Annotated in this window: 203 protein-coding genes, 3 rRNA genes and 2 pseudogenes (1 of these 208 running past the window's edge); 126 read left to right on the top strand and 82 right to left on the bottom strand. The window is 71.2% G+C overall.

What is annotated here, in order from left to right; genetic code table 11:
* From hutU to AC27IY_RS16165, 15 genes are all read left to right on the top strand, one after another.
* On the top strand, positions 1-177 hold the end of the coding sequence (gene hutU / locus AC27IY_RS16235) for a urocanate hydratase (protein WP_487178410.1). The gene continues 1,473 nt to the left of window position 1, outside the view; only the last 177 of its 1,650 coding nucleotides appear in the window; the start codon falls outside the window, past its left edge; the stop codon is at positions 175-177.
* Positions 178-243: 66 nt separating this feature from the next.
* A complete protein-coding gene (locus tag AC27IY_RS16230; protein ID WP_487178409.1) occupies positions 244-1,116 on the top strand; it encodes a MurR/RpiR family transcriptional regulator in 873 nt (290 codons plus the stop codon).
* Positions 1,117-1,177: 61 nt separating this feature from the next.
* Positions 1,178-1,864, top strand: coding sequence for an SDR family oxidoreductase (locus tag AC27IY_RS16225; protein ID WP_344209242.1), 687 nt, complete (start codon positions 1,178-1,180; stop codon positions 1,862-1,864).
* Between the two features lie 26 nt (positions 1,865-1,890).
* Positions 1,891-3,081 carry an allantoate amidohydrolase gene (locus AC27IY_RS16220; RefSeq protein ID WP_487178408.1) on the top strand — a complete coding sequence of 397 codons (1,191 nt, stop codon included), beginning with the start codon at positions 1,891-1,893 and terminating at the stop codon, positions 3,079-3,081.
* Positions 3,072-4,397, top strand: a complete 1,326-nt coding sequence (locus AC27IY_RS16215) for a formimidoylglutamate deiminase (protein WP_487178407.1) — start codon at positions 3,072-3,074, stop codon at positions 4,395-4,397. The genes AC27IY_RS16220 and AC27IY_RS16215 overlap by 10 nt, the downstream gene beginning before the upstream one ends.
* 66 nt (positions 4,398-4,463) lie before the next feature.
* Positions 4,464-5,651, top strand: coding sequence for an imidazolonepropionase (gene hutI, locus AC27IY_RS16210; protein ID WP_344209236.1), 1,188 nt, complete (start codon positions 4,464-4,466; stop codon positions 5,649-5,651).
* A gap of 67 nt (positions 5,652-5,718) precedes the next feature.
* Positions 5,719-6,660 carry a sigma-70 family RNA polymerase sigma factor gene (locus tag AC27IY_RS16205; protein WP_344209234.1) on the top strand — a complete coding sequence of 314 codons (942 nt, stop codon included), beginning with the start codon at positions 5,719-5,721 and terminating at the stop codon, positions 6,658-6,660.
* A gap of 99 nt (positions 6,661-6,759) precedes the next feature.
* Entirely contained in the window at positions 6,760-7,521 is a 762-nt protein-coding gene (locus AC27IY_RS16200) for an MOSC domain-containing protein (RefSeq protein ID WP_423474668.1), read from the top strand.
* 171 nt (positions 7,522-7,692) lie between these two features.
* Positions 7,693-9,003, top strand: coding sequence for an ammonium transporter (locus AC27IY_RS16195; protein WP_364448728.1), 1,311 nt, complete (start codon positions 7,693-7,695; stop codon positions 9,001-9,003).
* On the top strand, positions 9,000-9,338 hold the full coding sequence (locus tag AC27IY_RS16190; RefSeq protein WP_329583889.1) for a P-II family nitrogen regulator: 339 nt from the start codon (positions 9,000-9,002) through the stop codon (positions 9,336-9,338). The genes AC27IY_RS16195 and AC27IY_RS16190 overlap by 4 nt, the downstream gene beginning before the upstream one ends.
* A 96-nt stretch (positions 9,339-9,434) precedes the next feature.
* Positions 9,435-11,660, top strand: a complete 2,226-nt coding sequence (locus tag AC27IY_RS16185; RefSeq protein ID WP_344209227.1) for a [protein-PII] uridylyltransferase — start codon at positions 9,435-9,437, stop codon at positions 11,658-11,660.
* A 149-nt stretch (positions 11,661-11,809) separates the two neighbouring features.
* Positions 11,810-14,716: a sensor histidine kinase gene (locus AC27IY_RS16180; RefSeq protein WP_487178406.1), complete on the top strand. Its 2,907-nt coding sequence runs from the start codon at positions 11,810-11,812 to the stop codon at positions 14,714-14,716.
* Between the two features lie 21 nt (positions 14,717-14,737).
* The gene (locus tag AC27IY_RS16175; RefSeq protein ID WP_020546575.1) at positions 14,738-15,160 is read left to right on the top strand and encodes a roadblock/LC7 domain-containing protein; all 423 of its coding nucleotides are present in this window, start codon (positions 14,738-14,740) and stop codon (positions 15,158-15,160) included.
* 26 nt (positions 15,161-15,186) lie between these two features.
* Positions 15,187-15,549 (top strand): DUF742 domain-containing protein, encoded by a 363-nt coding sequence (locus AC27IY_RS16170; protein WP_091093418.1) that lies wholly within the window; start codon positions 15,187-15,189, stop codon positions 15,547-15,549.
* The gene (locus tag AC27IY_RS16165) at positions 15,530-16,105 is read left to right on the top strand and encodes a GTP-binding protein (protein ID WP_329583880.1); all 576 of its coding nucleotides are present in this window, start codon (positions 15,530-15,532) and stop codon (positions 16,103-16,105) included. Before AC27IY_RS16170 ends, AC27IY_RS16165 begins: the two co-directional genes overlap by 20 nt.
* 4 nt (positions 16,106-16,109) lie before the next feature.
* Here the strand turns inward: AC27IY_RS16165 and AC27IY_RS16160 are convergent, their stop codons facing one another.
* Together AC27IY_RS16160 and AC27IY_RS16155 are read right to left on the bottom strand one after the other, a co-directional pair.
* Positions 16,110-16,898 (bottom strand): ABC transporter permease, encoded by a 789-nt coding sequence (locus tag AC27IY_RS16160; RefSeq protein WP_371250105.1) that lies wholly within the window; start codon positions 16,896-16,898, stop codon positions 16,110-16,112.
* Positions 16,895-17,845 (bottom strand): ATP-binding cassette domain-containing protein, encoded by a 951-nt coding sequence (locus tag AC27IY_RS16155; RefSeq protein WP_364448716.1) that lies wholly within the window; start codon positions 17,843-17,845, stop codon positions 16,895-16,897. The genes AC27IY_RS16160 and AC27IY_RS16155 overlap by 4 nt, the downstream gene beginning before the upstream one ends.
* Positions 17,846-17,924: 79 nt before the next feature.
* Here AC27IY_RS16155 and AC27IY_RS16150 point away from each other — a divergent pair, with 79 nt between their 5' ends.
* Positions 17,925-18,689, top strand: a complete 765-nt coding sequence (locus AC27IY_RS16150; protein ID WP_344209216.1) for a TetR/AcrR family transcriptional regulator — start codon at positions 17,925-17,927, stop codon at positions 18,687-18,689.
* Here the strand turns inward: AC27IY_RS16150 and betA are convergent.
* The 5 genes from betA to AC27IY_RS16125 are packed head-to-tail and all read right to left on the bottom strand — an operon-like array spanning position 18,682 to position 25,153.
* Positions 18,682-20,307, bottom strand: coding sequence for a choline dehydrogenase (gene betA, locus AC27IY_RS16145; protein ID WP_487178405.1), 1,626 nt, complete (start codon positions 20,305-20,307; stop codon positions 18,682-18,684). The genes AC27IY_RS16150 and betA overlap by 8 nt on opposite strands.
* Positions 20,304-21,242, bottom strand: a complete 939-nt coding sequence (locus AC27IY_RS16140; protein WP_371250108.1) for an ABC transporter substrate-binding protein — start codon at positions 21,240-21,242, stop codon at positions 20,304-20,306. Before AC27IY_RS16140 ends, betA begins: the two co-directional genes overlap by 4 nt.
* A gap of 49 nt (positions 21,243-21,291) precedes the next feature.
* The gene (locus AC27IY_RS16135; protein WP_487178404.1) at positions 21,292-22,263 is read right to left on the bottom strand and encodes an ABC transporter substrate-binding protein; all 972 of its coding nucleotides are present in this window, start codon (positions 22,261-22,263) and stop codon (positions 21,292-21,294) included.
* On the bottom strand, positions 22,260-24,176 hold the full coding sequence (locus tag AC27IY_RS16130) for an ABC transporter permease (protein WP_423444308.1): 1,917 nt from the start codon (positions 24,174-24,176) through the stop codon (positions 22,260-22,262). The genes AC27IY_RS16135 and AC27IY_RS16130 overlap by 4 nt, the downstream gene beginning before the upstream one ends.
* Positions 24,173-25,153: a quaternary amine ABC transporter ATP-binding protein gene (locus AC27IY_RS16125; protein WP_487178403.1), complete on the bottom strand. Its 981-nt coding sequence runs from the start codon at positions 25,151-25,153 to the stop codon at positions 24,173-24,175. Before AC27IY_RS16125 ends, AC27IY_RS16130 begins: the two co-directional genes overlap by 4 nt.
* 418 nt (positions 25,154-25,571) lie before the next feature.
* Between AC27IY_RS16125 and AC27IY_RS16120 the strand changes: the two genes are divergently transcribed.
* From AC27IY_RS16120 to AC27IY_RS16105, 4 genes are read left to right on the top strand one after another with little or no spacing between them, the layout of a single operon-like run.
* Positions 25,572-28,277, top strand: a complete 2,706-nt coding sequence (locus AC27IY_RS16120; RefSeq protein WP_487178402.1) for a sensor histidine kinase — start codon at positions 25,572-25,574, stop codon at positions 28,275-28,277.
* Entirely contained in the window at positions 28,274-28,693 is a 420-nt protein-coding gene (locus AC27IY_RS16115) for a roadblock/LC7 domain-containing protein (protein WP_091093434.1), read from the top strand. The genes AC27IY_RS16120 and AC27IY_RS16115 overlap by 4 nt, the downstream gene beginning before the upstream one ends.
* Positions 28,694-28,705: 12 nt before the next feature.
* Positions 28,706-29,074 (top strand): DUF742 domain-containing protein, encoded by a 369-nt coding sequence (locus AC27IY_RS16110; protein ID WP_371250112.1) that lies wholly within the window; start codon positions 28,706-28,708, stop codon positions 29,072-29,074.
* Complete coding sequence (locus AC27IY_RS16105) at positions 29,055-29,624, top strand: GTP-binding protein (protein WP_344209201.1); 570 nt, start codon at positions 29,055-29,057, stop codon at positions 29,622-29,624. The genes AC27IY_RS16110 and AC27IY_RS16105 overlap by 20 nt, the downstream gene beginning before the upstream one ends.
* Positions 29,625-29,633: 9 nt before the next feature.
* On the opposite strand, the gene AC27IY_RS16100 is transcribed toward AC27IY_RS16105, so the two are convergent.
* Complete coding sequence (locus AC27IY_RS16100; RefSeq protein ID WP_423474679.1) at positions 29,634-30,596, bottom strand: SIS domain-containing protein; 963 nt, start codon at positions 30,594-30,596, stop codon at positions 29,634-29,636.
* Positions 30,593-31,576 carry a hypothetical protein gene (locus tag AC27IY_RS16095; RefSeq protein ID WP_423444316.1) on the bottom strand — a complete coding sequence of 328 codons (984 nt, stop codon included), beginning with the start codon at positions 31,574-31,576 and terminating at the stop codon, positions 30,593-30,595. The genes AC27IY_RS16100 and AC27IY_RS16095 overlap by 4 nt, the downstream gene beginning before the upstream one ends.
* A gap of 360 nt (positions 31,577-31,936) precedes the next feature.
* Here AC27IY_RS16095 and AC27IY_RS16090 point away from each other — a divergent pair, with 360 nt between their 5' ends.
* From AC27IY_RS16090 to AC27IY_RS16075, 4 genes are read left to right on the top strand one after another with little or no spacing between them, the layout of a single operon-like run.
* Positions 31,937-33,055, top strand: a complete 1,119-nt coding sequence (locus AC27IY_RS16090) for a polyamine ABC transporter substrate-binding protein (RefSeq protein WP_344209195.1) — start codon at positions 31,937-31,939, stop codon at positions 33,053-33,055.
* Positions 33,056-33,063: 8 nt separating this feature from the next.
* Positions 33,064-33,930, top strand: a complete 867-nt coding sequence (locus AC27IY_RS16085) for an ABC transporter permease (protein WP_423474682.1) — start codon at positions 33,064-33,066, stop codon at positions 33,928-33,930.
* On the top strand, positions 33,923-34,702 hold the full coding sequence (locus AC27IY_RS16080) for an ABC transporter permease (protein ID WP_364448691.1): 780 nt from the start codon (positions 33,923-33,925) through the stop codon (positions 34,700-34,702). The genes AC27IY_RS16085 and AC27IY_RS16080 overlap by 8 nt, the downstream gene beginning before the upstream one ends.
* Positions 34,689-35,738 carry an ABC transporter ATP-binding protein gene (locus tag AC27IY_RS16075; RefSeq protein ID WP_423444321.1) on the top strand — a complete coding sequence of 350 codons (1,050 nt, stop codon included), beginning with the start codon at positions 34,689-34,691 and terminating at the stop codon, positions 35,736-35,738. The genes AC27IY_RS16080 and AC27IY_RS16075 overlap by 14 nt, the downstream gene beginning before the upstream one ends.
* Here the strand turns inward: AC27IY_RS16075 and AC27IY_RS16070 are convergent.
* On the bottom strand, positions 35,732-36,337 hold the full coding sequence (locus AC27IY_RS16070) for a TetR/AcrR family transcriptional regulator (RefSeq protein WP_329583851.1): 606 nt from the start codon (positions 36,335-36,337) through the stop codon (positions 35,732-35,734). The genes AC27IY_RS16075 and AC27IY_RS16070 overlap by 7 nt on opposite strands.
* 129 nt (positions 36,338-36,466) lie before the next feature.
* On the opposite strand from AC27IY_RS16070, the gene AC27IY_RS16065 reads away from it, so the two are divergent.
* The 7 genes from AC27IY_RS16065 to AC27IY_RS16035 all read left to right on the top strand — a co-directional run bounded on the left by AC27IY_RS16065 (position 36,467) and on the right by AC27IY_RS16035 (position 45,602).
* Positions 36,467-37,741: a glycosyltransferase gene (locus AC27IY_RS16065; RefSeq protein WP_423444324.1), complete on the top strand. Its 1,275-nt coding sequence runs from the start codon at positions 36,467-36,469 to the stop codon at positions 37,739-37,741.
* 14 nt (positions 37,742-37,755) lie between these two features.
* The gene (locus AC27IY_RS16060; RefSeq protein ID WP_344209184.1) at positions 37,756-39,153 is read left to right on the top strand and encodes an aminobutyraldehyde dehydrogenase; all 1,398 of its coding nucleotides are present in this window, start codon (positions 37,756-37,758) and stop codon (positions 39,151-39,153) included.
* Positions 39,154-39,405: 252 nt separating this feature from the next.
* Positions 39,406-42,681: a sensor histidine kinase gene (locus tag AC27IY_RS16055; RefSeq protein WP_487178401.1), complete on the top strand. Its 3,276-nt coding sequence runs from the start codon at positions 39,406-39,408 to the stop codon at positions 42,679-42,681.
* Positions 42,678-43,100: a roadblock/LC7 domain-containing protein gene (locus tag AC27IY_RS16050; protein ID WP_020546551.1), complete on the top strand. Its 423-nt coding sequence runs from the start codon at positions 42,678-42,680 to the stop codon at positions 43,098-43,100. The genes AC27IY_RS16055 and AC27IY_RS16050 overlap by 4 nt, the downstream gene beginning before the upstream one ends.
* 23 nt (positions 43,101-43,123) lie before the next feature.
* Positions 43,124-43,525 (top strand): DUF742 domain-containing protein, encoded by a 402-nt coding sequence (locus AC27IY_RS16045; RefSeq protein ID WP_084685891.1) that lies wholly within the window; start codon positions 43,124-43,126, stop codon positions 43,523-43,525.
* Entirely contained in the window at positions 43,506-44,084 is a 579-nt protein-coding gene (locus AC27IY_RS16040) for a GTP-binding protein (RefSeq protein WP_344209178.1), read from the top strand. The genes AC27IY_RS16045 and AC27IY_RS16040 overlap by 20 nt, the downstream gene beginning before the upstream one ends.
* Before the next feature lie 69 nt (positions 44,085-44,153).
* Positions 44,154-45,602: a pyridoxal phosphate-dependent decarboxylase family protein gene (locus tag AC27IY_RS16035; RefSeq protein WP_487178400.1), complete on the top strand. Its 1,449-nt coding sequence runs from the start codon at positions 44,154-44,156 to the stop codon at positions 45,600-45,602.
* Here AC27IY_RS16035 and AC27IY_RS16030 read toward each other — a convergent pair.
* The 6 genes from AC27IY_RS16030 to AC27IY_RS16005 form a co-directional block, all read right to left on the bottom strand.
* Positions 45,577-46,305 carry an SAM-dependent methyltransferase gene (locus AC27IY_RS16030; protein ID WP_487178399.1) on the bottom strand — a complete coding sequence of 243 codons (729 nt, stop codon included), beginning with the start codon at positions 46,303-46,305 and terminating at the stop codon, positions 45,577-45,579. The genes AC27IY_RS16035 and AC27IY_RS16030 overlap by 26 nt on opposite strands.
* A 53-nt stretch (positions 46,306-46,358) precedes the next feature.
* Complete coding sequence (locus tag AC27IY_RS16025) at positions 46,359-47,132, bottom strand: ABC transporter ATP-binding protein (RefSeq protein WP_344209172.1); 774 nt, start codon at positions 47,130-47,132, stop codon at positions 46,359-46,361.
* A 145-nt stretch (positions 47,133-47,277) separates the two neighbouring features.
* Positions 47,278-48,513: an FAD-dependent monooxygenase gene (locus AC27IY_RS16020; protein ID WP_487178453.1), complete on the bottom strand. Its 1,236-nt coding sequence runs from the start codon at positions 48,511-48,513 to the stop codon at positions 47,278-47,280.
* Positions 48,514-48,532: 19 nt separating this feature from the next.
* Positions 48,533-49,408 carry an ABC transporter permease gene (locus AC27IY_RS16015; RefSeq protein ID WP_487178398.1) on the bottom strand — a complete coding sequence of 292 codons (876 nt, stop codon included), beginning with the start codon at positions 49,406-49,408 and terminating at the stop codon, positions 48,533-48,535.
* A complete protein-coding gene (locus AC27IY_RS16010; protein WP_487178397.1) occupies positions 49,405-50,226 on the bottom strand; it encodes an ABC transporter permease in 822 nt (273 codons plus the stop codon). The genes AC27IY_RS16015 and AC27IY_RS16010 overlap by 4 nt, the downstream gene beginning before the upstream one ends.
* Positions 50,223-51,218: an ABC transporter substrate-binding protein gene (locus tag AC27IY_RS16005; RefSeq protein WP_329583833.1), complete on the bottom strand. Its 996-nt coding sequence runs from the start codon at positions 51,216-51,218 to the stop codon at positions 50,223-50,225. The genes AC27IY_RS16010 and AC27IY_RS16005 overlap by 4 nt, the downstream gene beginning before the upstream one ends.
* A gap of 517 nt (positions 51,219-51,735) precedes the next feature.
* Between AC27IY_RS16005 and AC27IY_RS16000 the strand changes: the two genes are divergently transcribed.
* Genes AC27IY_RS16000 through AC27IY_RS15985 form a run of 4 tightly spaced genes read left to right on the top strand, consistent with a single transcriptional unit; the run spans position 51,736 to position 56,071 of the window.
* Positions 51,736-54,657, top strand: coding sequence for a sensor histidine kinase (locus tag AC27IY_RS16000; protein WP_423474693.1), 2,922 nt, complete (start codon positions 51,736-51,738; stop codon positions 54,655-54,657).
* On the top strand, positions 54,654-55,076 hold the full coding sequence (locus AC27IY_RS15995; protein WP_091093466.1) for a roadblock/LC7 domain-containing protein: 423 nt from the start codon (positions 54,654-54,656) through the stop codon (positions 55,074-55,076). Before AC27IY_RS16000 ends, AC27IY_RS15995 begins: the two co-directional genes overlap by 4 nt.
* Positions 55,077-55,080: 4 nt before the next feature.
* Complete coding sequence (locus tag AC27IY_RS15990; RefSeq protein ID WP_329583829.1) at positions 55,081-55,503, top strand: DUF742 domain-containing protein; 423 nt, start codon at positions 55,081-55,083, stop codon at positions 55,501-55,503.
* Positions 55,484-56,071, top strand: coding sequence for a GTP-binding protein (locus tag AC27IY_RS15985; RefSeq protein ID WP_091093469.1), 588 nt, complete (start codon positions 55,484-55,486; stop codon positions 56,069-56,071). Before AC27IY_RS15990 ends, AC27IY_RS15985 begins: the two co-directional genes overlap by 20 nt.
* 93 nt (positions 56,072-56,164) lie before the next feature.
* Here the strand turns inward: AC27IY_RS15985 and AC27IY_RS15980 are convergent, their stop codons facing one another.
* Genes AC27IY_RS15980 through AC27IY_RS15965 form a run of 4 tightly spaced genes read right to left on the bottom strand, consistent with a single transcriptional unit; the run spans position 56,165 to position 59,721 of the window.
* Positions 56,165-57,169, bottom strand: coding sequence for a methyltransferase (locus tag AC27IY_RS15980; protein WP_487178396.1), 1,005 nt, complete (start codon positions 57,167-57,169; stop codon positions 56,165-56,167).
* Positions 57,170-57,182: 13 nt separating this feature from the next.
* Positions 57,183-57,965 (bottom strand): ABC transporter permease, encoded by a 783-nt coding sequence (locus AC27IY_RS15975; RefSeq protein WP_487178395.1) that lies wholly within the window; start codon positions 57,963-57,965, stop codon positions 57,183-57,185.
* Positions 57,962-58,735: an ABC transporter permease gene (locus AC27IY_RS15970; protein ID WP_344209158.1), complete on the bottom strand. Its 774-nt coding sequence runs from the start codon at positions 58,733-58,735 to the stop codon at positions 57,962-57,964. Before AC27IY_RS15970 ends, AC27IY_RS15975 begins: the two co-directional genes overlap by 4 nt.
* Complete coding sequence (locus AC27IY_RS15965) at positions 58,732-59,721, bottom strand: ABC transporter substrate-binding protein (RefSeq protein WP_364448657.1); 990 nt, start codon at positions 59,719-59,721, stop codon at positions 58,732-58,734. The genes AC27IY_RS15970 and AC27IY_RS15965 overlap by 4 nt, the downstream gene beginning before the upstream one ends.
* 435 nt (positions 59,722-60,156) lie before the next feature.
* On the opposite strand from AC27IY_RS15965, the gene AC27IY_RS15960 reads away from it, so the two are divergent.
* The 18 genes from AC27IY_RS15960 to AC27IY_RS15875 all read left to right on the top strand — a co-directional run bounded on the left by AC27IY_RS15960 (position 60,157) and on the right by AC27IY_RS15875 (position 78,224).
* Complete coding sequence (locus tag AC27IY_RS15960; RefSeq protein WP_423444346.1) at positions 60,157-63,114, top strand: sensor histidine kinase; 2,958 nt, start codon at positions 60,157-60,159, stop codon at positions 63,112-63,114.
* Positions 63,111-63,533, top strand: coding sequence for a roadblock/LC7 domain-containing protein (locus tag AC27IY_RS15955; RefSeq protein WP_329583816.1), 423 nt, complete (start codon positions 63,111-63,113; stop codon positions 63,531-63,533). Before AC27IY_RS15960 ends, AC27IY_RS15955 begins: the two co-directional genes overlap by 4 nt.
* Before the next feature lie 76 nt (positions 63,534-63,609).
* Positions 63,610-63,957, top strand: a complete 348-nt coding sequence (locus tag AC27IY_RS15950; RefSeq protein WP_344210449.1) for a DUF742 domain-containing protein — start codon at positions 63,610-63,612, stop codon at positions 63,955-63,957.
* Positions 63,938-64,525, top strand: coding sequence for a GTP-binding protein (locus AC27IY_RS15945; RefSeq protein WP_344209149.1), 588 nt, complete (start codon positions 63,938-63,940; stop codon positions 64,523-64,525). The genes AC27IY_RS15950 and AC27IY_RS15945 overlap by 20 nt, the downstream gene beginning before the upstream one ends.
* Positions 64,526-64,582: 57 nt before the next feature.
* Positions 64,583-66,142 carry a signal recognition particle protein gene (gene ffh, locus AC27IY_RS15940; protein WP_423474698.1) on the top strand — a complete coding sequence of 520 codons (1,560 nt, stop codon included), beginning with the start codon at positions 64,583-64,585 and terminating at the stop codon, positions 66,140-66,142.
* Positions 66,143-66,361: 219 nt separating this feature from the next.
* Positions 66,362-66,802 (top strand): 30S ribosomal protein S16, encoded by a 441-nt coding sequence (gene rpsP / locus AC27IY_RS15935; protein WP_423444351.1) that lies wholly within the window; start codon positions 66,362-66,364, stop codon positions 66,800-66,802.
* A 1-nt stretch (position 66,803) separates the two neighbouring features.
* On the top strand, positions 66,804-67,049 hold the full coding sequence (locus AC27IY_RS15930) for an RNA-binding protein (RefSeq protein WP_043634919.1): 246 nt from the start codon (positions 66,804-66,806) through the stop codon (positions 67,047-67,049).
* 69 nt (positions 67,050-67,118) lie between these two features.
* Positions 67,119-67,619 (top strand): ribosome maturation factor RimM, encoded by a 501-nt coding sequence (rimM, locus tag AC27IY_RS15925; RefSeq protein ID WP_344209140.1) that lies wholly within the window; start codon positions 67,119-67,121, stop codon positions 67,617-67,619.
* Positions 67,619-68,398 carry a tRNA (guanosine(37)-N1)-methyltransferase TrmD gene (gene trmD / locus AC27IY_RS15920; RefSeq protein WP_487178394.1) on the top strand — a complete coding sequence of 260 codons (780 nt, stop codon included), beginning with the start codon at positions 67,619-67,621 and terminating at the stop codon, positions 68,396-68,398. Before rimM ends, trmD begins: the two co-directional genes overlap by 1 nt.
* A 152-nt stretch (positions 68,399-68,550) precedes the next feature.
* Positions 68,551-68,913, top strand: coding sequence for a 50S ribosomal protein L19 (gene rplS / locus AC27IY_RS15915; RefSeq protein WP_091093485.1), 363 nt, complete (start codon positions 68,551-68,553; stop codon positions 68,911-68,913).
* Positions 68,914-69,061: 148 nt separating this feature from the next.
* Positions 69,062-69,922, top strand: coding sequence for a signal peptidase I (gene lepB, locus AC27IY_RS15910; protein WP_344209135.1), 861 nt, complete (start codon positions 69,062-69,064; stop codon positions 69,920-69,922).
* A complete protein-coding gene (gene lepB, locus AC27IY_RS15905) occupies positions 69,923-70,516 on the top strand; it encodes a signal peptidase I (protein WP_344209133.1) in 594 nt (197 codons plus the stop codon).
* 51 nt (positions 70,517-70,567) lie between these two features.
* A complete protein-coding gene (locus AC27IY_RS15900; protein WP_344209131.1) occupies positions 70,568-71,236 on the top strand; it encodes a ribonuclease HII in 669 nt (222 codons plus the stop codon).
* 39 nt (positions 71,237-71,275) lie between these two features.
* Positions 71,276-71,599 (top strand): DUF2469 domain-containing protein, encoded by a 324-nt coding sequence (locus tag AC27IY_RS15895; protein ID WP_026215037.1) that lies wholly within the window; start codon positions 71,276-71,278, stop codon positions 71,597-71,599.
* 1,293 nt (positions 71,600-72,892) lie between these two features.
* On the top strand, positions 72,893-73,246 hold the full coding sequence (locus AC27IY_RS15890; protein WP_344209128.1) for a YraN family protein: 354 nt from the start codon (positions 72,893-72,895) through the stop codon (positions 73,244-73,246).
* Entirely contained in the window at positions 73,246-74,784 is a 1,539-nt protein-coding gene (locus AC27IY_RS15885) for a YifB family Mg chelatase-like AAA ATPase (RefSeq protein WP_449958507.1), read from the top strand. Before AC27IY_RS15890 ends, AC27IY_RS15885 begins: the two co-directional genes overlap by 1 nt.
* A 635-nt stretch (positions 74,785-75,419) precedes the next feature.
* Positions 75,420-76,724, top strand: a complete 1,305-nt coding sequence (dprA, locus tag AC27IY_RS15880) for a DNA-processing protein DprA (RefSeq protein WP_487178393.1) — start codon at positions 75,420-75,422, stop codon at positions 76,722-76,724.
* A gap of 618 nt (positions 76,725-77,342) precedes the next feature.
* Positions 77,343-78,224, top strand: coding sequence for a tyrosine recombinase XerC (locus AC27IY_RS15875; RefSeq protein ID WP_423444363.1), 882 nt, complete (start codon positions 77,343-77,345; stop codon positions 78,222-78,224).
* Between the two features lie 197 nt (positions 78,225-78,421).
* On the opposite strand, the gene AC27IY_RS15870 is transcribed toward AC27IY_RS15875, so the two are convergent.
* Together AC27IY_RS15870 and AC27IY_RS15865 are read right to left on the bottom strand one after the other, a co-directional pair.
* A complete protein-coding gene (locus AC27IY_RS15870; RefSeq protein ID WP_487178392.1) occupies positions 78,422-79,408 on the bottom strand; it encodes a M23 family metallopeptidase in 987 nt (328 codons plus the stop codon).
* 358 nt (positions 79,409-79,766) lie between these two features.
* On the bottom strand, positions 79,767-81,122 hold the full coding sequence (locus tag AC27IY_RS15865; RefSeq protein ID WP_487178391.1) for an MFS transporter: 1,356 nt from the start codon (positions 81,120-81,122) through the stop codon (positions 79,767-79,769).
* A 75-nt stretch (positions 81,123-81,197) separates the two neighbouring features.
* Here AC27IY_RS15865 and AC27IY_RS15860 point away from each other — a divergent pair, with 75 nt between their 5' ends.
* From AC27IY_RS15860 to AC27IY_RS15835, 6 genes are all read left to right on the top strand, one after another.
* Positions 81,198-81,866, top strand: coding sequence for an ArsR/SmtB family transcription factor (locus tag AC27IY_RS15860; RefSeq protein WP_487178390.1), 669 nt, complete (start codon positions 81,198-81,200; stop codon positions 81,864-81,866).
* Between the two features lie 678 nt (positions 81,867-82,544).
* Complete coding sequence (gene rpsB / locus AC27IY_RS15855) at positions 82,545-83,471, top strand: 30S ribosomal protein S2 (RefSeq protein ID WP_364448605.1); 927 nt, start codon at positions 82,545-82,547, stop codon at positions 83,469-83,471.
* Between the two features lie 1,055 nt (positions 83,472-84,526).
* Positions 84,527-85,360 (top strand): translation elongation factor Ts, encoded by an 834-nt coding sequence (gene tsf / locus AC27IY_RS15850; RefSeq protein WP_344219929.1) that lies wholly within the window; start codon positions 84,527-84,529, stop codon positions 85,358-85,360.
* Between the two features lie 166 nt (positions 85,361-85,526).
* A complete protein-coding gene (gene pyrH / locus AC27IY_RS15845; protein ID WP_020545359.1) occupies positions 85,527-86,225 on the top strand; it encodes a UMP kinase in 699 nt (232 codons plus the stop codon).
* 46 nt (positions 86,226-86,271) lie between these two features.
* Positions 86,272-86,829 carry a ribosome recycling factor gene (frr, locus tag AC27IY_RS15840; protein WP_329583778.1) on the top strand — a complete coding sequence of 186 codons (558 nt, stop codon included), beginning with the start codon at positions 86,272-86,274 and terminating at the stop codon, positions 86,827-86,829.
* A gap of 133 nt (positions 86,830-86,962) precedes the next feature.
* Positions 86,963-87,802, top strand: a complete 840-nt coding sequence (locus AC27IY_RS15835) for a phosphatidate cytidylyltransferase (protein WP_371252632.1) — start codon at positions 86,963-86,965, stop codon at positions 87,800-87,802.
* Positions 87,803-87,810: 8 nt separating this feature from the next.
* On the opposite strand, the gene AC27IY_RS15830 is transcribed toward AC27IY_RS15835, so the two are convergent.
* On the bottom strand, positions 87,811-88,830 hold the full coding sequence (locus tag AC27IY_RS15830; protein WP_487178389.1) for a suppressor of fused domain protein: 1,020 nt from the start codon (positions 88,828-88,830) through the stop codon (positions 87,811-87,813).
* A gap of 118 nt (positions 88,831-88,948) precedes the next feature.
* Between AC27IY_RS15830 and rlmN the strand changes: the two genes are divergently transcribed.
* Entirely contained in the window at positions 88,949-90,049 is a 1,101-nt protein-coding gene (gene rlmN, locus AC27IY_RS15825; protein WP_344219936.1) for a dual-specificity RNA methyltransferase RlmN, read from the top strand.
* Between the two features lie 15 nt (positions 90,050-90,064).
* Here rlmN and AC27IY_RS15820 read toward each other — a convergent pair whose 3' ends face one another.
* Positions 90,065-90,733, bottom strand: a complete 669-nt coding sequence (locus AC27IY_RS15820; protein WP_487178388.1) for a hypothetical protein — start codon at positions 90,731-90,733, stop codon at positions 90,065-90,067.
* Positions 90,730-91,545 carry an ABC transporter ATP-binding protein gene (locus tag AC27IY_RS15815; RefSeq protein ID WP_487178387.1) on the bottom strand — a complete coding sequence of 272 codons (816 nt, stop codon included), beginning with the start codon at positions 91,543-91,545 and terminating at the stop codon, positions 90,730-90,732. Before AC27IY_RS15815 ends, AC27IY_RS15820 begins: the two co-directional genes overlap by 4 nt.
* Before the next feature lie 90 nt (positions 91,546-91,635).
* On the opposite strand from AC27IY_RS15815, the gene AC27IY_RS15810 reads away from it, so the two are divergent.
* Positions 91,636-92,187 (top strand): DivIVA domain-containing protein, encoded by a 552-nt coding sequence (locus AC27IY_RS15810; RefSeq protein WP_487178386.1) that lies wholly within the window; start codon positions 91,636-91,638, stop codon positions 92,185-92,187.
* Between the two features lie 3 nt (positions 92,188-92,190).
* Here AC27IY_RS15810 and AC27IY_RS15805 read toward each other — a convergent pair whose 3' ends face one another.
* Positions 92,191-92,838 (bottom strand): HAD family hydrolase, encoded by a 648-nt coding sequence (locus tag AC27IY_RS15805; RefSeq protein WP_423444378.1) that lies wholly within the window; start codon positions 92,836-92,838, stop codon positions 92,191-92,193.
* 18 nt (positions 92,839-92,856) lie between these two features.
* Here AC27IY_RS15805 and AC27IY_RS15800 point away from each other — a divergent pair, with 18 nt between their 5' ends.
* Positions 92,857-93,339, top strand: a complete 483-nt coding sequence (locus tag AC27IY_RS15800) for a GNAT family N-acetyltransferase (protein WP_487178385.1) — start codon at positions 92,857-92,859, stop codon at positions 93,337-93,339.
* On the opposite strand, the gene AC27IY_RS15795 is transcribed toward AC27IY_RS15800, so the two are convergent.
* The 5 genes from AC27IY_RS15795 to iolC all read right to left on the bottom strand — a co-directional run bounded on the left by AC27IY_RS15795 (position 93,336) and on the right by iolC (position 98,985).
* Complete coding sequence (locus AC27IY_RS15795) at positions 93,336-94,385, bottom strand: AI-2E family transporter (RefSeq protein ID WP_423444382.1); 1,050 nt, start codon at positions 94,383-94,385, stop codon at positions 93,336-93,338. The genes AC27IY_RS15800 and AC27IY_RS15795 overlap by 4 nt on opposite strands.
* Positions 94,386-94,464: 79 nt before the next feature.
* Entirely contained in the window at positions 94,465-96,297 is a 1,833-nt protein-coding gene (gene iolD / locus AC27IY_RS15790) for a 3D-(3,5/4)-trihydroxycyclohexane-1,2-dione acylhydrolase (decyclizing) (protein ID WP_487178384.1), read from the bottom strand.
* Positions 96,294-97,133 (bottom strand): 5-deoxy-glucuronate isomerase, encoded by an 840-nt coding sequence (gene iolB / locus AC27IY_RS15785; RefSeq protein ID WP_344219952.1) that lies wholly within the window; start codon positions 97,131-97,133, stop codon positions 96,294-96,296. The genes iolD and iolB overlap by 4 nt, the downstream gene beginning before the upstream one ends.
* Entirely contained in the window at positions 97,130-98,050 is a 921-nt protein-coding gene (locus AC27IY_RS15780) for a Cgl0159 family (beta/alpha)8-fold protein (RefSeq protein ID WP_487178383.1), read from the bottom strand. Before AC27IY_RS15780 ends, iolB begins: the two co-directional genes overlap by 4 nt.
* On the bottom strand, positions 98,047-98,985 hold the full coding sequence (gene iolC / locus AC27IY_RS15775) for a 5-dehydro-2-deoxygluconokinase (protein WP_423478540.1): 939 nt from the start codon (positions 98,983-98,985) through the stop codon (positions 98,047-98,049). The genes AC27IY_RS15780 and iolC overlap by 4 nt, the downstream gene beginning before the upstream one ends.
* Before the next feature lie 213 nt (positions 98,986-99,198).
* Here iolC and AC27IY_RS15770 point away from each other — a divergent pair, with 213 nt between their 5' ends.
* The 10 genes from AC27IY_RS15770 to AC27IY_RS15725 are packed head-to-tail and all read left to right on the top strand — an operon-like array spanning position 99,199 to position 110,584.
* Positions 99,199-100,572: an extracellular solute-binding protein gene (locus AC27IY_RS15770; protein WP_423444391.1), complete on the top strand. Its 1,374-nt coding sequence runs from the start codon at positions 99,199-99,201 to the stop codon at positions 100,570-100,572.
* A complete protein-coding gene (locus AC27IY_RS15765) occupies positions 100,547-101,482 on the top strand; it encodes a carbohydrate ABC transporter permease (RefSeq protein ID WP_371252641.1) in 936 nt (311 codons plus the stop codon). Before AC27IY_RS15770 ends, AC27IY_RS15765 begins: the two co-directional genes overlap by 26 nt.
* Positions 101,479-102,300: a carbohydrate ABC transporter permease gene (locus AC27IY_RS15760; protein ID WP_091093518.1), complete on the top strand. Its 822-nt coding sequence runs from the start codon at positions 101,479-101,481 to the stop codon at positions 102,298-102,300. The genes AC27IY_RS15765 and AC27IY_RS15760 overlap by 4 nt, the downstream gene beginning before the upstream one ends.
* Positions 102,300-103,367 carry an ABC transporter ATP-binding protein gene (locus AC27IY_RS15755; protein WP_344219963.1) on the top strand — a complete coding sequence of 356 codons (1,068 nt, stop codon included), beginning with the start codon at positions 102,300-102,302 and terminating at the stop codon, positions 103,365-103,367. Before AC27IY_RS15760 ends, AC27IY_RS15755 begins: the two co-directional genes overlap by 1 nt.
* The gene (locus tag AC27IY_RS15750) at positions 103,364-104,542 is read left to right on the top strand and encodes a CehA/McbA family metallohydrolase (RefSeq protein WP_487178382.1); all 1,179 of its coding nucleotides are present in this window, start codon (positions 103,364-103,366) and stop codon (positions 104,540-104,542) included. Before AC27IY_RS15755 ends, AC27IY_RS15750 begins: the two co-directional genes overlap by 4 nt.
* On the top strand, positions 104,533-105,432 hold the full coding sequence (locus tag AC27IY_RS15745; RefSeq protein ID WP_423478541.1) for a TIM barrel protein: 900 nt from the start codon (positions 104,533-104,535) through the stop codon (positions 105,430-105,432). The genes AC27IY_RS15750 and AC27IY_RS15745 overlap by 10 nt, the downstream gene beginning before the upstream one ends.
* Positions 105,429-106,502, top strand: coding sequence for a Gfo/Idh/MocA family protein (locus AC27IY_RS15740; RefSeq protein WP_487178381.1), 1,074 nt, complete (start codon positions 105,429-105,431; stop codon positions 106,500-106,502). Before AC27IY_RS15745 ends, AC27IY_RS15740 begins: the two co-directional genes overlap by 4 nt.
* Positions 106,499-109,252 carry a glycoside hydrolase family 38 N-terminal domain-containing protein gene (locus tag AC27IY_RS15735; RefSeq protein WP_487178380.1) on the top strand — a complete coding sequence of 918 codons (2,754 nt, stop codon included), beginning with the start codon at positions 106,499-106,501 and terminating at the stop codon, positions 109,250-109,252. The genes AC27IY_RS15740 and AC27IY_RS15735 overlap by 4 nt, the downstream gene beginning before the upstream one ends.
* A gap of 35 nt (positions 109,253-109,287) precedes the next feature.
* On the top strand, positions 109,288-110,154 hold the full coding sequence (locus tag AC27IY_RS15730; protein WP_423478544.1) for an RpnC/YadD family protein: 867 nt from the start codon (positions 109,288-109,290) through the stop codon (positions 110,152-110,154).
* Positions 110,147-110,584: a hypothetical protein gene (locus tag AC27IY_RS15725; RefSeq protein ID WP_487178379.1), complete on the top strand. Its 438-nt coding sequence runs from the start codon at positions 110,147-110,149 to the stop codon at positions 110,582-110,584. The genes AC27IY_RS15730 and AC27IY_RS15725 overlap by 8 nt, the downstream gene beginning before the upstream one ends.
* Here the strand turns inward: AC27IY_RS15725 and AC27IY_RS15720 are convergent.
* The gene (locus AC27IY_RS15720) at positions 110,516-112,000 is read right to left on the bottom strand and encodes a PucR family transcriptional regulator (RefSeq protein WP_487178378.1); all 1,485 of its coding nucleotides are present in this window, start codon (positions 111,998-112,000) and stop codon (positions 110,516-110,518) included. The genes AC27IY_RS15725 and AC27IY_RS15720 overlap by 69 nt on opposite strands.
* Before the next feature lie 69 nt (positions 112,001-112,069).
* Between AC27IY_RS15720 and speB the strand changes: the two genes are divergently transcribed.
* Genes speB through AC27IY_RS15705 form a run of 3 tightly spaced genes read left to right on the top strand, consistent with a single transcriptional unit; the run spans position 112,070 to position 115,190 of the window.
* Positions 112,070-113,008 carry an agmatinase gene (gene speB, locus AC27IY_RS15715; RefSeq protein ID WP_487178377.1) on the top strand — a complete coding sequence of 313 codons (939 nt, stop codon included), beginning with the start codon at positions 112,070-112,072 and terminating at the stop codon, positions 113,006-113,008.
* Entirely contained in the window at positions 113,005-114,531 is a 1,527-nt protein-coding gene (locus AC27IY_RS15710; RefSeq protein WP_487178376.1) for a purine-cytosine permease family protein, read from the top strand. The genes speB and AC27IY_RS15710 overlap by 4 nt, the downstream gene beginning before the upstream one ends.
* The gene (locus AC27IY_RS15705) at positions 114,528-115,190 is read left to right on the top strand and encodes a cyclase family protein (RefSeq protein WP_487178375.1); all 663 of its coding nucleotides are present in this window, start codon (positions 114,528-114,530) and stop codon (positions 115,188-115,190) included. The genes AC27IY_RS15710 and AC27IY_RS15705 overlap by 4 nt, the downstream gene beginning before the upstream one ends.
* Here the strand turns inward: AC27IY_RS15705 and AC27IY_RS15700 are convergent.
* Positions 115,169-115,660, bottom strand: a complete 492-nt coding sequence (locus AC27IY_RS15700) for an Lrp/AsnC family transcriptional regulator (RefSeq protein WP_344219984.1) — start codon at positions 115,658-115,660, stop codon at positions 115,169-115,171. The two genes, AC27IY_RS15705 and AC27IY_RS15700, sit on opposite strands and share 22 nt — an antisense overlap.
* A gap of 200 nt (positions 115,661-115,860) precedes the next feature.
* On the opposite strand from AC27IY_RS15700, the gene AC27IY_RS15695 reads away from it, so the two are divergent.
* From AC27IY_RS15695 to AC27IY_RS15665, 7 genes are read left to right on the top strand one after another with little or no spacing between them, the layout of a single operon-like run.
* Entirely contained in the window at positions 115,861-117,294 is a 1,434-nt protein-coding gene (locus AC27IY_RS15695) for a gamma-aminobutyraldehyde dehydrogenase (protein ID WP_487178374.1), read from the top strand.
* A gap of 5 nt (positions 117,295-117,299) precedes the next feature.
* On the top strand, positions 117,300-118,361 hold the full coding sequence (locus AC27IY_RS15690; protein WP_344219988.1) for an ABC transporter ATP-binding protein: 1,062 nt from the start codon (positions 117,300-117,302) through the stop codon (positions 118,359-118,361).
* Positions 118,362-118,370: 9 nt separating this feature from the next.
* Positions 118,371-119,585 carry an ABC transporter substrate-binding protein gene (locus AC27IY_RS15685; RefSeq protein WP_364448537.1) on the top strand — a complete coding sequence of 405 codons (1,215 nt, stop codon included), beginning with the start codon at positions 118,371-118,373 and terminating at the stop codon, positions 119,583-119,585.
* 3 nt (positions 119,586-119,588) lie between these two features.
* Positions 119,589-120,440, top strand: coding sequence for an ABC transporter permease (locus tag AC27IY_RS15680; RefSeq protein WP_329583698.1), 852 nt, complete (start codon positions 119,589-119,591; stop codon positions 120,438-120,440).
* On the top strand, positions 120,437-121,222 hold the full coding sequence (locus AC27IY_RS15675; RefSeq protein WP_344219994.1) for an ABC transporter permease: 786 nt from the start codon (positions 120,437-120,439) through the stop codon (positions 121,220-121,222). The genes AC27IY_RS15680 and AC27IY_RS15675 overlap by 4 nt, the downstream gene beginning before the upstream one ends.
* Positions 121,223-121,246: 24 nt before the next feature.
* The gene (locus tag AC27IY_RS15670) at positions 121,247-122,641 is read left to right on the top strand and encodes an NAD(P)/FAD-dependent oxidoreductase (RefSeq protein ID WP_364448529.1); all 1,395 of its coding nucleotides are present in this window, start codon (positions 121,247-121,249) and stop codon (positions 122,639-122,641) included.
* A 55-nt stretch (positions 122,642-122,696) separates the two neighbouring features.
* Complete coding sequence (locus AC27IY_RS15665) at positions 122,697-123,605, top strand: serine hydrolase (protein WP_423478549.1); 909 nt, start codon at positions 122,697-122,699, stop codon at positions 123,603-123,605.
* Positions 123,606-123,616: 11 nt separating this feature from the next.
* On the opposite strand, the gene AC27IY_RS15660 is transcribed toward AC27IY_RS15665, so the two are convergent.
* From AC27IY_RS15660 to AC27IY_RS15625, 8 genes are all read right to left on the bottom strand, one after another.
* Entirely contained in the window at positions 123,617-125,125 is a 1,509-nt protein-coding gene (locus tag AC27IY_RS15660) for an MFS transporter (RefSeq protein WP_487178373.1), read from the bottom strand.
* Between the two features lie 35 nt (positions 125,126-125,160).
* A complete protein-coding gene (locus AC27IY_RS15655; protein ID WP_487178372.1) occupies positions 125,161-127,986 on the bottom strand; it encodes an AfsR/SARP family transcriptional regulator in 2,826 nt (941 codons plus the stop codon).
* A 7-nt stretch (positions 127,987-127,993) separates the two neighbouring features.
* Positions 127,994-128,740 carry an isocitrate lyase/PEP mutase family protein gene (locus tag AC27IY_RS15650; protein WP_487178371.1) on the bottom strand — a complete coding sequence of 249 codons (747 nt, stop codon included), beginning with the start codon at positions 128,738-128,740 and terminating at the stop codon, positions 127,994-127,996.
* A complete protein-coding gene (locus tag AC27IY_RS15645) occupies positions 128,737-129,492 on the bottom strand; it encodes a cytochrome P450 (protein ID WP_487178370.1) in 756 nt (251 codons plus the stop codon). The genes AC27IY_RS15650 and AC27IY_RS15645 overlap by 4 nt, the downstream gene beginning before the upstream one ends.
* A gap of 53 nt (positions 129,493-129,545) precedes the next feature.
* Positions 129,546-130,295, bottom strand: coding sequence for a DUF998 domain-containing protein (locus tag AC27IY_RS15640; RefSeq protein WP_487178369.1), 750 nt, complete (start codon positions 130,293-130,295; stop codon positions 129,546-129,548).
* Complete coding sequence (locus AC27IY_RS15635; protein WP_449958418.1) at positions 130,292-131,503, bottom strand: glycosyltransferase; 1,212 nt, start codon at positions 131,501-131,503, stop codon at positions 130,292-130,294. Before AC27IY_RS15635 ends, AC27IY_RS15640 begins: the two co-directional genes overlap by 4 nt.
* Before the next feature lie 87 nt (positions 131,504-131,590).
* Positions 131,591-132,403 carry a DMT family transporter gene (locus AC27IY_RS15630; protein ID WP_423478556.1) on the bottom strand — a complete coding sequence of 271 codons (813 nt, stop codon included), beginning with the start codon at positions 132,401-132,403 and terminating at the stop codon, positions 131,591-131,593.
* Positions 132,404-132,440: 37 nt separating this feature from the next.
* On the bottom strand, positions 132,441-133,058 hold the full coding sequence (locus tag AC27IY_RS15625) for a DedA family protein (RefSeq protein ID WP_344220010.1): 618 nt from the start codon (positions 133,056-133,058) through the stop codon (positions 132,441-132,443).
* A 391-nt stretch (positions 133,059-133,449) separates the two neighbouring features.
* Between AC27IY_RS15625 and AC27IY_RS15620 the strand changes: the two genes are divergently transcribed.
* Positions 133,450-134,586, top strand: a complete 1,137-nt coding sequence (locus tag AC27IY_RS15620; protein WP_487178368.1) for a sensor histidine kinase — start codon at positions 133,450-133,452, stop codon at positions 134,584-134,586.
* Positions 134,587-134,596: 10 nt separating this feature from the next.
* Here AC27IY_RS15620 and AC27IY_RS15615 read toward each other — a convergent pair whose 3' ends face one another.
* Complete coding sequence (locus tag AC27IY_RS15615) at positions 134,597-135,223, bottom strand: VC0807 family protein (RefSeq protein WP_364448500.1); 627 nt, start codon at positions 135,221-135,223, stop codon at positions 134,597-134,599.
* A 259-nt stretch (positions 135,224-135,482) separates the two neighbouring features.
* The gene (gene leuE, locus AC27IY_RS15610; RefSeq protein WP_487178367.1) at positions 135,483-136,157 is read right to left on the bottom strand and encodes a leucine efflux protein LeuE; all 675 of its coding nucleotides are present in this window, start codon (positions 136,155-136,157) and stop codon (positions 135,483-135,485) included.
* A 151-nt stretch (positions 136,158-136,308) separates the two neighbouring features.
* On the opposite strand from leuE, the gene AC27IY_RS15605 reads away from it, so the two are divergent.
* Positions 136,309-138,138, top strand: coding sequence for a M14 family metallopeptidase (locus tag AC27IY_RS15605; RefSeq protein WP_423444442.1), 1,830 nt, complete (start codon positions 136,309-136,311; stop codon positions 138,136-138,138).
* A 42-nt stretch (positions 138,139-138,180) separates the two neighbouring features.
* Here the strand turns inward: AC27IY_RS15605 and AC27IY_RS15600 are convergent, their stop codons facing one another.
* Both AC27IY_RS15600 and AC27IY_RS15595 read right to left on the bottom strand, forming a co-directional pair.
* Positions 138,181-139,047: a sigma-70 family RNA polymerase sigma factor gene (locus AC27IY_RS15600; protein WP_487178366.1), complete on the bottom strand. Its 867-nt coding sequence runs from the start codon at positions 139,045-139,047 to the stop codon at positions 138,181-138,183.
* The gene (locus AC27IY_RS15595; RefSeq protein WP_487178365.1) at positions 139,044-139,421 is read right to left on the bottom strand and encodes a VOC family protein; all 378 of its coding nucleotides are present in this window, start codon (positions 139,419-139,421) and stop codon (positions 139,044-139,046) included. Before AC27IY_RS15595 ends, AC27IY_RS15600 begins: the two co-directional genes overlap by 4 nt.
* 262 nt (positions 139,422-139,683) lie before the next feature.
* On the opposite strand from AC27IY_RS15595, the gene AC27IY_RS15590 reads away from it, so the two are divergent.
* Both AC27IY_RS15590 and AC27IY_RS15585 read left to right on the top strand, forming a co-directional pair.
* Positions 139,684-141,261 carry a chitinase gene (locus tag AC27IY_RS15590; RefSeq protein WP_487178364.1) on the top strand — a complete coding sequence of 526 codons (1,578 nt, stop codon included), beginning with the start codon at positions 139,684-139,686 and terminating at the stop codon, positions 141,259-141,261.
* Entirely contained in the window at positions 141,258-142,955 is a 1,698-nt protein-coding gene (locus AC27IY_RS15585) for a fibronectin type III domain-containing protein (RefSeq protein WP_423444450.1), read from the top strand. The genes AC27IY_RS15590 and AC27IY_RS15585 overlap by 4 nt, the downstream gene beginning before the upstream one ends.
* Here the strand turns inward: AC27IY_RS15585 and AC27IY_RS15580 are convergent.
* Complete coding sequence (locus tag AC27IY_RS15580) at positions 142,939-144,534, bottom strand: molybdopterin-dependent oxidoreductase (RefSeq protein WP_487178363.1); 1,596 nt, start codon at positions 144,532-144,534, stop codon at positions 142,939-142,941. The two genes, AC27IY_RS15585 and AC27IY_RS15580, sit on opposite strands and share 17 nt — an antisense overlap.
* Before the next feature lie 116 nt (positions 144,535-144,650).
* On the opposite strand from AC27IY_RS15580, the gene AC27IY_RS15575 reads away from it, so the two are divergent.
* Positions 144,651-146,033, top strand: coding sequence for a hypothetical protein (locus tag AC27IY_RS15575; RefSeq protein WP_423444454.1), 1,383 nt, complete (start codon positions 144,651-144,653; stop codon positions 146,031-146,033).
* On the opposite strand, the gene erm is transcribed toward AC27IY_RS15575, so the two are convergent.
* Positions 146,022-146,846 carry an ErmE/ErmH/ErmO/ErmR family 23S rRNA (adenine(2058)-N(6))-methyltransferase gene (gene erm, locus AC27IY_RS15570; protein ID WP_487178362.1) on the bottom strand — a complete coding sequence of 275 codons (825 nt, stop codon included), beginning with the start codon at positions 146,844-146,846 and terminating at the stop codon, positions 146,022-146,024. The two genes, AC27IY_RS15575 and erm, sit on opposite strands and share 12 nt — an antisense overlap.
* A 298-nt stretch (positions 146,847-147,144) precedes the next feature.
* Here erm and AC27IY_RS15565 point away from each other — a divergent pair, with 298 nt between their 5' ends.
* Together AC27IY_RS15565 and AC27IY_RS15560 are read left to right on the top strand one after the other, a co-directional pair.
* Complete coding sequence (locus tag AC27IY_RS15565; RefSeq protein WP_487178361.1) at positions 147,145-148,002, top strand: hypothetical protein; 858 nt, start codon at positions 147,145-147,147, stop codon at positions 148,000-148,002.
* A gap of 37 nt (positions 148,003-148,039) precedes the next feature.
* The gene (locus AC27IY_RS15560) at positions 148,040-148,987 is read left to right on the top strand and encodes a DUF6597 domain-containing transcriptional factor (protein ID WP_487178360.1); all 948 of its coding nucleotides are present in this window, start codon (positions 148,040-148,042) and stop codon (positions 148,985-148,987) included.
* A 25-nt stretch (positions 148,988-149,012) separates the two neighbouring features.
* Here the strand turns inward: AC27IY_RS15560 and AC27IY_RS15555 are convergent, their stop codons facing one another.
* On the bottom strand, positions 149,013-150,017 hold the full coding sequence (locus AC27IY_RS15555; protein ID WP_487178452.1) for an AI-2E family transporter: 1,005 nt from the start codon (positions 150,015-150,017) through the stop codon (positions 149,013-149,015).
* Positions 150,018-150,521: 504 nt separating this feature from the next.
* Between AC27IY_RS15555 and AC27IY_RS15550 the strand changes: the two genes are divergently transcribed.
* From AC27IY_RS15550 to rrf, 3 genes are all read left to right on the top strand, one after another.
* Positions 150,522-152,044 (top strand): 16S ribosomal RNA (locus AC27IY_RS15550).
* 319 nt (positions 152,045-152,363) lie between these two features.
* A 23S ribosomal RNA gene (locus tag AC27IY_RS15545) occupies positions 152,364-155,472 on the top strand.
* Positions 155,473-155,561: 89 nt separating this feature from the next.
* Positions 155,562-155,678 (top strand): 5S ribosomal RNA (rrf, locus tag AC27IY_RS15540).
* Together the 16S, 23S and 5S rRNA genes form the textbook arrangement of a ribosomal RNA operon.
* A gap of 868 nt (positions 155,679-156,546) precedes the next feature.
* On the opposite strand, the gene AC27IY_RS15535 is transcribed toward rrf, so the two are convergent.
* Positions 156,547-157,005 carry a GNAT family N-acetyltransferase gene (locus AC27IY_RS15535; protein WP_487178359.1) on the bottom strand — a complete coding sequence of 153 codons (459 nt, stop codon included), beginning with the start codon at positions 157,003-157,005 and terminating at the stop codon, positions 156,547-156,549.
* A gap of 189 nt (positions 157,006-157,194) precedes the next feature.
* Positions 157,195-158,673 carry a phosphodiester glycosidase family protein gene (locus AC27IY_RS15530; protein WP_487178358.1) on the bottom strand — a complete coding sequence of 493 codons (1,479 nt, stop codon included), beginning with the start codon at positions 158,671-158,673 and terminating at the stop codon, positions 157,195-157,197.
* A 260-nt stretch (positions 158,674-158,933) separates the two neighbouring features.
* On the opposite strand from AC27IY_RS15530, the gene trpS reads away from it, so the two are divergent.
* On the top strand, positions 158,934-159,896 hold the full coding sequence (trpS, locus tag AC27IY_RS15525) for a tryptophan--tRNA ligase (RefSeq protein WP_344205271.1): 963 nt from the start codon (positions 158,934-158,936) through the stop codon (positions 159,894-159,896).
* 15 nt (positions 159,897-159,911) lie between these two features.
* On the opposite strand, the gene AC27IY_RS15520 is transcribed toward trpS, so the two are convergent.
* From AC27IY_RS15520 to AC27IY_RS15505, 4 genes are all read right to left on the bottom strand, one after another.
* Positions 159,912-161,030 (bottom strand): serine hydrolase domain-containing protein, encoded by a 1,119-nt coding sequence (locus tag AC27IY_RS15520; RefSeq protein WP_487178357.1) that lies wholly within the window; start codon positions 161,028-161,030, stop codon positions 159,912-159,914.
* Between the two features lie 104 nt (positions 161,031-161,134).
* A complete protein-coding gene (locus tag AC27IY_RS15515) occupies positions 161,135-162,754 on the bottom strand; it encodes a PucR family transcriptional regulator (RefSeq protein WP_487178356.1) in 1,620 nt (539 codons plus the stop codon).
* Between the two features lie 57 nt (positions 162,755-162,811).
* On the bottom strand, positions 162,812-164,440 hold the full coding sequence (locus tag AC27IY_RS15510; RefSeq protein ID WP_487178355.1) for an AMP-binding protein: 1,629 nt from the start codon (positions 164,438-164,440) through the stop codon (positions 162,812-162,814).
* Positions 164,441-164,453: 13 nt separating this feature from the next.
* Positions 164,454-165,152 carry a TetR/AcrR family transcriptional regulator gene (locus AC27IY_RS15505; protein WP_423445547.1) on the bottom strand — a complete coding sequence of 233 codons (699 nt, stop codon included), beginning with the start codon at positions 165,150-165,152 and terminating at the stop codon, positions 164,454-164,456.
* Positions 165,153-165,207: 55 nt separating this feature from the next.
* Here AC27IY_RS15505 and AC27IY_RS15500 point away from each other — a divergent pair, with 55 nt between their 5' ends.
* The 4 genes from AC27IY_RS15500 to AC27IY_RS15485 all read left to right on the top strand — a co-directional run bounded on the left by AC27IY_RS15500 (position 165,208) and on the right by AC27IY_RS15485 (position 170,685).
* Complete coding sequence (locus AC27IY_RS15500; protein WP_487178354.1) at positions 165,208-166,659, top strand: MFS transporter; 1,452 nt, start codon at positions 165,208-165,210, stop codon at positions 166,657-166,659.
* A 68-nt stretch (positions 166,660-166,727) separates the two neighbouring features.
* Complete coding sequence (locus AC27IY_RS15495; protein ID WP_344205264.1) at positions 166,728-168,008, top strand: aspartate aminotransferase family protein; 1,281 nt, start codon at positions 166,728-166,730, stop codon at positions 168,006-168,008.
* On the top strand, positions 168,005-169,513 hold the full coding sequence (locus AC27IY_RS15490; protein ID WP_487178352.1) for a CoA-acylating methylmalonate-semialdehyde dehydrogenase: 1,509 nt from the start codon (positions 168,005-168,007) through the stop codon (positions 169,511-169,513). The genes AC27IY_RS15495 and AC27IY_RS15490 overlap by 4 nt, the downstream gene beginning before the upstream one ends.
* Positions 169,514-169,581: 68 nt before the next feature.
* Positions 169,582-170,685 carry an extracellular solute-binding protein gene (locus AC27IY_RS15485; protein WP_487178351.1) on the top strand — a complete coding sequence of 368 codons (1,104 nt, stop codon included), beginning with the start codon at positions 169,582-169,584 and terminating at the stop codon, positions 170,683-170,685.
* 15 nt (positions 170,686-170,700) lie between these two features.
* On the opposite strand, the gene AC27IY_RS15480 is transcribed toward AC27IY_RS15485, so the two are convergent.
* Positions 170,701-170,901 carry a hypothetical protein gene (locus AC27IY_RS15480; protein WP_344205259.1) on the bottom strand — a complete coding sequence of 67 codons (201 nt, stop codon included), beginning with the start codon at positions 170,899-170,901 and terminating at the stop codon, positions 170,701-170,703.
* A 209-nt stretch (positions 170,902-171,110) separates the two neighbouring features.
* Entirely contained in the window at positions 171,111-172,439 is a 1,329-nt protein-coding gene (gene gabT, locus AC27IY_RS15475) for a 4-aminobutyrate--2-oxoglutarate transaminase (RefSeq protein WP_344205257.1), read from the bottom strand.
* 106 nt (positions 172,440-172,545) lie between these two features.
* Here gabT and AC27IY_RS15470 point away from each other — a divergent pair, with 106 nt between their 5' ends.
* Positions 172,546-174,078 (top strand): PucR family transcriptional regulator, encoded by a 1,533-nt coding sequence (locus AC27IY_RS15470; RefSeq protein ID WP_487178349.1) that lies wholly within the window; start codon positions 172,546-172,548, stop codon positions 174,076-174,078.
* Here the strand turns inward: AC27IY_RS15470 and AC27IY_RS15465 are convergent.
* Positions 174,050-174,673 (bottom strand): TetR/AcrR family transcriptional regulator, encoded by a 624-nt coding sequence (locus AC27IY_RS15465; RefSeq protein ID WP_344205254.1) that lies wholly within the window; start codon positions 174,671-174,673, stop codon positions 174,050-174,052. The two genes, AC27IY_RS15470 and AC27IY_RS15465, sit on opposite strands and share 29 nt — an antisense overlap.
* 293 nt (positions 174,674-174,966) lie before the next feature.
* Between AC27IY_RS15465 and AC27IY_RS15460 the strand changes: the two genes are divergently transcribed.
* Entirely contained in the window at positions 174,967-176,394 is a 1,428-nt protein-coding gene (locus AC27IY_RS15460) for an aldehyde dehydrogenase family protein (RefSeq protein ID WP_487178348.1), read from the top strand.
* A gap of 28 nt (positions 176,395-176,422) precedes the next feature.
* On the opposite strand, the gene AC27IY_RS15455 is transcribed toward AC27IY_RS15460, so the two are convergent.
* Positions 176,423-176,851 carry a nuclear transport factor 2 family protein gene (locus AC27IY_RS15455; protein ID WP_487178347.1) on the bottom strand — a complete coding sequence of 143 codons (429 nt, stop codon included), beginning with the start codon at positions 176,849-176,851 and terminating at the stop codon, positions 176,423-176,425.
* A gap of 83 nt (positions 176,852-176,934) precedes the next feature.
* On the bottom strand, positions 176,935-178,695 hold the full coding sequence (locus AC27IY_RS15450) for an alpha/beta fold hydrolase (RefSeq protein ID WP_487178346.1): 1,761 nt from the start codon (positions 178,693-178,695) through the stop codon (positions 176,935-176,937).
* A gap of 419 nt (positions 178,696-179,114) precedes the next feature.
* Here AC27IY_RS15450 and AC27IY_RS15445 point away from each other — a divergent pair, with 419 nt between their 5' ends.
* Together AC27IY_RS15445 and AC27IY_RS15440 are read left to right on the top strand one after the other, a co-directional pair.
* Entirely contained in the window at positions 179,115-179,723 is a 609-nt protein-coding gene (locus tag AC27IY_RS15445) for an RNA polymerase sigma factor (protein ID WP_487178345.1), read from the top strand.
* 2 nt (positions 179,724-179,725) lie between these two features.
* Entirely contained in the window at positions 179,726-180,838 is a 1,113-nt protein-coding gene (locus AC27IY_RS15440; protein ID WP_487178344.1) for a CU044_5270 family protein, read from the top strand.
* 37 nt (positions 180,839-180,875) lie between these two features.
* On the opposite strand, the gene AC27IY_RS15435 is transcribed toward AC27IY_RS15440, so the two are convergent.
* Positions 180,876-181,316: a MarR family transcriptional regulator gene (locus tag AC27IY_RS15435; RefSeq protein WP_423445530.1), complete on the bottom strand. Its 441-nt coding sequence runs from the start codon at positions 181,314-181,316 to the stop codon at positions 180,876-180,878.
* 101 nt (positions 181,317-181,417) lie between these two features.
* Here AC27IY_RS15435 and AC27IY_RS15430 point away from each other — a divergent pair, with 101 nt between their 5' ends.
* On the top strand, positions 181,418-182,287 hold the full coding sequence (locus tag AC27IY_RS15430; RefSeq protein WP_487178343.1) for an alpha/beta hydrolase: 870 nt from the start codon (positions 181,418-181,420) through the stop codon (positions 182,285-182,287).
* Between the two features lie 88 nt (positions 182,288-182,375).
* Here AC27IY_RS15430 and AC27IY_RS15425 read toward each other — a convergent pair whose 3' ends face one another.
* The gene (locus tag AC27IY_RS15425; RefSeq protein ID WP_487178342.1) at positions 182,376-182,657 is read right to left on the bottom strand and encodes a hypothetical protein; all 282 of its coding nucleotides are present in this window, start codon (positions 182,655-182,657) and stop codon (positions 182,376-182,378) included.
* Between the two features lie 196 nt (positions 182,658-182,853).
* Between AC27IY_RS15425 and AC27IY_RS15420 the strand changes: the two genes are divergently transcribed.
* Both AC27IY_RS15420 and AC27IY_RS15415 read left to right on the top strand, forming a co-directional pair.
* A complete protein-coding gene (locus tag AC27IY_RS15420; protein WP_487178451.1) occupies positions 182,854-183,477 on the top strand; it encodes a hypothetical protein in 624 nt (207 codons plus the stop codon).
* Positions 183,450-183,560: pseudogene (locus AC27IY_RS15415) on the top strand (RHS repeat-associated core domain-containing protein); the annotation flags it as partial. The gene AC27IY_RS15420 and the pseudogene AC27IY_RS15415, both read left to right, overlap by 28 nt.
* Positions 183,561-183,647: 87 nt before the next feature.
* Here the strand turns inward: AC27IY_RS15415 and AC27IY_RS15410 are convergent.
* Positions 183,648-183,818 carry a hypothetical protein gene (locus tag AC27IY_RS15410; RefSeq protein WP_487178341.1) on the bottom strand — a complete coding sequence of 57 codons (171 nt, stop codon included), beginning with the start codon at positions 183,816-183,818 and terminating at the stop codon, positions 183,648-183,650.
* 180 nt (positions 183,819-183,998) lie between these two features.
* On the opposite strand from AC27IY_RS15410, the gene AC27IY_RS15405 reads away from it, so the two are divergent.
* The 3 genes from AC27IY_RS15405 to AC27IY_RS15395 all read left to right on the top strand — a co-directional run bounded on the left by AC27IY_RS15405 (position 183,999) and on the right by AC27IY_RS15395 (position 187,006).
* Positions 183,999-184,802, top strand: a complete 804-nt coding sequence (locus tag AC27IY_RS15405; protein WP_487178340.1) for a polymorphic toxin-type HINT domain-containing protein — start codon at positions 183,999-184,001, stop codon at positions 184,800-184,802.
* The gene (locus tag AC27IY_RS15400) at positions 184,802-185,062 is read left to right on the top strand and encodes a hypothetical protein (protein WP_020546240.1); all 261 of its coding nucleotides are present in this window, start codon (positions 184,802-184,804) and stop codon (positions 185,060-185,062) included. Before AC27IY_RS15405 ends, AC27IY_RS15400 begins: the two co-directional genes overlap by 1 nt.
* Before the next feature lie 1,605 nt (positions 185,063-186,667).
* Entirely contained in the window at positions 186,668-187,006 is a 339-nt protein-coding gene (locus AC27IY_RS15395; protein ID WP_487178339.1) for a hypothetical protein, read from the top strand.
* 80 nt (positions 187,007-187,086) lie between these two features.
* On the opposite strand, the pseudogene AC27IY_RS15390 reads toward AC27IY_RS15395, so the two are convergent.
* Positions 187,087-187,302: pseudogene (locus AC27IY_RS15390) on the bottom strand (transposase); the annotation flags it as partial.
* A gap of 328 nt (positions 187,303-187,630) precedes the next feature.
* On the opposite strand from AC27IY_RS15390, the gene AC27IY_RS15385 reads away from it, so the two are divergent.
* A complete protein-coding gene (locus AC27IY_RS15385; RefSeq protein WP_487178338.1) occupies positions 187,631-188,224 on the top strand; it encodes an SMI1/KNR4 family protein in 594 nt (197 codons plus the stop codon).
* 84 nt (positions 188,225-188,308) lie between these two features.
* Here the strand turns inward: AC27IY_RS15385 and ispG are convergent, their stop codons facing one another.
* Together ispG and dxr are read right to left on the bottom strand one after the other, a co-directional pair.
* Positions 188,309-189,484 (bottom strand): flavodoxin-dependent (E)-4-hydroxy-3-methylbut-2-enyl-diphosphate synthase, encoded by a 1,176-nt coding sequence (gene ispG / locus AC27IY_RS15380; RefSeq protein WP_364450273.1) that lies wholly within the window; start codon positions 189,482-189,484, stop codon positions 188,309-188,311.
* A gap of 39 nt (positions 189,485-189,523) precedes the next feature.
* The gene (gene dxr / locus AC27IY_RS15375) at positions 189,524-190,726 is read right to left on the bottom strand and encodes a 1-deoxy-D-xylulose-5-phosphate reductoisomerase (protein WP_344205244.1); all 1,203 of its coding nucleotides are present in this window, start codon (positions 190,724-190,726) and stop codon (positions 189,524-189,526) included.
* A gap of 196 nt (positions 190,727-190,922) precedes the next feature.
* Between dxr and AC27IY_RS15370 the strand changes: the two genes are divergently transcribed.
* From AC27IY_RS15370 to AC27IY_RS15355, 4 genes are all read left to right on the top strand, one after another.
* Entirely contained in the window at positions 190,923-191,951 is a 1,029-nt protein-coding gene (locus AC27IY_RS15370) for a trypsin-like serine peptidase (RefSeq protein WP_487178337.1), read from the top strand.
* Positions 191,952-192,006: 55 nt separating this feature from the next.
* Positions 192,007-193,125, top strand: coding sequence for a trypsin-like serine peptidase (locus AC27IY_RS15365; RefSeq protein WP_487178336.1), 1,119 nt, complete (start codon positions 192,007-192,009; stop codon positions 193,123-193,125).
* A 121-nt stretch (positions 193,126-193,246) separates the two neighbouring features.
* Positions 193,247-194,869, top strand: coding sequence for an alpha/beta hydrolase (locus tag AC27IY_RS15360; protein ID WP_423445522.1), 1,623 nt, complete (start codon positions 193,247-193,249; stop codon positions 194,867-194,869).
* 72 nt (positions 194,870-194,941) lie between these two features.
* Complete coding sequence (locus tag AC27IY_RS15355; protein ID WP_329592622.1) at positions 194,942-195,784, top strand: GNAT family N-acetyltransferase; 843 nt, start codon at positions 194,942-194,944, stop codon at positions 195,782-195,784.
* Here AC27IY_RS15355 and AC27IY_RS15350 read toward each other — a convergent pair.
* The 4 genes from AC27IY_RS15350 to AC27IY_RS15335 form a co-directional block, all read right to left on the bottom strand.
* Positions 195,781-196,158 carry a DUF3037 domain-containing protein gene (locus tag AC27IY_RS15350; RefSeq protein WP_329583563.1) on the bottom strand — a complete coding sequence of 126 codons (378 nt, stop codon included), beginning with the start codon at positions 196,156-196,158 and terminating at the stop codon, positions 195,781-195,783. The genes AC27IY_RS15355 and AC27IY_RS15350 overlap by 4 nt on opposite strands.
* Positions 196,155-196,964, bottom strand: a complete 810-nt coding sequence (locus AC27IY_RS15345; RefSeq protein WP_364450285.1) for a HipA family kinase — start codon at positions 196,962-196,964, stop codon at positions 196,155-196,157. Before AC27IY_RS15345 ends, AC27IY_RS15350 begins: the two co-directional genes overlap by 4 nt.
* A gap of 121 nt (positions 196,965-197,085) precedes the next feature.
* Entirely contained in the window at positions 197,086-197,958 is an 873-nt protein-coding gene (locus AC27IY_RS15340) for a TIGR03619 family F420-dependent LLM class oxidoreductase (protein ID WP_423473813.1), read from the bottom strand.
* Between the two features lie 14 nt (positions 197,959-197,972).
* Positions 197,973-199,220, bottom strand: a complete 1,248-nt coding sequence (locus tag AC27IY_RS15335) for an LLM class flavin-dependent oxidoreductase (RefSeq protein ID WP_344205235.1) — start codon at positions 199,218-199,220, stop codon at positions 197,973-197,975.
* An 88-nt stretch (positions 199,221-199,308) separates the two neighbouring features.
* Here AC27IY_RS15335 and AC27IY_RS15330 point away from each other — a divergent pair, with 88 nt between their 5' ends.
* From AC27IY_RS15330 to AC27IY_RS15320, 3 genes are all read left to right on the top strand, one after another.
* Positions 199,309-200,136, top strand: coding sequence for an LLM class F420-dependent oxidoreductase (locus AC27IY_RS15330; RefSeq protein WP_423473812.1), 828 nt, complete (start codon positions 199,309-199,311; stop codon positions 200,134-200,136).
* Positions 200,137-200,154: 18 nt separating this feature from the next.
* Positions 200,155-201,603 (top strand): serine/threonine-protein kinase, encoded by a 1,449-nt coding sequence (locus AC27IY_RS15325; RefSeq protein ID WP_487178335.1) that lies wholly within the window; start codon positions 200,155-200,157, stop codon positions 201,601-201,603.
* Positions 201,604-201,711: 108 nt separating this feature from the next.
* Positions 201,712-203,964 carry a protein kinase domain-containing protein gene (locus tag AC27IY_RS15320; RefSeq protein WP_487178334.1) on the top strand — a complete coding sequence of 751 codons (2,253 nt, stop codon included), beginning with the start codon at positions 201,712-201,714 and terminating at the stop codon, positions 203,962-203,964.
* A gap of 106 nt (positions 203,965-204,070) precedes the next feature.
* On the opposite strand, the gene AC27IY_RS15315 is transcribed toward AC27IY_RS15320, so the two are convergent.
* Positions 204,071-204,601 (bottom strand): TetR/AcrR family transcriptional regulator, encoded by a 531-nt coding sequence (locus AC27IY_RS15315; protein WP_329583547.1) that lies wholly within the window; start codon positions 204,599-204,601, stop codon positions 204,071-204,073.
* A gap of 99 nt (positions 204,602-204,700) precedes the next feature.
* Here AC27IY_RS15315 and AC27IY_RS15310 point away from each other — a divergent pair, with 99 nt between their 5' ends.
* Positions 204,701-206,923 (top strand): MMPL family transporter, encoded by a 2,223-nt coding sequence (locus AC27IY_RS15310; protein WP_487178333.1) that lies wholly within the window; start codon positions 204,701-204,703, stop codon positions 206,921-206,923.
* A 3-nt stretch (positions 206,924-206,926) separates the two neighbouring features.
* On the opposite strand, the gene AC27IY_RS15305 is transcribed toward AC27IY_RS15310, so the two are convergent.
* From AC27IY_RS15305 to AC27IY_RS15290, 4 genes are read right to left on the bottom strand one after another with little or no spacing between them, the layout of a single operon-like run.
* Positions 206,927-207,268, bottom strand: a complete 342-nt coding sequence (locus AC27IY_RS15305) for a hypothetical protein (protein WP_487178332.1) — start codon at positions 207,266-207,268, stop codon at positions 206,927-206,929.
* 12 nt (positions 207,269-207,280) lie between these two features.
* Complete coding sequence (locus AC27IY_RS15300) at positions 207,281-207,913, bottom strand: ArsR/SmtB family transcription factor (RefSeq protein ID WP_487178331.1); 633 nt, start codon at positions 207,911-207,913, stop codon at positions 207,281-207,283.
* Positions 207,913-208,407: a cupin domain-containing protein gene (locus AC27IY_RS15295; RefSeq protein ID WP_487178330.1), complete on the bottom strand. Its 495-nt coding sequence runs from the start codon at positions 208,405-208,407 to the stop codon at positions 207,913-207,915. Before AC27IY_RS15295 ends, AC27IY_RS15300 begins: the two co-directional genes overlap by 1 nt.
* 39 nt (positions 208,408-208,446) lie before the next feature.
* Positions 208,447-209,535: an alcohol dehydrogenase catalytic domain-containing protein gene (locus AC27IY_RS15290; protein ID WP_487178329.1), complete on the bottom strand. Its 1,089-nt coding sequence runs from the start codon at positions 209,533-209,535 to the stop codon at positions 208,447-208,449.
* 127 nt (positions 209,536-209,662) lie between these two features.
* Here AC27IY_RS15290 and AC27IY_RS15285 point away from each other — a divergent pair, with 127 nt between their 5' ends.
* From AC27IY_RS15285 to AC27IY_RS15275, 3 genes are read left to right on the top strand one after another with little or no spacing between them, the layout of a single operon-like run.
* Positions 209,663-210,931, top strand: a complete 1,269-nt coding sequence (locus tag AC27IY_RS15285; RefSeq protein ID WP_487178328.1) for an ABC transporter substrate-binding protein — start codon at positions 209,663-209,665, stop codon at positions 210,929-210,931.
* Positions 210,928-213,531: an ABC transporter permease subunit gene (locus AC27IY_RS15280; RefSeq protein ID WP_487178327.1), complete on the top strand. Its 2,604-nt coding sequence runs from the start codon at positions 210,928-210,930 to the stop codon at positions 213,529-213,531. Before AC27IY_RS15285 ends, AC27IY_RS15280 begins: the two co-directional genes overlap by 4 nt.
* A gap of 2 nt (positions 213,532-213,533) precedes the next feature.
* Positions 213,534-214,274 (top strand): ABC transporter ATP-binding protein, encoded by a 741-nt coding sequence (locus AC27IY_RS15275; RefSeq protein ID WP_487178326.1) that lies wholly within the window; start codon positions 213,534-213,536, stop codon positions 214,272-214,274.
* On the opposite strand, the gene AC27IY_RS15270 is transcribed toward AC27IY_RS15275, so the two are convergent.
* Entirely contained in the window at positions 214,262-215,005 is a 744-nt protein-coding gene (locus AC27IY_RS15270; protein ID WP_423445500.1) for a dienelactone hydrolase family protein, read from the bottom strand. The two genes, AC27IY_RS15275 and AC27IY_RS15270, sit on opposite strands and share 13 nt — an antisense overlap.
* A gap of 69 nt (positions 215,006-215,074) precedes the next feature.
* Between AC27IY_RS15270 and AC27IY_RS15265 the strand changes: the two genes are divergently transcribed.
* The 7 genes from AC27IY_RS15265 to AC27IY_RS15235 are packed head-to-tail and all read left to right on the top strand — an operon-like array spanning position 215,075 to position 220,434.
* Positions 215,075-216,040 carry an alpha/beta hydrolase gene (locus AC27IY_RS15265; RefSeq protein WP_423473800.1) on the top strand — a complete coding sequence of 322 codons (966 nt, stop codon included), beginning with the start codon at positions 215,075-215,077 and terminating at the stop codon, positions 216,038-216,040.
* Positions 216,041-216,085: 45 nt separating this feature from the next.
* Entirely contained in the window at positions 216,086-217,195 is a 1,110-nt protein-coding gene (locus AC27IY_RS15260) for an acyl-CoA dehydrogenase family protein (RefSeq protein ID WP_423445497.1), read from the top strand.
* Positions 217,192-218,136, top strand: a complete 945-nt coding sequence (locus AC27IY_RS15255) for an acyl-CoA dehydrogenase family protein (RefSeq protein ID WP_487178325.1) — start codon at positions 217,192-217,194, stop codon at positions 218,134-218,136. Before AC27IY_RS15260 ends, AC27IY_RS15255 begins: the two co-directional genes overlap by 4 nt.
* Positions 218,133-218,969, top strand: a complete 837-nt coding sequence (locus tag AC27IY_RS15250) for a TIGR03619 family F420-dependent LLM class oxidoreductase (protein ID WP_364450335.1) — start codon at positions 218,133-218,135, stop codon at positions 218,967-218,969. Before AC27IY_RS15255 ends, AC27IY_RS15250 begins: the two co-directional genes overlap by 4 nt.
* 15 nt (positions 218,970-218,984) lie before the next feature.
* On the top strand, positions 218,985-219,617 hold the full coding sequence (locus AC27IY_RS15245) for a TetR/AcrR family transcriptional regulator (protein WP_423445491.1): 633 nt from the start codon (positions 218,985-218,987) through the stop codon (positions 219,615-219,617).
* Positions 219,618-219,619: 2 nt separating this feature from the next.
* Positions 219,620-220,060 carry an acyl-CoA thioesterase gene (locus AC27IY_RS15240; RefSeq protein WP_487178324.1) on the top strand — a complete coding sequence of 147 codons (441 nt, stop codon included), beginning with the start codon at positions 219,620-219,622 and terminating at the stop codon, positions 220,058-220,060.
* Positions 220,054-220,434 (top strand): hypothetical protein, encoded by a 381-nt coding sequence (locus tag AC27IY_RS15235; RefSeq protein ID WP_423473795.1) that lies wholly within the window; start codon positions 220,054-220,056, stop codon positions 220,432-220,434. The genes AC27IY_RS15240 and AC27IY_RS15235 overlap by 7 nt, the downstream gene beginning before the upstream one ends.
* Here the strand turns inward: AC27IY_RS15235 and AC27IY_RS15230 are convergent.
* The 7 genes from AC27IY_RS15230 to AC27IY_RS15200 form a co-directional block, all read right to left on the bottom strand.
* Entirely contained in the window at positions 220,431-222,482 is a 2,052-nt protein-coding gene (locus tag AC27IY_RS15230; protein ID WP_487178323.1) for a CHAP domain-containing protein, read from the bottom strand. The genes AC27IY_RS15235 and AC27IY_RS15230 overlap by 4 nt on opposite strands.
* A 267-nt stretch (positions 222,483-222,749) precedes the next feature.
* Positions 222,750-223,499, bottom strand: coding sequence for a glucose 1-dehydrogenase (locus AC27IY_RS15225; RefSeq protein ID WP_487178322.1), 750 nt, complete (start codon positions 223,497-223,499; stop codon positions 222,750-222,752).
* Positions 223,486-225,549, bottom strand: coding sequence for an acetate--CoA ligase family protein (locus AC27IY_RS15220; RefSeq protein WP_487178321.1), 2,064 nt, complete (start codon positions 225,547-225,549; stop codon positions 223,486-223,488). Before AC27IY_RS15220 ends, AC27IY_RS15225 begins: the two co-directional genes overlap by 14 nt.
* Positions 225,546-227,066 carry a class I adenylate-forming enzyme family protein gene (locus AC27IY_RS15215; protein WP_487178320.1) on the bottom strand — a complete coding sequence of 507 codons (1,521 nt, stop codon included), beginning with the start codon at positions 227,064-227,066 and terminating at the stop codon, positions 225,546-225,548. The genes AC27IY_RS15220 and AC27IY_RS15215 overlap by 4 nt, the downstream gene beginning before the upstream one ends.
* 24 nt (positions 227,067-227,090) lie before the next feature.
* Positions 227,091-227,414, bottom strand: a complete 324-nt coding sequence (locus AC27IY_RS15210) for a VOC family protein (RefSeq protein ID WP_371252946.1) — start codon at positions 227,412-227,414, stop codon at positions 227,091-227,093.
* Positions 227,411-227,809, bottom strand: coding sequence for a Zn-ribbon domain-containing OB-fold protein (locus AC27IY_RS15205; protein ID WP_487178319.1), 399 nt, complete (start codon positions 227,807-227,809; stop codon positions 227,411-227,413). Before AC27IY_RS15205 ends, AC27IY_RS15210 begins: the two co-directional genes overlap by 4 nt.
* A gap of 49 nt (positions 227,810-227,858) precedes the next feature.
* On the bottom strand, positions 227,859-229,634 hold the full coding sequence (locus AC27IY_RS15200) for a protein kinase domain-containing protein (protein WP_487178318.1): 1,776 nt from the start codon (positions 229,632-229,634) through the stop codon (positions 227,859-227,861).
* Between the last annotated feature and the right edge of the window lie 111 nt (positions 229,635-229,745).

Below are 229,745 nucleotides of genomic sequence, written 5' to 3'. Positions count from 1 at the left end.
ATCCACTCCGGCCAGGTGACGGTGGCCGACGGCACGGCCCTGGGGCGGGAGAAACTGACCCGCGTCCTCACCAACGACCCGGGCACGGGGGTGATGCGGCACGTGGACGCCGGCTACGAGCGCGCCACCGAGGTCGCCGACACCCGCGGCGTCCGCATCCCCATGCGCGAGTCCTGACCCGGCCCCTCCCGTGGAATGAGCCCTGCGGGATGAGAACGAAGGGCGGGAGACGTTGGAGGAGGCGTGGCGGACGGATATCTCGGCGGACTCGACGTGCTGCTCAACGGCCGCAGGCTGTCCCCGGTGCAGCGCAGGATCGCCCACTACCTCAGCGAGAACCTCGACGAGGCCATCTTCCTGTCCAGCGTCGAGCTGGCCGAACGGGCCGGCGTCAGCCAGCCGTCGGTCACCAGGTTCGCCATGGTCCTCGGCTTCGGCGGCTACCCGGAGCTGCGCCAGGCGCTGCGCCCGCTCGTGCTGGGCAGCACCGGCACGGGAGAGCCGCAGGAGAGCCTGCTCCGGGGCGCGATCGACATCGAGATCCGCAACCTCGCCGTCGTGCGCGAGCGCCTGAGCGCGTTCCCGCTGAAGGAGCTGGGCGAGCAGCTGGCCGCCACCGAGCCGCTGCCGGTGGTCGGGCTGCGCGTCTCCTGCGGCCTGGCCACCACCTTCGCCGACTACGCCCGCCGCATCCACCCCGACGTACGCCTGCTCACGCACGGCGGCTCCGAGCTGGCCGACGGCCTGCACGCCTGCCGCCGCGCGGGCGCGGAATGGCTGGTGGCCGTGGTGCTGCCGCGCTACCCGCGCGAGGCCGTGCAGGCCCTCGAGTACGCCGAGAAGCTCGGCTACCGGGTGGCCGCGATCACCGACAAGCCCGGCTTCCCGGCGGAGGTGGTGCTGGACGCGCCCGTCGGCGACCGGCTCGTGTTCGACTCGCACGCGGCCCCGCTGCTGCTGGCGATGGCCCTGGTGGAGGCCATGGCCGACGCGGCGCCGCTGCGCACCAGGGCCCGCCTGGAGGAGTACGAACGCATGACCGACGAGACCGGCACGTTCCTCCCCGGCGACCCGCCACCGCCCCTTGCGGGCAGCGACGGCCACCTCACCGGATGACCCGCCGCCGGCCGCGCGGGGGGCGCGGCCGGCGGGCGGGCGGGTCAATATGCTGATCTCCATGACTGAACGACCGACGGCGCTGGTCACCGGCGCTTCCCGAGGTGTCGGCGCGGCCGTCGCCAGGGCTCTCGGGCCCACTCACCACGTCATCCTGGGCGGCCGGGACGAGAGCGCGCTGGCCGCCGTGGCGGCGGAGCTGCCCGACGCGCGGCCGTGGCCGGTGGAGCTGACCGGGGTCACCGAGGCCGACGTGGCCGGCGTCGAGCGGCTGGACCTGCTCGTGCACAGCGCCGCGATCACCCGCATGGGGCTGATCGCCGAGCAGCCGGCCGCCGTGTGGCGGGAAATGTTCGAGGTCAACGTCGTCGCCGTCGCCGAGCTGACCCGGCTGCTGCTGCCCGCGCTGCGGCGCGCCAAGGGGCAGGTGGTGTGCGTCAACTCCGGCGCGGGCCAGCGCGCGAACCCGCACTGGGCGGCGTACGCGGCCAGCAAGTTCGCGCTGAAGGCGTTCGCCGACGCGCTGCGGCAGGAGGAGCGCGACGTGCGGGTCACGACCGTCTACCCGGGCCGGATCGCCACCGACATGCAGCACCAGGTCCGCGCGTACGAGGGCGGCCCGTTCGAGGCCGACAAATACCTGACCGCCGAGAGCGTGGCGCGCGCCGTGATGGCCGCGGTCAACGCCGGGCCGGACGCCCATCTCACCGAGCTGACGCTGCGTCCCGCGGCCGGCCCGGTCAACTGAATGGATCCATTCACTACAGTGGGGCCATGCTCGAACCACTCACGCACATAGGACGAGACGCGGCGACCGGCGGCTACGTCAGGGACGCCTGGTCGCCGGCGGACATGGAGCTCCGGGAGTGGTTCGCGGGTGAGGCCGCCCGGCGCGGCCTCGACCTGCGGGAGGACCGCAACGGCAACCTGTGGGCCTGGTGGGGCGACCCGTCGCGGAGCCCCGGCGTCGTGACCGGCAGCCATCTCGACTCGGTGCGCCAGGGCGGCGCGTACGACGGCCCGCTCGGGATCGTCTCCGCCTTCGCCGCCCTCGACCTGCTGAGGGAGCGCGGCCTGTTCAAAGAGCGCGGGACCCCAGGCAGGCCGCTCGGCGTGGTGTGCTTCACCGACGAGGAGGGCGCCAGGTTCGGCGTGCCGTGCATGGGGTCGCGGCTGCTCACCGGGGCGATCGAACCGGAACGGGCGCTCGCCCTCACCGACGACGACGGCGACACCCTCGCCGACGTCCTGAAGAGGGCGGGGCGCAGGCCGGAGTCGGTCGGCCGCGACGACGAGACGCTGGCCGGCGTCGGCGCGTACGTGGAGCTCCACGTCGAGCAGGGCCGCGGCCTGGTCGCCCACGGACGCCCGGTGGGCGTGGCCGCCGCCATCTGGCCGCACGGCCGCTGGCGCTTCGACTTCCGGGGCCGGGCCGACCACGCGGGCACCACGAGGCTCGCCGACCGCGACGACCCGATGCTGCCGTTCGCCCGCATGGTGCTGGCCGCCCGCGCGGCCGCCGAGCGGCGGGAGGTGGTGGCGACGGTCGGCAAGGTACGCGTCCGTCCCGGCAACGCCAACGCCGTCCCCGGCCACGTGGCCGCCTGGCTGGACGCCCGCGGCCCGGCCGAGGACGACGTCCGCGCCCTGGTGGCCGAGCTGGCCGAGCTGGCCGGGGGCCACGAGGTGAGCGAGGAGTCCTGGACGCCGGTCGTCGGCTTCGACCCGGCGCTCAGGGACCGCCTGGCCCGGGTGGTGGGCGGCGGCGGCACGCCCGCGCCCGTCCTGCCCACGGGGGCCGGGCACGACGCGGGCATCCTGGCGGCGGCGGGGGTGCCGGCCGGGATGTTGTTCGTCCGCAATCCCACCGGCGTGTCCCACAGCCCTGAGGAGCATGCCGAGCAGGCAGACTGCGAGGCGGGAGTGGTCGCGCTGGCGGACGTGCTGGAGGATCTGTGTCGCTGACGTACTGGTGCGAGCAGGCATGGCTGCCCGACGGCGTCGCCGAGGGCGTGCTCGTCGTCGTCGAGGGCGACCGCATCACCAGGATCGGCCAGGGGCCGCCGCCGCCCGGGGCCGAGCGGCTGGCCGGGCTCACCGTCCCCGGCCTGGCCAACGCCCACTCCCACGCCTTCCACCGGGCGCTGCGCGGCGTCGCGCAGGAGGGCAAGGGCGACTTCTGGACCTGGCGCGAGCGGATGTACGAGGTGGCCGCCCGCCTCGACCCCGACTCCTACCTGCGCCTCGCCACCGCCGTCTACGCCGAGATGGCGCTGGCGGGGGTGACCTGCGTGGGCGAGTTCCACTACCTGCACCACGGGCCGGACGGCACGCCGTACGACGACCCCAACGCGATGGGCCACGCCCTCGTCCAGGCCGCCCGCGCGGCCGGGCTGCGCGTGACGCTGCTCGACACCTGCTACCTGACCGGCGGCATCGGCGCCCCCCTGTCCGGCCCGCAGGTCCGCTTCGGCGACGGCGACGCCGAGCGCTGGGCGGCCCGCGCGGACGCCCTCGCCGCCGCCTACGAGGGGCAGCCCGACGTGGAGATCGGCGCGGCCGTGCACTCGGTCCGCGCGGTGCCGCCCGAGCAGATGCCGCACGTCGCCGAGTTCTCCCGCCACCACGCCGCGCCGCTGCACGCGCACGTCTCCGAGCAGCGGGCCGAGAACGCGGCCTGCGTCGAGATGTACGCCGCGACCCCGGTCGGCGTGCTGCACGAGCACGGCGTCCTCGGGCCGCGCTCGACCGCCGTGCACGCGACCCACCTCACCGACGTGGACGTGGAGCTGCTCGCCCAGTCGGGCACGGCGGTGTGCATGTGCCCCACGACCGAGCGCGACCTCGCCGACGGCATCGGCCCGGCCCGCGAGCTCGCCGACCGGGGTGCGGCCATCACCCTCGGCTCCGACAGCCACGCCGTCGTCGACCTGTTCGAGGAGGCCAGGGCGGTCGAGCTGGACCAGCGCCTCGCGAGCGGCCGGCGCGGCCACTGGAGCGCTACCGACCTGCTGTCCGCCGCGACCTGCGCGGGCCACATCTCGCTCGGCTTCCCCGACGCGGGCCTGCTCGTCCCGGGCGCCTGGGCCGACCTCGTGTCCGTACGCCTCGACAGCGTGCGCACGGCGGGCGCGGCCGGGCTGGAGGCCGTGGTGTTCGCGGCCACGGCCGCCGACGTGCACTCCGTCGTCTCCGGCGGGCGGCGGGTGGTCACCGAGGGGCGGCACGTGCTCGGCGACGCCGGCGCGCTGCTGTCCGAGGCCATCAGAGCCCTGCGCTGACCACATCCGACCCATCGAGAACCCGACCCATCGAGAACCCGACCCATCGAGAATCGGAGCCCTGCCATGACCGCGACCCTGTTCGACGGGATCGGGCTGCTCTACACCGGCGACCCCGAACGCGAGGAGATCCAGGACGCGGCGCTGCTCGTCGAGGACGGCGCGGTCACCTGGCTGGGCCCGGCGGCCGAGGCCCCGGGAGGCGCCGACGAGCGCGTGGACGTGGCCGGGCGGGCCGTCATCCCCGGCTTCGTCGACTCCCACGCCCACCTGATCTTCGCGGGCGACCGCACGGCCGAGTTCCAGGCCCGCATGTCCGGCGAGCCGTACACCGGCGGCGGCATCAGGACCACCGTCGCCGCCACCCGCCGCGCCGGGGACGCCGAGCTGGCCACGCACGCCCTCGCGCTGGTCCGCGAGATGGCGAGGCAGGGCACCACCACGGTCGAGATCAAGAGCGGCTACGGCCTGACCGTCGAGGACGAGCGCCGCTCCCTGGAGCTCGCCACCGCGCTCACCGACGAGACCACCTTCCTCGGGGCGCACGTCGTGCCGGAGGGCGTGGACGCCGACGACTACACACGGCTGGTGGCCGGGGAGATGCTGACGGCGTGCGCGCCGTTCGCGCGGTGGGTGGACGTCTTCTGCGAGCGGGGGGCCTTCGACGGCGACCAGACGCGGGAGATCCTGACCGCCGGCCGGCGGGCCGGGCTCGGCGTGCGGGTGCACGCCAACCAGCTCGGCGAGGGGCCGGGGGTGCGCATCGCCTGCGAGCTGGGCGCGGCCTCGGCCGACCACTGCACGCACCTCACGGCGGCCGACGTGGACGCGCTCGCCGGGTCGGGGACGGTGGCGACGCTGCTGCCGGGGGCGGAGTTCTCGACGCGCTCGCCGTACCCTGACGCGCGCCGGCTGCTCGACGCCGGGGTGACCGTGGCGCTCGCCACCGACTGCAACCCGGGATCGTCCTACACCTCGTCGATGGCGTTCTGCGTGGCGCTCGCGGTGCGCGAGATGCGGATGACGCCGCTGGAGGCGATCCGGGCGGCCACGTACGGCGGGGCGCGCGCGCTGCGGCGCACGGACGTAGGCTGGTTGCGTCCCGGCGCCCGCGCCGACCTGGTCGTGCTCGACGCCCCGTCCTACGTCCACCTGGCCTACCGTCCCGGCGTCCCCCTGGTCCACCAGGTCTTCCAGGGTGGTCTCCTCCTTCAGGAGGACATCCAGAACCCTCCCTCGGTCGTAGCGCTTTAGGGAATCTTTGCCCGGTGCCGCTCGTTGGCCGGGTATAGGACGCAGCTGCGGAACGAGGTGCCAGGGGATGGCAAGGCCTACGGGGAGTCGCACGCAGGAGCAGCACGTCGCGGACCGCGATCTGCTGGGGACGTACCTGGCCGAGATCGGCCGCGTCCCGCTGCTCACCGCGGAGGAAGAGGTGGAGCTCGCCAAGCGGATCGAGGCGGGACTGTTCGCGGAGCACCTGCTCGACAGCGGGGGCTCGGAGCCGCGCATCGGGGACGCGGCGGACGAGGAGCTGGAGCGGCTGGCCATCTCGGGCCGGCGCGCCAAGGACGAGTTCATCCAGGCCAACCTGCGCCTGGTGGTGGCGGTGGCGCGGAAGTACTCCGGCCGGGGGATGCCGCTGATCGACCTGGTCCAGGAGGGCAATCTGGGCCTGGTGCGGGCGGTGGAGAAGTTCGACTACCGGCGGGGCTACAAGTTCTCCACCTACGCCACGTGGTGGATCAGGCAGTCGGTGGGGCGGGCCATCCACGAGCAGGCGCGGCCGGTGCGGCTGCCCACGCACGCGGGGGAGCAGATGACCCGGCTCATGCGGGTGCGGCGTGACATGCTCGCCGAGTTCGACGTCGAGCCGACCGACGACGACCTCGCCGACATCCTCGAACTGCCGATCGAGCGGGTGCGCGAGCTGCGCCGCTGGGCCTCCGACCCGGTGTCGCTGCAGCTCGGCGTGGGCGACGAGGACGAGACCGAGCTGGGCGACATGATCGCCGACGAGACCTGGGCCGACCCCGAGCAGCAGGCCATCGACATCCTGGAGCGCGAGCGGCTGGACCAGTGGCTCACCGGGCTGGAGGGGCCGACGAGCGAGATGCTGCGCTGGCGTTACGGCCTGGTCGACGGCCGCGAGCACACGCTGACCGAGGTGGGGGAGCGTTACGGCATCGGCCGTGACCGCGCCCGCCGCATCGAGCGCGACGCCCTGGCCCGCCTGCGCAAGATGGCGACCGCCGCCGCGTGACCCGCCGCCGCCTGACGGCCACCTCGGCGTGACGGCCACCTGATCCGGTGACGGTCGTGCCCGGCTTCCTGATGGAGGCCGGGCCCTAGGCTGGGTCGCGTGCACATCCAGACACTGCGCCGCTATCCCGTCAAATCGCTGCTCGGCGAGGAGCTCGCGGAGAGCGAGGTGGACGAGCGCGGCCTGGCGGGCGACCGGGCGCGGGCGGTGCTCGACGTCGCCACCGGCAAGATCGCCAGCGCCAAGAACCCCCGGCTCTGGCGGGACCTGCTCACCCTGGACGGCGCGGCCCCGCCCGGCGACGAGGAGCTGTCGCGGCTGCTCGGGCGCGAGGTGCGGCTGATCGACGTGCCGCCGGAGGGCGCCGAGCTGGAGCGGTCGGTGCCGGAGCGGGTGCTGGCCGAGGGCATCGAGGCGGAGGTCCCGTACACCGTGGGCACGCTGGGCGCGGGCGCGCCCCCCGGCACGTTCTTCGACTTCGCGCCGATCCACCTGATCACGACCGCCGCCCTGGACAGGATCGGCGCGCTCGGCCCGCGCGGACGGGTCGAGGCCGCCCGTTACCGGCCCAACCTCGTCATCGCGACCGAGGGAGAGGGCTTCCCCGAGAACGACTGGGTGGGCCGGCGGCTGCGCGTCGGCGCGGACGTGGTGCTGGAGGTCATCGTCGCCAGCCCGCGCTGCGCCGTGCCCACGCTCGCGCACGGCGCGCTGGAACGCGACCCCGACGCGCTGCGCACGGTCGCCAGGCACAACCGGGTGCCGGTGTTCGGCACGGACCCGCAGCCCTGCGCCGGCGTGTACGCCCGCGTGGCGCACCCCGGACGGATCAGGAAGGGCGACCCCGTACGCCTCGGCTGACCGCCGCGCGCCGCCGATTGCGCATTTCCCTTTTCCGACAGGTGAGACGTCCGAAACGCGGCGGAAACACCTGTGTGGCGAGTTTCACAGATGTGAAACACACCTGGTCGTGGCACGAAACCCCGGGCGAACACGCTGTGGCCACACGTCACACGTAAGGAGGGTCGCTTCGTGAAGATCGACGGCGGCACCACTGCCTGGATGATCGTCGCCACCGCCATGGTGTTGCTGATGACTCCCGGCCTCGCGTTCTTCTACGGCGGCATGACCAGGGCCAAGAGCGTCCTGAACATGATGATGATGTCGTTCGGCGCCATCATCACCGTGTCCATCACCTGGATGCTGTTCGGTCACTCGCTCGCGTTCACCGACAACCCCAGCTCGGCACTCAACAACTTCGTCGGCGGATTCGACGCACTGGGTCTGCAGAGCCTGGTGGACACCGCCACCAAGGACGACGGCACCGGCATGCCGAGTCTCATCTTCTCCGCCTTCCAGATGACGTTCGCCATCATCACGGTCGCCCTGATCAGCGGCGCGATCGCGGACCGGGCGAAGTTCGGCGCGTGGATCCTCTTCACCGTCGTGTGGGCCACGGTGGTGTACTTCCCGGTGGCGCACTGGGTCTGGGGCACCGGGTGGCTCAACACCATGGGCATCGAGGACTTCGCGGGCGGCACGGTCGTCCACATCAACGCCGGCGCGGCGGCCCTCGCCCTGGCCCTCGTGATCGGCAAGCGGCAGGGCTGGCGCAAGGAGCCGATGCGGCCGCACAACCTCACCCTGGTCCTGCTCGGCGCGGGCCTGCTGTGGTTCGGCTGGTTCGGCTTCAACGCCGGCTCCGAGCTGGCCGTGGACGGCACCGCCGCCCTGGCCTTCCTCAACACGCAGGTCGCCACCGCGGTCGCGGCCGGCGCCTGGCTCGTGGTCGAGAAGCTGCGCGACGGTCACGCCACCAGCCTCGGCGTCGCCTCCGGCGCGGTCGCCGGTCTGGTCGCCATCACCCCGGCGTGCGGTTTCGTGGACCCGTGGGCCGCGATGGTCATCGGCCTGCTGGCCGGCGCGATCTGCGCCTTCGCCGTCGGCCTGAAGTACAAGCTCGGCTACGACGACTCGCTCGACGTGGTCGGCGTCCACCTGGTGGGCGGCGTCATCGGCGCCGTCGCGCTCGGCTTCCTGGCCGCCTACCCCTTCCTCGACCAGCAGAGCGAGGGCCTGTTCTACGGCGGCGGCTTCGGCCAGCTCGGCCTGCAGGTGCTCGGCCCGATCGCGGTCGGCGGCTACTCCTTCGTCCTCACCTGGATCATCGGCAAGATCATTGACAAGACGGTGGGCTTCCGGGTGCCCGCCGAGAACGAGGTCACCGGCATCGACGTCACCACGCACGCCGAGACCGGGTACGACCTCGGCACGGTCTACGCCTCGGGCGTGGCCTCCTCCAACGGTCCCACGGCTCCCGCTCCCAAGAAGGTGGACGCATGAGGCTCATCACCGCGATCATCAAGCCCTTCAAGCTCGACGACGTCAAGGCCGCGCTGGAGCAGTTCGGCGTCAAGGGCATGACCGTCAGCGAGGCCAGCGGCTACGGCCGCCAGCGCGGCCACACCGAGGTCTACCGCGGCGCCGAGTACCAGGTCGACCTGGTGCCCAAGGTGCGCCTGGAGGTCCTCGCCGAGGAGGACGACGCCGAGGACGTGATCGACGTCATCGTCAAGGCCGCCCACACCGGCAAGATCGGCGACGGCAAGGTCTGGTCCGTGCCCGTGGACACCGTGATCCGCGTACGCACGGGAGAGAGGGGCCCGGAGGCCCTGTGATGTTCCGGAGGAGCTCCGACAACGGCGTCGGAGCGGGACACAGGGTTCGCCGGGCGGAGCCCGGCAGGCGGGGCACTGAGGTGAGGGGGCACTGAGGTGAGGGGAGAGGCCCGTTCGTACGCCGCGGCCCGCAAGGAGCGGACCGCGGACACCGACCGCTGGCTCAAGGATCTCTTCCGCACGGCGAGCGACGGCGACCACGTCTCACTGGTCGCCGTCGGCAGTCTCGGAAGGGGCGAGCCGGCTCCCGGGAGCGACCTCGACCTGGTCCTGCTCCACAACGGCCGCCCGGACGTCGCCAGGATCGCCGACCGGATCTGGTATCCGATCTGGGACTCCTCGGTCGGTCTCGATCATTCGGTCCGCACGGTCGAGGAGGCCGTCGCGGTCGCCCGCCAGGACCTCAAGGCCGTGCTCGGCCTCATCCAGGCCCGTCACGTCGCGGGCGATCCCGAGCTGACGAGGAAGGCCAGGGAGGCGGTGCTCGCCGAGTGGCGGGCTGACTCCCGGCGCCGGCTCGGCGAGCTGCGGGAGGCCGCCGACCAGCGCGCCCAGGTCAGCGGCGAGCTGGCGTTCCTGCTCGAACCCGACCTCAAGGACGGCCGCGGCGGGCTCCGCGACGTCCAGGCCATGCAGGCCGTGGCCGCGGCCTGGGTCGCCTCCGCGCCCGGCCCCCGGGCCCGCGAAGCCCACGAGTTCATCCTCGACGTGCGCCACGCGCTGCACGTCGTCACCGCCCGCGGCACCGACCGGCTGGTCCTGCAGGAGCAGGACGCCGTCGCCGGGCTGCTCGGCCTGCTCGACGCCGAGGCGCTCATGCGCCGCCTCGCCGAGGCCGGCCGCACCGTCTCCCACGCCTTCGACGCGACCTGGCGCACGGTTGACAGACTCCTGTCAGGGCCGGCCCCGCGCGGCCGCCGCCCGCTCGCCGACGGCGTGGTCGAGCACGGCGGCGAGGTCGTGCTCGCGAGGGGCGTCAACCCGCGTACGGACCCCGTCCTCGTGCTGCGCGCGGCCGCCGCCGCGGCCGACTCCGGGCTGCCGATGGCGCCCGCCACGGTGTCCGTTCTCGCAGCTCAGTCACCTCCCATGCCGGTGCCGTGGCCCGAGGAGGCCCGCGACGCGCTGGTGTCGATCCTCGGCGCTGGCCGCGCCGCCGTGCCCGTCTGGGAGGAGCTGGACCAGGCCGGGATCATTGTCAAGTTGCTTCCTGACTGGGAGCGCGTACGCCACCGCCCGCAGCGCAACCCGATCCACCGCTTCACCGTCGACCGGCACCTCATCGAGGCCGCCGCCAACGCCGCCGGCCACACTCGCGAGGTCTCCCGCCCCGACCTCCTGCTGATCGCGGCGCTCCTGCACGACGTCGGCAAGGGCTGGCCCGGCGACCACTCGGCGACCGGCGAGGTCGTGGTGCGCGACATCGCCACCCGGATCGGCCTGCCGCCGCGGGACGTCGAGACGCTGGCCACCGTCGTACGCCACCACCTGCTGCTGCCCGAGACCGCCACCCGCCGCGACCTCGACGACCCGGTCACCATCGAGAAGGTGGCCGCCACCGTCGGCAGCCGTGAGGTGCTCGACCTGCTGGCCGCGCTCGCCGTGGCCGACGGCAACGCCACAGGACCGGCCGCCTGGAACTCCTGGAAGGCCGGGCTCGTCGCCGACCTCGTACGCCGGGTGCGGTCCGTGCTGTCCGGCTCGCCGCCGCCGAAACCGCCCACCCTGTCGCCCGAGCAGGCCGCGCTGGCCCGGCACGGCGGCGGCGCGGTCCGCGTGGCCGGCGGCAACGTCACCGTCGTCGCCCCCGACCGGGTGGGGCTGCTGTGGAGCGCGGCCGGCGTGCTGTCCGCGCACCGGCTCATCGTGCGCTCCGCCTCGTCGGCCTCCGCCGGCTCCACGGCGGTGATCGAGTTCTCCGTGGTCCCCGAGTACGGCTCCCCTCCCGACCCGGCGACCCTGGAGTCCGATCTCCGTCTCGTCCTTGCCGGCCGTCTTGACATCGAGCAGCGGCTGGCGCGGCGCACGCGGGCCGTGCGACCGCCCCGCGTACCGGTGGCCCCACCTCGGGTGACGCTGGTCGACGACGCCTCCGCGACGGCCACCGTGGTGGAAGTCAGGGCCCATGACAGGCCGGGGCTGCTGTGGCGGATCGGGCGGGCGTTCGGGGAGTGCGGTCTTGACGTCCGGGCCGCTCGCGTGGAGACTCTCGGCGCGGAGGCGGTGGACGTCTTCTACGTGGTTGATCGCGCCGGTCGCCCCCTCAGCGACGACGCGCAGCGGGCACAAGTCCGCGATCACGTGCTCGCCGCACTGCGATAACCGGCAGCGCACGGCTGTCGGTCACCACTGTAACGATTGTGTCCGAATTGCCGGTTGTGACACTTGCTCGGATACCTTGTGGACCGGCTTCATGGTTTGGGCGGCTTTGGAGCACATCACCACGGGATGATTGAGGGGTAGCGGAACCAGTGACTACGGGGAACTCCGTCAGCGGCTCAGCCGCGCCGCGTGAGCGCGGCGGACGGTCGCTGTCGCGCTTCGGACTGCGCAACTGGCGTGTGCGCTGGCGCCTCACGGCGCTCATCCTGGTCCCGACCGTGGCCGCCGTCGTGCTGGGCGGCTCCCGCGTGGTCGAGTCGGTGCAGAGCATCGCCGACTACGACCGTACGGCCACCGCCGCCGAACAGGCGGGCCACATCCGCGACCTGCTGCAGGCGATCGGGCTGGAGCGTGACACCGCGGGCTGGATCGGGGCCAGTCGCGCGATGAAGAAGACGCTCGCCACGCCGCTCACCCAGCGCAAGGCCGCCGTCGACGGCCTCGCCGCCCAGGTGCGCACCGATCTCAACGCCATCGACGACTCCTACGGCCCCCGCGCCGTGAGGGCCGCCGACCGGGCGAAGTCCGTCCTCGCCCGCCTGCCCCGCATCCGCGCCGAGGGCCAGACCAACACCGCCCAGTACGACACCCTGACCGACAGTCTCCTCGCCCTGCACGACGAGCTCGGCCTGCTGTCGGACGACTCCCTGACCGTCGGGCAGTTCCGCGCGCTCAGCGCGCTCGCCGCGGCCAAGGAGGAGGTCTCCCGCCAGCGCGTCCAGCTCCTGCAGGCCAGCTACGACACCGCCAAGGTGGACGCCAAGACGGTCGAGCAGTTCATCACCTCCAACGCCCGCCAGCTCAGCGACATCAGCACCGTCGGCGCCGAGGCCGGCGCCGAGATCGGCCTCGACCTGTCCAAGTCGCTGGCCGCCAAGCCCGAGTACGTCAACGTCCAGCTCACCAAGTCACGCGCGATCACGCTGGCCAGCGGCCGGGCTCCCGGCGTGCGCATCACCGACAACCTGATCTCCGCCCGCGCCAGCCGGCAGGAGTGGTTCGACCAGAACCAGATCGTGATCGACGTCCTGCACGGCGTCGAGAAGGACCTCGCCGACAAGGTCAACCTGCGCAGCCAGGAGCTGCGCAGCTCCGAGATCCGCAACGCGATCATCGCCGGTGTCATGATCGTAGCGCTACTTCTGCTCGTGCTGCTCCTCACCGTCGCCATCGCCCGCTCCATGGTCACCCCGCTGCGCCGGCTGCGCACCGAGGCGCTGGAGATCGCCGGCTTCCGCCTGCCCGACGTGGTGCGCCAGCTCCGCGTCAACGGCGAGGCCCAGGTCGGCGAGGTGCGCCCCATCGGCGTCGAGGGCAACGACGAGATCGGCGACGTGGCCCGCGCCTTCGACCAGGTGCACCGGCAGGCCGTGCGCCTGGCGGGCGAGGAGGCCGAGCTGCGCGGCAACATCAGCTCGATGTTCGTCAACCTCTCGCGCCGCACGCAGACGCTGGTCGAGCGGCAGATCTCGCTCATCGACGGCCTGGAGAAGGGCGAGCAGGACGGCGCCAGGCTGGCCGACCTGTTCAAGCTCGACCACCTCGCCACCCGCATGCGCCGCAACTCCGAGAACCTGCTGGTCCTCGCCGGCCACGAGGCCACCAGGCGGCGCAGCCAGCCGGCCAAGCTGGTCGACGTCGTGCGCGCCGCGCTGTCGGAGGTCGAGGGCTACGAGCGGGTCCAGGTGCGGGTGAACCGCGGCACGTCGGTGCTCGGCAGCTGCGCCAACGACCTCGTCCACCTGGTCGCCGAGCTGGTCGAGAACGCCATCCAGTTCTCCCCGAGCAACGCGCCCGTCGTCGTCACCAGCAGCCCCATCGAGGGCGGCGGCGCGCTGCTGTCGGTGAGCGACACCGGCATCAGCATGACCGAGGAGGAGCTGGCCGAGGCCAACCGCCGCCTCGCCGAGCCGCCCGTCGTGGACGTGTCGGTGTCGCGGCGCATGGGCCTGTTCGTGGTCGGCCGCCTGGCGCTGCGCCACGGCATCCGGGTCCAGCTCAGGAAGGGCGACGGCGCCGGGCTCATCGCGATGGTGCTGCTGCCGCCCGCGCTCATCGCCGACGGCCGCGAGCAGCCGCTGCCGCAGCGGCCCGCCTTCGGCGGCGGCACCGCCCCCGCCCCCGCAGCCGGTCAGGGGTTCGGCGGGCGGCACTCGGGGCCGGCGGGCTCGGTCCCCAACGGGACGTTCCGGTCGTTCGGCAGCTTCGAGTCGATGGACGTGCCGCGCGGCCCCGCCCGCCCCGGCCCCGCCCAGCCCGGTCCCGGTGGCTACGACAGCACGCCGGGCACGCCCAGGCACGCCTACGGCACGTACGGCTCCGACCCCGCCCAGCCGGGCGTGAACGCCTTCACGGCCGACACCGACGGCGGCTCCTACCGCGGCCGGCCGCCCGCCTCCTTCGACTCCGGGTCCTACCCGTCGTACCCGAGCGGCGGCTCCCGGCCGGTCAACGGCGTCCACCACGCATCGGGAAATGGTGCGTTCCAGACGCCGCCGCCACCCGTGTACCCGACCAACGACGTGCGCAGGGCCGACCCCGCCCCGTCCGTGGACGTGTCGCCCATGGAGCCTGACCAGGAGGAATATCTGCCGATCTTCGCGTCGGTGGAGTCCGCCTGGTTCCGGCGCCCGCCGGGCGAGCAAAGCCCGGCCCCGTCGGAGACGACGGGCGGGGGTGAGGCCACGTCCGCGCAAGCCGTACCCTCTGGGGAGGAATCGTGGCGAACGGCCGCCGACGCCGGTTGGCAGGCGGCGGCCAAGGCCAGCGAGCCCAGCCTCGGCGGCATCACCGCCGCCGGGCTTCCCAAGCGGACCCCCAAGGCCAACCTGGTGCCCGGCACGGCCGCCCAGCCGTCGCCGGCGCAGCAGCAGCCGCAGGCCCCCGCGCCGCCTCCGGTCTCCGCGGACCGGATGCGCAGCCGGATGGCCAGCTTCCAGCAGGGTGTGCGACGGGGCCGCCAGGAAGTACGTCGACAGGAGGAACAGAGTGAGTAAGCGTCCCGCCGGGGAGGATGCGTGACTACGCTGAGCCATGAGGCGCACCGCTTCGACTGGCTGATCACCGACTTCGTCCGCAACACGCCCGGAGTCGCGCACGCCGTGGTCGTCTCGGCCGACGGGCTCTGCCTGGCGGCCTCCGAGGGGTTCCCGCCGGACCGGGCCGACCAGCTCGCCGCGGTCTCCGCGGGCCTGCTGAGCCTGACCGTGGGCGCCTCCCGGGTGTTCGAGGGCGGCGCGGTGACGCAGACCGTCGTCGAGATGCAGCGCGGGCTGCTGATCGTCATGGCCATCAGCGACGGCTCGGTGCTGACCGTGCTGGCGGGTCCGGATTGTGACATGGGTTTGGTGGCGTATCAGATGACGCTGCTGGTAGACAGGGCGGGACAGGCGCTCACGCCCGCCCTGCGCGCCGAACTGCAGGCAGCCAGGGCGCGGTGATGTGATGGAACTGATGGGAGCGGGCCGTGTACGGCAGTGACGGGATCGGGGAAGAAGAGCCCCTGTTCCGTCCCTATGCGGTGACGGGCGGTCGTTCCGAGCCGCGGTACCACCTCGCGATGGAGACCCTGATCTCCTCGATGTCGATCCCGGACGCCGAGATGGCTCTGCTCACCCCCGAGCAGGAGGCCATCATGCAGCTCTGCAGGACGTTCCGGTCGGTCGCCGAGATCTCGGCCCTGCTCCGCGTCCCGCTGGGCGTGGCGAGGGTGCTCGTGGCGGACATGTCCGACGAAGGGCTTGTCCGCCTGCACCAGCCACGCCTCCAGCAGGGACAGCCAGACCTCAACATGCTCGAAAGGGTGCTCAGTGGACTACGCAGGCTCTAGCCCCGGCCTCACCTCGACGAAGATCGTCGTGGCCGGGGGCTTCGGCGTCGGCAAGACGACGTTCGTGGGGGCGGTGTCCGAGATCCTCCCGCTCACCACGGAAGCGGTCATGACCGACGCGTCCGCGGGCATCGACGACCTGGGGATGACCCCCAACAAGCAGACCACGACCGTGGCGATGGACTTCGGCCGGCTCTCGCTGGACCGGGACCTGATCCTCTACCTGTTCGGCACGCCCGGGCAGCACCGGTTCTGGTTCATGTGGGACGACCTGGTGAAGGGCGCGATCGGGGCCGTGGTCCTGGTCGACACCCGCCGGTTGGCCGACAGCTTCCCCGCCATCGACTACTTCGAGGAGGCGAAGCTGCCGTTCGTCGTCGGCATCAACGGCTGGGACGGGCAGTTCGTCCACTCCGACCCGGAGGTCAGGGAGGCGCTGGCGCTCTCGCCGCACACGCCGATCGTCCGCACCGACGCCCGCAACCGCGAGTCGGTCAAGGCGACGCTGATCACGCTCGTCGAGCACGTCGTACGCCTGCGCGCCGCCGTCCACTGAGCGCCTACCGGTCCAGCAGCCGGTAGCGGCGGACCGACAGGACGAAGAACACGGCGGTGATGGCCACGGGCCACGCCACGGCCATGAGCACCGGGTGCTGCGCCACCCAGGAGCCGCCGCCCCAGCCCGGGTTGCCGAAGAGCTGCCGGGCCGCGGCCACCGTGGACGACAGCGGGTTCCACTCGGCGATCGCGCCCAGCCAGCCCGGCATGGTGCCGGGGGCGACGAAGGCGTTCGACAGGAACCCGACGGGGAACTCCAGGGTCTGGACGACCACCGCCGCGCCCGGCTCGCGCGCCACCAGGCCGAGATACATCCCGGCCCACAGCAGCGAGAAGCGCAGGAGCAGCAGCAGGCCCACCGCGCCGAGCGCCCCGCCGGCCGTGGCCGGCCGCCAGCCCACGGCGAGCCCGCAGGCCAGCAGGCCGGCGAGGATCAGCGCCGAGTGGAGCAGGTCGGCGACGGCCCGGCCGACGAGCACGGCCGAGGGTGACATGGGCAGCGAGCGGAACCGGTCGGTGACGCCCTTGGCGGCGTCGGCCGACACGGCGACCATGGTGGCGCTCAGGCCGAAGAGCATCGTCATGCCGTACATGCCGGGCATGAGGAAATCGAAGTAGCCGGCTCCCTGCGGCACCCGTACGGCGCCGCCGAACAGGTAGCCGAAGGCCAGCGTGATCATGATCGGGAAGGCGATCCCGAAGACCACGGTCATCGGCTGGTTGCGCCAGTGGATCAGGTCGCGCCGGGCGACGGTCCAGCCGTCGGCCAGCGCCCATCGCAGCGCGGTCATGCGTGCTCTCCTCCGGTTCTCACGGGGGTGGCGGTCAGGGTCAGGAAGACCTCGTCGAGGGTCGGCCGCCGTACGGTGATGTCCTCGGCCTCGATCCCGGCCGCGGCCAGCGCGGCCGGGACCTCCGTGAGGGCCTTCACCCGGTCGGCCACGGGCGCGGACACGCGGCGGGCGTCGGGGTCGGACTCGACCGGCCCGCCGGCCGCGCGGGCCGCGATCCCCGCGGCCTCCGCCAGCCGCTCGGGGGCATGGATCACCACGTCCAGCCGGTCGCCGCCGAGCCGGGACTTCAGCTCGTCCGGCGTGCCCTCGGCCACCACCCGGCCCGCGTCCACGACCGCGATCCGGTCGGCGAGCCGGTCGGCCTCCTCCAGGTACTGCGTGGTCAGCAGGACGGTCGTGCCGCCGGCGACCAGCTCGCGCACCGCGCGCCAGATCTCCGTACGGCTGCGCGGGTCGAGGCCCGTCGTCGGCTCGTCGAGGAACAGCACGGGCGGCGCCAGGATCAGGCTCGCGGCGAGGTCGAGCCGCCGGCGCATGCCGCCCGAGTAGTCCTTGGCCGGGCCGTCGTGCCGCAGCCCGAACCGCTCCAGCAACTCACCCGCCCGCGCCCGTGCCGCCGCCGCGCCCAGGTGGTGCAGGCGGCCGAACAGCTCCAGGTTCTGCCGGCCGGTCAGCAGCTCGTCCACGGCGGTGTGCTGGCCGACCAGGCCGATGTTGCGGCGCACCTCGCGCGGCCGGCGCACCACGTCGTGCCCGGCCACCTCGGCCCGGCCGCCCGACGGGCGCAGGAGCGTGGTGAGGATGCGCACGGCCGTGGTCTTGCCCGCGCCGTTGGGGCCGAGCAGGCCGCAGACCGTGCCCTCGCCCACGTCCAGGTCGAGGCCGTCCAAGGCCGTCTTGTCGCCGTATGTCTTGCGCAACCCGCGTGCCAGCACCGCCGTCATCACGCTCTCCTTCCCAAACGTACGCCGTACCGTACAGTCTACGATTCAAAAGGGCAACCGTACGGTGTACCGTACGAAGGTGACCGTCGAACACCCGGGAAAGGGCGACCCCGCCCGCAGCCTCGCCCTCCTCTGGCGCACCAGCGAGCGGGCCAGCCGCAAGGGAAAGCCGGAGCTGAGCGTCGAGCGCATCGTGCGCGCCGCGATCGAGGTGGCCGACGCCGAGGGCCTGCAGGCGCTGTCCATGCGCCGCGTGGCCGAGCGGCTGGGCGTCGGGACGATGTCCCTCTACACGTACGTGCCGGGCAAGCCGGAGCTGTTCGACGTCATGCTCGACACGGTCTACGGCGAGACCGCCCGCCCCGACGACGTCCCCGGCGGCTGGCGGGGCCGCCTGGAGCAGATCGCCCGCGAGAACTTCGCGCTCTACCTGCGCCACCCCTGGCTGCTCCAGGTGGCCGCGAGCCGCCCGGTGCTCGGCCCCAACGTGACCGCCAAGTACGACTACGAGCTGCGCGCCGTGGACGGCATCGGCCTGAGCGACGTGGAGATGGACGCGGTGATCACCCTGATCACCGGCTTCGTGCACGGCACGGCCAGGGGAGCGGTCGAGTCGGCCCAGGTCGAGAGCCAGACGGGCCTGACCGACGAGCAGTGGTGGGCCGCGCACGGGCCCTTCTTCGCGCGCATCGCCGACACCGAGCGCTGGCCGGTCGCCACCCGCGTCGGCCAGGCCGCCGGCGAGGCCATGAACGCCGCCTACAGCCCCGAGCACGCCTTCGAGTTCGGCCTGCAGCGGGTGCTGGACGGCATCCAGGCCCTGGTCGAGCGCCGCGCTACGTAGCCCGGTAGAACTCCACCGGCTCGGGCGGCAGCGGGGTGTTGCCGAGGATGAGGTCGGCGGACTTCTCGGCGAGCATCATGACCGGCGCGTAGATGTTGCCGTTGGTGACGTAGGGCATGGCGGAGGCGTCCACGACGCGCAGCCCGTCGAGGCCGTGCACGCGCATGGTGTCCGGGTCCACGACGGACAGCTCGTCGGTGCCCATCCGGCAGGTGCACGACGGGTGGAGCGCGGTCTCGGCGTCCTTGGCCACCCACCGGAGGATGTCCTCGTCGGTCTCGACCTCGGGGCCGGGGGAGATCTCGCCGCCGTCCAGGCCGTCCCAGGCGGGCTGGGACAGGATGGTCCTGGCGTGCCTGACGGCCTCCACCCACTCGCGCCGGTCCTGCTCCGTGGACAGGTAGTTGAAGCGCAGGGCGGGCTTGACGCGCGGGTCGGCCGAGGTGATGCGGACCGAGCCGCGCGCGTCGGAGTACATCGGGCCGATGTGCACCTGGTAGCCGTGCCCCCCGGCCGGGGCCGAGCCGTCGTAGCGGACCGCGAGCGGCAGGAAGTGGAACATCAGGTTGGGGTAGGCCACGTCGTCGTTGGACCGGATGAACCCGCCCGCCTCGAAGTGGTTCGTGGCTCCGGGGCCGCGCCGCAGGAAGAGCCAGTTCGCGCCGATGAAGGGCCGCCGCCACAGCTGCAGCGACGGCTGCTGCGACACCGGCCGCAGGCAGGCGTGCTGGACGTAGACCTCCAGGTGGTCCTGGAGGTTCTCGCCGACCCCCGGCAGGTCGTGCACCACGTCGATGCCGAGAGGTTCGAGCAGCGCGCGCGGCCCGACGCCCGAGACCTGGAGGAGCTGCGGGGAGTTGATCGCGCCGCCGCACAGGATCACCTCGCCGGCGTCGATGCGCTCGCCGCCGACCTGTACGCCCACCGCCCGGGTGCCCTCGAAGAGCACCCGCTCGACGAAGGCGCGGGTGCGGACCGTGAGGTTGCGGCGGTGGCGCACCGGATGCAGGTAGGCGCGGGCGGCGCTGAGCCTGCGGCCCCGGTGCACGTTGCGGTCGAAGGCGGCGAAGCCTTCCTGGCGGTAGCCGTTGACGTCGTCGGTCAGCGTGTGCCCGGCCTGCTGCACGGCGGCGAAGAACGCCTCGAACAGCGGCCCCTCGGCCGGCCCGCGCTCCAGCTTGAGCGGCCCTTCGCCGCCGCGGTAGTCGGTGCCCGGGTCGGCGAGGCAGCTCTCCATGCGCTTGAAGTAGGGCAGGCAGTGGGCGTAGTCCCAGTGCTTCATGCCAGGGTCGGCCGCCCACCGTTCGTAGTCCAGCGGGTTGCCGCGCTGGAAGATCATCCCGTTGATGCTGCTGGAGCCGCCGAGCACTTTGCCCCGCGCGTGGTAGACGCGCCGGTCGTTCAGGTGCGGCTCCGGCTCGGACTCGTACTTCCAGTCGTAGCGGCTGTTGCCGATGGGGAACATCAGCGCGGCGGGCATGTGGATGAAGACGTCCCACAGGCTGTCGGGGCGCCCGGCCTCCAGCACGAGCACCGACGTGGCGGGGTCGGCGCTGAGCCGGTTGGCCAGGGCGCAACCGGCCGAGCCGCCGCCCACGATGACGAAGTCGAACCTCACCGGGGGATCCAGTCCTTCCACACGATCTTGTTCTCCGCCACCCACTCGGCGGCGGCCTGCTCGGCCGTCTTGCTGTCGTTGATCATCGCGCTCGCGACCCGGTTCTGGTCGTCGTTGGTCCAGGTGAAGTTGCGGACCAGCTCGTAGGCCCGGCCGCCCTTCTCGGCGAAGCCGCGGCTGACGATCTTGTCCAGCAGGTACGGCGGATAGTCGCAGGCGACCCTGGCCGCGTCGGCGTCGCAGCCGACGGCGTACGCCGGCAACGCGATCTTGACCAGCTTCACCTTCGTGAACAGCCATTGCGGCTCGTAGAAATACATGAGCAGCGGCGTCCGATTCTTCGTCGCGTCCTGGGCCGCCTTGATCAACGCGTCCTCGCTGCCCGAGTAGACGACCTTGTAATTCAGGCGGAGGTTGCGTACCAGAGCCTCGTCATTCGTCACGAACGTCGGATCGCCGTCCAGGATCTGACCGGCGTTTCCGGTTTTTTCGGTCCGGAAGAGGCTTGCGTACTTATTGAGGTTTCGGTAGTCCGTAATGTCGGGATATTTCTTGGCCATCCACTCGGGGACGTACCAGCCGATCACTCCCTTGTTCCCGGTGAGCCCGGCCGACAGCGCGACCTTCTTCTGCTCGATGTACTGCTTCTTCAGGTCGGGATGGCCCCAGTTCTCGATGATGACGTCGACCTTGCCGGTCTCGAAATCACGCCAGGACTGTTCCTCTTTCATCTTCCGCGTGTTCACCGTGTAACCCAGCTCGTGCTCCAGCAGGTAGCTCAGCACGGCGGCCTGGGCCTCGTAGCCCACCCAGGCATGGACGTCGAGGTTGACGGTCTTCTTGGCGCCGGTGGCGGCGCCGGGCTCCTCGCTGGAGCAGGACGTCAGGAGCAGAACGGCCGCGGCCAGCGGCGCGGCGAGCGTCTTCAAGCGCATGAGAGTCTCCGGGGCCGCGGCCCGACCGAGGGGCCGCGGCCAGAAGGGGTCACTTGGGGATCCAGGCCTGCCACTTGGCGGTGTTGGCCTCGACCCACTTCTTGGCGGCCTGCTCGCCGGTCATGCCGTTGTTGGTCATGTCGTTGGCGACGGCGTTCTGGTCCTCGTTCGTCCAGTTGAAGTTCTTGACCAGCTCGTAGGCCTTGCCGCCGGTGTCGGCGAACTTCTTGCTGACGATCTTGTCGAGGTCCATCTCCGGGTAGTCGCAGGCGACCTTCTTCGGGTCGGCGTCGCAGCCCTCGGTGTAGGCGGGCAGGTTCACCCGGACGAGCTGGGTCTTGTTGAACAGCCAGTGCGGGTCCCAGAAGTAGAACAGCAGCGGCTTCTGCTGCTCCTGCGCCTGCTGGGCGCTCTTGATCAGGGCCGCCTCGCTGCCGCCCACCACGACCTTGTAGTTCAGCTTGAGGTTCTTGATCAGGGCATCCTCGTTGCTGACGTACGACGGGTCGCCGAACAGCAGCTGGCCCTTGTCGCCCGACTCGGAGGTCTTGAACAGGTCGGCGTACTTGTTGAGGTTCTTGGAGTCGGTGATGTCGGGGTACTTGTCGGCCATCCACTTCGGGATGTACCACCCGATCACGCCCTTGTTGCCGGTGGAGCCGGCCTCGACCGCGACCTTCTTCTCCTCGATGAACGACTTCTTGAGGTCGGGGTGGCCCCAGTTCTCGATGATGACGTCGACGCTGCCGTTCTCGAAGCCCTCCCAGGCGAGCTGCTCCTTGATCTCGGGCAGCTCCACGGTGTAGCCGAGCTCGTTCTTCAGCAGGTACGCCACCACGTTCGCGCTGGCCTCGTACCCGACCCACGGGTTGATCGCGATCTTGACAGTGCCCGTCGAGCTGCCGGTGCCGCCCTGCGGGGCGCCGGCCGAGGCGCTGGGGGAGGTCTCGACCGTGGCTCCGCCGCATCCCGCGGCGGCCATCCCAAGAGCGAGCAAGCCTGCGAGCAGGCGGATCTTCATGTGCTTTTCCTTCTGTGGGGGGAAGGGCGCCGGTCCGCGCCCTGCGTGATGCGGTCGAGCATGACTCCGAGCAGCACGGTCGCGACGCCGGCCACGAAGCCCAGCCCGAAGTCGGTGCGCTGGGAGAAGCCGACCACCACGTCGTAGCCGAGCGCCCCCGCCCCGACCAGGCCGCCGACGACCACCATGGCCAGCGTCATCACGATGCCCTGGTTGGCGGCCAGCAGGATCGCCCGCCGGGCCATCGGGAGCTGCACCTTCCACAGGAGCTGGCCCGGGGTGGAGCCGGCCGACACGGCGGCCTCGACGACCTCGGCGGGAACGGCCCTGATGCCGTCCTCCACCAGGCGCACCACGGGCGGCACGGCGTAGATGACCGAGGCGAAGATGGCCGTGAACCTGGTGGTCCCGAACAGCGCCAGCGCGGGCAGCAGGTAGACGAAGGCCGGCATGGTCTGGGCGGCGTCCAGCAGCGGACGCTGGACGGCGGACCAGCGCGGCGAGCGGGCCGCGGCCACCCCCAGCAGCAGGCCGATCACCAGGGTGACCAGCACCGCGAGCGCCACCGTGGTCATCGTCTGCATGGCGTGCTCCCACGTGCCGAGCAGCGCGATCGCCAGCAGGCAGCCGAGCGCGGTCAGCGCCGCCCGTGGGCCGCTGACCCGCCAGGCCACGGCCAGCACGGTCAGCGCGACCAGCCACCAGGGGGCCGAGGTGAGCAGCGACTCCAGCGGGTTGAGCAGCAGGACGGAGGTCTGGTCCTTGACGAACGTGGTGACCGGGTACCAGCTCGTCTCGGCCCACCGTACGGCGGCGTTGATCTCGGCCGTGACGTTGAGCGTCCAGCCCTCCGGCCAGGCGCGCGGCAGCACGGGGATCAGCGCGAGGCCGGCCGCGGCCAGCGCGCCCGCGGCGGCGAGGTCGAGCCGGCGCAGCCGGGCGTGGGGGCCCCGGCGGGCCAGCGCCGTCGTCATCCGGTCGAGCACGATCGCCATGACGACGACAGCGACCCCGGCCGGCAGCATGATGCCGACCTGGGCCCGCGACAGGCCGCGGATGATGTCGCCGCCGAGCCCGGGGGCGGCGATCAGGTTCGCGATGACGACCATGGACAGGGCCATCATGATCGTCTGGTTGACCGCCAGCGCGATCGTGGGCCGGGCCAGCGGCAGGACGACCTTGAACAGCGTCTGGCGGCCGGTGGCGCCGAGCGACCCCGACGCCTCGACGGCCGTGGGGGAGACCTCCGAGACGGCCAGCGCGGTGATGCGGATGGCCGGCGGGATCGCGTAGATCATCGTGGCGATGGCCCCGGCCGGGGCGCCGATGTGGAAGAACAGCGCGAGCGGGGCCAGGTAGGCGAACGTCGGCATGATCTGCATGACGTCCAGCACCGGCGTGACGGCCCGCCGCACCCGTGCCGACCGGCCCGCCCAGACGCCGATCGGGACGCCGATCGCCAGCGACAGCAGCACCGCCACCGCGACCAGGGCGAGGGTGTCCACGCTGGACTGCCAGAGCCCGAGCACGCCGAACGTGCTCACGCCCGCGACCGCGAGCAGCCCGATCCGCCAGCCGCCGGCCAGCCAGGCCAGGCCGCCCAGCACGCCGGTCAGGCCGGGCCAGCCGAGCGCCGCCAGCGCGCCGGAGAACAGGTCGTAGAGCGAGCCCACGAAGAGCCGGATGTAGTTGAGGAAGTAGAGGAACAGCGGGCTCTCGTTGCGGTGCCCGTCGATCCACTCGCGCAGGTCGGTGACGGCCAGGAACTGCGGGGCCTCCTTGTCGTGCGGCAGCGTGCCCGTGCCGCGGAAGACCAGGTAGGCCACGACGATCAGCACCGCCACGCCGGCCGGGGCCGCCCAGCGGGGGAGCCTGAGCCTGGAGGGCGCGCCGACCGCCGTGGTGCTGCTCATGCCCCCGCCTTGACCGGCACGTCCTCGCCGGACAGGAACGTCAGCAGGTCCACGCGGTCCACGACGCCGGCCAGCTCGCCGCCGTCCACGACCCGGATCGGGCGGGCGGAGGCCGAGGCCACGCCGATGGCGTCCTTGACCAGGGTGGTCACCGGCAGCTCGGGCCCGTCCAGCGCCTCGCCGGGCTCGGGGGAGCGCATGATCCAGCGCAGGGTCAGCACGTGGCTGCGCGGCACGTCGCGGACGAAGTCGGCCACGTAGTCGTCGGCGGGCGCGCCCACCAGCTCCTCGGCCGTGCCGAGCTGCACGATCGAGCCGGCCCGCATGATCGCGATCCGCTCGCCCAGCTTGAGCGCCTCGGACAGGTCGTGGGTGATGAACACCATCGTCTTGCCGACCTCACGGTGCAGGCGGATGACCTCGGCCTGCATGTCACGCCTGATGAGCGGGTCGAGCGCGCTGAACGGCTCGTCGAACAGCATCACCTGCGGGTCCACCGCGAGCGCCCTGGCCAGGCCGACGCGCTGCTGCATGCCCCCGGAGAGCTGGTCGGGGTAGGCGTCGGCGTAGCCGTCGAGGCCGACGAGGGAGAGGATCTCGCCGGCCCGCGCGTGCCGGTCGGCCCTGGGCGTGCCCTGGATCTCCAGGCCGTAGGCGACGTTGTCGACCACCTTGCGGTGCGGCAGCAGGCCGAAGTGCTGGAAGACCATGCTGACCTGGTGGCGGCGGATCTCGCGGAGCCGGGCGGGCGAGGCGCGGCCGACGTCCTCGCCGCCGATCGTGATCGTGCCCGCCGTGGGCTCGATCAGCCGGGTCAGGCACCGGACCAGGGTGGACTTGCCGCTGCCCGACAGGCCCATGACCACGAAGACCTCGCCGGGGCGCACCTCGAAGCTCACGTCACGTACGGCGGCGGTGCAGCCGGTCTTCTCGCGCAGCGCGGCGGGTTCGAGGTGCCGGTCCTCACTGTCCAGCACTTTGCGCGCCCGGGATCCGAAGATCTTCCAAAGGCCCGTGACGCTGATTGCCGCGCTGTCGGGAGAATCCCCCACTACTCGCCTCCTCGTTTGCCGTCGCTCAACATATGGCGTGATTAATGTCGATCTCAACGGTGTGACCGTCCGGAGACCGGCGTGCTTCCGGGGCGTTATTGCTTTGAAACGTTCAAACCGCCCATCAGGCGACAGCGGGTGAGTCAGAGGTGCATTTCCGGCTGGACCGGTCCGGAACTTGGAACTCCAGATTTTCCCGGCGTACCACACAGATAGATTTTTGTCGCGATATGTTTGGGTAGCTTCCCTGCCACGTGATGTGTTCCAATTACCGGCACTTGCTGATTTCCTCAGGGGACACAGGCCCCTCCCTTATACGCCGATTCGGGCGAGGTGCGTTCCGGTGACTACACAGCTGAGCCAGAGGAGGCAGACCGGCGAAGGCAACTGGCGGCTGCGCAACTGGCGGGTACGGGCACGGCTCGTGGCGCTCATTCTCATCCCCACGGCCGCCGCCGTCCTGCTGGGCGGCATCCAGGTGCTCGCCTCCACCTCCGCGGCCGGCGACTACGCCAGGACGAACCAGTTCGCCCGTCTCTCGGAGGAGCTGGGCGCGCTCACGCACGCCGTCTCCGGCGAACGCGCCAGGATGTCCTGGTACATCGCCCGCAACCGGCCCGCCAGCGCCCTGAACGACGTCCAGAACCAGATGGACGAGAGCGACCTCGCGGCCAGGGACGTCCGCGCCATCGCCCGCGAGCTCCTCGGCGAGGTCACCGGCCGCACCGCCGACCAGCTCGAACAGCTGCTCAACCGGCTCGACGACCTGATCGCGCTGCGCAAGCAGGCCCTGGAGGCCAACCTGCTGCCCGGCCCGGCCGTCGAGCTCTACACGACGGTCATCGCCGACCTGCTCGCCACGCACAACGAGCTGATCAAGGGCAGCTCCGACGACGAGCTGTTCCGCCAGACCCGCATGCTCGACGCGCTCGCCCGGGTCAAGGAGAGCGTCGCCTACCAGCAGGCCCTGGTCACCGTCGTGCTCACCGAAGGGGCCTTCGACCCCGAGCAGCTGGAACGTTTCCTCGGCCGGCAGGCCGGCGAGGCCGCCGAGCGCAGGGCCTTCGCCGCCGAGGCCACCGCCGCGGAACGCCGCTTCTTCGACGAGACCGTCAACGGCAACGTCGCCGAGCGCATGTTGTTCCTGCGCGAACTCGTGCTCATCAGGTCCACGAACGGCCTGCCGCTGCGCGGCCTGGACCTGTCCAAGAAGGACGACGCCAGGGAGTGGTTCGAGGCGTCCAAGGCCGTCGTGGACGCCATGCGCACGGTCGAGAAGCGCCAGGCCGCCGGCATCCTCGCCCGCAGCGAGGAGCTGAGCGCCGCCGAGCGCCGCAGCGCCTGGGTCGTCGCGGGCGCCGTGCTCGCCCTGCTGGTGGCCGTGCTGCTGGTCACCACCGGCGTGGCCCGCTCGATGGTGCGCCCGCTGCGCCGGCTGCGCAGCGAGGCACTGGAGATCGCCGGGCACCGGCTGCCCGCCTTCGTCCAGCACCTGCGCGAGTCCCGGGACGGCGAGATCGCGGCCGAGGTCCCGCCCATCGGCATCTTCACGAAGGACGAGGTGGGCGAGCTCGCCCGCGCCTTCGACGAGGTGCACCGCGAGGCCGTGCGGCTGGCCGGCGACGAGGCCCGGCTGCGCTCCAACGTCAACGCCATGTTCGTCAACCTGTCGCGGCGCAGCCAGACCCTGGTCGAGCGGCAGCTCACGCTCATCGAGAAGCTGGAGCGTGGCGAGCGCGACGACGCCCGGCTGGCCGACCTGTTCAAGCTCGACCACCTCGCCACCCGCATGCGCCGCAACAGCGAGAACCTGCTGGTCCTCGCCGGGCAGGAGGCCGCGCGCAAGTGGAGCGAGCCGGTCGAGGTCATGGACATCGTGCGCGCCGCGCTCGGCGAGGTCGAGAGCTACGACCGGGTCAGCATCCAGGTGCAGTCGGACGTCGCCATCGCCGGCCAGGCCGTCACCGACGTCGTGCACCTGCTCGCCGAGCTGGTCGAGAACGCGGTGTCGTTCTCGTCCCGCGACACCAAGGTGATCATCTCCAGCAGCCGCATCGACGGCGGCTCGCTGCTGCTGTCGGTCACCGACAACGGCATCAGCATGACCCAGGAGGAGCTGGCCGAGGCCAACCACCGGCTGGCCAACCCGCCCGTCGTGGACGTGTCGGTGTCGCGGCGCATGGGCCTGTTCGTGGTCGGGCGGCTGGCGCTGCGGCACAACATCCGGGTGCAGCTCCGCCGCCAGGACGTCGGCGGGCTGACCGCGATGGTGCTCGTCCCGCCGATGCTGCTCACGGCGGTGAACGGCGCGCTGCCGGGCCAGAGCCAGCAGCACGGCCAGCAGCACGGCCAGCAACAGGGCCTGCAGCACGGCCAGCAACAGGGTCTGCAGCACGGCCTCCAGCACGGGCAGCCGCCGATGGCCGCCATGCCCTCCGGGCCGCCGATGACGTCGATCCCGGCCGCGCCGGTCGCGTCCCCCGTGCCGCCCGCGCCGCCCGTCCCGCCGGCGCCGCGGCAGCCCGCCGCGCCGATGGCGCCCTTCGCCGGGCATCCGTCGTTCGACGCGGCGCTGCCGGAGCCGTCGTCCTGGTTCAGCTCGCCGCACACGGGCACCGGCTCCTCCTCGCTGGAGGCGCCGCACGTGACGGGGTCGTACCCGTCGTTCGCCACGCCGCTGCCGTCGTACCCGCCCGAGCCGTCCAAGGACGAGTTCCTGCCGATCTTCGCCTCGGTCGAGGACGAGAGCAGCTGGTTCAGCAAGCCCGCGCCCACGGCCGACCACCGGGAGCGCGACCTCGGCTGGTCCTCGCCCGCCGACACCGGCTGGCAGGCCGCCGGCACCGCCGCCGAGCCCGTGCAGGGCGGGACCACGAGCTCCGGCTTGCCGAAGCGCACGCCGCGCGCGAACCTGGTACCGGGCACCGCGAACCCGCAACCGCCGCCCGCTCCCGCTCCTCCGGTGTCCCCCGACCGGTTACGCAGCAGACTGGCCAGCTACCAGCAGGGCGTGCGCAAGGGCCGGTCCGAGCTTGAGGAGGACTCATGAAGGAGCTGAGTCAAGCTGCCAGGGACATGAACTGGCTGGTGAGCAGCTTCGTCGACGAGGTGCCCGGCGTCGCGCACGCCGTGGTCGTCTCCGCCGACGGCCTGCCCATGGCGTTCTCCCGCGGGTTCCCGAAGGACCGCGCCGACCAGCTCGCCGCCATCGCCGCCGGCCTGGTCAGCCTCACGGCGGGCTCGGCCCGCGTGTTCGAGGGCGGCGGCGTGACCCAGACCCTGGTCGAGATGGAACGCGGCCTGCTGCTGGTGATGTCGATCAGCGACGGCTCGTCGCTGGCGGTGCTGGCCGCGCCCGACTGCGACATGGGGCTGGTGGCGTACCAGATGACGATCCTGGTGGAGCGCGCGGGACAGGTGCTCACGCCCGCGGTGCGGGCGGAGCTGTCCGGGCGTCCGTGGTAGGGGGAGGCGATCGTGGCATCGTGGCACAACGGTGAGGCCGAGCCTGAGCGCAGCTCGCTGGTGCGCATGTACGCCCTCACGGGCGGCCGCACCACCCCGCGCAGCGCCCTGGCGATGGAGGCGCTCGTGTCCTCTGCCACGTCGGCGCAGCTCGGCCCCACCTACCCCCGCGAACACCGCGCGATCAGCGAGCTGTGCCGCCAGGTAAGATCCGTGGCGGAGATCTCGGCTCTGCTGAGTGTTCCCCTCGGCGTCGCACGGGTGCTGGTCGCCGACATGGAGGCGGACGGTCTGGTCCGCGTCTACCAGCCGCAGCTTGAGGCGGGCCTGCCGGATCGCGGCCTGCTCGAAAGGGTTCTCAGTGGACTTCGCAGGCTCTGACGCCGGGCTCACCTCGACGAAGATCGTGGTGGCCGGCGGCTTCGGGGTGGGCAAGACCACGTTCGTCGGTGCGGTCTCGGAGATCATGCCGCTCACCACCGAAGCGGTGATGACCGAGGCGTCGCAGGGCATCGACGACCTGGCGCACACCCCTGGCAAGACCACCACCACGGTGGCCATGGACTTCGGCCGGCTCTCGCTGGACCGCGACCTGATCCTCTACCTGTTCGGGACGCCCGGGCAGCACCGGTTCTGGTTCATGTGGGACGACCTGGTGAAAGGCGCGATCGGCGCGGTCGTGCTGGTCGACTCCCTGCGCCTCGCCGACGCCTTCCCCGCGATCGACTACTTCGAGGAGGCGGGGATGCCGTTCGTCGTCGGGCTCAACGGCTGGAACGGCGAGTTCCCGCACGTCGAGCACGAGGTGCGGGAGGCGCTGACGCTCTCGGCCCACGTGCCGATCGTGCGCACCGACGCGCGCGAGCGGCAGGCGGTCAAGAGCACCCTGATCACGCTGGTCGAGCACGCCCTCGCCGCCCGCGCCCGCTGACTCCGCCGGCTAGGACTGGGCGGCCCACCAGTAGGCCGCGACCAGCTCGGCCACCAGCGTCTCGGTGAGCAGCGCCACGTCCGGGTCGTCGTCGTGCGCGTAGCGGATGGCGGCCGCGGCGTCCTTCACCTCGGCGCCGACGCTCACCACCGTGGAGCCGCGCTGCCGCACCCAGTCCATGGCCTGCTCGTCGTAGCGGGAGCCGGGGAAGAGCAGGGCGCGGTAGTCGAGGGTCTTGGTGAGGTAGACGTCCACGTGCGACCAGTCGCCGCTCTCGCAGGCGTCGGCCGCGCGGCGCGGGCCCTCCCGCAGCATGAGCGCCGACTGCTCGGCCGACGACAGCCGCTCGGCGGGGGCGATCGTGTAGACGCCGTGCGGGCCGTCCAGCAGCTCCATGGTCAGCGGCAGCCACTCGTCCCTGCGGTCGAGCAGGTCGGCGGTGGCCTCGGCGGTGCGGCCGAGCAGCCCGGCCAGGTCCAGGGGCCGCCCGGTGAGCCGGCTCTCCAGCGCCAGCAGCAGCGCCAGGGTGTGCTGGAAGGTACGGCAGGCCACGCCGCCGCGCTCCTCGCCGGCGTGCATGGGGATGGTCGCGTGCGCCAGGCCGGCGAGCGCGGAGTCCGGCCGGTTGGTGAGGGCCGCGACGAAGGCCGGGCCGCCGGCGTAGCGGTCCACGGCGTCCATGGTCTCCCTGCTGCCGCCGGTGGCCGAGATCGGGATCACCAGGGTGTCCGGGGTGGCCGGGTACGTCGCCGCCGCCGAGGCGTAGTCGGCGTAGGCGTCCACGCCGGCGGCGCGCAGGCGCAGCGCCGCGACCCCGGCCGCGTACCGGGAGCTGCCCATGCCGAGGAACAGCACCCGGCGCGGGTTCGCGGGCAGCTCCGCGAAGGGGTCGGCGGCGGCGAGCGCGGCGGCCAGGCCCTCCAGGGCGGCGGGCTTGGCCTCCAGGTCGGACAGGTAGAGCTCGGGATTCACGACGGGTTCTCCTCGGTGTACCAGGTGCGCAGGACGCCCATGGGGGCGTAGCGCCAGCGGGGCAGGTGACGGGCGGCGTAGATCAGCTCGCGGCACTCCTGCTCGATCTCGAACGGGCGGATCAGGCCCTCGTCCAGCAAATCGGGGCGGCCGCGCGCGGCCAGGCGGGCCCGGTAGGCGGCCAGCAGGCCCGCGCGGGCGGCCTCGGCCCAGGCGGCGGCCCGCTCGGGCGGGGTGCCGCGGCGCTTGATCGCGACCTGGGCCACGTGCTCCAGGCTCGTGGTGAGCTGGGCGACGTCGCGGGCGGCCGGCTGCCAGGGGTCGGCGTCGGTGACCGTGGGGTTGCCGTCGAAGTCGATGACCGCGTAGCCGTCGCGCCACCGGAGTATCTGGCCCACGTGCAGGTCGCCGTGGATGCGGATGAGGGGCGAGGCGATGGGGGCGTCGAGGGGTTCGAGCTCGTGCCTGAGCCGGTCGGCGCGGCCGGCCAGCCACCGCCCGTCCTCGCCGCCGGTGAGCTCCAGCGCCTCGGCCAGCGCCCCCGCGGCCCGCACGGCGGCGGGCGGCGGCAGCTCAGCCGGCTTGGGCGACGGCGGCTCGGGTGATGGCGGCTCGGGCGACGGCGGTGACGGCGGCGTGGCCGGCGCGGTGCGGGGGAGGGTGGACAGGGCGAGGTGCAGGTCGGCGGCCAGGCGGCCGAGGTCGGCGGCGAACGCCGTCTCGCCCGCCTCGGCCTCGTCCACGCACCACTCCCAGCCGTCCCTGGCCTCCGGAAGGTAGCCCGTGGCGAGGGCGAGCAGGCACTCCCGGCCGTCGACAGGGCCGGTCAGAGCCGCGTAAGGGGGAGCTGTGTCGTTGAATCCGGCCTCAACGAGGTGGGAGAGGATCTCCGGGGTGGGATGGGGCAGCGGGACGGGTGGGGTCAGCCACTTCACGACCACTTTCTCGGCCACCACCACCGAGTAGTTCGTCTGGTCCACGTGGGCGCCGAAGTCCCTTTCACGCGGGACCCCGATGTGCGGACATGCCGGGTCGTACGAGAGGGTTGGCAGCGGCAGGAACCGGCGCACGCTGAAGGGCGCCGGCACCTCTCCCTCCAACACCGTGAGAAGCGCGGCGGTGAGCCCGCGATCTCGTGCGGTAAGGGGTTTCTCACCGAGAGAGACCAACCGCTGCGCTATTGAATCCCAATTCAACTGGTGGACCAAACTTCCAGGTAGCAATGTGGTGAAAAGTCTTGCTCATGTTGATTCGTGCTGCAACACTCTCAGCCTGGTCTGCTGTGTCCGGTAAGGTCGCGCGACCCCTCGTACATCGCACATCAAGAAGGAGTAGCGGCCGTGTCCCGTATCCGGTTCACCCGTCGTCTTCCGGCCGCCGTCGCGGCGGCCGGCCTCGCGCTTGCCGTCGCGGCGTGCGGCGGTGAGTCGTCGAACAGCTCAGACGGCGCGACCGCGGCGGCTGCAGAACAGCTCAAGCCCAATGCCGACCTGTCGAAGCAGTCGCTCCAGGTCACTGTATGGGACGGTTACACGCCGAAGGAGCTGCCCGAGAAGGCCAAGGAGAAGCTCAAGGTCTCCGAGGTGAAGGTCGGCCTGCACGCCACCAACGAGGAGGCGATGGCCAAGCTGACCGCCTCCGGCGACAGTGGCATCGACGTGGCCTTCGTCTCCGGCCAGTACGCCCAGGCGCTCAACGAGCAGGGCCTGCTGGAGCCCATCCACGCCGAGCTGGTCCCCAACCTGGCCAACCTCTTCCCGGAGGCGAGCCAGCTCTCCTACGACAAGGGCAACAAGTACTCCGTGCCCTACACCTGGGGCACCACCGGCATCTGCTACCGCAGCGACCTGGTGAAGAGCGTGCCCACCAGTTGGAACGATCTGCTGAAGCCCCCGGCCTGGGCCGACAAGAAGGTCACCATGATGACCACCGAGCGCTGGCTGGCCCTGCCCGCGCTCAAGTCCCTCGGCTTCTCGGTCAACACCGACAAGGACGAGGAGATCGCCAAGGCCAAGGAGCTGCTGCTGGAGGCCAAGCCGCACCTGCTCGCCTACGACGACACGACGTTCGGCGAGAAGCTGAAGTCCGGCGAGGCCGTGATGGTCGAGGCGTGGGACGGCTGGTGCCCGACCACCGAGAAGAACATCAAGTTCGCGGTGCCGAAGGAGGGCAGCGACCTCTGGGTGGACACCATGGTGATCATGAAGTCCTCCAAGAACAAGGAGGCCGCGCACGCCCTGATCAACTACATCCTCGACCCCGAGATCCACAGCTGGGCCGCCGAGAACATCAACTACAAGGTGCCGAACAAGGCCGCCATGGAGCGCGTCAAGGCCCCCGAGGGCTCGCTGCTCGGCGTCAAGCCGGCCGAGCTGCTCGCCGGTGAGTCGATCATCGACCTCGGCCAGGCGTCCACCAAGTACACCCGGCTTTCCAGCGAAGTCACGGCGCAGTCGTAGTCAGTGCAGTGAAGTCTGAGGCAAAGGCCCGGCCGGCGCCCCGCGTGCGGGGCCGCCGGCTGGGCGCATTCGTTTTCCTGTCACCCGGGCTGACCTACCTGGTGGTGCTGCTGCTGGTGCCGCTGGGCCTGGTGCTGAGCTACACGGTCTTCCAGCGCGGGCGCTTCGGCGGCGTGGTGTACGAGTTCACCACCGAGAACTTCACCCGCCTGATCGACCCGCTCTACCTGGGCGTGGTCGGCAACTCCCTGCGCATCGCGGCCCTGACCACGCTGATCGCGCTGCTGATCGGCTACCCGACGGCCTACCTGATCGCGCAGCTCCCCTCCAGATGGAAGACGCTCGCGCTGGTCGCGGTCGTGCTGCCGTTCTGGACGAACTTCATCATCCGGGTCTACGCCTGGATCATGCTGCTGAGCGGTCCAGGGCTGGTGAACAGCGCGCTCGGCAAGCTCGGGCTGGGGCCGTACGAGCTGCTCTACCACGAGGGGACCATCGTCACCGGGTTGTTGTACTCGTACCTGCCGCTCATGGTGCTGCCGCTGTACTCCGCCATCGAACGGCTGGACCCGCAGCTGCGCGAGGCGTCGGCCAACCTGGGCGCCTCGGCGTTCACCACGTTCCGCAAGGTGACGCTGCCGCTCAGCGTGCCGGGCGTCATGACCGGCTGCCTGTTCGTGTTCGTGCCCAGCTTCGGCAACTTCGTCATCCCCGAGATGCTCGGCGGCAGCAAGACGATCATGGTGGGCAACCTCATCCGTGACCAGTTCCTCAAGGCGCGCGACTGGCCGTTCGGCTCGACGCTGGCGCTGGCGCTCATCGCGGTGCTGGTCGTGCTGCTGATCGTGCAGGCATGGGCGGCCCGCCGTGCGTAGGTCCAAGCTGCTGTACGTCCCGTTCTGGGCCACGTACGTCTTCCTCTACCTGCCGATCGTCGTGCTCGTCGTGATGTCGTTCAACTCCGGCGACTCGGCGTACACCTACGAGGGCTTCAGCCTCAAGTGGTACGGCGAGCTGGCCGGCGACGAGCGCATCAGGACCGGCCTGGTCAACACGCTCATCGTGGCCGCGGGCTCCACCGTCATCGCCACCGTGCTCGGCACCCTGCTCGCGGTCGGCCTGGCCCGTTTCACCAGGTCGAAGACGCTCGACGCGCTCGCGCTGATGCCGGCCGTGCTGCCCGACCTGGTGCTCGCCATCGGGCTGCTGGTGTTCTACAGCGCCATCCAGCTCACGCTCGGGCTGTACTCGGTGACGCTCGCGCACGCGCTGTTCTCGATGGCGTTCGTCGCGGCGGTGGTGCGCACCCGGCTCACGGGCGCCGACACCTCGCTGGAGGAGGCCTCGCGCGACCTCGGGGCCGGGCCGGTGGTCACCTTCATGAAGGTCACGCTGCCGCAGCTCACGCCCGGGATCATCGCCGGGGCGCTGCTGGCGTTCACGTTGTCGCTGGACGAGTTCGTGATCGCCTTCTTCACGATCGGGAACGCCGAGCCGACGCTGCCGATCGTCATCTACTCAATGGTTCGTTTCGGGGTGACCCCGAAGATCAACGCGCTGGCCGCGATCCTGCTCCTGGTGAGTTTCACCGCGGTGATCGCCGGTCAGCGGATGACCAGGATCGGGGAGTCACGTGCTCAAGATTGACGGCGTCACCCGCAGCTTCGGGAGCGTCACCGCGCTGGACGACGTCTCGCTCCAGATCGAGCAGGGCGAGTTCTTCGCCCTGCTCGGCCCTTCGGGCTGCGGCAAGACCACGCTGCTGCGCATCATCGCCGGGTTCGAGACGCCGGACAGCGGGCGGGTCACGCTCGACGGCGAGGACCTGCTGTCCAAGGCGCCCAACCGGCGGCCGATCAGCCTCATGTTCCAGTCGTACGCGCTGTTCCCGCACATGACCGTGGCCAAGAACGTGGCCTACGGGCTGGAGCGCGAGCGCCTGCCGCGGCAGGAGATCAAGCAGCGGGTCGGCGAGGTGCTGGAGACGGTCGGGCTGTCGGCGCACGCCGGCCGCAAGCCCGCGCAGCTGTCCGGCGGCCAGCGGCAGCGGGTGGCGCTGGCGCGTTCCATCGTCAAGCGGCCCCGCCTGCTGCTGCTCGACGAGCCGCTGTCGGCCCTGGACAAGAAGGTCCGCGCCGACATGCAGCTCGAACTCAAGCGGCTGCAGCACGAGGTCGGCATCACCTTCGTGGTCGTCACGCACGACCAGGAGGAGGCGATGTCGCTGGCCGACCGCATCGCGGTGTTCGACACGGGCCGGGTGCGCCAGGTGGACGCGCCCGTGGCGCTCTACGAGCGGCCGAGGACGCCGTTCGTGGCGGACTTCGTGGGTGCCAACAACCTGTTCCGCGGCCTTTCCACCGGGCTCGACGCGCTGCGCAGCGAGGAGTTCGGCATGCTGGCCGGCACGCCGCTGGAGGAGCTGGAGGCGGACCAGCCCGCGCTGCTCGCGGTGCGGCCCGAGCGGGTCGAGCTGGCCGACGAGAGCTCCGTCAGGGGCATGGCGGGCAGCGTGGTGGACGTCAGCTTCTACGGCGGCGTCTCGCACGTCTCCGTGGAGGTCCCCGGCCATCCCAAGCCCGTCCTGGCGGCCGTTCAGGGGGCCGGGACGGTCCGCCCCGGGGCCAAGGTGAAGGTGCGCTGGAACGCCGAGGACGCCGTCATCATGGCGGATCCTCAGTGAGACAGATCGTTGCCGGTCGCCGCCCGCGCGTACGACAGGATCAGCTCGGCGGCCTCGGCGGGCCCGATCACGGGGTGCCGGGCGGTGATGCGGTAGCCGTAGGCGTCCTCCAGCGCCACGAGGTTGCGCGCGATCGACAGCGAGTCGGCGGCCAGCGTGAAGACGCCCAGGGCCGCCCCGGTGTCGAGGATCGCCTGGTACATCGACACCTGGCGGTCGTAGAGCGAGGTGAGCAGGACGCCGTAGACGCGGTTGCGGCCGGCGGCCCCGCCCAGCTCGTTGAGCAGGCGCACGTCGGGGTCGAGCGGCCCGGTCGGCAGCCCGGAGCGGATCGTGACGACCAGCTTCTCGGCCGGGTCGGTGAAGTCGGCGAGGCGGCGCAGGCGCTGCTCGTAGAAGCGCTCCATGCCGGCGTGCTGCGCCTCGACCAGCAGCTCGCCGAGGTCGGGGTAGTGGTAGAGCACGGCGCCGGAGGTGAGCCCCGCCTCCTCGGCGACGTGCGAGAGCTGCACGCCGTCGACGCCGTGGCGGATGATGGCTTTGCGCGCCGCCTCGATCAAGTCGATGCGCCGGTCACTCCGGCTTTTACGCTGAGCCACCCTCACCACCTTCACTCGTTGGGCTTCCGTTCAGTTAGCCGTGTCCATAGTGCCCGTTACTTGACCATCACGCCAGCCACGTTTTTGAATTAGCCTTCAACTCTTCGAATCCCTCTCCTCGGAGTTCCGATGTCACTCACGTTCCTGTTCATGCCGGAAAGCGCGTACGGCCCGACCAACAACTCCATCGGGATCGGCGACATCCTGCGCCGCCGCGGCCACCGCGTCGTCTTCGCCGCCGAGTCGTCCTGGAAGGGCAAGCTGGAGGCCCTGGGCTTCGAGGAGGACCTGGTCGACCTGGCCCCGCCGCCCGAGAACCCCGAGGAGCAGGACGCCGGCCAGTTCTGGAAGGACTTCATCCGCGACACGGCCCCGGAGTACCGCAAGAGCACCAAAGAGCAGCTCGACACGGTCACCAGGCCGATCTGGGGCGAGCTCATCGACGGCGCGAAGTACTGCGAGCCGCAGCTGAAGGCCATCATAGAGCGCGTTGACCCGGACGTGATCATCGAGGACAACGTGATCACCTTTCCGGCGCTCCTGACGGCCGGCAAGAAGTTCGTCAGGATCGTCTCCTGCCAGCCCCTTGAGGTGCGCGGCCCCGACGTCCCGCCGGTCTTCTCGGGCCTGCCCGCCGACGACCGCAGCGAGTGGGACGACTTCCGCGCCGAGTACGACCGCACCCACCGCGAGCTGTGGAGCGCCTACAACGAGTGGTGCGTCGAGCAGGGCACGGAGCCGCTGCCCGACCTCGACTTCATCCACGAGGGCGACCTCAACCTCTACGTGTACCCGGAGATCCTCGACTACGTGGACCGCCGCCCGCTGGGCCCGTCGTGGCACCGCCTCGACTCCTCGGTCCGCGAGACCGACGAGGACTTCACGCTGCCCTTCGAGCGCCGGCCGGACACCGCGCTGATCTACTTCTCGCTCGGCTCGCTCGGCTCGGCCGACGTCGGCCTGATGCAGCGGGTGATCGACGTGCTGGCCACCACCCCGCACCAGTACATCGTCTCCAAGGGCCCGCTGCACGAGGAGATCAAGCTCGCCGACAACATGTGGGGCGCGGAGTTCCTGCCGCAGACTAAGATCGTCCCTCAGTGCGATCTGGTCATCACGCACGGCGGCAACAACACGACCACCGAGGCCCTGCACTTCGGCAAGCCGATGATCGTGCTGCCGCTGTTCTGGGACCAGTACGACAACGCCCAGCGGGTCTCCGAGCTGGGCTACGGTGTCAGGCTCTCGACCTACACCTTCGAGGACGACGAACTCACGGGGGCGATCGCCCGGCTGCTCGGCGACACCGAGCTGCGCGAGCGGCTCGCCGCCGCGGGTGAGGAGATCCGGCGTCGCGACGGCCTGCGCAAGGCCGCGGACCTGATCGAGCAGCTCGGCCAGTAAGGACAAGACCTTCCATGCGTGAACTGATCAACCCCGCCACCGGGCTCCCGTGCGCCGAAGTCGCCGACACCCCGGTGGAGGGCGTGGCGTCGGCCGTGACGGCCGCCCGTGCCGCCTACGCCGAGTGGTCCGAGACCACCCCGGCCGAGCGCGCCCGGCTGCTGCTGCGGCTGGCCGACCTCGTCGAGGCCGACGCCGAGGAGCTGACGAGGCTCGAAGTGGAGGAGACCGGCAAGCCGGCGGCGGTCTTCCGTGACGGTGAGCTGCCGTTCGCGGTGGACAACCTGCGCTTCTTCGCCGGGGCCGCCCGCTCGCTGGACGGCTCGGGGGCCGGGGTGTTCAGCTCCGGCTACACCTCGGTCATGCTGCGCCGCCCCGTCGGGGTGGTGGGGTCGATCTCGCCATGGAACTTCCCGTTCATCATGGCCGTGTGGAAGGTCGGGCCCGCGGTGGCCGCGGGCAACGCCGTGGTGATCAAGCCGGCGCCGCAGACGCCGCGCACGACGCTGCGCCTGGCCGAGCTGTTCGCCAAGGCGGGCGCTCCCGAGGGGCTGGTCCAGGCGGTGACCGGCGGCGCCGAGGTCGGCCAGGCGCTGGTCACCGACCCCGGCGTGGACATGGTCAGCGTCACCGGCTCCACGGAGACCGGCCGCGCGGTGATGACCGGCGCGGCGGCCACGCTCAAGCGGGTGCACCTGGAGCTCGGCGGCAAGGCGCCGGCGCTGGTCTTCGCGGACGCCGACCTGGCGGAGATGGCCCACGGCGTGGCGATGGGGGCGACGTACAACACCGGGCAGGACTGCACCGCGGCCACCCGGGTCTACCTCGCCCGCGAGATCTACGACGACGCCGTGGAGGCGCTGCGGGCAACTCTTGCCGAAATCACCTACGGCGACCCCTGGGACCCGGCCACGGACATCGGCCCGTTGATCTCGGCGGCGCACCGGGAGCGCGTGCACGGGTTCGTGGAGCGCTCCGGCGGCCGGGTGCGGCACGGCGGCGCCCTGCCCGAGGGGCCCGGCTTCTACTACCCGCCCACCCTTGTGACCGATGTCGCACAGGACAGCGAGATGGTCCAGGGCGAGCTTTTCGGGCCGGTCCTGGTGGCGCTGCCGTTCGACGGCGAGGACGAGGCGGTCCGGCTGGCCAACGACACCCGCTACGGGCTCGCCTCGTCGGTGTGGTCGCGCGACGTCTCGCGGGCGATGCGCGTGGCGCACCGTCTCGACGTGGGTGTGACCTGGGTGAACGACCACCTTCCCATCGCCAGTGAGGCGCCGCACGGCGGGGTGAAGGGCAGCGGGTTCGGCAAGGACATGAGCCAGGAGGCGGTCCTGGAGTATTCGGTGACGCGTCATCTGATGGTGAAGCACGCGGCACCCGCCGAGCGGGATTCGTTCCGGCCCGCTTGAAAACGTGTACGGCGAAATGCACCCTAAAGCAGAGCTTTGGGCGTGTTTGATGGGATATGTCGGGTTGGCCGATCTGGTACGGACTGTGTTCCAATTACCCAGCCGGACGGAATCCCATGCGCCACACGCGTGTCTGATTTCTTTCGAGCACGTACCGGCGAGAGGTTGCGAGAGTCAGTGAGGACGGAAAACCCCAGGCATACGAAGTCGGGGGAGTACACAGGCGGCAGGTTCCGGCTGGCTAACTGGCGTGTGCGCTCCAGGCTGGTCGCTCTGATCCTCATCCCCACGGTCGTGGGCGTGCTCCTCGCCGGCATCCAGCTGGCCGACGCCATCGGGACCAGCGCCGAGTACCGGCGCCTGACCCAGGTCGCGGAGCTGGTCCAGAAGGTCGGCGCGCTCAACCACGAGCTCGCCAAGGAGCGCACGCTCACCGCGTGGGCCGTCGCCACGGGCAACCGGGCCGGCCGCACGCTGCAGCTGAAGAACCAGCGCCAGGCCACGGACAAGGTCAAGGCGCAGGTGGAGACCGCCGCCAAGGCCATCGACGACTCCCACACCAGCCGCGTCCGCGAGGGCGTGGCCGAGATGTCCCGCTGGCTCGAAGGTCTCGACAGCCTCCGGACGTCGATGGTCGGGAACGTTCCGCCGCAGGCGTCCATCCGGACCTACACCACGATGATCGGCATCTTCTCGTCGATCCAGGCGGGTCTGGCCGACGGCGTCAACGACGACCGCCTCCAGAGGGACATCGCGTCGCTCGGCTCGCTGCAGTCGATGAAGGAGGAGGTCTCGCGCCAGCAGATCATGCTCATCGTCGCGCTGGCCGAGCGGAAGCTGGACGGCGAGGCCCTCACCGAGTTCCTGGGCTCCTGGGACAAGCAGCAGGCCGCCCTGGCCTCGTTCGAGGCCGAGGCGTCCGCCGAGGAGCTCAAGGCCTACCAGCAGGGCATCAGGGGCCAGCAGATCGACCGCGCCGACGCCATGCGCCAGCGGGCGCTCGCCCAGATGCGCGAGTACAACAAGCTCGGCGACCTCGACGTCACCACCTCCCGCGACCTCAGCCTCTGGTACGACAGCACCACGGCGACCGCCAACGCCATGCGCAAGGTCGAGGACGACCTGGCCACGAAGATCGTGACCCGCACCCGTGAGCTGAGCGACAGCGAGCAGCGCAACGCCATCATCTCCGGCGCGATGATCCTCGTGCTGCTGCTCCTGGTCCTGGTCATCACCACCCGCGTGGCCGGTTCGCTGGTCCGCCCGCTGCGCCGGCTCCGGGCCGAGGCGCTGCAGGTGGCCACCACCCGGCTGCCCGAGACCGTCCGCGTGCTGCGCGAGTCCGGCGAGAGCGCGCAGGTGCCGGAGGTCCCGTCCATCGGCATCAACACTCGCGACGAGATCGGGGAAGTGGCGCGGGCCTTCGACGAGGTCCACCGCGAGGCGATCCGGCTGGCCGGCGACGAGGCCAAGCTGCGCGCCAACGTCAACTCCATGTTCGTCAACCTCTCCCGCCGCAGCCAGACGCTGGTCGAACGGCAGCTCCAGCTCATCGAAGGTCTGGAGCAGGGCGAAGAGGACGAGCAGCGACTGGCCAACCTGTTCCGCCTCGACCACCTGGCCACCCGCATGCGGCGCAACAGCGAGAACCTCCTGGTCCTCGCCGGCCAGGAGGCCGCGCGCAAGTGGAGCGAGCCGGTGCCGCTGGTCGACATCGCCCGCGCCTCGCTGTCGGAGGTCGAGAACTACGAGCGGGTCCAGATCTCGATCGCGTCCAGCACGCTGATCGTCGGCCCGGCCGTCACCGACGCCGTCCACCTGCTCGCCGAGCTGATCGAGAACGCCATCTCGTTCTCCCCGCGCGAGAGCAAGGTCACCGTGACCAGCACCCCCGCCGAGGGCGGCGTCCTGGTCACCATCAACGACCAGGGCATCGGCATGAGCCAGGACGAGCTGGGCGAGGCCAACTGGCGCCTGGCCAACCCGCCGGTCGTGGACGTGTCGGTCTCGCGGCGCATGGGCCTGTTCGTGGTCGGCCGCCTGGCCCTGCGCCACGGCATCCGGGTCCAGCTCAGCCAGCGCGAGAACGGCGGCCTGAGCGCGCTGGTGATGATGCCCGACATGCTCATCAGCGGCGGCGTCGGGGTGCCCCAGCAGGGCGGCCAGTACGAGGCGTTCACCTCGTTCGACCCGAGCATGTTCAACCAGCCCTCGGCCAACGGCGGGCAGCCCTCCGTCAACCAGGTGCTCGACACCGAGTGGCCGGGCTCGCTGCCCGCGCCGGGCAGCACCGGCACGAGCTGGCCGTCCTTCGGCGAGCAGCCGTCGTTCGACCCGTCCTCCACTGACCAGCCCTCCTTCGACCAGCCCTCTTTCGGCCAGTCGCCCTTCGGCCAGCCCCGCTTCGGCGAGCAGCAGCCGGCCGCCTTCGGCGGCGACCGGCCGGGCCCGTTCGACCGCGCCGGCTTCGACCAGCCGCCCGCGGCGACGCCGGGCGGCCCGGGAGTGGACGAGCAGCGCTGGCCGTCCTTCGCCGAGGAGCCTCCGGCTCCCGCGCGGCAGGAGGAGCGCTGGCACTCCGAGGAGACCTCCCGCTGGCCGTCGTTCGCCGAGGAGCCGCCCGCTCCCGGGCAGCAGCAGCCGCAGCAGCCGTTCGCCGAGAACCGCTGGCCGTCCTTCGCCGAGCAGCCGCCGCCCGCGCAGGACGACGAGCCGCGCTGGCCGTCCTTCGCGACCGAGCCGCCCAAGGAGCAGCCGGACGACGCGTCCCGCTGGTCCTCCTTCGCCGACCCGCTGCCGCGCAGGGGGCTGTTCGAGTCGGTCGACCGGCCGCGGCCGGCCTTCGGCCCCGACTACGCCTCGCCCTTCGAAGAGGACCCCAAGCCCGCCGACCGCTACGAGCAGAACGGGCACTCCGGGCTCGGGGCCTTCAGCGCCGGCAACTACACCTCCCAGGACATGACCGGCCCGCTGCCGGTCGTGCGCAACTCGCCGCTGGAGGAGCAGAGCGAGGAGTTCCTGCCGATCTTCTCCTCGGTCGGCTCCGACTGGTTCCGGCGGCCGGAGCCCGAGCAGGTCAGGCAGCGCATCGAACCGGTGGAGGACGAGCCCGAGGTGACCGCCGTGCACCCGGCCATCCCCGCCGACGCCACCGCGCCGCCGCCACCGGTCCAGCCGGCCGCCATGCCGCCGGCCGCGAGCGCGTCCAGGTCGTCGGGGCTGCCGCAGCGCCGGCCCGGCGCGTCGGGGGCCGGCGCCAGCTGGTCCTCGCCCGCTGACGCCGGTTTCCAGGCCGCGCAGGCCGCCGCGCAGCCGCAGCAGGCCGGCACCACGAGCTCCGGTCTGCCGCGCCGCGTGCCCAAGGCGAACCTGGTGCCCGGCACGGCCAGCCTCGCCGAGCCCCAGCCCACGTCTCCGCCGCCACAGATCTCGCCCGAGCGGTTGCGCAGCCGGCTCTCCAGCTTCCAGCAGGGTGTCCGCCAGGGCCGAGCGTTCACGCGCGGAGAAGAGAATGAGGAGGACAAATGAGAGAGATGAGCCAGGGAGCGCGCGGCATCAGCTGGCTGATCACTGACTTCGTGAACAACGTGCCCGGAGTGGCGCACACGGTCGTGGTCTCGTCGGACGGTCTGCCGCTCGCGTACTCGGAGGGTTTCCCGAAGGACCGGGCCGACCAGCTCGCGGCCGTCGCCTCCGGTGTGATCAGCCTGACTCAGGGCGCCGCCCGGGTCTTCGAGGGCGGTATGGTGACCCAGACCGTCATCGAGATGCAGCGCGGGCTCTTGATGATCATGTCCATCAGTGATGGGTCCTGCTTGGCGGTTCTGGCCGCCCCCGACTGTGACATGGGTCTGGTGGCTTACCAGATGACCCTGCTGGTCGAGCGGGCCGGGCAGGTGCTGACGCCGGCCGTACGCGCTGAACTGCAGGCGGCCCGTCCCCGCTAGCCTGGGGGCGTCGACAGGAGATCATGGTGACAGGTCAGGGTTGGGCTGGTGATAGCACTCCGCCGCATCCGGCGGCGCCACAGTCGCGCAAGAGCTCGTTGGTACGGCCGTACGCCGTGACCGGCGGGCGCACTGCGCCACGGATGAAGTTCGCCATGGAGGCGTTGGTGTCCTCCGTGACGTCGGAATACCAAGACATTTCCCTACTAAGTCCGGAGTATCAGGCGATCATCCAACTGACTCGTAACGTGCGGTCGGTTGCTGAGATCTCCGCCCTTTTACGCCAGCCCCTTGGAGTGGTCCGGGTGCTGATCGCCGACATGGCGTCGGAGGGCCTGATCCGCGTGCACCAGCCTGCGCTGGAGGCGGGAAAGCCGGACCTCAACTTGCTCGAAAGGGTGCTCAGTGGACTTCGAAGGCTCTAGCCCCGGCCTTACCTCGACGAAGATCGTCGTGGCGGGGGGCTTCGGCGTTGGCAAGACGACGTTCGTGGGTGCGGTCTCGGAGATCCTCCCCCTCACCACGGAAGCCGTCATGACGGACGCGTCCGCCCACGTGGACGACGTCTCGCTGACGCCGAACAAGACGACCACGACCGTGGCGATGGACTTCGGCCGCGTCTCGCTGGACCGTGACCTGATCCTCTATCTGTTCGGCACGCCGGGCCAGCACCGGTTCTGGTTCATGTGGGACGACCTGGTGCGCGGCGCGATCGGCGCGATCGTGCTGGTCGACACCCGCCGCCTGGCCGACAGCTTCCCCGCGATCGACTACTTCGAAGAGGCGAAGCTGCCGTTCGTCATCGGGATCAACGGCTGGGACGGGCACTTCGCCCACCAGGAGGAGGAGATCCGCGAGGCGCTGTCCATCGGCGGACACACCCCCATCGTGCGGCTGGACGCCCGGCAGCGCGAGTCGGTCAAGGCGACCCTGATCACCCTCGTGGAGCACGCCCTGACCCGCCACATGCACGAGCCGGTATAACCCGGCTTCGCGGGCGCCTCCCGGGTGCGGATCCCCGGGCGGCGCCCGTCCGGGTGACAGGATGCGGGCATGCACGTGACCCCGTACCCACTCGAACCCGGCCCCGAGCAGACCCGTGAGATGGGCGAGGCCGCGCTGGCCCTCGTCGAGGACTTCCTGCGCGACCTGCCGGACCTGCCCGCCCTCGCCCCGAGCGACGCCGGCCTGCTCGCCGGCCTGCGGGAGCCGGCCCCCGAGCACGGCAGCCCCCTGCCCGCTCTGCTGCGGACGGTGGCCGCGGCGGCCCGGCAGGGCGGGACGAGCGCGGGGCCGGGCTACCTGGCGTACGTGCCGGGCGGCGGGCTGTACGCCGCCGCCCTGGCCGACTTCCTGGCCGCCGCGCTCAACAAGTACGTGGCGGTCTGGGACCTCGCGCCCGCCTGCGCCCAGATCGAGGCGACCGTCGTCCGCTGGCTGTGCGACCTGTTCGGCCACCCGGAAGGGGCACGCGGCATCCTGACCTCCGGCGGCTCGATGGCCAACTTCTCGGCGATCGTCACCGCGCGTACGGCGCTGCTCGGCGAGCGCTTCCTGGACGGCGTCCTCTACGTCACCGACCAGACGCACGCCTCCTCCGCCAAGGCCGCCCTGCTGGCCGGCTTCCCCCGGGCGAACCTCCGCACCGTGCCCACGCTGCCGTCGCTCGCCATGGACCCGGCCGCGCTGACCGGCCTGATCGCGGCCGACCGGGCGGCCGGCCTGCGCCCGTTCCTCGTGATCGGCAGCGCGGGGACGACGAACACCGGCGCCATGGACCCCCTGACGGAGCTGGCCGGCATCGCGCGGGCCGAAGGGCTCTGGTTCCACGTGGACGCCGCCTACGGCGGGCCGTTCCAGCTCACGGCGCGCGGCCGGGCCCTCATGAGCGGCATCGAGCGGGCCGACTCGATCACGCTCGACCCGCACAAGGCGATGTTCCTGCCGTACGGGACCGGGGCGCTGCTGGTCCGCGACGGCGCGCGGCTGCGCGCGGCACACCACCTGCGCGCCGACTACCTCCAGGACCTCGCCGCGGAGGAGGAGATCCCGAACTTCACCGAGTACTCGCCCGAGCTCAGCCGCGACTTCCGCGGCCTGCGGCTGTGGCTGCCGGTCAAGCTGCACGGCCTCGCCGCCTTCCGCGAGGCGCTCGACGAGAAGCTGGACCTGGCCCGCGTGGTGCACGACGCCCTGGTGGAGTCGGGGTTCGAGGTGCCGTGGGAGCCGCGGCTCACCACCGTGGCCTTCCGCTGGGTCCCCGAGCACGGCGACGCCGACGCCTTCAACGCCCGCCTGCTGCGCCGGATCAACGCCGCCGGGCGGGTGCTGCTGTCCAGCACCACGATCGGCGGCACGTACATGATCCGGGTGTGCGTCCTGAGCCACCGCACCCACCGCGGCCGGATCGACGAGGCCGTCGCCGTCATCCGCACGGCCTGCGAGCGGCTGCGCGAGGAGGAGGAACGCGGGGTGGTCAGGAGCGGCGCAGCAGGAGGGTGACGAAGCCGAGCAGGTCGCGGTAGCCGTTGAGCCACATGTCGCGGTGCTCCCGCGCGGCCCGCAGCGCCTCGTCGCCGTCGGGGCCGGGGTGCTCGGCGGCCCAGCGGGCGAGGCTGCCGGTCCAGGAGAACTCGTAGTCGTCCCATTCGGCCCGGTCGCTGACGTGGGCGTGGACGGTGAGCCAGCCACTGGACTCGGCCGCCGCGACCGTGCCCGCGAGGTCGGGGAAGGCGCCGATCTCCGCGACCAGCTCCGGCGTCGGCGGACGCTCCCAGAACCCCTCGCCCACCAGCGCCAGCCCGCCGGGGCGGACGAACCTGGCGAGCGCCTCCATCGTGCCCTTCAGCCCGCCGAAGGCGTGCGTGGAGCCGACGGCGAGCACCAGGTCGTACGGCTCACCGGCGGGAAAGGCGCTGATGTCGGCGAGCCGCGCCGTGAACCGGCCGGCCAGGCCGCGGGCCTCGGCTTCGCGCTCGGCGGCCGCCACGGCGTGCGGGGAGAGGTCCACGCCGTCGGCGACGGCCGACGGCACCAGCTCAAGAGCGCGGAGCGCCCACACGCCGGGCCCGCAGCCGAGGTCGAGGACACGCGCGCCCTCGGGCAGCGCCGCGCGCCGCAGCAGGCGGTCGAGCGAGGCGTCGGAGACGGGCGCGGCGATCGGGTGGTCGGTGTGCGCGATGGCGCTGATGAGCTGTCGGTCCATCCCGCCATCTTCCCGAACCGCGCAACAGGTTTTCCGTCGCGGGAGGCGACGGATCAGACGACCGCGGCGTGTCCCCGGACCAGGCGGCCCACCTCGGCACGCAGGTGCACGAAGTCGGGGTGCTCGCGGGTGGTGATCTGGTCGCGCGGCCCGGGCAGGTCGACCTTGAGGTCGCCCACGACGTGCGCCGGCGCCTTGGACAGCACCACCACGCGGTCGCCGACGTAGACGCTCTCATCGATGTCGTGCGTGATGAGCACGATCGTCATCTGGTGGTGGCCGCGCACCTTGAGCACCAGGTCCTCGAGGTCTTCCCTGGTCTGGGCGTCCACCGAGCCGAACGGCTCGTCCATCAGCATCAGCGTCGGCCGGTAGGCGAGCGCCCGCGCGATCGCGACCCGCTGCTGCATGCCGCCGGAGAGCTGGAACGGGTATTTGCGCTCGGCCGCGGACAGGCCGACCGACTCCAGCGCCTCCATGGCGGCCTCGCGGCGGGCCTTCTTGTCCATGCCCCTGCGGCGCAGCGGCAGCGCGACGTTGTCGGCGACCGACATCCAGGGGAACAGCGAGCGGCTGTAGTCCTGGAACACCACGGCGAGGTTGTCGGGGGTCTGGCGCACGAGCTTGCCCTCGACCTTGACCTGGCCGCCGGTCGGGCTGATGAGCCCGGCGATCGAGCGCAGCAGCGTGGACTTCCCGCAGCCCGACGGCCCCACGATGCACAGCAGCTCGCCCTCGGCGACGCTCAGGTTGAGACCTTCGATGGCGCGGTGCTCGTTGGGGGTGCCGGCGCCGTACACATGGGAGAGATTGTCTATCTCGAGCAATGTGCTTCCTAGGGGGGCGAGACCGCGGAGGAGGACCGCGACTCCGGAAGGGTCGGAATTCGACTCTAGCGGAGCGGGCAAAGCTGGAGGAGTCGGTCAGGTAAACCTCTTCCGGGCGTGATCTTACTCGGGGAGACCGGCACTGTCATGGCGCACGTACGCTCCACGACTCCCGCTCGTTGAGCGCCCGCACGTCGGCGTCCGAGATGGCCCGCTGCGCGGCCGCCATGGCGGCCAGCTCGGCCTCGGTCAGCACGTCGGCGACGTCGCGGAAGCCGTCGGGCGCCCGCTCGGTCACCAGGGCGATCGTCTCCTCGACGGGCAGCGCTCGGTGCGCGCGCACCAGGGCCGAGGTGGGCGGAAGACGCTCGTCCTCGTACGCGCGCAGCGCCTCGGCCGGATCGTCGTACGAGGCCAGGCACCGCGCCAGCACCCGGGCGTCGAGCACGGCCTGGGAGCCGCCGTTCGAGCCGATCGGGTACATCGGATGGGCGGCGTCGCCGAGCAGCGTCACCCGTCCCTCGCCCCAGCGCGGCAGCGGCTCCCTGTCGACCATCGGGTATTCGAGGATGCGGCCGGTGGCCGCGAGCAGGGCCCGGATGTCGGCGGGGCGATAGGTCCAGTGCGCGAAGTGCGGCGCCACGTCGGACAGGCGGCCCTTCCTGCTCCAGTCGGCAGCGCCGACCTGGCCGGGCTCGGCCACCTTCACCTCGGCCACCCAGTTGACCAGCCGCGGGTTGGCCGCCGAGATGTGGTAGGTGACGAACTTGCCGGCCGTGTTGGAGCCGCCGACCAGCACCGTCGCGCCGTCGAGTATGGGGTCGGCCTCGGCGACCCCGCGCCACATCCTGATGCCCGCCCACAGCAGCGGGTCGCCGGTCGGATGCAGCCGGGCCCGCACCGCCGACTGCACGCCGTCGGCGCCGACGAGCACGTCCACCCGCTCGCGCAGCACCTGCCCGTCCGCCCGGCGCAGCGTGACGAGCACGGCGTCGCCGTCCTGCGCGCAGTCCTCGAAGCGCACCCCCGTGCGCACGGGGACGCCGCGCTCCTCGACCGCGGCGAGCAGCGCGAGCTGCAGCTCGCCGCGGTGGATGCTGTACTGGGGCCACCGGTAGCCGGCCGCGCGGCCCCGTGGCAGCGCCAGGATGACGTTGCCGTGCCGGTCGGCGAAGGTCATGGAGCTGGTCTCGACGCCGAGCGCGGCCAGGCGGCCGGCCAGCCCCAGCTCGGTCAGCTCGCGTACGGCGTGCGGCTGCAGGTTGATGCCGACGCCGAGCGGCCTGATCGTCCGCGCGGCCTCCACGACCACGCACTCCAGCCCGGCCGCGGCCAGGCTCAACGCGGTGGCGAGTCCTCCGACGCCGCCGCCCACGACCATGGTCCTCACCGTCCGCACCCTAAGCGACCGGTTCCTGCGCCGCGCGGTGCCAGCCGAGCACGCGCCGCTCCACGACGAGGAACAGCTCGTTCAGCAGGTAGCCGAGCACCCCGAGCAGCACGATCGCGGCCCACATGGCGGGCAGGTCGAACATCGAGTACGCCTCCGTGAGCTGGAACCCGATCCCGTTGGTGGTGCCCGGCAGCAGCTCGGAGAAGACCATGACGATGAGCGAGAGCGACAGCGCGAGCCGCAGCCCGGCGAACATCTTGGGCAGCGCCGACGGCAGCACCACCCGCCACAGCCGCTCGGCCCGCGACAGCCGGAACACCTGGCAGGTCTGCAGGTGCAGCGGCTCCACGGCGCGGGCGCCGTCGGCGGTGTTGAGCAGCACCGGCCACACGATGCTGAACATGATGAACGCGAGCTGCATGCGCAGCCCGAACCCGAACACCACCAGGAACACCGTGACCAGCGCGGGCGGCGGCACGGCCCGCAGGAACTGCAGCACCCCGTCGAGGTAGTCGTAGACGCGGGCCGACAGCCCCACCGCGAGCCCGAGCACGACCCCGGCCAGCGCGCCCCCGGCGAACCCTGCGGCCATCCTGCCCAGGCTGGGCAGGATGTTCTGGACGGCGACGTCGCTCAGGAACAGCCGCTGCGGCGGCCCCGAGAACCACATCGCCTGCATCCGCGTCACGATCGTGCCGGGCGTGGGGAAGAACGCGCTGCCCGCCGCCCTGGTCGCCACCTCCCACAGCAGCACCAGCACGGCGAGCACGAGCCAGCGGAACGCGATCGTCCGCGCGCCTCGCCTGCGGGCGGCGGCCCGGGACCGCCGGGCGATCCGCGGCGGCGCCGTGGCCTTCGCCGCGACCTCGGCTGTCGCTTTCACGTCTGCTCTCCCAACCGGGCGTGGTGCCAGCGGAACGCGCGCCGCTCGAAGGCGACCAGCAGGGCGTTCACCGCCACGCCGAACAGCCCGACCCAGCACACCCCGGCCAGGATGTCGGTCATGCGGGCGGGCACCGCGATGCCGGCGAAGTAGATGAACACGCCCATGCCCTCGCCCCGGCCGGCCACGATCTCGGTGCTGACGGTCAGGATCAGCGCGATCCCCGCGGCCAGCCGGACGCCGGTCGTGATGAACGGCGCCGAGGAGGGCAGCGAGACGCGCAGCAGCACCGACAGCGGGCCGAAGCCGTACGACCTGAGCGACTCCTTGGCCAGCGGGTCCACGCCACGGAGGCCGTACATCGTGTTGTAGAGGATCGGCCACAGCGAGGCGTAGACCACCAGCGAGATCCGCAGTTGCAGGCCGGTGCCGATGACCAGGGCCACCAGCGGGATCAGCGCGACCGACGGGATCGGCCGCAGGAACTCCACGACCGAGCGGGTGGCGGCGTCCACGACGGGGACGCTGCCGAGCAGCAGCCCGAGCGGCACCGCGGCGACCGCCGCGATCCCGAGCCCGACGGCCCAGGCGAGCAGGCTGGTCAGGGCGTGCACGCGGAAGGCGGGATCGAGCGCGAGCGCCCCCATCCGCGCGGCGATCTCCGTCGCGGGCGGCAGGAACTCGCGGTCGGCCAGGCCGGTACGGCTGACCAGCTCGATCAGGGCGGCGAAGGCGAGGGCCCCGGCCGCCCGCCGCGACCACCGTGCGGTGGCGCCGGTCGGGCGGCCGGGGGCCAGGGCGGTGGCGGTCACGCTCACCCGGACGTGGTCGGCGACATGAGCGTCTTGACCTCGATCGCCTTGGTCAGCCAGCGGGCCTCCAGCATCCAGTCGGCCACCCGTTGCAGCCGCACCGGGTTGTCGCTGCTGGAGAAGTAGGGGAAGGTGACGGTGGCCGCGGTGGCCGCGTCGATCTGGGTGAAGGTCGGCAGCACCTTGGAGACGACCTCGCGGTTGTTCTCCATGAGCTTGGCCGCGTTGTGGATGGCCCGTTGGAAGGCCGCCGCGACGCGCGGGTTCTTGTCGTACCACTCCTGCGTGCTGACGTAGCCGGAGATCGGGAACTCGGCGGCGGGGCCGGAGGCCGGGTCGAGGATCTTGCGGGCGCCCATGGTGGAGGTGGCCGCGGTGACCATCGGCTCGCCGAGGTAGGCGGCGTCGATCTGGCCGCCCTTCCACGAGGGCATGATGTTCTGGAACGTCACCTGCACGTACTTGATGGAGGCCGGGTCCACGTTGTTGGCCTTGAGCACCTGCGTCAGGGCCAGCTCCTGGAAGTTGTGCAGGACGTTGACGTTGATCGTCTTGCCTTCGAGGTCCTTGGCCGTCTTGATGGGCGAGGTGGGCAGCACCATGATGCTGAGCGAGTCGGGGGCCGCGCGGGAGCCCTCGGCCAGGATGCGCAGCTTGAGCGTGCCCTTGTCCTGGGCCTGGAACATCGACACGTAGTTGCCGAACATCGCGTCGATCTCGCCGTTGAGCATCATGGGGATGGCCTCGGGCGCGGCCTGGACCACCTGCGGGGTGACCTCCAGACCCTCCTTCTCGAAGAGCCCCTGGTCGATGGCGACGTAGAGGGCGGCGCTGTCGATGGCCGGCAGGGTGGCGACCTTGATCTTGGTCTTCTCCAGGCCGCCACTGGCGGCGGCCGGTGGCGCGCTGGCGGTCGTGCCGCCGCCTGAGCTGCAGGCTGCGGCGAGGGTCAAAGCGAATCCGATGATGGCGGCCCTGGCGGGACGGCCAAGCCTCATGTCAGGGACTCCCTTCAGATGGAGCCAGGGGGGACCGGGCGGCTTTCTGCTGCCGGCGGCTCTTGCGCCTGACGCGCAACAGGGCTCGACCGTAGCACCAAATTAGTGGTCATTATCGAGAAGATAACACTTGTGGTTGCAATGTCTGCTTGCCGCTATATCGTGAAAATTTGACGACCGGCAAGTAACTGGAGGTTTGTCCAGTTTGGGAATGGAGGTGTGAACGAGACCGACGTTACTGGCGGGGCGGTTCTGATGAAACCCCTGTGGGTGAGGAAGAGGCCCGCGGGGCGATCTCTTACACCTTGTTTCCGCAGATGGACGGCTGTTTACCGATTCTGGCGTAATTTTCGGACACTCTGGGACAAACTTCTCGATCGAGCACAATCGGTGGTTGGCTGCCTTCGGGCCATGTGCTCAAATGACGCTTATCTTGACGTACTAAATTGCCCCAACGCGCATTTACCTGCAGGGTCACCGAGAATTCCCCTCCCGGGGCGAGAGGTTGCGAAGGCAAGTGAGAACGCAGAGCGCTGAAGCTTCCGCCGACCGCGAGCCGCACGCGCACCAGAAGCAGCGCCAGAAGCAACGGCCGGCCAAACCCTCCTCACGCAGGTTCGGACTGGGCAACTGGCACGTGCGGTCGCGCCTCATCGCGCTGATCGTCGTTCCCACGGCCGTGGCCGTGGGGCTCGGCGGGCTCAGCGTGATCACCTCGCTCAACGACGCCGACACCTACCAGACCCTCCGGCAGGTCGCCGAGTTCAGCGAGCAGCTCGGGGCCGTCACCCACGAGCTCGCCTTCGAACGCGACGAGACCGCGCTGTTCATCGCCCAGGGCCGGCCCGGCAGCCGCGAGGCGCAGCTCCAGACCACCTACAGCGGCGTGGACGCGCTGATCGACGAGGCCAGGCAGCGGGGACAGGCCATCGCCGACACGCACGGCGGCTCCGTACGGCCGGTGCTGCGCCGGCTGGAGGAGATCCCGACGCTGCGCGCCACCGCCGTCAAGGGCAAGATCCAGCCGCTGCCGATGATCGACAAGTACTCCCAGATCATCTCCGCGCTCCTGCAGTTCCATGACCAGGTCGGCCAGGTCGCGGTGGACGACCAGGTCAACCACAGCGCGAGCGCGATGGCCGCCATCGCGCGGGCCAAGGAGCAGGCGTCCAAGCAGCGCGGCATCCTCGCCAGCGCCCTGGACAAGAAGTCCTTCGACAGCGGCGAGCTGGACGCGCTGACCGACGCCAAGGCGCGCGAGGAGAGCGAGGAGACCCTCTTCGCCACGCTGGCCAACCTCGACCAGCTGGAGCTCTACCGCAACACGGTGGTCGGCCGCGACGTGGACCAGACCGACCTGTTCCGGCTGCGCGCCATGGCGCAGGCGTCCGAGGGCAAGGAGCTGAGCATCGGCGCCTCGCCCAGCAGGGACGTCACGACCTGGTTCGACGTCAGCACCGGCAAGATCGACGCCCTGCGGGAGGTGGAGAAGGACCTCGCCTCCTCGGTGATCCTGCGCGCCCGCGGCCTGGAGGAGGGCGCCAACCGCGCGGCGATGATCTCCGGCGGCCTCATCCTGCTCCTGCTGCTCGTCGTGGTGGCGATCATCTCGCTCATCGCCCGCTCGCTCATCCGGCCGCTGCGCCGGCTGCGCCGCGAGGCGCTCGACATCGCCGGGCAGCGCCTGCCCGAGACGGTGAAGGCCCTGCGCGAGAGCACCGACGGCAGCCCGGGCCCGGTCGCCCCGATCAGCGTCGACACGCACGACGAGATCGGCGAGGTCGCGCGGGCCTTCGACGAGGTGCACCGCGAGGCGGTCCGGCTGGCCGGCGAGGAGGCCCGGCTGCGCAGCAACGTCAACGCGATGTTCGTGAACCTCTCGCGCCGCAGTCAGACGCTGGTGGAGCGGCAGATCACCCTGATCGACGGTCTGGAGCAGGGCGAGCAGGACGAGCAGCGGCTCGGCAACCTGTTCAAGCTGGACCACCTGGCCACGCGCATGCGGCGCAACAGCGAGAACCTGCTGGTGCTCGCCGGCCAGGAGCCGCCGCGCCGCTGGAGCCAGCCGGTCAAGCTGGTCGACGTCGCCCGCGCCTCTCTCTCCGAGGTCGAGAACTACGAGCGGGTCGTGCTCCAGGTGCCCGACGGCGTCTCGGTGGCGGGCCAGGCCGTCAACGACGTCATCCACCTGCTCGCCGAGCTGGTGGAGAACGCGCTGTCGTTCTCGCCGCGCGAGACCAGGGTGACGGTCTCCGGCAGCCGGATCGACGGCGGCGGCGTGATGCTGTCGATCACCGACTCCGGCATCGGCATGACCCAGGACGAGCTCGTCCAGGCCAACGACCGGCTGACCGACGCGCCCTCCGTGGACGTGTCGGTGTCCCGGCGGATGGGCCTGTTCGTGGTCGCCCGCCTGGCCCACCGGCACGGCATCCGCGTGCAGCTGCGCCCGCACGCCTCCGGCGGGCTGACCGCCATGGTGCTCATCCCCGAGAACATGCTGGGCTCCCAGGCCCCGGCGCACGCGGCCGGGATGCCGTCGTTCACCGGCAACCAGCCGCCGTCGTACAACCCGCCGCCGGCCTTCGACCAGCCGTCCTCGCACCCGTCCTCGCACCCGTCCTCAGGGCACCCGTCCTTCGGCCAGCCGTACGAGCGGCCGCCCGCCTTCTCCGGCGCGGGCGGCGGGGGAGGGGACGAGCCCTACTCGGGCCCGCACCCGGCCCCGCCCGCCATCGACTGGCCGCAGCCGCCCGCCCAGCTCGGCCCCGGCCACCCGTCCTTCCCCTCCGGTCCCTCCGAGGGCAACGGCTGGCCGAACGTGCCAGGCTGGCAGCCCGACGCGGCCTCCTGGTCGGCGCCGGAACCGCGCGGCTTCGACGCCTCCGACGTCTGGTCGCCGCCCCGGACCTCCGCGTGGAACGGCGGCGGCCTGCCCAGAAGGCCCACGCCACCGCAACCGCCGCCCGGCGGCTGGAGCGGCGACACGATGCCGCCGCAGCGCCCCGGGTTCGAGTTCACCGACGACTCCGGGGACACCGGGCCCATCCCGGCGGTCCCTCCGGCGGCCGGCGGCGACGACTACTTACCGATCTTCGCCGCGGTCGAGTCCGCCTGGTTCGGCCGCGACAAGACGTGGAGCAGCAGCAAGGCGGACGAGGGATGGAACGCTGCGGAGGCCGTGGTGGAACCGGTACGTGACGGATCGACGGCCGCCGGCCTGCCCAAGCGGGTGCCCAAGGCCAACCTGGTGCCCGGCTCGGCGGGCACCACGGCCGCGCCCAAGGGCGTGACGCCGATGCCGTCGGTCTCGCCCGACCGGGTCCGCAACCGCCTGTCCAGCTTCCAGCAGGGTTACCGGGCGGCGCGGGACGACATCACCGAGGGCAAGGCGTTCTCCGCCGGCTCGCGGAACGACGAAAGGGAGGAGGGCGCGTGAACGACCTGAGCCACGCGGCACGCGGGGTGGATTGGTTGATCACCGACTTCGTCAGCACGGTGCCGGGTGTCGCGCACGCGGTGGTCGTCTCTTCTGACGGGTTGCCGCTGGCCGCCTCGTCGGGCTTCCCGGCGGACCGGGCCGACCAGCTGGCGGCCATCGCGTCGGGTCTGGTGAGCCTGACGCAGGGGGCGGCCAGGGTGTTCGAGGGCGGGGCGGTCAACCAGACGATCGTGGAGATGCAGCGCGGGCTGATGCTGATCATGTCGATCAGTGACGGCTCGTGCCTGGCGGTGCTGGCCGCCCCGGACTGTGACATGGGTCTGGTGGCGTACCAGATGACGCTGATGGTCGAGCGCGCGGGCCAGGTGCTGACCCCGGCTGTGCGCGCGGAGCTGCGTGCCAGCCAGACCAGGTGATGGAATGACGGACCCCAGATGGAACAGCGGCGGGTGGGCGCCGGAGTCGCAGCCCCAGTCCCAGCCCCAGTCGCAGCTGAACCCGGACCCCGCATCGCCCGTCCGTCCCTACGCCGTGACAGGCGGGCGGACGGCGCCGCGGGTCAAGCTGGCGATGGAGGCCCTGGTGTCCTCGGCGACCGCCGAGCATCGGGAGTTCTCGCATATCACGCCGGAGTACCAGGCGATCAGCCAACTGTGCCGGCAGGTCCGGTCCGTCGCGGAGGTCTCCGCCCTTCTCCGGATCCCCCTTGGCGTGGTCCGCGTGCTGATCGCTGACATGGCGGCCGAGGGCCTGGTCCGCGTGCACCAGCCACAGCTGGAGGACGCCGGCCGGCCCGATGTGAACTTGCTCGAAAGGGTGCTCAGTGGACTTCGCAGGCTCTAGCCCCGGACTCACCTCGACGAAGATCGTCGTGGCCGGCGGCTTCGGGGTGGGCAAGACGACGTTCGTCGGCGCGGTGTCGGAGATCATGCCGCTGACCACGGAAGCCGTCATGACCGACGCCTCCGCAGGCATCGACGACCTCGGCATGACCCCGCTGAAGTCGACCACGACTGTGGCCATGGACTTCGGCCGCGTCTCGCTCGACCGCGACCTGATCCTCTACCTGTTCGGCACGCCGGGACAGCACCGGTTCTGGTTCATGTGGGACGACCTGGTGCGCGGCGCCATCGGCGCGGTCGTGCTGGTCGACACCCGACGGCTGGCCGACAGCTTCCCCGCCATCGACTATTTCGAAGAGGCGCAGCTGCCGTTCATCGTGGGGATCAACGGCTGGGACGGCCAATATCCGCACAGCGACGGCGAGGTCCGCGACGCCCTCACCCTGGCACCGCACATCCCCATGGTGCGGCTCGACGCCCGCAAGAAGGACTCCGTCAAGAACACGCTGATCGAGCTGGTCGAGCACGCCCTCTCGGTGCGGATGGCCGTGCCGGGCTGGGGCGGCTGACCGCGAGGGATCCGCCGCCCCGCCCTCCGTTGCGTCCTGCCGCCGTGACGGAGGGCGGCGGCAGGGTCCGCAGGCGGCTCAGACGGGCAGGACTCAGATGGGCAGGGCCTCGATGAGGCTCGCGCCGGAGCCCAGGTCGACGACCTCGGAGAGGGCCAGGCCCGCCCGGCCGAGCAGCGCGGCGTACTCCTCCCGGGTGCGCTCCGCGCCCCCGTTGAAGATCGCCAGCATCCGCAGGTCGATGTCCTTGCCCAGGTGCGGCGCCGCGTCGTCGGGCAGCACCACCTCCAGCACGAGCACCCGCCCGTCCGGGTTCATGGCGCGCCGGATGTTGCCGAGGATGGTGACGGCGTCGTCGTCGTCCCAGTTGTGCAGGACGCTGGCCAGCAGGTAGACGTCGCCGCCGGCCGGCACCGCGGTGAAGAAGTCGCCGGCCACGACCTCCGTCCGCCCGGTCAGCCCCTCCTCGGCGAAGGTCCGCTCCGCGTGCGCGGTGACGTGGCCCAGGTCGAGCAGGACGCCGCGCATCCGCGGGTTGGCGTGCAGGACCGAGGCCAGGATGTGCCCCTTGCCGCCGGCCACGTCCACCATCGTCGCCTCCGGCGGGAAGGCGTACGCCTTGACCAGGCCCTCGATGAAGGGCAGGGCCCGCCGCCTCATGTAGTCGTCGAACATGCGGCTGAGCGCCGGGTCGGCGCCCAGGTGGTCGTAGAGGTGGCCGTACCGTTTCACGAAGGCCGAGCTGCCCTCGCGGACCGTGGCGGGGAGCAGGCCCATGGCGTACCAGAAGCTCTCCTCGCCGAGCATCCTGATCGACGAGCGGACCGAGTCGGGCACGTCCGAGCGCAGCGCGGTGCCTCTCGGGGCGAGGTCGTAGGCGTCAGGACCGGCGGGCCGGACCAGGTCCATGGCGGCCAGCTCGCGCAGGACCCGGCGCAGCGCGGGCGCGTCGGCCTCGCAGCGCCGGGCCAGCTCGGCGGTGCCGAGCGGGCCGTCCGCCAGGTGGTCGGCCACGCCCAGCTCCGCCATGGTGAGCAGGGCGGCCAGCCGGGAGATGTCGCCTACGGCTCCCCAGAGAAGCTCGTCGGAATGCGGCATACGTCCTTCCAGGTCAGGTCGCGTTGCGGGTGGCCTGCCGGTGCCAGACGAGCAGACGCCGCTCGACCAGCACGAACAGGGAGTTCACGAGATAACCGAGCACTCCGAGCAGCACGATCGCGGCCCACACCCCGGCGCCGTCGAAGCTGCGCTGGGCCTGCAGCAGCTGGTAGCCGATCCCGTCGGTGCTGCCGAACAGCTCCGAGATGACCATGAGGATCAGCGCCAGCGACAGGCTCAGCCGCAGCCCCGCGAAGATCTTCGGCGAGGCGGCGGGCAGCACCACGAGCCGCAGGTACTGCTGCTTGGACAGGTTGAAGACGACGGCCGTCTCGGTGTAGGTGCGGTCCACCGCACGTACGCCGTCGATCGAGTTGAGCAGCACCGGCCAGATCACGCCGAACACGATCGCCGCCAGCATCATCGGCAGGCTCGCCTGGAACAGCACGATGAAGACCGGCAGCAGCAGCGGCGGCGGGATCGCCCGGCCGAACTCGATCAGCGGGTCCACGTAGTCGGTCGCCGTGCGCGAGCGCCCGAGCAGCACGCCCGCGACGATGCCCAGCACCGCGGCGAGCACCCAGCCGCTGAACATCCGGGCGAGGCTCGGCAGCAGGTTCTCCAGCGCGTCGTCCGTCAGGAAGAGACGGGAGGCCGGGCCGGAGAACCACAGCTCGTACATCCGGGCGACGATCGTCGTGGGCGGCGGGAAGTCGGTGTCCTCCACCGCGCGGGCGACGATCTCCCACGCGACGAGCACGACCGGGATGACCCAGAACCGGGCGAGTGCCTTCACGACTGCGCTCCCGTCCGCATGCGGTGCCAGTGGAACAGACGGCGCTCGCCGGCCAGCAGCACCAGGTTGGCGGCCACGCCGAACAGCCCGGCCCAGACGGTCGCGGCCATCATGAGGTCCATGCGGTTGCCGCTGCCGGCCTGGATGACGTACACGCCGATGCCGGCGACGCCGCCCGCGACCAGCTCGGCGCTCACGGCGAGGACCAGCGCGATGCCGGCCGCGATGCGCACGCCGGTGGCCATGAACGGGGCCGCGCTCGGCACGCTCACGCGCGAGAGCACCGCGAGCGGGCCGAAGCCGAAGCTGCGCAGGGACTCCTTGGCCAACGGGTCCACGTCGTGCATGCCGTAGAGGGTGTTGATGAGGATCGGCCACAGGGAGGCGTACACGATCACCGAGACCTTCATCATCTCGTCCACCGGGATGAGCAGGATGGCGAGCGGGATGATGGCGACCGAGGGGATCGGGCGCAGGAACTCCAGGATGGGCCGGATGGCGCGCTCCACCGGCGGCAGCGAGCCCAGCAGCACGCCGAGCGGCACCGCGACGCAGATCGCGATCAGCAGGCCGAGCGCCCAGTTGGCGAGGGTCGCGGCGACTCCGGCGAGGAAGTCGGGGTCCGCCAGGAGGCGCCCGGTTTCGAGCAGGATGGTCGATGGGGGAGGGAAGTCCATGTCATCGCCGATGCCGTAGCGGATGACCAGCTCCCCGACGACGAAGAACCCCGCGGCGCCGGCGGCGCCGCGGAGCAGGCGAGCACCGGTCATCCGCTTGAGGCGGGCGCCGCGATCACGGACTTCACGTCGATCGAGTTCTTGAGGTACCCGTACTCGAGCATGAGGTCGGCCACCTTCTGGAGGCGGTTGGCGTTGAGCTCACTCGGATAGGTGCCGAGCGTGATCACGGACGCCGTCTTGGCGTCGATCTTGGTGTACTTCGGCAGCATGGCCTCGATCTCCTTGCGGTCGCTGGAGGCGAGCTGCTGGGCCTTGGCGATCGCGCGCTGGAAGGCGGCGAGGGTCTTCGGGTACTTCTGCACCCACTCCTCGGTGGCCATCCAGCCGGCGATCGGCAGGTCCTCGGTCTGGCCGGTCATGGTGTCGGCCAGCTTGCGGAAGCCGTTGGCGCTCTGGTTGGCGGTGATGAACGGCTCGGTGATCCAGCCGGCGTCCGCCTGACCGGCCTTGATCGCGTTGCCCATCTCGGGGAACGGCTTCTCCGCGAACTTCACGTCGTCCTTGGAGAGACCGGCGACCTTGAGCTGCGTCTCCACCGCGAGAGTGGCGACATTGTTCAGGTTGTTGACGAAAATCGTCTTGCCCTTGAGGTCGGCCACCGTCTTGATGGGCGAGTTGCCCGGCACCATGATGACGAAGCAGTTCGCGCCCGCCTGGTACATGTCGGCGACGAGCTTGATCTTCTTGCCGCCGGCGACGGCCGCGAAGGTCGAGACGTAGTTCGTCTGCGAGATGTCGAGCTGGCCGCTCTCGATCATCGGGACGGCCACGGCGCCACCGGTGATGGGCGTGGGCTCGACGGTCAGGCCCTCTTCCTTGAAGAAGCCCTTGGCCTGCGCGATGTAAACCGATACAGGGTCAGGGATCGGAAGAGCACCGACCTTAATGGTGGTTTTCTCCAAGCCCTTGCTGTTGGCTGAGGTGGTGCCGCCGTCGTCGGATCCACCGCAGCCGGCAAGCGTCAGAGCGACTGTGACGCCGAGTGCGACGGCGTAACAGCGCAGTTTGCGTGTCATGGGGGGTTCTCCTACCAGGGGGAAGCTTCTGGAGATCGGCACAGGATACCGGGCGTGAAGCGTAGCGGAAGGGAACGCCGAAGGTCGGCGCAATGCCGCGTATATGCTGTTTATCTGTCAAATAAGACTGTAAACGGCTATAGATGTAAATATGGGGATAAAGACCGATTATGTGTCGAATGTCCGGATTGGTGTGCCGGTTGCGCTCCGTGGTCGAGAGCTTGCCATGTGAACAATGTGTGATCTGGAACGGTTGAAAACTGGCGATACGTTGGCCTAACTATGAGGTTTGTGCTCAAATTGGGCCTCGAACTTGCCTGCGATCACTCGTGCGAGAGACGAAGCCGCTGAGACCCCCACAAAGCAGGCCATGGCGAGAGGTTGCCACCAGTGAGGACAACAACGACCGAAACCGGTCGTGGTAGGGCCCCGGACGTGCCCGAAAAGCCAGTGGGCGGCGAGGTGCCAGAGGTTCAGCTGCCCAAGTCGGGCAGCCCGCTCGCGCTGCGCAACTGGCGGGTACGCACCCGCCTGATCGCCCTCATCGCCATCCCCACGATCGTGGCCGTCGTGCTGGGCGCGCTCCGCGTCACCAGCTCGATCGGCAGCGCCCAGCAGTACCAGGTCGTCGGCGAGGTCAACACGCTCATCACGCAGGTCGGCGAGCTCGTCCGCGACCTCGGACTCGAGCGCGACCTGGCCAGCCGCTACGTCGCCTCCGGCCGTTCCGACGGCGAGCTGGACCGGCTGACCGGCCAGCAGCGCATCGTCGACGTCAGCGTGGGCCGCGTGCTGTCCAACGCGAAGACCACCGAGGAGTCCCTGTCCGAGATCGGCCGCCGATCCCTCGACCGGACCAGGACCCGGCTCTCCCAGCTCCGCTCGCTGCGTGACACGGTGACCAAGACGCAGCTCCCGCCGCTGCCGACGATGGAGAAGTACTCCGAGACCATCGCCGAGCTGCTGCAGCTCTACGACGAGCTGGCCCAGGGCGCCGCGGACGAGCAGCTGATCTCCACCAGCGCCGCCCTGCGCGCCGTCGCGCGCGCCGAGGAGGAGGCGTCCAAGCAGCGCGGCCTGCTGGCGATCGCGCTGGAGCGCGGGTCGTTCGAGGAGACCGAGTTCAACGCCTTCCTCGACGCCGGGTCCAAGCGCAACAGCGAGCGGGCGGCCTTCCGCTCCGCCGCCACCCTCCAGCAGCGGCAGATGTTCGACGACACCGTCGCGAACCTCAAGATCGGCCGCGCGGAGTTCTACATCGACCGCGCCATCCTGCTGCACAACAACGCCGTCGGCGTCGCCAACAGCAACAACGTCGCCGGCACCCGCTACCTGCGCCGGCTCGACACCGGCAGCAACGACGACGCGGGCCGCTGGTTCGACTCCATCTCCGACACCGTGGACCGCCTCCACCAGGTGCAGAAGAACCTGGGCGTGCAGGTCGCGACCCGTTCCACCGACGTCGCGAGCGCCGACAGGCAGACCGCCGCGATCAACATCGCGATCGTGGTCGGCCTGCTGATCCTGGTCCTCGTGATCACCGCCATCATGGCGGGCTCGCTGGTCCGGCCGCTGCGCCGGCTGCGCGGCGACGCGCTCAAGATCGCCGGTCAGACCCTGCCCGACCTGGTCCGCCAGCTCCGCGAGACGGACGTCAGCCCCGACAAGCTCCGCGTGCCGCCCATCGAGATCAACTCCAAGGACGAGATCGGTGAAGTGGCGCGGGCCTTCGACGAGGTCCACCGCGAGGCGGTCCGCCTGGCGGGCGAGGAGTCCAAGCTCCGGGCCAACGTCAACGCGATGTTCGTGAACCTGTCCCGCCGCAGTCAGACGCTGGTGGAGCGGCAGATCACCCTGATCGACGGTCTTGAGCAGGGCGAGCAGGACGAGCAGCGGCTCGGGAACCTGTTCAAGCTGGACCACCTGGCGACCCGTATGCGCCGCAACAGCGAGAACCTGCTGGTGCTCGCCGGCCAGGAGCCGCCGCGCCGCTGGAGCCAGCCGGTCAAGCTGGTCGACGTCGCCCGCGCCTCTCTCTCCGAGGTCGAGAACTACGAGCGGGTCGTGCTGGAGGTGCCCGAGGGCGTCTCCATCGCCGGCCAGGCCGTCAACGACGTCATCCACCTGCTCGCCGAGCTGATCGAGAACGCGCTGTCGTTCTCGCCGCGCGAGACCCGCGTCCCCGTCTCGGGCAGCCGGATCGACGGCGGCGGCATCATGCTCTCGATCAGCGACTCCGGCATCGGCATGACGGCCGAGGAGCTGACCCAGGCCAACGACCGGCTCACCAACGCCCCTACCGTGGACGTGTCGGTGTCCCGCCGCATGGGCCTGTTCGTGGTCGCCCGCCTGGCGCACCGCCACGGCATCCGCGTGCAGCTGCGCCCGCACGGCTCCGGCGGCCTGACCGCCATGGTCCTCATCCCCGAGTCGCTGCTCGGCGCGCAGGCCCCCTCGTACGCCGGCTCCGCCACGCCCGCCGGCGCGGGCTCCGGGCAGCCGTCCCGCGAGGAGGCGTTCCCGTCGCCGCAGCCCGCGGGCGCCGGCTGGCCGGCCACGTCCTACCAGCTCGGTCCCGGGCATCCGTCGTACCCGTCGTACCCGTCGGCGGAGCCCGCCGCGGCAGGCTCCCCGTGGGCCTCGGCGCCGCAGTGGCCCTCCACGGACAGCGCCATGGGCATGGGCAGCGGCGCCGGCAACGGCATGGGCGCCGGCATGGGAAGCGGCGCCGGCAACGGCGCGAGCAACTGGATGGCGAACAACTCCGCGCCCTCCTCGGACGTCTGGGTCTCCTCGCGCGGCCCGGCGACCGGCGAGACCACGGCGCTGCCGCGCAGGGGCGCCGCCCCGCCGGAGGAGCCCTCGCCCTGGACCCGCGCCCCCGCCGAGGAGCCGAGCCCGTGGACGCGCCCCGCCGGGCGGCCGTCCGGCGGTCCCGCGCCGTCCTTCGACTTCCCCGAGACCGAGTCCGCCGCCACGGGGCCCATCCCCGTGGTCAAGCCGGCCACGTCAGGGGACGAGTACCTGCCGATCTTCGCCTCCGTCGAGTCCGCCTGGTTCGACAACGGCGGCGAGGGCAACGCGGCCACCTGGGGCTCCAGCAAGGCCGACGAGGGCTGGAGCGCGGCCAAGGCCGTGGTCGAGCCGGTACGCGACGGGGCGACGGCCTCCGGTCTGCCCAAGCGGGTGCCCAAGGCCAACCTGGTGCCCGGCTCGGCCGACACCGTCTCGGCTCCGAAGGGCGTCGCGCCCATGCCCGCCGTCTCGCCGGACCGGGTGCGCAGCCGCCTGTCCAGCTTCCAGCAGGGCTTCCGGGCCGCACGCGATGACATCAGCGAGGGCAGGACGTACGGGTCCGGCCCCAGGAGTGACAGCAGGGAGGAGGGCGCGTGAACGACCTGAGCCACGCGGCACGCGGGGTGGATTGGTTGATCACCGACTTCGTCAGCACCGTCCCGGGTGTCGCCCACGCGGTGGTCGTCTCCTCTGACGGGTTGCCGCTGGCCGCCTCGTCGGGCTTCCCGGCGGACCGCGCCGACCAGCTGGCCGCCATCGCGTCGGGCCTGATCAGCCTGACGCAGGGCGCGGCCAGGGTGTTCGAGGGCGGGGCGGTCAACCAGACCATCGTGGAGATGCAGCGCGGGCTGATGCTGATCATGTCGATCAGCGACGGCTCGTGCCTGGCGGTCCTCGCGGCCCCCGACTGCGACATGGGTCTGGTGGCGTACCAGATGACGCTGATGGTTGACCGCGCCGGGCAGGTGCTGACCCCGGCTGTGCGCGCGGAGCTGCGTGCCAGCCAGACCAGGTGATGGAATGACGAACCCCACGTGGAACAGCGGCGGGTGGAACAGCGGCGGCTGGGAGCCCCCGCCGCCGCCTCAGCCCATGGCCGCCGACCCTGCCTCACCGGTACGCCCGTACGCCGTCACCGGCGGGCGGACCGCACCGAAGGTCAAACTGGCGATGGAGGCACTGGTGTCCTCGGCGACCGCCGAGCACCGGGAGTTCTCCCACATCACGCCCGAGTACAAGGCGATCAGCCAGCTCTGCCTGCAGGTGAGGTCGGTGGCGGAGGTCTCCGCGCTGCTGCGGATGCCGCTCGGCGTGGTGCGTGTCCTGATCGCTGACATGGCGGCCGAGGGTCTCGTGCGGGTGCACCAGCCGCAGCTCGAGGCGGGTAGGCCGGACGTCAACCTGCTGGAAAGGGTGCTCAGTGGACTTCGAAGGCTCTAGCCCCGGCCTCACCTCGACGAAGATCGTCGTGGCCGGGGGCTTCGGCGTCGGCAAGACGACGTTCGTCGGCGCGGTGTCGGAGATCATGCCGTTGACGACCGAGGCCGTCATGACCGACGCGTCCGCCGGCATCGACGACCTCGGCATGACCCCGCTGAAGTCGACCACGACCGTGGCCATGGACTTCGGCCGCGTCTCGCTCGACCGCGACCTGATCCTCTACCTGTTCGGCACGCCCGGACAGCACCGGTTCTGGTTCATGTGGGACGACCTGGTGCGCGGCGCGATCGGGGCCGTGGTCCTGGTGGACACCCGCCGGCTGGCCGACAGCTTCCCCGCCATCGACTATTTCGAAGAGGCGCAGCTGCCGTTCATCGTGGGGATCAACGGCTGGGACGGCCAGTATCTCCACAGCGACGGAGAGGTCCGCGACGCCCTCACCCTGGCCCCGCACATTCCCATGGTGCGGCTCGACGCACGCTCCAAGGACTCCGTCAAGAGCGCTCTGATCAACCTCGTCGAGCACGCTCTCACCGTTCGGATGGCCGTGCCAGGCTGGAGCGGCTGAGGAAGCGGATAGTCTGGAGTCTTAGACGTTCATTCGCTTCGAGGACTGGCCAACCACGTGTTCGAGACGCTTTCCGACCGCCTCACATCGGTTTTCTCCTCCCTTCGATCCAAGGGCCGGCTGTCCGATGCCGACATCGACGCCACCACCCGGGAGATCCGCATCGCGCTGCTGGAGGCCGATGTCGCGCTCCCGGTGGTCAAGGCGTTCGTCGCCCAGGTCAAGGAGCGCGCCCGCGGGGCCGAGGTGTCCCAGGCGCTCAACCCGGCGCAGCAGGTCGTCAAGATCGTCAATGACGAGCTGATCGAGATCCTCGGCGGCGAGACCCGCAGGCTCCGCCTCGCCAAGACGCCGCCCACCGTCATCATGCTGGCGGGTCTCCAGGGCGCGGGCAAGACGACCCTGGCGGGCAAGCTGGCCAGGTGGCTGCGCGAGCAGGGCCACGCGCCCATGCTGGTCGCCGCCGACCTGCAGCGCCCCAACGCCGTCCAGCAGCTCCAGGTCGTCGGCGAGCGCGCCGGCGTCGCCGTCTACGCGCCCGAGCCGGGCAACGGCGTCGGCGACCCCGTGGGCGTGGCCCGCCACTCGATCGACGAGGCCAAGCGGCTGCAGCACGACATCGTCATCATCGACACCGCCGGTCGCCTCGGCATCGACCAGGAGATGATGAAGCAGGCCGCCGACATCCGCGACGCGGTGCGGCCCGACGAGGTCCTGTTCGTCGTCGACGCCATGATCGGCCAGGACGCCGTCACCACGGCGCAGGCGTTCATGGAGGGCGTCGGCTTCGACGGCGTCGTGCTCACCAAGCTCGACGGCGACGCCCGCGGCGGCGCGGCCCTGTCGGTGCGGCACATCACCGGCCGGCCGATCATGTTCGCCTCCACGGGCGAGAAGCTGGAAGACTTCGACGCCTTCCACCCCGACCGGATGGCCTCCCGCATCCTCGACATGGGTGACATCCTCACCCTGATCGAGCAGGCCCAGAAGACGTTCGACGAGGAGCAGGCCGCCAAGATGGCGGGCAAGCTCACCTCGGGCGAGAACTTCACGCTGGACGACTTCCTCGAGCAGATGATGATGGTCCAGAAGATGGGCCCCATCAAGAACCTGCTCGGCATGATGCCCGGCATGGGCCAGATGCGCGACCAGCTCAACGCCATCGACGACCGCGACCTCGACCGCATCGCCGCGATCATCCGCTCGATGACCCCGGCCGAGCGCCAGGACCCGAAGATCATCAACGGTTCCCGCCGCGCCCGCATCGCGGCCGGCTCCGGCGTCACGGTCAGCGCGGTCAGCAACCTCGTCACCCGCTTCTTCGAGGCCCAGAAGATGATGAAGCGGGTCGCGGGCGGCATGGGCATCCCCGGCATGCCGGGCGGCCGGGGCAAGGCGGCCAAGGCGCAGAAGAAGAACAAGAAGGGCCGGCGCGTCAGCGGCGACCCGCGCAAGGCGGCGCTGGAGAAGTCGTCGTCCGGCGCGGGCGCGGGCGACGGCCAGGCGCAGCCCAAGCAGGGCGGCATGCTGGGCAACCTGCACGGCAAGCTGCCCCCGGGCATCGAGCTGCCGCCCGGCTTCGACCCGTCCAAGCTGAAGCTGCCCGGCCAGAACTGACGCCGGGTCGCCTCGTTGCCGAGGCTTTGCGGGGGTGGCCCCGCGAGGTGTCGTGGACAGTGACGGCGATCTGGCACAATTGCATGTTGGAACATCGTGTTCAGGTGGGCGCCCTCTCACCGACCCGCTGAGCACGCCTGTCCCTGGAGCGTCGTCCTGTCGTGCCCCACTCGGCGCGGCGCCGCTCACCCACGCTCTAATGCAGGAGAGACCACACCCGTGGCAGTCAAGATCAAGCTCAAGCGGCTCGGCATGATCCGCAACGCTCAATACCGCATCGTCGTCGCCGACAGCCGCACCAAGCGTGACGGCCGGGCGATCGAGGAGATCGGCCTGTACCACCCGAAGGACGACCCTTCGCGCATCGAGATCAACGCTGAGCGTGCGGCCTACTGGCTGGGGGTCGGTGCCCAGCCGACCGAGCCGGTGCTCAAGCTGCTCAAGCTCACCGGTGACTGGCAGAAGTTCAAGGGCGAGCCCGCCCCGGCGCCCCTCAAGGTCGCCGAGCCCAAGCCCGACCGGCACGCGATCTACGAGGCCGCGGCGAAGGAGGCCCTGTCCGGTGGCGACACCGGCACGGCCGCCACCACGCCGCGCAAGTCCAAGAAGAAGGACGAGACCGAGGCCCCCGCCGAGACCCCGACCGAGGGCGAGGGCTGACGTGCTCGAGGAGGCTCTCGAGCACCTCGTTAAGGGCATCGTCGAACATCCCGACGATGTCCGGGTCCGCGCACGCCGCATCCGCAGCGGGCGCGTCCTGGAGGTCCGGGTGCACCCCGAGGACCTGGGCAAGGTCATCGGACGCGGCGGGCGCACCGCCAAGGCGCTGCGCACGGTCGTCAACGCCCTGGCCGACGGGAAGTACGTGCGGGTCGATCTGCTCGACCTGCACGAGGCAGTCCGTTAGCGTCAGGTTTTCCGCGCCCTCACCGGTTCACCGCCGGTGGGGGCGCTCCGCGTTAGAAAGGGCACGTTCGTGCAGTTGGTCGTCGGCCGGATAGGCCGTCCGCACGGGGTACGCGGCGAGGTCACCGTCGAGGTGCGCACCGACGAGCCCGAGCGGCGCTTCGCCGTCGGGGCGTCGATCGCCACCGACCCGGCCGGCTCCGGGCCTCTCGTCGTCGCCGGCCGCCGCTGGCACAAGGGCATCCTGCTGGTGACGTTCGAGGGCGTCACGGACCGCGACGTCGCCGAGGACCTCCGGGGCACCATGCTCGTCATCGACTCGGCCGACGTCGAGCCCACCGGCGACCCCGACGAGTTCCACGACCACCAGCTCATCGGCCTGGCCGTCGAGACGGTCGCCGGCGAGCCCGTGGGCGAGGTGGAGGACGTCCTGCACCACGGCCAGGACCTCCTCGTGGTGCGCCGCGAGGGGCGGGAGGAGGCGCTCATCCCGTTCGTCAAGGCCCTGGTGCCCGAGGTCGACCTGGCCGGCGGCCGGCTGGTGGTCGACCCGCCGGAGGGGCTGCTCTGATGCGGCTCGACATCATCTCGATCTTCCCCGAGTACTTCGCGCCGCTCGACGTCTCGCTCATCGGCAAGGCGCGTGAGCGGGGCACTCTCGACGTACGCGTCCACCAGCTGCGCGACTGGACCCACGACGTGCACAAGACCGTGGACGACACCCCCTACGGCGGCGGCCCCGGCATGGTCATGAAGCCCGAGGTGTGGGGCGAGGCGATCGACGCGGTGATCGGCGACGGCGCGCCGCGGCTCGTGGTCCCGACGCCGAGCGGGCGGCCGTTCACGCAGGAGCTGGCGCAGGAGCTGGCGGGGGAGCCGTGGCTGCTGTTCGCCTGCGGCCGCTACGAGGGCATCGACTCCCGCGTCATGGCCGAGTACGGCGGGCGGCTGCGCGTCGACGAGGTCAGCATCGGCGACTACGTGCTGGCCGGCGGCGAGGTCGCGGTGCTGGTCATGGTGGAGGCCGTCGGCCGGCTGCTGCCCGGCGTGCTGGGCAACGCCCAGTCGGCCGTCGACGACTCCTTCGCCCCCGGCTCCATGCGCAACCTTGTCGAGGGCCCCGTCTACACCAAGCCGCCGGTCTGGCGCGGCCACGAGGTGCCGGCCGTGCTGCTGTCCGGGCACCACGGCAAGGTCGCCAGGTGGCGGCGGGACGAGGCGCTGCGGCGCACCGTGCGCAACCGGCCCGACCTCGCGGCGGAGCTCGACCCGGAGACGCTCGACAAGCACGACAGGAAGCTCCTGGAGGAGCTGTCGTTTCGCATCGAACGGGAAGATGTGGCAAACTGAATCGCTGCCCAACTCAGGTTGGCCGCTAGCGCATGCCCGGAATCCGATCCGGGACCACCGAAGACAGCAGGCGTGTCCGCTTCGTTGCCGCGTTCGTGAGAGCTCGGCCGAGTGGACCTCCGCGTGCCCCCGAACTTTGAGGAATGACTCTCATGCACACGAAGATCCAGGAGCTCGACAAGGCCGGCCTGCGCGACGACGTGCCGAACTTCCGCCCCGGTGACACGCTCGAGGTCCACGTACGCGTCGTCGAGGGCAACCGGTCCCGCATCCAGGTCTTCAAGGGCTTCGTGCTGCGCCGGCAGGGCAGCGGCGCCCGTGAGACCTTCACCGTCCGCAAGGTCAGCTACGGCGTCGGCGTCGAGCGCACCTTCCCGGTGCACAGCCCGGTGATCGAGAAGATCGTGCTCGTCACCCGTGGCGACGTGCGCCGCGCCAAGCTCTACTACATGCGCGACCTGCGCGGCAAGGCCGCCCGCATCCGCGAGAAGCGCGAGACCACGGCCGCCAAGTAAGCGCCCTTCGTCTCTTCCGTGGCCCGTGCCCTTGTGGCGCGGGCTTTCGGTTTTTACAGCGGCGTTTCTTTTATGTGGAGCGACCCGTGCGTGGGTGTAACGTCGGTCGAGGCTTGTCGAGCCCGTACATCATCTAGGCTCGTCAGCGATGACTAGCGAGAGCCAGGAGCACGGCGCGGCGCGCCGCCCTGTCGAGGACGAGGTGGACGTGGTCGCGGAAGAGACTCAGAAACCGGCCAAGGGCGGCAAGAAGGACAAGAAGGGGTCGTTCTGGAAAGAACTTCCCGTTCTGGTAGTAGTGGCCTTGGTGCTCGCCCTGATCATCAAGACGTTCGTGGTGCAGGCGTTCTACATTCCGTCGGAGTCGATGGAGAACACCCTGCTCAAGAACGACCGGGTGCTGGTCAACAAGCTCGTCTACCACACGCGCGACATCGAGCGGGGCGACGTCGTGGTCTTCTCCGGCGTCGACTCCTGGGACGGCGAGTTCCAGATGGAGGAGCCGTCCAACCCGGTCGAGGGGTTCTTCCGGTGGGTCGGCACGGCCTTCGGCATCGTGCCCGGCGAGAAGGACTACATCAAGCGCGTCATCGGCGTCGGCGGCGACCATGTCAAGTGCTGCGACCCCAAGGGCCGCATCACGGTCAACGGCACGCCCATCGACGAGGAGAGCTACCTCTATCCGGGCAACGTGCCCTCCGACCGGTTCTTCGACGTCACCGTGCCGCCCGGGCGGCTGTGGGTCATGGGCGACCACCGGTCGGTGTCGCTCGACTCGCGCTCCCACACGGGTGACCCCGGCGGCGGCTCCATCCCCGAGAGCCAGGTCATCGGACGGGCCTTCGTCATCGTCTGGCCCTTCGACCGGGCCCGCGTGCTGGAGATCCCCGACACCTTCGCGCAGCCCGCCCTCCACGCGCTGGGCGGGGCGGTCCCGTTGGTCGCCGGGTTCGGGCTGGCCGTACCCTTGGTCCTGGTCCGTCGGCGCCGGCGCACGAAGAGGCGCTGAATGGCCGTCACCAAGAAGGCGGAGGGCGTGGCAAAAGAGAAGAAGAAGGGCGGCTTCCGCGAGACGCTGCTGCTGCTGATCCTCGGCGTGGGCATCGCGCTGCTGCTGCAGGCGTTCGTGGTCGGCTCGTTCTACATCCCCTCGCAGTCGATGGAGAACACGCTGCTGATCAACGACCGCGTGTTCGTCAACAAGCTCTCGGGCAAGCCGGAGCGCGGCGACATCGTGGTGTTCAAGGGCTGGAACGGCGAGGACACCATCAAGCGGGTCATCGGCGTCGGCGGCGACCACGTCAAGTGCTGCGACTCCAAGAAGCGCATCACGGTCAACGACACCGCGCTGGACGAGACGTCCTACCTCTATCCCGGCGATTTCGCCTCGGGCGAGAAGTTCGACGTCACGGTTCCGGCCGGCAAGCTGTGGCTGATGGGCGACCACCGCAGCGCCTCGGCCGACTCGCGGGCCCACATGGAGGAGCCCGGCCAGGGCTTCATCTCGGAGAACGACGTGATCGGCAAGGCCGTGGTGCGCTACTGGCCGCTGTCGCGGGGCTACTTGTTCGCCCGTCCCGACACTTTCGACAAAATCAAGTAGACGGACTTTCGGTCGCGGGTTGCGGCGAATGGGGCGTACGCTGCCTCTGTCATGACAGTTGCGTTCCGCCCTCGACCGAGCGTCGTCCGGCGCGATTCCGGACTCTACGCCTACGAACGGGCACTGGCCCGCCGCGGCCTCACCCCGATCGCCGGCGTCGACGAGGCCGGGCGCGGCGCTTGCGCCGGTCCGCTCGTGGTGGCGGCCGTCGTCCTGCGCAGGCAGATCGACGGCCTGGGCGACTCCAAGCTCCTGACCCCGGCCGTGCGCGAACACCTCTACGAGCGCATCGTGCGCGTCTCCCACGTAGGCGTAGTGATCATCCCGCCGGGGGAGATCGATGCCAAAGGTCTGCACAAGTGCAACGTCTCAGGAATGCGGCGAGCCGTCGCGCAGTTGCCCTGTGACCCGGAGTACATCCTCACGGACGGTTTCCCGGTGCCGGGGCTGCCCGCGCCGTCACTGGCCGTGTGGAAGGGGGACCAGGTGGCCGCGTGCGTGGCGGCCGCGTCCATCGTGGCCAAGGTGACGAGGGACCGGCTGATGGTGACGCTCGACGAGCGCTACCCGCAGTACGGTTTCGCCGAGCACAAGGGGTACGTGACACCGCGGCACCGGCTGGCGCTGTCGGCGCACGGCCCGTGCCCGGACCACCGTTACTCCTTCGTCACGGTGGCCAGGGAGATGGGTGAGAATGAAATGGGGGCCGGGGTTGCCTGAGCAGGCAAACCGGGGGACCGGTACGACAGGAGGACCGCGATGAGCGCAGAGGATCTCGAAAAGTACGAAACCGAGATGGAGCTGCAGCTTTACCGCGAATACCGCGATGTCGTCGGATTGTTCACATATGTTGTGGAGACCGAGCGGCGGTTCTATCTGACCAACTCGGTCGACCTCGACGTCCGCACCGCCGAGAACGGCGACGTGTTCTTCGACGTGAAGATGCAGGACGCCTGGGTGTGGGACATGTATCGGCCGGCGCGGTTCGTGAAGAACGTGCGGGTGGTCACGTTCAAGGATGTGAACGTGGAAGAACTGGCCAAGGCCGATCTCGAGATGCCCAAGGAAGGGTTCTCCGGGTAGCGGGGGCGACCGGCTGGCTGGCTGGTTCGCTGGCTGGTGCGGAGATGCCTGGAGCGGGGCCGCTTTTGCCGGGTTGTATGGACTCGTCGCACTGATCCGGCACCTGCATCCTGGTCGGCCCTGCCCTGAAGGCCGTACAGGGACGCCGCCGCCCAGTTCGGCGCCGACGCTGATCCTCGCTTCGATCCCGCTCGCGACGCTGCTCGCGATCCCTTTCCGTGACGGCGCCCTCGATCCGGTCTGTGACGGCATCTCAGATCATGCCCGTGCCGCCGCTCCGTCGCGTCCTTGCCACCGTCGGGTTACCGCCTCCGATCGGCCTTTGCTTCCGCCTGCAACTGGCCTTTGACTCTCGCGTCCGATCGCGACTGGGTTTCGGCCCTGAGCGCGACCAATCCGTCGACCGCTGGCCTGCGGCCCGACCGCCGACGGCGATCCGGTCCCGTCCGGGACTTGGTTGCCGGCCCTGAGCGCGACCAATCCATCGACCGCTGGCCCGCGACCCGACCGCCGACGGCGATCCGGTCCCGTCCGGGACTTGGCCCCTGGTTCTGAGCGCGACCATCGACCGCTGCCCTGCGGCCTGACCGCCGCCCCGCGGCCCGACCGCCGACGGCGGCCCGACGGCCATCACCCTTACTTGCTACGGCCACATCGCCTTATCGCCATCTACCGGCCGAGCAAATCAACGCTCCCTCTCTCCGCCTGAGCTGCCGCGCTCACCTCTGGCGCTAGGCGCTCGCGCTCCCGGCGCTACGTGCTCGCACCTCTTCGGGTCTCACGTCCTTCCTCTTTGCCCGTACCCCTGCTTCCCGTCCCCGCGCCTCGCGCCGCCTCACCTCACCCTTGCGCGAGCCCTCGCTCTCCAACCCCGGCGCCTCCCGTCGGCGGGCTCTCGAATGCCAGCGCCAGTTGTCAGCGCGATGCGAGCATCCAGGAAGCAGTGCCGTCGCCCGTCGCCAGTCCTGTGAATCGCACGTCCGGCGTCATCACTCCGCCAGGTCGGCGTGCTTGCCGCCCTCTGCTCCCATCAATGCGGGCGAAGGCGTGCTCCTAACCGCGCTTGGACTCCGCCGTCGCTCTCGCTGGTACGGCACTACACCCCCCTTCAACCACCGGTCGGCGCAGCAGCCTCCTCAACAGCCCACCGGTCGGCTGCCCCGTTATCCACAGTCACCCCGAGACTCTGCACCCCCTATCCCCAGAACCCCGTTCGGCCGCACGAGACCCACCCTGCCTCCGCCAAGGTCAAGCCCGAAGCATCCAAAGCAGCATCTCGGACGGAGGCACCACATGGCCAAGAAGGACGAACTCGGCAAACAGGGCGAGCAACTGGCCGCGATCTACCTGGAAGCCAAGGGCATGAGAATCATCGACCGCAATTGGCGCTGCCGCCACGGCGAAATAGACATCCTCGCCGAGGACGGCCCCACGCTCGTCGTCGTCGAGGTCAAGACCCGCTCCAGCCGATCCCACGGCACAGCCCTGGAGTCGGTGGACCGCAGAAAGCTCTCCAAACTCCGCGCGCTCGCCGCCAAGTGGCTGTCCGCCCAGGCCCGCGCCTTCGACTCCGTACGAGTGGACGTCATCGCCATAGAACGCTTCGCCGGCGACTTCGCCCTGCGCCACATCCGGGGAGTGATCTGATGGCCGTGGCGCGCACCCGCAGCGTGGCCCTGGTCGGCGTGACGGGCCGTACGGTGGAGATCGAGGCCGACGTGGGCAACGGCCTGGCGGGCATCCACCTGATCGGCCTGCCCGACACGGCGCTGAGCGAGGCCCGCGACCGAGTGAGATCGGCGGTCGTCAACAGCAGATACCCGTGGCCCGACGCCCGCATCATCGTCAGCCTGTTCCCGGCCACCCTCCCCAAGCGTGGCTCGCAATTCGATCTCGCCATAGCCATGGCGATCTTGGGAGCCGCGGGTGTGGTTCCGGCCGAGCGCATCGCGGACCCGTTCTTCCTGGGCGAGCTGGGCCTCGACGGCCGCATCAGACCGGTACGCGGCGTCCTGCCCGCCGTCCTGGGCGCCGCGAACCACGGAGACGCGACGGTCGTCGTCCCCTCGGCCAACTCCGCGGAGGCGTCCCTGGTCCCCGACGTCAAGGTGATCCCGATGGCGTGCCTCCGCCAACTGGTCGAGTGGCTGCGCAAGGGCCGTGAGGAGGCGCCCGAGCCCGAACCGGAAGAGCTCACCGAGCCCAGAACCCCGGCCGCCAGCCCGGTCCTGGACCTGGCGGACGTCGTCGGACAGCCCGTGGCCCGCCGTGCTCTCGAAGTGTGCGCCGCCGGCGGCCACAACCTGTGGATGCTCGGTCCGCCCGGCACTGGCAAGACCATGCTGGCCGAACGCCTCCCCACGCTCCTGCCCGACCTGGAACTCGACCACGCCCTGGAAGTGACCGCCATTCACTCGGTGGCGGGCATCCTGCCGCCCAGCGCGCCCATGCTGAGCCGTCCGCCGTTCGTGGCTCCGCACCACACGGCCACCTCGGCATCGATCATCGGGGGCGGCAGCGCGATCGTACGCCCCGGAGCGGTCTCCCTGGCCCACAGAGGAGTCCTCTTCATGGACGAGGCTCCCGAATTCCCCCGTCATGTCCTCGACGCGCTGCGTCAGCCCTTGGAATCCGGCCGCGTCACGGTGTCACGATCGGCCGGCTCGGTCACATTCCCGGCCCGATTCATGCTCGTCCTGGCGGCGAACCCGTGCCCCTGTGCGCAGAGCGACGACCAAGGTGAGACCTGCAAGTGCTCCCCGACCGCGAGACGCCGCTACCTCGGCAGGCTCTCGGGTCCGCTCCTTGACCGCGTCGACATGAAGGTCACCGTGGCTCGGGCATCAAGGCGCGAGCTGCTGGCCGACCGCCAATTCACTGAATCGAGCGCAACGGTGGCTGAACGCGTGCTCGCGGCTCGTGACCGCGCCGCCAAACGCCTCAGCGGCACTCCTTGGCGTACCAACGCCGAGGTCCCCTCGTCCGTCCTGCACAGCGACTACCGCCCGCCTCCTAAGGCGATGAAGCCCATGACCGCCTGCCTGGACTCAGGCACCCTGACCGCCCGTGGTCTCGACCGGGCTGTCCGCGTCTCCTGGACTTTGGCCGACCTGGCCGACAAGGACCACCCAGGCGAAGACGAAACAACCACCGCCCTCCACTTCTGGCTCGGAGCGACATCCTGATGCGCAACACCCCCTGCACCCCCACCCGCCTCCTCCACCCGCAGAGGCCCTCCATCGCAGCCCACCCCGCCCCGCCAGCCGTCTCACCCCAGGAGACGCTGCCAGCCCGACCGACCCTCTCCACCGAGCCGCCAACCGTCGGGCACACGCCGACCATCCGATCAACATCGTCCGGAAACGCCCGACCGCCTGCGCCAGCCCCTCGGACCGCATCGGTATCAGAGCCGGTACAGCCAGCTCAGCCAACTCCCGGTGCCGCCACCGCAGAGCGACTCCTATCGCAGAGGAACCGCCAGCGTGCGCCTGCACCAGCTCCGCCGCAGGCATGTGACCCGACACGGTCACTCGAGCCACGAGACCAGCCCGCGCCGGAGCCGACCACAGCTCCGCCGCAGGCATGTGACCCGACACGCTCACCCGAGCCACGAGACCAGCCCGTACCGGAGCCGACCACAGCGTCACCCCAGGCACGCGAGCCGAAACGGCCACCCGCGCCACGAGACCGGTCGGCACCGGGGCGGACCATCGCATCACCAACGAGGGTTCCGCCCAACGCATCCGCTCGATCCGAGCACGCAGCCCGCGCCGCGCTGATGCGCGCCGCAGACGTAGGCGACCCGATCATGGGCCGCCTGGTGGCCCAACACGGAGCGGCCACCGCGGCCGACGCGATCCGCGCCCGTTCCCTCCCGCCCGAGTTCATCGAGCAGGAGATGACGCTACGAGACCGCCCCCGCGACGAGCTGACAGCCCGTCTGAACGCCTGGCACGCCCGCTTGGCCGCCTCCAACCCCGCCGCCGACATCGAGAACGGCGAAAGATGCGATGCCCGCCTCATAGTCCCCGGCGACGCCGAATGGCCCACCCAGCTCGACCAGCTAGGCCCGAGCCGTCCCCTCGGTCTCTGGCTGCGGGGCGCGGTCGACCTCCGCTTCTCCTGCCTCAAGTCCGTGGCGTTGGTCGGCGCCCGCTCAGCGACCGCGTACGGCATGCACATAGCGGCGGAGTTCGGCGTCGGCCTCGGCGAGTCCGGCTGGACGGTCGTGTCGGGCGGCGCCTTCGGGGTGGACAGTGCCGCGCACAGGGGAGCGCTGACCGCCGGCTCCCCGACCGTCGTCGTGCTGGCCTGCGGTGTCGACGTCTGCTACCCGAGCAGCCACGACACCCTGTTCGCCAAGATCAGAGACCAGGGCGTGATCGTGAGTGAATGCCCACCAGGAGTGCACCCCACCCGGGCCCGCTTCCTCATCAGAAACCGCCTGATCGCAGCCCTGTCGCGAGGCACCGTGGTGGTGGAGGCCGCCCTGCGCAGCGGTGCCCTCAACACCGCCACCCACGCCCTTGCGCTCAACCGGCACCTGGCCGCCGTGCCCGGCCCCGTCACCTCCCGCCTGTCGGACGGATGCCACCGCCTCCTCCGCGAACGCAAGGCGGTGTGCGTCACCTCTCCTGAAGAGATCATCGACCTCGTCGGCGTGATGGGCGATGACCTGGTCTCGCAACCCCGCACCCCGGCGGTCGCCCGAGACAAGCTCAACGACGTGACAAAGAGGGTGCTGGACGCCGTACCGACGCGAAGAGGCGCCGGCCCCGCCTCAATAGCGGTCGCGGCCGGCGTGAACTTGAGCACCGCCCTCAGCGCCCTGGGCGGCCTTGCCGCCGCCGGCTACATCGAACGCGCGGCAGACGGCTGGCGCCTCCGCAAACAAACGACCTCCTACCGCAAGGCCCCCGATTCCGCCGTCCTTGAACCCCCGCACATCGACGCCGACGCCGATCCATCCCAGGACCCGCCCTTCCCGGACGAGGACGACCTCGTACGCCGCGAACACAACCTCCCCACCCCCGACGAGGGCTCCCCAGAGTCCCGCCCGGCCTGCAAGCCGAATGAACCCGAACGACACACCGCTCCGCCAAGGAACACTCTGAACGGAAGGTGACCGGCAAGAAATCAAGCTGGCCGTCCACCTGGCGTGGCCACGCCATCCGCGTAGTCGGCACACGGCAGCACGGCCCGCGGGAAGGTGCGGGATGTAGGCGTGGACCGACCGTGGACCGACCGTGGATACGAGGCGCGGATCGCGTGGGACGTCTCAGCAGCAGGCAGCGATAGGTGAAGTACGGCGGTCCACGAACCGTAGCCTCGCCGCGTCCTCCGGCGTCCTCCGGCGTCCTCCGGCGTCCTCCGGCGTCCTCCGGCGTCCTCCGGCGTCCTCCGGCGTCCTCCGGCGTCCTCCGGCGTCCTCCGGCGGCACCTGATTGTTCTCTGGCGTGACCGGCTATCTGGGGTTTGTCCGAAGCCCGGGACGGGCTGAAGCGTAGGCAGCACAGTCCGTCCTCGCGTCCTCTGTGGTGGCCTTCGCAATGGCGGTGCTCAGTGGGTGGCGGGGTGTGCCTTGGTGGGACTACTGGCTCTGGCTTCGGAGGCTATTGCAGGTTGGATGTTCGTGCGGGTGGGGTGGTGAGGGCAGTGCGATGTTGCGGGTGTGGCAGTTGGGTTTGGGGGCGGCTTGGGGTGGCACGATCGTTTGTGGGTGCTGCGGTCGGGAGGGGCGGGCTTGGGGCGGGACGAGGTTCTTGGGGCGTTCGGGCGGTATCTGCGGTTTGAGCGGGATCTTTCGCCGCATACTGTGCGTGCCTATCTGAATGATGTCAGCAGCTTGCTCGATCAGCTGAGTGGTTCCATTGAGGACCTTGATATTGCGGTGTTGCGGGAGTGGCTGGCCGTACAGCATGACGCTGGGAAAGCGCGTGCGACCTTGGCGCGGCGGGCGGCCTGTGCACGGACTTTCACCGCCTACTGTCACCGGCAGGGGTGGTTGGACGCGGATCCCGGGTTGTTGTTGGGGAGTGCCAAGGCGCCACGGGACTTGCCGGCAGTGCTCGATCAGGAACAGGCGCAGGAAGTCATGGATTCGGCTTCTGGCGTGGAGCCCAAGGAACTTCGGGATCGGGCGATTCTTGAGCTGTTGTACGCCACCGGTGTACGGGTGAGTGAGCTGTGCGGGCTCGACGTGGATGACGTGGATCGGGATCGGCACGTCGTTCGCGTCATGGGAAAGGGGCGCAAGGAGCGTTCGGTGCCGTTTGGGTTGCCCGCGCTGCGGGCGCTGGATAAGTGGTGCATCAATGGGCGGCCACTCTGGGTGCGGGCGGGGTCCGGGCCGGCGCTTTTTCTCGGGGTACGGGGAGGGCGCATCGACGCGGGGACGGTTCGGCGGGTGGTGCATGCGGCGTTGGCGCAGGTCGAGGGGGCTCCCGACATGGGACCGCACGGTCTGCGGCACAGTGCGGCCACTCATCTGCTGGAGGGTGGGGCAGATCTGCGAAGTGTGCAGGAGCTCCTTGGGCATGCGTCCTTGAACAGCACACAGATTTATACCCATGTCTCCATCGAGCGGTTGCGGGCGGCGTACAGGCAGGCTCATCCCAGGGCGTGACTGATGCCATTGCGGTTGACCGGATGTTGCTGGCGGGAGCAAAACGACGGTCCGCAAGAGCCTGCTTCGGAGTCGCGGCTTTGGGACTTCAGCGGTGAGCGGGTGTGGCGGTTCCATGCTCTTGCCCTGCTGATTTCTGACGCGAACGGCACCGCCAGTGACGTAAATGACGCGGATCGTCGTCATGGCTGCGGGCTTTACGACGAGGGTGGGGTGAGCGGGCCTTTGCGGTGCTTGGTGCTGGCTCTGATTCCGCGGTTGCCCCCACTCCTTCTGCGATGCTGGCCGCTGTTTGGGCGAGGTGGTCGGCTGTTTGAAGTGCGGCCATGGTGGTGGCGGTGGTGCAGGCCGATGATCAGGAGAAGTGCGGTGAGTATGGCGACGGGCAGTGAGATCGCAATGGGGGCGGTGGCGGTGGTGGGTGAGGTGGACTTGCTCAGGCGGTAGTTGTTCGGCTGCGTGGTTTTGGGCGGTGGCGGGTTGGGGTGGTCGGTTTTGCTGCGTGTTCGAAATCGTGCGGGAGGGTGCGGTGGGGTGGTGCTGGGGGGCTTCTTCGCGAGAGTGGTGGCTTGGGGTGGTGCGGGCCAGTAAGGGAGGAGGCGAATGGGGGCCTGGCCTAGGAGGAGAAGAGGGTTCAGGTAGCGGGAATCGCGGAGGAGGCCCCAGTGGAGGCAGGACTCCGGGCAGTGCGGGGTGGGGGTTTGGAGTAGGCCCAGTTCGGTGCCGGGGGTGACGGGCTGGCCTCGTTTCACGGTGGGGATGACCGGCAAGTACGTCGTCCGCAGGCCCCCCTCGTGGTCGATCGTCACCACGCCCTTTCCTCCCACCGGACCGGCGAAGCGGACCGTGCCGGCGCCCGCTGCCAGGACAGGCGTGGAGGGCGATGCCGCCAGGTCGACGCCGCGATGGCCGGCCAGCCAGCGTTCCGGGGGTGGGGTGAAGCGTCGTAGGACGCGGGGGTGGCCGTCCAAGGGCCAGCGCCAGGCCGGAGGTGAGGCTCTGGCCGGGGGAGCGGTCAGGGCGATGAGGGCGGTTGCCAGGAGGGGGGCGACGAGCGCGGTGGGCAGGAGCAGGAGCAGGAGGAGGGAAGCGGCGGTGTGATGGAGGCGTGGAAGGAGGGTTTTGCTCGGCGTGGGAGGACGGTGGATGAGGGACGCCTGGGCGCTTGTGGAGTGAGAGTGCATGGCGGGAGTTTCCGCCAGGGTGCGGCGGGGGCGTGGCGGTGAACGGCGTTCTGTGGATGAAGGTGTTCACGGCTCGCTGCGCCTGTGGATGCGGGGCTCGTGGTTTGGTGCGCTGGCGGGCTTGAGGTTCGCTCGCGTCTGCTGCATCGGCGGGCCCGGGGTCTGTTGGCGGACGCCGGGTCTGTTGGTGGAGGTGGGTCCGTGTCGGCTGCGCCTGTGGGTGCGGGGCTTGCGTGCGCGGAATTGTCGGAGGGAGGTGCTTGGATTTCTGTCGTGGCGGGCGGCGGATCTACGTTCTCGCGGCGCGGGGGTGGCCGGGTCGGTGGGGACGGCACCGGGGGCACACGGGTGTGAACGGTCAGGGCCAGAGATGGCGTTTTGTGGACATGAGGTGGCGGGTCAGAGCATGGGGGGCCGGGCTCGTGGCGGGGGCGGGTGTGGGGCGAGGGCGTTCGGGAGTGCGGGGGCGTAGGGGGGAGAGCCAGATCCAGAACGTCGTGAGGGCCATGCCGGCGGCGCAAAGCAGGATCACCGGGCGCAGGCCGATCTGGTCGGCGACGACACCGCCTGCCAGGCCGCCCAGCGCCAGGACGCCCTGGACGGCGAAGGTCATGGTGGCGTTCACGCGGCCGCGCAGTTCCTGAGGGGTCTCGCGGAGGGTGATGACGCCCAGGCAGGTGGAGAAGGCGACCACGACGCCGCCCGTCATGAGACCGACGATGGTCATCGCGGTGACGTTCCACCAGAGGGGGCCGTTCAGGAGGCCGGCCGTCAGGACCTCGATGGGGAAGAAGATCACGGTGACGAGCAGGATGCGGTTCTCGCCGTAGCGTTTGGTCAGGCGGGTCGTGAGCCAGGCACCCATCAGGCCGCCCACGCCGCCCATCGCGATGAGGGCGCCGATCAGGCCCTTGGGGATGCCCAGAGTGTTGACCATGTAGAGGATGTAGACGGCCACGTACGCCATCGCGAAGAAGTTAATCGTCACGCCGGCGCCGAGGAGGGCGCGCAAGGTGGGGTGGGTGAGGACGGAGCGAAGGCCCTCGGTCACGTCGCGCCACATGCCACGGGAGGGGGCGGGCTCGTTACGTTCTTCCGTACGGATGGAGCGCAGGAGCAGGGCGGAGGCGAGGAACGACATCGCCTCCGCGAGGACGGCCAGCGGCGCCGTGAAGAACTGGACGAGGAGACCGGCGAGGCTCGGGCCGCCGACCGAGGCCACTGAGTGGCATGCCTGGAGACCGGCCATCGCCTCGACGCGCTGAGTGGTCGGGACCGTTCCGGCGATGTACGAGAAGTTCGCGGACTTGAACAGCACCGCCGTCGTGCCGATGACCAGAGCCACCACGAGGAGCCACGGGACGCTCAGCAGGCCGAGGAGCCAGGCCAGCGGGACTGACGCGGCGGCGGCGCAGGAAACGAGCTCGCAGGCGATCATCAGCGGCCGGTGGCGGACGAGACGGTCGACGATCGCGCCGGCTTGCAGGCCGAACAGGAGCGCCGGGAGCGGGGCGGCGGCGGTCAGCAGACCCATCTCGGTCGGGCTGGCGGTGAGCAGCGTGACGGCCGTCAGGGGGATGGCCAGTTTGGAAACCTCCGACCCCGTGATCGAGATCGTGCGCGAGGTCCAGAGGAGGCGGTAGTCGCGCTGCCTGCGCAGGGGCGGCGGTGCCGGTTCGGGGGAGGCAGGCGGGGTCTGAAGGGTTCGCTTCACAATTATGAAGGTATCCCTTCAGAGTTGTGAAAGCAATGTTTCAGAATGGGGGAGTGGGCCGGGTACCTTGGGCGCATGACTGCGGACTTCGACGGGCTCAGCGACCCCAAAGCGATGAGGGCGCTGGCCCATCCCGCGCGGCTGCAGATCCTCAACCGGCTTGGAGTGGAGGAGAGCGCGACCGCCACCGAGGTGGCGGAGATCGCGGGCATCACGCCCAGCGCAGCGAGCTATCACCTGCGGATGCTGGCCAAGTACGGGTTCGTGGAGGATGCGCCGCCCAGGGGCGATGGGCGGGAGCGGCTGTGGCGAGCCGTCGGCAAGCAGTTGAGTGTGGGGCTGCTGCCCGAGGATCAGCCCGATGTGCGGGACGCCAAGGTGGCGCTGATGACGGCGTTTCGGCGCGAGGCGAACCGGGAGGCCGACCGGGCGCTGGCCAACGTCGAGACGGAGCCGGAGGAATGGCAGGACGCGACCGTGTTCCACCGGACGCGGGTGAAGGTCACCGCCGAGGAGCTGGCGCGGCTCTACAAGACGATCCAGGAGTTGATCGAGCCGTATGCCGTACGGAGGCGGGAGGAGACCGGGGTGCCGGACGGGGCGAGGGTCGCCGAGGTGCAGCTCAACCTGTTCCCCGTGATCACGAGGCCGGTTCCCGGGCTGCCGACCGAGGACCACGGGCTCGCGCAACGCGGCGCTGCGGCGGAACGGGCGGCGGGGGAAGCGGAGGGAGAGGGCTCGTAGGGGTGAGGCGTCTCCGTGCGGGGCCCAGGGTCCGTGCGGGGCCCACGGTCCCTGTGGGGCCAAGGGTCCTGTGGGGCCAAGGGTCCTGTGGGGCCCAGGGTCCGTGTGGGGCCCAGGGTCCGTGCGGGGCTTACGGTCCCTGTGGGGCCAAGGGTCCGTGTGGGGCCCAGGGCCCATGTGGGGCCCAGGGTCCATGCGGGGCCGAGGGTCCTGTGCGGGGCCGAGGGTCCTGTGTGGAGCCGAGGGTCCTGTGTGGAGCCCAGGGTCCTGTGTGGAGCCCAGGGTGGAGGTTTTCCGGGATGTCCAGGGAAGCCAGAGGGTGGTGCAGGGGGACTCGCGGGGCCGGAGAGGGCTTGCCCGGGCTCCCCAGAAGTATGGGGAGAGGGGCTTGCTGGAAGTGTGGGGAGAGGGGCTTCTCTGGAGGTGCGGGGAGAGGGGCTTCCGAGGGCGGGCGTTTGACCTCTGGCGGTCAGGCGGGGGCGGTGTGCAAGGTAGACTTTTCGGTGGCCTGTAGCCACAGGCCAACTTCGCATGCCCCATTGCGGACCGCCCCATCGGTCCGGGCCCAGTGCCCGGCTGGAGCGGGTTCGGGGCATCAGGGCGGCAGACAACGCGCTGCCGCGGCACAACCGAGAACCGCGCCCATCCGCAGGGCGCCCAGACCTGGAGGACCAGCAGATGGCCCCCGTCGTCACCATGCGACAGCTGCTCGAGAGCGGCGTTCACTTCGGTCACCAGACCCGGCGCTGGAACCCGAAGATGAAGCGCTTCATCTTCACCGAGCGCAACGGCATCTACATCATCGACCTGCAGAAGTCGCTCTCCTACATCGACCGCGCCTACGACTTCGTCAAGGAGACGGTCGCCCACGGCGGCACGATCCTGTTCATCGGCACGAAGAAGCAGGCTCAGGAGGCCATTTCCGAGCAGGCCGCCCGCGTCGGCATGCCGTACGTCAACCAGCGTTGGCTGGGCGGCATGCTCACCAACTTCTCCACCGTGCACAAGCGGCTGCAGCGTCTGAAGGAGCTCGAGGAGCTCGACTTCGACAACGTCGCCGCCTCGGGGCTCACCAAGAAGGAGCTCCTCATGCGCCGTCGCGAGAAGGACAAGCTCGAGCGCACGCTCGGCGGCATCCGTGACATGGGCCGCGTGCCCAGCGCGGTGTGGGTCGTCGACACCAAGAAGGAGCACATCGCGATCAGCGAGGCCAAGAAGCTTGGCATCCCTGTCGTCGCGATCCTCGACACCAACTGCGACCCCGACGAGGTCGACTACCCGATCCCGGGCAACGACGACGCCATCCGCGCCGTCGGCCTGCTGACCAGGGTCGTCGCCGACGGTGTCGCCGCCGGTCTCATGGCCCGCTCCGGCGCCGCTCGCGGCGACGAGAAGCCCGCTGCCGCCGAGCCGCTGGCCGAGTGGGAGCGTGAGCTCATCGAGCAGGGCACCGGCGCCGCCGAGGCTCCGGCTGCTGAGGCTCCTGCCGCCGAGGCTCCGGCTGCTGAGGCGCCCGCCGCCGAGGCTCCGGCCGCTGAGGCCGGCGCCGAGGAGAGCGCTCCGGCCGCCCCGGCTGCCGAGGGCGACGCCGAGCAGCAGGCCTGACCCGCACGTAACGTACGGGCACAGGCGCGGGCTGGCTGGCACGGGTGTGGATGGTGACGGTCGCCACCGCCGCTTCGGGGGTGGTGCGGCCGTCGCCTCTCGCTCGGGCGAAGGCTCCGGTCCGGGGTTTCGGGCGAGAGCTCGGGCTTCGGGTTCAGGCCGGGGCGAGGGCACGGGCTTCGGGTTCGCGAGGGCTCGGGCTTACGGGTCCGGGCTTGAGGGCTTCCCGGTTCTGGCCGGGGTGCGGGCACGATGGCTTGGGCCAGGGGTGAAACCCGGGCCCAGGTCAGCTGACATCTGAATCACGGTGCACCACTGACTGGCGGTCCGCTGAACGGCGAGCCAGGAGCTGCTGGTCCTGCGCAGGCGGCCGGGAGGTCGGCTGGGTTACGGATCGGTCGGCCACCCGGATCGCGGGGCCGCGAGGCCGGCAGAGGTACGGGTTGTCGCCTGGCTTTCGGGCTGAGATCCCAGCGGGAGTTCATGGCCGATGGTTCTGGCTGGAGCTCGCAGCCGGGGTTCTGGCCGAGGTCTCCGACCGGAGCTTGCAGCTAGTGATTCTGGTCGGGTCTCCGGCCGGGGCTTGTGGCTGGTGGTTTCTGGTCGGGGTTTCGGGTTGAGGCTTCTCAGCTGGAGCTTCCGACCGGAGCTTCGCAGCCGAAGGCTCCCGGTGGGGGCTGGGCGGTACGGCGGGGCGAGGCTGGGCAGTATGGCAGCGAAGCAGCCGTGGCCAGCCCGGGCCTGGTGCCGTAAGACCCGGTGCCCACCAGCCTCGGCGGCCACCAGCCACGGTGAGTGAGACCGGAGGCTCGGACCGGACGCCGGAGCAGCCCGCCAGAACGGCGAGCCGGACGGCGAACGGCCCGGCACACCGGACCAGTGCGCCGGACCAGCGCGCCGGACCAAGGACGCCGGAGCAGCGTGAAGGCTCCTGAACGGCCCGTACGGCAAGCGCCCGCCGTACCGACGAAAAGGGCGGACGGACCGATCCCGGACCGTCCGACCACGATGACGACCACGATGACGACGACGAAATCCCACGAGGAAAAAGAGCAATGGCTTCCGTGAACATGGCCGACGTCAAGCGGCTTCGCGAGATCACCGCTGCCGGCATGATGGACTGCAAGAAGGCGCTCGAGGAGGCCGAGGGCGACTTCGACCGCGCCGTCGAGCTGCTGCGCCTCAAGGGCGCCAAGGACGTGGGCAAGCGTGAGGCCCGCACCGCCTCCAACGGCCTGGTCGCGCTCAAGCAGGACGGCGACTCGGTCGCCGCGCTGCTGGAGCTCAACTGCGAGACCGACTTCGTGGCCAAGGGCGAGCGCTTCCAGGACCTGGCGTCCCAGGTCGTGGCGCACATCCTGGAGACCAAGCCGGCCGACGTGGCCACGCTGCTGGAGTCCTCCTTCGGCGGCAAGCCCGTCAAGCAGCACCTGGACGAGGCCAACGCCGCGCTGGGCGAGAAGATCGAGATCCGCCGTTACCAGGTTCTCGAGGGCGGCTACATCGGCGCCTACATGCACAAGACCGACCCGGCGCTGCCGCCGGCCGTCGGCGTGCTGGTGCAGCTCGACAAGCCGAACGCCGAGGTCGCCAAGGACATCGCGCAGCACGCCGCGGCGATGGCCCCGCAGTACCTCAAGGCCGACTCCGTGCCGTCCGAGGTCGTCGAGAAGGAGCGCAAGCTCTTCGAGGAGATGACCCGCGAGGAGGGCAAGCCCGAGGCCGCCATCGGCAAGATCGTCGAGGGCCGCCTCAACGGCTGGTACCGGGACTTCACGCTGCTCCAGCAGGCGTTCGTGAAGGACAACAAGAAGAGCGTCGGCAAGTACGCCGAGGAGAACGGCGTCGAGGTCCTGGCCTTTGTCCGTTTCAAGGTCGGTCAGGCTTAGGCTTAGGCAAGCCACCATCAGGCACGCCGAGAAGCCAGGATCGATCCACCGAATGAAGGAGGCCGCCGCCGTGCAGGACCACCGGGAGTCAGCCCACGAATCCACACGGACGGCGGCCGACTCATCTCCACATCCGCCCACCAGCCATCTGAGGTGGAAGCGGGTGATGCTGAAGCTGTCGGGCGAGGCGTTCGCCGGCAGCGAGCCGCTGGGCATCGACCCGACGATCGTCGACCATCTCGCCGACTCGATCGCCGAGGCGGTCAAGGAGGGCGTGCAGGTCGCCGTCGTGGTCGGCGGCGGCAACATGTTCCGCGGCGCCACCCTGTCGCAGGGTGGCATCGACCGTGCCCGCGCCGACTACATGGGCATGCTGGGCACGGTCATCAACTGCCTGGCCCTGCAGGACTTCCTGGAGCGCAGGGGCGTCGAGACGCGCGTGCAGACCGCCATCACGATGCAGCAGGTGGCCGAGCCGTTCCTGCCGCGCCGCGCGATCCGGCACCTGGAGAAGGGCCGCGTCGTGATCTTCGGCGCCGGGCTCGGCTCGCCCTACTTCTCCACCGACACCGCCGCGTCACAGCGCGCCCTGGAGATCGGCGCCGAGGCGCTGCTGAAGGGCACGCAGGTGGACGGCATCTACGACTCCGACCCGCGCAAGAACCCGGACGCGGTCCGGTTCGACCACCTCGACTACGGCGAGGTGCTGCTGCGTGACCTCGCGGTCATGGACGCCACCGCGATCAGCCTGTGCAAGGACAACGACCTGCCGATCGTGGTCTTCGACCTGATGGGCGAGGGCAACATCCTGCGTGCGGTACGCGGTGAGAAAATCGGCACGCTGGTGAGTCCCGCGGGGAAATGACGGAGCGAGCCCGACACCGCCAGCCAGAAGACGACAGGGAGCCGCTGTGATCGACGAAACCCTCCTCGAAGCCGAGGAAAAGATGGACAAGGCCGTCTCGGTCGCGAAGGAGGACTTCGCGACCATCCGGACGGGCCGGGTCACGCCTGCGATGTTCAACAAGATCAGCGCCGAGTACTACGGCACGCCGACGCCGATCCAGCAGCTGGCGTCGTTCCACGTGCCCGAGGCGCGCATGGTGCTGATCCAGCCCTACGACAAGAGCTCGATGGGCGCGATCGAGAAGGCCATCCGTGACTCCGACCTCGGTGTCAACCCCACCGACGACGGCCAGGTCATCCGCGTGACGTTCCCCGAGCTGTCGGAGGAGCGCCGCAAGGAGTACATCAAGGTCGCCAGGAACAAGGGCGAGCACGCGAAGGTCTCCATCCGCAACATCCGCCGCACCGCCAAGGACGCCCTCGACAAGCTGGTCAAGGACGGCGAGGCGGGCGAGGACGAGGTCCGGCGCGCCGAGAAGGAGCTGGACGATCTGACGCAGAAGCACGTCGCCAAGATCGACGAGCTGCTCAAGCACAAGGAAGCCGAGCTGCTCGAAGTCTGAGCGGCGCGTCCCGGCCCGGATCGCCCCCCGGCGACCCGTACGGCGGCCGCCTCCGGGTGGTCCGCCGGGTCAGCGGGTCTTGCCCTACGGCCCTCGCCCCCCGGCGAGGGCCGTGGCCCTATGGAGAGTTGCAGTGGAAGAACGTACGGCCGGCACCAGCCCGAGCGGCGGCAGCCGTACCGGGAGGAATCTGCCCGCCGCGATCGCCGTGGGCGTGATCCTGGGGGCGCTCGTCCTCGGGACGATCTACACGATCAAGGAGCTGTTCCTCCTGGTCGTCGTCGGCGCGGTCGGCGTCGGCGTGCTGGAGCTGGTCAAGGCCTTCGCGCTGCGCGAGATCAAGGTCCCGGCCGCGCCGGTGCTGGCGGGACTCGTGGCGATGCAGGCGGGCGCCTACTGGGGCGGACCGGTGTGGATGCTGGCGGGCTTCGCGGTGTTCGCGTTCGTGCTGCTCACCTGGCGGATGTTCAGCGACGGCACCGACGGCTACGTACGTGACGCGACGGCGTCGGTGTTCACGCTCTTCTACCCCGCGATGCTGGCCGCGTTCGTGCCGCTGCTGCTGCGGGAGGAGGACGGCGCCCACCGGGTGCTGATCTTCATCGCGGTGACCGTGGCCAGCGACATCGGCGGCTACGCGGCGGGCGTGCTGTTCGGCCGGCACCGGATGACGGTCATCAGCCCGAAGAAGACCTGGGAGGGCTTCGCCGGGTCGCTCGTGGCGTGCACGGCGGTCGGGGGCTGGCTGGTGACCTGGCTGCTCGGCGGGGCGCTCTGGCAGGGCGCGCTGATCGGGGCCCTGGGGGCGCTGCTGGCGACGATGGGCGACCTGATCGAGTCGATGATCAAGCGGGATCTCGGCATCAAGGACCTCGGCACGATCCTGCCGGGGCACGGCGGGCTGATGGACCGGCTGGACTCCCTGGTCACGACGCTGGTGCCGGTCTGGCTGCTGCTGACGCTGTTCTTCTGATCACCTCGTCACTGGTGGGTGTCCAGGGTCTCGGCGGTGACGGGCGTGAGCCAGAGCCACCGGACCGCCTCACCCCCGAACGCGAATCCCGACATGTCAGGCATGTGGGGGGCGTCGGCCAGCATCAGCACCCCCGAGTACCTCGGCCCCAGCGGGAACGTCTCCGGCTCGTGATACCACCTGGCGGTGTGGGCGTGCCCCAGCCAGGTGACCGAGTGCCACGGATACTGCGCCAGCCACACCAGCAGCAGCGCCGCGTCCCTCGGGTCCTCGCGGGTGGCCACGGCCAGCTCGATCCTGGCGAACGCGCCGGGCTTGTCGATCCACTGCTCGACCGTCGGCATGCGCTGGCAGCTCATCCCGACCGTGGACAGCACGGTGTAGCCGCGTTTGTCGTGGGGTGGCCGCTCGGTGATGCCGACCGTGGGCAGCCGCTCGCCGCTCGCGTCCCAGTAGCGTCCGGCCGGGCCGAGCACCCGGTCCAGGTGCCCCATGACGAACTGCTGGAACGACGGCCACGACCCCTCGCTGTGCCGCCAGCGCCAGTACGAGCGGGCGTTGGCGATCCGGGGTTCGAGCCCCTCCAGCGCCTCCGACAGCGCCCACGCGAACGGCGACTCGCCCACCGCGTCGCGAGCGTAGCCGGGCATGCCGCGGCTCATGTCGGCCCAGCCGGGGATGACCGCGAGCAACTCGTCGTCCTCGTACAGCGCGACGCCGTCGCCCTCCTCGAACCACAGCGCGCTGAGCTGCCCCAGCGGACGGCGGCCCTCCGGGCGGAGCGTGTTGGGCCGGGGCATGAGCGGCGGCAGGCCCGAGTTGATCCGGGCGAGGTCCACGACCGCCGGGGCGGGCCGGTGGTTGGCCAGCCAGACGGCTCCGTGGACGGTGCCGTCGGGCGAGCACAGGTAAGCTACCGAGGCGTCCTCGTCCCGTTCGACGACGAGCGTGCGGCTTCCGTACGGGTTGCCGACGGCGAGAACCACCTCGGCGCCACCCTCCCCGGACGCCGACCGAAAAATCGCCATACGTGTGCACTGTAGATCGGGCGGAGACCATGACGCGAGCCGTACCCTGACCAGGAATGCCACCTCCGTCCCCAACGTTGATTACCCTGGTCCTCATACCCGAAGCAAAGGCAGCAACGTGTCCCAGCCCCCAGGTCAGCTCACCTTCGTCGCGCCGCGACGGGCCAAGCCCGCCCGGCACCTGGCCGACCTGCCGATGCCCGAACGGCGGGCCGCGGTGACCGAGCTGGGCGAGAAGGCGTTCCGCGCCGACCAGCTCTCGCGCCACTACTTCGAACGGCTCACGACGGACGTCTCGGCGATGACCGACCTGCCCGCCGCCGCCCGCGAGAAGCTGTCCGCGCTGCTGCCGACCCTGCTCACCCCGGTGCGCGAGCTGGCCACCGACGGCGGCACCACCCGCAAGACGCTGTGGCGGCTGTTCGACGGGGCGCTGGTCGAGTCGGTGCTCATGCGCTACCCCGACCGGGTCACGATGTGCGTGTCCTCGCAGGCAGGCTGCGGCATGAACTGCCCGTTCTGCGCCACCGGACAGGCGGGCCTGACCCGCAACATGTCCACCGCCGAGATCGTCGAGCAGGTCGTGGCGGGCGCGCGGGCGCTGGCGGCCGGCGAGGTGCCGGGCGGTCCCGGGCGGGTCAGCAACGTCGTGTTCATGGGCATGGGCGAGCCGCTGGCCAACTACAAGCAGGTGATCGGGGCGGTCCGGCGGCTGGTCGAGCCCGCTCCGCACGGGCTCGGCATCTCGGCGCGCGGCGTGACGGTCTCCACCGTCGGCCTGGTGCCGGCCATCGGCAAGCTCGCCGACGAGGGGCTGCCGGTCACGCTGGCGCTGTCGCTGCACGCGCCCGACGACGAGCTGCGTGACACGCTGGTGCCGATCAACACCCGGTGGAAGGTGGCCGAGGTGCTGGACGCCGCGTGGGCGTACGCGGCGAAGACCAAGCGGCGCGTCTCCATCGAGTACGCCCTGATCAAGGACATCAACGACCAGGAGTGGCGGGCCGACCTGCTCGGCAAGCTGGTCAAGAACAAACTGGTGCACGTCAACCTGATCCCGCTCAACCCGACGCCGGGCTCCAAGTGGACCGCGTCGCGGCCGGAGGACGAGCGGGCGTTCGTGCGGCGGCTGGAGTTCCACGGCGTGCCGGTGACCGTGCGCGACACGCGCGGGCGGGAGATCGACGGCGCCTGCGGCCAGCTCGCCGCGGCCGAATAGCCCCGCACACCCCGGTCAGTGCCTCAGGCGGCGCCAGGCGTACCACGTCAGGGCGAGCAGGCACCACGCGAGCGAGACGGCGGCCAGCTCGGGGAAACGGGCGACCAGGTCGCCGTCGTTGGCCGCCCGCATCCACACCACCAGCGGCACCGTCAGCCACCACGCCGGCGAGGCGCTGAGCAGCAGCATCAGCAGGAACCCGAGGACCAGCCCCATGATCGACAGGGCGGGCGAGCGGACCACGGCCCGGCTGGTGAGCGCGCCCACCGCCGTGCCGGTCAGCGCCGCGAGGGCGTGCATCGCCACGCCGGCGGCGAGCACGCCGGGCAAGGGCCGCGCGCTCGTGCCGAGCAGCAGCGCCGCGGCCAGTCCCGCGGCGGCGAGCGCCCCGCAGGTCACCAGCGCCGCCACGAGGCCCGCCGCCAGCTCCCTGCCCCGGCCGCCCACCGTCACCGCCGACAGCTCCCGCTGCCGGTCGGGCTCGGTGTCCAGCAGGCTCCTGGCGGACCAGGCCAGCACGGGGACGATCAGTACGGCGGCGTCGGCCAGCACGCCCGCCTCCTCGCCGCGCGGCGCCCGCGTGCTGTGCAGGATCGCCAGCAGGGCGAGGGTCAGCAGCAGGCTCTGGAAGACGCGGTGCGAGCGGACGTAGGCGGCCAGCCGGAACACGGTGAGCGCGATCATCGGGCGGACTCCTCGATCTCGCGGGCCGGGTAGCCCTCGCCGCGCATCCGGGCGAGGAAGCGGGGCAGCTCGCCGGCGGGCACCTGTACGGCCACGGTGACCAGCTCGTCAGAAACCGGCACCGGCGAGGAGGGCTCGTGGAGCCGGCCGTCGGTGACCGTCCAGTGCCGGAGCGCCGGTAACGCGCGCAGGCCGCCCTGGTGGTCGCTGACGACGACGATGCCGCCCCGGCCGGCCACCTCCGTCGCGAGGTCCGGCAGCACCGCGCGGGTGGCGGCGTCCAGCCCGGCGAACGGCTCGTCCATGATCAGCAGCCCGGGGTCGGCCATCAGCGCCTGCGCCAGCCCCACCTTGTGGCCGCCGCCCTTCGACAGCTCGCCGAGCGGGGTGTCCAGCAGGTGCTCCATGTGCAGCCGTTCGGCCCAGGGCTCCCACCGGGCCCCGCCGCGCGTCCCAGAGCCGCGCGTCCCAGAGCCGCGCGTCCCAGAGCCGCGCGTCCCAGAGCCGCGCGTCCCAGAGCCGCGCGTCCGGGAGCCGCGCATCCGGCTGACGTGCCGCAGGTACGCCGCCACCGTGAACGGCTGCCCCGTCGGGAACCGGTCCGGCGCGAACCCGACCACCACCGGCCGCCCGCCGATCGTCCCCTGAGTGGGCCGGTACAGCCCGGCCAGCAGCCGCAGCAGGGTGGACTTGCCCGCGCCGTTCACCCCGGTCAGCTCGACGATGTCGCCGGGCGCGAGCTCGGCGTCGGCCCCTTGGATGACGAAGGGGTCACGTCGCCGGTAGCGGAAAGAGACCTTGGACAGTCGCATGGTGGTGTAACGGTATATGTCGGGGTGCCTGACCAAGATAAAGAACAGCACAATGGAGGCACCCCCAGCACGATTCAGAGGAGCGTGAGCTTGAACCGCTTTCCGCGCGTCATGGGCATGCGTTCAGGCTATGACCCGGCCGAGGTCGACGCCCTGATCGGCCGCATCGAGGCGACCCTGGGCCGGGGTCCCCGCACGTACGAGCCGATCACCGCCGACGAGGTGCGCGCGGCCACGTTCCGCGCCAAACGCGGCGGCTACCAGGAGACGGCGGTCGACTTCGCCCTGGAGGCGTTCGTGGTGGCGCTGGAGACGCAGGCCAAGTGGCCGGTCCGGCTGGCGCTCGCCGAGCCGACCGGCGAGCTGCTGCGCGAGGAGTGGTTCGAGACGCAGGCGGCCCGGGTCGAGCGGGTGGCCTTCCGCTCGGGCCGCATGGGCACCGGCTACAACGAGGACGAGGTCGACGCCTTCCTCGACCGCATCGTGGCCACCTTACGCGGCACGACCGAATTCCCGGTGACGGCGAAGGAGGTGCGCGAGGCGCGGTTCTCGGCCGTGCTGGTGCGCTCGGGCTATCTCATGGCGGACGTCGACTCCTTCCTCGCGGGCATCGCCGACGTCCTGGAGCAGCGGCAGTCCTGAACGTCAGGCGCTCTCCACGGCGGCGAGCAGCCCGCGCAGGTCGGGGAGCTCGCGCTGGACGACGCCGCCGTCGGGGGCGCGCTCGCCGAGCCGGTTGATCCAGATCCGGCGGACGCCGAGCCGGTGGGCGGGCACCAGGTCGTGGAAGTAGCTCTGCGCCACGTGCACCCACGTGGCCGGCTCGTGGACGCGCCGGAACGTGGTGAAGTGCGTCAGGGACGGCTTGTAGTCGCGGACGTCCTCGGCGGTCACCACCGCGTCGAACGGCACCGGCAGCCGCCGCAGCGTCTCCGCGATCAGGTCGCGGTCGCAGTTGGTGAGCAGCGCCAGGTTCCAGCCGGCCGCGCGCACGGCCGACAGCTCGGCGCCGACCTCGGGGAAGACGGGCCAGTACGGGATCGTGGCGGCGAGCACCGCGGCGTCGTCGTCGCCCAGCTCGACGCGCTCGTCGGCGCAGGCCCGGCGCAGCGTCTCGGCCAGCACGTGGCGGTAGCGGAGCCCCGGAGATTCGGTCTGCACCGCGTGCTCGTGCCGGTTGTACGCCTCCAGCAGCCGCTCACCCCGCCCCGGAGCGATCAGCTCGGCGCTGGTGCGCAGGCCGTGCCGCCAGTCGACGAGCGTGCCGAAACAGTCGAACGTCACCCATCTCATAGACACATAATGGGCGACATGACCCTGTCCGTACGACCCATCGGGCCCGCCGACGTGGAGCGCGTGTCGGCGGTGCTGCGGGAGAGCTGGGGCGGCACCACGCTCGTCGCCATGGGCCGGGGCGAGCTGGTGGACGCCGCCGCCCAGCCCGGTTTCGTCGCCGAGCTCGACGGCGAGCCGGCCGGCGTCGTCACCTACAGGGAGCGGGACGGCGCCGTGGAGATCCTCACGATCGACGCCCTGCTGCCCGGCAAGGGGGTGGGCCGGGCGCTGCTCGACGCGGTCCGGGCCGCGGCCGCCGAGCGGGGCGCCACCCGGCTGTGGCTGATCACCACCAACGACAACACCAGGGCCCTGCGCTTCTACCAGCGGTACGGCTTCGACCTCGTGGCCCTGCACCGCGACGGCGTGGAGCGGGCGAGGAGGCTGAAGCCCTCCATCCCGCGCGAGGCCGACGGCATCCCCATCAGGCACGAGCTGGAGCTGGAGCTCCTGCTCTAGGCGCCCTGCGGAGGGGCATGAGCGGGAGGACCGGGAGGAGCCGGCGGGGCCGGTGGCTCGTCGGTGTGCTCCTCGTGACGGTGTACCAGCGCCACGATCACCGAGGTGACCGGCGCGGCGAGGAACGCCCCGACGATCCCGGCGACCACGCTGCCCACCGCGATCGCCACCAGGATGACCGCGCCGGGCAGTTCGAGCGCCTTGCCGTAGATCTGCGGCGCGAGCACGTGCCCTTCGAGCTGCTGCACCGCGATGGTCACCGCGACCACGATGAGCGCCACCAGCCAGCCCTTGGCCACCAGGGCCACCACGGCCGCGAGCAGCCCGGCCAGGAACGCCCCCACCACCGGCAGGAACGCCCCGATGAACGTCAGCACCGCGAGCGGCAGCGCCATCGGCACGCCGAGGATCCACAGCGCGATGCCGATGAAGAACCCGTCCACCGCGCCCACGATCGCGATGCCGCGGACGTAGCGGCCGATCACCGAGAAGATCAGCCGGCCGGCCCACATCAGCCGCCCCCTGCTCCTGGCGGGGGCGAGGCTCACCAGCCAGCGGAACAGGTGGTCGCCGCTGTGCACGAAGTACACCGACAGGATCACCGCGAGCACCGCGCCGACCACGATCTCGCCGGCCGTCCTGACCCCGGCCAGCGCGCCGGTGGTGATCGTCTTGCTCTGGCCGGACAGCCAGTCGGTGGCCTGCTTGAGCAGCTGCTGGTCGTTGATGCCGAACCCGGCGAGGAAGGTGTGCAGGTCGTTGAGCACCTTGCCGACGCTGGCCTGCATCTCCGACACGCTCTCCGCCGTGGGCGGCACGAGCAGCGCGATGAACGCCGCCGCCATCACCAGCGCGGTGAGGAAGACGACCGTGGTGGCGAGGGCCCGGTTGAAGCCGTGCCGCCAGAGCCTGCGGGCGGCCGGCGCGAGCAGCGCCGTCAGGAACACGCCGATCACGACCGAGATCGCGACCGTCGCCACCTTGGTGAGGCAGAAGCCGGCCACGGCGATCACGCCGGCCCATCCCAGCAAGCGCCACGGCCTCATCCACTGCTCCCTGATCTGGCCCCCTCAACAGCCCGGAGAGGGGGCCTACCCGGCACGGTGCCGGGCAATCATCGAGGGATCAGGAAGGGCCGAGGTGGAGGTGCTGCCCGCGCTTGGCGGCGGCGTACTCGTCCCGGATCTCCTGCGGCGGGCCGACCTGCGCCACGGGCACGTCCCACCACGCCTCCGACGAGGGCACGTCGTCGGCCAGCCGGTCGGTCCGTACGTAGATCACCGTCGTCGTCTCGCCCGCCCGCGCCGCGTCGAGCGCCTTGCGCAGGTCGGCGACCGTCTCGGCGCGGACCACGGACGCGCCCAGGCTGGCCGCGTTGGCGGCGAGGTCGACCGGGAGCGGGCCGCCGTCGCGGGCGGTGTAGGCGGTGCCGAGCCGCCGCGCGCCGACGCTCTCCGACAGCCGCCCGATGGAGGCGAAGCCGGAGTTGTCCACGAGCACCACGGTCAGCTTGACGCCCTCGGCCACGGCGGTGACCAGCTCCTGCGCCATCATCAGGTACGACCCGTCGCCGACCAGCACGAACACCTCGCGCTCCGGCGCCGCCAGCTTCACGCCGAGCCCGCCGGCGATCTCGTAGCCCATGCACGAGTAGCCGTACTCGACGTGGTAGCTGCCGGGACCGCTCGGACGCCAGAGCTTGTGCAGGTCGCCGGGCATCGAACCGGCCGCGCACACCACCACGCCGTCCTCGCCCGCGGCGGCGTTGACGGCGCCGATCACCGCGGCCTGCGACGGCGGCGTGCCCTCCAGCGCGTACGCCGCGTCCACGGCCGCGTCCCACGCCCGGATCAGCTCGCCCGCCCGCTCGCCGAGCGCGGCCGGGGCGCGCCAGCTCCCCAGCGCGCCGGCCAGGTCCGCCAGGCCCTCGCGGGCGTCGGCGACGAGCTGGAGGCCCGACAGCTTGGCCGCGTCGAAGCCGGTGATGTTGACGTTGACGAAGGCCGCGTCCGGGGCGAAGAGGGTGCGCGAGGCGGTGGTGAAGTCGCTGTAGCGGGTGCCGACGCCGATGATCACGTCGGCCTCGCGGGCCAGCGCGTTGGCCGCCGTGGTGCCGGTCGCGCCGACCGCGCCGAGGGCGAGCGGGTGCCCGTGCGGGAGCGCCCCCTTGCCGGCCTGCGTCTCGGCCACCGGGACGCCGAACCGCTCGGCGAAGGCCCGCAGCTCGTCCGCGGCCTCGCTGTGGAGCACGCCGCCGCCCGCCACGATCAGCGGCCGCTCGGCCGCGCGCAGGCGTTCGGCGGCCCGCGCCAGGGCGGCCCGCTCGGGGCGGGGCCGCGGGACGTGCCAGACCCGGCGGGCGAACAGCTCGTCGGGCCAGTCGTACGCCTCGGCCTGCACGTCCTGGGGCAGCGCGAGCGTCACCGCGCCGGTCTCGGCCGGGTCGGTGAGCACCCGCATGGCCGCGAGCAGCGCGGACGGGAGCTGTTCCGGCCGGTTGATGCGGTCCCAGAAGCGGGAGACCGGCCTGAGGCAGTCGTTGACCGACACGTCGTAGGAGCGCTGGTCCTCCAGCTCCTGCAGCAAGGGGCTCGCCACCCGGGTGGAGAAGATGTCGCCGGGCAGCAGCAGCACCGGGAGCCGGTTGATGGTGGCGCCCGCCGCGCCGGTGACCATGTTGGTCGCGCCGGGCCCGATCGAGGTGGTGCAGGCCAGCGTGGCCAGCCGGTTGCTCGCGCGGGCGTAGCCGGCCGCCGTGTGCACCATGGCCTGCTCGTTGCGGCTCAGGAGGTAGGGCAACTCGTGATCGTCCGCGAGTGCCTGCCCGATCCCCGCCACGTTGCCGTGGCCGAAGATGCCGACGCAGCCGGCGAAGAAGCGGCGCTCCACCCCGTCACGCTCGCTCCACTGCCGCGCCAGGAACCGCACGACGGCCTGCGCGACGGTCAACCGGGTCATGACGTCCTCCCGAAGGGCAGTCTGGGGTCGATGCGCTGCCCCTCCCACGAAGAGCGGATCCAGGCGTGGCGCGGGTCGTCGCAGAACGCCATCGAACGCTCCTCGTCCGGCCCCGCCAGCACGTTCAGGTAGTAGAGGTCGTAGCCGGGCGCGGCCATGGACGGGCCGTGGTAGCCGTGGGGGACCAGGACGACGTCGCCGGAGGACACCTCGGCGAGGGTGTCGATCCGCCCCCCTTCCGAGGAGTAGACCCGCTGGTAGCCGAGGCCCTGGTCGGCGACCTCGAAGTAGTAGATCTCCTCCAGCACGGCCTCGCCGGGGTTGGGGGTGTCGTGCTTGTGCGGCGGGTACGACGACCAGTTGCCCGACGGCGTCAGCACCTCCACCGCCATGAGCTTGTGGCAGTCGAAGACGCCGGGCGCGCAGAAGTTGTTGACCTGGCGGCTGGCCTGGCCCGCGCCGCGCAGCTCGACCGGCACCTCGGCCGCCGCGACGTACCGGGCAGGAAAGGCCTCGGTGGCGCGGGCGGAGGGCAGCGCGATCCGCCCCGCCCCCTCGATGGTGACCTCCGTGCCGATCGGCACGTACGCGAAGTCGGACGGCCCGTCGAAGACCGACGGCCGCCCCGCCAGCTCGAACCTGTCGCCGGGCAGGCGCACCGAGCACGAGCCCGCCAGCGGGAGGACCAGCAGCTCCTCCTCGCCGGTGGAGAACGTCACCGGGGCGTCGGTCAGGTCGAGGATCCGCAGGCCGGAGTAGGTCCAGCCGGCCTGGGACGGAGTCACCTCCACCGACCAGGGGCCGTTCGCGGTCTTGCCGTACGGAAGATGGGTCATGCGCGTGCCTCTCGCACCAGGGCCGCGGCACCGTCCACGGCGGCGGCCACGTCGTCGTCCGGAGGGTAAAGCAGGGCCCGGCCGACCACGAGCCCGCGCACGCCGGGCAGGCGCAGCGCGCGGTCCCAGTCGGCGAGGGCGGCGTCGATGTCCGGGGGATCGCCGCCGAGCAGCAGGGCGGGCAGCGTGGTGGCGGCCATCACCCGCTCCATCTCGGCGATCGCGGGGATCTTCAGCCAGGTGTAGGCCGAGGTCGTGCCGAGGGCCTGGGCGATGCTGATCGACTTGATCACCGCCTCGGGTGACAGGTCGTTGCGCAGGGCTCCCGACTCGGTGCGCACCGACCAGAACGGCTCCACCATGGCCACCAGCCGCCGCCTGGCCAGCTCGCTCACCGCGCGGGCGCAGGACTCCAGGGTGTTGACGGTGCCGTGGTCGGCCGGGTCGATGCGGCAGAGCATCTTGCCGCCGTCCAGCCGCATGGCGTCGATGGAGCCGGCGTCGAAGCCGGTGAAGCGGTCGTCCAGCTCGAACACCGAGCCCTGGAGGCCGCCCCGGTTCATCGAGCCGAAGGCCAGCTTGCCTTCGAGCGCGCCCAGCAGCAGCAGGTCCTCCAGCACGTCGGGGGCGGCCAGGATGCCGTCCACGCCGGGCCGCGACAGCGCGGTGCGCAGCCGGTCGAGCAGGTCGGCGCGGCTCGCCATGGCGAGCGGGCGGTCGCGGACGGCCAGCGCGCCGCGGGCCGGATGGTCGGCGGCGATGATGAGCAGGCGCTCGTCGTCGCCGGGCAGCCCGCGCCGCTGCCTGCGGGCCGCGGCCTCGGCGATCTCCTCGGGGCGGGTGGCGCGGATGCGGGTGAGCTGCTCGTACCCGGTGACGGCGGGCCCGTTGAAAGCGGGTAGCGTGATGTCGCTCACGAGGTCACCCCCTTCAGCAGTTCCTCCACCTCGGCGGTCGTGGGCATGGCGTCGGCGCAGGCCAGCCGGGCGGCCACGAAGGCGCCCGCGGCGTTGGCGAAGCGGATGACGCGCTCCAGCGGCCAGCCGTTCAGCAGTCCGAGGCAGAGCGCGCCGCCGAAGGCGTCTCCCGCGCCGATGCCGTTGACCACGCTCACCTCGACCGGCTTGACCAGGCAGCTCTCCTCGCGGGTGCGGGCGTAGACCCCTTCGGGGCCGAGCTTCACGATCGCGACCCGCGCCCCGGCGGCCAGCAGCGCCTCGGCCGCGGCCTCGGGCTCGCGCACGCCGACCGCGGTCTCGACCTCCTCCAGGTTGCCGACGGCGACGTTCGCATGCGGCAGCATGCGCGCCGCCATCGCGCGGGCGGCCTCCTGGGAAGGCCACAGCGAGGCCCGGTAGTCGAGGTCGAACACCGTCCAGCCGTCGTTCCGGACGGCCAGCGCGGCGGCGTGCGCCTCGGCGCTCGGCTCCTTGCTGAGCCCGGTCAGCGAGAACCAGAACATCCGGGCCGCGCCGATCGCCTCCAGGTCGAGGGAGCCGGCGGTGAGGCGCAGGTCGGGTGGATGCTCGCCGCGGTAGAAGTAGATGGGGAAGTGGTCGGGCGGGAAGATCTCGCAGAACGTGACCGGCGTCGGCGCCTCGGGGTAGGTGGCCACATACCTGTCGTCCACGCCGAACCCGCGGATCGCCCGCCGTACGTACTCACCGAAGGGATCGTCGCCCACGCCGGTGATCACCGCGGAGCGCAGCCCGTGGCGGGCGGCCGCGACGGCCACGTTGGTCGGGCTGCCGCCGAGGAACTTGCCGAAGGTCTCGACGTCGGCCAGCCCGACGCCGGTCTGCAGCGGGTAGACGTCGACGCCGCAGCGGCCGATCGTGATCAGGTCGTACAACGCACCTCCTGAAGGGGAGCTTACCTTCGACACTATGGCATATTGTCAGGACATACAGATGTCCGCCACGTTACTAGCCCTGCTTCCGGATGCAAGGGTAGGAAGGCCGACATATCTCTGAAACATGGCAAGAGCTTTACGTCATCTGCATGTCATGACATATTGGCTTTCGGCCCACCTCCTCAAGGAACGTGTCGGAGGGTTTGCATGGCAATGCGGAAGTTCGCTGTGGTCATAGCCGCGGCCGGCCTCGGGCTCGCCGCCTGCGGCCAGTCCTCGGGTGGCGGCAGCGGCGACACCATAGAGTTGACGATCGCCCAGAACGCCATCGCCGGCGGCAAGAACGCGGCGGCGGCGAAGTTCGTGGCCGACTGGGTGATCCCCAAGTTCGAGGCCGCCCAGAAGGCCAAGGGGAAGGACGTCAAGGTCAAGTTCGTCCCCAGCGGCGTCGACGACGAGCAGTACAAGACCAAGCTCTCCCTCGACCTCAAGTCGGGCAAGGGCGCGGACGTGATCGACATCGACGGCATCTGGGCCGGCGAGTTCGCCCAGGCCGGCTACATCAAGCCGCTGGCCGACGTAGTGGGCCCCGAGGCCGAGAGCTGGGACGGCTGGGCGCAGATCCCCGAGTCGGTGCAGGGGCTGGCCACGTACGAGGGCAAGAAGTACGCCCTCCCGGTCGGCACCGACGGCCGCGTCCTCTACTTCAACAAGACGCTGTTCCAGAAGGCGGGCCTGCCCGCCGACTGGCAGCCGAAGAGCTGGCAGGAGATCCTCGACGCCGGCACCAAGCTCAAGTCCTCCGGCGTGCCGGTGCCGATCCAGATCAACGCCGGCACCGCGATGGGCGAGGCCACCTCGATGCAGGGCGTGCTGCCGCTGCTCGCCGGCGCGGGCGGCCAGGTCGAGCAGGACGGCAAGTGGACCGGCGCCGCGCAGCCGCTCAAGGACGCGCTCGGCCTCTACCAGAAGATCTACGGCGGCGGCCTCGGCGACCCCAAGCTCCAGCAGGAGGCCAAGGGCCGCGACAAGTCGTTCCAGCAGTTCGCCGAGGGCAAGGTCGGCATCCTCATGGAGGGCGACTACTTCTGGCGCGGGGTGGTCAACCCCGCCACCGGCGTCGCTCCCATGAAGGACCGCGACCAGAACGTCGGCTACGCGCTGATCCCCGCCATCGAGCCCGGCAAGGGCATCCGCGGCCAGGACTTCGTCAGCATGTCCGGCGGCGCGCTGCGCACGGTCAACCCCAACAGCAAGCACCCGAAGGAAGCCTTCGAGCTGCTGGCCTTCACGCTCTCCCCTGAGGCGCTGAAGGAGGAGACCAAGGACGGCAACGTGCGCATCACCCCGCGCACCGACGTCAACAAGGAGATCCTGGCCGGGCAGCCGCTGCTGACGTTCATCTCGGAGAAGGTGCTGCCGCTGACGGCCTACCGGCCGCCGGTCGCGGTCTACCCGCAGGTGTCGGTGGCGCTCCAGGAGGCCACCGCGGCGGTCGTCGGCGGCACCGCGCCCGACCAGGCGGCGGCCGACTACCAGAAGAAGCTCGAAGGAATCGTCGGTGGCGCAGGCAATATCGCCTCCTGAGGTCATCGAGGGCGACCCGTCAGGCCGCCGCGGCGGATACAGCTCCGACGCGGCGGGCCTCGGCAGGCTCCGCGCGGGGGCCTTCGTGGCCCCCGCACTCCTGCTGATCGCGGCGTTCCTCGTCTTCCCCGCGCTCTGGGTGCTCTACCTGGGGCTGACCAACTACCGCCTGACCGGCGCCGCCGCGGCCGAGCCGCAGTTCGTGGGGCTGGACAACTTCCTGGACGCGGTCGCCAACCCGACGTTCTGGAACTCCACCTGGCTCACCGTGCAGTTCGTGCTCGGCTCGGCCGTCATCGGCCAGGTCGTGCTCGGCTTCACCATCGCCTGGGCGCTGCGCGACCGGCGCGGGCCGCTCAAGCGGCTGGTCGAGGGCCTGGTCATCCTGGCCTGGATCCTGCCCAGCGCCGTGGTGTCGTTCCTGTGGGTGGCGCTGCTCGACCGCGACGGCGGCACGCTCAACGCGCTGCTCGGCATCCCCGGATTCGCCTGGCTGCTCGACCACCCGATGTTGTCGATCATCATCTTCAACACCTGGCGCGGCACGGCGTTCTCGATGATGTTGTACGGCGCCGCCCTCGGCAACGTCCCGCCCTCGCACCTGGAGAGCGCCCGGCTGGCCGGGGCCTCCGGCTGGCAGCAGCTCCGCGACGTGGTCTTCCCGCACATCCGCGGCCACATCCTGACGAACCTGCTGCTGATCAGCCTGTGGACGTTCAACGACTTCAGCCCGTTCCTGCTCACGGCGGGCGGACCCGACGGCCGGTCCGAGGTGCTGGCCGTGCACGTCTACAAGGTCGCGCTGCAGAGCGGCGAGCTGGGCTACGGGGCCGCGGTCTCCACGATCATCCTGCTCATCAACCTGGTCGTGGCGGTGTTCTACCTGCGGCTGCTGAGGAGCAAGAAATGACGCCCCGCTTCGTCCTCGGCCGGATCGGCTTCTACACGCTGATCGCGGTGCTGCTGGCGTTCTTCACGATCCCGCTGCTGTGGCTGGTGACCGCGCCGTTCACCTCCGACCCCACCTACGAGGTGCGGATGCCGGACTTCACCTGGGAGAACTTCCAGGCGGTCCTGGAGCATCCGTACGCGCTGCCGTCGCTGTGGAACTCGCTGGTGCTGTCGGTGGGGACGGCGCTGCTGGTCGTGGTGATGGCGGCGCTGGCGGCGTACGCGCTGAGCCGGGTGCGGCTGCCGGGGCGCGACGCGCTGCTGTACGCGCTGCTGCTGCTGTCGTCGATCATCACCGGGACCGCGGCCATGGTGCCGCTGTTCCAGCTCGCCGTGGAGCTCAACCTCATCGACTCGCAGCTCGGGCTGATCCTCATCCTGACCGGCGGGCTGCTGCCGGCGGCGATCTTCATGCTCAAGGACTTCATGGACTCCACACCGAAGTCGTACGAGGAGTCCGCCCGGGTCTTCGGGGCCTCGCCGCTGCAGATCGTGCGGCACGTGGTCGTCCCCCTCGTACGGCCGGGGCTGGCGACCATCGCCGTGTGGTCGATCGCCAACGTGTGGGGGAACTTCCTCATGCCGTACCTGCTGCTGAGCGACGTGGAGAAGCAGCCGGCGGCGGTGATCACGTACACGCTGTACACCGAGGGCGGGCAGGCCAACCTGCGCATGCTGTCCACGTTCGGGCTGCTCTACTCGGTCCCCGTGGTGCTCATGTACCTGTTCGTCAGCAAGAAATACGGCTTCCGCTTCCACGGAGGGATCAAGCGCTAATGGCCGCCATCGAACTACGCGGGCTGACCAAGGTCTACCCGGGCGGAGTGAAAGCGCTCGACGCGCTCGACCTGGTCATCCCTGACGGCGAGTTCTTCGCGCTGCTCGGGCCCTCCGGATGCGGCAAGACCACGCTGCTGCGCACGATCGCCGGGCTGGAGGCCGCCTCCGGCGGATCCGTCCTGATCGGCGAGCGCGACGTCACCGGCACCCAGCCGGGCGGGCGCGACGTGGCCATGGTCTTCCAGGACTACGCGCTGTTCCCGCACATGGACGTCACCGACAACATCGCCTACCCGCTGCGGATCAAGAAGGTCGACAAGGCCACGCGCCGCGACAAGGCCGCCGAGGTCGGGGCGCGGCTCGGGCTGGAGCACCTGATGGACCGGCGGCCCGGCCAGCTCTCCGGCGGCCAGCAGCAGCGCGTCGCGCTGGCCCGGGTCATGGCCACCCAGGCGCAGGCGTTCCTGTTCGACGAGCCGCTGTCCAACCTGGACGCCCGGCTGCGGCTGGAGGCGCGTACGTTCCTGAAGAAGCTGCAGCGCGAGCTCGGCGTCACCACCGTCTTCGTCACCCACGACCAGGCCGAGGCGCTCGCCATGGCCGACCGGATGGCCGTCATGGAAGCGGGGCACATCCGGCAGATCGGCACGCCGGCCGAGGTGTTCCGGCGGCCGGCCAACACGTTCGTGGCCGGCTTCATCGGCTCCACTCCGATGAACCTGCTCGACGGGCTGGTCCGAGGTGACACGCTGGAGGTGGCAGGCTGCAAGGTGGCCGTCCCCGCCCTGGCGGAGGGCCGGCTGAGCGACGGAGAGAAGATCGTGTACGGCGTCCGCCCCGAGTACATGACCTACTCGGACGAGCCCGCGGAGGGCGGAATGGGCGGGAAGGTGGCCATCGTGGAGAACCTCGGCGCCTCCCACCTGGTGACGCTCGACGTCAACGACGTGATCGTGCAGGCCGTCGTGCCCGAGGGCAGCGAGCCCGCCGTCGGCGACGACGGCTACGCCGTGCCCCGGCGCGACCGCGCGCTGGTCTACCGGGACGGGGAGCTGGTGTCATGAGGGGCCACTGGAGTCTGGACGACCGGCTGGAGCGGATCCTGCGCGAGGTGCCCTTCGAGGTCCCGCCCGGCACCGCGGCCGTCACCGTCCGGCTGTCGTACGACCGCGCGCAGGGCGTGCTCGACCTGGGCTGCGGCGCGCCCGGCGGCTTCCGGGGCTGGTCGGGCGGCGCGCGTGACACGTACACGATCACCCCGTCCTGGGCCACCCCCGGCTACCTGCCCGGCGAGCCCGAGCCGGGCACCTGGCACGTGTGGCTGCGGCTGCACCGCATCCCGCCGCAGGGCCTCGACTTCACCCTGGAGATCGAGACCTCCGGCACGGTCCCGCCCGAGCCGGCCGCCGAGGAGCCGCCGCACGGCGAGCGCCCGCCGCGGCGCGACATCCCCGCCGTCGACGGCCTGCGCTGGCACGCCGGCGACTTCCACGCCCACACCGTGCACAGCGACGGCGCGCTCAGCATCGCCGAGCTGGCCGAGCTGGCTCACGGGCGCGGGCTCGACTTCCTGGCCGTCACCGACCACAACACCGTGAGCCACCACCCCTGGCTGGCCAAGGCCGGCCGAGGCATCACGCTCATCCCCGGCCAGGAGGTCACCACCGACCGCGGCCACGCCAACGTCTTCGGCGACGTCGGCTGGGTGGACTTCCGCGAGCCCGCCGACTCCTGGGCCGAGCACGCCGAACGGGCCGGCGGCATCATGTCGGTCAACCACCCGCTGGGCGGCGACTGCGCCTGGCTGCTGCCGCTCGACCGGCGCACCCGGCACGCCGAGGTGTGGCACTCGGGCTGGTGGGACCGCCGCTGGGGCGCCCCGATCGCCTGGGCGCAGTCCTGGCGCGACGACGTGATCGCGATCGGCGGCAGCGACTTCCACCGCCCAGGCTCCGACGGGCTGCCCGGCGAGCCCACGACCTGGGTGCTGGCCGAGGACCCCGCCACGGTGCTCGACGGGGTGCGCGCCGGGCGCGTGGCGATCTCCGCGGGTCCTGACGGGCCGCTGCTGCTGCGGCTGGGCGACGAACTGCTGGCGCTGGACGCCGACGGGCTGGTCCTGGTCCGGCCCTCCGGCGAGCGTCAGGTGATCCGCGGTGACCGGGTGCTGGTGCGCGGCATGGACGGGCCGCACCGGCTGGAGACGTACGAGAACGAGGTGATGGGGCTGTGTCACTAGTCAAGGTCGCGAACGCGCCGGTGAGCTTCGGGGTGTTCGAGCTGAGCGACGCGCCGCCGCCGCTCGGGCCGGACACCATGGTCCAGGCGCTGGCCGAGGCCGGGTACGAAGGCATCGACTCGGGCCCGATCGGCTACCTGGGCACCGGCTCCGAGCTGGCCGACCGGCTCGCCGGCAACGGGATGCTGCTCGCGGGCGGCTGGGTCGACCTGCGCTACGGCGACGCCGAGGCGTACGCGCGGCAACTGCCCGCGCTGGAGGCCGCGCTGGACGTCTTCGCCGCCGCGCCCCCCGCGCCCGACGGCTTCGCGCCCCGGCCCACGCTGGCCTGCTCGGGCTCGGCGGAGCGGTTCGCGCGGCCCGGCGGGAGCGTTCCAGGGCTCGCGGCGGGGGAGTGGCCGGCCTACGCCGCCCGCGTACAGGAGGCCACCGACCGCTGCCGCGAGCGCGGCCTCGAACCCGTCTTCCACCACCACCTCGGCACCTACGTCGAGACGCCCGACGACGTCGAGCGGCTGCTGGAGCTGACCGACGTCCAGCTCTGCCTGGACACCGGCCACCTGCTGCTGGCCGGCGGCGACCCCGTGACCGCGCTGCGCGCCTGGGCCGGCCGGGTCGGCCACGTGCACATCAAGGACGGCGATACCAAGATCCTGGACGCCGCCCTCGCCGACGGCGTCGACCTGCGCGAGCTCATGGGCCGCGGCGGCTTCGCGCCGCTCGGCGAGGGCGAGCTCGACCTGCCCGGCGTCGTGCGCACGCTGGCCGAGATCGGCTACTCGGGCTGGGTCGTCATCGAGCAGGACACCCTGCCGGGCCGGCGCACCGTCGAGCAGAACATCGCCGACCAGGCCGCCAACCGCCGCAAGCTGAAGGAACTGGGACTGTGAGAATCGCGCTCATCGGATGCGGCGCCGTCACGCAGGCGGTGTACGTGCCGCTGCTGTCCAGGCGCCGCGACCTGTTCGAGGTGACCGCCGTCTGCGACCTGTCGCGCACGCTGGCCGACGCCGTCGGCGACCGGCTCGGCGCCCCCGGCCGCTACACCGCGCTGGAGGACATGCTCGACGCCGGCGGCTTCGAGGCCGTGCTCGTGCTCGCCTCGGGCTCCCACGGCGAGACCGTGCGCCGCGCGCTCGCCGCCGGCTACGCCGTGCTGTGCGAGAAGCCGCTCGCGCTCACCCGCGCCGAGGTGGCCGCGCTGCCCGAGGGGCGGCTCATGGTCGGCTACATGAAGCAGTACGACCCCGCCGTGCGCCGGGCCGAGGAACTGCTGGCCGAGCTGGGCGGCCCCGCGGCGATCCGCGCCGTCGAGGTGACCGTGCTGCATCCGAGCGGGGAGTCGCAGCTCGCCTTCGCCAACCTCACCCAGGCCCGCGACGTGGACGCCGAGCTCCTCGACTCCCTGCGGGCCGCCGAGCGCGAGCTGACGATCCGCGCGGTGGGCGAGTCCGAGCCGGTGCGCAGCCTGTACGGCATCTCTCTCGGCTCGATCTGCCACGACCTGTCGCTGCTGCGCAGGTTCACCGGCTCGCCGGCCGAGATCTCGCACGTCGAGACCTGGGGGCCCGCGCCCGGCTCGGTGGAGATCTCCGGCGCGCTGCCCGTACAGGGGCGTTTCTCGATCCGCTGGCACTACCTGGAGGACTACCCCGCCTATCGGGAGACGGTGGCCATCCACCACGACACCGGCACGCTGGAGCTGGTCTTCCCCGCGCCCTACCTGATGAACGCCCCCACCACGCTCACCGTCGTGTCGGGAGCCGAGAGCCGCAACGAGTACCGCGACGTCACCGAGGCGTTCGAGGTGCAGCTCGCCGCCTTCCACGCCTTCGTCAGCGACGGCAAACCGCCGCTCACCGACGCCGGCGGCGCGCTGGAGGACATCGTCACCGCGCAGCGCATCGCCGCGCGTTACGCCGAGCAGCATGGTCTGCCGATCGGAGGAGAGGCCGCGTGAGCGCGGAGATCGTGCCTACGGAGATCGTCGTCGTCCCGCACACCCACTGGGACCGCGAGTGGTACGAGCCGTTCCAGCGTTTCCGGCTGCGCCTGGTGGCGCTGCTGGACGAGGTGCTCGACACGATGGAGCGCGAGCCCGGCTACCACTTCACCCTCGACGGCCAGCTCGCCTGCGTGGACGACTACCTGGAGGTGCGGCCGGAGAACCGCGACAGGATCGCCGCCCTCGTCGAGTCGGGACGGCTGGCGATCGGGCCGTGGCAGATCCTGCTGGACGAGTTCCTGTGCTCGGGCGAGAACATCGTCCGCAACCTCGAACTCGGCATGGACCGGGCCGACAAGCTGGGCGGCGCGATGCCGGTCGGCTACCTGCCCGACATGTTCGGGCACACCGCCCAGATGCCGCAGATCCTGCGCAAGGCCGGGCTGCTGCACGCGTGCGTCTACCGGGGCGTGCCGTCCGCCGTCACCACCGACGCCTTCGCCTGGGTCGCCCCCGACGGCACCGCCATCCGCACCCAGTACCTCCCGGCCGGCGGCTACGGCAACGGCGCCCACCTGTTCCACGACCCCGACGGGCTGGCCGAGCGGGCGGCGACGTTCGTCACCACCATGCGCTGCTGGCACGGGCCCGAGGGGTCGCTGCTGGCGATGTACGGCACCGACCACTCCGCGCCGGTGCGCGGCCTGCCCGAGATGGTGGCCGCGATCGGGGCCCGCATGGACACCCTGTCCGGCTACGTCGGGGCGTACTCGGGCGACGTGACGGGCCTGCCCGCCGTGCCCGGGGAGCTCCGCTCCCACGCCCGCGCCAACATCCTGCCCGGCGTCATCTCCATCCGCCCCCACATCAAGCAGGCCATGGGCCGCGCCGAGCGCATGGTCGAGCGCTACGCCGAGCCGTTCGCCGCGCTCTGGGGCGGCGAGTGGCCCGGCCGCTTCCTCGACATGGCCTGGTGGCGGCTCGTGGACGCCAGCGGCCACGACTCGGTGACCGGCTGCGGCGTGGACGAGACCGCCCAGCAGGTGGCCGCCCGCATCGCCGAGGCCGAACACCTCGGCCAGGCCGTACGCGACATGGTGACCGCCCGCCTCGCCGCCACCGTGCCGGCGGAGGGCATCCTCGTGGTCAACCCCACCCCCGCCGCCCGCACCGGCGTCGTCCTCCTGGACGTCGCGGGCCTCGACCCCCTGGTGGACCCCGCCGGCGCGGTCGTCCCGGTCCAGCCCCTGGAGTACGCCCCCACGCTGCTGTTCGACGAGGAGATGGACCCCGCCACGGCCCTCACCTTCGTCCACGGCACCGAGCTGTACGGCCAGCACATCACCGGCTGGTCCGTCGAGGACGGCGTGCTCACCTTCACCGTGGCCCGCACCACCACGCTCGCCTTCGACGTCGCCGACCTGCGCGACGCCCTCGACGGCGTCACCCGCGTCCGCATCGTCGCCGAGACCCGCCGCACGGTCGCCGCCCAGGTCCAGGTCCCGCCGCTCGGCCACACCAGCGTGCGCACCGTGCCGCACGCCCAACTGTTCACCGCGCCCGCTCCCACGGAGGACGACGAGACCGCCACCCACGACCCGGCGTGCTGGCTCGCCTCCGACGTCAGCCCCCTCCCGGCGCGCGCCGACGAGGACTTCCTCGACAACGGGCTGGTCCGCGTCACCTTCGCCGCCGACGGCACGCTCACGCTCGTCGGCGCGGACGGCACCACCATCACGGGCGCGGGCCGCATCGTGGACGGCGGCGACGTCGGCGACACCTACAACTACGCGCCGCCCGCCCACGACCTGCTCGTCTCCGAGCCGGTCGCGGTCGAGACCGAGCTCATCCACTCGGGGCCGCTGGTGGCGGTGGTGGAGGTGCGCAGGACGTACGAGTGGCCGGCCGCCGGCGACGGCCTCGCCGAGACCCCCGAGCTCCCGGCCAGGTCGCGGACCACCCGCACGGAGCGGACCGTCGTCACCACCCGGGTCGAGCTCCGCTCCGGCGAGCCCTTCGTCCGGCTCCGGCTCGACTTCGACAACCGCTGCGACGACCACCGCGTCCGCTTCCACGTGCCCCTGCCCGAGCCGGCCACGGAGTCCCACGCCGAAGGCCAGTTCGCGGTCGTCACCCGCGGCCTGACCGCCGAGCCCGGCTGCGGCGAGACCCCGCTGCCCACCTTCCCCGCCTCCTCCTGGGTGGCCGCGGGCGGCGCCGCCGTGCTGCTGGAGCACGTCACCGAGTACGAGCTGACCGGCGACGGCGAGCTCGCCCTGACCCTGCTCCGCTCGGCCGGCTACCTCTCACGCAACCGCAACGCCCTCCGCCCCGAGCCGGCCGGCCCCCAGCTCCCGACCCCGGCCGCGCAGTCGCGCGGGCTGCGCTCGCTCAACCTCGCCCTGATGCCGTGCGCGTCCTGGCGGCAGGCGCCGCCCGCCGCCGAGATCTTCCGCCACGACCTGGTGACCGTCGCGGGCGCCGGCGAGCCGTCACTGCCGCTGCCTGCGGCGGCGTACGGGCTGTCGGTGACGGGCGAGGGCGTGACCATGACGTCGCTGCGGATGCGCGACGACTGGCACGAGCTGCGCGTCGTCGCCCTCACCCCGGACGCCACCGAGGCGGTCGTCGCGGGCGGCCTCACCGAGGCCCGCCACGCCGACCTCCGCGGCCGCCCCGGAGACGCACTGCCGGTGACCGACGGCACGCTCCGCCTCCCCCTGAAGCCCTGGGAGATCGCCACCATCCAGTTCCGCAAACTCTGAGTAATGAATCGAACGCGAGTAGTAATGTCTGCGACATGGTCACGTCGCAACACGAGGGTCTGACCAAGGTCGCGACCTTCGAACCGGATCACACCCGACATATGCTGCTCGCACTGTTCGACCTGCCCATTCCGAAGTCGGGCGAGGGCCGCCTCGCCTCGCCCGACCTCTCGGAGGCCGACCCGGCGGTGTGCCGCGCCGACGGCGCCCTGCTCTACGGAGACGGGGAGGACAAGTTCGGCATCATCGTCGAGACGCAGCGCGCCCCCGACAAGGAGAAGCCCTACGCCTGGCTGGAGTACATCGCGAACTTCCGTTCTCGCGAGAAATGCCCGGTGTGCTTAATCGTCATCTGCCCTGACCATACGGTGGCTCGATGGGCCCTGCGGGTCATCGAAACCGGGCATCCGGGGCTCGAACTGACCCCGCTGGTCATTCACCCCGACAACACGCCCCTCATCACCGATGTGGAACAGGCCAAGGAGAACATCGGTCTGGCGATCATGTCCACCATCATCCAGAGCAAGAATCCCCGGTTCCTGGCCGTCCAGGATGCGGTGATGAAAGCACTCCACCACCTCGATTCGAAAGTCGCCGGGCGCTACGCTCGCTATATCCAAGTGTCACTGACTGGTGACGCACAGAAAGAGTGGGACAGAAAGATGAAGGCGATGACTTATCCGTATATGGGCGAGTACGCCGAAAGCCTGCTCTCAGAGGGAGAACGCAAAGGAAGGGCTGAGGGCGAGGCCAACGCCATCTTCCTGATTCTCCAGGGGCGAGGGCTCGCGGTGTCGGACGAGGTGCGGGAGCGGGTCCTCGCCTGTCACGACAAGGAGACCCTTGACGCCTGGGTGCTGAGGGCGCTCACCGCCGACACGGCGGAGGCTCTCTTTGACTGACGCCGGCATCACCATGGGCGCGGATGGCGCGCAGGTCATCGCCGAGAACGCCGGCCGCAGTCCGCGGATGTGCTGGCTCGACGCCATGCGAAAGCAGACATATCCCTACCAGAGGCTCTTCGTCTCGGAGATGCGTGAAGAGGCCGAGGCCGTCGTCGAGCAGCTGGAAGACCGTGGGCTGCCGGTGCCCGACGACGTCCGGGCCCGGATCCTGGACTGCATCGACCCGGTCATCCTCGAGCTGTGGCTCAAGAGGGTCAACGCCGTAGGGGCGGCGGAGGATCTTCTCGTGGACCAGCGTCTGTTCCTGGAACTGGTGGAGGCCGAGTGGTTGAAGAAGAAACGCCTTAATGCCGAGTTCCTAGCCGAAGAGGCCGAGTTGGCGGGCGGCGCGGAGGGCGAGCCAGACCTCGGCGAAGGCGCCGCTTGACGAGAGGTCGCGGCCGGTGAGCGCGGCGAAGCGGCGCAGCCGGTAGGACAGCGTGTTGGGGTGGATGTGCAGGGCCGCGGCGGCGTCGTCCGTGTGCCGGTTGTGCTCCATCCACACCCGTACGGTCGCCAGCAGCCGCGAGTCGTGGGCGGCGTCGTAGCCGACCACCTCGCCGAGCACGTGGTCCACCAGGGCGCGCAGGGTCGCCGGGTCTTCGGGGAGCCAGCGGCCCGTGGTGTCCTCGCCGTAGTGGACCAGGGGTTTGCCGGATTCGGCGGCGTGCGAGGCGGCCCAGACGGCCTCGCGGTGCGGCAGGCGCAGTGACGCGCCGGCCGGGAACGGGCGGCTCGCCCCGGCGCGGGCGTCCGGGACGGTGGCGACGGCGGGGCCGGCCGCGGGCGGCCCCAGCACATAGTGGTCCTCGCCCCGGCGCAGCATCAGATGGGGCAACTCGTCCAGGGCGCGGCGCAGCGCGTCGTCGGGCGCGTCGCGGACGACCAGCAGGACCAGGTCGGCGTCGAGGCCGAGGCGGGTCAGGCGGCGGCGGGCGGCCGGCGGGTCCAGCACGTCCTGGAGCAGCTCGGCCAGCGTCTCGGCGCCCTCGCGGCGGAGCGTCTCGCGTTCGTGGCGGGCCATCGCCACCTGCAGCGCCGCCACCGTGGCGATGTGCTGGACGACGGCGAGCCCGGCCGGGCGGGCGCCCTCGCGCTCGAAGGCGACGAGGAAACCGGCGGTGCCGCCCGGGGCGGAGACCGGCAGGGCGAAGCCGCCGGGGATGGTGGGCGGCGCGTCCGGCTCGGCGGGCAGGACGTCCAGGCTGGGCGGCACCGGCACCCCCTTGAGCAGCGGCCGGCCCTGCGGCGTGCACAGGTGGACGTCGTAGCCGGACAGCCGTTCGAGCCGTTTGAAGAGGGTCGCGGTGTCGAGGTCCTCGGCGGCGAGCCAGCGCAGCGCGCCGAAGACCTGGAGCTGCGCGCCCAGGCGGTGGTTCGCGTCCTCCTGCAGCGCCGCCGCCACCTCCTGCGAGATCGCGATGAACGGCACCGCCAGCGGCACCTCCAGCACCGGGATGCCCCGCTCCTCGGCCGCCTCGAAGAAGGCCGGGTGCAGCGGCGGCACGTGGAGCCCGGCGGACAGGGCGAGGGCGGAGACGCCGGCGTCGTCGAGGCGGCGCAGGTAGGCGCGCTGCCGGGCGGCCGAGCGGGGCAGGCCCAGTCCGGTCGTCAGGATGACCTCGGCGCCGAGCAGCCAGGGCGTCGGGTCGTCGAGCTCGCTGACGTGCGCCCAGGACACCGACCGGGACAGCCCCGCCTCGCCGGCCAGCAGCCGGAGCTGCAGGGCGGGCGAGCGGAGGAGGTCCTCGACGGTGATCTTGTGGTCCGGACGTTCCGGGACCGGGCGTTTGTGTTCCGGCACAACACACACCGTAATACTTCGTGGCCACTACAATTGCCGCAGGTCAGAGGCATGACGAACACTGTCGGCATGACTATCGGCCCCGTCGACTCCTCCCGGGTCCCGCGATTCGCCGGGCCCGCCACCTTCGCCCGCCTGCCCCGCCTCGACCAGGTGGAGCGGGCCGACGTCGCGGTCGTGGGCGTGCCGTTCGACAGCGGCGTGTCCTACCGGCCGGGGGCCAGGTTCGGTCCCGCCGCCGTCCGGGAGGCGTCCCGGCTGTTGCGGCCGTACCACCCGGGGCTCGACGTGTCGCCGTTCGAGCAGGTGCAGGTGGCCGACGCCGGTGACATCGCGGCGAACCCGTTCGACATCGGCGCGGCCATCGAGGCGATCGAGGAGGCGGCGGGCTCGATCGACGCCCGGCTCGTCACCATCGGCGGCGACCACACCATCGCGCTGCCGCTGCTGCGGGCCGCCGCGAGGAAGCACGGCCCGCTCGCGGTGCTGCACTTCGACGCGCACCTCGACACCTGGGACACCTACTTCGGGGCGGAGTACACGCACGGCACGCCGTTCCGGCGGGCGGTGGAGGAGGGGCTGGTCGACACCGAGGCGCTGAGCCACGTCGGCACCCGCGGCCCCCTGTACGGCAAGAAGGACCTCGAGGACGACCGGCGGCTCGGGTTCGGCATCCTGACCGCCGCCGACGTGCTGCGGCGCGGCCTGGACGAGGTGATCGACGTGCTGCGGCAGCGCATCGGCGGGCGCCCGCTGTACGTCTCGGTCGACATCGACGTGCTCGACCCCGCCCACGCCCCCGGCACCGGCACCCCGGAGGCCGGCGGGCTCACCAGCCGCGAGCTGCTGGAGATCCTGCGCGGACTCGCCGGTTGCGACCTGATCGGGGCCGACGTCGTCGAGGTGGCCCCGGCCTACGACCACGCGGAGATCACTTCGGTCGCCGCCTCCCACGTGGCCTACGACCTCGTCAGCTTGCTGGCGTTGCGGCAGGAGAAGCAGAGATGAGCAACACCCTCACCGAGATCGAGACCTACGGGGTCGAGCGCATCCCGGACGCCGACCGGACGGCGCGCCCGCTCGACCTGTTCCGGGTGGCCTTCGGCGGCGCGAACACGTTCGCGACCTGCGTGCTCGGGGCCTTCCCCATCCTGTTCGGCCTGTCGTTCTGGCAGGGGCTGGCCGCGACCGTGCTCGGGCTGGTGGTGGGGTCGATGATCCTGGCGCCGCTGTCGCTGTTCGGGCCGCTCAACGGCACCAACAACGCCGTGTCGTCCTCGGCCCACCTGGGCGTGCACGGGCGGGTCGTGGGCTCGTTCCTGTCGCTGCTGACCGCGATCGCGTTCTTCTCGATCTCGGTGTGGTCGTCGGGGGACGCGCTCGTGGGCGGCGCGCACCGGCTGGTCGGGCTGCCGGACGTGGACGCGTCGTACGCGGTCGCGTACGGCATCTTCGCCGCCCTCGTGCTGGTCGTCTGCGTGTACGGCTTCCGCTTCATGCTGTTCGTCAACAAGATCGCGGTGGCGGCGGCGTCGCTGCTGTTCGTGCTGGGGATCTTCGCCTTCGCCGGCGACTTCGACCCGTCCTACCCGGGCACGCTCGCGGCCGGTGACCCGCTGTTCTGGCCGTCGTTCATCGGCGCGGCGCTCATCGTGCTGTCGAACCCGGTCTCCTTCGGCGCCTTCCTCGGCGACTGGTCGCGGTACATCCCGGCGGACACGCCGCGCAAGAAGGTGATGACGGCGGCGTTCATGTCGCAGATCGCCACTATCCTGCCGTTCTTCTTCGGCCTGTCCACCGCCTCGATCATCGCGTCCAAGGCGGCGCAGTACGTGGACCCGGCCGCCCCCAACTACGTCGGCGGCCTGCTGGCGATCTCGCCCGCCTGGTACTTCGTCCCGGTCTGCCTGATCGCGCTCATCGGCGGCATGTCCACGGGCAGCACCTCCCTCTACGGCACCGGCCTGGACTTCTCCAGCGTGTTCCCGCGGTTCAGCCGCGTGCAGGCCACGGTCTTCATCGGTACGCTGTCGATCGTGTTCATCTTCGTCGGCCGCTTCGCCGCGAACCTGACGCAGAGCATCTCGACGTTCGCCACGCTCATCATCACCTGCACCGCCCCGTGGATGGTGATCATGATGCTCGGCTACGTCACGCGGCGCGGCTGGTACGACGCCGACGCCCTGCAGGTCTTCAACCGCCGTCAGCGCGGCGGCCGCTACTGGTTCACCCACGGCTGGAACTGGCGGGGCATGTCCGCCTGGCTGGCCTCGGCGGCGCTGGCGCTGTCGTTCGTCAACCTGCCGGGGCAGTTCGTCGGCCCGCTCGGCGAGCTGGCCGGCGGCGTGGACATCTCGCTGCCCGTCGGCCTGGCCGTCGCCGCGCTGCTCTACCTGGCGCTGCTGACCGTCTTCCCCGAGCCGCGCGAGGTCTACGGGCCGCGGGGCCCGCGTCTGGTCCGGTCCGCCGACACCCCGGTGCCGCCGATCATCGACGCGCGGCCGACGGCGACGGAGCCGGTTGCCCCATGACGGAACTCGTCGACCTTTCGGTGCCGGTCGAGACCGGGATGCCCGTCTATCCGGGCGACCCCGAGGTCTCGATCGGCCCGGCGCTCACCATGGCCCGCGACGGCGTCAACGTCCTGTCCGTCCACATGGGCTCCCAGTCGGGCACCCACGTGGACGCGCCGTACCACTTCGGCGACGGGCTCCCCACGCTGGACGACCTGCCGCTCGACCGGTTCGCCGGCCCGGCGACGGTGGTGGACGCCCGGGGCCTCGCGCCCCGGTCGGGCATCGGCGCGGCGGCCTTCCGCGAGGTGCGCGCGGGCACGATCGTGCTGGTCGCCACCGGCTGGTCGGCGCACTGGGGGAGCGCCGCCTACCTGGAGCACCCCTACCTGTCGGAGGAGGCGGCGGAGCTGCTGGTGGAGCGGGGCGTCCGTACGGTCGGGATCGACGCGCTGAGCGTGGACCCCACGCCGGCCGCCGACTTCGCCGCCCACCGGGTGCTGTGCGGCGCGCACGCGGTCATCGCCGAGAACCTGACCGGCCTCGACAGGCTGCTCCAGGCCCAGGAGAGCGGCCGGCCGATCGAGGTGTCACTGTTCCCGATCAGGCTGGCCGGCGCGGACGGCGCTCCCGTCCGCGCGGTGGCCCGCCTGGGTCAGCGCGTGCCCCAGGAGTAGGACTGCTTGCGCAGCTTCAGGTACACGAACGACTCCGTCGCCCGCACGGCGGGGATGGCGCGGATCTTGCTGAGGATCTCCAGCAGGTGACCGTCGCCCTCGCACACCACCTCGACGATGACGTCGAACGAGCCCGCGGTGAGCACGACGTAGTCGATCTCCTCGATCGCGGCCAGCTCGTCGGCGACCGAGTCCAGGTCGCCCTCACAGTTGACCCCGATCATCGCCTGCCGGGGGAAGCCCAGGGTGAGGGGGTCGGTCACCGCGACGATCTGCATGACGCCGGCCTCCTGTAACCGCTGCACGCGCTGGCGCACGGCGGCCTCGGAGAGCCCGACTGCCTTGCCGATCGCCGCGTACGGCATCCGCCCGTCCGCCTGGAGCTGCTCGATGATCTGCTTGGACAGCTCGTCGAGCACGACGGGACCCTGGGCCGGATTGCTGCGGCGGACGCGGGGCGGCGACGTCATCGAAGGGAATCCTCCTAGCGGTCCGGCGTTACGGGGGCGTTCCCGCTTGATTGCCGTCCTGGTGCGACATGTTGTCAGTTCCTGGCGGTCTGTCAAGCGAATTCGTAGCAATTTGGTATCTTCACCACGAAATCCCTTGTCCGGATGCTTCCACTCTGTAAGAGTCGCGGCATCTTCAGCCACCTCACGAGGAGGTCACCTTGACCACCCGTCTGCAGAACTTCGTCAACGGGGAGTTCGTGGACGCCAAGAGCGGCCGATTCTCCGACATCATCGATCCTTGCACGGGCGAGGCGTACGTCCAGGCCCCGGTCTCCGGCATCGAGGACGTCGACGCCGCCTACGCCGCCGCGGCCGCAGCTTTCGACTCGTGGGGCAGGACCACACCGGGCGAGCGGGCCAACCTGCTGCTGAAGGTCGCCGACGCCATCGAGGCGCGGGCCGACGAGATCAACGAGGCCGAGTGCCGCAACACCGGCAAGCCGCGCGCCCGCATGGCCGAGGACGAGACCCCGGTCGCCGCCGACCACTTCCGCTTCTTCGCGGGCGCGGCCCGCACGCTGGAGGGCCCGACGGCCGGCGAGTTCCTCGCCGAGCACACGAGCGTCATCCGGCACGAGCCGATCGGCGTCATCGGCCAGGTCACGCCCTGGAACTACCCGATGATGATGGCGGTCTGGAAGATCGCCCCGGCGCTCGCGGCGGGCAACACGATCGTGCTCAAGCCGTCCGACACCACCCCGGTCTCCACGCTCAAGCTCGCCGAGATCCTCGGCGAGGTGCTGCCGGCCGGCGTCTTCAACGTCGTCACCGGCGACCGTGAGACCGGCGCGCTCGTCGTCGGCCACCCGACCGCGTCCATGGTCGCGATCACCGGCTCGGTCGGCGCGGGCATGTCGGTCGCCAAGAGCGCCGCCGACGACCTCAAGCGGGTGCACCTGGAGCTCGGCGGCAAGGCCCCGGTCGTGGTCTTCGAGGACGTCAAGGACCTCGCCAAGGCCGCCGCCGACATCGCCACGGCCGGCCTCTACAACGCCGGCCAGGACTGCACGGCCGCCTGCCGGGTGCTCGTGCAGGAGAGCGTGCACGACGAGTTCGTGGCCGCGCTGAGCGAGGCCGCGGCCGCCACCGTCACCGGCGACCTGTCGAACGAGGACGCGCTCTACGGCCCGCTCAACAACGAGAACCAGCTCGCCCGCGTCCAGGGCTTCATCGACCGGGTGCCGGCGCACGCCAAGGTCCTCACCGGCGGCCACCGCGTCGGCGACCGGGGCTACTTCTTCGCCCCCACCGTCGTGGACGGCCTCAAGCAGGACGACGAGATGGTGCAGAACGAGGTCTTCGGCCCGGTCATCACCGTCCAGACCTTCACCGACGAGGCCGACGCGCTGGCCAAGGCCAACGACGTCCGCTACGGCCTGAGCGGCTCGGTCTGGACCTCCGACCACGGCCGCGCGATGCGGATGTCCAACCGCCTCGACTTCGGCGTCGTCTGGGTCAACACGCACATCCCGTTCGTCTCCGAGATGCCGCACGGCGGCTTCAAGCACTCCGGCTACGGCAAGGACCTGTCGGTCTTCGGCCTGCACGACTACACGAGGGTCAAGCACGTCATGCACTACATCGGTGAATAGCGCTGATGACCAGCGCCATCGAGCTTGAGGACGTCGTCAAGGAATATCACGCGCACGGCGAGCTCGTCCGTGCCGTCAAGGGCGTCTCGCTGGACATCGAGGAGGGGGAGTTCTTCTCCCTCCTCGGCCCGTCCGGCTGCGGCAAGACCACGACCATGCGGATGATCGCCGGCTTCGAGGCGCCGTCCAAGGGGCTGGTCAAGCTGCACGGCCAGGACGTCACGAACGTCCCGCCCAACAAGCGCGACGTCAACATGGTCTTCCAGTCCTACGCGCTCTTCCCGCACATGAGCGTCTGGGACAACGTGGCCTTCGGGCTGAAGCAGCGCAAGACCCCGCAGGAGGAGATCAGGCGGCGGGTCGGCGACATCCTGGAGATCGTCGACCTGGTCGGCAGGGAGAAGCGCCGGCCGCGCGAGATGTCCGGCGGCCAGCAGCAGCGGGTGGCGCTGGCCAGGGCGCTGGTCAACCGGCCGCGGGCGCTGCTGCTCGACGAGCCGCTCGGCGCGCTCGACCTCAAACTGCGCCAGGCCATGCAGATCGAGCTGAAGCGCATCCAGCGCGAGGTCGGCATCACGTTCGTGTACGTGACGCACGACCAGAACGAGGCGCTGACCATGAGCGACCGCATCGCGGTCATGAACGACGGCCTGGTCGAGCAGCTCGGCGGGCCGCGGGAGATCTACGAGCGGCCGGCGACGCCCTTCGTGGCCGGTTTCATCGGGACCTCCAACCTGCTCACCGGGACCGCCAGCGCGGGCGAGCTGCGGATCGGCGACGGCCGCGTGCTGGTGCCCGGCCAGGACGGCGAGGTGACGGTCACCGTACGCCCCGAGAAGATCACCATCGGCACGGACGCGCCGGAGGCGGGACTCAGCGCGCTGGCCGGCACGGTCTCCGAGGTGGTCTACCTCGGCACCTACAACAGCTATGCCGTGCGTCTCGCCGACGGGGCCGAGATGACGGTGTTCCAGCAGAACGCCCATGACGCGACGGCCACGGCGGAGCGGGGCGACTCCGTGTGGCTGTCCTGGCAGGCGCAGCACTCGTACGTGATTGGAAGTTGATAGCAGGCCATGAACCCCCGTCTCCCCCTCCCACGCCACGGACTGCCGCGCCGTGAGGCGTTCCGGCTCGCGGGCCTGTCGGCCGCCGGCCTCGCGCTCGCCGCCTGCGGCGTGCAGGGCCAGAAGGCCGCGCCGCCCAAGGCCGACGAGGTCCAGGACTTCTGGTCCAAGCAGACCAAGAACGGCAAGGTGGTCTTCGCCAACTGGCCGGAGTACATGCCCGAGGACAAGGGCCCTCTGGAGAAGTTCGCCAAGGACACCGGCATCTCCTACGAGTACAAAGAAGTCATCCAGGAGAACGCGGACTTCTTCGGCAAGGCCGACCCCGTGCTCCGCGCCGGCCAGCCGCTGGGCTACGACATCGTCGTCATGACCAACGGCATCCAGCTCCAGCACATGATCGAGCTGGGCTACTGCGTGCCGCTCGACCACTCCAAGCTGCCGAACTTCGCGGCCAACGCCGGCCAGAAGTACAAGGAACGCGCCTACGACCCCGGCAACAAGTACACCGTGCCCTACACCTCGGGCGTGACCGGGATCGCGTACAACACGAAGTACGTCAAGGACGACATCACCAGCATCCAGGCGCTGTTCGACCCGAAGTACAAGGGCCGGATCGGCATGATGGCCGACGCGCAGGAGATCGGCAACTTCGGGATGTTCGCCCTCGGCATCGACCCGGAGAAGTCGACCGAGGCCGACTGGAAGAAGGCCGGCGACAAGCTCAAGGAGCAGCGCGACAACGGCCTGGTGCGCAAGTACTACGACCAGAGCTACATCGACGCCGTGGCCAAGGGCGACATCTGGATCACCATGGCCTGGTCGGGCGACGTCTTCCAGCGCCAGCTCGCGGGCGAGCCGGTCAAGTTCGTGGTGCCCGAGGAGGGCGGCACGATCTGGACCGACAACATGCTCATCCCCAAGGGCGCCGCCAACCCGCTGGACGCGCTGATGCTGATGGACTACCTCTACCAGCCGGCCGTGGCCGCCGAGCTGGATGAGTTCATCCAGTTCGTCACCCCGGTCCCGGCGGTGCAGGACCTGCTGCGGGAGAAGGCGAAGACCGCCCAGGGCGAGGACAAGAAGGCGCTGGAGCAGATGGCCGACAGCCCGCTCATGTTCCCGACCGAGGCCGACTACGCCCGGCTGCGCGGCTACACGCCGCTCGACAACAAGCAGCAGCAGATCTTCAACCCGATCTTCCAGTCCGTCACCCAGGCCTAGACGATGCGGCGGCTCACCCCCTACCTGCTGGCGCTGCCGGGCTGGATGTGGCTGGCGATCTTCCTGGTCGTGCCCATGGCGGCCATGGCGTCGGTGTCGCTGCAGACCGGCAACGCCATCGACGGCTACGCGATGACGTTCGCCGTCTCCAACTACACCGACGCCCTCGGCCGCTACAGCACCCAGTTCGTCCGGTCCCTGCTGTACGGCGGGATGGCGACGGTGGCGATGCTGGTCATCGGCTACCCGGTGGCGTACTGGATCGCCTTCAAGGGCGGCCGGCGCAAGTCGGTCTACCTGTTCCTGCTCCTGCTGCCGTTCTTCGTGTCGTTCGTGCTGCGGACGATCTCGTGGAACTTCCTGCTGGCGGACAACGGCATCCTGTTCGGGACGCTGAAGGGCTGGGGGCTGCTGCCCGCCGACTTCCACGTGCTGGCCACCACGTTCGCCGTGGTGGGCGGCCTGACCTACAACTGGCTGCCGTTCATGATCCTGCCGATCTACGTGGCGCTGGAGCGCGTGGACCCGCGGGTGGTGGAGGCGGCCCAGGACCTCTACGCGACCCGCGCCGCGGCCTTCCGCCGGGTGGTGCTGCCGCTGTCGCTGCCCGGGGTGTTCGCCGGGGTGCTGATGACGTTCGTGCCCGCCACGGCGGACCCCGTCAACGCGGCCATCCTCGGCGGCACCGCCAACACCATGATCGGCAACATCATCCAGACCGAGTACCTCACCAACCTCGACTACCCGACGGCCTCGGCGCTGTCGTTCACGTTGATGGGGGTGCTGCTCGTGGGCATCTTCGTCTACGCCCGCGTGCTCGGCACGGAGAACGTCCTCGAGGCGGCGGCCCGATGAGGGGCATCCGGCTGGGTGACCGGCTGCTGCACGTCTGGACCTGGCTCGTCATCGTGTGGTTGTCGTCGCCGATCGCGGTGATGGTCCTGTTCGGCTTCAACGACAAGCAGAGCAAGTCCAACACGACCTGGCAGGGGTTCACCCTCCGCTGGTACGGCGAGCTGTTCGAGATCGCCGACCTGACCACGGCGCTGAGGAACACGCTGGTCATCGCGGTGGCGAGCACGGCCGTCACGGTCGTGATCGGCACCATGCTGGGCCTCGCGCTCGGCCGGCACCGCTTCCGCGGTCTCGGCGCGACGAACTTCCTGGTCTTCGCCGCGATCTCCACGCCCGAGCTGGTCATGGGCGCCTCGCTGCTGTCGCTGTTCGTCTCGGGGAACGTGCCGCGCGACTCCGTCACGATCATCGTCGCGCACGTGCTGTTCTCGCTGTCCTTCGTGGTCGTCACCGTACGGGCACGGGTCGTCGGGCTCGACCCGTCGCTGGAGGAGGCCGCGCGGGATCTCGGGGCGACGGCGTGGGGCACGTTCCGGCAGGTCACGCTGCCGTCGATCATGCCGGGCGTGGCGGCGGGGGCGATGCTGTCGTTCGCGCTGTCGATCGACGACTACGTGGTCACCAGCTTCGTCAACGGCTCGACCGTGACGTTCCCGCTGTGGATCGTGGGTGCGGTGAAGACGGGAATCCCGCCCCAGGTGAACGTCATGGGTACGCTGATCTTCGGCATAGGGGTGCTGATCGCGATCGGCAACGCGATCGCGGCGCGGCGCCGCAACTGAGACCTTCGTAGGGAAGTGGGATTTGTGGATCCGCTGAAGGCGCTTGCTGACGCGGAGCGCAAGCCGTACTGGCTGGACAGCCCGGCCAGACCCGAGCCGCGACCGCGGCTCACCGATCACACCACCGCCGACCTGGCCGTCGTCGGCGGCGGTTTCTCCGGTCTGTGGACCGCGCTGATGGCCAAGGAACGCGACCCCTCACTGGACGTCGTCCTGCTGGAAGGCCGCCGGATCGGCTGGGCGGCCACCGGCCGCAACGGCGGGTTCTGCATGGCGACCCTCACCCACGGCCTGGCCAACGGCCTGGAGCGGTGGCCGGACGACATCGGGCGCCTGGAGCGCATGGGCGTGGCGAACCTCGACGAGATCGAGGCCACGCTGGAGCGCTACGGCGTCGACTGCTCCTTCGAACGCACCGGCGAGCTGCACGTGGCCACCGAGCCCTGGCAGCTCGACGCCCTGGGCGAGCACCTGGACCTCATCTCGGACCTGGGGCTCGACTACGTGCCCCTGGACCAGGAGCAGGTGCGGGCGGAGGTGAACTCGCCCACCTACCTCGGCGGGCTCTGGGAGCGCAGCGGCTGCGCGATGCTCGACCCGGCGCGGCTGGCGTGGGGGTTGCGCGAGGCGTGCCTGCGGGTCGGGGTGCGGGTGCACGAGCGCTCCCCGGTGCGCTCGCTGCGCGACGACGGCGTACGCATCGAGCTGCGCACCCCGTACGGCGGGGTCAGCGCGGCCAAGGTGGCGCTCGGCACCGGCGTCTTCCCGCCGCTGCTGCGCCGGCTCAAGCACTTCGTGGTCCCCGTCTACGACTACGCGCTGATGACCGAGCCGCTGACCGGCGACCAGCTCGCCGCGGTCGGCTGGCGCAACCGGCAGGGCGTGGGCGACTCGGGCAACCGCTTCCACTACTACCGCCTCACCGACGACAACCGCATCCTGTGGGGCGGCTACGACGCCGTCTACTACAACGGCGGCCTGGTCAAGCCCGAGTACGACCAGCGCGACGAGACGTTCGTGACCCTCGCCCAGCACTTCTACGACACCTTCCCGCAGCTCGACGAGGTGCGCTTCACCCACCGGTGGGGCGGCGTGATCGACACCTGCAGCCGCTTCAGCGCCTTCTACGGCCAGGCCCACGGCGGGCGGCTGGCCTACGGCGTCGGCTACACGGGCATGGGCGTGGGCGCCACCCGCTTCGGCGCGAACGTCATGCTCGACCTGCTGTCCGGTGAGCCGACCGAGCGGACCGAGCTGCGCATGGTGAAGGAGAAGCCGGTCCCGTTCCCGCCGGAGCCGGTGCGCTCGGGCGTCATCCAGGTCACCCGCTGGTCGATCGCCCAGGCCGACCAGCACCAGGGTAGGCGCAACCTGTGGCTGCGCACGCTCGACAGGATGGGGCTGGGGTTCGACTCCTGATCTCTCGGGCATGATGCCTGGCGACCCCCAACACCACCGAAGTGGGGGTCGCGAGGTGCGCGCGAGGCTGGTCGCCGGTGTCGGCGTGCTGCTGCTGGCCGGTGGCTGCGGGAGCCGGCAGGTCCAGGTCCTGCCCGCCGCGCCGCCAGCCGTCAAGGTCGCCCGCTGCGTCATGAGCTTTCCCGACGTACGGGGCGCGCGCCTGGCCAGGGCCCGGCTCGCCGACGACATCGCCCGCTACCTCGCGCGCCGCCCCGGCCGGATCGTCTACGCGGTCCACGACCTGGTCAGCGGGGTCACGCTGGGATACGGCCGGCATCGGGACGAGCTGATCACGGCCAGCGGCGCCAAGGTGGACATCGTCATGGCGCTGCTGGCCCGCCGCGCGGGCAGGCTCGACGAGGACGAGCGCGACCTGGCCGTACGCATGATCACGGAAAGCGACAACCGCGCCGCCGACATCATGTGGGCGCGGATCGGCGGGAGCGGCGCGATGAGCGCGTTCTACCGTCGGATCGGGCTGCGCCACACCACGCCGGGGCGGGGCATCTACTGGGGCGGCACCACCAGCAGCCCGTCCGACCGCATCCGGCTGCTGAAGGTGCTGGTCAAGGGCGGCCGCGGACTGAGCGCCGCGGACCGGGACCTGGTGCTCGGCCTGATGGGACGCGTCCAGGAGGACCAGACGTGGGGCGTCAGCGCGGCGGCGCGGCGCGGCGACCGGGTGGCGCTCAAGAACGGCTGGACGCCCCGCCCGTTCGTCCACGGCACCTGGGCCGTCAGCAGCTACGGCAGGATCGCCGGGCCGGGACGGGACCTGCTGCTGTCGGTGCAGACCGACCTGCAGCCGGGGGACGGGGCGGGCATCGAGACCGTCGAGGGCGTGGCCCGCATGATCGGCACCCGCTGGGACGGCCTCACCCCGACCACCCGCCGCCCCTGCCCGACCAACCCCCTCCCGTGAACCCCCGCGGTTCAGGAGCGGGCGGCCGGCACCTCCTCCGGGATCTCTTTCGGCACGCCGCGCAGGCCCACCAGCGCCAGCACCGCGACCGCGGCCAGCAGCACGCCGGTGACCAGCGACGTCACGTGCACACCGGCGAGGAACGCCTCCCGCGCCGCCCGCATGAGCGCCCCGGCCTGCTCGGCGGGCAGCGTGGCGGCCACGTGGGCGGCCCCCGCGATCGACTCCCCGGCCTCCTCCCCGGCGACCCCGGCGGGCAGCTCCAGGTTGACCCGGTAGGTGCTGGTGAGCACGGTGCCGAGGATCGCGATGCCGAGCGCCGCCCCCAGCTCGAACGCGGTCTCCGACACCGCGGCCGCCGCCCCGGCGCGCTCCCTGGGCGCGGTGGCCAGCACGTTGTCGTTGTTCACGGTGAAGGCGAAACCGACGCCCACGCCGCCGATCACCATCGCGGGCAGCAGCGTCACGTAGGTCAGCTCCAGGCCGAGCGTCGTGTAGTAGAGGAACCCGCCCGCCTGCATGGCCAGGCCCAGCGCGACCACACCGCCCCGGCCGAGATGCCGGATCAGCCCGGCCGCGAGCACGCCGCCGGCCGCGCCGGCCAGCCCGCCAGGGAGCTGCGCCAGCCCCGCCTGCAGCGGCGACCAGCCCAGCACGAGCTGCAGATACCAGGCGAACATCAGCATCATGGCCGACATGGCGAAGATCGCCAGCAGGTTCGTCACGATGGACGCGCTGAACGCCCGCCGGGCGAAGAGCCGCACGTCGATCAGCGGCTCGGGCAGCCGCGCCTGCCGCCAGGCGAACAGGCCCAGCAACGCCACCCCGCCCACGCCCGCGACCAGCACGTTCTCGTGCGCCAGGCCCTGGTGCCCGGCCTCCTTGACCGCGTAGACGACCGCGATCACCCCGGCCGTGGACAGGGCCGCGCTGAGGAGGTCGAGCCGGCCGGCCGCCGGGTTGCGCGACTCGGGCAGCACGAGCACGCCGCCGGCCAGCACGAGCAGCATGATCGGCACGTTCATCAGGAACACCGAGCCCCACCAGAAGTGGTCCAGCAGCAGCCCGCCCACGACCGGCCCGACGGCGAAGCCCGCCGCGCTCATCCCGCTCCAGATGCCGACGGCCGCGGTGCGCTCGCCCGGCTCGGTGAAGACGTTCCTGACGATCGACAGCGTCGACGGCATGATCGTCGCACCGGCCACGCCGAGCAGCGCGCGGGCCGCGATCAGCAGCTCCGGGCTCGTCGCGTACGCGGTGAGCGCCGAGGCCGCGCCGAACGCCGCGGCGCCGATCAGCAGCAGCCGCTTGCGGCCGATGCGGTCGCCGAGGTTGCCCATGGTGACCAGCAGGCCGGCGAGGGCGAAGCCGTACACGTCGCCGATCCAGAGGAGCTGGGTGGAGCTCGCGCCGAGATCGGCGGTCAGCCGGGGGAGCGCCAGGTGCAGGACCGTCAGGTCCAGCGAGAGCAGCAGAGTGGCCAGGCAGGCGACGGCCAGGCACCACCATTTGTTCGTCATGCGGGCCAGCGTGGCGGGAGCCTCTGACCGCGGGCCTACCGGTCGCTGACCGCCCCGCTGACCTGACCGTCGAGCTCGGTCAGCGCCGCCGCGATGCGGGCTCGGGTGTCGGCCGTGCTGTACCAGTCGTCCGGGCATTCCGCGCGGGCCCGCAGCAGCAGGCCGCGCGCCTCCTCGGCGGCGCCGCCGCGCAGCGCCACCTCGGCGAGCCCGAGCAGCGCCCAGGCCAGGATCTCGACCGAGCCGTTGCGACCGGCCAGCTCGGCGGCCGGCAGATAGTCGGCCCGCGCCTCCTCCGGCCGGCCCAGGCACTGCAGGGCGTCGCCGCGCCGGCACAGCGACTCGGCGATCTCCGTCGTCGCCTTCAGCTCGCGGGCGATCGCCAGCGACTCGTCCGCCAGCGCGTACGCCGTCGCGTAGTCCCCCTGCTCCTGGTGGAGCGTGCCGAGCCCGGACAGCACCAGCACCGTGCCCCAGCGCTCGCCGATCGCCTTGAACCTGGCCAGGCTCTCGTGGAAGTGGCCCGCGGCCTCCTCCACCCGGCCGAGCACCTGCAGCACGAAGGCCGCCCCCGCGTACGCCAGCGCCCGCGGCCAGGGCGTGAGCCCCGCCATGGTGCGCTGGACGTCGAGATAGGCCTGCTCGAAGTCGCCGCGCGGCCCGTTGTACATCGACAGCAGCATCATCAGGAACTCCACCCGGCGCGGCAGGTGGTTCCACGGCAGCAGCGTGCGCGAGTGGGCGATCAGGTCGCGCACCTCGTCGCCGACCTCGCCCCGCCAGGCGGTGACGACCGCGCAGGTCACGTACTCCTCCTCCAGCCCCTCGGGGACGGCCGCGCCGAGCCTGAGCAGCAGCGTGGCCGCGAGGTCGGCGCTGGTGACGCGGTGACCGCGCATCCACCAGTAGCAGGCGCAGTGCGCGAGCAGCCGCAGCGCCGTCTCGACCTGGCCGGTCTCGGTGGTCCAGCGCAGGGCGGCGTTGACGTCGTCGCTCTCCTCGTCGAGCCGGGCCAGCCACTCCAGCTGCTCGCGGGTGCGCAGCCGCTCGTCGGCGGCGAGCACGAGGTCCAGGCAGCAGGCGGCGTGGGCGTCGCGGGCCGCCGCCACCTCGCCCGACTCGGCCAGCCGCTCCGCGCAGAACGCCTGGATCGTCGCCAGCATCCGGTAGCGCCCGTCCACCCGTTCCACCAGCGACTTCTCCGCCAGCGAGAACAGCACCTCCTCCGGCAGCCCGCACACCCGCTCGGCAGTCTCGGGGCGCGCCCCGTCCACGAACACGCTGAAGCGCCGGGCCATGCGCTGCTCGTCGGCGTCCAGCAGGTCCCAGCTCCAGGCCACGACCGCGCGCAGCGTCTGGTGGCGGGGCAGCGCCGTACGGCTGCCGCGGGCCAGCAGCCGGAACCGGTCGTCCAGCCGCGCCGCCACGTCGGCCACCGACATCGTCCGCAGCCGCGCCGCGGCCAGCTCGATCGCCAGCGGCAGCCCGTCGAGCGCCCGGCAGATCCGTACGACGTGCCCCGCGTTGAGGGCGTTCACCACGAAACCGGGGGACACCGCGCCGGCCCGGTCGGCGAACAGCCGCACGGCCGGATAGTCCAGCGGCTCGACGGCCTCGGCCGGCGGCAGCCGCAGCGGCGCGACCGGGAGGATCGACTCGCCGGTGATGCCCAGCGCCTCCCGCCCGGTGACCAGCACCCGCAGGCCGGGGCAGGAGGCCAGCAGCAGATCGGTCAGCTCGGCGGTCGCCTCGACCAGGTGCTCGCAGTTGTCCAGCACGAGCAGCAGCTCGCGCCCGGCGAGCGCGGTCGCGAGGCGGGTGAGCGGATCCACCGGCCGGTCGGCGGCGGGGCGCAGGGCGTCGCGGACGTCGAGCGCGGCCAGCACCGCGGCGGCCACGTCCGCGCCTTCGGTGACCGGGGCCAGCGGGACGAAGCAGACATCCTGTGGCTCCTGTCCGGCCGCCTCGACCGCGAGCCGCGTCTTGCCCGCCCCGCCCGGGCCGATCAGCGTGACCAGCCGGTCGGCCCGCAGCCGCGCGCTCACCTGGGCCAGCTCCCGGTCCCGGCCGACGAAGCTGGTGAGCTGCGCGGGCAGCCCCTGCCGCTGCGGGGCGGCCGGAGCGGGCGCGCCGAGCGCGGGGTCGGCCCGCAGCACGGCCAGGTGCGCGGCGGCCAGCTCGGGGCCGGGCGCTACGCCCAGCTCCTCGTCGAGCAACCTCCTGGCCTCGTCGTAGACGGTCAGCGCCTCCGCCTGGCGGCCGCTGCCGTAGAGCGCCCGCATGAGCTGGGCGCGTGGCCGCTCGCGCAGCGGATGGGCGGCGACGAGGCCGCGCAGCTCGGCGGCGAGCTCCCGGTGCCGCCCGAGGTCCAGGTCGGCCTGCACCCGGTCCTCCGTCGCGGCGAGGCGCAGCTCCTCCAGCGCGCTCGCCGCGTCCTCCGCGTGCGGGGCGTCGGCCAGCGGCGCGCCCCGCCACAGCTCCAGCGCCTCGCGCAGCAGCCCGGCGGCACGGCCGGGATCGCCGGCCGCGAGGGCCCGGCGACCGGCCGCCGCCAGCCGCTCGAAGCGGTGGGCGTCCACGTCGGACGGCTCGACGGCCAGCCGGTAGCCCGCCGGATGGAACTCGACCAGATCCCTGCCGAGCGCCCTGCGCAGCCGGGACACCTGGGACTGCAGCGCGTTGGCCACGCCCTCGGGCGGCTCGGGGCCGTACAGGCCGGCGGCGAGCCGGTCCGCCCCGACGACGCGGCCGGCGTGCAGGGCCAGCAGGGTGAGCAGCGCCCGCACCCGGGGGCCGCCGAGCGCGACGGGCTCGCCGTCGTCGCCCAGCACCGTGGTGGGCCCCAGGATCTGGAAGCGCATGCCTCGATTATCCAATTTTCGGCAGCAGCGCGGCCGTCTCCTCATAGGTCGGGACGCGGGGCGCGGGCCTGCCCTCGGCGGCGAGCGCCGCCGCCAGCGCCCCCTGGAGCGCGGCCCGGTAGAGCAGCGAGCCCGTGCTCACCCGGGCCACCCCGGCCGCGCCGAGCTCGGCCATCGTGGGGCCGTCCGGCTGGAGGAGCACGTTGAGCGGCAGCGGCGTGGCCGCCGCCACCTCGGCGATCGCGTCCAGTCCGGTCAGGCCGGGCACGAAGACGCCGTCGGCGTGCGCGTACGCCCGCACCCGCTCCAGCGTGTCGCCCGTCCGCAGCCAGCAGGTGTCGGTACGGGCGTTGACGAACACGCCGTGCCCCTTGGCCGCCTCGATGATCTCCTGGTGCAGCCCGATCGGGCGCAGGGTGCCGTCCGGCCGGCCGTCCTCGAGGTTCACGCCCGCCACGCCCAGCGCGGCCAGGCTCGCCACCAGGTCCGACACCTCGGCGGGATCGTCGCTGAAGCCGCCCTCGATGTCCACGGTGACGAACACGCCGAGGTCCTTGATGGTCTCGGCCAGCTCGACGGTCTCGGCGCGGGTGACGCCGGCCGCGTCCGGCCGGCCGTGCACGGCCGCCACGCCGAGGCTCGTGGTGCCGATCGCGGGGAAGCCCAGCGCGGCCAGGGCGGCCGCCGAGCCGTAGTCCCAGGCGTTCGGCAGCAGGAACGGCTGGCCGGGGCGGTGCAGGTCGCGGAAGCTCACGGGCGCTCACCCTCCCGCAGCCCCTCCAGCACGCCGGCGGCCAGCGCGAGCGCGTACGCGGGCGCCGGGCAGGGCCGCACCCCGGCGCCGAACGTCAGATGCGGCGTCTCGCCGCGCGCCGGGTCGAACCGGCCGGGATCGGGGAAGACGTCAGGGTCGCGGTTGGCGGCCACCAGGTCGAGGGTCACCTCCTCGCCGCTGTGGAGGTCCAGCCTGCGGGTGACCTTGAGCGGCGGATCGTGCCGGAGCGTCTCGCGCAGCACCGCCTCCACGTCGTCGTGCTCGGCGAGCCGCGGCAGGGCGCCCGCGATCAGCGCCTCGGTGGTGGCGTGCCCCTGGAGCAGCAGGGTGACGGCCGGCAGGTCGGTCTGGTCCAGGAGGGCGGCGACGGCGGCGTCCGCCTGCGGGCTCTCCTCGCCCGACAGGTATCCGGCCGCCGCGGCGGCGACCGGCGTGGTGTCGGCGACGCCGAGCGCGGCCCCGAGCACCCGCGTGGGCACGGCACGCCACTCGTCGGGCCGTTCCAGGGTCGCGGCCTTGGCGGCGGCGCGCAGGTGTACGGGGTCCAGGGCGGCCAGCCGCTCGACGACGCGGCGGCGGCGTTCGGCGTGCTCCGCGCCGGAGCTGAACCGCGAGACGTGGGCGCGCAGCCAGGCCAGCGTCCCCTCGGGGGCGTCCTGGCGCACGGGCGGCGGCACGTACCGGGGGTCGGCGAGCACCGCCAGGGCTTCGGCGTGACGGGTGATGTGCATGCGGTCCACGCTAGGAGCGCGATCCTTCGGCGGCGGCCGAAACGTGCCCGCCCTCAGGCGGCCAGCTCGGACGCGCCCTCGGCGGACGCGTCCCCGACAGGCGCGGACCCGGCGGGCGCGGAATGAGCGGGGGCGCTCTCGCCGAGCGCGGAAGGCGCGGGCGCACTCTCGGCGGTCGCGGCCGCGGCGTGCGCGGAGACCCGGCGACCGGCCGCGGCCGCCACCGCCATCGTCACGAGAAGCACCATCTCGGCCAGCACCACGGCCCGCTCCAGCGGCCCGTAGTAGGCGACCCCGTTGATCAGCGGCGAGGTGACGGTGGCCGGATGCGCGGCCAGGTACGCCGCCAGCGTCAGCCCCGCCGTCACGCTCATCGCCCGCACCGCGTTCCAGCGGGCGGCCCCCGCCCGTCCCCTGGCGAACGTCCACCCGGCGACCGGCAGCGCGGTGAACACCACGGCGGCCGCCCAGCGGTGGATCTCCCCGGCGAGCGTACCGATCTGGGAGGAGCCGGGATCGGTGGGGAAGACCGCGCTCAGCATCAGCCCGGCGGCCCCGGCCAGCAGCAGCACCCGGGTGGCCGCGGTGCGCGCCGGGTCGGCCACGACCAGCCCGTACGCCAGGCTGAGGCACGCCCCCGCGAGCGCCAGCATCCCGACGAGCACCGGCACCAGCCCGCCGGCGACCAGCGCGTAGTCGCTGATCAGCGGCTGGGCGGGCAGGGTGAGCTCGGTCCAGGCGAGCGCCGCCGCCGAGGCGGCCGTGCCACCGGCCGTGGCCCACAGGCTCCACCGAGGGATCATCGCGCGACCTCGTCGTAGATCGCCTCGAACCGGGCCAGCGACGCCTGGTCGTCGTGGGTGAGGGCGAGCTCCCTGCTGGCCTTGCCGTACCTGGCGCGCAGCTCGTCGTCGCCGAGCACGCGGGTCAGGTGGCGGGCCAGCTCGACCACGTCGCCCGGCTGGAACAGGTGGCCGTTGCAGACCACCAGGTGCGGCAGCGCCATCGCGTCGGCGGCCACCACGGGCAGGCCGCTCGCCATGGCCTCCAGCGTCGCGATGCTCTGCAGCTCGGCGACGCCGGGCATGGCGAAGACGTCGGCGGCGGCGTACGCCTGCGGCATGTTCTCGTCGGGCACGAAGCCGAGGAAGAACACCCGGTCGCCGACCCCGATCCTGGCGGCCAGCCGCTCCAGCTCGGCCCGCTGGTTGCCCTTGCCGACCAGCGCCACCTGGGCGTCGGTCTCGTTGAGCACCAGCGGCAGCGCCCTGACCAGCTCGTCGATCCGCTTCTCCTCGTCGAGGCGGCCGACGAACAGCGCGGTCGGCCGGTCGGGCAGGCCGAACAGCTTGCGCGCCCACGCCTTGGGCTCGGCGTGCGGGTGGAACCTGCTGAGGTCGATGCCGCAGGACACCGGCTCCACCTCCCGCGCGAACCCCTGGTCGGCGAGGAGCCGCGCGGCCAGCGGGGTGGGCGTGGTGACGTGGTCGGCCCGGTTGAAGACGCGGCTGAAGTCGCGCCAGGCCAGCCGGCCCGCCTTCACGCGCAGCCGGTCGGGGATGTGGGCGAACTGGAAGAGGTTGTCGGGCATGAAGTGGTTGGTGGCCACGACGGGGACGCCGGCGCGCCGGGCGGCGGCGATGGCGGCCCGGCCGACCACGAAGTGGCCCTGCGTGTGCAGCACGTCCGGGTTGATGTCGGCGACCAGCCGGTCCAGCCGGGTCGGCACGGTGACGCGCATGGTCGGGTGCACCAGCAGCGGCGCCGAGCGCAGCCGGTGCACGATGACGCCGTCCACGACGTCGGCACTGGCCGGGCCGTGCTCCGACTGGCAGACCACGTGCACCTCGTTGCCGCGCGCGGCGAGGCCGGTGGCCAGGCGGTGGGTGAAGTAGGCGGCGCCGTTCACGTCGGGAGGGTAGGTGTCGGTCGAGATCAGCACCCGGCGCGGGCGCTCGGGGGCGGGGGCGAGCCGGGCGCGGTCGGTGACGCTGTGCAGGGGCATGGCCATGACGGTGACTCCACAATCGCAAGGGAACCCGGCCCGGGGAGGGCCGGAGGGGGAACAGGGGACGACGAGCCGGGAACGGGGTCGGGGTCAGGCGAGATCGTTGCGCGCCTCCAGCGGACTGGTACGCGCCAGCGCGACGGTGCCGGCGGCGGTCAGCAGGGCGGCCACGACCGGGGCGGCCCCGGTGGGCAGCGGCTCGCCGAGCAGCAGCGCGCCGAACGCCACCGCCGTCAGCGGATCGGCGACCTGCAGCGAGGCGAACGACACGCCGAAGTGGCCGACGGCGTAGGCCCGCTGCAGCATCATCAGCGCGAGCAGCGTGGGCACCGGCAGGGCCAGCAGGTACCACCAGTTCCAGCCGCCGTCGACGAGCACCCGCATGAGGGTGGCGGTGGCGCCGTACAGGACGCCGGAGCTGGTGGCCAGCAGCGCCGCCCGCCAGGCCGGCGAGGCCGCCTTCGCGCCCGCCCACAGCAGCACCGCCGCGATCCCGGCCACGCCGAGCAGGAGGAGGACGCCGTCCGGGTCGAGCCGGGTCGGCCCCTCGGACTCGGGGACCATCAGCACGAGCCCGACCAGCCCGGCCGCCACGACCGCCGCCGCGCCCAGCTCCTTGCGGGTGGGCCGGCGGCCGTGCAGCGTGGCGGCGAGCGGCAGGGCGAACAGCAGGCTCGCCACGCCCATCGGCTGCACCACGGTGAGCGGGCCGAGCCCGAGCGCGACGATGTGCAGGCCGCCACCCGCCAGGATGGACGCGCCGCCGATCAGCCAGCGCGGCCGGCGCAGCAGGGCGAGGAGCCCCGGCTTCGCCGAGCCGGCGGCCTCGAACTGCTGAAGGGCGGCGCCGAGGGCGAAGAACAGCGACCCGACCAGGGCGATCGCCGCGGCCAGCACAGTCATGCGCACTCCTCTCGAATCGGATGGTCGCCCGGCAGGGTCAAACGGACGTGTCCACGGGAAGGACTTCCGGGGAAGGCTGGGTGGCGCGGCGCTTCCGCGCCCACCGCACGAGCTCGACCACCGCCGTGACGGACACCGCGATGCCGAGGCCCAGCAGCAGGCCCTTGATCGGGTCGTTCTCGAACGCCATCCCGCCGAAGAACCCGATCAGCCCGGAGTAGACCGCCCACGAGCTCGCCGCGATCGCGTCGAAGAAGGTGAACGAGCGCAGCGGGTGGCGTACCGCGCCCATGGTGAGCGTGGTGGCCGTCCGGCCGCCGGGGATGTACCTGGCCACGACCAGCACCAGCCCGCCCCGCTCCTCCAGCGCGCCGCGCGCCCAGACGAACGCCTTCTTGTCCCGCAGCCGCCCGCCGGACATGCGCCCGATCAGGTACGACACGTGATCGCCCACGAACGCGCCGAGCGCCGCGACCACCATCACCAGGGCGAGGTTCGTCTCCCCGGAAGCGGCGAACACCGCCGCCGTGATCACCGACGTCTCGGCCGGGACGATGGGGAAGAACCCGTCGAGCACGGCCAGGGCGAACAGGGCCGCGTACAGCCAAGGGGATGACATGACCTGCTGGACCAGGTCGAGGATGGCATGTGACATGGGGCGTTGACTCCGATCTTCACGGCACACGGACAGCGTCTCGGTACGCGGGGTCCCGGGGCATCGGGGATGCCCCCGGTCGAACGCGGACCCGTCCCCTAATCGGGTCAGGGCCGTAGCTCATGAAGCTAGAAACTCCGCTGGTCATGGCACATCGGCCGATCGGCAGCGGGTGCCCCCGACTTTCGTCGGGGGCGGTGCCGCCTGCCCCGGCCGACACCTTCGATCCAACCCGTTCGCGCAGGCCGGCGCAGGAGTGGAGGTAGGCGAATCGGGGGTGGGGCTAGCACTACCAGGACGGTGCCACGCGCCCTACCCTGACTTTCGTCAGGGTCGTCTCCTGCCGGAGGACGAGGGCGGGCCTCCGCCCGGCCCCCATAGGCTCGACGACGTGAGAATCCCGCCGTCGATCCGCAGGCAGAGCCGCCGTGAGGTGGTCGTCGACCTGCTGCTCTGGATGTTGTTGTGCGCCTTCGTCGCCGCCGCGGGGCCCGATCCCCTCCGGGACCCGGCCGCGTTCGGGATGGTGACCGGGCCGCGGCTCGCCCTGGCGTCGGCGGTGGTGCTGGTGGGCCGCCGCCGGCCGCTCGTCGCCCTGGTGCTGCTGCTGCCGCTCGGCCCGTGGCGCTTCAGCGAGGGGTTCGCCACCGTGGACCTGAGCTGGCTGCTGCCCCGGACCGGCGTCAAGATCCTCCCACTGGTGCCGGCCTCGCCGTTCATCATGGGGTACGCCTACCTGACCGGCCGGCGGGAGGGCGCGGCGTGGCCGCCGGTCGCCGCGTTCGGCCTCATCACGGCGGTCGGCGTGGCGGTCGTGCTCGCGGCGGGCGGCGACATCGCCCTGTGGGTGTCGATGGTGACCGGGCTGGTGGGCACCTATCTGATCCCGTACCTGATAGGGCTGGTGCGGCGGCTGGTGATCCGGCAGCGGGGCCAGGCCAGGCTCTCGGCCGAGGCGCAGGCCCGGCTGCGCGAGCGGGCCAGGATCGCGCGGGACATGCACGACTCGCTCGGCCACGACCTGGCCCTGATCGCGGTCCGGGCGGCCGGGCTGGAGCTGGCCCCCGGGCTGGACCCGGCGCAGGCGCGGGCGGCGGGGGAGCTGCGGGAGGCGGCGGGCGACGCCACCGAGCGGCTGCGGCAGATCATCGGGCTGCTGCGCGAGGACTCCGACGCCGCGCCGCTTGAGCCGGTGAACGAGGACGTGACCGAGCTGGTCCGCCGGGCCAGGGACTCCGGCATGACCATCGACCTCGACGTGGCCGCCGGGCCGGCGCCCGCGCTGGCCGGGGCCGTCGTCCAGGAAGGGCTCACCAACGCGGCCAAGCACGCGCCGGGGGCCGCCGTGCGGATCTCGGTGGGCCCCCGCCGGGTGAGCGTGCGCAACGGGCCCGCGCGCGGCCGGCCGGTCGCCAGGCGGGGCGGCATGGGGCTGGCGGGCCTCGCCGAACGGGCCCGCCTGGCGGGCGGCACGCTCACCGCCGGAGCGGTGGACGGCGGCTACGAGCTCGTCGTGGAACTCCCCTGAAGGGCGCGGGTCAGGCGTGCGCGACGTGCAGCCGGCGCAGCACCCGCTTGAACGCCCAGATCGAGAACGCGATCGCCAGCCCGCTGATCACGGCCACCGCCGAGGTGCGCAGGATCATGAACGCGCCGAGCGAGCCGCGCAGGCTCTCGTAGACGGCCAGCGCGATGCTGAGCGTGGAGTTCATCAGCAGCACGAACGCCCACAGCAGCGTGATCCTGGCGAAGAACCGGCGGATGCGCTCGTGCTTCAGCACCGCCGACGGCAGGTGGATGTAGTCGAGCGTGAGCTTCTGCACCAGCGGCCGGTTGAGCCGCACGGAGGCGAGGAACGCCATGCTGATGCAGATCGTGCCCAGCTCGGGCTGGATGAAGAACCACATCCAGGTGCCGGTCCAGAGCGACACCAGGGCGCGCACGGTGATCGCGAACGCCGCGAGGAACATGGTGGCGGGCACCTTCACCCGCCGGACGAGCCGCCAGGCCACGCCGAGGTAGACCCAGGCGACGGTGGCGATCAGCGCCCACTTGATCCCGAGGACCACCATGGCGAGGTAGAAGACCGCCAGGGGGGCGACCACGGCTTCGAGCAGCTTGGGCGCCGCCTCGCGGGCGAGGGCGCCGAGGCGGGGGAGGGTCACGGGCGGATGGTTCAAGACTGCTCCGCAGATAGGCCGACGATCAGCGACTACCCGGGCTTCGAGGGACCAGGGCTACCCTGATGGACCGCTCGCACTTACCGAGGCGGGCACCGCACCGGCGTCCCGGGAAGCACGCCGGTGGCCTACCGTACCCGAGGGCCGGCGGTGCGACCGCCTCTTTCGACACGCTCCATCTGTGCCCTACCGAACCAGCATGTCCTTGAACCGAACTTTCAGCCCAGTGACTCAGCTCAGTGACTCAGCTCAGTGACGCGGTGGCCAGTTTCGCGCCGAACCCCAGGAAGACGGCGCCGACGCACGAGGTCAGCCCCGCGCTGAGCCGCTTGTGGCTGCGGAACTGGGCGGCCAGGAACGTGCCGCCGAAGATCAGCGACGTCAGGTAGAGAAAACTGAAGACCTGGATCACCGCGCCGAGGATCAGGAACGACAGCGCCGGCGCCGGATAGGCCGGATCCACGAACTGCACGAAGAACGAGACGAAGAACAGGATCGCCTTCGGGTTGAGCAGGCTGATCGTCAGGGCCTTGCGGAACGGCCGCGGCCGGCTCTCCACGGCCTTCTCCACGGCCTCCTTCGCCGCCTTCGCCGGGACGGCCTCGGCGCCTCGCGCCCGCCAGGAACGCCAGGCGTCCCTGATCATCTGGAAGCCGATCCACGCGAGGTAGCCGGCGCCGGCGTACTTGACGACCATGAACAGGACGGCGTTGGAGCGCAGGAGGGACGCCGCGCCGGCGGCGGCCAGGAACATCAGCACCGTGTCGCCGACGAAGACGCCGGCCGCGGCCCGGTAGCCCTGCCGGACACCGTGACGCGCCGCGAAGCTGAGAACGTAGATCGAGTTGGGTCCAGGCAGCAGAATGATCAGGAAGGCGCCGATCACGTAGGCCCAGAAATCGGTGATGCCGAAGAACACGTCTCTCACGGTACCGCGAGGGATGGTCCTGACAGTCACCTGTCAGGGATCCGGATGTCCGCAACTTTGGGCCTTTGCGGGAGATCGGTAGATCCTCACTCTCGGTTCAGGCGCCGGCACCATCCCATCCCGAGCGCCCTAGGAGGACCAGGTGATACGCCGTATCGTCATCCTGCTCGCCGCCCTCTGCCTCGTCGGCCTCACCGGCATGACGGGCGTGGGGGCGGCCGCCGAGCCCCCGCCCAACAAGCAGTACCGCGTGCAGGGGCCGTCCGACGCGCAGCAGCGCAGCGCCGTCGCCGCCACCGGCGCGGCCATCGAGGAGGTGGCCACCGGCTCCGTGCTGGTCACGGCCACCACGGCGGAGGTGGCCGCCATCAGGAAGCTCGGCTACCGGGTCGTGGAGGTGCCCCGGCCGGCGACGCCGTCCAGCGTCGAGGCGTTCGACTTCCCGCCCGCCGACTCGGCGTACCACAACTACGCCGAGATGAACGCCGAGATCAACGCCCTGGTCGCGGCCCATCCGAACATCGTCAGCCAGTCGACGTACGGGACCTCGTACGAGGGCCGCGCCCTGCGCCTGGTCAAGATCAGCGACAACGTCGGCACGGACGAGGCCGAGCCCGAGGTGCTGTTCACCGCCCACCAGCACGCCCGTGAGCACCTGACGGTCGAGATGGCGCTCTACATCATGCACCTGCTCGCCGACAACTACGGCACCGACTCCCGGATCACGAACCTGGTCAACACCCGCGAGATCTGGATCATGCCGGACCTCAACCCCGACGGCGGCGAGTACGACATCGCCACCGGCAGCTACCGCTCCTGGCGCAAGAACCGCCAGCCCAACTCGGGCTCCTCGGCCGTCGGCACCGACCTCAACCGCAACTGGGCCTACAACTGGGGCTGCTGCGGCGGCTCCTCCGGCACGACCTCCAGCGAGACCTACCGCGGCCCGAGCGCCGAGTCCGCCCCCGAGGTGCGGGCGACGGCCGACTGGGTGCGCAGCCGCGTCATCGGCGGCGTGCAGCAGCTCAAGTCGCACATCGACTGGCACACCTACAGCGAGCTGGTGCTCTGGCCGTACGGCTACACCCTGAACAACACCGCGCCCGGCCTCACCCAGGACGACCGCGACGCGCACGCCACGCTCGGCCAGAACATGGCCTCCACCAACAACTACACCCCGCAGCAGGCCAGCGACCTCTACATCACCGACGGCACCATCGACGACTGGCTGTGGGGCCAGTACAAGATCTTCAGCTTCACGTTCGAGATGTACCCGACCGGCGCCAGCCCCGGCTTCTACCCGCCCGACGAGCAGATCGTCCCGCAGACCACGCGCAACAAGGAGGCCGTGCTCCGCTTCCTCGAATACTCCGACTGCGTCTACCGGATCATCGGCAAGGAGAGCCAGTACTGCGGCACCGGCACGCCGCCGCTGACCGTCTACTCCGACACGTTCGAGACCGCCACCGGCTGGACCGTCAACCCGGCGGGCACCGACACCGCCACGGCCGGCCAGTGGGAGCGGGGTGACCCGCAGGACACCACGTCCTCGGGCGCCAAGCAGCTCGGCACGACCGTCAGCGGCACGAACGACCTGGTGACCGGCCGCCTCGCGGGCAGCGCCGCCGGCGACTACGACGTGGACGGCGGCGTCACCACGATCCAGTCCCCGCCGATCACGCTGCCGTCCTCGGGCACGCTCAGCCTCTCGCTGTCGTGGTACCTCGCGCACGGCTCGAACGCCTCCAGCGCCGACTACCTGCGGGTCCGCGTCGTGGGGAGCTCGACCGCGACCGTGCTCAACCAGGCGGGCGCGGCCTCCAACCGCAACGGCGCGTGGGCCACGGCCACCGCGAACCTGAACGCCTTCGCCGGCCAGACCGTCCGCATCGTCGTGGACGCCGCCGACGCCGGCACCGCCTCCCTGGTCGAGGCCGGCATCGACGACGTCAGGATCACCCAGCAACCCTGACCTGCCCCTGCCTCCCGCCGTACGGTCCCGTACGGCGGGAGCTCAGTCCAGGTGGATCGCCGCGAGCTTGGCCGGATCGACGACGACGTGGATGCCGGTGATCCGGCCGCCGCCGACGGCGAAGGCGATGACCGAGAGCGGCGTCCCGTCGGCACGCCACGACATGTGGCCGGGAACGCCGTTGACCAGCACCGCCCGCTGGCGGGCGACCTCGCCGGCGAACCTGCGGGCGCCGGCCGCGACCTCGGTGGCGCCGAGGGTGACGACCACGCCGCCGGGGGTGTCGACGGTCAGCCGCACGTCCGGGTGGAGGACGCGCAGGAGCGCCTCGAAGTCGCCGCCGACGGCGGCCGCGCGGAACGCCTGGACGACCTCCTGGTGCTCGCGGCCCGCGCCGGCCGGCCGGTCCGCGCCCCGGACCTTGCGGCGGGCCCGGCTGGCGATCATCTTGGCGGCGTCGGCGGACTTCCCCAGGATGTGGCCGATCTCGTGGAACGGCACCGCGAACATGTCGTGCAGCACGAACGCCAGCCGCTCACCCGGGGTGAGCGAGTCGAGCACCACGAGCAGGGCGAAGCCGACCGAATCGGCCAGCGCCACCTGCTCGTCCGGCGCGGGTTCGTCGGCGGGCGTCACCACGAGGTCCGCGAACTCGTGCCCGTACGCGGTCTCGGGGCGGGCCTGACGGGACCGCAGCACGTCCAGGCTGATCCGGCCGACCACGGTGGTCAGCCACCCCGCCAGGTTGCCGATGGCCGCCTCGTCCTGGCGGGCGAGGCGCACCCAGGCTTCCTGGACCACGTCCTCGGCGTCGGCGTGCGAGCCCAGCACGCGGTAGGCGAGGGCGCGCAGCCGATCGCGCTGGGCCTCGAACGCCTCGGTCACGGGACCGGACGGGCGCGCGGTCACGGCTTGCGCTGCTGGCGGAGCGAGATCCGGTTGCCGTCGGGATCCACCGCCTCGACGCGGACCCCGAACGGATAGTCCTCGGGCTCGGTCCCCTCGAAGGTGACGCCGCGCGAGCGCATGATCTCGAAATCCTTGCGCAGGTCGTCGGATTCGAGGATCACCGGGCCTGGCACGCCGCCCGGCAGCCCCGTGCCCGCCGCGTGCGACCACAGGAGGATCTGCACCGGGCTGCCGGGCACGCCGACGGTGAGGAACCGGCCGTCGGGCCCGGTGACGTCGATCCGCTTCTCCAGCCCGAGTCCTCCGGCGTAGAACTCCAGCGCGCGGTCCTGGTCGGTGACGTAGATCGTCACGTACATGATGGTGGTCAGCATTCCTGTCCTCTTTTCACTCGTCGATCCCATGACGAGCGCCGGCGGAAGAAGGTAACAGGGAGCCTCCCTTTTTTGGGTCTTGTAAGGGCGAAGTGTCAAGGCTACGATCGGCCCACAACTCTTAGGAAACTTTCCTAACAGTAAACGACCGACCGGACAAAACCTTACAGCCCCCGCAAACGCGTGGCTCGTGCCGTACGGCTCGCTCTCTCACCCCCCGGCGCGAGGCGTACGGCACGTCACCCCCCGTAAGGAAGAGCCCGTGAGACACCGCGCGACCCTCCTGGCGTTCGCGAGCCTCGTCCTCGCCCTCATCGCCGCCCCTGCCCCCGCCCACGCCGCCACGGCGACGGCGACCTTCACGAAGGTCTCCGACTGGGGCTCCGGCTTCGAGGGCAAGGTCACCGTCACCAACGCCACCACCACGGCCATGAACGGCTGGAACGTGCAGTTCGACGTCCCCGCCGGCTACTCGATCCCGTCCGCGTGGGACGCGGTCATGACGAGGAGCGGCCAGCACTACACCTTCACCAACCCGTCCTGGGCCCCCGCACTCCCCGCCGGCGGCAGCGCGAGCTTCGGCTTCAACGGCAGCCCCGGCGGCTTCCCCGGCATCACCGGCTGCACGCTCAACGGATCACCCTGCGGCGGCGGCGGACCGTCACCCGGGGTGCCCGGCAGGCCGGGCGCCGCCTCCGCCACCTCCACGGCCGGCTCGATCACCCTCTCCTGGGGCGCGTCGTCGGGCACGGTCACCGGCTACCGCGTCTACGAGGGCGCCACGGTCAAGGCCACGGTCAGCGGCACGACCGCGACGATCGCCGGCCTCGGCGCCTGCGAGAGCCACACCTACACGGTCAAGGCGTACAACGGCCAGGGCGAGTCGGCGGCCGGCGACCCCGTGACCGCCACCACCACCGGCTGCACGGGAAGCGGCGGCACCCTGCCGAAGCACTTCCTCACCGGCTACTGGCACAACTTCGTCAACGCCGCGACCGAGCTCAGGCTCTCGGCCGTCCCCGCCGAGTACGACCTCGTCGCCGTCGCGTTCGGCGAGGCCACGGCCACGGCGGGGCAGGTCGCCTTCGCCGTGGACGCCGGCCTGTCGGCCGCGCTCGGCGGCTACACCGACGCCCAGTTCAGGGCCGACGTCCAGGCCCTGCACCAGCGGGGCAAGAAGGTCATCCTGTCCGTGGGCGGCGAGGCCGGGCGGGTGCAGGTCGCCGACGCGGCCGCCGCGACCCGCTTCGCCGACTCGGTGTACGCCCTCATGCAGAGCTACGGCTTCGACGGCGTGGACATCGACCTGGAGAACGGCCTCAACGCCACGTACATGGCCCAGGCGCTCCGGTCGCTGCGCGCCAAGGCCGGCGCCGACCTGATCATCACGATGGCCCCGCAGACCATCGACATGCAGAGCACCGGGATGGAGTACTTCAAGCTCGCCCTGTCGATCAAGGACATCCTCACGGTCGTCCACACGCAGTTCTACAACTCCGGTTCCATGCTCGGCTGCGACCAGGCGCAGGCGTACACGCAGGGGACCGTCAACTTCATGACCGCGCTGGCCTGCATCCAGCTCGAGAACGGCCTGCGCCCCGACCAGGTGGCGCTGGGCCTGCCCGCCGGGCCGGGCGCGGCGGGCGGAGGCGTGGTCGCTCCCGCCCTCGTCAACCAGGCGCTCGACTGCCTGGCTCGGCGTACCAATTGCGGATCTTTCGTGCCGCCCCGCGCGTACCCGGATATCCGGGGCGCGATGACCTGGTCCATCAACTGGGACGCCAGCGCCAACTGGTCCTTCAGCAAGACCGTCAAGCCGCACCTCCAGGGAATGCCATGAGATTTCGCAGCAGACTCGCCGCATCGTTCGCCTGCGCGGTCCTCGCGCTGACCGGCGCCGGCCTCCCGGTCGCCCACGCGGAAAGCCAGACGGCCGGCCAGAGCGCCCGGCTGCTCGCCGCCGCCTGGGCCCCGTGGACCGCCTACGCCACCGGCGCGGTCGTCACCTACAACGGCGTCGACTACGTCTGTCTCCAGGGCCACACCTCCCAGCCCGGCTGGGAGCCGCCGAACGTCCCCGCCCTCTGGAAGGTCTCCACCGGCGGCGGCACCGACACGACCGCGCCGTCCACGCCGGGCAACCTCCGCTCGACCGGCGTCACCTCCAGCAGCGTCTCGCTCGCCTGGAACGCCTCCACCGACAACGTCGGCGTCACCGGCTACAACGTCTACCGGGGCGGCAGCCTGGTCACCACCGTGACCGGCACCACCTACACCGACACCGGCCGCGCCGCGAACACCGCCTACACCTACACCGTCCGCGCCCGCGACGCCGCCGGCAACCTCTCCGGCGTCAGCAACTCCGTGACCGCCACCACCTCGGGCGGCAACACCGGCGCGCCCGGCCAGCCCGGCACGGTCAGCACCTCGGTCACCAACTCCAGCGTCTCGCTGAGCTGGGGCGCCTCCTCCGGCACGGTCACCGGCTACCGCGTCTACGAGGGCTCGACGCAGAAGGCGCAGGTCACCGGCACGTCCGCGACGATCTCCGGCCTCGGCGCGTGCACGACCCACACCTACACCGTGAAGGCGTACAACTCGGCGGGCGAGTCGGCCGGCCGTGACGCCACCGCCACCACCAGCGGCTGCACCGGCAACCCGGCGAAGATGGCCGGCGCCCCCTACCTCTACATGGGCTGGGGCAACCCGCCCAACCCGGCCACCGTCATGGACGCGACCGGCGTGAAGTCGTTCACGATGGCGTTCATCCTCTCCAGCGGCGGCTGCACCCCCGCCTGGGACGGCAACCGCGCCCTGACCGGCGGCGCCGACCAGCAGGCGATCAACACGATCAAGTCGAAGGGCGGCAGCGTCCAGATCTCCTTCGGCGGCTGGCAGGGCAACAAGCTCGGCCCCAACTGCGGCAGCCCCGAGGCGTTCGCCGGCGCCGTGCAGCAGGTGATCAACGCCGTCGGCCCGGCGGTCGTCGACTTCGACATCGAGAACACCGACGAGTTCGAGAACTACACCGTCCAGGACCGCATCCTGAACGGCATCAAGATCATCAAGGCCAACAACCCGAACGTCAAGGCCGTCGTCACCTTCGGCACCACCACGACCGGCCCGAACGCGCACGGCGTCCGCCTGATCAACCAGGCCAGGGCGCTCGGCGTGCCGATCGACAACTTCACCATCATGCCGTTCGACTTCGGCAGCTCCAACATCTACCAGGACACCGTCAACGCCTCCGAGGGCCTGAAGAACGCGCTCAAGAACGCCTACGGCTGGACCGACGCCCAGGCGTACGCGCACATGGGCATCTCGGGCATGAACGGCCTGTCCGACCAGCAGGAGCTGACCACCACCGCCGCCTGGACGCAGATCCGCGACTGGGCCAAGTCCAAGGGCCTGACCAGGCTCGCGTACTGGGCCGTCAACCGCGACCGGGGCTGCCCCGGCGGCGGCGTGACGTCCAACTGCAGCGGCATCTCCCAGTCCGACTGGGACTTCACCAGGATCACCGCCGGTTTCTGACCAGCTGCGTCGGTTTGAGCGGCACGCCGAGACCCGGCGGCCGGTAGACCGGCAGGGCCTCGCCGTACTCGCGCATCCAGGCGTGGTCCACCAGCAACCGCATGCGCCCGTCCGCGGCCCGGCCGGCAGGCCCGGCCGCGGACGGTCGCCCGCCCAGCCTGGCGACCGCCGCGCCCACCAGCTCAGGGCTCGGCGGCGCCAGGTCGCAGTGGTCGTCCGGCCCGATCAGCAGGTCCACGTCGGGCGGCAGCGGATAGATCGGCCGGGGGAGCGCCAGCACGCGCGGCGGCGGAGCCATCGGCCAGCCGTCGCGCACCGCCTCCAGCAGCACCGACCGCGACGTGCGGCGCGCGAACAGCCCCTCGGCGAGCGCCCAGCTCAGCGCCCCCACGTCCGAGCGGTCCTCGCCGCAGGCGTGCAGGCACAGGTACGGCACCAGCGGAATCCCCGCCGTGCCCACCTGGGCCCACCCGCCGCCGCACCCCGTCAGCACCAGCAACGCCAGCATCGCCCGGTAGGCGGTGTCGGCGTGCGGCGTGTCCAGCCGGCCCGGCACGATCACGCACCGACCGTCCGTCTTCTCGGCCGTCACCCCCAGCTCACGGGCGATCTTCACCGCCCGCGAGGCGGGCACCCCCGTGCACGCCTCCTGCCAGGCCGGCGTGTACGGCTCCGCGCGGTCGCCGTACCCGTCGGGCCACCGCCCCGGCAGACCTGGCCTGGCCACCCCGTAACCGGCCAGCAGCAGGTCGAACACCGTGGTCAGCAGCTCATCCCCGTCCCGCAGCACCGGCACGCCGCGCCGCAGCACGCCCGGCCCGTCGTCGAAGCGCGGCAGCAGCACCTCCACCGCCTCGCCCGGCCCCTCGCGGTCGTACAGGCTGAGCCGGTCGCACACCTGCCCCGTCGCCTCGTCCGGCACGTACGCGCCTTCCCGCTCCCGCAGCCGCACCAGGAACGGCAGGTCCGTGAACTCCGCCGCGTGCCCGTCGAACGGCGTGCGGTCCAGGAAGAACTCCTTCAGCAGCACGTGCCCCATGGCCATCGCCAGCGCGCCGTCCGTGCCCGGCCGCACCACCAGCGTCTCGTCCGACAGCCGGGTCGGATGCGTGCCGATCGCGACCACCTTCTGCCCCTTGTACCGCCCGGCGATCACCCAGGGCGTGTCCGCGGTCCGCGCCAGCCGGTTGTTCTCCCCCCACAGCAGCACGTACGCCGCCCGCGCCCACTCCTCCGCCCGCGGCGCGCCGCCGAACCGCCCGCCGAGCACCTGCTCGGGCGCGCACGGATGCTCGGTCAGCACCGCCCCGCCCAGCCCGCCCACCAGCTCCGCCAGCGGCGAGGTCGCCAGCGCCGCCACCCGCTCGCGGCCGTGCTCGGCCGCCGTGTATACGATGGCCGCCGCGGCTATCTCGGCGGCGGTGCCGTCGTCGAGCGGAACCCGCCGCTCGCCGCGCGTCCCGGCGTACTGCTGAGAGTTGCCTGTGAGTTTCGCCCACGCCGCGACGGGGTCGGGCAGCCCATCCCTCACCTCGAAATAGAGCCTGACCAGTGCCTGGTTGACCTGCGATCCCCCCATGCAAAAAGTTGAACACACAGCGTGAGGTCGTATCGCGATACGTGTCGGCATGTCGGGGATAAGAATCGGAACCCCAGGTGGCAGCACCCGGATTGATGCGGCAGGCTAGTCCCGCCATGGATTACGCAGTCCTCACGGGGATCGTCCTCGTCGCCGGTGTCCTGTCCGCCCTCGTCGCGCAGTGGCGCGACTGGCGCCCGCCGCTCGCCGTCGCCATCGTGGTCGGCGTCGCCGTGCGGGTGCTCATCATGTACACCTCGGCGATCGACTCCTGGCAGCCCGTCGACTTCGTCGAGAGCTTCAAGCCCGCGGGCGAGGCGGTGCTCCGCGGCGAGGACCCCGTGCTGGCCAGCGAGGGCGGCTGGCACTTCCTGCCGACCATCCCCTACGTCTACGGCATCCTGCTCTGGCTCGGCATCCCCTGGGAATACGCCGGTCGCCTGGTCACCGTCGTCGCCGACATCGTGCTCATCCCGCTGGTCGCCAAGCTGGCCGGCGGCCCCAAGGCCAACCTGCGCGCCCTCCAGTACGCGCTCAACCCGCTCGCCCTGCTCGTCGCCTGCGTGCACGGCCAGGTCGAGCCGGTGGCGCTGGTGTTCGGCGTGGCCGCCTTCGTGGTCGCCCGCGGCCCCGGCGCGCCCGAGCGGCCCGGCATCACCACCGACGTCCTCGGCAGGGCGCGGGCCGGCCTGGCCGCCCACGGTCTGAAGGCCGCGGTCGTGCGCGTGCTCGGCCCCGGCGGCCTGCTGCACTCCGCGCTGAAGCCCGGCCCGGACGACCGCGCCCACCTCAAGCGCGGGGCGCTCGCCGGCGTGCTCATGGGCCTCGCCCTGTGTGCCAAGAGCTGGCCCATCTGGCTGGTCCCCGGCATGCTGCTGCTCCTGCCCAGCCTGCGCTCGCGCATCGCCGCGCTGTTCACCACCGGCGTCGTGCCGGTGTTCTTCTTCGTCACGCTGCCGGTCTTCGCCGGCACCGCGATCGACGAGCTTCCCAAGGTCATCGACACCATCCGGTCCATCCGCCCGATCGTCGGCGAATACGGCTGGACGCCGTGGTTCACCGGCGGCGACTGGGCGCTCCGCGACGACCTGGCCTCGTTCGGCACGAACCTCATCTACGTCTGCGTGGTCGCGGCCGTCCTCCTCTGGCACCGGGCCGACCCGATCGACATGACCACCGCCATCCTGCTGATCTTCATGGTGGTCACGCCGCGCCTCGGCGCCCAATATCTCCTGTGGTTCATGCCGTTCCTGGTCGCCCGGCCCACGCGGTTCGCCTGGCCGGCCATCATCGCCGTCTCGCTCTGGACCGGCTACGGCTACCTCTACATGACCCAGTTCGACACCGACACCTGGTGGCACCTGCACTCACTGTGGTCGCGCGCCTCCATCGTGCTGCTGCCGATCCTGCTGCTGGCCATGCCGTGGGGCCGCCGCGACGCGACGGCCCCCGCCCTGCCCCGCTCGCCCGAGCAGGCCAAGGTCACCTCAGTGGCATAGCCGCTCCCACAGCGTCACCCACTGGCCGGGGTGGACGTGGCCCACGACGGCGTCGCGGTCCACCCCCGCCGCGCGCAGCGCGGCGTCCACCCCTTCGTAGCGGGCGCGCAGCGAGGCGCGCACCGACCCGCCGGCCCCGCCGAAGCCCAGGTCCACCAGCTCCTGCCAGGAGCGGCGGCTCTGGACGAGCGGCTCAGGCCGCCGCCGGATCAGCAGGATCGCCGAGTCCACCGACGGCACGGGACGGAAGCTCTCCCTGCCGACCGTGTCGCCGAGCCGCCAGTCGAACCACGGCCACGACTCCACCGTGACCAGGCTCCAGCGGCCGTAGTCGCCGGTCCGCTTGCGGGCGTACTCGCGCTGCGTGAGCAGCGTCGCCCCGGTCAGCCCCGGCGCCCGCAGGCACCAGTCAACGATCCGCGACGTGGCCGCGTACGGGATGTTGCCCGCGACCGCGAACGGCTCGCGCGGCGCCCGCGCCGCCGTGAAGTCGCCCCTGACCACGTCGATCCGCGGGTCGGAACGGGTGCGCGCGGCCAGCCGCCCGGCCAGCAGCGGATCGAGCTCATAGCCGAGGACGCGGGCCCCCGCCTCCGCCAGCGCGAAGGTGAGCGCCCCCTCGCCCGGCCCCGGCTCCAGCACCAGCCCCTCCGGGGCGGCGGCCTTCACGACCAGATCGACGGCATGCCGGTCCACCAGGAAGTTCTGCGAGAGCGTGCGCCGCGCCCGATCCCGGGGCGTACGGCCGCCGCCGCTGTTCCTGGCCTTCTTCTGAGTGTGTGAATAGTTTCCGTGTGCGAAATTCTGCGCCACAGCACTGCCCTTTCGGGTCCTCGAGAGTGAACGGGTCTCGAAGGGCCCTGGGCACGCGTGCGGACGCGCTGCCTCAGCTCGTGTTCGACGCGTCCGCTAGCGGGCCAGAGCCCGGCCGCGGCGGATGCGGATGAAAACCTGGCAGCAGAACATCGAGGTCATGGCGCCACCCTAGGAGCGCCCCTCGCGGCCGGGCAACGCAATTTCCGGCCCGCCGCCCGCGTCCGATTCCGACAAGAACGCGGCGAGAGGCGGCGGCTAGCCTCCAACGGATCCGCCTACGAGAGGACCTTTGACGATGGACGTGCTCGACCGCGCCGAGAACTACCTGCACCTGAACGCCAGGCTCCTCGACCGGCTGCGCTTCGCCGCGCTCTTCCGCGACGGCGACCCCCGGCGGGTGCTGGACACGCTGCGCTGCTACCAGAACCCCGACGGCGGCTTCGGCCACGCCCTCGAACCCGACCTGCGCGGCCCCGGCAGCCAGCCCGAGCCGGTCGAGGTGGCCTTCTGGATCCTCGACGAGCTGGACGCCTTCGACTCGCCCATGGTGACCGCCGCCTGCGACTACCTCGCCCGCGTGACCACGCCCGACGGCGGGGTTCCGTTCGTCCTGCCCTCCGTACGGAACGACCCCCGCGCGCCCTGGTGGCAGACCGGGGACGACCCGCCCGGCAGCCTCGTGCCGACGGCGTCCATCGCAGGGCTGCTCCACAAGCACCGCGTCACCCACCCGTGGCTGGCCCCCGCCACGGCGTTCTGCTGGTCCGCGATCGCCGCCGTCACGCAGCCGAGCCCGTACGAGGCCCGCGCCATCGTGACCTTCCTCGACCTGACACCCGAACGCGACCGCGCGGAACGCGAGTTCGCGCGGCTGCGCGAGGCCATCCTCGCCACGGTCGCCTTCGACCCCGACACGCCCGGCGCCGTCCACTTCCCGCTGGACTTCGCCCCAGCCCCGCTCCGGCTGCCGCTCTTCGGCGAGGACGTCCTGGACCGCCACCTCGACGCGCTCCTCGCCCGGCAGTCCGCCGACGGCGGCTGGACCGGCAACTGGCAGATGTGGACACCCCTGGTCGAACACGAATGGGGCGGTTACATCACGGTCCACAACCTCAAGACCCTCCGCGCGTACGGCCGGCTCCCATCCTCCTGACACGCTTCCTGTCGGAGCCGTCCCGTACGTTGAACGCATGTACGAGGAACGGCCGCCGGCACCCGACCTCGCCGCCCGCGTGGCCTGCCACTGGCACCAGGTCAGCGAGTCGAGCAGCACCCAGCTCGTGGTGCCCGACGCCTGCGTGGACCTCATCTGGGGCCCCGGCGGCCTGTTCGTCGCCGGTCCCGACACCGGCCCCATGCCGACGGAGATGGCGGCCGGAGACGTCTTCGTCGGCATCCGCTTCCGCCCGGGCGCGGCTGCCGACCTCTTCGGCGTCCCCCTCCACACCCTCCGCGACCAACGCATCCACCTGTCCGACCTCCCGGCCGCAGCCCTCCTCGCCCCCCTCGCCCCCACCGCCCTCCTCACCTCCTCCACCACCGCTCACCCCGCCGCCTTCCACGCTTCCGTCAACAGGCCTGACCCCGCCGCCCTCCCTGCCTCCTTCACCACCAATGACCCAGCCGCCCTGGGCGCCTCTTTCACCACTCCGCACCCCCGGCCGGCTCTCCCGACCGAGTCGGCCTTCTCCGCCACCCGCACCACACCCGACCTCGCCGCCAAGCACGCCGCCCTGACCGCCGCGACCCGCACCCTGCTGACCCACCTGACCACCCCCGCCCGCTCAGCCGCCGCGGCCCGCTTGACTAACGCCGCCGCCCAGCTGGCCGACCCCGCTGCCCCGTTCATCGCCCGTGCCCTGCGGCTCGGCCGGTCGGTGTCAGAGGTGGCCCGCGACCTCGGCCTCAGCGAACGCCAGCTCCACCGCCGCAGCCTGACCGCCTTCGGCTACGCCCCGAAAACCCTGCAACGCATCGTCCGCTTCCAGCGCGCCCTGCGCCTGGCCCGCGCCGGCGTCCCGCTCGCCACCGTCGCCGCCGAAGCCGGCTACGCCGACCAGGCCCACCTCTCCCACGAGGTCAAACGCCTGAGCGGCGTCTCCTTGCGCACCCTGGCCCTACCCAACCAGCACCCTTAGCCCGCCGGCCGCGCCCCCACCGACGTCATCCGTCCTGCGGCAGCTTGCCTGACACCAACGCCGCCGCCCACTTCGCACTCGGATCGCTGTCGATCAGCAACGCCCGCGCCAGCAAACTCAACGGAATGGCCAGAATCGCACCCAGCGGCCCGAGCACGAACGTCCACAACAACAACGACATGAACGTCATCGTCGTCGAGAGCCCCACCGCGTCCCCCAGGAACTTGGGCAGGATGAACGACTGCGTGACGACGTTGATGACGACGTAAGCGATGATCACCAGCACCATCGTCTTCACCCCACCGTCCAGCAGCGCCAGCATCGCGGGCGGCAGCAGCCCGATCACGAACCCCACGTTCGGGATGTAGTTGGTGATGAGCGCCAGCACCCCCCACAGCAGCGGAAGCGGCACGTCCAGGATGGACAGCGCGATGACGTCGAGCACCGCGTTGAGCAACCCGAAGATCGTGGAGACGATCAGATACCGCCGCGTCTTGTGCGCGAACGTCGCCAACGCCGTCACCAACTGCCCCCGGTTGCGCATGCCGGCGGCGAGTATCTTCGCCGTCACCGGCGCGTCCAGGCACATCGCCAGCAACAGCACCACGATGAGGAACAACCCCGTCAGGGCTCCGACCAGGCTCCCCAACAGCGTCTGCGCCACCCCCAGCAGAGCGCCGGGATCGAACGCCCGCAACGCCCGGCTGAGCACGTCGTTGCTGAGCCCGTACGAGGCCGCCTGCTTCTGCGTCTCCGCGAGCAGCTGCTGGAACTGTTCGGTGTAGCTGGGAAGCAGCGAGGTGAGCTGCATGATCGAGATGGTCAGGATGCCCACCATGGCGAGCAGCACCATCACCACGATGAGGAAGGGCACGGCGACCTGCAGCCAGGCGGGCGCCTTCTTGGCGGCGAGCCAGCTGCGCACGGGCGCGACCGCGATGACGAGGACCAGGGCCAGCACGACAGGCCCGATGATCGAGCTGACTTCGCGCAGGCCGAACAGGGCGACCACCGCACCGGCGATGCCCACGAGAATGATGAGTGCCCTGGGCAGGGGTTGATCTCGCACGCCCGGTTCCTACCCCGAGCCCGCCGAAGGAGCCGTCGATTTGACGGTTGCGAGGACCGTACATAGAGTTCACCAGTCCCGAGAGGACGGCACTGATCGCCGACCTCACTTCGGGGACGACCTCCAGACACCTCCGCTTCGGTGGACGTACTCGTCCATGCGAATCGGCTGGTAAGTTAGAGGGGTTGCCCCGGAAACGGGGCGCGGATTAATTCCAGCAGGTCGAGCAAGTCCGGTCAATTTGACAGAGACTTGAACGGCTGAAAGAATTAAGACACAACGAAGACGAAATGAACGCCTCCGAGGCGGGGCCCGCAAGGGAATCCGACGAGGAAGTACGCGTCCGTTTCTTGAGAACTCAACAGTGTGTTAAAAGCCAGTGCATGTGCATCACACATGTATGACCCCGTCATTTTTGACGGATTCTTGCTTGGATGATTCATCCGAACAAGCCTTGAAAAGCATTGTTTGGAGAGTTTGATCCTGGCTCAGGACGAACGCTGGCGGCGTGCTTAACACATGCAAGTCGAGCGGAAAGGCCCTTCGGGGTACTCGAGCGGCGAACGGGTGAGTAACACGTGAGCAACCTGCCCCTGACTCTGGGATAAGCCCGGGAAACTGGGTCTAATACCGGATATGACCGCCTCCGGCATCGGATGGTGGTGGAAAGTTTTTCGGTCGGGGATGGGCTCGCGGCCTATCAGCTTGTTGGTGGGGTAGTGGCCTACCAAGGCGACGACGGGTAGCCGGCCTGAGAGGGCGACCGGCCACACTGGGACTGAGACACGGCCCAGACTCCTACGGGAGGCAGCAGTGGGGAATATTGCGCAATGGGCGGAAGCCTGACGCAGCGACGCCGCGTGGGGGATGACGGCCTTCGGGTTGTAAACCTCTTTCAGCAGGGACGAAGTTGACGTGTACCTGCAGAAGAAGCGCCGGCTAACTACGTGCCAGCAGCCGCGGTAATACGTAGGGCGCAAGCGTTGTCCGGAATTATTGGGCGTAAAGAGCTCGTAGGTGGCTGGTCGCGTCTGCCGTGAAAGCCCGCAGCTTAACTGCGGGTCTGCGGTGGATACGGGCCGGCTAGAGGTAGGTAGGGGCAAGTGGAATTCCTGGTGTAGCGGTGAAATGCGCAGATATCAGGAGGAACACCGGTGGCGAAGGCGGCTTGCTGGGCCTTACCTGACGCTGAGGAGCGAAAGCGTGGGGAGCGAACAGGATTAGATACCCTGGTAGTCCACGCTGTAAACGTTGGGCGCTAGGTGTGGGACCCTTCCACGGGTTCCGTGCCGGAGCTAACGCATTAAGCGCCCCGCCTGGGGAGTACGGCCGCAAGGCTAAAACTCAAAGGAATTGACGGGGGCCCGCACAAGCGGCGGAGCATGTTGCTTAATTCGACGCAACGCGAAGAACCTTACCAAGGTTTGACATCACCCGGACCGCCTCAGAGATGGGGCTTCCCTTTTGGGCTGGGTGACAGGTGGTGCATGGCTGTCGTCAGCTCGTGTCGTGAGATGTTGGGTTAAGTCCCGCAACGAGCGCAACCCTTGCTCCATGTTGCCAGCAACACCTTCGGGTGGTTGGGGACTCATGGGGGACTGCCGGGGTCAACTCGGAGGAAGGTGGGGATGACGTCAAGTCATCATGCCCCTTATGTCTTGGGCTGCAAACATGCTACAATGGCCGGTACAGAGGGTTGCGATACCGTGAGGTGGAGCGAATCCCTAAAAGCCGGTCTCAGTTCGGATTGGGGTCTGCAACTCGACCCCATGAAGTCGGAGTCGCTAGTAATCGCAGATCAGCAATGCTGCGGTGAATACGTTCCCGGGCCTTGTACACACCGCCCGTCACGTCACGAAAGTCGGCAACACCCGAAGCCCGTGGCCCAACCAGCTTGCTGGGGGGAGCGGTCGAAGGTGGGGCTGGCGATTGGGACGAAGTCGTAACAAGGTAGCCGTACCGGAAGGTGCGGCTGGATCACCTCCTTTCTAAGGAGCACTCTCACCCGTCACCACCGAACGTGTGGTGGGGTGACAGCTCACTAGTGGAGCACTGGCTAGTCAGCCGGACCGGGTCGCCGGGCCGCAAGTACCGCCCAGCCCCTCTCGCGAGGGGATCAGGGAGTGGGAACGGGGTCGCCGGGGGTTCGGGCCGGGTCTGTAACACACTGTTGGGTCCTGAAGGAACGGGCACGTTGTGCTCGTCTTCTTCGGAGCACAGGACCAGCGAGACATCCACCACGTGTGGGTGTGGAGCTGGTTGCTGTTTGTTGTTTGAGATTTGCATAGTGGACGCGAGCATCTTTGTGGCCAAGTTTTTAAGGGCACACGGTGGATGCCTTGGCATCAGGAGCCGATGAAGGACGTGGGAGGCTGCGTTAAGCCTCGGGGAGTCGCCAACCAGACGTTGATCCGGGGATGTCCGAATGGGGAAACCTAGCACCAGTCATGTGGTGTTGCCTCCGCCTGAATGTATAGGGCGGTTGGTGGTAACGCGGGGAAGTGAAACATCTCAGTACCCGTAGGAAGAGAAAACAAGAGTGATTCCGTGAGTAGTGGTGAGCGAAAGCGGATGAGGCTAAACCGGGCGTGTGTGATAGCCGGCAGGCGTTGCATGTCCGGGGTCGTGGGACCCTCTTGAAGTGGCTGCCGCTGCTTCGAGGAGTTATAAATCTGTCTGATAGTTGAAGCCTCTGGGAAGGGGCGCCGTAGACCGTGAGAGCCGGGTAGACGAAATCAGATGGACTCCTGGAGGGGATCCCAAGTAGCACGGGGCCCGAGAAATCCTGTGTGAATCTGCCAGGACCACCTGGTAAGCCTAAATACTCCCTGATGACCGATAGTGCACGAGTACCGTGAGGGAAAGGTGAAAAGTGCCCCGGTGAGGGGTCGTGAAATAGTACCTGAAACCGTGTGCCTACAAGCCGTAGGAGCTTAGCTGGTCTTCGGATCGGCTGTGATGTGACTGCGTGCCTTTTGAAGAATGAGCCTGCGAGTTATGGTGTGTGGCGAGGTTAACCCGTGTGGGGGAGCCGTAGCGAAAGCGAGTCTGAAGAGGGCGTTTGAGTCGCATGCTGTAGACCCGAAGCGGAGTGATCTACGCATGGGCAGGTTGAAGCTCAGGTAAGACTGGGTGGAGGACCGAACCCACCAGGGTTGAAAACCTGGGGGATGATCTGTGTGTAGGGGTGAAAGGCCAATCAAACTCCGTGATAGCTGGTTCTCCCCGAAATGCATTTAGGTGCAGCGTCGCGTGTTTCTTGCCGGAGGTAGAGCACTGGATGGCCGATGGGCCCGACAAGGTTACTGACGTCAGCCAAACTCCGAATGCCGGTAAGTGAGAGCGTGGCAGTGAGACTGCGGGCGATAAGGTTCGTAGTCGAGAGGGAAACAGCCCAGATCACCGACTAAGGCCCCTAAGCGTGTGCTAAGTGGGAAAGGATGTGGAGTCGCAGAGACAACCAGGAGGTTGGCTTAGAAGCAGCCACCCTTGAAAGAGTGCGTAATAGCTCACTGGTCAAGTGATTCTGCGCCGACAATGTAGCGGGGCTCAAGCACACCGCCGAAGTCGTGGCACTGATGAGACATCGTTCTTGTTGGTGGGTAGGGGAGCGTCGTGCAGCCGGTGAAGCGGCAGAGTGATCTAGTCGTGGAGGCTGTGCGAGTGAGAATGCAGGCATGAGTAGCGAATCGAGGGTGAGAAACCCTCGCGCCGGATGACCAAGGGTTCCTGGGGCAGGCTAATCCGCCCAGGGTAAGTCGGGACCTAAGGCGAGGCCGACAGGCGTAGTCGATGGACAACGGGTTGATATTCCCGTACCCGCTTCAATGCGCCCATACTGAACCTCGTGATGCTAAGAGTCCTTAAGTCGGCCGGCCCTTCGGGGCGGGTGTCAGGCTGAACGCTCGGTCCGATCGGGTAGTAGGTAAGCGATGGGGTGACGCAGGAAGGTAGTCCAGCCCAGGCGATGGTTGTCCTGGGGTAAGCATGTAGGGAGCGAGGTAGGCAAATCCGCCTCGCACTAATCCTGAGATGTGATGCCGAGCCGATTGTGGTGAAGTGGATGATCCTATGCTGCCGAGAAAAGCCTCTAGTGAGTGTTGTGGCGGCCCGTACCCTAAACCGACTCAGGTGGTCAGGTAGAGAATACTAAGGCGATCGGGTGAACTGTGGTTAAGGAACTCGGCAAATTGCCCCCGTAACTTCGGGAGAAGGGGGACCTCTGCTGGTGATGAGTCTTGCACTCGGAGCTGGTGGGGGTCGCAGTGGCCAGGGGGAAGCGACTGTTTACTAAAAACACAGGTCCGTGCGAAGTCGTAAGACGATGTATACGGACTGACGCCTGCCCGGTGCCGGAACGTTAAGGGGACCGCTTAGTCAGCGCAAGTTGGCGAAGGTGAGAACTTAAGCGCCGGTAAACGGCGGTGGTAACTATAACCATCCTAAGGTAGCGAAATTCCTTGTCGGGTAAGTTCCGACCTGCACGAATGGCGTAACGACTTCCCCGCTGTCTCAACCACAGACCCGGCGAAATTGCACTACGAGTAAAGATGCTCGTTTCGCGCAGCAGGACGGAAAGACCCCGGGACCTTCACTACAGCTTGACATTGGCGTTTGGAGCGTCTTGTGTAGGATAGGTGGGAGACTGGGAAGCTCGGACGCTAGTTCGGGTGGAGTCATTGGTGAAATACCACTCTGGTCGTTTTGAACGTCTAACTCTGGTCCGTGATCCGGATCGGGGACAGTGTCTGGTGGGTAGTTTAACTGGGGCGGTTGCCTCCTAAAGGGTAACGGAGGCGCCCAAAGGTTCCCTCAGCCTGGTTGGCAATCAGGTGTTGAGTGTAAGTGCACAAGGGAGCTTGACTGTGAGACTGACGGGTCGAGCAGGAGCGAAAGCTGGGACTAGTGATCCGGCATCGGCGTGTGGAAGCGGTGTCGCTCAACGGCTAAAAGGTACCCCGGGGATAACAGGCTGATCTTCCCCAAGAGTCCATATCGACGGGATGGTTTGGCACCTCGATGTCGGCTCGTCGCATCCTGGGGCTGGAGTAGGTCCCAAGGGTTGGGCTGTTCGCCCATTAAAGCGGTACGCGAGCTGGGTTTAGAACGTCGCGAGACAGTTCGGTCCCTATCCGCTGCGCGCGCAGGAGACTTGAAAGGGGCTGTCCCTAGTACGAGAGGACCGGGACGGACGAACCTCTGGTGTGCCAGTTGTATCGCCAGGTGCACGGCTGGTTGGCTACGTTCGGAAGGGATAACCGCTGAAAGCATCTAAGCGGGAAGCTCGCCTTGAGATGAGGTCTCCCACCCTGTGAGGGGGTAAGGCTCCCGGTAGACGACCGGGTTGATAGGCCGGAGGTGGAAGCGCGGTAACGTGTGGAGCTGACCGGTACTAATAGGCCGAGGACTTGACCTCAAAGCATACTTACTTTCTAAGTTTTTGCTCGCGTCCACTAGGCAATTCTGAGACTGCAAACACGGCTGTGTTTGTTTGTTTCGGAGGGTTACGGCGGTTATGGCGGGAAGGAAACACCCGGTTACATTCCGAACCCGGAAGTTAAGCTTCTCTGCGCCGATGGTACTGCACTCGGGAGGGTGTGGGAGAGTAGGTCACCGCCGGACAATCTTTATGGAGGGCCCCGACTGGTTCAGTCGGGGCCCTTCTGCATTTCTGGCTGCGGCTTCGGGACTCAGGCGGCAGGTCGTTCGGCTTGAGAGCGCAGGCTCGCCGGGCTGCGGAGATTGTCCGCCGAGCGAGGCCGGTGTCGATGGCGAAAGCGTGGCGGGCGGCAGGGAGGTCGTCGAAGGTCTCAGCTCTGCGTAACCCGGTGAGCTCGCCGGTGAAGACCTCTTCAGGGTCGCGCAGAAGTAGGAGTAGGCGGCGGCGAACTCGAGAGCGGGCCCATCCAAGAGGCGGTTCAGCAGGCTGTGCGCGAGCTCGCGAGGTGTGCGGTCAGCACGGCGATGGGTCTGGGAGTGGAGCAGATCGACCGCGCACGAGCTGTACCTGGGCGGGGGAGTACGGGGGAAGGACCGCAGCCGGTCGAGGGTTCTCGCCCAGACGTGCGCACGCGCCAGGATCACGTACTAGGGCACCGCGAGGTCGAGCACCACGGGCACGTGCCAGTCCGCCGTCACCACGCCAAGCACGAGCAGTCCGAGTCCCGTCAGGATGAGGGGCGCGGCGACGCCGATGCGGGGCGCCGGGGAGGAGAAGGTCCCGTCCGTGGCTCCTGGGCCGGGGCCGGCACGGCCGCGAAGACCTCGGCCGCCTGCTCCGTCATCACCAGGCGGAGGTGCAGCGGCTTCACCCTCACGTAGTCGAACGCGTCGCGGATCTCTGGATCGTGCAGTGCCCGGGGGACCGGGTGAGCGCGGCCGAATAGAGGTCACGCAGAGCGGGATCCTCGTGAAGGGGGTTGGTTGGCCCGCACGAGCACGATGAGTGGCGTGGCCTGCGGGGGCAAGGCGATGGGCGACGGCGCGGGGCTCAGCGCGGGTGATAGGTGATCGATTGGAAGGGCCAGTGCGTGGAGAGCCAGGCCGTCACGGCCTCGTACAGGGGCAGGTCCAGTTCGGCCCGGTCGGCGCGGACCCAGGAGGACACCTTGGCGTCGTGGTCGTCGCGGCGGGTGGGGTAGATGTAGACGCATCCGATCACGTCGCCGGTGGCAGAGTCGAGGACGGTGTAGGTGAATCCCCGGCGCCGGGCGAAGTCGTCGGCGTGGCGTTCCAGGTCGGCGAGGTTCGCCTCCAGGGTCATGCCGTTCACGGGCGGCCATTCTCGGTCGTGGAAGCCCGGAGTGGCGCGGATGTGCTCGATGCTGCCGGCCCAGGCGGCGTGGTCGGCGGCGTTGTGCTGCGGGCCCAGGGGTTCCAGCCGGAACCGCGGGGTGACCAGGTGCGAGGGGACGGCGAAGTCGTCGGGGACGAAGGGATGATCGCTCATGCGGCCGAGGCTATGAGCTCATGGGGTGCGGGAGGAAGGCCGGGCCGGGTGGAGGCGGGCCTTGCGCCGGGCCGTCCCGGTGAGCGGGTGGCCCGGCGCAAGGTGCCCGGTTGCTGAGCGCTTCAGCGAGCTGGTGCTGGCTGAGCGCTTCAGCAGGCTGGTGCTGGCTGAGCGCTTCAGCGGCTGGTGCTACTGGGGGAGGATGAGCAGGGAGTCGCCGACGCCGCGTTCCACGCCGTCCGAGGGCCGGTTGACCAGCTTGTTCTTCACCACCATGGCCGTCGAGCCGCCGCCGTCGAGGTTGACCGCCTGGCGGGCGCCGAGCCAGCGCATGAGCTGGGCGGCCTCGTGGAAGTTCGCGCCCACGGTGACGCCCGGCTGGCGGCCGTCGATGGTGGCGAGGATGAGGCTGCCGTTCTTGGTGACGCCGAGCAGGGTGCGCGGGTGGCGGCGCAGGATCATGTTGATCGAGTCGTGGCCGTCCCGCTTGGCGGTGATCTGGACCTGGCCGTTGCGGACCAGGTTGACGTTGCCCGCGATGACGTGGAGGTCGGGGGTGAGCTTGAGCGCCTTCCTGGTACGCAGGTCCACGACCCTGGTGTCGACGCGTACGGTCCAGTCCTGCCAGGCGTGCTGGTTGAGCCAGTCGGCCGAGACGCCGTTGCCGTGCAGCACCCGGGTGCCCTTGGCGATGGCGGCGCCGGAGGCGCGCAGGCCCAGCACCTTGCCGTTGGCGTCGAGGACGGCGTCGGTGCCGCCGGTGGGGGTCTTGGCGCCGTACTCCTCGGTGTAGAGGATGAGCTCGTCCACGGCGGCGGCCCGGTTCACGCCGTTGGCCTGGGCCTTCTCGCCGTCCTGGGAGATCACGGTGACGGTGGTGGCGAGCTCGGTGATCCTGACGGAGCGCCCCTGGAGGACGACCGCGGTACGGCCGGGCACGGCCTCGCTGAGCAGCTTGCCGCCGACCACGGACGCGCCGACGGGCTCGCCGCGCAGGTTCCTGGCGGTGTGGATGTTGAAGAAGCCGCCGTTGACGCCGACGATCGCGCCCGCGGCCTTGGCCATCGCGGAGACCGTCTCGCGCTTGGCGACGCTCGCGCCGAGCGAGGCCGCGTACGAGCCGCGGAACGCCTTCGCGTCGATCATGACGACCTTGACGTCCCAGGGGCCGGTGGTCTGCAGCCCGTCGTCGCCGAGGTAGTCGACCTTGACCTTCAGGCCCGCTTCCTTGAGCGTCTTGGCCGCCTCCTCGGCCTTCTTCTTGTCCTTGAGCGACCACAGGCCGACCCGGACCATGTAGACGGTCTGCGAGGGGGCGTCGGCGACGCTCGGCCGGATCACCTCCTGCACGCTCGGGGTCTGGCCGGCGGCCTCGACCTCGGCGGCGACGGCTTCGGCGGTCGGCCGGGTGCCGTAGTCGCGGCCGCTCGGCATCAGGAGGGTGAGCGTGTAGCCGTCGGTCGCGCTGCCGGCTTTGACGTCGTACAGGTCGATGCCCGGCGCGACGGCGGTCATCGCCTTGGTCGGCACGGACTTGGCTCCCAGCGGGAACCTGGCCGACGGGAAGGCCACCGCCGCCTGTTCCGCCGCGACCGAGGCGGCGGGCAGCGTGGTGACGGTGATCGCCGCGGCTATGGCCAGGCCGCCGGCGAGGGTGCGTCGAGACATTAACTCTCCAGAGGGCACGAAAAGGGACCGCACCATACTGACGAGATCAAGGTTCGCAGGACAGGCGAACACGCGAATTGGCCGCAGGGATTACGAAAGAGACAGCCACCTTGGTTACAATTTCGGTATGAAGCGCATCTGCCTGTGGTGGCGGCCGACGGACGGCCGCTGACACCGCATGCAGAGGGCCGTCTCCGGACGGCCCGCCGACCATGCGCCGGGGTCCTCCTGGGACGGCATCGACCAAGGAGGAGACCCCGATGGACCACGTCGTGCTCACCGGCGACCGCCCGACCGGGCCGCTGCATCTCGGCCACTACTTCGGCTCGCTGGCCAACCGGGTGCGGATGCAGGACGAGCACCCCATGTACGTCCTGATCGCCGACTACCAGGTCATCACCGACCGCGACAAGCCCGGCGAGATCCAGGCGAACATCACCGACCTGCTGCTCGACTACCTGGCCGTGGGGCTCGACCCGGCCAAGGTGACGATCTTCCAGCACAGCGCGGTGCCCGAGCTCAACCAGCTGATGCTGCCGTTCCTGAGCCTGGTGTCGGTGTCGGAGCTGAGCCGCAACCCCACGGTGAAGGACGAGATCGCGCACAGCTCGCAGGCGGCCGTGAGCGGGCTGATGTTCACCTATCCGGTGCACCAGGCGGCCGACATCCTGTTCTGCAAGGGCACGCTGGTGCCCGTCGGACGGGACCAGCTGCCGCACGTGGAGGTGACGCGGCTGATCGCGCGCCGGTTCAACGAGCGTTACGGCGAGGTGTTCCCGCTGCCCGAGGCCGTCATGGGCGAGCGTTCCCTGCTCAAGGGCCTGGACGGCGGCAAGATGAGCAAGAGCCGCGGCAACGCGATCGCGCTGAAGGCCACCGAGGACGAGACGGCCGCGCTCATCAGGAAGGCCCGCACCGACGCCGACCGGCTGATCACCTTCGACGAGGAGCGCCGCCCCGAGGTGGCGAACCTGCTCACGCTGGCGGGCCTCTGCCTCGGCCGCAAGCCGCGGGAGCTGGCCGACGAGATCGGCGACGGCGGCGGCCTCGCGCTCAAGCGCCTGACCACCGACGCGGTCAACGACTTCCTGCGGCCGATCCGGGCGCGGCGGCGCGAGCTCTCGGCCGCCGGGGCGCGGCGGGTGCTGGAGGAGGGCAACGCGCGGGCCCGCGAGCGGGCCGCGGACACCCTGCGCGAGGTACGCGGCGCGATGGGCTTCTGAAGAGCCCTGCCGCTGCTACCGGACCGGCTCGGCGTCGTCGGCCGCGCCGGTCCGCCCGCAGAACACCTCGTCGACGAGCCGCTGCGTCGCCTTCTGGAACGTCTCCGACAGCGACAGCGCGGCGTCGTCCACGTAGGTCAGCCCGGCGGTCATGGTCGTGCCGCCGTCGGGCGTGCTGTACATGAGCGCCGCCGAGCCCGCCATGCCGCCGTTGTGGTGGAAGATGGTGCCGCCGCACTCCGTCTCCTGCGCGAACACCCCCAGGCCGTAGCCGATCTTCGGGTCCGGCCGGCGCATCTCGGCCAGCAGCGGGGCCGGGAGGAGTCTGCCGCCCATCAGCGCGGAGAAGAACGTGTGCAGGTCCCGGGTGGTGGAGATCAGGTCGCCGCCCGCGGAGATCCAGGACGGGTTCTGGCGGGTGACGTCGACCGTCTTCTCCTGGCCCGCGTCCTCGTAGCGGTAGTAGCTGTGGGAGTGCGGCCCGGGGATCTCCGTGGCGGTGCCCGGCGCCACGGTCTCCGTCATGCCGAGTGGCCCGAGGATCAGCCGCTGGAGCTCCTCGGCGAACGAGCGGCCGGTGACCTGCTCGATCAGCAGCCTGGCCACCACGTAGTTGGTGTTGGAGTAGCTCCAGTCGGCGCCCGGCTCGAAGCGGGCCGGCTTGGACAGCGCCAGCCGTACGAGCTCTTCCGGCTGGTAGGTCTTGAGGCGGTTGTCCACCCACTCCCGGCCCGACCAGGGGATGCCCGGCGCGAAGGTGCCGTCGTCGTAGTACTCGCCGGTGAAGTTGAACACGCCGCTGGTGTGCTGCAGCAGCATCCGCGCCGTGATCCGCCGGTCCAGGCCGAACTCGGGCAGGTGGTCGCCGGCAGGGGCGTCCAGCCCGACCCTGCCCTCGGCCACCAGCCCCAGCACCGTGGCCGCCACGAAGGGCTTGGTGGCGCTGCCGATGCGGAAGCGCCCGTCCGTCGGCGGCTGCTCGCTCTCGCCCAGCTTGCGTACGCCGGCGCTGCCGGTCCACTCGCCCCGCGCGTCGTGCACGCGCAGCTGCAACCCGACGAAGCCGGAGTCGGTGATCTCCTGGATGGCCTGCCGCAGCTCGGGACGGTCCTGGCCGGTGAGGGTGAGGGACATGATGTGCGCTCCTTCAGGTTCTTGCCGTGTTCTTGGCATTCACCATCGCGGGGCGCGCTGACACGGGGCCGCCGCCGTGCTGACACGGGTGCTGAGACGGGCCTTTAGGTGCGGCTGTCGCGGCGGAAGGACTCCAGGGCGAGGAGCGCGACGTGCAGCGACAGGCACGACTCGACGTCGTCGAGGTCGGTGTCGAGGATGCGTTCGAGCCGGCGCAGCCGGTCGTAGAAGGCGGGCCTGGACAGGTGCGCCTTCTGCGCGGCGACCGCCTTGTTACGCCCCGAGTCGAGGTAGACGCGCAGGATGCGGGTGAGGTCGCCGCCGCGCTGGGCGTCGTGCGCGAGCAGCGGCCCCAGCTCCCGTTCGGCGAACGTCTGCAACCGCGCGTCGTCGCGCAGCAGGTGGAGCAGCCCGCGCAGGCGCAGGTCGGGCAGGCGGTAGAAGGCGCGGCCGTCCGGCTGGCGTACGGCCACGTCGGCGACCTGCTCGGCCTCCAGGAAGCTGCGGCGTACGTCGCGGATGGACTCCACCACGGACCCGGCGGCGAGCACGAACGCCGCCCCGGGCGGCCACAGCATGCGCAGCCGGTCGGCGAGGGTGGTCAGCGCGGCCTCGGCCTGGGTGCGCGGCGGCAGCGGCAGCAGGACGCCCACCCGCTCCTGGTCCAGCGCGCCGACGAGGGCGGGCAGCCGGGCGTCCCTGCAGGCCCCGGCGGTGGCCTCGGCCAGCTCGCCGAGCTGGGCCTGGCCGTCGAGCGCCTGGTCGGCCGGGTCGGTCGGCCTGATGACGACGCTGACCAGCTTGCGTCCGGTCAGCGGCACGCCGACGGCGCGGGCGCGGGCGGCGGCCTCGTCGGGGTCGGCGTAGGCGTGGGTGAGGATGCCGGTGATGATCGTGCCGTGGGCCTGGCGCTCCAGCGACTCCTGGTGGCGTTCGAGCAGGCGGCCGAGGGCGAGCGTGGTGGCGGCGCGTTCGGCCAGCACCAGGTCGCGCGGCGACGGCGGGGCGTCGCAGACGAGGATGAGCCGGCCCCAGTCCTGGCCGCGCGCCCCGACGGTGGTGACGAGCCAGCCGGAGGCCGGGTCGTAGGCCGTGCGCCCGGGCGGCGCCACCGCCCGCGACCGGGTCTCCCAGCCGGCCAGCAGGATGCCCGCGTCGCGCCCGGCGGACTCGCAGGCCAGCACCTGGTGGGCGAGGTTCTCCAGCAGCACCGGGCGGCCGGCCAGCCTGGCCACCTGGGCGAGGACCTCCGTCGGCGAGGCGCCCTCGACCGACAGCTCGGTGAAGACCTCGTGGAGCTGCTCGGAGGCCCGCAGCTCCTCAAGCTGGATGTCGATGATCCGGGCGTGCACCGACTCGGTGATCTGGACGAACGGAGTCTCCCTGGTCAGCACGATGACCGGCAGCCCGTGCTCCTCGGCGGCCTTGAGCACCGCCCGCGGCAGCTCGCGGACGAACCGGCGGCCGAGCTCCACGACCAGCCCGGAGGCGCCGACGTCGGCCAGCGCGCCGATGTAGTCGGCCAGTTTGTCGGGGTCGTCGGGCAGTGCCACGCCGGTGGTCAGCACCAGCTCGCCGCCGCGCAGCAGGCCGGCGATCTCGGCGATCTCGCCGACGTGCACCCACCGCACCCGCGTGTCCAGCCGGTCGGCGCCCGCGACCACGCGCGGGCCACCCCGGCGCACGGTTTCGAGTTCGAGGACGTCGGCGATGGTGGGGAGCACGGGGCAGAGCCTAGCCGATCGATCTGTAAGAACGGGAATGCGTCACTTTACGCTCTGTCAGGAGCCGAGGTCGTCCTCGCGGTATTCCCCGCGGGGCTCGCGCACCCGGAGCTCGACCCGGCGGATCTTGCCGGAGATCGTCTTGGGCAGCTCGCCGAACTCCAGCCGCCGCACCCGTTTGTACGGGGCCAGCCCCCGCCGGCAGTGCTCGAAGATCGACCGCGCCAGCTCCTCGCCGGGCTCGAACCCGGGGGCCGGCGTGACGTACGCCTTGGGCACCGCCAGGCGCACCGGGTCGGGGGCGGGCACCACGGCGGCCTCGGCCACCCCCTCGTGCTCCAGCAGCACGCTCTCCAGCTCGAACGGCGAGATGCGGTAGTCGGAGGCCTTGAAGACGTCGTCGGTGCGGCCGACGTACGTGATGTAGCCGTCGGCGTCGCGGGTGGCGACGTCGCCCATGTGGTAGTAGCCGTCGCGCATCGCCTCGGTCGAGCCGCCCACGTAACCGGCCATGAGGCCCATCGGCCGGCGGCCGTCGAGGGGGAGGCAGATCTCGCCGTCGTCGCCCTCCACGCCGGTGTGCGGGTCGAGCAGCACGATCTCGTAGCCGGGCAGCGGCCGGCCCATCGAGCCCGGCTTGACCGGCTCGCCGGGCGGGTTGCCGATCTGCGCGGTGGTCTCGGTCTGGCCGTAGCCGTCGCGGATGGTGATGCCCCACGCCTTGCGCACCTGGTCGATGATCTCCGGGTTGAGCGGCTCGCCGGCGGCCACGGCCGCGCGCAGCGGCAGCTTCCAGGCGGCGAGGTCCTCCTGGATGAGCATCCGCCAGACGGTCGGCGGGGCGCAGAACGTGCTCACGCGCTCGTCCCGCAGCACTTCGAGCAGCGCAGGGGCGGAGAAGCGGCGGTAGTCGTGGACCAGCACGGTCGCGCCGGCGTTCCACGGCGCGAAGACGTTGCTCCAGGCGTGCTTGGCCCAGCCGGGCGAGGAGACGTTGAGATGCACCTCGCCCGGGCGGACGCCGATCCAGTGCATCGTGGACAGGTGGCCCACCGGGTAGGAGGCGTGGGTGTGCTCGACCAGCTTCGGCTGGGAGGTGGTGCCGGAGGTGAAGTAGAGCAGCAGCGGGTCGCCGGCCCTGGTGGGCCCGTCGGGCTCGAAGCCGGGCGGGGTGTCGTACGCCTCGTGGAAGGGTAGCCAGTTGTAGGCGTCGCCGACGGCGATCCTGGTGAACTCGCCCGGCCCGAACTTCCCGGCGTCCTCGGCGCCCGCGATCACGTGCGCGACGCCGCCGCGCTCGATCCGCTCGGCGACGTCCTTGGCCGTGAGCAGCGTGGTGGCGGGGATGACGACGGCGCCCAGCTTCATCGCGGCCAGCAGCGCCTCCCACAGCTCGGGCTGGTTGCCCAGCATGAGCAGGACGCGGTCGCCGCGGCGCACGCCCTGGCGGCGCAGCCAGGTCGCGACCTGGCCGGAGCGGGCCGACAGCTCGGCGAAGGTGTAGCGGGCCGGGTGGTCACCGACGATCTTGAGCGCCACGGCGTCGGGGGTCTCGGCGGCGAGCACCCCGTCGAACCAGTCGAGCGCCCAGTTGAACTCCGTCAGCTCCGGCCAGCGGAAGTCGCGGCGGGCGGTGGCGGGGTCGGCGTTCAGCAGGAGGTCGCGGGCGGCGCGGAAATCGCTCATGTCCGGGATCCTGCTACGCCGGCAGCCGTCGCTCAAGGCCGTCGAGCACCGACACCAGGCCGAAGTCGAAGGCCATCGCGCGCATGACCCTCGGGTCCTCGGGGGCGACGGTCTCGATCCCCTTCATGAGCTCGGGGTGCCCGGCGGCGACCTTCGCGAGCGCGGCCTGCGCCGCGGCGGTGTCCCAGACGCCCTCCACCGTGGTGTCCCAGGCGATCTCCGGGATGGTCATGCCGAAGATGTAGGCGGTGAGCGTGGCGCCGGCGAAGTCGATGTCGGCGCCGGCGAACCCGGCCAGCCTGAACGTGCGCCGCATGCGCTCGCTGACGCCGATCGCGTGCGGGCCGAGCGCGGGCAGGCGGCCGAGGAGGTCGGCCGACCAGGGGTGGTTGAGCATCGCCCGGCGCATGCTGTGGGCCAGGACGGAGGAGACCTCGCGCCAGTGCGCCTCGTCGGGGTCGGGGACGGTGATCTCGGCCCACACCTCGTCGTAGGCCAGCTCCAGCAGGTCGTCCTTGGTGGCGACGTACCAGTAGATGCTGGTGGCGCCGGACATCAGCTTCGCGCCGAGCTTGCGCATGCTGAGCCCCTTGAGCCCTTCGGCGTCGAGCAGCTCCACGGCAGCCCTGACGATCTCCTCGCGGCTGCGTCCGGGGCCGGCGGGCTTGCTGCGCGGCTCGCGGGTCCAGACGGAGGTGAACTGCCTGCTCATGGCTCCAGGATAAATCCACTCGCACGGTGTACGAGGACTGTCGTACAGTGTGCGAGTGACCTCGAACACTGTACGAGACCCTCGTCGCTGGTGGATTCTCCTCGTCCTGTGCCTGGCCCTGCTGGTCCTGGTCGTCGACAACACCGTGCTGAACCTGGCGATCCCCTCGCTCAACAAGGAGATGGGCGCCACTCCGTCGGACATCCAGTGGATCATCGACGCGTACGTGCTGGCCTACGCCGGCCTCCTGCTCACCTCGGGAGCCCTGTCCGACCGGTACGGCCGCCGCCGCCTGCTCATCATCGGCCTGGTCTTCTTCGGCGGCGCCTCGCTGCTGGCCGTGCTGGTGACGGAGCCCTGGCAGCTCATCGCCGCGCGGGCGCTCATGGGCGTCGGCGGCTCGCTCGTCATGCCGTCCACGTTGTCGATCCTGCTGACCGTCTTCGACGAGGACGAGCGGCGCAAGGCGATGGCCGCCTGGAGCGCCGTGGCGCTGGTCGGCCTGGTGTCGGGCCCGACCCTCGGCGGCTTCCTGCTCGCGCACTACTGGTGGGGCTCGATCTTCCTGCTGAACGTGCCGATCGCGGCCGTCGCCGTCGTCGCCGCCCTCGTGCTCATGCCGGAGAGCCGCAGCGAGAGCCGGCGGATCGACCCCGTGGGCGTCGTGCTGTCCAGCGCCGGCCTCACCGCCGCCGTCTACGTGATCATCGAGCGCGAGTGGAACATCCCCGTCATCGCGGTGGCGGTGCTCGCGCTGGCCGCCTTCGTGGTGTGGGAGCGCCGGCAGGACCAGCCGATGCTGCCGCTGCACTTGTTCGCCGACCGCAACTTCGGCGGCGCGTCGTTCTCGATCCTGCTGATGTCGTTCGGCGCGGGCGCGGTGATGCTGATGCTCACCCAGTACCTGCAGTTCGTGCTGGGCTACTCCGAGATCCAGGCCGGGCTCGCCATGCTGCCGTACGCCGTGGCCGCCGCCGTCTTCAACGGCGTGGGCGCGGGGCTCGGGCAGCGGGTGAGCAACCGGGTGCTGGTCGGCGCCGGGCTGGCGCTCATGGCGGGCGGCTTCGTCGTCATGGCCCTGACCACCGGCTACGGCGGGCTGCTCGCCGGGCTGGTCGTCATGGGCGTCGGCGGCGGGCTGGCCGGGCCTTCGGCGTACGCCTCGCTGATGAACGCGATCCCCGTCGAGCACGCCGGCGTGGGGTCGGCGCTCAACGACACCGTCCAGCAGGTCGGCGTGGCGCTCAGCATCGCGGTCCTCGGCAGCGTGCTGGCCGGGCGCTACACCGCCGAGATGCCCGCCGGTCTGCCGGAGGCGGCCAGGGAGTCGATCGGCGGGGCGCACCTCGCCGGCCTGGCCGAGCCCGCGAACGCGGCCTTCACCTCCGCCATGCATCTCGGCTCGTGGGTGGGCGCGGCGTTCTGCGTGGCGGCGGCCCTGCTCGCCGTGTCGGTGCTGCGCCCGGCGAAGCCCGCCGCCGAGCAGGAGCCGGTTTACAGCTCGTAACCCGATTTTCCGGTAAGCCGACACATTGCACGTATGAGGACGGGGAGCGGGACGGGATACTCGATAGCATGTCGGAGCTACTAGCGCGCCATCGGGCAGTGATGCCGAACTGGCTGGCGCTCAACTACAACGAGCCCATCGAGATCGTCAGCGGCAAGGGCAACCGGGTCGTCGACGCCGACGGCAAGAGCTACCTCGACTTCTTCGCCGGCATCCTGACCAACATGATCGGCTACGACGTGCCCGAGGTGCGCGAGGCCGTCGAGCGTCAGCTCGCCACCGGCGTCGTGCACACCAGCACGGTCTACCTGCTCCGCGGCCAGGTCGAGCTGGCCGAGAAGATCGCCCGGCTGTCCGGCATCCCCGACGCCAAGGTCTTCTTCACCAACTCCGGCACCGAGGCCAACGAGACGGCGCTGCTGCTGGCCACGTACGCGCGCAAGAGCGACCAGGTGCTCGCCATGCGGCAGAGCTACCACGGCCGCAGCTTCGGCGCGGTCAGCGTCACCTCCAACCGGTCCTGGAAGAACAACTCCCTCTCCCCGCTCAACGTGCACTTCCTGCACGGCGCCGACCGGCACCTGACGCAGTTCAAGGGCCTGTCGGACGCCGACTACATCGCCGCGTGCGTGGACGACCTGCGCCACGTCCTCGCCACGGCCGTCTCCAACGACGTGGCGGCGCTCATCGCCGAGCCGATCCAGGGCGTGGGCGGGTTCACCATGGCGCCCGACGGGCTGTTCGCGGCGTACAAGGAGGTGCTGGACGAGCAGGGCATCCTGTTCATCTCCGACGAGGTGCAGACCGGCTGGGGCCGCACCGGCAGCGCGTTCTTCGGCATCCAGGACCACGGCGTCACGCCCGACGTGATCACCTTCGCCAAGGGGCTCGGCAACGGCTTCGCCGTGGGCGGCCTCGTGGCCCGGGGCGACCTCATGGACGGCCCGCACGCCGTGGGCCTGTCCACCTTCGGCGGCAACCCGATCTCCATGGCCGCCGCCAACGCCACCCTCGACTACGTGCTCGACCACGACCTCCAGGCCAACGCGGCGCGCACCGGGGCCATCATCATCGACGGGCTCAAGGAGGCCGCCAAGCGGCTGTCGGTCGTCAAGGACGTACGCGGCAAGGGCCTGATGTTCGCCGTCGAGCTGGAGAGCCCCGCCCAGGCGGCCCGCTTCATGGAGGAGACCAAGAGGGCGGGCCTGCTGGCGGGCAAGGGCGGCCTCTACGGCACCGCCATCCGGATGGCCCCGCCGCTCACCCTCACGGTGGAGGAGGCGGTCGAGGGTCTCGGCATCATCGTCGGCGCCCTGGAGACCATCGACGCGGAGGCGGCGCAGCAGTGAAGTCGGTCACCCACTGGATCAACGGCGCCCCCGCCGAGAGCGGCTCGGGCCGTACGGCCGAGCTGTTCAACCCGGCCACCGGCGAGGTGTCCGGCCACGTCGCGCTGGCGGACGTCGCCGACGTGGACGCCGCGGTCGCCGCGGCGGTCGCGGCCTTCCCCGCCTGGCGGGACGCCTCCCTGGTCAAGCGCGCCCAGGTGCTGTTCCGCTTCCGCGAGCTGATGGTCGCCCACCGCGACGAGCTGGCCGCGCTGATCTCCGCCGAGCACGGCAAGGTGCACTCGGACGCGCTCGGCGAGGTGGCCCGCGGCCTGGAGGTCGTCGAGTTCGCCTGCGGCATCCCGCACCTGCTCAAGGGCGGCTTCAGCGAGGGCGTCTCGACCCGGGTCGACTCCTGGTCGATCCGCCAGCCGCTCGGCGTGGTGGCCGGGATCACCCCGTTCAACTTCCCCGCGATGGTGCCGATGTGGATGTTCCCGCTGGCCATCGCCTGCGGCAACGCCTTCGTGCTGAAGCCGTCGGAGAAGGACCCGTCGGCGTCGCTGCTGATGGCGCGGCTGTGGCAGGAGGCCGGGCTGCCCGACGGCGTGTTCAGCGTCGTCCAGGGCGACAAGACGGCGGTGGACCGGCTGCTGGAGCACCCCGACGTGCGCGCCGTGTCGTTCGTCGGCTCCACCCCGATCGCCCGCTACGTCTACGAGACCGGCACCGCCCACGGCAAGCGGGTGCAGGCGCTCGGCGGCGCCAAGAACCACATGCTGGTGCTCCCCGACGCCGACCTCGACCTGGTGGCGGACGCGGCGGTCTCGGCCGGGTTCGGCTCGGCGGGTGAGCGGTGCATGGCGATCTCCGTCGTGCTGGCCGTGGACCCGGTCGGCGACGAGCTGGTCAAGAAGATCACCGAACGGGTGGACAGGCTCGTCCTCGGCCCCGGCGACGACCCCAAGTCCGAGATGGGCCCGCTGGTCACCCGCGAGCACCGCGACAAGGTCGCCTCCTACCTGGACCTCGGCGTCGAGGAGGGCGCGGAGCTGGTCGTGGACGGCCGGCACACAGCGGTCCTGGGCGGCGGCACGGCGGCCGACGCGCCGGGGTTCTGGCTCGGGCCGACGGTCCTCGACCGGGTGCCGCCCGGCTCGCGCACGCACACCGAGGAGATCTTCGGCCCGGTGCTGTCGATCGTGCGCGTGGGCTCGTACGAGGAGGGCCTGGAGCTCATCAACGGCGGCGAGTACGGCAACGGCACGGCCATCTTCACCAACGACGGCGGCGCCGCCCGGCGCTTCCAGAACGAGGTGGAGGTCGGCATGGTCGGCATCAACGTGCCGATCCCGGTGCCGATGGCGTTCTACAGCTTCGGCGGCTGGAAGGCGTCGCTGTTCGGCGACACGCACGTGCACGGCACCGAAGGCGTGCACTTCTACACCCGCGGCAAGGTGGTCACCTCCCGCTGGCTCGACCCCTCCCACGGGGGCGTGAACCTGGGCTTCCCCACCAACAAGTGAGCCCTCGGCCCGGGTCCCGGTAAGCTCCTTGGCACCGGGGCGAGGGGACCCGGGCAAGAGGGGGCATCGTGCATCGCCGACGTACGTACGCGCTGGCGCTCGCCACGGCGGCGCTGGTGTCCGGCACGGGCGCGGCGAGCCCGACCCTCTCCCCGTCGCCCACCCCCACCGCTTCCGCCACGCAGAGCGACGGCACGCTGCAGATCCTCACCTACCGGGGCTTCGCCGAGTACGGCGGCGTCAGCCCCCGCTTCAACTGGGTGGGCGACTTCGAGAAGGAGACCGGCTGCCGCATCGCCAAGCTCGACACCGTGCAGACCGCCGAGGACATGATGCGCCAGCTCCAGGCCAGGTCCTACGACCTGGTCTCGGCCGGCCCCGCGCTCGCCGCCGGCCTCGTCGCGGCCAAGCAGGTGCAGCCCGTCGAGCCGGCGAAGATCAGCAGTTACGGCGACCTCGACAAGCGCTTCCGCGACATGACGACGGTGTCCGGCAAGGTCTACGGCGTCCCCTACCTGTGGGGCTACCACGAGTTCGTCTACGACCCGGCCCGGGTCAAGGGCGAGCTGAAGGAGGCGTTCGCCTCCGAGCGCGCGGCGCTCCGCGACAGCCCGATGACGATCGCCGACGCCGCGCTCGCGGCCGGCGAGGACGATCCCTACGCGCTCACCGAGGAGCAGCTCGACGCGGCCATGAGGCTGCTGGAGGGGGCGAAGGAGCGCACCTACTGGTCCAACCCGCTCGACCTGGTCAAGGGCTTCGCCACGGGGGAGCTGGACTACGCGCAGGCCACCCCTTACTACCGGCTGCTGCTGCAGAAGGCCGGCAAGCAGGTCAAGACGGTCCCGGCGGGCGAGACGACCGGCTGGGTCGACTCCTGGATGCTGGGCGCCAACGTCCCCGACACGTCCTGCGCCTACCGCTGGCTCAACTGGATGGCCGCGCCGGACGCGCAGCGCGACGCGGCCGCGTGGGTGGGCCTCGCGCCCGCCAACGACAAGGCGTGCAAGGGGCGGGCCAGGCAGGTCTGCCAGATGTACGGGGTGGGCGACGCCAAGAGGCTGTCGCGGGTGCGTTTCGCCGAGCGGCCGCCGGCGGACTGCCGGGCGGGGGAGGGCGGGTGCCCTGACTACGACGCCTGGGCCGAGCGGTGGCGCGAGCTGGCGAAATAGAGCCGGAGCGCGGTACTAACGGGACGGGAAGGCCACCACGGTGGCGAGGGGCGCGGGCATGAGGGCCTCGGCGCAGTCGGCGCAGGCCAGCACGGCCGAGTCGTCGGGCAGCCGGCCCACGCGCACGCGCGGCCGCGGCCACCGCTTGTGGCAGACGACGCACACGTCACCCTCGCGCTGAGCCCAGCTCAGGCCCTCAGGGTCGAACGTCAACATACTCCGCGCCGTTCTTGTCGGACCCCAGTTCATCACGTTCCCAGCAGCCATCGCCCATCCGTACGTCGGATCCGTTATAACCCCTGACCGTGGCCATGAGCGTCCAGCTGAGCGTCAAGTCAGGGTGAATTCTCTACCCAACTGACCGGCTTTACACCAACAAAATCGGGCATCCAGCCACAAGCTGGATGCCCGATATCGATTGGTATCTACAGTTCGGCGATGGCTTTCTCAAGGATCCCCAGGCCCTCTTCGAGCAGGTGCTCGGGCATGACCAGCGGGGGCAGGAAGCGCAGGACGTTGCCGTACGTGCCGGCGGTCAGCACCAGCAGGCCCTCGGCGTGGCAGCGCTTGACGACCGCCTGGACGGCGGTGGGGTTCGGCTCCTTGGTGCCGGGCTCGACCAGCTCGATCGCGATCATCGCGCCCCGGCCGCGCACGTCGCCGATCACGTCGAAGCGCTCCTTCATCGACTCCAGGCGCGGGAGCATGATCTCGCCGATGCGGCGGGCCTTCGCGACGAGGTCCTCCTCCTCGATGGTCTCCAGCACGCCCAGGGCGGCCTCGCAGGCGAGGGGGTTGCCGCCGTACGTGCCGCCGAGCCCGCCCACGTGCACCGCGTCCATCAGCTCCGCGCGGCCGGTCACGGCGGCCAGCGGCAGGCCGCCCGCGATGCCCTTAGCGGTGGCGATGATGTCGGGGACGACGCCCTCGTCCTCGCAGGCGAACAGGGTGCCGGTGCGGGCGAAGCCGGTCTGCACCTCGTCGGCCACGAACACGATGCCGTTGTCCTTGCAGAACTCCGCGATGCGCGGCAGGAAGCCCCTGGCCGGCACGATGAAGCCGCCCTCGCCGGCGATCGGCTCGATCACCACGGCGGCCACGTTCTCGGCGCCGATCTGCTTGGTGATGGCGTCGATGGCCTGCGCGGCGGCCTCCTCGGCGCAGTTGTCCGGGCCGGTCGGCCACCGGTACGGGTACGCCAGCGGCACCCGGTACACCTCCGGCGCGAACGGGCCGAACCGGTGCTTGTAGGGCATGTTCTTGGCGGTCAGCGTCATCGTCAGCAGCGTGCGGCCGTGGTAGCCGTGCTCGAAGACGACGACCGCCTGGCGGCCGGTGGCGTGCCTGGCGACCTTCACGGCGTTCTCGACGGCCTCGGCGCCCGAGTTGACGAGGAAGGTGCGCTTCTCGTGGTCGCCCGGGGTGAGCTCGTTCAGCTTCTCGCAGACCCGGACGTACGACTCGTACGGGGTCACCATGAAACAGGTGTGGGTGAAGTCCGCGACCTGCTTCTGGACCCGCTCGACGACCTTGGGCGCGGCGTTGCCGACGTTCGTGACGGCGATGCCGGAGCCGAAGTCGATCAGCGAGTTGCCGTCGGCGTCCTCCACGACGCCGCCGCCGGCGCGGGTGACGAAGACCGGCAGCGTGGTGCCGATGCCGGCCGGGACGGCCGCCTGCTTGCGGGCCAGCAGCTCCTGGGACTTGGGGCCGGGGATCGCGGTGACGACGCGCCGCTCCTGCGGAATGCTCATGCCTCCGACGCTACGGTGGCCTTCTACCTGGGCCGATACGTCGATATGGCACACTGGGGGTGCTCGTCTTCGCCGGAATGGACAAAACCCGAACGGAACAATCCGAATGCCGCCTACGCTGCAGACCGTCGTGCGCCGGATGGGCCTGCGGCCGCTGGCCGGAGGGCTGCCGCCGGACACCGTGGTGCGCTGGGTGGCGGTGAGCGAGCTGGCCGATCCCACGCCCTACCTGGAGGGTGACGAGCTGCTGCTCACCACCGGGCTGCGGCTGGAAGGCGACCTGGCCGGATATGTCGGGCGGCTCGTGGCGCGGGGCGTCGCCGGGCTCGGCTTCGGCGTCGGGGTCTCCCACGCCGAGGTGCCCCCCGCCCTCGTCGAGGCGGCCGGGCGGGCGGGGCTGCCGCTGCTGGAGGTGCCGCGCGAGACGCCGTTCATCGCCATCGGCAAGGCCGTCAGCGAGCTGCTGGCCGCCGAGCAGTACGAGGAGATCACCCGCGCCTTCGCCGCGCAGGGGCGGCTCACCCGGGCGGCGCTGCGGCCCGAGGGCATGCACGCGGTCGTCGACCGGCTGGCCAAGGAGGTCGGCGGGTGGGCGGCGCTGCTCGACGAGACCGGCGCGGTGCGCCACGCCACGCGCGGGGCCCGTACGGAGGGGGTCACGGCCGAGCTCGGCCGGCTCCTCACCGGCCACCCCAGGCCCTTCGTGGCGGGGGAGGAACGACAGGGGGAAGGCGGCCGGGGGCGGTGGCCGGCCAGCCTGGCGCTGTCGGCGCCGGGGGAGCACATCGTGGTGCAGCCGCTGGGCGGCGCACGGCCTCGTGGGTTCTTCGCCGTGGGGGCCAGGGAGGCGTTCTCGCCGGTCACCCACACGGTGATCAACGCGGCGGGCTCGCTCCTCACGCTCGCCATGGAGCAGGGACGCACCCAGGCCGCGGCCGAGCGCCGCGTCCGGTCGGCGGCGCTGGACCTGCTGCTGTCCGGGGCCGGGCAGCAGGCCCGTGACGTGCTGGCCGCTCTCGGCGGACGGCTGCCCGAGCCGCCGCTCACGGTGCTCGCCGCGCGGGCCGACGCCCTGGACGTGCTGGAGACCCGGGTCTTCGCGGCCCCCGAGCCCCACGCCGGCGACGTGGTGTTCGCGCTCGTGCCGGAGGCGCTGGTGGTGGAGGTGGCGGGGGAGGCGGACGCGCCCGTCGGGGTCAGCCTGCCCGCCACGTACGACTCGGCGTCCCTGACCACCGCCCTCGACCAGGCCAGGCGCGCCCTCGCCGCCGCCGCTCAGCACCCGACCGGCCCTCGGGTGGTGCGGTTCGGAGAGCTGGCCGGGCAGGGTCTGCTGGGGTTGCTGGACCAGGCCACGGCCCAGGCGTTCGCGACCGCGCTGCTGGCGCCGCTGACCGCGTACGGGTCCCGCGCCGACCTGGTCGAGTCGCTGCGCGCTTATTTGGAGAGCAACGGCCACTGGGACGCCGCCGCCCAGCGGCTCGGCATCCACCGGCACACCCTGCGCTACCGCATGCGCCGGGTCGGCGACCTGCTGGGCCGCGACCTCGACGATCCCGGGGTGCGCGCGGAGCTGTGGCTCGCCCTGGAGGCGGCCCGCCGTTACCCGGTCACTTCTTGCGCGACCGGTAGCAGCTGACGACGGCCGTGGTGACGGTCTCGTACGTGCTGCCGTCGCGCAGGTGCCCGGCCCGCTCCAGGCTGATCGCCCCCTGGGCGGCGGCCCACAGCGCGTCGGCGACCTTGCGCGGCTGGGTCGGCGCGAGATAACCGGCCGAGATGCAGTCGGCGATCACCCGGTCGAGGATGTTGAGCGCGGCCCGCGCCAGCGTACGGGCGCGCTCGCTCGGCTCGAACCCGGGGATGGCCCGCTCGAACATGAGGCTGTAGTAGCCCGGCTCGGCCAGGCACGCCTCCCGGTAGGCCGGCCCGAGGGCGTTGAGGTGCTCCAGCGGGTCGCGCCGCTGCGGCACCGACTCGAGAAAACGGCGGAAGCGCTCGAACCCCTCCAGATAGAGCGCCTCCGCCAGGCCCTCCCGGTTGCCGAACATCGTGTAGATGACCGTCGTCGTGCAGCCCGCCTCGGCGGCGATGCGGCGCATCGTCAGGCTCTCGGGCCCGTCCGTCTCCAGCAGGTTGACCGCCACGTCGAGCAGGCGGGAACGCAGTTCGTCATGGCCGGCGCGCTCTCCCAGGAGATAGGCGCCCTGCAGCCCCATGGGCGTCGAGGTCATGAGACCACCTCCCCGGCGGCCGAGGACTTCGTCGTCCTGGTGACCTCACGCTGCTCGGTCACGGGGCCCACGCCTTTCTGATCGGGGGCCCGCCGCGCTGGAGACCCGCACTCGATGACTTAGCCAAGGCGGAGTTCCCTCAAACCCCTCCCCACGGTAAACATCCCGAATTAGGTCTACTTCTGTTACATCCTGGGTATACAGAGGGGCTTGTACTTAACGGTGAGCGGTCGCGAGGCTCTTGTGCAACGTGGTGTAATTCCCCGGTCCCGGGCGTGACATAACGTCTCCGTATGGACGTGCGTAGCTTCTGGCTGAACGGCAGCCCGGCGACCGGGGACTCCGAGCTCACTGTCACCAACCCCCACGACGGCCGGGAGGTCGGCCGGCACTCCGTGCCCACCGACGCCCAGGTGGAGGAGGCCGTCGCGGGCGCCCACGCGGTCGCGAAGGAGGCCGCCGCCCTCCCCGTGCACGTGCGCGCCGAGGCCCTGGCCCACGTCTCGCGCCGGCTGGCCGAGCGGGCCGACGAGATCGCCCGGCTCATCTCCGCCGAGAACGGCAAGCCCATCCTCTGGGCGCGCGGCGAGGTCTCGCGGGCCGTCGCCACGTTCCGCTTCGCCGCCGAGGAGACCCGCCGCTGGTCGGGCGAGGTCCAGCGGCTCGACACCGAGCCGGCCGCGAACGGGCGCCTGGCGTACGTGTCGCGGGTGCCGAAGGGCCCCGTGCTGGCGATCACCCCGTTCAACTTCCCGCTGAACCTCGTCGCGCACAAGGTGGCCCCGGCCCTCGCCGTCGGCGCGCCGGTCATCGTCAAGCCCGCGCCCGCCACCCCGCTGTCGGCGCTGGTGCTCGGCGAGATCCTGGCCGAGACCGACCTGCCCGCGGGCATGTTCTCGGTGCTGCCCCTGCCGAACGAGCGCGCCGCCGCCCTCGTCGATGACCCGCGCCTGCCGGTCGTGTCGTTCACCGGCTCCGCGCCCGTTGGCTACGCCATCGCCGACCAGGTGCCGCGCAAGCACGTGACCCTGGAGCTGGGCGGCAACGCGGCGGCCGTCGTCCTCGCCGACGCCGACCTCGACTGGGCCGCCCAGCGCGTCGCCCTCTACTCCAACTACCAGGCCGGGCAGAGCTGCATCGCCGTCCAGCGGGTGATCGTCGAGCAGCCCGTGTACGACGCCTTCGTCGAGCGCCTGCTGCCCGCCGTCGAAGCCCTCGTCACCGGCGACCCGGCCGACGAGAAGACCCAGGTGGGGCCGCTCGTGTCGGAGGCCGCCGCCGAGCGGGTCGAGCAGTGGATCCAGGAAGCCGTGGCCGGCGGGGCCCGCCTGCTGGCCGGCGGCACCCGCGACGGCGCCACGATCGCGCCGACCGTGCTCGCCGACGTCCCGCAGGACGCCAAGGTCGCCTGCGAGGAGGTCTTCGGCCCGGTGCTGATCCTGCAGCCGGCCGCCTCGATCGACGAGGCGTACGCGATGGTCAACGACTCGAAGTACGGCCTGCAGGCCGGCGTCTTCACCCGCTCCCTCGACGCCGCCTTCCGCGCGAACCGTGAGCTGGAGGTGGGCGGCGTCATCATCGGCGACGTGCCCTCCTACCGGGCCGACCAGATGCCGTACGGCGGCGTCAAGGACTCCGGGATCGGCCGCGAGGGGCTGCACTCGGCGATGGAGGACTACACGTACGAGAAGGTCATGGTCCTCACCGGCCTGACCCTCTGATCTCCCCGGCCGACCGTGGCGCGCGTCCTCACCCCTGAGAGCTGAGGGCGCGCGCCACCGTCAGGCTGTCCTCATAAATGTGGTAGCGGGTGATGAATCCGCCCTCGACCGTCAGCCGCAACGCGAACGGCGAGCTGTACGCGACCCCGCCTTCCCCCCGCACCGTCTGGACGATCTCGCCGAACACCACGGCGTCCGCCCCGTCCACCAGGATCCGCGTCACGGACGTGCCGTTCAGCTCGGGCACGTGATACGCCTCCAGGGTCCGGAAGTGGTCCGCGACATCCGCCCTGGTCCGGCGGGGCCGGATCCACGGCACCGCCGGGTGCCCCTCGTCCGGCCAGTCGAGCCGCCAGTCGACCGGCTCGGCGAACAACGCGGCGACGCGCTCGTGATCGCCCTCGGCCATCCTGCGCAGCAGCTCTTCCACGACCTCACGGGTGCTCTTCTCGCTCATGCCCCGACCCTCCCACCCCGGAGGTCAAGCCGTCGATTACGTCCCAGGTAACCCCCGAGGGCCCGCCGTGGTGGCGGGGGTAACTAGTCGAAGGGGATGCCGTCGAAGCTGCCCGACAAAGACGGGCGGGTGGAGAATGCCGTCCAGCTCAGCGTTACCTCGTGGGTGCGTCCGCCGGTCTCGGCGCGGAGCGTGGCGGTGGCGCGGCCCTCCGAGGTGAGCTTGATCGGTCCGCTGACCCGCAGGTCGCGCACGAACCGCACCTCGTCGAGCGTGACGTCCTGGCCGAAGGTGACCTGGCCACCGCGCAGCCCTGGCTCGTTCTGCACTCTTGTATAGACGGTGCTGTTGGGGTTGCGGCGGGCGATGGCGTCCGACGCGGTGGCGAAGGTGGCCGCGAGCACCCGCTGCTGGGCGGTGCTGAGCTCGCGGGCCGGGTGCGGCGGCACGTCTCCTACGGTCTGCGGGAAGGCGCCGAGGGCGCGGTAGTTCTCGCCGGTGCATTTCTGGTCGGTCACCTGCTTGGTGGTCAGGAAGGTGCGCAGCATGCCGCGCACGCAATCACCCATCGGCGAGGCGGGAGACGTCAGTGCATGCGGTCCGAACGGGACTCGCACGACGGTTGCGTTGGGAAAGGCTCGCAGCGATCTCGCCACTTCGGCGGGGCTGTTCATGTCAAGCTCCCCCGCCATCACCAGGACGGGCACGGTGGGCAGCGTCTGTCCAGGTGGGCGCGGCGGGCTGTGGCGTGGAGTCGGCCAGTTGATGCATGGCTCCACGGTGCCGATCCCAGGGAAGATGTCGCTGATCTGATAGGGCGCCAGCGGGCGTACCCGCTCGTAGTAGCGCTCGGCCTGCGCCTGGCGTTCGGTCGCCGAGGCCAGCCGGTCGAAGGGGAAGCTACCGTCGCCGCAGCGAAAGCCCAGATAGCCGGCAACATACGGATCGTTGGCCGGTGGAAGCGTTGTGGGAACCAGCCGTGCCAGGCGGCGCAGTGGAGCCGGGTCGCCGCGCAGGTAGGCGTTCGCGGCCGCGGCGGCCTCCCGGCCGAACACCGGCTCAGACATCCTCTTGAGCGCTGAGGTCTGGAACACCGACACTTCCGGATCGGGCTGCTCCCGTAGCCTGTCCACCAGGCGAGTCCAGGTGTCGGAGGCGCTGCCCGGTAGGGCGTCGCACGCTCTCGACCGTTCGCAGACGAGATCGAACTGGCGGCGCCATGACCAGTAGTTCCCCCAGTTCGCGTATCCGTCGGGGTCCACGATCATGGAGCTGTCGAGGAATATCGCGTCCAGGCCGCCTGGATGCCGAGCGGCGTACGCCTGGGCGTACAGGGTGCCGTAGGAATTGCCGTAGAAGCTCACCTTGCCTACACCGAGTGCCTTCCGGATCGCGTCGAGATCATGCGAGGCCTGGTCAGCGGTGAAGTACGCGCCCCGCGGCCCCACGCTCCTGGCGCAAGCCGCGATGGTCTCGGGCTTCTCGATGCCGGCTCCTTGGCAGAGCAGCGGCGAGGACTTCCCCATTCCGCGCGGATCCATGACCAGCAGGTTCTTGCGTTCGAGCACAGGTCCGAGAACGCGCTGCATCTCGGGTATGGTCGGCAGAGTCGGGCCTGGCCCTCCGAGATTGGCTACCACGGTTCCGCCGGCTCCCTCGGCCGGAATCCAGGCGAAGGCCACGGAGATGCGTTCGGAGGAGGGGTTCTCCCAGTCGAGGGGGACATCGATGCTTCCGTCGCAGCGTGTGGTCGCGTTCGCGCAGTCGTGCAGGCCGGTCGGAGGAGCTGGGGTGCCGGGAAGCAAGGCGGCGGCCAGTGCGAGCCCTAAAGCTTTTACGATCATGCTCCCGAGTCTCGTTGTCCGTGCGCCGAATTTCTTCGGCCGGTCGGAGGATCCCACCCGGGACCCTGCTCCCAGAGCTGTCAGCGACCACGGGGTGATCTCGGCTCATCACCCCTGATCACGGTAAGGGCGGCAGCCGGCGACTGTCAGGCTCACGCTCGGCGCCCGCTTCGAGACGCTGCTCGCGCCCTCCGGTCTCCTGGGGTCGCATGCCAGCCGATGCAGACAGCGTTCCTCGCCCGCCCGACCGTCACGAACTCGGCCGGGTCGGATACCCAGGGCCTCTGCCATGCACGGGTTTCCTGACTACAGAGTGGGGAATCCGCGAACCCGCGCGCTCGGCGGAATCAGGGGGAAGGCGACGGCGGGCTGCGGACAACAACAGGTGACCGACGTCCTCACCACCGCGAGGCTTTCGCATGCATGAGCCCTACCTGACCGCTCCTCCGGATGCACCGTCGCGGGACGACGCCGTGTGGATCGAGCGGTCCTGGGACGAGCCCGAGTGTTTCGGCGCCGTTTTCGACGCCCACTACGCCGAGATCCACCGGTACGCCTCCCGGCGGCTCGGACCGTACGCGGCCGACGACGTCGCCGCCGAGACGTTCGCCCTGGCCTTCCGCCGGCGCCGCCGCTTCGACCTGAGTCACCGCAGCGCCCGCCCCTGGCTGTACGGCATCGCGACCAACCTCGTCAGCCGGCACCGCCGTGACGAGGTGCGCCTCCTGCGAGCCGTGGACCGGCTGAACCCCCTGGCGGAGCCGCCCCGGGGCCACGAGGACGAGGTGGCGGCCAAGGTGAGCGCGCAGCACGTCAAGGGCACGCTGGCTCGCGCCGTCGCCGCCCTGCCCGCCGCCCAGCGGGACGTGCTGCTGCTGGTGGCGCTCGGCGGGTTGAGCTACGACGAGGTGGCGCAGGCCCTGGACGTGCCCTTCGGCACGGTGTCCTCGCGGCTCAACCGGGCTCGCGGGAAGCTGCGCAAGGCGCTGGGCGAGAAGAACCCCCTGCTCGATGAGGAAGAGGCCTGACGATGAACGACCTGGATCTCGTCCGCGGCGTGTACGACGACCCGCCTCCTCCGTCCACGGCCACCGCGGCGGCCGCCCGCCGTCGCATGCTGAGCCAGGACGACCGACTGCCGGCGCGCCGCCTCACGTGGCGCATGCCGCTCGGCCTGGTGGTCGCCGCCACGGCCACGGCGGTGGCGGCGGTCCTGGCGTTCTCGCCCGGCGGCGAGTCCGTACGGCCTCGTCCCAGCGTGACGATGGACCAGTCGCCCCGCGGCATGATGCTGGCCGCCGCCACCCAGGCGGAGCTGCAGCAGGAGGGCCGCTACTGGTACTCGCACCAGCGCACCGCCTTCGCGGCGCTCGCGCTCGGCCGCACCGGCGGGTACGTCGTGGAGGAACGCACCGAGTTCTTCGCATGGACGGGACAACGCCGTGGCGACGGCGCTTCCTTCTACGGTCGTGACTTCCCTGGTGAGCTGCAGACCGAGGAAGACGTGGACGCCTGGCGCGCGGCGGGCTCCCCGTCGAGCTGGCAGATCCGTTCGTCGGGCCGTATCAGGACTCTCGCGGCCGAGCCCGGCCCCTGGCAGGAGGACGACCCGGACGCCCGGGGCGGCGGCGTGTTCGACGTCGGCGGCCTCGGCCGGTTCACCTACCAGGAACTCCAGGACCTGCCCACCGACCCGGAGGACCTGCGCGAGCTCCTGTGCGAGGGCTCGATCAAGCTCGCCGACGGCCGCACCGGCGCGCCGAAGAGCTGCGAGGAGCCCACGAGCGTGCTCGACCAGGTCTTCTCCCTGCTCGCGAACACGCCCGTCCCGCCCAAGGTGCGAGCCGGTCTCATGCGCCTGATCACCGACCATCCCGGCGTGCAGCGGCTGGGGGTCGTCAAGGATTCGCTCGGACGTGTCGCGGTCGCGCTCGCGGCCCCGTTCGAGAGCGCCGACGGCCGCGGGACGATCCAGCGGCAGGTGCTCTTCGACCAGCGCACCGGCGAACTGCTGGGCAGCCGCGACATCCAGCTCGAACCGGGCCCGGACAGCGAGAAGTGGCAGGTCACCGGCAGGGTGCTGGACTACTGGGCGATCGTGGACTCGGGCTGGACCGATGCCCGGCCCGTCCTGCCCAGGTAGCCGACGCAGAGGAGGTCCTTCGGCCCGCTGCCGATCCTCAGAGATCCCTTCCGGCCTCTGAGGCGGACAGCCGGTGCGCCAGGGACTCCAGCGTGGCGATGATCTGGGTGACCTCCGCAGGCTCGACGCCCAATGCTCTGGCCAGGACGTCATCGACCGTCGCCGCGTCGGCCTGCCGCTGTCCTTGCTCACGCATGCCCGGCGCGGGGCGTACCAGAGTGCGCCGCCGGTCGGTGGGGTCCGGCTCGGTGACCATCACCCCGGTGTCGCGGAACTTGGCGACCGTCGCCGACACCAGGCTCTGCGGGAAGCCGGTGCGATCGGTGATCTCGCCGATGGAACTGCCGGAGTGCTCGAAGACGTCGACGAGGATCGTGCGGGCACTGGCCGGCAGCGCGTGGAAGCCCGACCGGGGAATGGCGTCCTGACCGATCCGGATCAACTTGTGTCCCAGCAGGAACAGTTCGAGCCCGTTCATGACGTCCATGATGCACCAATCGACAGATGTATCTGTAATCTGATACATCTATTTTCTGATGCATCTCCGAGTCGATGCATCATGGATGAAGGGCACTGCTGATGATCTCGAAGAACCTGCACGTCCCTGGAGCGCGACTGCGCTACCTTCTGCGCGGCACCGGTCCGCTGCTCCTCCTGGTCGCGGGCGGGGACGGAGACGCCGCCGCCAGTGACGACCTGGCCGCCCAGCTCGCCGACAGGTACACGGTCCTCACCTACGACCGCCGTGGCCTGTCCGCCAGCACCCTCGACGACCCCGGTGACCCTCCGACCGTCACCACCCACGCCGATGACCTGCACCACCTGCTCGCCGCGCTCACCACCGAGCCCGCCTACGTCTACGGCAGCAGCATCGGCGCGCTGATCTGCCTCGAACTGGTGTCCCGCCACCCCGAGCAGGTCAGGGTCCTGGTCGCGCACGAACCTCCCGCGACGCAGTTGCTCCCTGAGCCGGAGCGCAGCCGCGCCAGGCAGGAGCAGCAAGAGGTCGAGGACATCCACCGGGCACAAGGCGCTCTCGCCGCCCTGCGGAGGTTCGCGGCTCTCGCGGCCATCGACCCGGCCGACCGTGAACCCGACGTCGCGACGACGCCGCCCGGGCCGGAGCGTCTGCCCAATCTGGAGTTCTTCCTGACCCACGACGCGCCGGCGGTCCGCCGTCACCTGCTGGATCTGTCCGCGCTCAAAGCGGCGTCCACCCGCATCCTGCCCGCCGTCGGTGAAGCCTCCGCGCACATCTGGGCGCACCGATGCGGCCGCCTGCTCGCGGAGGAGCTCGGTGTCTCGTACGTGGAGTTTCCCGGCGGCCACAACGCGGGTGTGTTCCGGCCGCGCGCCTTCGCGGCACGTCTCCACGAGGTGCTCGACTCGGCGGGGGCTGTGTCCGGCCCGCTCGGGACGGACCGGGCGGGTGACGAGCCCGCCCGGTGAAGGCCGTGTCAGCCGACCGTGACGACCGGGCACCTGACGCTTCCTTGGGCGGAAACGGCCCGCCTCCCGGTTGACCCCGGCTCGCCGCTCAGGCCAGGGTCGCCCGCAACTCGCCCACCGCTGGACGAAATGCCTGTTCGGGGGGCACCGCGTGCAGGACCATCCTGGCGGTCTCCAGCACGTGGGCCGTGCGGAATCGTTCGGGGACGGCGGCTATGGTGGTGGCCGCCTGGGTCGCTCCTTGCTCCACTCCGCCTCTGGCGATGGCGGCCCATGCCTCGTGCAGTTGGATGTTTGTCGCGTACACGTAGTCGCGCGATCGGCGGAGCAGGTCCTCGCGGGCTCGTGCCGCTGCTTCCCGGTCTCCCACCAGCGGCAGGCGGTGCCGTGCTGTTCCAGCCGGGTGAAGGCGTTGGCCTGGATGGCGGCGAGCAGCGCGGTCACCCGGTGCAGTTCGGCGAGCTCGCTGCCCTTGGCGAGCTCGATCTGCCGCGAGAGCGTGTCCAGGTCGATGGAGAGGTCGTGGGCCTGCGCGGGTGGACGGTGCCTGAGGGGACGCCAAGGGCATCGACCCCTACAGCCAGGCCTACACCTACGGCAAGGTCGGCAACCTCACCACCATGACCGACAACGGCCAGACCGCCACCTACACCTACCCCGCCCCCGGCGCGAGCGCCGTGCGCCCCAACGCCGTCACCAGCATCACCCGCCCGAACGGCACCGACACCTACGCCTACGACGCCAAGGGCCAGCTCAGCGCCCGCACCGTCGCCGGCAAACAAGGCACCTTCACCTGGGACCAGCTCGGCCAGCTCACCCAGGCCACCATCGACGGCCAGCAGACCAACATGGTCTACGACGCCTCCGGTGAGCGTTTGATCCGGCGCGACCCCGACGGCAGCACCACGCTCTACCTCGGCGCCATGGAGCTGCGTCTGTCCGCCGGAGCGGTGGCCGGCAAACGCTATTCCAACAGTGCCGACGGAGACCTGGTCGCCATGCGCGACGCCGGCGGCGTCACCTGGATGCTCACCGGCAAGCACGGCAGCACCCAACTGGCCGTCAACGACACCACCGGCACCGTCAGCCGCGAACGCTACCTGCCTTCGGCCAACGCCGCGGCGCCGACGGCCTCCCCTTCACCGACCGCGGCTTCCTCGGCAAGACTGAAGACGCCTCCACCAGCCTGACCTACCTGGGTGCCCGCTACTACGACCCGGCCATCGCCCGGTTCATCTCCACCGACCCCGAACTCGACCTGCGCACCTCCGAATGGGCCAACCCCTACTCCTACGCCGCCAACAACCCCATCGACCTGGCCGACCCCGACGGCCGCCGCGTCGACACCGGCAGCCGGGAGTCAGATGCGACCTTCGCCAAAACCCACCACGCCAGCGGCAAGAAGAAAACCAAGACCGAGAGAAAGATCCACAAGCAGCGTCAGAAGCAATACGCCAAACAGAAACGAGAAATAACGGCATGGAAGAAGCGCGAAGCGCAAAGGTCTCGCTACTACAGCCGTGACGCTCACATCAAGAAGGAAGATATAGAGGCCTTCCGCTGGCAGTTGGCCAACGCAGGCGGTGTCACCGACGGCGCACCGATGGCCTCGTTCAATGCAAGGCGCGGGTACGCCAACCTGAGACCTCAGCCTAGAAAGTTCAAGGCGCCGGACTGCAACAGCTTTGTGCCAGGAACGAAAGTCCTTATGATGAAGGACGGCACCCTCAAGGCCATCGAGGACGTCAGGATCGGTGACACCGTCATGGCAACGGATCCCGAGACTGAGACGACGTCGGCGAAAGCCGTGACGGCACTCCTTGCCAACGAAGGCGGTAAAAATCTCGTTGAGCTGACCATCCGGACAAGCGACGGAGGCGACAAGAAGACAGGCGAGGGCGACCAGGCCGCCAGCACGGTGACCGCCACCTACCAGCACCCGTTCTGGATCCCCGACCTGCGGGAATGGGTCGATGCCGGCGACCTCCGGCCAGGCATGTGGCTGCGAACCTCCGCTGGAACGCACGTCCAGGTCACAGCCGTCAAAAAGTGGAGCGCCACCCAGCGGGTACACAACCTGACTGTCGCCGACCTGCCCACGTACTATGTGCTGGCGGGCGGTACGCCGGTCCTGGTTCACAACTGCGACGGCGATGTTCATTGGGTCAACGAGAACGCCAACATGAGTTCCACGGCGCGGGCTTATGATGCGGGTGCGGCGGGTTCCAGAGCTGGCGTGGCTCCGGCGCTGCAGTATTATAACGCTGGCGGAAAGAGCCTGTCGCAGATCAAGTTCGATGGATTTGATGCGGCCAATGGAGTGATGATCGACCGAAAGGTGAGCGTCACGACTTTCAATAAGACATACCGGCAGGCCATGAATCAATCTCTAGCGCTTGAGCAGAACGGTTACACGGGTCGATGGGAAGTCCCCACTGCAGCCGAGGCGGTGCGGGCTCGGAAGGTCCTCGGCGACCTCCTGATCACCAACATTCAAGTGAGGGTTGTTCCCTGATGGATGTCAACAAGGTTCTGGTTCGCGCATTCGTGAGCGTCGTCGTCTCGATAGACTTGACGGACGATGAAGACATTGATCCGGACATCGCGACGGACATTCTCGAGCCGGCTGCCGCTCTGTTTCGCGATCTCCCGGAAGAGGGGCGTCGGGAAGTCACTTCTCTGATCCTTGAATGCGCCGAACTGGAAGAAAACCCGGAGCGTCAGAGGGCAATTCTGGGGCTCCCGGAAGCCATCGGCCTTCTCGGCGAAGGCTGACCTCGATGACTCACGAGGTGGTCGTCCCTTCTGATCGATTTCGGCTGATGTAGTTTTCTGCCTGATCGTCCTGTTCGATCCGGGCGAGTGGCGCGTCGGCCTACCCGAGACGCTTGGGCGGACGGCGGTTCCGCGGGCCGCGAGGGGATCCCATCGCTCCTTTCCGGGATCGGCGGGAAACGTTCGCACTGGTCAGGGGGGCGCCGGCAGAGCACGCAGACGCTGCCAGCAGATCAGGAATGCGTCCTTCCATGGCCAGGTGACGCTGATCTTCAGCATCCGCCGACGAGCGTGAGAAACCAGCCGGGCGGGCAGGTGCCAGAGGCAGTAGCGGAGGGTCTGCGGCTCAGCGCGGGCCAGCCCGGCGTCGTCGTGCAGGCCTACCAGGGCAGTGATTCATCGGTTGTGTAGTCCTGAGCATCGGAGTATGAGCGCCACTTGACTCCTGGCATATTCTCCGCCCAGAAAAAATCGCCTGGTGCTCTTGCTGCCAGGGTGATGTCATGACCTTCGCCGGGATCGTCGCTCGGGTGGACGAGAGCCAGCCTTCTCGCCGCAGAGGATGCGCGAATCGTTGGCCGGCCACTTCCATGCAGGGAAGGGGAGCTCATGGCTCCCTTCCCGAGACCAGAGCCAATCTGCCGGGACTCCTTGCGCGACTTTCGTCGCAGGAGCCCCCAGGATTGCCTCCAGGATTGTGGCGTGAATCAAGAAATCTGAGAGCTGCTCGCCCGTCTGTCGCCACGGGGTCGGTTCGTCGGAAGGCTCTCGCTCATATACGGAGCGATCTTCGCTTCTCGGATCGAATGCCCAAACCCGAGTTCCTTGGTTCTCAACCCAGAACGGAATCATTCCGTCTTCTGCTGCGAGTTCCCCGAGGGGGATGGCGTAGTTGTGTGAGGTAACCTCCCCGCCCCACTGGGCGGAGATTTCGTGCCACTCGACAAGCTCCCTCGGTGCATCAGGCGATTCTCCCAGTCTCACATTGGGTGAGTTCGGGGCGCCGTACCACCTCCGCAGAAATCGCAGCAGGTCCGGGCTGTCCGTGAGGGCGAGAGAATTCATGTGAGACATTATGCGCTACATGCCAGGCGTCGACGGGGACTGATCGGCAAATCGCTAAAGCAAAACGGGAGCCCATAGGTGGGGTCCCGTGGGTCATGACGGCAGTAGTTGACGGCAACCTCAGCGGACGAGCGAGGCGCAGGGTGGCCGTTCGTCGCTGTCGGAGCGTGCCGTCTCGGTGGTCTCCCGGCCGACGAGGGCGGTGCCGAGGGCGGCGATGGCGTCGCGCTGGAGGCGGGGGACGTGGGCGTAGACGGCTGTGGTTCAGGTCAAGACGGGCTCGGGTAAGGGAGCGCTGAAACAGGCTTTGAGAACTCAGAGTCTGACGGATTATCCAGTCATTGTTTACCTCCCGCAAGGGCGAGGAAGTGTGATCAAGAGTCTTGAGCAGGCCGGCATCATGGTCACTCGCGACAAGAATGTCCTGCTGGATGTCTTGGCTCCGTAGTCCAAGATGCGACATAAGCGCCCGTCACGACAGGAAGATCCATGCGGCCTACCATCGTTCTCCTCAGTCCCCCAGAGAGCCATCAGCACATCGTGGCCCGTCTGCAGCAGGCTGGCGCCTACAGTGAGGGTGAAACCTTTGATCGGCTGGATCGAGGAGAATGCAGCTTCGGCGTAGACGCGTCCGGGGATGTCGTCGATGAATTCGATCAGGAAGAAGTGGATGAGATTCGCCAGAAGATTGGCGAGTTTCAGGCGATCACTCTTGAATACTCGGGAGTGTCTTGCATTCGCGATCTCCTGGGCGAAGTAATCCAGGGGCTATCGGGCTTGCTGGATACGAATTACGGCGAAATCATCGAATATGGAGAGGTTCTAGCGCGGTTCCAGAGAGAACCTTTGTGGGATTGGCGATTCGCGGTGGGTGAATAACCTCCCCGGGCGGGTGCGGTAAATGGCGACAGGGGGCAGGTTGATGACCTGCCTCCTCTTCCTCTAGCGGCTCTTCGAAGTTAAGCGGGGTTTAGGTGTCCGCGGCCGCGTCGGGTGGTGGCGCATCGGGTACGTAGTCGCTGGTTTTCGGGATTGCGGAAGCCGTAGGCGTCGCGGGCGACTGTTTTGATGACTCGGTTGGTGCCTTCGGAGCCGGCGTTGGTGATGCCCGTGCGGAGGAACGCGAGGATCTCGGGCCACCAGGTGTCGATCGTGGTGGCCAGACGTTCGAGTTCGAGGCGCAGCGGTCGTCCTGGACGGTGTCGGGGGTGGACGTGTTCGCCTTGGTCTGGGTGGTGACGCGGGAGAGCCAGTCGGTGGTGGCGTCGTGTGCCAGGACACGTTTGATTTGGCCGTTGCCGCCGAGCGAGCGGGTTTCCAGCGCATCCGGGGCTCTTGACGGCAACGTCAGTGGACGACGGCTGCGGCAGGTGGCTCAGGGTTTGTCCAGAAAAACACCGTACAGTCCCAGGCGGACCAAGATCCCAGCGGAGTCGATCGAGATGCCTTCAACGCCTGAAAATCCCAGTACTGGAAGGATCGAGCGGCAGGATTTGCTGGACGATGAACGCTGTCGACGCGAGTGAGCGACTGATCGAGCTGGTTCGCGGGAACGATGACATTGCTAACCACGCCGATGGCTGTGATGCAGGGACGATGGCCGCCGCCGAGAGCCATCTGGGTGCGGCCTTCCCTCCCTCGTACCGCCGTCTGATCGAAGGGTTCGGGACCTGGGATATCGCGGGTGAGGAATTCCTCGGCGTATATCAGACGCCTGCGATGGGGCAGAAACTGCTGGGTTCAGTCACGGAAACCCTGGATGCTCACATCCGGTACGGAATGCCATCCGATCTGATTGTTGCGATGTTTGACGGACTGGGTGGACTGGTCGTTCTCGATTCTTCTCGTGTGAATCAGGAAGGCGAGTATCCTGTTCTCGTTTGGCACCCCGGAGTTGCTGACCGTGAGAGTATGGAGAGACTCGGGGACGATTTCGGGTCCTTCGCGTTCGCGCTGAGAAAACGAGGAGCCTCGCCAGGTATTCCCGGCGAGACTCCTGCGGTTCTTGAAGGCAACGCTGATGGCAAGGGGACCAGCAGGAACTTCGTGCGCTTCAACGAAGGTTTGAAGCGAAAGCTGGAGCAGCAGGCTGGCTGACATCCGGGCCGACCCGGGCGTCGGATGGAGGGAGGGCGCGCTCGCGCCCTCCCTTGATGACAGACTCAACCTGGCGGCGGTTGGTCAGCCGACCGTCACGACCGGGCCCGAGGTGGCGGGGGAGTCGTCGTCGAGGTCGATCTCGACGCCCATCTCCTCGGCCAGGCGCAGCGCCTCCTCGATCAGCGTCTCCACGATCTGCGACTCGGGGACGGTCTTGATGACCTCGCCCTTGACGAAGATCTGGCCCTTGCCGTTGCCCGAGGCGACGCCGAGGTCGGCCTCGCGGGCCTCGCCGGGGCCGTTGACGACGCAGCCCATCACGGCCACCCGCAGCGGCACCTTCAGGCCCTCAAGGCCGGCCTGCACCTGGTCGGCCAGGGTGTAGACGTCGACCTGGGCCCGCCCGCAGGACGGGCAGGAGACGATCTCCAGGCCGCGCTCGCGCAGGCCCAGCGACTCGAGGATCTGGGTGCCGACCTTGACCTCCTCGACCGGAGGGGCGGACAGCGAGACGCGGATGGTGTCGCCGATGCCCTCGGCGAGCAGGGCGCCGAAGGCGACCGCGGACTTGATCGTGCCCTGGAAGGCCGGCCCCGCCTCGGTCACGCCCAGGTGCAGCGGGTAGTCGCACTTGGCGGCGAGCAGGCGGTAGGCGTTGATCATGACGACCGGGTCGTTGTGCTTGACCGAGATCTTGATGTCGCGGAAGCCGTGCTCCTCGAACAGCGAGCACTCCCACAGGGCGGACTCGACCAGCGCCTCGGGGGTGGCCTTGCCGTACTTCTGCAGCAGGCGGGGGTCGAGGGAGCCGGCGTTGACGCCGATGCGGATCGGCACGCCGTGGTCGGCGGCGGCCTTGGCGATCTCGCTCACCTTGTCGTCGAACTTCTTGATGTTGCCCGGGTTGACCCGGACGGCCGCGCAGCCCGCCTCGATGGCGGCGAAGACGTACTTCGGCTGGAAGTGGATGTCGGCGATCACGGGGATCTGCGACTTCTTCGCGATAATGGGCAGCGCTTCGGCGTCGTCCTGGGACGGGACGGCCACGCGGACGATCTGGCAGCCGGACGCGGTCAGCTCGGCGATCTGCTGCAGGGTGGAGTTGACGTCGGCGGTCACCGTGGTCGTCATCGACTGCACCGAGACCGGCGCGTCGCCGCCCACGGGCACGTTGCCCACCATGATCTGGCGGGAGTGGCGGCGTTCGGCGAGCGGCTTGGGACGGACCGACGGGATGCCGAGAGCTACGGAAGACATTTCAACCCTTACTGTGGCGACGAGTTCAAGTTTATGTAGCTAGCGGGACTGCCCCGCCGTGAGTTCGGCCGCGCGGGCGCGGGCCCAGGCGTCGGCCGCGAGCACCTCGTCGACGGACTCGGCCGCCGTGACCCGGTGCTCCTCCACCACCTTGGCGACCGTGTCGACGATCGCCAGGAACGGCAGCCTGCCCCCCAGGAACGCCTCCACGCACACCTCGTTGGCGGCGTTGTAGACGGCGGGCGCGGTGCCGCCCTCGGTGCCGACGTGCCTGGCCAGGGCGACCGACGGGAACGCCACGTCGTCGAGGGGCTCGAAGGTCCAGGTGTGGGCCTTGGTCCAGTCGACGCCGCGGGCCGCGCCGGGGACGCGGTGCGGATGGCCGAGCGCGAGCGCGATCGGCAGGCGCATGTCGGGGGGACTGGCCTGGGCCATGGTGGAGCCGTCCACGTACTCGACCATGGAGTGGATGATCGACTGGGGGTGGACCACCACGTCGATGCGGTCGAAACCCAGGTCGAACAGCAGGTGTGCCTCGATGACCTCCAGCCCCTTGTTGACCAGGGTGGCCGAGTTGACGGTGATGACGGGGCCCATCGACCAGGTGGGGTGGGCCAGCGCCATCTCGGGCGTGACGCCGGTCAGCTCCTCGCGCCGCCGCCCGCGGAACGGGCCGCCGCTGGCGGTGACGACGAGGCGGCGGACGCTCGCCGGGTCGTACGCGCCGGGCCCCGCCGCCCACAGGCACTGCTGGAGCGCCGAGTGCTCGGAGTCGACGGGCAGGATCTGGCCGGGCGCGGCCAGCCGCTTGACCAGCGGGCCGCCGATGATCAGGGACTCCTTGTTGGCGAGAGCGAGGGTGCGGCCCGCCTCCAGCGCGACCAGCGTGGAGGTGAGGCCGAGCGCGCCGGTGATGCCGTTGAGCACGGTGTCGCAGCGCCAGGCCGCCGCCTCGGCGACCCCCTCGGGACCGGCCAGGACCTTGGGCCGGACGCCGTGCCCGGCCAGCGCCTCCTTCAGCGCGGGCACCGCCGCGGGGTCGGCCACCGCCACCGCCTCGACGCCGAACTCGGCCGCCTGCCGGGCGAGCAGGTCGACCTTGGCGCCGCCTGCCGCCAGCGCCACGACCTCGAAGCGGCCGGGGTCGGCGGCGACGACGTCGAGGGCCTGCGTGCCGATGGAGCCGGTGGAGCCGAGCAGGACGACGGACCTTGCGGGGGGACGGTGGGTCTCTGCGTGCACCTGTCCATTGTCCCCGGTACGGGACGCGCCCGGGCACGGGGTGCGGTACGTCCCGAAATTCGTTTACGCATGTGACGGCAGAGAATGAGCCGTATTTGTGCCGGAATATGGCTATATCGGTATGCGCATATCTTGAGAAATTCGCATATTGCGGCGGCTACCTTCCAACCTCACGTCCGGTTTCGGGAGGTACGTAATGCACCGCAGACTCGCTCTGCTCTCCACCCTTGCCCTTGCCATGGGGAGCGCCGCCGCGCTGCTGCCCACTACCGCTGCGCAGGCCCAGGGGTCGGCGGCGGCGCGGCCCAAGCCCGCTCAGCATGCCGCCGCGGACTCGGCCGGCGAGCGCCGGCAGGTCGTGCGCTACTGGACGGAGGCGAGGATGGAGGCGGCCGAGCCCCTGAGCCCGCCCAACCCGGCCAAGGGCGCCAAGGTGTCACCCGCCGACGTGCGAGCCCCGTCCACGGCGGCTGCCCCGTCCATAGCGGCCCCGACCGCGGTGGCCCCGACCCCGGCGGCTCCCGCGCGTCAGTCGGCGCGCAGCGGTGGCGCCGCCTGGACCGGCGGCGGGGCCGTGGTGAGGACCACCGGCCGGATCTTCTTCACCACCCAGGGCCGTAACGCCTCCTGCTCGGGCTCGGCGGTGACCAGCGCGAACAAGAGCGTGGTCATCACCGCGGGCCACTGCGTCAAGGTGAACGGCGCCTTCCACACCAACTGGGTCTTCGTCCCCGGCTACGACAAGGGCGCCCGCCCGTACGGCACCTGGGCCGCCACCAAGCTGCTGACCACCCCGCAGTGGGACGCGAGCGAGGACGTCGACCACGACATGGCCGCCGCCGTGGTCGCCCCGCTGGACGGCAGGAGCCTGGTGGACGTGGTGGGCGGCCAGGGCGTGGCCTTCAACCAGCCGCGCCGCCGGCAGATGTACGCCTTCGGCTATCCGGCGGTGGCCCCGTACGACGGCTCGAAGCTCGTCTACTGCAGCGGCCGTGCCTTCGACGACTACCTGCTCTCCGACGACCTGGGCCTGACCTGCGACCAGACCGGCGGCGCCAGCGGCGGCCCCTGGATGGTCGGTTTCGACGAGTCGACCGGGCTCGGCACGCTCAATTCGGTGAACAGCTTCAAATACGGCTTCGCCCCCAACTGGATGTTCGGCCCCTATTTCGGGAACGAGGCCCAAGCCGTCTACCAATCAGCACAGACCAGCGGCGTACTCTGAGCAATTCACCGAAAGTAGTCACAACGACACGGCCGGTGGTGCAAACTCGGGGGACATGACCTTGAGCACCCCCCTGCTTGCGGCGGCTCCGCTGGTGGCGGGGCTGATGGGCCCCGCACTCATCGGCGCGGCCACCGGCCCGCGGCAGGCAGATCCCGTCGTCCCGGCGTCCCATCCGGCCCGGCAACTGGCCGCCGGATCGGCCGCCCCGCCCGCCAGGCGCGTCCCCGAACGCGTGGTCGAGCACGTCGCCGCGCGCACCGCGGCCGAGCAGCAGCGCGTGCTCGACTACTGGACGCCGCAGCGCATGGCCGGGGCACTGCCCATCAACCTGCTCGACCTGGTGACCGACGGTGACGGCCTGCTCGGCGAGCTGACCGGCCGGCCGCTCCCGAAGTCCGGGCAGGGGGCCGCGCGGACCCTGCCCGCGCCCGCCGCCTCCAAGCTGCCCATGCCGCGCCCGCAGGCGGCGGCAGCGCCCTCGGCCAGCACGATCGGCGCCCGCTGGGGCGCGGGCGGCGCGGTCTCCAGGACCACCGGGCGGGTGTTCATGACGCTCAACGGCGCCGACTTCGTCTGCTCGGCCAGCACCGTGAAGAGCGCCAACCGTGACGTCGTCGTCACCGCCGGCCACTGCGTCAAGGACGGCGCCGGCGAATGGGCCCAGAACTGGACGTTCGTGCCGGGCTACGGCAGCCGCGGCGGGCAGCCGTACGGCCGCTACGCCGCGCGCCGCATGTTCGTGGCCGGCTCGTGGGCGCGCAAGGCCGACGACGACTACGACATCGGCATGGTCGCGCTCGCCACCTCGGGCGGGCGGCACGCGGGCGACGTGGTGGGCGCCCAGGAGATCGGCTTCAACGTGCCGCGCGGCGGCCAGGCGTACGGCTTCGGCTATCCCGCGGACCCGCCGTACCGTGGCGACCGCCTGGTCTACTGCGCGGGGCGGCTGCGTGACGACCCGTACAAGCAGACCCGCGACCAGGGGCTCGGCTGCGACATGACGGCCGGCTCCAGCGGCGGCCCCTGGCTGACCGGCTTCGACCCGGCCACCGGACGCGGCCGGATCACCTCGCTGAGCAGCTTCAAGTACACCGACGACGCGCGCACGATGTACGGCCCGTACTTCGGCGCCGCCGCCAAGGCCCTTTACGACACCGCACAACGCGCCTGAGCAGAGAGCTGTCACGTTCTGTCATCGTGACATTACAGAATGGCAAGCTTTTCGCCATACCCGCGGTCTTCGCCCGTGACCCACGGGAGCATCGCAGGACCTGATGACAGGAGGGGGCCGGGTGAAGAGGGTACTTGGGATGGTCGCCGGGATGGCGGTCCTGGTCGCGCTGGTCGCGAGCGTGGAGCAGCCGGCGATGGCCGGGAACACCGCCGTGGGGACGGCGCGGGTGGCGCCCGCGGTCTGGAGCGCGTGTCCCCGGGTGGCGGGCAAGGCGGCCGACGCCGCGCTGGAGTGCGCCACCGTTCAGGTGCCGCTCGACTACAGCCGGCCCACGGGCGAGTCGATCAAGCTGGCGATCAACCGGATCAAGGCCAGGACGACGCGGAGCGCCGACCGCCTGGGCGCGCTGCTGATCAACCCCGGCGGGCCGGGGGCGTCCGGGCGGGCGCTGACCGAGTACGTCGCCGCCGGGCTGCCGGCCGGCGTGCGCGAGCGCTACGACATCATCGGCTTCGACCCGCGCGGCGTCGGCGGCAGCGAGCCGGCGGTGCACTGCGTGGACCCGGAGGTCTTCTACCAGGCGCCGCGCCAGGACGCCGTGCCGCACGGCGTGGCCGACGAGCAGCGGCTGCTGGCGAGGGCCGCCGAGTACGCCCGCAGCTGCGGCGAGCGTTACTCCTGGCTGCTGCCGCACCTCACCACCGAGAACGCGGCCAGGGACCTCGACCAGATCCGCGCCGCCCTCGGCGAGGCGAAGATCAGCTATCTGGGCTTCTCGTACGGCAGCTACCTCGGCGCCGTCTACGCCACGCTGTTCCCCAAGCGGGTCAAGCGGCTGGTCCTGGACAGCAACGTGGACCCGACCGCGGTCTGGTACCGCTCCAACCTGGCCCAGGACCACTCCTTCGAACGCCGCCACCGCCAGTTCCTCACCTGGACCGCCGAGCACAACGACGTCTACAAGCTGGGCCGTACGCTCAAGCAGACGCAGTTCGCCTACTACGCGATGCGCGACCGGCTGCGCACCCGGCCGGCGGGCGGCCTCATCGGGCCGAGCGAGCTGGACGACACCTTCACCCTGGCCGGCTACAGCGACCGGCTCTGGCCGCAGTTCGCGCAGGCGTGGTCCGACTACGTCCGGCAGGGGGACACGAAGGGGCTGATCGACCTCTACGACAAACACGGCAAGAACGACGTGGACGACGAGAACGGCTACGCCGTCTACCTCGGCGTCCAGTGCCGCGACGCGCAATGGCCGCGCCAGTGGTCCAAGTGGCGGACCGACATGACCGAGGCGCACCGCACCGCGCCCTTCCTGACCTGGCCGAACGCCTGGTTCAACGCCCCGTGCGCCTTCTGGCCGGTGTCCGGCGGCACCCCGGTGGACGTGCGCGGCTCGGCGAAGCTGCCGCCGGTCCTCATGCTGCAGGCGCGCGACGACGCCCCGACCCCGTACGAGGGGGCGCTGCGGATGCGGCGGCTCTTCCCGACCGCGAGGATGGTCGTGGACCAGGGCGGCAACCACGGGGTGGCGCTGTCCGGCAACCGGTGCGTGGACCGGCATCTGGCCGCCTACCTGCGTGACGGCACGCTGCCGCGGCGCGACGCGACGTGCGCCGCGCTGCCCGCGCCGCGCCCCGCCGAGCGGATGGCGGCCCACCGCGCCACGGCCCCGACGTCGTCCGGCGCGGGAGGACTTCTGGGCGTTCTCGGCCTGCTGGGGCTGCCGTCACTGAAATGACGTCAAGAATGGGTCACTGTGGGCAGCGCCGGATGAGCTAATCGGTGACCCTTCGCGTAGTCTGACCATGTGATGCTGCGTACCTCGGCGTCGCGCGTGCTGGACGACAGCGACCGGGACGAAGTCCTCGCCCTGCTGGACACCGATCCGGTCGCCAACGTCTTCGTCTCCTCCCGGGTGCGGGCCGTCGGACTCAATCCGGCGCGGCTCGGCGGGCAGATGTGGGGGTTCGGGCCGCGCGGAGCCCTCGTCTCGCTCTGTTACGCCGGAGCCAACATGGTGCCGGTCAACGCCGGGCCCGAGGCGGTCCACGCGTTCGCCGACCGCGCCCGCAGGCAGGGGCGGCGCTGCTCGTCCATCGTCGGCCCGGTCGACGCCGTGTCGTTGCTGTGGGAGCGGCTGGAGCCGCACTGGGGCCGGGCGCGGGCCATCCGCTGGGCGCAGCCGGTCATGGCGATCTCGCGCAAGCCGTCGGTGCCCGTGGATCCGTGGGTGCGCCGGGTGCGGCCCGAGGAGTTCGACATCCTGCTGCCGGCGTGCGTGGCCATGTTCACCGAGGAGGTCGGCGTCTCGCCCAACCTGGGCGACGGCGGCGCGCTCTACCGCACGCGGGTCGCCGAGCTGATCAGGATCGGCCGCTCCTACGCGCGCATCGAGGACGGCCGGGTCGTCTTCAAGGCGGAGGTGGGGGCGGTCACGCCGCAGGCGTGCCAGATCCAGGGCGTGTGGGTGGACCCGGAGCTGCGCGGGCGCGGGCACGCCGTGGCCGGGATGGCGGCGGTCGTGGAGGCCGCCAGGGAGTGCTTCGCCCCCGTGGTCAGCCTCTACGTCAACGACTACAACCGCTCGGCCCGCGCGGTCTACAAGAAGGTGGGCTTCACCGAGGTCGACACCTTCATGTCGGTGCTTTTCTAGACGCGTACCAGCTTGTCGAACAGGCGGGCCAGCTCGGTGTCCGGGTCGGCCGTGAGTCCCGCGTGCACGGGGCCGGACTGCACGATCGTGCTGCGCGGCGCGGTCAGCCAGCGGAACCTGCCGCCCAGCGGTTCGGCCGCGAGCGGGCCGGGACGCTCGCCGCAGGCCAGCTCGTACGCGGTGAGCGCCCGCCGCACCGCGTCCACGTCCGCCGACGGGTCGAGCGCCCGCAGCCGGGCCGCGTCCAGCTCGACGCGGGCGCACAGGTAGCCGCGCGGCTGGCAGTAGAGCAGCACGCCCACGTTGATCTGCTCGCCCCGCTCGACCTTGGGGATGACGCGGATCACCGCGTACTCGTAGACGTCCCTGCTCATCGGCCGCCTCCCCGCCAGAACTCGCCGACCGAACCCGGCCCGGAACGCTGCTCCCGCCGCTCGCCGCGCACCAGCCACCCGCCAGGCCCGTGGGCGCGGGCCAGCAGGTGCTCGACGTACGCCGCCCGCACCGCGGCCGGTCCGTCGAAGCCCGGCTCGCCGGCCAGCCACTCGTCGGGCACCAGCGCGGTCACGGTCTCCAGCAGCTCGCGGGTGATCCTACCGGCGAGGCGGGCGCCGGCGGCGGTGACGTCGCCGGCGTAGGGGGCCAGCACGTGGTCGGCGGCGTCGAACGGCCGCTGCGGGTCGGCGGTCGGCCAGTTGTGGTGGAACCACAGGGACGCGCCGTGGTCGATCAGCCAGGTGTCGCGGTGCCAGATGAGCAGGTTGGGGTTGCGCCAGCTCCGGTCGATGTTGTGGATGAGACCGTCGAACCACACCACCCGCGCCGCGAACACCGGGTCGGCCGCCCACGCCAGCGGCTCGAACCCGAGCGCGCCCGGCAGGAAATCGACCGCCAGGTTGAGCCCCGCGCTGGCCTTGAGGAGGTCCTGGACCTCCTCGTCGGGCTCGCGGGCGCCGAGCTGCGGATCGATGTCGATGAGCTTGAGCTCGGGGGTGCGCAGCCCCAGCCTGCGGGCCAGCTCGCCGGCGATGATCTCGGCGACCAGGACGCGGCGGCCCTGCCCCGCCTCGCGGAACTTGACGACGTAGGTGCCCAGGTCGTCGGCCTCGACGACGCCGGGCAGCGAGCCGCCCTCCCGCAGCGGGGTGACGTAACGGGTGGCTGCGATCCTATCCAGCACGACACGAGGCTATCGCCCATCGGAGGCACTTTCGTCCCTCGGGCGTCACGGCCTCCCGCCCCGGCCGGGCGGGAGGCGCGGGCGAGGAGGTCTGACCCGGCCAGGGAGGGGAGCGGCCGGGTCAGAGCTTGGCGATGACCTCCTCGGCGAAGCGCTCCATGGTCGCGAGCTTGAGCTCCAGCGTGCCCTCGCCGTGCCTGGCCTTCTCCTCCGGCGTGGCGAGCCACCAGGGGGCGGACAGCGTGCCGGTCACGCCCTTGGCGGCGTAGCGGCGGTAGGTCGCGGCGTCGGGCAGCTCGGCCAGGGGCGCGATGATCTCGAACGGCTCGCCGTCCCTGCCGTGCTCGGCCAGCAGCCGGCGCAGGGTGGCGAGCACCGGGTCGAGCTCGTCCTCGCTGTAGATGCGGTTGCCGATCCAGCCGTCGCCGAGCCGGGCGGCGCGGCGCAGGGCGGCCTCGCTGTCGCCGCCGACGTACACCGGGATCGGCCCGGCCGGGGTCGGCGAGATCGACAGCTCGGGCAGGCCGTCGAGCGTGACCTGCTCGCCCGCCCACAGCGCCCGCAGCACCGGCAGCATGGCGTCCAGGCGCCGGCCGCGCGTGTGGAAGTCCTGCCCGGTGCCGACGAACTCCTCCTTGCACCAGCCCACCCCGACCCCGAACGTCACCCGGTCGCCCGACAGCACCGCCGCCGTGGAGACCTGCTTGGCCACGGTGAACAGGTCGCGGGCGGGCGCGATGTAGACGTTGGGCGAGAAGCGCAGCGTGGTGGTGACCGCTGCCATCGCCCCGATCGTCACCCACACGTCCGGCCAGTGCGTGGCCGCGTCCCAGCGGGGCCGCCCCGAGCGTGAGTAGGGGTAGGGCGTGTCGAAGTCGGCGTAGAAGAGGTGGTCGGAGAGCGTCAGCGTGTCGAACCCGCAGCGCTCGGCGGCCCGTGCCAGCTCGGTGAACTGGCCGGTGTCGACGAAGGAGGCGGCCAGCCAGATCTTCATCGCGGCTCCCTCGCTCATCGGAATTCCGGGGCGACCTTGGTGGCGAACAGTTCGAGGTTGCGCTTGACCGTGTCGAGCGGCAGCACGCCCTGCTGGCCCTGCATGTAGAGGCCGAACCACTCCAGGTCGGGCATCCGGTCGAGCATGCGCTGGATGCCGCGCTTGACGTCGTCAGGGGTGCCGAACAGCGCCATCTCGACGTCCTTCATGCGGTTGGCGTCGCCCTTCTCCGGCGAGATGGGCTTGTGCTTCTCGTCCTCCTTCTTGCGCAGCACCTCCAGGTAGCCGAAGGGGCCGAAGAAGGCGGCGAAGTCCTTGGGGATGCTGCGGCCGAAGGTGTTGATGGCCTGCTCGGTGGTGTCCGCGATGCCGACGATCTTGAGGATGCCGGTGTGCTCGCCCAGCTTGTAGTCGCGGCCCTGGCGGGCGGACTCCTCCTGGTAGAGCTTGGCCTTGGCGGCGTGGTCGTCGGGGTTGGGGGTGAACATCCACGGCAGGATGTTCTCCTGGGCCGCCCTGATGACCGACCGGTCCGAGATGGTGAACGGCTGCCACAGCTCCGGGTGGGGGTTCTGGTAGGGGCGGGGGCAGACGGAGACGGAGACGACCTTGCCGTCCTCGTCCAGCTCGCCGGGCGCGCCGAAGGTCTTCGTCCACTCCTGGGCGGGCCAGCCCTCGATGCCCTCGTACGGGTAGGGCACCTGGTAGTCCAGCACGTCCGACTTGTAGCGGATCGTCTCCTGGGTCCACGCCATCTTCATGATCTTCAGCACCTCGCCGAAGACGTCGAAGTTGCGCGTGTCGGAGGCCGAGCCGTCGGAGCGGGCGGCGGCGGCGTGCCAGCGCTGGCCGAGCACGTTCATCCAGCGGTTCTGGTAGCCGCGGGCCACGCCCAGCCGCAGCCGGCCCTTGCTGAACTGGTCGAGCAGCGCCACGTCCTCGGCCGCCCTGATCGGGTCCCAGGCGGGCAGCACCAGGCCGAGGGGGGCGAGCAGGATGCGTTCCGTGCGGGCGGCGAGGTCGGTGAGGAACATCAGCGGGTTGACCGAGAACTCCATCCCCTCGGAGTGGAAGTGGTGCTCGGTCATCATCAGCGCGTCGAACCCGAGCTGGTCGGCCAGCACCGCTATCTCCCGCACCTCGTGCAGCAGATTCTGGTACGACTCCGTGTCCCGCCCGATGGGGCGCTTGGCCTTGGCGTTCTCCTCGGCCGCGTATCCGGAGCCTGGAATCTGCGGGTTCAGGAAGATGGAAAACTTCACCGGGGACCTCTTTCCGCGGAGTGTTCCTACGCAAGGTACTCTGGAAATCTTAGCCGAGCAATCGCTTGGTTAACTACAAGGAGGGCCCATGAGGCTGGGCGTCACCATGTTCGCCACGGATCTCGCCATGCCGATCGACGAGCTGGCCAGAGCGGCCGAGGAGCGCGGGTTCTCCTCTCTCTACGTGCCCGAACACACCCACATCCCCGTCTCCCGCCGCACCCCCTACCCCGGCGCGGCCGGCGGCGAGCTGCCCGAGGAGTACCGGCGGACCCTCGACCCGCTCGTGGCCCTCTCCTTCGCCGCCGCCGCCACCCGTACGATCGAGGTCGGCACAGGCATCCTGCTCGCCGCCCAGCGCGACCCCATCGTCACCGCCAAGGCCATCGCCTCGCTCGACCACCTGTCCGGCGGGCGGGTGACGATCGGCGTCGGGTTCGGCTGGAACGTCGAGGAGATCGAGAACCACGGTGTCCCGTACGCCGGCCGCCGCGACATCGCCCGCCGGCACGTCCTCGCCATGCAGGCGCTCTGGCGCGACGAGGCCGCCTCCTTCGACGGCCTGCTGGACGGGGTCGAGCCGGCCTGGTCCTGGCCCAAGCCGCGCCGCCGCCCGCCGGTCTACCTCGGGGGCGCGGCCGGGCCGAAGCTCTTCGCCCACGTCGCCGAGTACGCCGACGGCTGGATGCCCATCGGCGGCAAGGGCGTCAAGGCCGCGCTGCCCGCGCTCCGCGAGGCGTGCGAGCGGGCCGGGCGCCCGCCGGCCCGCGTCATCCCGTTCGGCACCCTGCCCACCGCCGAGAAGCTCGACCACTACGCCGCGCTCGGCGTCGAGGAGGTCGTGGCCGGCCTGCCGAGCGGCCCGGCCGACGAAGTGCTGCCGGTCCTCGACCATTACGCCCAACTGATCGCGTAGACGGCATAATGCCGGAGCATGTCCGAGTTACGTCCCGACGACCCGCGCCATCTGGGGTCCTACCGGTTGTCGCGACGGCTCGGGCAGGGCGGGCAGGGCGTCGTCTACCTCGGCCACTCGCCGCAGGGCGCGCAGGTCGCGGTCAAGCTGCTGCACGCCGGACTCTCCGCCGACCCCGCCGTGCGGCGGCGCTTCCTCGGCGAGGTCGAGGCCGTCCGGCGGGTGGCCGCGTTCTGCACCGCCCAGCTCCTCGACGCCGACCTCGAAGGCGACCGCCCCTACCTGGTCAGCGAGTACGTCGAGGGACCGTCGCTGCGCGAGCACGTCGCCGCCAGGGGGCCGGCGCTCGGCGGCTCACTGGAACGGCTGGCCATCGGCACCGCCACCGCGCTCGGCGCCATCCACCGGGCCGGGGTGGTGCACCGGGACTTCAAGCCCGGCAACGTGCTGCTCGGCCTGGACGGGCCCCGCGTCATCGACTTCGGCATCTCGCGCCTGGTGGGCACCACGGTCACCACCGGGATCTCGCCCGTCGGGACCCCTGCTTATCTGCCGCCCGAGCGGATCAACGGCGAGGGCGCCGGGCCGCCGGCCGACCTTTGGGCGTGGGCGCTGACGGTGGCGTACACGGCGAGCGGGCGGCACGCGTACACAGGGGAGACCTATCAGGAGGTGCTGGCCAGGATCCTGTTCGGCAAGCCCGACCTGGGGCCGCTCGCCGGGCGGCTGCGGGAGATCGTCGAGGCGTGCCTCGCGCGGGAGCCCGGTGACCGGCCGGACGCGGAGGAGGTGCTGCGGCGGCTGCTGGGGCAGGACGGGTCGGGTGGGGACGTCCTGACCTCGGGCGCGATGGCCGCCATCACCCCGCGCTCCGCTCCCGCCGCCTCGGGCTCCGCTCCCGCCGCCTCGGGCTCCGCTCCCGTCACCTCGGGCTTTGCCACCATCGCCCCGCTTTCTGCCACCACCCCGGACGCGGCCCTCGCCGACCCGGTCCAGACCACCGCCTTCCCGGCCGTCACCGGGACCGCCCTCGCTCCCGAGCCCCGGCCGGCGCGGCAGCGGCGGCCCCGGGCGTGGCAGGTGGCCGTCGGGCTGGCCGGGCTGGGGATGGCGGTCGCCGGGGCCTTCTTCTGGCTCCAGGGCGCGCAGGCCCCCGGCCTGGCCGGCACCTGGACAGGATCGGCCGAGCACGCCACGGCCCAGCGGGTGTTCCCGGTGGAGCTGCGCCTCGGCGAGGACGGCTCGGGCACCATGCGCTGGGGCAGCGACCTGCACTGCTCGGGCCGCGTCGGCCGCGAAGGCGACGGCGGGACGGTGTACGCACTCCACGAGGTCGCGGGCGAGGCGTGCTATCCGGGGACGCTGCGGCTGCTGCCCACCGCGTACGCCGACCAGCTCGCCATCAAGGTGACGCGCGAGGGCCAGGAAGAAGTGACGTATTCGGGCACCGTGACGCGCGCTTCCTGACGGGCGAGTATCACGGTCAGGTGGCATTGTCCTGCGCGAGGTTGACTGCGAGCAACCGGTTGCTTCCACTGGTAAGCAGGAACGGGTGGCGGCGAGGGGAGGCACCCGGTGCCAACGGCACAGCCGCTCAGGACGGGGGACCCGGCCCGGCTCGGAGCGTACGAGCTGTCCGGGCGCCTCGGGGAGGGCGGCCAGGGCGTCGTGTTCCTCGGCGCGAGGGACGGCGAGGCGTACGCGGTCAAGCTGCTCCACGGGCCGGTGGGCGACGAGCGGGCGGCGTTCCTGCGCGAGGTCGAGCTGGCCAAGCACGTGGCGAGGTTCTGCACGGCGCAGGTCATCGACGCCGGGTTCGACGAGGGCCGGGCGTACATCGTCAGCGAGTACGTGGACGGGCCGTCCCTGGCCCGCGAGGTCGCGCTGACCGGGCCGCGGCGCGGCGGCGCGCTGGAGCGGCTGGCGGTCGGCACGGCCACCGCGATCACCGCGATCCACCGGGCGGGCATCGTCCACCGTGACTTCAAGCCCCAGAACGTGCTGCTCGGGTCCGACGGGCCGCGCGTGATCGACTTCGGGCTGGCCCGCGCCCTCGACGCGGCGGCGACGGTGAGCGGCAGGGGGGTGGGGACGCCGGCGTACATGGCGCCGGAGCAGATCACCGCGTCGGCCGTCACCGGGAAGGCGGACGTGTTCTCGTGGGCCGCGACCATGTGCTTCGCCGCCAACGCGACGGCCCCGTTCGGGCAGGACTCGGTGGCGCCGGTCCTGCACCGCATCCTCACCGCTCCGCCCGAGCTCGGCCGGCTGGAGGGGCGGCTGCGGGCGCTGGTGGAGGCGTGCCTGGAGAAGGACGCCAGGAACCGGCCGGGGAGCAGGGAGCTGCTGTTCGAGCTGCTTGGGGAGTCGTCGGCGGCGGCACTGCCCTCCGAGGTCCTCGCCACCCCGCCCCCGCACATCCTCCGCGCCCAGCCCCCGCCGGACCCGCCTGCCCAGGCCCTGGTGCCCGAGCAGCGGGTGCCGGTCGCCGAGCCCGAGGCCACCGGCACCCCGGGCGGCTACGTTCTCCCCGGGGGAGACGACCCCAGCGAGCCCGCCTCCCCGGGCGCCTCGGCCTCCTCGGCTTCACCCGCTCCCACGTCCCCGGCCGCCGGGCGAGGCGGGGCGGGGATGGGGCTGGCCGGGCAGAGCGAGTCGGAGACGGGGCCGGCTGAGCAGGGCGGGTTGGGGATGGTTCCGGCCGGGCGGGACGGGTCGGACATGGTTCCGGCCGGGCGGGACGGGTCGGGGATGGGGCCGGATGGGCGGGGCCGGTTGGGGACGGGGCCGCCCAGGAAGGGCGGGCCGGGGGCGGGGGCGCCCGGAGGTGGCCGGCTGCGGGTCGCCGGGGATCCTGCCAGGAGGACGGGATGGTTGCGGGCGGCGCTCGCCGTCTCCGTGGCCCTGCTGGTGACCGCGACCGTGCTGCTCGCCGTCCTCGTCCCCACCATCGGCAGGAACGGCCAGGCCGCGCAGGTGGCCGGTCCGGTGGCAGGGACCCGGCCCGTGACGTCCGGGCCCCGCACCACGAAACCGCCGTCCACCGCCGGCCCGCCCCGGCAGGGCCAGCGGAACCAGCCCGCCGACCGCACCCAGCCCCGGCCAGGTACGAACCCCGCCACCAACCCCGCCACCCTCCCGGGCACCGCCGGGCCGCCCCCGGTGACCGTCCCGGCGCTGACCGGGCTGGACCGGGCCGCGGCGGTCAAGGCCATCAAGCGGGCTGGTCTCGTCCCCGGCGCGGTGACCCAGGCCGACTCGCCGGAGAAGATCGGCAAGGTGCTGTCCAGCGAGCCCGCCGCCGGCGCGCGGGCGGCCAAGGGCACGGCGGTGGCGCTCCGGGTGTCGGCGGGGGTTCCCGTCCCGGCCGTGGCCGGGCAGCAGCGCGAGGCCGCCCTGTCCGCCCTGGCCGCCGCGGGCCTCAAGGCGGGCGCGGTCACCCGTACGTGCTCGGCCAAGCCGGACGACAGCGTCATCGCCGCGCGGCCCGAGCCGGGCACGCGCGTCGCGGGCGGCACGGCGGTGGCGCTGACCGTGTCGCGGGAGGGCGTGAGCGTCCCCTCGGTGGTCGGCCGGTCCCGCGCGGACGCCCGCGCCGCGCTCCGGGGCGCCGGCCTCGCCGTACGGGCGCGGGGCCAGGTGGTCGACAACGCGTCACAGGTGGGCCTGGTCATCGCCCAGAGCCTCCAGGCGGGCACGTGCGCCGGATCCGGCGCGGCCGTCGTCCTCACCGTCGGCCTTCAGCGCCAGCCCGCCCCCGACCCCGAGCCCACCGCCACCCCGACGCTCCCGTCCGGCGGCAGCGAGGTCCCCCCGGAGTCCTCCTGAGAAGGCGGTGGGCCGCGAGACCGTCGGGAAGGCGTTCGTGATCCTCCGGGATCGTGGGCTGATCCTCACCAAGCCCGGCAGGGGGTCGGTTGTCCTGCGGCGGGAGTCATAAGGTGCGGACCGCTTCCAGGAGGAACGCCTCGACCTCGTCCTCCGGCAGGTCCATCGTCTTGGCCACGCCCCACTGCAGCGCCCCGAGCAGTGCCCAGCAGCGTACGGTCGTCGCCGGATCCGGGTCCTCCCCGGCCAGCTTGACGAAGATGCCGTCGCGGAAGGTGCGGATCGCCGCCGCCTCCGAGTCGGGCGAGACGGGGGAGACGGCGTCGTCGCCGGCCAGGTCCTCCATGAACAGCCGGATCACCGACCGGTAGCGCACCGCGAACGAGACCAGCGCCGACACGAACGCCTGCCGGTCGGCGTAGTCGTCGCCGAGCAGCGCCAGCATGTCGCCGGCCACCGGCGACAGCAACTCGGACGCCAGCCGGTCCTTGGGGTGGAAGTGGTAGGCGACGGCGGTCTTGGTGAGGCCGACGGCGGCGGCGATGTCGGCGAGTGAGGTGGCGGCGTAGCCGCGCTCGGCGAACAACTCCCTGGCCGCGGCCAGGATCCGGGTGCGCGTGTCGTCGGCTGTGGTCATCGTCTCATTTCCCTGAGGGGGGCAGCCTGCCGGACTGTTCCGGCCTTATCGTATTTTGTACGACCGTACAGGACGGGCGTCGAGGGTGGGGGCGGAGCGATGACGCGGTTGCTGGGTCGGCTGGGCGGCTGGTGCGCGCGGCACGGCGGGATCGTACTCGCATTATGGGTCGTCGTGGCGGCCGGCCTCATGGGAGCGAACCTCGCCTTCCCCAGCCCCACGAGCAACGACGCGAGCATCCCCGGCACCGACGCGCAGCGTGCCCACGACCTCATGAAGGAGGGCTTCGGGCCCGGCTACGACCAGGGCGGGAGCATCCAGCTCCTGGTGTACTCGCCCGACGGCCCGCTGCTGGAGGACAAGCGCAAGCGGGCCGTCGAGGACGCCATCGCGGCCATCCGCCGGGTGCCGCACGTCGACAAGGTGGACACGCCCTTCCGCGTCGGCGGCATCTCCTCGAACCTGCAGATCGGCGTCATCGGCGTCAGGCTCCAGGGCCAGGACCCCAACAAGGTCGCCGAGACGACGCAGACCCTGTCGAAGGCCGCCGACCCCGCGCGCGCCGCCGGGCTGGAGGTCGTCCCCGCCGACAGCTCCAGCCCCGCGGACAAGGAGATCAAGACCGGGCCGAGCGAGATCATCGGCGTGGTGTGCGCGCTGCTGGTGCTGGTGTTCGCGTTCGGGACGCTGGTCGCCGCGCTGGTCCCGATCTTCGCGGCGCTGGTCAGCGTGGCCTCGGGGCTCGGCCTGATCGGGCTGCTCGGCTGGGCCGTGGACATGCCCAAGCAGGCCGGCATCATGGCCACGATGATCGGGCTCGGCGTCGGCATCGACTACGCGCTGTTCCTGCTCTCGCGCCACCGCCGGCTGCTCGCCCAGGGCGTGCCGGTGGTCGAGTCGGTACGCCGCACGGTCGCCAGCTCAGGCGGCGCGGTCGTCTTCGCCGGCGGCACCGTGATCATCGCGTTGAGCGCGCTGCTGCTGGCCGGGTTCCCGCTGCTGGCCACGCTCGGCTGGGTCACCGGCATCTCCGTCGTCGCCGCCGTGCTGACCTCCATCACGCTCGTCCCGGCCCTGCTCGGGCTGCTCGGCCACCGCGTCAACGCGCTCAAGGTGCCCGGCCTGCGCACCGGGGGCTCGGGGGGCGGCGGCTGGGCCGGGCTCGGCTCGTGGGTGGCGCGCCGGCCGTGGCGGGTGCTGCTCGCCAGCGTGGTCGTGCTGGGCGCGCTGGCCGCCCCGGCGCTCGCGCTCAAGCTCGGCTCGCTCGACGAGGGGTACGGCACCCAGGGGTCGGACTCGCGGCGCGCGTACGAGCTGATGGCCACGGCCTTCGGCCCCGGCTCCAACGGCCCGCTCATCGTGGTCGCCGAGCTGCCGGAGAAGGTGAAGGACGCCAAGGACCCGCTGGTCAAGGAGCTCAAGAGCGCGGTCGCGGACGTCGAGGGCGTCGCGCACGTCACCGACCCCAAGGTCAACGACTCGGGCCGCTCGGTGCTGCTCCAGGCGATCCCCGAGTACGCCCCCAGCGACAGCCGGACCGTGGACGTCGTCCACGAGGTCAGGAAGATCGCGCTGCCCGGCGTGGACGTGCACGTCGGCGGCAAGGTCGCGGGGCTCACGGACGCCGGTGACCGCATGGCCGAGCGCACCCCGCTGGTCATCGGCGTGGTGGTGCTGCTCAGCGCGCTGCTGCTGCTGTTCGCCTTCCGGGCACCGGTGGTCGCGATCAAGGCGGCCGTGATGAACCTGGTCTCGCTCGGGGCCGCGTTCGGGGCGCTGGCGCTGGTGTTCTCGATCGGGCTCGGCAGCGGGCTGGTGGGCATGGACGCGCCGGTCAGCTCGTCGTACCTGCAGACGGTCTTCTTCACCGTGCCGATCGAGAGTTATGTGCCGCTGATGCTGTTCGCGGTGCTGTTCGGGCTGTCGATGGACTACGAGGTGTTCCTGCTGACGGCGGTGCGGCAGTCGTACGCGCGGCACGGGCGCAACGCGCGGGCGGTGGCCGAGGGGCTCGGCTCGACCGGGCGGGTCATCACGTCCGCCGCGCTGATCATGGTGGCCGTCTTCGTGGCGTTCATCGCCTATCCGGACGCGCTGGTCAAGACGTTCGGCGTGGGGCTCGCGGTGGCGATCGCGGTGGACGCCACGATCATCCGCGGCTTCCTGGTGCCCGCCACGATGGTGCTGCTCGGCCGGGCCAACTGGTGGTGCCCGCGCTGGCTGGACCGGATCCTGCCGAACCTGTCGGTGGAGGGCCACGAGGAGGACGAGGAGGAGGCCGCGCCGCCGGCCCCCAGGCACCGCCAGCCCGCCGGGGTGTAGGCGTCAGTCGGGGTCGTCGGTGTCGCAGGCGGGCACCCAGCCGGTGACGCCGGTGGCCAGGTTGCGGCCGTGGTGCCACAGGGTGCTCTCGAACGGGCCGCAGTGGTAGAGCTCGTGCTCCTCCGAGCGGTGAAGGGCGAAGCTCTCGCCGGGCTGGCCGAGGCCGACCTGGTCGGAGCTCGCCGTCGGCTCGCTCCGGATGACGACGTCGGGCACGGCGAAGTCGTAGAGGCGGGCGGCGGAGACCGGGGCCGGGCCGCCCAGGGCGAGGAGCCCGAGCAGACCGGCCGTGGCGGTGTGGGTGACGCGCTTGCGTGCCCGCCGCTGTCGTGATTGTTCAGTCACTCACAGTGAATATCACATTCCGCGCCGCCAGCCCAGGTAGCCGCCGTCCAGCGGGCGGGCGTCGAAGCCGTGCTCGCGCAGCACCCGTACGGCCTCGGGCGAGACCACGCAGTACGGTCCGCCGCAGTAGGCCACGATCGAGGCGTCGCGCGGCAGCTCGGCCAGCCGCTCGCGCAGCTCGGCCAGCGGCATCGAGATCGCCCCGGGGACGTGCCCGGCCGCGTAGTCGGCGGCCGGGCGCACGTCGAGGACGAGCGTGGCCGGGTCGGTCAGGCGGCCGGCCAGCTCGCCGGCGGTGACGCCCTCCATCGTGCCGAGCCGGTCGCGTACGGCGTCGCGCAGCCCCGCCAGCCGGTCGTGGGCGAAGCCCTGGAGCTCGCCGAGGAAGCGGGAGACCCGCTCGTCGGCGAGCCGGTAGTAGACCCGGGGGCCGTCCCTCCTGCTGGTCACCAGGTGGGCGGCGCGGAGCTGCTGGAGCTGCGCCGAGGTGTTCTTGAGCGCGACGCCGGCCGCCGCGGCGAGCTCCTCGACCGTGCGCTCGCGCTGGTCGAGCACGTCGAGCAGGCGCAGCCGCACCGGGCTCGCGAGCGCCTTGGAGACGCGGGCGAGCTGCTGGTAGATCGGCTCCTCGGGGAATGCGGACATCAGACCATGTACTGGTCGTGCCGGAGGTAGAGCTCCGTCCACTCCTCGGGCGTGAGCTCCCGGCCGGTGGTGGCGATGTCGGCCAGCTCCTCGAAGTACGCCTCGCGGGGCGCGCCCGGCGTGAACAGGATCAGCATCGAGGCGGGCACGCCGGACTCGTTGCGGAAGGCGTGGATGCCGCCCTCCGGCACGAACAGGAAGTCGCCGGGACGGCCCGTGGCCCACGTGTCGCCGTTGAACAGCTTGATCTCGCCGGACAGCACGTAGAACGACTCGGTGATCGTCCGGTGGAAGTGGGGGCTCGGGCCGGACGGGTTGGGGCCCATCTCCCAGCGGTAGAGGCCGAACGCGCCGCCGGTGGAGTCGCCGGTGCCGAGGTAGTGGACCTGGGTGCCGTTCTCGCCCATCCGGAGGTCGGGGGCGACGTCGCTGGCCCGCAGGACGCCGCCGGTGGTGCCCTTCTCGCCTTCGTAACGGATCGGGGGGTAGGACATTCCGCCTCCTTCTAACGTTCTAAGGAAGCTTAGAATAGCCTAGAACGTGATGACCGTGCGCGCGACGGCCCCCTCCCGTACGTGGGCGACGGCGTCGTTGACCGCGTCGAGCGGGAGGCGTTCGGAGATCAGGCCGTCCAGGTCGAGGCGGCCCCGTTGATGGAGCCCTGCGAGCGTGGGCAGGTCGCGGTGCGGCGCGGCGTCGCCGCCCTGGGTGCCCATGAGGCGGCGGGAGGCGAACAGCAGCCCGGAGTCCAGCTCCACGGGACGCCCCGCCGGCGGGCTGCCCACCATGACCGTCGTGCCGCCCTGCCTCGTGGCGGCGAACGCCTGCGCCAGCACGCCGGGGACGCCGGTCACGTCGAAGGCGTAGTCGGCGCCGCCGCGTACGAGCTCGCCCACCTGCCGTGGGAGGTCGGCGGCGAGCAGGGTGTGGGTGGCGCCGAAGCGCTCGGCCAGCTTGAGCTTGGGCTCGGCCACGTCCGCCGCGACGATCGTGGTCGCGCCCGCCAGCACCGCGCCCTGGACGACGTTGAGCCCCACGCCGCCGCAGCCCACGACCAGGACCGACGAGCCGGGCTCCACCCGGGCGACGTTGAGCACCGCGCCGACGCCGGTGACGACGCCGCAGGCCAGCAGGGCCAGGGCGGCGAAGTCGGCGGTGCCGTCGACCTTGACGCACATGGCCTCGGCGACGACCGCGTACTCGGCGAAGGAGCCGATGCCGATGAAGCGGCGGGTCTCGCGGCCGTCCAGCCGGACGCGGGGCGCGCCGCCCATGATCGCCTGCAGCCGGGCCGGGCCCGAGCACAGGTGGAAGCGTCCCGCGCCGCAGTGCCGGCAGCGCCCGCACGGGCCGTTCATGGCGATGACGACGGGGTCGCCCGGTTTGAGCCCCGTGACTCCCGCGCCGACGCTCTCCACCACGCCCGCGCTCTCGTGCCCGAGGATGAACGGCGGCTCGCGCACGACGGGGCTCTTGCCGTCGATGGCCTTGAGGTCGGAGCCGCACACGCCGGACGCCTTGATCCGTACGCGGACCTCGCCGGGGCCGGGGTCGTCGATCTCCACCTCGCGGATCTCCATGGGGGCCTGGAATCCGGTCAGCACGGCCGCGCGCATCAGCATGCGCCTCACGCTAACCGGGCCGAGTAATTCGAGCAAGCGGTTGCTAGGTAGGCCGTTGACACCCTTTCCCGCCGAATTTACGCTCACCCCAAACCAAGCGAGCGCTAGGCCAAATCATGAGGTGACCATGATCGCACGGCGGGGTGTGACGGCGGTGCTCCTACCGGTGCTCCTACCGGTGCTGCTGGCGGCGGCAGCAGGCTGCGCCGCCCAGCAGAAGGGCGCACCCCGGCAGGAGGGCGGCGCCGCGCCGGGCGTCACCGGCACGACGGTCAAGGTCGGCGGCGTGCTCACCAAGACCAGCGCCAGCGGCTACTCCACCAAGGACGCCGAGATCGGCGCGAAGGCCCGCTTCGAACGGGCCAACGCCGAGGGCGGCGTGCACGGCAGGACGATCGAGTTCATCGGCGCGGAGGACGACGCCCAGGACGCGGCCAAGGGCGACGCCGCCGCCAAGAAGCTCGTGCAGAAGGACCAGGTCTTCGCCCTGGTGCCGGTGCACGCGCCCAACTTCGGCGGCGCGGCCTTCCTGGAGCAGCAGGGCGTGCCGTGGTTCGGCTGGGCCACCGGGCCGCAGTGGTGCGGCACCAGGACCGGCTTCGGCTACAACGGCTGCCTGGCCCCCAAGCAGGGCGACGGCTCCCAGACCTGGTGGGGCCGGCAGATGGCCGAGCTGCTCGGCGGCGCCGAGGGCAAGAGCGTCTACGTCCAGACCAGCGACTCCAGCGGCAGCAAGTACGGCGGCACCACCATCTCCCAGTCCTTCACCGCCGCGGGCTTCGAGCTGGCCGGGGTCGACTCGGGGCTGCCCGCCGCCGCGCCGCCCCCCGACTGGCTCCCGTACGTCAACAAGATCATGACCTCCGACGACGGCGGCCCGCCCGACGTGGTGGTCTCGGTGATCGCCGGCACCAAGTTCAACGTCGGCCTGTACGGCGCGCTCAAGCGGGCCGGATACAAGGGCACGCTCACCGACGCCACCAGCTACGACGTCGCCATACTCAAGGACCCGGCCAGCGCCAGGGCGCTCGACGGCGTGATCGCCGCCCCGATGTTCGAGCCCTTCGAGTCCACCGCCCCCGAGATCGCCCGGCTCAGGCAGGACGTCGAGAAGGTCGCCCCCGGCACCCCGCTCACCCAGCACCTGGCCATCGGCTACTGGGCCGCCGACATCTTCCTCGACCTGCTCGGCAAGACCGGCAAGGACCTCACCAGGGAGAGGTTCCTCGACACGGCCAACGGCTCCTACCTGTACGAGAACCCGGGCTTCGGCCGGATCGAGTACCCCAAGGACCACACCGAGCCGAACGGCTGCGGCGCCCTGGTCAAACTGGAGGGCGGCGCCTTCCAGGTGGCCAAGAGCATGAAGTGCTTCGACAACGTGCCGCTCAAATGATCGTCGGATACGTCCTCAGCGGCCTGGTCACCGGCGGCATCTTCGCGATCATGGGAGCGGGCCTGACGCTCTCCTACGCCGCGACCGGGGTGTTCAACTTCGCCCACGGGGCGCTCGGCTTCCTGGCCGCGCTGCTGTTCCACGAGCTCAACGCCGCCGCCGGGCTGCCCGCCTGGCTCTCGGCGCTGCTCGCGGCCGGGGTGTTCGCGCCCGCGCTCGGCTACGTGCTGCACAAGGCCATGTTCAGGGGCCTCGCCAGGGCCGGGGAGACCGCGCAGATCGTCGCCACCATCGGGCTGACGATCGCGCTGCCGGCACTCGGCCTGCTCGTCGTGGACCTGGCCGGGCTGCCGCCCGCGGACGCCACCTCGCTGCCGCGCGGCGTCGGCCCGCACCCGTCCGTGCCCGTCGGCGTGCTGGGGGTCACGCTCGACACCGACCAGCTCATCACGTTCGGCTTCGCCGTGGTCACCGCGATCGGGCTGTGGGCGTTCCTGCGGCACACCCCGTACGGGCTGCGCATGCGCGCCTGCGTGGACCGGCGGGACCTGGCGGCGCTGCGCGGCATCGACCCGGACGGGACCTCCGCGCTGGCCTGGATGCTCGGCTCCGGCCTCGCCGGGCTCGCCGGGGTGCTCGCGGTCGCGGTGCTCGGGCTGGACGCGACCGCGTACACGGTGCTGCTGTTCGCCTCGGCCACGGCGGCGGTGTTCGGGCGGCTGCGCTCGATCCCGTGGACGTTCGCCGCCGGGCTCGCCCTCGGCGTCGTGCAGAACCTGGTCGCCGGGTACACCGGCTTCCTCCAGGAGGTCACCGGGCTGCGCACCGCCGTGCCGGTCATCCTGCTGTTCGCCGGGCTGGTGCTGCTCAACCGCTCGCGCGAGCGGGTCGCGGGCAGCGCCGCCGAGGACGCCCCGCCGCCGGACCATCTGGCCGGGCTGCCGCCGTGGCGCCGCCGCCTGCCGTGGGCGGCCGGGCTAGCCGGGCTGGCCGTCTTCGCGCTCGCCGCGCCCGCGTACTACGTGGGCGTGGCCGCGCAGGGGCTGGTGCTGGCGCTCATCTTCTGCTCGTTCGTCGTGGTCACCGGGATCGGCGGCATGGTGAACCTGGCGCAGGCCGCCTTCGCCGCGATGGCCGCGCTCACCTGCGGCTGGGCGTTCGCCTCCGGGCTGCCGTTCGCCGCCGCGATCGGGCTGGGCGTGCTCGCGGCGGCGGCCGCCGGGCTGCTCGTGGCGCTGCCCGCGCTGCGTCTCGGCGGGCGGGTGCTGACGCTGGCCACGCTCGCCCTCGCGCTCCTCGCCGACCAGGTGCTCTTCCAGGTGGACGCCTTCAGCAACGGCACCATCGGCTGGCCGCTGCCCGCGCTCGGGCTGGGCCTCGCCGACACCTCCGACCCCCGGGTGCTGGTCGCGGTGCTGCTCGTGCTCATCGGCGGCGTCGCGGTGCTGGTGCGCAACCTGGAACGGTCGGCGTCCGGACGGGCCATCCTCGCCGTGCGCTCGGCCCCGGCCGCCGCCCTCACCTGCGGGCTGTCGCCGACCCGGGCCAAGATCACGCTGTTCGTGCTGGCGTCGGCGATCGCCGGGCTGGGCGGGGTGCTGTACGCGGTCGCGAAGGGCTCGATCACCGCCACCGACCTGCCCGCCTTCTCCGGGTTCGTCTGGCTGGCGATCGTGGTGCTCCAGGGCGTGCGCCGGATCGGCGGCGCGGTGCTCGGCGGGCTCGTCGCGGTCGCCGTGCCCGAGCTGCTGGCCACCTGGGACGTCTCCGCGCACGTCGGGGCGATCCTGTTCGGCCTCGGCGGCATGATCCTGGCCAAACATCCGGACGGCGTGCTCACCCAGCTCGCCGAGCTGCGCCACCGGAAGCCGCCGCCTGCGGAACCGGTCACCGGCCCATCGGTGTCGTCACCGGTCGAGGGCGCGGTCTTCCGGCTGGAGGGCGTCGCCGCCGGGTACGCCGATTCCCCCGTCCTGCGCGGCGTGGACCTCGCCGTCCGCCCCGGCGAGGTCGTCGCGCTGCTCGGCGCGAACGGCGCCGGCAAGTCCACCGCCTGCGCCGTGGCAGCCGGAGACCTGCCGGTCACCGGCGGCCGGATCCTGCTCGACGGCGTGGACGTCACCTCCTGGCCCGCCCACCGCCGCGCCAGGGCGGGAATCCTGCTGGCCCCCGAGGGGCGCGGCGTCTTCCCCGGCCTCACCGTCGAGGAGAACCTGCGCACCTGGCTGCCCGACCCCCGGCCCGTCTACGAGCGGCTGCCGCGCCTCGCCGAGCGCCGCGACGTCCTCGCCGGCGCCCTCTCCGGCGGCGAGCAGCAGCTCCTCACGCTGGCCCCCGCGCTGGTCCGCCCGCCCCGCGTGCTCATCGCCGACGAGCCGTCGCTCGGGCTCGCGCCGCTGCTCGTCCGGCAGGTCTTCGAGGTCTTCGCCGAGCTGCGTGAGCGCGGGGTGGCGCTGCTGCTGGTCGAGGAGAAGGCGACCGAGGCGCTGGCGCTCGCCGACCGGGTGGCGTTCATGCGGCTCGGCCGGATCACCTGGGCCGGGCCTCGGTCGGAGGTCGACGGCGACCGGCTCACGGCCGCGTACCTGGGGGTGGGCTGACGGTGCTGGCGATCGAGGGGGTCTCGGTGGCGTTCGGCGGGGTGCGGGCGCTGGAGGAGGTGTCGTTCGAGGTGCCCGAGGGCCAGGTGTGCGGGGTGATCGGGCCGAACGGGGCCGGCAAGACCACGCTGTTCGACGTGGTGTCCGGGCTGCGGCGGCCCGACACGGGCCGGGTCCGGCTGCGCGGGCGCGACCTGACCGGGACGTCGCCGGCCGCGCGGGCCAGGGCGGGGGTGCGCCGCACGTTCCAGCGCACCCAGGTCTTCGGCCGGCTCACCGTGGCCGACAACGTGCTGGCCGCGCTGGATTGGCACGGGGGTGGAGGCGGGCTCGTCGCCGACCTCGCCGGCTGGCCGGGACGGCGGCGGCGCGAGCGGGAGCGGCGCGAGCGCGTGGCCGAGGTGCTGGAGCTGTGCGGGCTCACGCCGCTGCGCGAGGCGTACGCCGCCGCGCTGCCCGTCGGCCGGCGCAGGCTCGTCGAGCTGGCCAGGGCGCTCGCCGACCGGCCCGCGCTGCTGCTGCTCGACGAGCCCACCTCAGGGCTCGACGCCGCCCAGACCGCCCGGCTCGCCGAGGTCGTCCGGGCGCTGGAGACGACCGTGCTGCTGGTCGAGCACGACATGGGCTTCGTCATGGACGTCTGCGACCGCGTCGTGGTGCTCGACCTCGGCCGGGTCATCGCGGCCGGCGCCCCGGCCGCGGTGCGGGAGGACCCGGTGGTCCGCGCCGCCTACCTGGGCTGAGCGTGCCGCTCGGTGAAGGACAGGATCCGCCGCCAGGCGTCCTGGCAGGCGCTCTCCCACTCCTTGTACGAGCGGTCGAAGAACGAGTGCGGTGCGCCCTCGTACACGTGCTCCTCGTACGGGGTGCCGACGCGCTCCAGCGCCGCCTCGTACGCCGCGAACTGCTCCGGCGTGGAGACCGTGTCCGCGCCGCCGCGCAGCAGCAGGACCGGCGCGCCGGGACCGGTCTCCGGCGCCTGGACGGCCCGCAGCGCGCCGTAGAAGCCGATGCCGCCGGCGATCCCGTTGGTGCCCTCGTGGGCCTGCCGCCAGGAGTGCGCGCCGCCCATGCAGAAGCCGACCGTGAAGACCGGGCCGGGCAGCGCGTCGGTGGCGGCGCGCACGTCGGCGCGGATGCCGTCGGCGTCGAGCTGCTTGACGTGCGTCATGAAGTCGAAGTCGTCGCCGCGGTCGCCGATGCCCGCGGTGCGGCCGAAGTAGTCGATCGCGATCGTACGGAAGCCCGCCTCGGCGAAGCGCAGCGCGAGGTCGCGGTAGAACGGGTGCAGCCCGCGCACGTCCGGCATGATCACGACGCTGCGGCCGTTCGGCTCGGCGGGCTCGGCCCTGAAGGCCATGAAGCGGTTGCCGTCGGCCGCGGTCAGCTCGAACTGCTCGTGCGAGGCCACCTCTCCCTGGACGGGCGGAGCGGGCGGCCTGCTGTCGGTGGAATGGCACATGTCCGCCAGCATGCCGCCAAGGATGACGGATATCCATCTGCGGAGGAGTACGGCCCGGCGTGGCGTGGAAGGGTCACTGACATGACCTATCACCCCAATCTTGATCCCGAGCTTCGCGCCGCGATCGAGGCGGCCCCTATGCCCGTCGTCGACCTCGCGGCCATGACGCTGGAGGATCTGCGGGCGCGGCGCGCGGAGGCCGACGCGTTCGTGGCCGCGGTGCCACGGCCGGAGACCGGCGTGACCATCGAGGACCGGCACGTCCCCGGGCCGGACGACGCGCCCGAGGTGCGGGTGCGGATCTACCGCCCGGCGGGCGGCGGCGGGGAGCGGCCGGGCCTCTACTGGATCCACGGCGGCGGCATGATCATGGGCAGCCCCGAGTTCGACGACGCGATGATGATCGACTACGTGGAGCGGCTGGGGCTGGTCGCGGTCTCCGTGGACTACCGGCTGGCTCCGGAGCACCCGCACCCCGCGCCGGTCGAGGACTGCTACGCGGGGCTGGTGTGGACCGCCAAGTCCGCCGCCGAGCTGGGCATCGACCCGGCCAGGCTGGCGGTGGGCGGGGCCAGCGCGGGCGGCGGGCTCGCGGCGGCGACCGTGCTGCTGGCCCGCGACCGCGGCGGCCCCGAGGTGGCCTTCCAGCTCCTGCTCTGCCCGATGCTGGACGACCGCGACGCCACGCACTCCAGCGAGCAGCACGCCGACGCCGTGGTCTGGAACAGGTCCGCGAACCGCTACGGGTGGCGGGCGCTGCTCGGCGAGCGGGCGGGCGGGCCCGACGTGTCCCCGTACGCGGCCCCGGCGCGGGCCGAGGACCTGTCGGGGCTGCCGCCGGCGTTCATCGACGTGGGCGAGGTGGAGGTGTTCCGCGACGAGGACATGGACTACGCCGTGCGGCTCGCCCGGGCCGGGGTGTCGACCGAGTTCCACCTGTATCCGGGGGCCTTCCACGGGTTCGACATGATGGTGCCGGGCGCGGCGCTGAGCCTCCGGGCGCGGGAGACCAGGATCGCGGCGCTGCGGCGAGCGTACGGGGTCTGAGCTGGAGGCTGGGCAACCAACCAAGCGTGCGCTAGGTTGGTTGCTGTGGATCTCGACTTCTCCCCGGCTGAGCGGGACTTCCGCGCCGAGGTTCGCGACTGGCTGAGCGCCAACGTCCCCGATCCGCCGCTGCCGTCCATGGACACCGCCGAGGGCTTCCAGGCGCACCGCGCGTGGGAGGCGCGGCTCGCCGCGGCCCGGCTCTCGGTGGTCTCCTGGCCCGAGGAGTACGGCGGCCGCGGCGCCTCCCTCATCGACTGGCTGATCTTCGAGGAGGAGTACTGGGCCGCCGGCGCCCCCGCCCGCGTCACCCAGAACGGCATCTTCCTGCTGGCCCCGTGCCTCATGCGGTTCGGCACCCCGGAGCAGCGCGCCCGCTGGCTGCCGCGCATGGCCAGTGGCGCGGACGTCTGGGCGCAGGCCTGGTCGGAGCCGGAGGCGGGCAGCGACCTCGCCGCGCTCACCTCCCGCGCCGAGCCCGACCCCGGCGGCGGCTGGCGGCTGCACGGGCACAAGACGTGGAGCTCGCGGGCCGCCCACGCCACCCACGGCTTCGGCCTCTTCCGCACCTCGGGGGCGCGGCACAAGGGCCTGACCTACTTCATGTTCCCCCTGGACGAGGTCGCGGTCCGCCCCGTCGCCCAGCTCGACGGGCTGCCCGGCTTCGCCGAGCTGCACTTCGACGGCGTACGGGTCGAGGAGTCGATGGTGCTCGGCGAGGCCGGGCAGGGCTGGCCCATCGCCATGGCCACCACCTCCTCCGAACGCGGCCTCACGCTCCGCAGCCCCGGACGTTTCCTCGCCACCGCCGACCGGCTCCTCGCGCTGGCCCGCGTGTCGGGGGACCCGGCGGCGGCCGACCGGGCGGCGCGGTGCTGGACGGAGGCGGAGGCGTACCGGCTGCACACGTACGCGACCGCGCGCCGCATCATGGCGGGCGAGGAGGCCGGGGCGGCCACCAGCCTGGGCAAGATCTTCTGGTCGGAGCTGGACCTGCGCATGCACGCCCTCGCCCTCGAGCTGCTGGGCGAGCGGGCCGGGGAGACGCCCTGGCTGGACGGCTTCCTGTTCGCGCTGGCCGGGCCCATCTACGCGGGCACGAACGAGATCCAGCGCACCATCGTCGCCGAACGCGTCCTGGGGCTGCCACGATGAACTTCGCCTTCACCGACGAGCAGCTCGCGTTCGGCGCGGCCGTCCGCGACGTGCTCGGGGACGCCTGCCCGCCGGCCGCGCTGCGCGCCGAGCGGCGGCCCGGCTGGCGGCGGCTCGCCGAGCTGGGCCTCTTCGCCGCGCTGGTGCCGCCGGAGCGCGACGGGCTCGGGCTCGGGCTGACCGACGTGCTGCCCGCGCTGGAGGAGACCGGGCGGGCCTGCCTGCCGGGGCCGGTCGCGGAGACCGTCGTGGCCGCGCCGCTGCTGCCCAAGGCCGCCGGCGGCGAGCCGTGCGTGAGCGTGGTCGCTCCCGGGCAGGCGTACGCGGCGGACGCCGACGTCGCGGGCCTCCTCGTGGTGCTCCGCCCGGACGGGTCCCGGCTGGTCGAGGCGGCCGAGATCACCCCCAGGCCGGGCATCGACCCGTGCCGGCCGCTGTTCGCGGTCGCCTACGACGCGTACGAGCCGCTGGAGGCCCCGGCCGAACCCGTGCTGCACCGGCTCGCCGTGGCGACCGCCGCGCAGCTCGTCGGCGTGGCCAGGGAGCTGCTGGCGCGCTCCGTGGCCTACGCCCGGGTCAGGACGCAGTTCGGCGCGCCCATCGGGTCCTTCCAGGCGGTCAAGCACCGCCTCGCCGACGTGGCGGTGGCCGTGGAGTTCGCCGCGCCGCTCGTGTGGCGGGCCGCACTCGCGCTGGACGCCGGAGCGCCCGCCGCCGGCAGGGACGCCAGCGCCGCCAAGGCCGCCGCCGGGGAGGCCGCCGCGCTCGCCGCCGGCTCCGCGCTCCAGGTGCACGGGGCCGTCGGCTACACCGACGAGCTGGATTTGCGGTTCTGGCTGGCCCGCGCCTGGTCGCTCGGGGCCGCGTACGGGACCAGCGCCGTCCACCGCGCCCGCCTGCGGGCCGCGTTGCTCGGCGGCGACGCGCGGAGGTGGCCGTGAAGTTCGGGGTGCCGCTCGGCCTGCTGCATCCGGCCGCGTGGAAGGACGTCGCGGTGGCGGCCGACGAGCTGGGGTTCGAGTCGGTGTGGCTGCCCGAGCACCTGGTGTTCGCCACGGACCTGTCACTCGCCCGCTATCCGGGCGGCGCCGACCCGGGGATCAGGCCGGAGACGCCGCTGTTCGACGCGCCCGCGTACCTCTGCTGGCTGGCCGCGCACACCAGCCGGGTGCTGCTCGGCACCGCCGTGCAGCTCCTCGCCCTGCGCCACCCCTTCGTGTCGGCGCGCGCCTTCGCCACCCTGGACGTGGTCTCGGGCGGGCGGGCCGTGTGCGGGGTGGGGGCCGGCTGGTACCGGGGGGAGTGGGACGCGGCCGGGATCCCGTTCGAGACGCGCGGGGCGCGGCTGGACGAGGCCGTCGCGGTCGTACGGCGGCTGTGGACCGAGCCGGTGGTCGCCCACTCCGGCAGGTTCTACTCCTTCCCGGAGGTCGCCTTCGAGCCCAAACCGGTGCAGCGGCGGCTGCCGGTGCTCGCGGGCGGCGAGTCGGCGGCGGCGCTGCGCCGGGCGGCGCGGCTCTGCGACGGGTGGATCAGCATGCCGCACACCCTCGACTCCATCAGGCCGCAGCTCGACCGGCTGGGGGGCGGGGTGCCGGTGACGGCGCACGCGTACGCGCTGGGCTCGCCCGAGGAGGTCCCGGCGTGGGCGGCGCTGGGCGTGGAGCGGCTGATCGTCCGGCCGTGGACGCGCGGCCGTGACGCGGTCGCCGCGCTGACCGCCTTCGCGGCGCGGTACGGGGTCGGCCGAGATATACAAACGATCGGTCGTTAATGTAGTTTTGCGTTCATGACACAAGACGGCCGGCGGCTGCGCGGGTTGCGCAGCCGCGAGGCGATCCTGGAGCAGGCGGTGAGCCTGGCCTCCGTCGAAGGGCTGGACGGGCTGTCCCTGGGGCGGCTGGCGGCGGCGACCGGCACTAGCAAGTCCGGATTTTTCGCGCATTGGCGCGACAAGGAGCAGCTGCAGCTCGACGCCGTGGAATGGGCCGCCCGCCAGTGGACCGAGCAGATCGTGGCGCCCGCCCTGCGGGCCCCGGCCGGGGTGCGGCGGCTGTTCGCGCTGCACGAGGCGCGGCTGCGGTTCTACGGCGAAGGCGTGCTTCCCGGCGGATGCTTCTTCTTCACCGTCCAGGCCGAGTTCGACGACCGTCCGGGCGCGTTGCGCGACCGCGTCGCGCGGGCCATGAACGACTGGCAGGAGTTCATCCGGCGGCAGGTGGCCCAGGCCGTGGCGATGGGCGAGCTCGTCGAGAGCGTGGACGCCGCCCAGCTCGCGTACGAGATCGACGCGCTCGGCGAGATGGTGATCATCCACTCCCGTCTGCTCGACGGTCCGGCCTCCCTCGTCCACGCCCGCCGCGCCGTGCTGCAACGCCTGCGCGCCCTCTGCCCCGACCCGACGCTTCTCCCGGAGGACTGACCATGACCGAAGACGGCGTGCACGAGCCGGTCCAGGTGCATTTCGACGACCTCGACGCCATGGGCCTGCTGCACAACTCGCGCTACGCCCTGCTGGTCGAGCGGGCGATGAGTGCCTACTGGCAGCGCCTGGGCTGGGCCCCCGACCCGGCCGAGTCGGCGTTCAAGGACGTCTTCCTGGCCGTGCGCGAGTTCAAGGTGACCTACCACGTGCCCATCGCGGGGCCGGGGGAGCCGCTGGTGCACTTCTGGATCGAGCGCCTGGGCCGCACCAGCGGCGTCTACGGCTTCCGCGTGCTGTCGGCCGATCGCGCGGTGGTGCACGCCGAGGGCTATCGCGTCAACGTCAACCTGGACCCGGCCACCCTGCGGCCCGCGCCGTTCAGCGACGAGCTGCGCACCGCCGCCGAACCCCTGCTCCGCCGGGCGGCGGCGGCGTGCTGACGTCCCGCTGGATCGCCGGCTCCGCCGGCGGCCTGCCGGGCCCGCTGGTCGCCGCCCTGACGGACTACCGCACGCACCGGCTGCTCGACCTGCCCGGCATCGCCAGGCACGGTCTGTCGCTGAGCCGCCTGTGGCCGACGCTGCCCGGCGCGGTGGGCATGTGGCTCTGGGCGGACGTCGGCGCCCGCCGGGCCGGCTCGCTGTCGGTGTGGCGTACGGAGGACGATCTGCACGCGTTCGTACGGGTGCCGGCACACGTGCGGATCATGCGCGCGTACCGCCACCGGGGCACGCTGCGGTCCCGCACCTGGCGGCTCGACACGCTGGACCGAGCCGCCCTGCGGCGGGACCTCGAGACGGGCAGAGCCGCCTAGGCGCGGTGGCGGCCCCGGCTGCGCTGGCCGGTCGAGGTGGCGCTGATCGCGCCGACCAGCTCGCGCTCGTCGTGGCGGTGCCGGCGGCCGCGCGGCAGCAGGTCCACGAAGGGCTCCTCGGCGGGCGGGTCCTGGCGGCGGCGGCGTCCCCGGTAGGAGACGGGCGCCGGGGCGGGGCCGTCGAGGACGTCGCCGGTCCAGGCGGGGGCGAAGGCGTCGAACGAGCTGGTGGCCTCCGGGATGACGATCCGCTGGAACGGGCCGGTCTCGAAGACGAACGCGCCCGTGTCGCGCGGGTCGGCGTCGCTGATGCGCCGCATCGGGCCGGTGTCCCAGCACGGCTCGAACGGGCCGACGTCCACCGGCTCGCCGAAGGACTCGGCGTCGGCGTGGCGGCCGGTGCGCCGGTAGGGGTTGTCCACGGCGATGCCGGTGCGCGGGTCGGGGGCGGCGGCGCGGCGGCCACGGCCCCGGCGCAGGGGCGCGGGGTCCGCGAACGGGTCGAAGGGCCGGGCCTCCCTGATGCGGCGTACCTGCTCGGCGGGCGAGGCGTCGCTGCCGCTGCCGCCCGCCGCGACGAGCCGGGCGTCCCTGGACCCGACGGGGGAGGTGCCGGCCGCGACCACGTCGGCGTCGCCCCGCACGAACGGGGTCTCGGCGGCGAACAGGTCGGCGTTCTCCCGCGCGAAGAGGGTCTCGGCGGCGACGCGGTCGAACGTGGTCTCAGCGGCGGTGAGGTCGGCGGCGGTGAGGTCGGCGGCGGTGAGGTCGGCGGCGGACGTGGCGACCAGGTCGGCGGCCGTCGTGGTGATCAGGTCGGGGGTGGCCGTCGCGGCGACGAGGCCGGCCGTGGTGGCCGGTTCGGGCGTGAGGCTCGGGGCCGGGCCCGTGACGAGCTCGGCGGCGCCGGACGCGAGCGTACGGCTCCACGCGGGCCGCGTGACGGGCAGGGCGGCGCCACGGCGCTTGCGGCGGCGTCCCCGGTGGGACGGGACCGGACGCGGGGCGGGGGAGGCGGCGGCAGCGGCGGCGCGTACCCGGTTCTGGCGGGTCTTGGCCACGGCGAGCAGCGCCAGGGCGGCCACCAGCGTCGAGCCGATCAGCGTCGGCGAGGAGATGGCAGGGAGCGGTCCGGTGGCGCTCGCGTCGGCGTGCGTGGGCAGCGGCTCGGCGGTGGCCGCGGTCGTGTCGGCGGTGGTCGGCTTGGCGTGCTTGCCCAGCTTGGTCCCCTGGCCGGGGGCGGCCGGTGCCGGGCTGGCGCCGGTGCCGGTCGTCGTCGCGCCCGTCGAGGAGTCCGTGGTCGCGCCCGCCCGCACGTCGGTGGGGGAGCCGGTGGACCGCTCGGTCTTCTTCGGGGGCGTGGTCTGCTTCTTGGCGGCGGTGGTCCGCTCGCTCTTCCGCTCCGGGGCGGCGGGCCGGGCGGCGAACGGGGGCCGCGCGCCGCTCTCCTGCTCGACGCCGGTCTGCGGGATCATCGCGGTGAGCGAGCCGTCCTGCACGTAGAGCGTGGGGGTGCCGGGGCCGGAGTCGGGCGGCAGCGACCCCTCGACCTCGGACTTCCTCTTGGCCGCCTTCGCGTCGAGCTTGGCCTTGACGACATCGGGGTAGCCGTAGCCGACGACCTTGCTGGTGTCACGCTTCTTGTACTTGGCGACACCGCCGTCGATGTTGCCCTCGATCGTGATGATCTTGTTGCCCTCGACGCGGACCACGACGCCGACGTGGTCGATGCGGTCGATGCTCTTGGAGCCGCCCCAGTCGTAGAAGACGAACGCCCCCGGCTTGGGCTTGTTGCCCCAGGCGCCCTGCTTCTTGAACCACTTCGCGTGCTCCACCGTCCACGCGAACTGCCCCATCCACTCCTCGTAGCCGAGCTTGTGCGCGGCCCAGGAGAGGAGCATGTCGCACCAGGGGGCGGTGGTGAAGGCGTCGTCGAACTCGACGTTCTTGCCGTACCAGTCGCCGAACTTGGTGTACGCGCCGGCCTTCTCGGCGTAGCCGAGCTGGCTCTGGAGCAACTCGATGAACTTCTGCGTCTCTGGCGTCATGGAAGTATGAGGGCACCTTCCGGGCAAGGCCGGTTTCGCCCCACGCCGCACTGGGTAGAGAAGCCCCCTGTGACTGGTGGGACAAGACCGGAGGCTTGTCATCTACCGTGATGAAGCGAGGTTACCGTGCCGTAATACCAGGTCAAGCATGCGCAAAAGGATGGCAAAGCCTGCGGGGCAAGGAAATCGCAGGTCAGGATGCTGCCAGAAATGTCCAGGCGAGCGCTGTTTAACCGTAAAAGATCTTACTGTCCCAAGGGTTAGTAATCAGTAGCCCGCGCCCGTGAGCAGCCCGCCGTCCACGGTGAACTCGCTGCCCGTGCAGTAGCTCGACCGGTCCGAGGCCAGGAACGCCACCACGTGCGACACCTCCACCGGCTTGGCGAAGCGCTTGATCACCATCGCCTTGACGAACGCCTCCGCGTCCACCTCCCGCGCGAGGTCCGGATCGTGCACCATCGGCGTGTTGATCGCTCCGGGATGCACCGAGTTCACCCGGATCCCGAACCCCGCCAGCTCCCGCGCCGCCGACTTCGTGAGGCCGCGCACCGCGAACTTCGAGGCCGCGTACGCCGACAGCCCCGCCGCGCCGATGAGCCCCTCGATGGAGGAGATGTTCACGATCGAGCCGCCGCCGGCCGCCCTCAACGGCTCGATCACCGACTTGACGCCCAGCCAGGCGCCCTTCAGATTGACGTCCACCACCCGGTCGAACTCCTCGGGCGGCATGTCCGCGATGCGGCCGTACCTGAGGATGCCGGCGTTGTTGACCAGCACGTCCAGCCGGCCGTGCAGGCCCACGGCGGTGCCCACGGCCCGCTGCCACTCGGCCGCGCTGCGCACGTCGTGCCGGACGTAGGCGGCGCCCGTCTCCTCGGCCAGCGCCTTGCCCTCCTCGTCCAGGACGTCGCCGAACACCACCCGCGCGCCCTCGGCGAGGAACAGCCGCACGTGCGCCGCGCCCATGCCCCGCGCGCCGCCGGTGATCAGCGCGACCTTGCCGTCAAGCAGCCCCATGATCTCCTCCTGCCGCCACGGCCACCGCGGCCGCCTCCATGGACCGGTAAACCGGGATGCCCGCCGCCGCCGCGACGCGCCGTACCTCGTCCTCGACGCCCGGCGGCGCGCACTCGCCGTTCCTGGTGACGAGCGTGAACCTGGTACGCGGCAGCGTTCCCTGGGCGGCGGCCAGCGCGTGCGCGTAGGCGTACAGGGCCTCGGGGGCGTCGCCGTAGGTGAAGAACGCCTGCACGTTGACGTGCGCCACCACGTCGCGGTACGCCCGCGCCCGCAGGATCGCCGCGACCACGGCGGGCACCAGGTCCGGGCGGCCACGCGGGCCCACCGGCGCCTCCAGGGGGTTGCCGAAGGCCGCCACGCCGAGCCCGCGCAGCTCGCCGGCCACGTCCTCGGGCAGCGGGTCCAGACGCACCCCCGCGGCGTCGAACGCGTCGGCCGCCAGCACGCTCGCGCCGCCGCTCGGCCCCACCACCAGCACCCCGTCCCCGTCGGCCGGGCGGGCGGCGTGGGCCTGGAAGTACGCGAGCACGCCGATGAGGTCGTCCTGGCTCGTCACCAGCGCCGCCCCGGCCTGCTCGGCGACCGCCTCCCACAGGCGCCGGTCGCTCACCAGGCCGCCGGTGTGCGAGGCGGCGGCCGCCCGGCCCTGCCCGGTGCGCCCGCCCACCAGCAGCACGACCGGCCGGTCCAGCGCCCGCAGCGCCTCGTACAGCTCCCGTCCGTCGCGCGGGTCCTCCAGATAGAGGCCGACGGCCCGCGTCTCCTCGTCCCGCGCCAGCCAGCGCAGCAGCTCGGCCGGGGTGACGTCGGCGGCGTTCCCGACGGTGACGACCCGGCTGAAGGCCAGGCCGCGCCGCTCCCCGACCTTGATCACCTCGCCGGCGAGGCCGCCGCTCTGCGAGATCAGCGCCACCGAGCCCGGCGGCCCCAGCCCGCCGCCGACGAACGTCTGCCGGCCGCGCGGGCAGTAGACGCCCATGCAGTTGGGCCCGAGCAGGCGGGTGCCGGCCGCGCGGGCGGCGGCGACCAGCTCGTCCTCCAGCCCTGCGCGGCCCGCCTCGCCGAAGCCGCCGCTCATCACCTGCACGAACGGCACGCCCGCCGCCTGCGCCACCACCTCGGGGCAGCGCTCGGCGGGCACGGCGACCAGCGCGTAGTCCACGTCCGCGGTCTCGGCGGCTTCGGAGAGCGAGCGCACGGCCCGCACGCCCGCCACCTCCTCCGCCTTCGGGTGCACGGCGACCAGCGGGACCCCGGCGGCCCGGTAGAAGTCGAGGAACATGTTCCCGAAGGTGGGCCGCGTGGCGGACGCGCCCACGACGGCCACCGCGCGCGGCTCGAACAGCGGCAGGAAGTCGGCCGTCCCCCCGCGCGTGACGGGCGGGGGCGGCGCGGCGGGCAGATAGCGGGCGTCCACGGCCGTCACGCCGTCCGGGGTGGCGATCACCGGGTTCAGCTCGAACTCGCCGAGCTCCAGCCGCTCCCACAGCCCGCCGGGACCGCCGACCGCCAGCAGCAGCTTGACCAGCGCGGCCAGGTCCACCGGCGGCCGGCCCCTGCTCCCCGCGAGCAGCGGGGCGGCGCGCAGTGAGGCCAGCATGCGCCGCGCGTCCGGCTCCGACACCGGGCACAGCCGCAGCGCCGTGTCCCGCAGCGTCTCCGTCCACACGCCGCCCAGCCCGGCGAGCAGCACCGGGCCGAACGCGGCGTCCCTGACCAGGCCCACGATCAGCTCGACCCCGGCCGCCGCCTGCTCCTCGACCAGGAACCCGGCGAGGTGCGGCACCCGCTCCCGCATCCGGGCCGCCGCGCGGGGCAGCTCGGTCGCGCGCAGCCCGAGCGTCACCGCGCCGGACTCGGACTTGTGCACCAGCTGCGGCCCGAACGCCTTCAGCACCAGCGGCTCGGTCAGCTCCCCGGCCGCGCCGAAGTCCCGCGTGTCCGGGGGGAGCACGACGCCGCGCGGCACCGGCACCCCGGCCTCGCGCAGCATCGCCTTGACGACGTGCTCGTGGACGTGCTCGTGGACGTGCTCCTGGGCGCTCACCCGAGCAGGTGCCCGTACTGGTCGCGGATGGCCTTGCGGAGCAGTTTCCCTGGCCCGCCCGAGGCGTCCTGCGAGTGCGGCAGCTCCTCGGCCACCACGATGTGGTCCGGCCGCCGGTGCTCCGGCAGGGTGTCGGCCAGGGCGAGCGCCAGCTTGGAGGCGTCCAGCGAGTGCCCGGCGCGCGGCACGACGGCCAGCAGGATGCGCTGCTCGGCCGCCCCCTCGGGCACCCCGACGGCTCCCGCCTCGGCCACGCCGTCGAGCGCCGCGACGGCCTCCTCGACCGCGGCCGGCTGCGTCCACACGCCGCCCTTGGCGATCGCGTCCTCGCGCCGGCCCAGCACCCGCAGCACGCCGTCGGCGGAGACGGAGCCGAGGTCGCCGCCGACGTACCACTCGCCGCGCAGCACCTCCGCCGTCCGCTCGGGCAGGCCGTCGTAGCCCGCCATGCGGTGCGGCCCGGCCAGGTTGATCTCGCCCACCTCGTCGATCACCCGGCGGCCCTTCGGGTCGGTGACCCGTACGGCGTTGCCGGTGCGGGCCCGCCCGGAGGAGCCGAGCGGCGTCGAGCCGTCGTCCACCCGGCCCATGCACGTGTACGGGGCCTCGGTCTGCCCGTAATAGGAGTAGACGCCCGCCTCGGGCAGCCGGGCCTTGATCCGGTCCAGCATGGGCGCGGTCAGCGGCTCGCCACCCAGCATGATCACCCGGATGGACGACAGGTCCACGTCCTCGTGCTCCGGCGAGCCGAGCAGCGCCGCGTAGAACGACGGGATCTGCGACACGTGCGTGACCCGCTCGCGCGGCACGACGCGCAGGAAGTTCGCCGGCCCCCAGTCCTGCTCCAGCACCAGGCGCAGGCCCGCGTACAGGGCGGGGCCGACGATGGCGGGGAAGCCGATGCCCCAGATGATCGCGCCGGTGCCGAACACCGCGTCGGGGCCGCGCGGCACGTCCAGCCAGACCTGCGCGGTGGCCAGCGAGGAGGCGTGCGTGTGCACGACCGCCTTCGGCAGGCCGGTGGTGCCCGAGGTGTAGTAGAGCGCGAGCGGGTCGTCGTGGAAGCCGGCGAGCGGCGGCTCGGCGTCCGGGCCGCCGGTCAGCTCGCGGGCGTCGATCCACGTGGTGACCTCGGGCAGCGAGCCCCTGATCCGCTCGACCGTCTCGGCCACGGTCGCGTCGTGCACGAACGCCGTGCAGCCCGACGCGGCGACCACGTCCCGCAGCGTCTCGACCGGCCAGTACGGGTTCAGCGCCGCCGTCACCGCCCCGATCTTGGCCTGCGCCAGGTAGACCTCGGCCACCGTCAGCGTCTCGTTGAGCAGCGCCGCGACCCGCCGCCCCGGGCCGATCCCGGTGGCGAGCAGGGCGTTCGCGCGGCGGTTGACGTTCGCGTTCAGCTCCTCGTAGGTGAAGCTCCGCTCGCCGCAGTACGTCAGCGCCACCCGGTCGGGGGTGCGCAGCGCGCCGGCGGTCAGGATCGCGTGGCCGTAGTTGCCGTACGGTGATGGGGCCATGGGGCGCCTCCAGATCGGCGGGGCTCAGAGGGGGGAATAGAGCACGAAGACGTTTCCCGAGGGATCGCGCAGCACGGCCCGCCGCTCGTGCGGCCCCTCCTCGGGGCCGCGCACCACCTCGGCCCCGCGCGCGGCCAGCTCACGCACGCTCTCCCGCACGTCGTCCACCTTGTACGACGGCGCCGCCCCCGGCGTGACGTGCTCGGCGGGCCCGGCCAGCGCCACGGTGACGCCGCCCCCGTCCAGCGCCGCGAACCGGTCGCCGTCGCGGAACTTCACCGGCAGCCCGTAGAAGGCGATGGCCTCGTCCAGGTCGGCCACCGGGATCAGCACGTTGCCCAGCTTCACGCGGGCCTCCAATGCGGCAACTCGTCGACGAACGTCACCCGCACCGGCATGCCGATGCGTACCTCCTCCGGCGCGCACCCCACCACGTGCCCGAACGCGCGCACGCCCACGGGCAGGTCCACCCACGCCATCACGTACGGCTCCCGCCCCTGGTAGTCAGGCGCGAACGACCGATGAACGACGGTGAAGGTGTGCACCACGCCCGTCCCCGTCACCGGCTCGTACGTCAGCTCGCCGCCTCCGCACCACGGGCACGCCGCCTCGGGGAGGTGCACCCACCGGCCGCAGCCCGCGCAGCGCTGGACGACCAGCTCGCCCCGCGCGCAGGCGGCCCGGTACCCGGCCAGGTGAGCGGGCGGGTCGGGGAGAGGGGGCGTGGCGGTGACGGCGCTCATCGATTGCCAAGCTAGCGCACGCTTGGTTGCCCGGCAAGGCCGCGCCCGGTCACTCGACGGGGGTCAGCGTCCCGACGAGCTCCGACGGCCCGTCCAGGGCTTCCCCGGGGCCGGTGGTGGGGCCGGTTCCAGGGCCGGTCGCGGGGGCGTTGACGGGGCTGGGGGAGTGGGAGGTGGTCGGGGTGGAGGACGGGGTGGGGCAGGCGGGGCCGTCCACGGGGACCTCGCTCACCTGGGGGCCGTTGCCGGACGCGGGCTCGGTCATGACGACGATGCCGGCGTAGACGCGCCGGCCGCAGGCCACCGCGCCGGGGTCGTGGCCGACGGCGCTGGTGTACGACGTGTGGCCGCTCAGGACGCGGGTCTCCTGGTGCAGCGTGGTGGCGGGGGCGTCGTCGCCGTCGCGCCGCGTGTACGTCACCCGCAGCCGCACCTGGCCGGTCCCGTCGGCGGCGACCCGTACCGATCCGCTCCGCCCGCTCCAGGCGGTGATCGTGGCCGCCCGCACGGCCGGATGCGGCCCGCCGGTGCCCGCCTGGCCGGGGGTGGGCCGCGCCGGCGCGGTCGCGGTGGCGGTGGTGGGCGGGGTCCGGCGCGGAGCGGCGGCGCTGGTCCGGCCCGGCGTGGCGGCGGGCGTGCGGGGCGCGGCCTCGCCGGTGGCGCGGGACGTGGGGCGCCCAGTGGGACGAGTCGTAGGACGAGTCGTAGGGCCGGTCGTGGCGTCGGCGGGCGAGGGCGCGGGCTCGGACCTCTCCTCCTCCGGCGGCGGCAGGAGGATCGCCCCGGGCCCGGTGGGCAACCGCCCGCCCGACAGCACGATCCCGATCGCCACCGCCATCACCAGCACGCCCGTCACCCACAGGTGCGGCGGGAGACGCGGCATGCGCGCGAGCCGGTCGCGCAGGGCCACGGCCGCGCCGCCGCCGCTCGTGGCGCGATCCGTGCGCGCCAGCGGGAAGCGGAGAGCCATCAGCGTGGCCAGCTCGGCCAGGTGGCGGCGGCCGCGTTTCTCCCATTCCGGGCCGTAGCCGGCGACCGCGTCCTCCTCCAGCTCGGCGGCGAACGCGCGGGCGGAGGCGTACCGTACGGCCGGGTCCTTGGCGAGGCCGCGCCTGAGCAGGTCGCGCAGCGTGTCCGGCACCACCTCCAGGGGGATCGGCTCGGTCAGGTGCCGGTCCCTGGTGGCCGGCACGTCCAGCTCCTCCTGGCCGCCCTCCCCGGCGGCGCGGAACGGCGGCCGTCCCCTGACCGCCTCGAAGAGCGTGCAGGCGGCGGCGTACAGGTCGGCGGACGGGCCGGCCTCGTGCCGGGTCCACAGCTCGGGCGACATGTACGCCGGGCTGCCCGCGGGCACGCCCGGCTCCTCGGCGTGCACCACGACGCCGAAGTCGGTGAGCTTGCTGGTGCCGTCGGCCTGGACGAGGACGTTCTCCGGCTTGACGTCGCGGTGCGGCACGCCCTTGTCGTGCGCGGCGGCGAGGGCGAGCAGGATGCCCTTGAGCACGGCGAGCGCGGCCTCCGGGGTCACGTGGCCGTGCTCGGCCAGCAGCGCGCGCAGGGTCACGCCGTCCACCAGCTCCATGACGAGCGCCGCGCGGGCGGGGGTCTCGACGTACTCGTAGAGGCGGACGATGTCGGGCTGGTCGAGCTCGACCAGGTGGTGGGTGTCCGACCGGATGCGTTCCATGAACTCGGCGTCCCTGCGCAGCGTGGCGTTCAGGTACTTGATCGCCACATAGGCGCCGGTCGATTCGTACGTGGCGAGGAACACGCGGCCGGTGCGGCCCGCGCCGAGCTGGCGTACTTCGCGGTAACCAGGGACCAAGTCCTACCCCCATACGGCGGCCGTCTCTGGGTTCGACGGTCTCACCCGGGGTGTTGGTTGTCACGAGTGCGGCTATTTCGCCGTGAGTTAACCCCTTATGACGGGAGGTGG

The sequence above is a fragment of the Nonomuraea sp. B208 genome, from assembly GCF_057536035.1.
The sequence above is the reverse complement of the archived record's forward strand: the minus strand, read 5'-3'. Positions and strand labels throughout refer to the sequence as shown.

What these genes read in the sequence shown, in the direction of transcription:
- AC27IY_RS16135 (WP_487178404.1), bottom strand. Translation starts at nt 22,263, where the DNA reads ATGAAGATCCGCCTGCTCGCAGGCTTGCTCGCTCTTGGGATGGCCGCC.
- AC27IY_RS15705 (WP_487178375.1), top strand. Translation starts at nt 114,528, where the DNA reads ATGACGGAACTCGTCGACCTTTCGGTGCCGGTCGAGACCGGGATGCCC.
- AC27IY_RS16225 (WP_344209242.1), top strand. Translation starts at nt 1,178, where the DNA reads ATGACTGAACGACCGACGGCGCTGGTCACCGGCGCTTCCCGAGGTGTC.
- AC27IY_RS15455 (WP_487178347.1), bottom strand. Translation starts at nt 176,851, where the DNA reads ATGAGCGAGAAGAGCACCCGTGAGGTCGTGGAAGAGCTGCTGCGCAGG.
- AC27IY_RS16160 (WP_371250105.1), bottom strand. Translation starts at nt 16,898, where the DNA reads ATGACCGCGCTGCGATGGGCGCTGGCCGACGGCTGGACCGTCGCCCGG.
- AC27IY_RS16060 (WP_344209184.1), top strand. Translation starts at nt 37,756, where the DNA reads ATGCGTGAACTGATCAACCCCGCCACCGGGCTCCCGTGCGCCGAAGTC.
- tsf (WP_344219929.1), top strand. Translation starts at nt 84,527, where the DNA reads ATGGCTTCCGTGAACATGGCCGACGTCAAGCGGCTTCGCGAGATCACC.
- AC27IY_RS15535 (WP_487178359.1), bottom strand. Translation starts at nt 157,005, where the DNA reads ATGAGCGATCATCCCTTCGTCCCCGACGACTTCGCCGTCCCCTCGCAC.
- AC27IY_RS15675 (WP_344219994.1), top strand. Translation starts at nt 120,437, where the DNA reads ATGAGGGGCATCCGGCTGGGTGACCGGCTGCTGCACGTCTGGACCTGG.
- AC27IY_RS15510 (WP_487178355.1), bottom strand. Translation starts at nt 164,440, where the DNA reads ATGAGCGATTTCCGCGCCGCCCGCGACCTCCTGCTGAACGCCGACCCC.
- AC27IY_RS15565 (WP_487178361.1), top strand. Translation starts at nt 147,145, where the DNA reads ATGGACGTGCTCGACCGCGCCGAGAACTACCTGCACCTGAACGCCAGG.
- AC27IY_RS15330 (WP_423473812.1), top strand. Translation starts at nt 199,309, where the DNA reads ATGAGGCTGGGCGTCACCATGTTCGCCACGGATCTCGCCATGCCGATC.
- AC27IY_RS15800 (WP_487178385.1), top strand. Translation starts at nt 92,857, where the DNA reads ATGACCCTGTCCGTACGACCCATCGGGCCCGCCGACGTGGAGCGCGTG.
- AC27IY_RS15560 (WP_487178360.1), top strand. Translation starts at nt 148,040, where the DNA reads ATGTACGAGGAACGGCCGCCGGCACCCGACCTCGCCGCCCGCGTGGCC.
- AC27IY_RS15860 (WP_487178390.1), top strand. Translation starts at nt 81,198, where the DNA reads ATGACTGCGGACTTCGACGGGCTCAGCGACCCCAAAGCGATGAGGGCG.
- AC27IY_RS15530 (WP_487178358.1), bottom strand. Translation starts at nt 158,673, where the DNA reads ATGTCTCGACGCACCCTCGCCGGCGGCCTGGCCATAGCCGCGGCGATC.
- AC27IY_RS15435 (WP_423445530.1), bottom strand. Translation starts at nt 181,316, where the DNA reads ATGAACGGGCTCGAACTGTTCCTGCTGGGACACAAGTTGATCCGGATC.
- AC27IY_RS16030 (WP_487178399.1), bottom strand. Translation starts at nt 46,305, where the DNA reads ATGGACCGACAGCTCATCAGCGCCATCGCGCACACCGACCACCCGATC.
- AC27IY_RS15770 (WP_423444391.1), top strand. Translation starts at nt 99,199, where the DNA reads ATGCGGAAGTTCGCTGTGGTCATAGCCGCGGCCGGCCTCGGGCTCGCC.
- trmD (WP_487178394.1), top strand. Translation starts at nt 67,619, where the DNA reads ATGCGGCTCGACATCATCTCGATCTTCCCCGAGTACTTCGCGCCGCTC.
- AC27IY_RS15710 (WP_487178376.1), top strand. Translation starts at nt 113,005, where the DNA reads ATGAGCAACACCCTCACCGAGATCGAGACCTACGGGGTCGAGCGCATC.
- lepB (WP_344209133.1), top strand. Translation starts at nt 69,923, where the DNA reads ATGGCCGTCACCAAGAAGGCGGAGGGCGTGGCAAAAGAGAAGAAGAAG.
- AC27IY_RS15265 (WP_423473800.1), top strand. Translation starts at nt 215,075, where the DNA reads ATGACCTATCACCCCAATCTTGATCCCGAGCTTCGCGCCGCGATCGAG.
- AC27IY_RS15575 (WP_423444454.1), top strand. Translation starts at nt 144,651, where the DNA reads ATGGATTACGCAGTCCTCACGGGGATCGTCCTCGTCGCCGGTGTCCTG.
- AC27IY_RS15325 (WP_487178335.1), top strand. Translation starts at nt 200,155, where the DNA reads ATGTCCGAGTTACGTCCCGACGACCCGCGCCATCTGGGGTCCTACCGG.
- AC27IY_RS15890 (WP_344209128.1), top strand. Translation starts at nt 72,893, where the DNA reads ATGGCCAAGAAGGACGAACTCGGCAAACAGGGCGAGCAACTGGCCGCG.
- AC27IY_RS15630 (WP_423478556.1), bottom strand. Translation starts at nt 132,403, where the DNA reads ATGACTGTGCTGGCCGCGGCGATCGCCCTGGTCGGGTCGCTGTTCTTC.
- AC27IY_RS15585 (WP_423444450.1), top strand. Translation starts at nt 141,258, where the DNA reads ATGAGATTTCGCAGCAGACTCGCCGCATCGTTCGCCTGCGCGGTCCTC.
- AC27IY_RS16045 (WP_084685891.1), top strand. Translation starts at nt 43,124, where the DNA reads ATGGTGACAGGTCAGGGTTGGGCTGGTGATAGCACTCCGCCGCATCCG.
- AC27IY_RS16115 (WP_091093434.1), top strand. Translation starts at nt 28,274, where the DNA reads ATGAAGGAGCTGAGTCAAGCTGCCAGGGACATGAACTGGCTGGTGAGC.
- AC27IY_RS15900 (WP_344209131.1), top strand. Translation starts at nt 70,568, where the DNA reads ATGACAGTTGCGTTCCGCCCTCGACCGAGCGTCGTCCGGCGCGATTCC.
- AC27IY_RS16190 (WP_329583889.1), top strand. Translation starts at nt 9,000, where the DNA reads ATGAGGCTCATCACCGCGATCATCAAGCCCTTCAAGCTCGACGACGTC.
- AC27IY_RS15255 (WP_487178325.1), top strand. Translation starts at nt 217,192, where the DNA reads ATGAACTTCGCCTTCACCGACGAGCAGCTCGCGTTCGGCGCGGCCGTC.
- AC27IY_RS15480 (WP_344205259.1), bottom strand. Translation starts at nt 170,901, where the DNA reads ATGTTGACGTTCGACCCTGAGGGCCTGAGCTGGGCTCAGCGCGAGGGT.
- AC27IY_RS15750 (WP_487178382.1), top strand. Translation starts at nt 103,364, where the DNA reads ATGAGGGGCCACTGGAGTCTGGACGACCGGCTGGAGCGGATCCTGCGC.
- AC27IY_RS15760 (WP_091093518.1), top strand. Translation starts at nt 101,479, where the DNA reads ATGACGCCCCGCTTCGTCCTCGGCCGGATCGGCTTCTACACGCTGATC.
- AC27IY_RS15655 (WP_487178372.1), bottom strand. Translation starts at nt 127,986, where the DNA reads ATGCGCTTCCAGATCCTGGGGCCCACCACGGTGCTGGGCGACGACGGC.
- AC27IY_RS15450 (WP_487178346.1), bottom strand. Translation starts at nt 178,695, where the DNA reads ATGATCGTAAAAGCTTTAGGGCTCGCACTGGCCGCCGCCTTGCTTCCC.
- AC27IY_RS15465 (WP_344205254.1), bottom strand. Translation starts at nt 174,673, where the DNA reads ATGACCTCGACGCCCATGGGGCTGCAGGGCGCCTATCTCCTGGGAGAG.
- AC27IY_RS15280 (WP_487178327.1), top strand. Translation starts at nt 210,928, where the DNA reads ATGATCGTCGGATACGTCCTCAGCGGCCTGGTCACCGGCGGCATCTTC.
- AC27IY_RS15895 (WP_026215037.1), top strand. Translation starts at nt 71,276, where the DNA reads ATGAGCGCAGAGGATCTCGAAAAGTACGAAACCGAGATGGAGCTGCAG.
- AC27IY_RS15820 (WP_487178388.1), bottom strand. Translation starts at nt 90,733, where the DNA reads ATGATCGCGCTCACCGTGTTCCGGCTGGCCGCCTACGTCCGCTCGCAC.
- trpS (WP_344205271.1), top strand. Translation starts at nt 158,934, where the DNA reads ATGGACCACGTCGTGCTCACCGGCGACCGCCCGACCGGGCCGCTGCAT.
- AC27IY_RS15350 (WP_329583563.1), bottom strand. Translation starts at nt 196,158, where the DNA reads ATGAGCAGGGACGTCTACGAGTACGCGGTGATCCGCGTCATCCCCAAG.
- AC27IY_RS15505 (WP_423445547.1), bottom strand. Translation starts at nt 165,152, where the DNA reads ATGAGCAGGCAGTTCACCTCCGTCTGGACCCGCGAGCCGCGCAGCAAG.
- AC27IY_RS15230 (WP_487178323.1), bottom strand. Translation starts at nt 222,482, where the DNA reads ATGACGCCAGAGACGCAGAAGTTCATCGAGTTGCTCCAGAGCCAGCTC.
- AC27IY_RS15970 (WP_344209158.1), bottom strand. Translation starts at nt 58,735, where the DNA reads ATGACCGGTGCTCGCCTGCTCCGCGGCGCCGCCGGCGCCGCGGGGTTC.
- AC27IY_RS16140 (WP_371250108.1), bottom strand. Translation starts at nt 21,242, where the DNA reads ATGCGCTTGAAGACGCTCGCCGCGCCGCTGGCCGCGGCCGTTCTGCTC.
- AC27IY_RS15625 (WP_344220010.1), bottom strand. Translation starts at nt 133,058, where the DNA reads ATGTCACATGCCATCCTCGACCTGGTCCAGCAGGTCATGTCATCCCCT.
- speB (WP_487178377.1), top strand. Translation starts at nt 112,070, where the DNA reads ATGACTATCGGCCCCGTCGACTCCTCCCGGGTCCCGCGATTCGCCGGG.
- AC27IY_RS15640 (WP_487178369.1), bottom strand. Translation starts at nt 130,295, where the DNA reads ATGATCCCTCGGTGGAGCCTGTGGGCCACGGCCGGTGGCACGGCCGCC.
- AC27IY_RS15355 (WP_329592622.1), top strand. Translation starts at nt 194,942, where the DNA reads ATGCTGCGTACCTCGGCGTCGCGCGTGCTGGACGACAGCGACCGGGAC.
- AC27IY_RS15440 (WP_487178344.1), top strand. Translation starts at nt 179,726, where the DNA reads ATGAACGACCTGGATCTCGTCCGCGGCGTGTACGACGACCCGCCTCCT.
- rpsB (WP_364448605.1), top strand. Translation starts at nt 82,545, where the DNA reads ATGGCCCCCGTCGTCACCATGCGACAGCTGCTCGAGAGCGGCGTTCAC.
- AC27IY_RS15830 (WP_487178389.1), bottom strand. Translation starts at nt 88,830, where the DNA reads ATGGCGATTTTTCGGTCGGCGTCCGGGGAGGGTGGCGCCGAGGTGGTT.
- AC27IY_RS15405 (WP_487178340.1), top strand. Translation starts at nt 183,999, where the DNA reads ATGAAGGACGGCACCCTCAAGGCCATCGAGGACGTCAGGATCGGTGAC.
- AC27IY_RS15225 (WP_487178322.1), bottom strand. Translation starts at nt 223,499, where the DNA reads ATGGGGCTGCTTGACGGCAAGGTCGCGCTGATCACCGGCGGCGCGCGG.
- pyrH (WP_020545359.1), top strand. Translation starts at nt 85,527, where the DNA reads ATGCTGAAGCTGTCGGGCGAGGCGTTCGCCGGCAGCGAGCCGCTGGGC.
- AC27IY_RS15580 (WP_487178363.1), bottom strand. Translation starts at nt 144,534, where the DNA reads ATGGGGGGATCGCAGGTCAACCAGGCACTGGTCAGGCTCTATTTCGAG.
- AC27IY_RS15795 (WP_423444382.1), bottom strand. Translation starts at nt 94,385, where the DNA reads ATGAGGCCGTGGCGCTTGCTGGGATGGGCCGGCGTGATCGCCGTGGCC.
- AC27IY_RS15690 (WP_344219988.1), top strand. Translation starts at nt 117,300, where the DNA reads ATGACCAGCGCCATCGAGCTTGAGGACGTCGTCAAGGAATATCACGCG.
- AC27IY_RS16050 (WP_020546551.1), top strand. Translation starts at nt 42,678, where the DNA reads ATGAGAGAGATGAGCCAGGGAGCGCGCGGCATCAGCTGGCTGATCACT.
- AC27IY_RS16035 (WP_487178400.1), top strand. Translation starts at nt 44,154, where the DNA reads ATGCACGTGACCCCGTACCCACTCGAACCCGGCCCCGAGCAGACCCGT.
- AC27IY_RS16065 (WP_423444324.1), top strand. Translation starts at nt 36,467, where the DNA reads ATGTCACTCACGTTCCTGTTCATGCCGGAAAGCGCGTACGGCCCGACC.
- AC27IY_RS16205 (WP_344209234.1), top strand. Translation starts at nt 5,719, where the DNA reads ATGGCAAGGCCTACGGGGAGTCGCACGCAGGAGCAGCACGTCGCGGAC.
- AC27IY_RS15885 (WP_449958507.1), top strand. Translation starts at nt 73,246, where the DNA reads ATGGCCGTGGCGCGCACCCGCAGCGTGGCCCTGGTCGGCGTGACGGGC.
- iolB (WP_344219952.1), bottom strand. Translation starts at nt 97,133, where the DNA reads ATGACCCATCTTCCGTACGGCAAGACCGCGAACGGCCCCTGGTCGGTG.
- lepB (WP_344209135.1), top strand. Translation starts at nt 69,062, where the DNA reads ATGACTAGCGAGAGCCAGGAGCACGGCGCGGCGCGCCGCCCTGTCGAG.
- AC27IY_RS15660 (WP_487178373.1), bottom strand. Translation starts at nt 125,125, where the DNA reads ATGACGAACAAATGGTGGTGCCTGGCCGTCGCCTGCCTGGCCACTCTG.
- AC27IY_RS15595 (WP_487178365.1), bottom strand. Translation starts at nt 139,421, where the DNA reads ATGCTGACCACCATCATGTACGTGACGATCTACGTCACCGACCAGGAC.
- AC27IY_RS15400 (WP_020546240.1), top strand. Translation starts at nt 184,802, where the DNA reads ATGGATGTCAACAAGGTTCTGGTTCGCGCATTCGTGAGCGTCGTCGTC.
- AC27IY_RS15645 (WP_487178370.1), bottom strand. Translation starts at nt 129,492, where the DNA reads ATGCACATCACCCGTCACGCCGAAGCCCTGGCGGTGCTCGCCGACCCC.
- AC27IY_RS15980 (WP_487178396.1), bottom strand. Translation starts at nt 57,169, where the DNA reads ATGCCGCATTCCGACGAGCTTCTCTGGGGAGCCGTAGGCGACATCTCC.
- AC27IY_RS15365 (WP_487178336.1), top strand. Translation starts at nt 192,007, where the DNA reads ATGACCTTGAGCACCCCCCTGCTTGCGGCGGCTCCGCTGGTGGCGGGG.
- AC27IY_RS15270 (WP_423445500.1), bottom strand. Translation starts at nt 215,005, where the DNA reads ATGCTGGCGGACATGTGCCATTCCACCGACAGCAGGCCGCCCGCTCCG.
- AC27IY_RS16220 (WP_487178408.1), top strand. Translation starts at nt 1,891, where the DNA reads ATGCTCGAACCACTCACGCACATAGGACGAGACGCGGCGACCGGCGGC.
- AC27IY_RS15950 (WP_344210449.1), top strand. Translation starts at nt 63,610, where the DNA reads ATGGCCGCCGACCCTGCCTCACCGGTACGCCCGTACGCCGTCACCGGC.
- AC27IY_RS15755 (WP_344219963.1), top strand. Translation starts at nt 102,300, where the DNA reads ATGGCCGCCATCGAACTACGCGGGCTGACCAAGGTCTACCCGGGCGGA.
- AC27IY_RS15990 (WP_329583829.1), top strand. Translation starts at nt 55,081, where the DNA reads ATGACGGACCCCAGATGGAACAGCGGCGGGTGGGCGCCGGAGTCGCAG.
- AC27IY_RS15685 (WP_364448537.1), top strand. Translation starts at nt 118,371, where the DNA reads ATGAACCCCCGTCTCCCCCTCCCACGCCACGGACTGCCGCGCCGTGAG.
- AC27IY_RS16005 (WP_329583833.1), bottom strand. Translation starts at nt 51,218, where the DNA reads ATGAGGCTTGGCCGTCCCGCCAGGGCCGCCATCATCGGATTCGCTTTG.
- rplS (WP_091093485.1), top strand. Translation starts at nt 68,551, where the DNA reads ATGCACACGAAGATCCAGGAGCTCGACAAGGCCGGCCTGCGCGACGAC.
- AC27IY_RS15430 (WP_487178343.1), top strand. Translation starts at nt 181,418, where the DNA reads ATGATCTCGAAGAACCTGCACGTCCCTGGAGCGCGACTGCGCTACCTT.
- AC27IY_RS15385 (WP_487178338.1), top strand. Translation starts at nt 187,631, where the DNA reads ATGAACGCTGTCGACGCGAGTGAGCGACTGATCGAGCTGGTTCGCGGG.
- AC27IY_RS15495 (WP_344205264.1), top strand. Translation starts at nt 166,728, where the DNA reads ATGTCGGAGCTACTAGCGCGCCATCGGGCAGTGATGCCGAACTGGCTG.
- AC27IY_RS15460 (WP_487178348.1), top strand. Translation starts at nt 174,967, where the DNA reads ATGGACGTGCGTAGCTTCTGGCTGAACGGCAGCCCGGCGACCGGGGAC.
- AC27IY_RS15310 (WP_487178333.1), top strand. Translation starts at nt 204,701, where the DNA reads ATGACGCGGTTGCTGGGTCGGCTGGGCGGCTGGTGCGCGCGGCACGGC.
- AC27IY_RS15730 (WP_423478544.1), top strand. Translation starts at nt 109,288, where the DNA reads ATGGTCACGTCGCAACACGAGGGTCTGACCAAGGTCGCGACCTTCGAA.
- AC27IY_RS15680 (WP_329583698.1), top strand. Translation starts at nt 119,589, where the DNA reads ATGCGGCGGCTCACCCCCTACCTGCTGGCGCTGCCGGGCTGGATGTGG.
- ispG (WP_364450273.1), bottom strand. Translation starts at nt 189,484, where the DNA reads ATGTCTTCCGTAGCTCTCGGCATCCCGTCGGTCCGTCCCAAGCCGCTC.
- AC27IY_RS15965 (WP_364448657.1), bottom strand. Translation starts at nt 59,721, where the DNA reads ATGACACGCAAACTGCGCTGTTACGCCGTCGCACTCGGCGTCACAGTC.
- AC27IY_RS15370 (WP_487178337.1), top strand. Translation starts at nt 190,923, where the DNA reads ATGCACCGCAGACTCGCTCTGCTCTCCACCCTTGCCCTTGCCATGGGG.
- hutI (WP_344209236.1), top strand. Translation starts at nt 4,464, where the DNA reads ATGACCGCGACCCTGTTCGACGGGATCGGGCTGCTCTACACCGGCGAC.
- AC27IY_RS15815 (WP_487178387.1), bottom strand. Translation starts at nt 91,545, where the DNA reads ATGCGACTGTCCAAGGTCTCTTTCCGCTACCGGCGACGTGACCCCTTC.
- AC27IY_RS15520 (WP_487178357.1), bottom strand. Translation starts at nt 161,030, where the DNA reads ATGTCCCTCACCCTCACCGGCCAGGACCGTCCCGAGCTGCGGCAGGCC.
- AC27IY_RS15245 (WP_423445491.1), top strand. Translation starts at nt 218,985, where the DNA reads ATGACACAAGACGGCCGGCGGCTGCGCGGGTTGCGCAGCCGCGAGGCG.
- AC27IY_RS15870 (WP_487178392.1), bottom strand. Translation starts at nt 79,408, where the DNA reads ATGCACTCTCACTCCACAAGCGCCCAGGCGTCCCTCATCCACCGTCCT.
- gabT (WP_344205257.1), bottom strand. Translation starts at nt 172,439, where the DNA reads ATGAGCATTCCGCAGGAGCGGCGCGTCGTCACCGCGATCCCCGGCCCC.
- AC27IY_RS15700 (WP_344219984.1), bottom strand. Translation starts at nt 115,660, where the DNA reads ATGACGTCGCCGCCCCGCGTCCGCCGCAGCAATCCGGCCCAGGGTCCC.
- AC27IY_RS16020 (WP_487178453.1), bottom strand. Translation starts at nt 48,513, where the DNA reads ATGGTCGTGGGCGGCGGCGTCGGAGGACTCGCCACCGCGTTGAGCCTG.
- AC27IY_RS15205 (WP_487178319.1), bottom strand. Translation starts at nt 227,809, where the DNA reads ATGAGCGCCGTCACCGCCACGCCCCCTCTCCCCGACCCGCCCGCTCAC.
- AC27IY_RS15240 (WP_487178324.1), top strand. Translation starts at nt 219,620, where the DNA reads ATGACCGAAGACGGCGTGCACGAGCCGGTCCAGGTGCATTTCGACGAC.
- AC27IY_RS15805 (WP_423444378.1), bottom strand. Translation starts at nt 92,838, where the DNA reads ATGAGATGGGTGACGTTCGACTGTTTCGGCACGCTCGTCGACTGGCGG.
- AC27IY_RS15295 (WP_487178330.1), bottom strand. Translation starts at nt 208,407, where the DNA reads ATGTCCTACCCCCCGATCCGTTACGAAGGCGAGAAGGGCACCACCGGC.
- AC27IY_RS16130 (WP_423444308.1), bottom strand. Translation starts at nt 24,176, where the DNA reads ATGAGCAGCACCACGGCGGTCGGCGCGCCCTCCAGGCTCAGGCTCCCC.
- AC27IY_RS15635 (WP_449958418.1), bottom strand. Translation starts at nt 131,503, where the DNA reads ATGGCCATGCCCCTGCACAGCGTCACCGACCGCGCCCGGCTCGCCCCC.
- AC27IY_RS15300 (WP_487178331.1), bottom strand. Translation starts at nt 207,913, where the DNA reads ATGTCCGCATTCCCCGAGGAGCCGATCTACCAGCAGCTCGCCCGCGTC.
- AC27IY_RS15285 (WP_487178328.1), top strand. Translation starts at nt 209,663, where the DNA reads ATGATCGCACGGCGGGGTGTGACGGCGGTGCTCCTACCGGTGCTCCTA.
- AC27IY_RS16155 (WP_364448716.1), bottom strand. Translation starts at nt 17,845, where the DNA reads ATGACGGCGGTGCTGGCACGCGGGTTGCGCAAGACATACGGCGACAAG.
- iolD (WP_487178384.1), bottom strand. Translation starts at nt 96,297, where the DNA reads ATGACCCGGTTGACCGTCGCGCAGGCCGTCGTGCGGTTCCTGGCGCGG.
- AC27IY_RS15290 (WP_487178329.1), bottom strand. Translation starts at nt 209,535, where the DNA reads ATGCTGATGCGCGCGGCCGTGCTGACCGGATTCCAGGCCCCCATGGAG.
- AC27IY_RS15340 (WP_423473813.1), bottom strand. Translation starts at nt 197,958, where the DNA reads ATGAAGATCTGGCTGGCCGCCTCCTTCGTCGACACCGGCCAGTTCACC.
- AC27IY_RS15215 (WP_487178320.1), bottom strand. Translation starts at nt 227,066, where the DNA reads ATGGCCCCATCACCGTACGGCAACTACGGCCACGCGATCCTGACCGCC.
- AC27IY_RS15445 (WP_487178345.1), top strand. Translation starts at nt 179,115, where the DNA reads ATGCATGAGCCCTACCTGACCGCTCCTCCGGATGCACCGTCGCGGGAC.
- AC27IY_RS15470 (WP_487178349.1), top strand. Translation starts at nt 172,546, where the DNA reads ATGCCGCCTACGCTGCAGACCGTCGTGCGCCGGATGGGCCTGCGGCCG.
- AC27IY_RS15315 (WP_329583547.1), bottom strand. Translation starts at nt 204,601, where the DNA reads ATGACCACAGCCGACGACACGCGCACCCGGATCCTGGCCGCGGCCAGG.